Source organism: Sphingomonas sp. GW821-FHT03E12 (assembly GCF_059420685.1).
Map to the genome: position 1 here is coordinate 282,195 of NZ_JBWKUF010000004.1, position 223,885 is coordinate 506,079.

The following is a 223,885-nucleotide window of genomic DNA, read 5'->3' on the forward strand; positions in this document are numbered from 1 at the left end:
TCTTCGACAGGGCGTTGAGCATCGTCGTCTTGCCCGAACCGGTACCGCCCGAGATGACGATGTTGAAACGGCACGCGCCCGCGATCTTGAGCATCGTCGCCATCTTGGTCGACATCGAGCCGAAGCCGGCCATCATGTCGAGCGTGATCGGCTTGTCCGAGAATTTGCGGATCGAGATCGCGGTGCCCTTGAGGCTCAGCGGCGGCACGATCACGTTGACGCGCGAACCATCCTTCAAGCGGGCGTCGGCGAGCGGGGTGGTCTGATCGACGCGGCGGCCGACCGAGTTGCAGATGCGCTGGGCGATCTGGAACAGATGCTCCTCGTCGCGGAACTGGATGTTGGCGAGCTCGAGCTTGCCCTTGCGCTCGACAAAGGTCTGCTCGGGGCCGTTGACCATGATGTCGCTGATCGCGCTGTCGGCCAGCAGCTCTTCGAGCGGGCCAAGGCCAAGCAGTTCGTCGACCAGCACCTTTTCGAGCGCGAACTGCTCGCGGCGGTTGAGCGTCAGCTTGAGCTCGGCAAGCACTTCGCCGATGATCGGGCGGAATTCTTCGGCGAGCTCGTCCTTGTTGAGCGTCGCCGCAGCCTCGGGATCGACTCGCTCGAGCAGGCGCGGGAGCACCTGTTCCTTGATGCGGTGGATCGAGGCTTCGAATCCCTCGACTCGCGAACTGCCCGCTTCGCTGCTGGCCGCCTGACGATCGGCAAGGCGCTGCATCGCGTCGGTGGTGGACTGCGGGACCGTGCTGGCAGGCTCCGATTCGCGCTGGTTCGCGCCGGGGAGCGGCACATCCTGAATCGCGGGGAACTGGTCGCCACCGATCGGTTCCTTGGGGCGCGCCGCCGGCGCACCGCCCTGCATCGGGCGCGCGACGCCGAAAGCCGGCCGGGCGGGTGTTGCCCCAGGTCCGCTGCGACGTCCGAATGCGCTCACGCTCAAATCCCCACTAGCTCAACGCTGAGGGGATAGCGGGCAAGATTTTACAAGTTCCTAACCATCGGCGCTGGCGAGAGACCCGGCGCTCCGGAATCAGGCCCGCAAAAGAGCGGCGGAGGTTTCCCCCCGCCGCTTCCCCATCTCAGTGCGGCCTCGTGTCGCCGCCGCCAGGCGGGGGCGGGGGCGGAGGCAGTGGAGGGGCAGGCCAGCCTTCGGGCGGGCCTCCGTCGCCCTCTCCGGCGCCGGGATCGGTCGGGCCGAAGCAATCCGCCCTGCATGCCGCTCGCGCATCCCCGGTCAGGCTGTCGCAGGTGGCAAGGCAATATTCGTAGGGATTGTCCTCCTGAGCGTTTGCCGCGCTCGCCGGCAGTATCCAGCTTCCAACAAAGGCCAGCGCCACCAATGGCGCAACCGCTTTCGACTCACCTAATTTCTTCATGGCGCAGTCTCTCCTACAGTATCCACAGGGCGGTTCTTCTGTAGTTTCCCCGGGGTGCGGGAAGCCTAACGGGTGTTATTGGAGTTACAATCCGGAGTAGTACCCAAATCGATGATGTAAACTATTGCTATTTGTGTCGATGTACGGACTAATAAAACGGGTCTTTATGTTTACCGCTAACAAGCGCTTTGAGGCGAGTATTTGCGTGGCCTTGGAGCTGGCGGCGTATCTCGGGTGGTTTCACAGGCGGAATCACTGCCGGCTGCCATCTGTTGCTGCCGCCACATGAAGGCCGTTAGCGCCGGTCCTAGACGAAGGGTCCGCGGGCGCGACGACGGGCACGGCCGGGAGGAAGGCCGGCGAGCGACTGGAACTCGCGGGTCATGTGCGCCTGATCGGCGTAGCCGGATGCGGCCGCGGTATCGGCCAGCGCCGCTTCGGAGGACTGGATGCCGCTGACCGCGGTCCGGAAGCGGAGCAGGCGCAGATAGCTGCGCGGGGCCATGCCGGTCTCCCGCGCGCAGATGCGCTGAAGCTGGCGGGTTGAGAGTCCGGTCAACCGCGCCAGTTCCTCGACACTCTCGGCATGGCGGATCGCGGCGATGGGCGGTTGGTGCTGGCCGGCAAAGGCCTTGGCGAGGCGGGGTATCGGGTCGCTTTCGCCGGGGAGCAACGCGGCGAGCGGATCGCGGTCCGGAATCGCGCGCCAGCCATCGGCGAAGTCGCGGCAGGAACTGCCGCCCAGCGCGTGCCAGGCCCAGGGCCATAGCCGGATGCCGGTGAAGCGCGCATCGCCGCTGAACCGCAGCACCGCGGGCTGGAGCGCGAGCCCGGTGACGAACAGCGGCGGCTGCTCGCTCCGCCAGACCGAGCGGCCCGAATGACGGCGGATCAGCTCGATACAGCCGTCGGGCACCGCCTGATGATCGACCCAGCCGTCCGCGCCGACGTCGAGCGTCCAGACGGCTTCGACAAGACCGTCGAGTTCGGGGGGCGGAGGCGTCTCGGCGTAGCGCACCCGGCGAACCTGCCATGTCGCATCGGTTCAAGCCAGCGGGCGCGTGAATGCGCTATGCGATGGGTGAACAGGGAAGGAGACGGCGGATGATGTGGAAGACGCTGGGATTGATGCTGATGCTGCCGGGCGCGGCACCCGCTATGGGCGGGCTGCCCGAATGGCTCGCGGGGCGCTGGTGCACTGCCGAGGGCGGGCCGACCCGGACCTGCGAACAATGGCAGCCGGCTGCGGGCGGGATGATGCTGGGCGTGTCGCAGATGGTGAAGGGCGACAGGACGGTCGCCTTCGAATATCTGCGGATCACGATGGACGGCGATACAGCGGTCTATCAGGCGCAGCCCGGCGGCAAGCCGCCCACGGCGTTTCGCGCTGTGGCGGGCGGGGAGGGGATCACCTTCGTCAACGCCGCGCACGACTATCCGCAGCGCATCCATTACCGGCTCAAGGGCGATGAGCTGACCGCCGAAATCTCGCTCGCCGACGGGAGCAAGGCGATGCGCTGGAGCTACCGGCGAACACCCTGAAAAACACGGACCATGAACGCAAAAGGCCGCGGGTCGCCCCGCGGCCTTTGTCGTTTCGTGCGTCCGGACGCTGCGCGGTTACTCGGCCTTTTCGGCGAGGACCGTCAGGCCGTTCTCGTTCACCTCGGCGAAGCCGCCTTCGATGCGAACGATCTCCGGGCTCTGATTGCCCGCGGTCTTGTAGATTTCCAGATTGCCGTCGCGGATCGTGGACATGAAGGGCGAATGGCCCTCCAGCACGCCGAAGTCCCCCTCGGTGCCGGGAACGACGACCATGTGGACTTCCTCAGAGCGGACGAGGCGTTCCGGGGTGACGAGTTCGAAGTGGAGAGGCATGTCAGAATCCTTGGGGCAACGTCACGTGCGGCGGAACCGCGGCGACGACAATCGCCAGGGCGACCGGACCGGCCGTCTTTGGCGTGAGCAGATTGGCGAGGTACGGCTTGCCGTCGCGGCGCAGCAACAGGCTGAGCTTGTCGGCGGCGGCAGTTTGTTGTGAACCGGGCAAAGCCTTCCAGCCGTGTTTAGGTGTGGACATGCGCGCTGAAACGCGAGCCGCAAGACCGGTGGCCGGGATGGCACGATACACGATCAGGCGGCAGGTCTCCCCCGCGGCCCCACCCAGCGCGACGACAAAGCTACCGTCCGTGGCCGTTCCGTGTGCCAACGTGGCCCGGGCTATCAGGGTCAATCCGTCCCGGCCGAGCGCGTCCATCGCAGCCTTGGGCAGCCCCTCCTCAAGCCGGTAGCCGTGCCACCAGGCCTCCGTTCCGGGAGCGGGCAGCTTGACCTTGCCCGACAATATATCCGGGCACAGCCGCGAGGCGGTGTCCGCCACATCGTCCTCGAGAAGCGAGATTTCGGCCACCGGAAGCGGTCGTGGCGCCGTGGGCGCCTTGGCGGGAGGCGCGGTTTGCGCCGCCACGGCGATCGGCGCGCCGGCCAGCAGCGCGGTACATACCGCGACAGTCCGGGCGGCGCGCAGACGCATCAGGCTTCGGCGGCCAGCTTCTTGGCCTTGGCGATCACGCCGTCGATGCCACCAACCATGTAGAAGGCGGCTTCGGGGAGGTGGTCATACTCGCCCTCGACGACTGCCTTGAACGACTTGATCGTGTCCTCGATCTGCACGAACTCGCCCGAGATGCCGGTGAAGACTTCGGCGACGTGGAACGGCTGCGACAGGAAGCGCTGGATTTTCCGCGCGCGAGCAACGGTCAGCTTATCCTCTTCCGACAGCTCGTCCATGCCGAGGATGGCGATGATGTCCTGAAGCGACTTGTACTTCTGGAGGATCGACTGGACGGCGCGGGCCGTGTCGTAGTGATCCTGACCGACGACGCGCGGCTCCAGCACGCGGCTGGTCGAGTCGAGCGGATCCACTGCCGGGTAGATGCCCAGCTCCGAGATCGCGCGGTTGAGCACGGTCGTCGCGTCCAAATGGGCGAACGAGGTCGCCGGCGCCGGGTCGGTAAGATCGTCCGCGGGGACGTACACGGCCTGCACCGAGGTGATCGAGCCCTTGTTGGTCGAGGTGATGCGCTCCTGCAGCGCGCCCATGTCGGTTGACAGGGTCGGCTGGTAGCCCACGGCCGACGGAATACGGCCGAGCAGTGCCGACACTTCCGCGCCCGCCTGGGTGAAGCGGAAGATGTTGTCGACGAAGAACAGCACGTCCTGGCCTTCGACGTCGCGGAAATACTCGGCGATCGTGAGGCCCGAGAGCGCGACGCGTGCGCGGGCGCCCGGCGGCTCGTTCATCTGGCCATAGACCAGCGCCACCTTCGAACCTTCGCTGATCGCGTTGCCGTCGGCGTCCTTGGCGATAACGCCGGCGTCGAGGAACTCGTGATAGAGATCGTTGCCCTCACGGGTGCGCTCACCCACGCCCGCGAACACCGAGGTGCCGCCATGGCCCTTTGCGATGTTGTTGATCAGCTCCTGGATGAGCACGGTCTTGCCCACGCCGGCGCCGCCGAACAGGCCGATCTTGCCGCCCTTGGCGTAGGGCGCCAGCAGATCGATGACCTTGATGCCGGTAACGAGGATCGCGCTTTCGGTCGACTGGTCGACGAACAGCGGGGCTTCGGCGTGGATCGGCGCGCGCAGGTCGGTGGCGACCGGGCCACGCTCGTCGATCGGCTCGCCGACGACGTTGAGGATACGGCCGAGCGTTGCGGGGCCGACCGGAACCTGGATCTGCGCGCCGGTGGCGACGACTGCCTGGCCGCGGGTCAGACCCTCGGTCGAGTCCATCGCGATGGTGCGGACGGTGTTCTCGCCGAGATGCTGGGCGACCTCGAGCACGAGGCGGTTGCCGTTATTGTCGGTCTCGAGCGCCGAGAGGATCGCCGGCAGTTCGCCGTCGAAGGCGACGTCGACGACCGCGCCGATCACCTGCGCGATGCGGCCAGCGCCGGCTGCGGCGACAGTTGCCGACGCGGGTGCGTCTGCCTTGGGCTTGGCCGCGCGGGGCTTCCGGGCGGGCTTTTCTGCGGGGGCTGCGGTTGCCATGTCTATTGTCCTTGCTTGGCGAATGCTTCGATCAGGGTTGCTTGGTCTGCTCCGCCGCTTCGGCCGGGGCCGGAACGGTCGGGCGTGTGAAAGTCACGGTGATGCGGCGGAGAGCGCCGGTGTTCTTGGCGCCCTTGTCCACCGCGATGGCCGCCGGGGCATTCCCGATCGGGCCGTTGGCGTCCTGCTCCTTGGCGATGGCGTCGAGCGCGCCGCCGTCCTTGACGCCGTACTGGAACAGGAAGGCGCGGACATTGTCGGTCAGCCGCTTCTTCGCCGTATCGGCGTTGGCATCGTCGGTCACGCTGAGCGCGAAGACGATGGTGTCGATCGCGGCGCCATCCTTGCCCGAAAGCTCGACGGTACCGCGGTTGGGGTTCTTGGCATCCGACTGCGACAGGAAGACCGGCTCGCCGTTAGCGGCGAAGCCATTGGGGCCATTCTCATACGCGCCGAGGCGGTAGCCGAACTGGTTGAGCTTGATGACCGTCGCCGCCGGATCGGCGAAGGCGTCCGCCAGCGAACCCGGCTTCTCCACCGCCGCATTCTCCGGCGCAGCGACGTTCGATCCGCCGGGCTGCCCATTGCAGCCCGCGAGTGCGGTCGCGGCGAGGAGGAGGAGGGCGGCGGTACGCATCGGCCTTAGAGCGCCTCGGCGCCAGAGATGATCTCGACCAGTTCGGTCGTGATCGCGGCCTGACGCGCGCGGTTATACTGGATCGACAGACGCTTGATGAGGTCGCCCGCGTTGCGCGTGGCGTTGTCCATCGCGGTCATCTTCGACCCCTGCTCCGACGCGGCATTCTCACGCATCGCGCGGTAGAGCTGGATCGCGACGTTGCGGCCGAGCAGGTCGGCGAGGATTTCCTCTTCGCCCGGCTCATATTCGGTGACGGCCGAAGCGGCGGCGTCACCCTCCGGCGCCGCGGGGATCGCGACCGGGATGATCTGCTGCTCGGTCGGCTCCTGGGTCAGGACCGACTTGAAGTTCGAATAGAACAGGTGCGCGACGTCGAATTCGCCGGCTTCGAAGCGGGCGATCAGGTCGTCGGCATAGCCACGCGCATCGGCGAAGACGAGCTTGCCGAGGTCACCCGGCTCGATCGCGTGATGCATGTCCTTGGGGAAGAGCCGGTTCAGCACCGCACGGCCCTTTTTGCCGATGGTGTAGAACTTGACCGTCTTGCCCTCGGCCACCAGCTCCTGCGCGCGGCGGCGCGCCAAGCGAGCGATGTTGGTGTTGAACGCGCCGGCCAGGCCCTTGTCCGAGGTCGCGACGACGAACAGGTGGACCTGATCCTTGCCGGTGCCGGCGAGCAGCTTGGGCGAAGCCTCGCTGATGCTGACCTTGCTGGCGAGCGAGGCGACGACGGCTTCGAGACGCTGGGCGTAGGGACGCCCGGCCTCGGCCGCTTCCTGCGCACGGCGCAGCTTGGCGGCGGCGACCATCTTCATCGCCTTGGTGATCTTCTGCGTCGACTTCACCGAGCCGATGCGGACCTTGAGGGCCTTCAAACTTGCCATTTACGAATTCCGAGCAAGGGCCAGACGGCCCGCGAGACCAATGAATGCCGCACCGAGCAGACCTTCGACCCAGCGCATCGCGCTGCTCTGCTTCGCGGCGCGGCCCGCACGGGCGGCGACGAAAGCAAGAGCGGTGAGCCAGAAGCTGCCCAGCACATAAGGCACGGCGATCAGCAGCGCGCCCTTGAGCGGGGCGCCGGGGCCTTCGCCCACGAACTGCGGCAGGATCGCCAGGAAGAACAGCGCGACCTTGGGGTTGAGCGCCGTCGAGAGCAGGCCCTGCCAGAAGGGCTTGCCCAAGGCCGGCGCCTCAGCCGAGACCGGAGCCGGACGCACCGCACCGTGCAGCAGCTTGAAGCCGAGCCAGGCAAGGTAGATCGCACCGGTGGTCTTCACGACGATGAACAGGGTCGGGAAAGCGGTAAGGATGCTGAGGAAGCCGAAGCCGCACAGCGCCATGTACCACAGCCCGCCCAGGCCGACGCCCGCGACCGCCGCGAGACCGGCCCGCACCCCTCCACGCGCCGCGTGACCCGCGACGAGCATAGTGTCCGGCCCCGGCGTCAGCACGAGGCCGATGCTGAGAAGCGTCCACGCAAGGAGGGAGTGGTCGGTCACCGGCGTGCGATCAGGCGAACGTCGTGCCGAACGCTGCCAGCGCGTCCTTGAGCTTGGCCTTGGTGGCGTCGCTCAGGTCCTTGCTGTCGCGGATATCCTTGAGGATGTCGGCATGCTTCGAACGCATCTCGGCCAGCATCGCGGCCTCGTAGCGGACGACGTCCTGAACCGGAACGCTGTCGATATAGCCGTTGGTGCCGGCGAAGATCGACACGGTCTGCTCCTCGAACGGCAGCGGCGAGAACTGCGGCTGCTTGAGCAGTTCGGTCAGGCGCGCACCGCGGTTGAGCAGCTTCTGGGTCGAGGCGTCGAGGTCCGAGCCGAACTGCGCGAACGCAGCCATTTCGCGATACTGGGCGAGCTCGAGCTTGATCGAGCCCGACACCTTCTTCATCGCCTTGGTCTGCGCCGACGAGCCGACGCGCGACACCGACAGACCCACGTTGATCGCCGGGCGAATGCCCGCGAAGAACAGGTCGGTCTCGAGGAAAATCTGGCCGTCGGTGATCGAGATCACGTTGGTCGGAATATAGGCCGACACGTCGCCCGCCTGGGTCTCGATGATCGGCAGCGCGGTGAGCGAGCCATTGCCATTGGCATCATTGAGCTTCGCGGCGCGCTCCAGCAGGCGGCTGTGAAGATAGAAGACGTCGCCCGGATAGGCTTCGCGGCCCGGCGGACGGCGCAGCAGCAGCGACATCTGACGATAGGCGACGGCCTGCTTCGACAGATCGTCATAGACGATCACGGCGTGCATGCCGTTGTCGCGGAAATACTCGCCCATCGCGCAGCCGGTATAGGGCGCGAGGAACTGAAGCGGGGCGGGGTCCGACGCGGTCGCGGCGACCACGATCGAATATTCCATCGCGCCATTCTCTTCGAGCGTGCGCACGAGCTGGGCGACGGTCGAGCGCTTCTGGCCGACGGCGACATAGACGCAATAGAGCTTCTTGCCCTCGTCATCGCCCGCGTTGACGGTCTTCTGGTTGATGAAGGTGTCGATCGCGACGGCCGACTTGCCGGTCTGACGGTCGCCGATGATCAGCTCGCGCTGGCCGCGGCCGACGGGAACGAGTGCGTCGATCGCCTTGAGACCGGTCTGAACCGGCTCGTGCACCGACTTGCGCGGGATGATGCCCGGGGCCTTCACCTCGACGCGCGAACGCTGGGTCGAGTCGATCGGGCCCTTGCCGTCGATCGGGTTGCCGAGGCCGTCCACGACGCGGCCGAGCAGGCCCTTGCCGACCGGAACGTCAACGATGGTGCCGGTGCGCTTGACGGTGTCGCCTTCCTTGATCTCGGCGTCCGAGCCGAAGATCACGATGCCGACGTTATCGGCTTCGAGGTTGAGCGCCATGCCCTGCACGCCGTTGGCGAACTCGACCATTTCGCCCGCCTGGACGTTGTCGAGGCCGTGGACGCGCGCGATGCCGTCACCGACGCTCAGCACCTGGCCGGTCTCGCTGACCTCTGCCTCGGTGCCGAAATTGGCGATCTGGTCCTTGATGACCTTCGAGATTTCTGCGGCGCGGATATCCATTGTCTTAGCCTTAGCCTTTCATCGCGTGCGCGAGGGAATTGAGACGGGTCTTGATCGAGCTGTCGATCATCTGGGAGCCGATCTTCACGACCAGACCGCCCAGCAGCGAGGGGTCGACCGACAGGTCGACATTGACGTCGCGGCCGACGCGCTCGCGCAGCTGCGCCTTGAGCGCGGTGACCTGCGCGGGGGAAAGGGGATGCGCCGACACGACTTCGGCGCTCGTCTCGCCACGATGGCGCGCGGCGAGGGTGCGGAAGTCGCGGACGATGTTCGCCAGCGCGGCGAGGCGGCGGTTCTGCGCCAGCACGCCGAGGAAATCGGCGGTGAGCGAATCGAGCTTCATCACCTTTGCCGCCGCAGCGACCGCATTGGTCGCATCGTTGCGGCCGACGAGCGGGCTGCTGGTGAGCGCCGCGAAGTCGGGCGAATCGGCGAGCGCCTGCTTCACCGCGGCAAGGCTCGATTCGACCTTGTCGATCGCGCCCTTCTCACGCGCCAGTTCGAACAGGGCGGTGGCATAGCGACCGCTTAGACTTGCTTGAATACCGCCGGAATTCTCCACGGACGCGTGCTTCCTCTAGGAATCTCGAAAATGGCCCCATGCGAAAAAGGGGCGCGCCGAATGAACCGGCAGCCCCTGCTTGGGTTGGCGGGCGCGTAGCAAAGGGGGGCGGCGGTTTCAACCCGCGTGACGCGCGGCTGTAACATCGCCGGCCTTGCGACAGGGGGACTTCGATGCGAAACCGTAACGGAATATTGTTTCATTAAGCATTTTCGCGGGGTGGAATCATGCGAACGCAGCAGTTCGGGCGGAGCGCGGTGCTTTGCTTTGTCGCGGCGGTGACCGCTGCGGAGCCGGCATTTGCCGAGAGCGTTCAGATGACGGGCAAGTTCGCCCCGCCCCATCGGGACGCGGCCATGCTCGATTCGCTGGGGATCGACCGGTTCAACGGACGCGATGGACGCCAGCTGGAAATGGCGATCGAGCGCGCGCTTTCCCAGCCCGATGTCGACGGGCAGCCGCATTTCGACCTGATCGCGGCATTTGGCGGCGGGCAGGGGCCGGAGGGCGTGCTGAGCGGTGCGGTGACGAGCGGCGTGCAGGACAGCTATTATAAAGAGAAGCAGAAGCGCTGCGTCGAGCGCGAAGGGGGCAGGGACAGCGGCAAGTGCCTGCGCGAGGCGGAGGTCGAGGTCAGCTGCACGCGCCGGGTGGTGAATGTGAGCGCCGACCTGCGGCTGGTGCGCAGCGCCGACGGACGCGTCGTCTATACGGCGGGCAAGCCCAAGCGCGACGAGATCAGCTGGTGCCGCGGCGACGAACCTTCACGCACGGTGGAGGAAACGGTGCGCGGGATGATCGAGGGTATTGCGGGCGAGGTGCGCCGCGACATCGCGCCGGTGGTCGAGACCTACAGCATCCGCTTCCGCGAGAGCACCAAGGGCCTGGCCAAGGAATTCAACCGGCCGTTCAAGGATATCGTCCGCCAGACCCAGCGCGACCTGCGCGGGGCGTGTGCTGCGTGGGGGGCGATGGACGCGCAGGCGCCGAATCACCCCTCGATCACCTTCGACCTGGGCCTGTGTGCCGAGGCGGCGGGCGATTACCGGCGCGCGCTGGACCTGTATCGCCGCGCGGCGCCGCTGATCAGTGGCGGCGGCAATGAGGCGGTGACCGGCTATGAGCGGATCGATCGTCTGATCGCTGCGCAGGAGGACGACGCGGCGCGCCGGCGCCGGTGAGTCGGAAGGGAGGCGTGTCGGCCTCTGCCCAATAGCAAACGGGCGACCCTGAGGCCGCCCGCCGCTGTCACGATTGCTTAGCGTCCGCCGCCGCTGCGCTGGCCGCCGGCGGGGCGGGGCGCCCACTTCTTCTTCTTGGGACCATAGAAGCGGGGCTGGTCGCCCTGCGGACGCTGGCCGTTGCCGTTGCGGCCACCGTCTTCACGCCCGCCGAAGCTGGCGCCGAGCGTCTGGCGCTGGCCCTCGGGGCGTGCGTGACGCTCGCCCTGCGGACGATCGCCGCGCGGTTCGCCCTGACGGCGGTCGCCAGCAGGGTTGGCGCGCGGGCCGCGCTGGCTCTGCGAATTGTGGCGGTGATGCGCGTTGCGATCCGCCATTGTCCGCCCGTTGCGGCCATTCATCTCGTCGCGGCTCATCGGGATCGGGCCGCGCGCCGACTTGATCTTCGCGGATTCGTTGACGAAGTCCTCGGGCAGCGGAACGACGGTGAGCTTCTGACGGGTCAGCCGCTCGATATCGCGCAGATAGGTCCGCTCGTCATCGGCGCAGAAGCTGATGGCGACGCCGTCATTGCCCGCACGCGCGGTGCGGCCGATGCGGTGGACATATTGCTCCGGCACGTTGGGCAGTTCGAAGTTGAAGACGTGGCTGACGCCCGACACGTCGATGCCGCGCGCGGCGATGTCGGTCGCGACGAGCAGCTTGACCTTGCCCGAGCGGAACTCGCCGAGCGCACGCTCGCGCTGCGGCTGGCTCTTGTTGCCGTGGATCGCGTTGGCGGCGATGCCGCTGGCGGCGAGCAGCTTCACGACGCGGTCGGCGCCGTGCTTGGTGCGCGTGAAGATCAGCGCGCGATCGATGCTCTCGTCGCGCAGCTTGATCGTCAGCAGCGACTGCTTCTCGCTCTGGCTGACATGGGTGACGAACTGCTCGACGCGCTCCGCGGTGGTCGCCACCGGCGTCACCTTCACCTCGATCGGCTCATGGATGAACTGGTTGGCGAGGTCGCGGATCGACTTGGGCATGGTCGCCGAGAAGAACAGGGTCTGGCGCTTGCTCGGCAACTCGCGGACGATGCGCTTCAGGGCATGGATGAAGCCAAGGTCCATCATCTGGTCGGCTTCGTCGAGCACGAGGATCTCGATGCCGAGCAGGATCGCGTAGCACTGGTCGATCAGGTCGACGAGACGGCCCGGGGTCGCGACGACGATGTCGACGCCGCGCGCGAGATCGGTCTTGTTCTTGTGGATCGAGGTGCCGCCGAACACGGTGGCGACGCTGAGCTTGGTGCCCTTGCTGTACTGGCGCGCGCTCTCGGCGATCTGGCTGGCCAGTTCGCGCGTCGGCGCAAGGACGAGCATGCGGCAGCCACGCGGCTGCGCCCGCTTGTTCGAGGCGACGAGGCGCTCGATCGAGGGCAGCATGAACGCGGCGGTCTTGCCGGTGCCGGTCTGGGCGATGCCCAGCAGGTCGCGGCCCTGCAGGAGCGCCGGGATCGACTGCGCCTGGATCGGGGTCGCGGTGGTGTAGCCCTTCGCAGCAAGCGCGGCGAGGGTGGTCTCGGACAGGCCGAGGGTATTGAATTCGGTCAAAGGAATCTCTTTGCAATGAAGGCCGACGCGCACGCCGAAAGCGCGCGCGGAGGCGGGGTCAAAAATGACGACCCGCGTGACTAGGGAAGCCTGTAATCAACCGAGGCGGAGCCGGGGCGGCCGGGTTCCCGGCACGTCCGATCACGCTGCATGACGCCTCGCTGCGGCGCGATATGGCAACAATGCTGCCAAAAGTCAATGTGAGCGCTAGCCGGCCTGGCGGGCGGGCGGGGCGCTGGGATCGAAGATGCGGACCGCGGCATCGGCGAGGCGGGTCATCAGCTCTGCCGTTTCGGGCGGGACGGCGCCGGGGTGCCGCCAATAGGCGCCGAGCGCGGCGGCGCGGCCGATCGGGAACATCGCCATGCTGGCAACGAAGGTCGCGAGATAGGCGTTGAGCGGGACGCGCGGATCGTTGCGGATATCCGGGATCAGGATCGGCTCGCCCGCCATGATCGCAAGGCCCGAGATGCAGCGTTCGACCGGAAAGCGCTGGCCGGTCCATAGCGGGCTGATCGCATCCTCGGCGGCGTAGAACACCTCGTCGCCCTCACGCAGCACCACGGTGATGCCGTCGGCATCGGCGACGGCGCGGGTGTGATCGCGCAGGATCGGAATGGCATCGTCCCAGCCGGACGCTGAATCGAGCAGGCCGATCGCCCGCGCCAGCCGCTCGTGACGGCCCTGGATGTCGTGCTGCGGCATCCGCTCCCCCTCTGGGAAAAGATGGTTAACACGTGGGGAGGGTGAGGAAAAGGGTGGGGTGGGTTGGGGTTGGCCTTCGGTGGGCTTATGAAAGGGCGCTGCCATCGTTCGCAGGCTGAACGCGCCGCGCGGTGATCACCCAAAGGGAGAGGGACGCGATCAAGGCGGCGGCCACGATCAGCAAGCCACTGCTACCGACCAGGCGATAAAGAGGGGCGAGGGCTATCTGAATAGGGAGCAGGGCGAATTGTAGAAAGCCGCCGATGAAGGGCAACAGGCCCAGCCCGAATAGCCATTGGTTCATCGTGAGCAGCAAAGCCAATCCGCCAGAAATCATCGTCATTGTATGCGGTTGGCCGCGCCACGCTTCAATGTCATCAGGCAAGCAGCTTAGCGCCACCAATGTCGCCAATAGCATGGTGAGAGCTGCTAGCGGTTGGGCGATCCAGATCATGCCCAGGGCGAAATTGGCTCCCCAGAAGTTTCCAAAGGAAAATATGGCCGGCAATGCCGAAAGATACATCAATACGACAAATATAGTGGTCCAGGGGCGCGACCCAACCAGTCTGGCGCGCTTCCAGGTGAGGACGGACAGGTACACCCCGACGCCAATTACGACGGGGAGGCGAAGGTAAATGCCAAAAACTGCGGCAACTGCGCCGCAGGCACCTCCGATGCGCTGGCATCCTGTCGCTCGGGCAAGCGCGGGAAGGACAAATGGAAATGCTGCAATAAACAATATGAGCAGCAAAACTGTTATGACCCAGCGCCTGGTGAAAGTGCGTGCCAGCATAATTGCCCCGATTCCCTGTCGCGAGGCCTCGACATATTGAGGGCCGGGTTAATAATTCACGCGCCTGCCCAGTAACAGCTGCGCCGCTGTATTCTGGTGCGCCCGCGGGGGTGGCGGGCGGTTGTCAGGGTGACGGAGCGTGTCAACCGAAGTTGACGAAGTTACGCGGAACGCGATTTATTCTGTCACCTTTGTCTCGATTGTAAGTCGGGGTGTCAGGTTGCTGCGCGGCTGGTGCGGATCGACTGGATCAAAGAGCGGTCGACACGCGACCGGTCGAGGTGAGCAGACGGAATCCAACATTGCAAGGGGGTGCCGGTTCGGCGGCCAGGTGCCCTCATGGGACAGCCGGTCGTTGGCAGGTCGTGCACGGAGTGCGAAGAGGGACGATGGCTTCGCCCGTCATCTCGCAAATCTTCGCAAGCAAGCCCGCGCCTTCGGTGTTGCGTTACGCGAGGGGCTATGCCGGATTTGCCGAACAGGCTGGAGCCGAGGTGCGGCGGGTCGAACCTGCGCGCGCGCATTCCGCGATTATCATCGCCTTCAGTGGCAAGCTGACGGTCGGCCCGATCGGCGATGCGGGGGGCGAACTGCTCGCCTTTACGGCCGGTGCAGGGAACGGACCGCTCATCTCCAGCCATGACGGGCGGTTGCAATGTGTCGAGATCGACTTCGCGCCCTGGGCCTCCACCGTCCTGCTGGGCGCGCCCCTTGCGGCGGACGACGGCCCCGTGGCGCTCGCCGATCTGCTCGGCCGGGACGCCGCCAGGCTGACCGAGCGCCTGGCCGCCGCATTGGATTGGAGCGAACGCTTCGCGCTGCTCGATGGCCTGTTCTCGGCCCGGATCGCCGGTGCGAGCCGCCTGCCACGCCGGGAAGTGCTTTGGGCGTGGGAGCAGCTCGAACGGTCGGGCGGTGCCATCCCGATCGGCGCGCTCGCGCGGGAAATCGGATGGAGCGGGCGTCATTTCGCAACCTGCTTCCGGGATGCGACAGGCCTCTCGCCGAAGGCTGCCGCCCGGCGCCTCCGCTTCGATCATGCCCGGCGCATGATCGAAGGCAGCGCCTCCACGCTCGCCGATGTGGCGGCAGCCTGCGGCTACAGCGATCAGAGCCATCTCACGCGGGAGTTCGGCGAGTTGGCCGGCTGCGCGCCCGCCGCCTATCGCGCAGCCCGATTCCCCGAGCTGCCCGGCACGCCTGCATCCGTAGTGAAGGGCTGACAGGTCGGATTTCTTCAAGACGACGGGTAGTACCGCTGCGAGAACGCCCGTCTGGACTGCGTACGAGGGATACCGGGATGGACGGAGAGATTTCTTATATCGAGATCGGGAGCGGAGATGCTGCGGCGACGGCCCGTTTTCTGGCCGCTCTGTTCGGCTGGTCGTTCACGCCGATGGGCGATGCTGGCTGGTTTTAGACGCCCAACATCAGGGCAGGGCTCCATGGCGACGATCCCGAACATGGGATCGTGCCCTATTTCCGCGTTGCCGACATTGAAGCGGCCGCGGCACGCGTACGGGAATTGGGTGGCACGGTTGAGGGGCCTGGCGAGGATGAGCCCGGGTTCGGCCGCTTCTGCAGTTGCCGGGATGCACAGGGGCTGAGGTTCGGCCTCCACCAACCCTGCCGGCCATCTCCATGACGTGGCGATTTTTGAAACGCGTGCGGGGTTCTCGGCGCGTCCAGAAGGCGGCCGCCTGCGCCAGCCGCTCGCGACGGCCCTGGATGTCGTGCTGCGGGATCCCCTCCCCCTCCGGGAAAAGATGGTTATGCGCGGAGAGGGCGAGGAAAAGAGCGGGGTGGGTTGGCGGTTGTCAGTGTCGTGAGGGTGGTTGTCCAAGTTGACAAAGTTGACACGAAACGCGGTTTATTTTGTCAACTTGGCCACGATCGCAGGGTGGAGCGTCAGGTTGCTGCCTGGCTCGTGCGGATCGACAGGGTCAAAGAGCGGTCGTCATGCGACCGGTCGAGGCGAGCAGACGAAATCCAACATTGCAAGGGGAGTGCAGCGATGAGCCGGGTGTTTTTTCAGCAACCTTATGAAGGGCTGTCCCGGATAAAATCCACTATCTCAATCCCAGAAAGTTCTAACCCTTTGTAGCCTCGGCGTCCGAGGACGACAATTTCAGCCCTGCGTTGGGCGGCCTCGGTATAGGGATTAACCGGTTCATCGAAGCGCGGGTCGCGCACTCGCGCCATAAGAAAGCCAGATCGCTCCGGGTTTTCGATGCTTAATCCACTAGTGTGGAAGCGAAACCCTTCAGTGCGAAGGGTGAGTTGCTCCAACGGTCCCCAAGAAAGTTTCGCAGCATCTCTGATTGCTTCGGCATCTCCGACGTCTACGGAAACGGGGCCGGCGAGCGCTGGATAGATGGTAGCCTGCTCTACTGATGGGCCAATAGGTGATGCAAACTGCTCTACAGCGCGCTGCTGGCCCGCGATTCCGGCACGTAGGGTATCGATGAACGCCATAGTTTCTTCATGGCGGCGAGCATCGTTTGCATCCCGGGCGGTGAGGTGGTCTTTGTTCATTTCCACCATCGCCTTAATTGCGGCCTCGGCGACCTCCGGTTTGCCGCTGAAACGCCCGACGACGCCTTTCCACCATTCTTCTAGAAAATGGCCAGCGAGTTCCTTCGCCAATGGAAGACCCAAAGGAAGTGTGCCAAAAACCGAACTAAATAGTGTGATAAGAGTAAGGGAGCCTTCAACGGGTTCCTTGGCTTTCGCAATCACCGGCGCGCGCTCACCGCGTCTTGGAAGGCGCTTTTCTACCAGAACTATCAAACCATCAGATATGATCCGCTCAGCGCCGAGCATGGAGAGCGCCAGCATCCGCATATCCATGACGTGCTGATTTGCTTCACCTCCTTCATAGACAATCTGAAAGTCTGCATCAGCCATTGCCATCCCCCTTGACCGAGAAGTTACGAGCTATTTTTCCTTAAAGTCAAAGATGCGATTGATGAGGGCAGGTGTGATTCAGGAGATGTGGTCAAATTGACCCGTCAGGCAGCTTCTCTTGCAAGGGTGATTGATGCTCAGCCCGGAACTGAAATATCTTGCCGATTGTGAATGCCGGAGGGTTTTGTATGTCAATCATTGATGGCTTGTTCGGGTTGCCTAAACCGAATGGCTCGAAGACCACTTTCGCTGTGGATCCTGTGACTCTCGCGGCATCCCAGAGAGTTAAGCGTGGCGGCCATTGCGCTTGCTTGGAATCGCGAACGAAGAAGGGTTCTCCAAGCGTTCCCAACCTCCACACCGAAGCACAATCGGTTTCGGTTCCTGGCTGGCAGGGTGTTCTAGACTGCATTGAGAGCGCTGCTGCCGTCACCGTGTTGGAACCATCAGCGGAGATATCTCCTGATCATTGGTCAGAAGTGATCACGTTGCCGCCTCAAATTGGTCGCCTCACCGCATTGAGCCAATTGCGGCTCTATGGGAGCCACTTACGCCGGCTGCCCCCAGAGATTGGTCGTCTGACGGGGTTGCAGAACCTCGATATTTACACCTCATACTCGCTTCACTGGCTGCCCTATGAGGTGACCCGGTGTACGAGGCTGCGCGAAAGTAGAATGAGCACTCGCGCGCTCTACGGCAATGCCAAGACGAGATTACCGTTTCCGAGATTGGCAGGGCCGGTCGATACGCTTCTGCCCAAGACATGCAGTGTTTGCGATCAATCGTTCGAGGGGCGTGGGCCTCAGCTGTTCTGGACCACGCAGCGAGTAGGCACGGATACTGTCCCGTTGCTAATTCATAGCTGCTCGTCGGGATGCCTAGCCAACGTTCCCGATGCCCCCGATGGCTACCATGCCCGCCCCCACCGAGGCGGCGGTGGTGTCGGCATGCCTGCCGACTAACCCGCAGCCTTCGCCAGCCCCCGCGACAATTGCACCGCCGCATTCAGCCGCGCGCGCGGCGTCGCCCACACCCGGCTGATCACCAGCTTCATGTCGGGGCGCAGCTTGGCGGTGCCCTCCAGCTTGCCGACATAGGCCATCAGGCCCTCGACGCTGGGGAAGCTGTCTTCGTGGAAGCTGACCAGCGCGCCCTTGGGTCCCACATCGATCTTGGCGATGCAGGCGCGCTTGGCGTTGAGCTTGGCCTCGATCAGGAGGAGGAGGTTCTCGGTCTCCTCGGGCAGCTTGCCGAAGCGGTCGATCATCTCGGCGGCGAATTCGTCGATGCCGCGCTTGTCCTCGACCTCGTTGAGGCGGCGGTAGAGGCCCATGCGCAGGTCGAGATCGGGGACGAAGCTCTCCGGGATCAGGATCGGGGCGTCGACGGTGATCTGGGGCGACAGGTCGCGCGGGCGCGCATCGGCGAGGCCGCCGGCCTTGGCGTCCATGATCGCCTCCTCCAGCATCGACTGGTAGAGTTCGTAGCCGACCTCCTTGATATGCCCCGACTGCTCGTCGCCGAGCAGGTTGCCCGCGCCGCGGATGTCGAGATCGTGGCTGGCGAGCTGGAACCCCGCGCCAAGGCTTTCGAGGTCGGACAGGACCTTGAGCCGCTTTTCCGCGGCCTCGGTCATCAGCCGCTGGGGTGCGGTGGTCATATAGGCATAGGCGCGGGTCTTGGCCCGGCCGACGCGGCCGCGCAGCTGATAGAGCTGGGCAAGGCCGAAGCGGTCGGCGCGGTTGATGATCATCGTGTTGGCGCTGGGGATGTCGAGGCCGCTCTCGATGATGGTGGTGGAGACTAGCACCTCGTACTTCTTGTCGTAGAAGGCGGACATGCGCTCCTCGACCTCACCCGCCGCCATCTGGCCGTGGGCGACGACGTAGCGCACCTCCGGCACCTCCTCGCGCAGGAAGGTCTCGATATCGGGCAGGTCGGCGATGCGCGGGGTGACGAGGAAGCTCTGGCCGCCGCGATAATGTTCGCGCAGCAGCGCCTCGCGCAGCACCACCGGGTCCCATGGCATGACATAGGTGCGCACCGCGAGGCGATCGACCGGCGGGGTCTGGATGACCGACAGCTCGCGCAGGCCGGACATCGCCATCTGCAGCGTGCGCGGGATCGGGGTGGCGGTGAGGGTGAGGACGTGGACGTCGGCCTTGAGGCCCTTGAGCCGCTCCTTGTGGGTGACGCCGAAGCGCTGTTCCTCATCGACGATGACGAGGCCGAGGCGCTTGAACTCGATGCCCTTGGCGAGGACGGCATGGGTGCCGATGACGATGTCGATCTGGCCGGATTCAAGGCCTTCCTTGGTCGCCTTGGCCTCGGCCGCGGGGACGAGGCGGGAGAGGCGGCCGATCTTGATCGGGAAGCCTTCGAAGCGCTGGACGAAGTTGGTGAAATGCTGGCGCGCGAGGAGCGTGGTGGGGCAGACCACCGCGACCTGCTGCCCCGCCATCGCCGCGACGAAGGCGGCGCGCAGCGCGACCTCGGTCTTCCCGAAGCCGACATCGCCGACGACGAGCCGGTCCATCGGGCGGCCGGCGGACAGGTCCTCGAGCACGTCGCCGATGGCGCGATCCTGATCGTCGGTCTCGGTAAAGGGGAAGCGGTCGACAAAGGCGGGATAGCCGCCGGGATCGGGTTCGAGCACCTCGCCCGGGCGGACGGCGCGCGCGGCGGCGGTGGCGATGAGCTCACCCGCGATCTCGCGGATGCGCTCCTTCATCTTCGACTTGCGGCGCTGCCACGCCTCGCCGCCGAGGCGGTCGAGCGAGGCCATCTCGTCGGACGAGCCGTAGCGCGAGAGGACTTCGAGATTCTCGACGGGGACGTAGAGCTTGTCGCCGCCGGCATAGGTGAGCGCGACGCAATCGTGCGGCGCCTTCTGCACCGGGATCTGGGTCAGCCCCTCATAGCGGCCGATGCCATGCTCGATATGGACGACGAGATCGCCGGGGGAGAGGGTTGCGAGTTCGGCGAGGAAGGCGTCGGTCGACTTCTTGCGCTTGTTGCGGCGGACGAGGCGGTCGCCGAGCATGTCCTGCTCGGTGAGCAGCGCGACCTCGGGCGAGGTGAAGCCGTGGTCGAGCGGGAGGACGATGAGGGCGACATTGCCCGAATCGCGGCCGCCCGCGGTGACGCCGAGCGCCTCCTGCCAGCTTTCTGCGAACACGGCATTGGGCAGGCCATGGTCGGCGAGCAGGCCTTTGAGCCGCTCGCGCGAGCCGATCGAGTAGCTGGCGAGGATCGGTTTCTTGCCGGTCTTGCGCAGCTTGGCGAGGTGATCGGTGACGGCTTCGTAGATGTTGGTGCCGGACGCGCGCTCGGGTGCGAAGTCGCGCGGGCCGTCGACGGTGAAGTCGAGCACGGTCGCGCTTTCGGGCTCGTGGAAGGGGGTGGCGAGGTGGGCCCTGACTTCCTTGATACGCTTCTCCCACTCGGCGGGGAGGAGGTAGAGCTGGTCGGTGCCGAGCGGGCGATAGCTGCCGGCGTCGGTCGACTGGGCGCGGACGCGGTTGGCCTGATAGTCGGCGATCGCCTCGAACCGGTTCTCTGCGGCGCCGGCATCGCCCGCGTCGCGGACGATCACGGCGTTCTCGGGGAGATGCTCGAACAGGGTTTCGAGGCGCTCCTCGAACAGCGGCAGCCAATGCTCCATGCCCGCGAGGCGGCGGCCGTCGCTGATCGCCTGATAGAGCGGGTCGCCGGTCGCGGTGGCGCCGAACTTCTCGCGATAGCGCGTGCGGAAGCGCTTGATCGTATCCTCGTCGAGCAGGGCTTCGGAGGCGGGGAGCAGGGTGAAGCCATCGACGCGGCCAGTGGTGCGCTGGTCGGCCGGGTCGAAGGTGCGGACGCTCTCGATCTCGTCGCCGAAGAAATCGAGGCGCAGGCCCTGCTCGCTGCCCGAGGGGAAGAGGTCGACCAGGCCGCCGCGCACCGCGAACTCGCCCGAATCATGGACGGTGTCGGTGCGGACATAGCCGTTGGCCGAGAGCAACGCGGCGAGCTTGTCGAGCGAGATGCGCTCGCCCGGCGCGAGGCGCGCGGTCATCTGGCGGACGCGGAAGGGGGTGAGGGTGCGCTGGGTCGCGGCGTTGACGGTGGTGAGGATCAGGCGCGGCTTGGCGGTCTTGCCCTGCAACGCGGCGAGCGCGGCCATGCGCTCGGCCATGACGCGCAGCGTGGGGCTGGCGCGGTCATAGGGAAGACAGTCCCAGGCGGGGAACTGGACGATCTCAAGCTCGGGCGCGAAGAAGGTCGCGGTCGAGGCGACGGCGCGCATCGCGGACTCGTCGGGGGCGATGTAGACGGCGCCGGTCGTGCTGGCGCGTGCGAGATCGGCGAGCAGCCAGGGGAGGAAGCCTGAGGGCGCGCCGGAGAGGGTGAGGGGCGCCTTGGCCGAGAGGATCTGGTTCAGGTCGGGCATACTGCTCTCTTCGTCACCCCGGCCTTGTGCCGGGGTCCACTTCGCCGCCCGCGATGCGCAAGAGGCTCTTTCGGTTCGTGTGCCGTCCGGTGGACCCCGGCACGAGGCCGGGGTGACGGCTTTGGCATTTATTCTGCGACGGGCACGTAGTTCAGCGCCTTGAGCGCGGACATGATCGCGCCATGATATTCGGGCGGGACGGGCTGGGTGCCCATCGCCCAGGCCATGATGTCGACGTCCTGCTCTTCCAGCAGCGCCTCGAACAATTCGATCTCCGCGTCGCCCCAGCCGGCGTGGTGCGCGTCGAAGAATCCGCCGATCATCAAATCGGCTTCCTTGACGCCGCGGTGCCAGGCGCGGAAGCGGAGACGTTTCAGGCGGGTTTCTCGATCCATGACTCTCAACGCAAATTGGCCGACAGCGCTTTTTCGCGCGGTCGGCTGGGTGTAGGCAGCAGATAGACATGCGTCCCGACATCCTCAACCCGCTCTTCGCTGAAGTCACCGCGCTCAAGGGCGTGGGGCCGCAATTGGCCAAACCGCTGGAGCGGCTGGGGCTGGCGCGCGCGGTGGATGTGGCGTTCCATCTGCCGAGCGGGTGGATCGACCGGCTGCCGCGTGAAGAGCTGGATGCGGCGGATGTCGGGAGGATCATCGCGATCACGCTGACCCCGGTGAACTACCGCATGGGAGGCAGTGCGCGGGCGCCGTCGCGGGTGGAAGCGGTGGATGCGCGGGGCAACACCGTCACGCTGGTGTTCTTCGGCGGCAATTCGGGCTGGGCGAAGAAGCAGCTGCCGCTGAACGAGCCGCGCTGGGTCTCGGGCAAGCTCGACCAGTACGGGCAGGAATTGCAGATCGTGCATCCCGAGGTGGTCGCGCCCGAAGCCGCCGAACCGGCAGGACGCGAGGCGATCTATCCGCTGTCGGAGGGGATGACGTCGAAGCGGCTGGCGGCGCTGGCGGCACAGGCGATCGAACGCGCGCCCGAGCTGCCCGAATGGATCGAACCGAGCCTGAAGGAGCGCAATGGCTGGCCGGCGTGGCGCGAGGCGCTGGCGCGGATCCATGCCGATCCGGCGGACGCGAAGGCGCGCGACCGGCTGGCCTATGACGAGGTGTTCGCCAACCAGCTGGCGCTGATGCTGGTGCGCGGCGCGGCGCGGGCGAAGAAGGGGCGGCCGCTGGCGGGCGACGGGCGGCTGCGCGATGCGCTGCGGCTGCCATACACGCCGACCGGGGCGCAGGCGCGGACGATCGGCGAGATCGAGGGCGACATGGCACAGAACCGCCCGATGCTGCGGCTGCTGCAGGGCGATGTCGGCGCGGGCAAGACGCTGGTCGCGGCGATGGCGCTGCTGATCGCGGTCGAGGCGGGCGCGCAGGGCGCAATGCTGGCACCGACCGAGATCCTCGCGCGCCAGCATTTCGAGACGCTGCAACGGCTGTTCTCGGGCCTCGATGTCCGCATCGCGATCCTCACCGGGCGCGACAAGGGACGGGCGCGGGAAGCGACCCTGATGGGGCTGCATGACGGATCGATCGATATCCTGATCGGCACGCATGCGATCTTCCAGCAGGGGGTGGAGTATCGCGATCTGGGGCTGGTGGTGGTGGACGAGCAGCATCGCTTCGGGGTGGCCGAGCGGATGATGCTCCAGGCCAAGGCGAAGACCGCGCCGCATTTGCTGGTGATGACCGCGACGCCGATCCCGCGCACGCTTCAGCTCGCGACGCATGGCGAGATGGACGTGAGCAAGCTCGACGAGATGCCGCCGGGCCGCCAGCCGATCGAGACATCGGTGATCAGCGAGGAACGGCTGGAGGAGATCGTCAACGGACTGGCTCGCCACCTGTCGGGCGGAGGGCAGGCCTATTGGGTGTGCCCGCTGGTCGAGGAGAGCGAAAAGATCGACCTTGCCGCCGCCGAGGAGCGCGCCGAGGCGCTGCGATCGCGCTTCGGCGACCGGATCGGGCTGGTCCATGGCCGGATGAAGGGGCCGGAGAAGGACGCGGTGATGGCGCGCTTTGCCAGCGGCGAGCTGGGCGTGCTGGTCGCGACCACGGTGATCGAGGTTGGCGTGGACGTGCCCAACGCCACGCTGATCGTCATCGAACATGCCGACCGCTTCGGGCTGGCGCAGCTCCACCAGCTGCGTGGGCGGGTCGGGCGCGGCGGCGGGCGATCGGTGTGCGTGCTGCTGCGCGGGGGCACGCTGAGCGAGACGGCGCGGGCGCGGCTGGCGCTGATGCGCGAGACCAATGACGGTTTCCGCATCGCGGAGGAGGATCTGCGGCTGCGCGGCGCGGGCGAGATGCTGGGCACGCGCCAGTCGGGCGAGCAGACGTTCAGGCTCGCGCCGCCCGAGAAGTTCGCCGAGCTGATCGGCGCGGCCAATGCCGATGCGCGGCTGCTGGTCGATCGCGACGGCGGGCTCGACGGTGAGCGTGGGCAGGCGGCACGCGTGGCGCTGTACCTGTTCGAGCGCGATGCGGCGGTCGGATTGCTGCGCGCGGGCTGAAGGCTGTTGCGAATCGGTCGCATCTGTGACAGGGGCGACGCGCCTTCATCGCGAAGGCCGTAAGCGTCTCACGTCAGGCAACGCATCCAACCCGGTGATCGGCCGGGAGACGGGTTCTTCCCGGGATGCTGGCCGATGCCCTGACTATGAGAAAACCATGCCAAGCAAGTTTCGTCCTCGCCGTCTGCCCGCACGTCATGCGGGGCTGGTTTCGGCGTTCATCCTTTCGATCATGATGACCTTTGTCGTCTCGGCAATCGCCACCGCGCGAAGCCTAGGCTTTTCCGACGCTTTCCCGCGCGCCTGGATGGGGGCCTGGGCCCTGTCCTGGGTGATCGCCTTTCCGGTGCTGCTGATGGTGCTGCCGGTCGTGCGGCGGATCGTGGCTGCGATCGTGGAGCGGCCTTCGGCCTGATCGGGGAAAGGGCGCAGCACGGGTTGAACCGGCTGCGTCACGACCTATCTGCAGCGCAGATGTCCGCGATCTTCCCCATATTGATGACGATCCTGGCGGGCATCGGCGTTGCCATGCAGCCGCCCGTCAACGGCACGCTGGCGCGCAGCGGATCGGTGATCCTGGCCGCGCTGATCTCGTTCGGCGTCGGCACCGTGATCCTGCTGGGCATCTGGGCGACGCTCGATCGCACCTCGCCTTCGACCCTCAAGGACGTGCCTTGGTGGGCATGGACCGGGGGCATCTATGGCGTGATCTTCGTTTCGACCTCGGCCTATGCCGCGCCGCGGCTGGGGCTCGCCTCGATGCTGACCATCGCTATTGCTGCGCAGCTGGCGGCGGCGCTGGTGATCGACCATTTCGGGCTGATCCGGCTGCCGGAGAACCCGGTGACGCCGATGAAGGCGTTTGGCGTGCTGCTGGTGCTTGCCGGGGTCGTTCTGGTCCGGAAGGGCTAGGTCACTTCTTCACCAGCTGCGCGATCAGCTCGTAATAGCTTGCGAGGTTGATTGCGGGTTCGAAACTGGCGCCGAGGCGGCCGCCGAGCGACCAGCGGATTTCCGCTGCGACGTTACCGACCGCCGGGAGCACGACCCGCAGCCGGTCTCCCTCCGCAAAGGGCTTTTCGCAGCGGGCCATCAGGCCGTGGGGCGAGATGTTGACGATCAGCAAGGTCACGGGCTGATTGTCGGGACCGAAGGCGCGGGCGCGATAATGGACCTCGTCGCGCTCGATTGTCCGGCGATCGTCCGCCAGGGCCGGCGCGCCCGCTACGGGTGAGAATTGGTACGTCACACGCCCATGCCTCGCGAACCTTCGGCAATCTGCTCGATGCAAAGGCTAGGCGCCGGGCGTAAACGTCGCGGCAACTCTCATGGTTAGCGAAAGCTTGCCGCGGATCAGGCGGGGTCGAGCAGCCCGTGATGCTTCTTGCCCGCCGAGACGCGTACCTGTGCGGCGCCGACATTGACCGTCGCCGCTTCGTCGCTGACCTTCTCGCCATCGACGCGCGCGCCGCCGCCCTTGATCAGGCGGCGCGCCTCGCCCTTCGACGCCGCAAAGCCCAGGCCGACCAGCGCATCGACCACACTGATCTCGCCGCTGACGGCGAGGGTGGGGAGCGAGTCGCCCGCGCTGCCTTCCTCGAAGGTCTTGCGCGCGGTCTCTGCGGCGGCCTCGGCAGCCTCGCGGCCGCGGCACATCGCGGTCGCCTCGGTGGCGAGGATCTTCTTCGCCTCGTTGATCTCGGCACCCTCGAGCGCTTCGAGGCGGGCGATCTCATCGAGCGGCAAGTCGGTGAACAGGCGCAGGAAACGGCCGACATCGCGGTCGTCGGTGTTACGCCAGAACTGCCAGTAGTCGAACGCCGGAAGCTGATCCTCGTTCAGCCACACGGCGCCCGACATGGTCTTGCCCATCTTGCCGCCATCGGCGGTGGTGATCAGCGGGGTGGTGACGCCATAGACCTCGGTCCCGTCGACGCGGCGCGACAGCTCGATCCCGTTGACGATGTTGCCCCACTGGTCGGAGCCGCCCATCTGCAGGCGGCAATTCGCGCGGCGCGACAGCTCCAGGAAGTCATAGCCCTGGAGGATCATGTAGTTGAATTCGAGGAACGACAGCGACTGTTCGCGGTCGAGCCGCAGCTTGACGCTGTCGAAGCTGAGCATGCGGTTGACCGAGAAATGGCGGCCGATGTCGCGCAGGAAGGGGATATATTCGAGCTTGTCGAGCCAGTCGGCATTGTCGACCATCACCGCGTCGGTCGGGCCGTCACCGAAGGTCAGGAACTTCTCGAACACCGTCTTGATCGAGGCGACGTTGGCCTGGATGATCTCGTCGGTCATCAGCTTGCGCGCTTCGTCCTTGAAGCTCGGGTCGCCGATCTTGCCGGTGCCGCCGCCCATCAGGACGATCGGCTTGTGGCCGCTCTGCTGCATGCGGCGGAGCAGCATGATCTGGACCAGGCTGCCGACATGGAGCGAGGGCGCGGTCGGATCGAAGCCGATATAGCCGGGCACGATCTGTTTGCTGGCCAGCGCGTCGAGCGCGGCGGCATCGGTGACCTGGTGGATATATCCACGCTGGTCGAGCAGGCGAAGCAGATCGGACGTGTATTCGGTCATAGCGGGCGCCGCATAGCGGAGGCGGAAGCGCGCGTCATCCCCGGCAAACGCGAACCGGACATTGGTGGTGTGCGATATTTCACACAGTCGCGCGCGATCATGTCTGCCTTTCCGCACATTTTTAGCTTCCGCGTGGAAGGGTGGCTTCAACAACTATCTGTGAAAATGGGAATTTTCTCCGGCTCGGCAGTCGGGCCGCCGAGTGGTGCTATCGTGGACGGACATCAACATCGTCCGTCGCGAACCCGGCCGATCAGTCAGAGAGAGGATTCGATCCCGTGCCCACCGCGTTGCGCGCCCTCGCAGGCAGCGCCGTGCCGATCGCCATGCTGCTGGCCGGCGGCGCGGAGGCGCAGACCGTCCGCGAGATGCCGGCACCGCAGGAGAAGGCTGGCGACGGGGGCTATCCCGTGGCGGCAGCCGGAGACGGAGCGGTCGCGGGCGGTTATAGCCTGTCGCGCTGGGCCGAGGACTGGCGCGCGATGCGCGACCCCGCGCGGCGCGATGATCCGCTCGACCGGCTCAAGTTCCTGCCGCTCGACGACGATGGCGACATCTATCTGACGCTTTCCGGCGAGACGCGGATGCGCGTCAGCCTGACGAGCAATCCGGGCCTGCGCGAGGCGCCGCACCAGCGCCAGGACATCAACCGCCTGGTCGCCGGCGCCGATCTTCATCTGGGGCCGCATCTGCGCCTGTACGGGGAAGTCGCGCATGGCGGCATTTCGGGGCGTAACCTGGGCGTGCCTGCCGCCTCGCTGCGCAACGATCTCGTCTTCCAGCAATATTTCGCCGAGGCGACTGCCGAGCTGGGCGGGGTCGCGATCGGTGCGCGCTATGGGCGTCAGGAATTCACCGACGGGCCCAATTTGCTGGTCTCGCAGCGCGACAACAACACGATCCGCTATACGCTGAACGGCATCCGGGCATGGGCGCGGAGCAGCTGGCTGCGCGTCGACCTGTTCGACCTGCGGCCCACTGCCTATGGCGACCTGGGCCCCGACGACGACGTCAACGATCCGGCGCGCCGCTTCTCGGGCGTGACGTTCGGTGTCGCCCTGCCGAAGACCTGGCTGGGCGGCTCGAAGCTCTATTTCGATCCCTTTCTCTGGCGGCGGCGCAACGATGTCGGTGCCTGGGGCGGCCGGGTGGGGCCTGCGCGACGCTATTATGGCGGCGCGCGCCTTTGGGGCGATGTCGGGCCGGTCGCGATCGACTGGTCGGTCAACCATCAATGGGGCCGCTACATCGACCAGGATATCGATGCCTGGCAGGCCTTCTTCGCCCAGAGCTATCGCCTCGGCAAGTCGGCCACGGCGCCGCGCATCGGCTTTCATGCCGACTATGCCAGCGGCGGGGGTGGCTATGGCGAGGGCAAGCTGCGCAACGCCTATGCGCCGTTCGGCAACAACATCTATTACAGCTACCAGCTGTTCCTGACGCCTTCGAACCTGATCGTCGTGGCGCCGACATTCGCCTTCTCGCCCGCGAAGGGCGTGCGGCTGACGGCGGAGTATGAGCTCACCTGGCGTGACGATGCGCGCGATGCGGTGTACCGTGCCAATGGCCAGCCCTTTGCGGGCACCGAGAATGTCGCGGATCGCAAGATCGCGGATGTGAGCCGGCTGCAGCTGGTCTGGTCGATCTCGCCGCGACTGTCCTTCACCGGCCGGTATGAGCATCTGGCGGCCGGCCCGTCGCTTACCCGGGCAGGGTATCGCAGTTCCGACTTCCTGTCCGGCTGGATCAGCTTCCGCTTCTGAACCCGTTTCGCCGAGTGGGCGAAACGGGCTAGGGCGGGGATGGCCCTTCGACAAGCTCAGGGCGAACGGAGTGAGGGATGATCGAGCATCGGGTTCAGTTGATCTGCCATCCGGATACGCCTGCGGCTTCGGTCGAATCCGTCGCTGTCGAAATATGCATGACCGATGCCGATGAGGTGCTGCTGACCTTCTCCGTCGCACCGGGGGCCATGCTGGCGGTTCCCGAGCCGGCATCGCCAAACCGGGCAGACGGACTGTGGCAGCGAACCTGTTGCGAGATGTTCCTGAAGCCTGAGGGCAGCGAGGGCTATTTCGAATTCAACCTCTCGCCATCCGGGCAATGGGCCGCTTATGCGTTCGACGGATATCGCGCCGGGATGCGCAATCTGGATCTGCCAGTCGATCCGCATATCCGGCTGGAGTCGCAAGGCAGCGACTTCATCCTGGTGGCGGACGTCGATCTGGCCGCCATGCCGCCGAGCAAACTTGAAATGGCCCTCTCCGCGGTGATCGAGGAAGCCGACGGCACCAAATCCTATTGGGCGCTCAATCACCCGCCTGGAAAGCCCGATTTCCATCATCCCGATTGCTTTGCGCTCGAACTCCCGGCACCTGACGCCTCATGAACTTCGGTATCGACCGGCTGCTTGCCGACCCCGCGCTTCTCGACCAGCTCAAGGGCCGCCGTGTGGCGTTGCTCGCGCATCCGGCGTCGGTGACGGCGGAGCTGACCCACAGCCTCGACGCGCTGGTCGCGGCAGGGGTGAATGTCTCGGCGGTGTTCGGGCCGCAGCATGGCGTGCGCGGCGACCTGCAGGACAATATGATGGAGTCGCCGGACTATACCGATCCCACCTACGGGATGCCGGTGTTCAGCCTCTATGGCGAAGTGCGGCGCCCGACAGGCCAGTCGATGCACACGTTCGACATCGTCCTGATCGACCTGCAGGATCTGGGCTGCCGCATCTACACCTATGTCACCACCCTGCTCTACATGCTCGAGGCGGCGGCGGAGCATGGCAAGGAAGTGTGGGTGCTCGACCGGCCCAATCCCGCCGGGCGTCCGGTGGAGGGGCTGACCCTGCTGCCCGGCTGGGAGAGCTTCGTCGGCGCGGGGCCGATGCCGATGCGGCACGGCATGACCCTGGGCGAGATGGGCGCGTGGTTTATCGACCAGTTCAAGCTCGACCTGCCCTATCGCGTGATCGAGATGCAGGGCTGGGCGCCCGACGCCGCGCCCGGCTTCGGCTGGCCGGTGGAGCGGGTCTGGATCAACCCCAGCCCCAATGCCGCCAACGTCAACATGGCGCGCGCCTATGCCGGCACGGTGATGCTGGAGGGGACGACGCTGTCCGAAGGACGCGGGACGACGCGGGCGCTCGAGCTGTTCGGCGCGCCGGATATCGACGCGAAGGCAGTGATTGCCGAGATGCGCCGGATTGCGCCCGAGTGGCTGGCGGGATGCACGCTGCGCGACTTCTGGTTCCAGCCGACCTTCCACAAGCATGTCGGCGAGCTGTGCAGTGGTGTGTTCATCCATGCCGAGGGGGCGGGATACGACCATGCCGCGTTTCGGCCGTGGCGGGTGCAGGCGCTGGGGTTCAAGGCGATCCGGTCGCTCTACCCCGATTACGACCTATGGCGCGACTTCCCGTATGAATATGAGTTCGACAAGCTGGCGATCGACGTGATCAACGGCGGTCCGGGTTTGCGCGCATGGGTCGATGATGCCGCCGCGGTGCCTGGTGACCTCGACTCGGCGACGCGCGCGGACGAATCGGCGTGGGAAGCGACTCGGCGGCCCTTCCTTCGCTACTAAGTTTGCCGTAACCGCAGGCATGATGTTGGCGGGGCTCATTTTCGCGACCGAGGACGCAGGCGACAAGCCGGGGACGCTGGCGGCGACGCTGCCGTTCGGCGGGATGACCCTGCTCGAATATCAGGCGCGGCTGCTGGTCGGTGCGGGCGCCGGGCAGATTCTGGTCGCGGTGACACGGGTGACCCCCGCGCTTCTGGGCGCGGTCAGCCGTGCGGCGAAGCGCGGCGTCCCGGTCGATATCGTGCGTTCGGCCGCCGAGGCATCGACCAAGGCGCACCCGCTGGCGAGCGTCGTGGTGCTCGCCGACGGCCTCGTCACCACCGACGATGTCGTCGACAAGATGGCGGGCGAAGGCAAGGACGCCATTCTGGTGACGCAGGAGCCCGCCGCCTCGCTCGAGCGGGTCGATGCGCGCAATTGCTGGGCGGGCGTGGCGCGCATTCCGGCGCAGCGCATCGCCGATATCGCGGCCTTCCCGCCCGACTATGATTTCCAGTCCACATTGTTGCGGGCGATCGTCCAGGCGGGCGCCGAGCAGGTAGTGCTGCCATCGAGCGCAGTGCGTGCCGGACATGGCGTCGAACGTGACGGCGGCGCGCTCGCCTCGCGCAGCAACGCCGTGCTCGCAGCGCTGACCGAGCGGCGGACAAGTTGGGCCGACCGCCATGTCTTCACCCGCATCGCGCGGCTGGCGCTGCCCAAGGTGGTGGAGAAGGCGGTCCCCGGCTGGGCGCTGATAGCGGGCGCAGCAGCGCTGGGCGCGGGCGCAGCGGCGCTGATCGCGCTGGGCTGGCCCTGGGGGGCGGCGGTGGCACTGCCCGGAGTCGCGGCGCTGGCGACGGGCGCTGCGCTCTCGGCCCTGCGGGGCGAGGAAAAGCGCGCGGCGACGCAGGAGCATCTGATCGGCGCGATCGCCGGGATCGTGATCCTGGCGCTCGGTATCATGGAGACGCGGACGGACGCGACGCTCGACGGGCTGATTCTTGCGCTGGCTGCGCTCGCCGCCGTCGCGATCGGCGAGCGGACGCAGGCGGTGGTCAAGCGCTGGTGGGGCAGTCCGGCGGGCTATCTGCTGCTGGTGACGCCCTTCGCGATTGCCGGGCGGGTGAGCTGGGGGCTGGCCGCGGTGGCGATCTATGCCGTCGTCACGCTCGCCGCGGCGGTTGAGAGCCGGCGGGAAAAGCCTTAGTCTCGTCTTAACCGCAGTTCCTTTAAGTCCGGAACCATGTCCAAGCCGATTGGCGACATGCGTACAAGCGCTCATGAAGGCGCACAGGCGTTGCTCGCGCGTACCGCGGCAGCAGATGGCGCCGCGCATCGTGCGCTGGGCACCGCGATCGCGGACTTCGGCCTTTCCGAAAACGACCGGCTCGACGAGCGCACGCGCGCGGCGCTGGCGCGGCTGCTGCACGGGCTGATCGCGACGATCGAGAGCGAGGTGGGCGGGCACGCCGTGCGGCTGTTGCGCGCGCAGGGCGAGGCGGCGCTGGCGGACATGCTCGTGGCGCAGAAGGGGGTTGCCGGACGGCTGCACGCTTCGGGGCTGTTGCGCGATCCCGCGCTGATGGGCGAACTGATCGCGCGTGTGCGACAGGATCTGCTGGCCGGCGGCATGGCGGCGCAGGCGCAGGACGAGCCCGAGCGCGCGAGCCTGCTCAACCGGTTGGCGCAGCATCCCGACCGGCTGCTGGCGCAGAGTGCCGCAGCCGTGCTGGTGAGCGAGAGCCGCCGTCGCAGCCTGCCCGATGCGCAGGCGCAGAGCGATCTGCCCGCCGAACTCCATTACAGGCTGGTGTGGCAAGTCGCGGCGGCGCTGCGCGCGGGGCTTGCGGGGCCTGCTCCCGCGCTCGACCGTGCGCTGGCCGATTCGGCGCAGCGCAGTCTGGCCGCGCATGACGAGAGCGATCGGCTGGAGGCAGCTGCGATGCGGCTGGCGGTGGTGATCGACGCCCGGCCCGATGAACTTCCCGAATTGCTCGCCGAAGCGCTGGGCGACCGCAGGGTCGCGCTGTTCGCGGCGGTGCTGGCGCATGCGCTGCGAATCGATTTCGAGGCGGCGCGTGCGATGACGCTCGATTCCGCGAGCGGGCGGCTGTGGGTCGCGCTGCGCGCGCTCGATTTCGATCGTGCGGCGGTCGCGCGGCTCGGCGTGGCGCTGAGCGAGGCCGATCCGCGGCGCGACGTCGAGGCGTTCGCCGACCAGCTCGATACGATCATGGCGGTGGACGCGGACGACGCGCGTGCAGCGATCGCGCCGCTGGGCCTGCCTGCCGATTACCGCGCGGCGCTGCTGGCGCTGGAGGGCGGCCAATGGAAGAATGGGCCACGATGAACGCGATCGAGCCCAATATGCCCATCGCGATGGGGCGGATCGGTCCCGACGGACGGCTGGTGCATGCCGAGGCGCGGCTGGCCGACCTCAATGCGCGCGCCGGGGGCAAGGTGGGTGCGCCGCTGGCGGTGCCGCCGATCGCGTCGATCGCACGGCTGGCGCAACGGCTGGGCATCGCGATCTCGCGCGGGGTGGTCGCCGCCGATGGCGAGGATGATATCGACCTCTGGGTCCGGGCCGAGCCTGATTCCGAGGGCGTGCGGCTGGAAGTGAGCGGCTGGCGCCCGCGCGGAGCGTGGCAGGCGCCCGAGGGCGACGCGCTGCGCGAGGACGATTTCCTGCGCGCCGAGGCGGATTGGGTCTGGGAGACCGATGCGGCGATGCGGATCACGCATCTAGCCGCCGAGGCCGGAGTCGAACCGAGCTTCGACCTGGCAGCGATGCTGGGCCAGCCGCTGACCTTGCTGTTTGCGCTGGAGGCCGATGACGAGGGCGCCTTGCCGATCCTTGCCGCTGCCGCGGAGCAGACACGGTTCGACGGGCAGATCGCCGAGCTGCGCGGCACCGGGCAGCGCGTGCGGATCTCCGCAAGCCCGCGGATCGACTCGCTGGGGCGTTTCGCCGGCTTCAGCGGCGCAGCGGTGCTGGTCGATCCCGCCGAGGAAGCCGCGGCGCAGGCAGCGGCCGATCCCGAGTTCACCAGCGAATTCGGCCAGCGGCTCGAAAAGGCGCTGCGCACGCCGCTCGCGCGGATCATCGCCAATGCCGACAGCATCAGCGCCAAGCTGGATGGGCCGCTGCGCGATGACTATGCCGAATATGCGACCGACATCTCCAATGCCGGGCGGCATCTGCTGTCGCTGGTTGAGGATCTCGCCGATCTGAGCGCGATCGAGCGGGATGACTTCACGGTCGAGATCGAGCCGATCGACCTTGCCGATATCGCGCGTCGCGCCGCAGGTCTGCTGGCGGTGCGCGCGAGCGAGGCCGATGTCCGGATCGAGAAGCCCCGCGCCGACGAGACGATGCCGACGACGGGCGAGTTCCGCCGCGTGCTGCAGATCATGGTCAATCTGATCGGCAATGCGGTGCGCTATTCGCCGCCGGGCGGATCGGTGTGGGTCCAGATCCAGCGCGAGGGCGGGCTCGGTTGCGTGATCGTCGCCGATCAGGGCAAGGGCATTGCGGCCGAGGATCAGACGAAGATCTTCGAGAAATTCGGCCGCGTCGATCCGGGCGAGCCGGGGGGCAGCGGGCTAGGCCTCTACATCGCGCGGCGGCTGGCTCGGGCGATGGGTGGGGATATATTGGTCGACAGCGCGCCCAACGAGGGCGCGCGCTTCGTGCTGACGCTGCCGCATCGCGAGGACTGACGTTTGGGGGCTGCCATCCGTCTGGGAATGACGAAGATGAAGATGGTGATCGCGCTTTGGCTGGGCCTAGGCCCCGCTGCGGCATGGGCTGGCGACGCGCCGGCGTGCCTGCCGGTCGAGGCCGGTGACGCCGGAACGCCGGTCATCCGCGCGAAGATCAACCATCAGGGACCATTTGCCTTCATCCTCGACACCGCGGCGAGCGGCACGACGATCGATCCGGCACGCGCCGCACAGCTCGGCCTGCCGCGTGACACACGGACCGAGCAGGCGCAGGGAATGGGCGGCGGCATCGAGGTCCGCTTTCACCGGATCCGTTCGATGGAGGCCGGGCCGGTGATGCTCCGCGATGCGGTGTTCCCGGTATTCCCGGCGCCGTCATTCGACAGCCATGATGTCGCCGGGCTTGCCGGAGTCGATCTGCTGGCGGACCGGCTGACGATCTGGACGCCCGGCAGCCGCTGCGTCCTTGTCGGTGCGGGCGGGACGCAGCCGCAGGGTCCGGCATGGCAGCGGGTGACGGTCAAATGGCTTCGGCCGTGGAAGATCATGCTGCCCGTGCGGATCGGCAAGGCGAGCGGCTGGGGACTGCTCGATACGGGTGCGCAACATACGACGCTCAATCCCGTCTTCGCCCGGCAAGCCGGCCTGGACCCTAGCCAGCTGCGCGCCGGCGGGTCGATCACGGGCATCGACGGCCGGCCGATGCCCCTGCTGGAGGCCGAGGTCGGCGACGTTGCCGTCGGGCCGTGGCAATGGCAGCGCCGCAGCGTACGGGTTGGCGCATTGCCGGTCTTTGACAGGCTGAGCGATGCGGGCGAGGCGCTCGCAATCCTGGGCATGGACTGGCTGGCGACCGAGGGGTTCGCGGTGGACTATCGCAGCCAGTCGGTCTGGCTGATGCAGCGCGCCGCTCCCGGCCGCGATACAAATCCGCTATAGCCGCCCCATGACCAAGGGACGCGAGACGATCGAGGCGCTGCGCGCATGGGGGCTGACCTTGCCCGGCGCGCATATCAAGGCGCCATGGCCCGAGCATGCGGACCTGGCGGTCAACGACAAGACCTTTGCCTACCTGTCGACCGGCGACGCGTTCCAGATGTCGGCGAAGCTGCGCTACACCAGCGAGGTAGCGCTGGAGCTACCCTATGCCGCGCCGACCGCCTATGGGCTGGGCAAGAGCGGCTGGGTGACCTTCACGCCCGGCGACGATGCGATCCCCGATCTGGCCCGGCTCAAGGACTGGATCGAGGAAAGCTATCGCGCGCAGGCGCCGAAGAAGCTTGTCAGTGAACTGGATTCACGGGGCTGAGCACGCCCGCCAGCATCCACACCGCCATCGCGATCATCATCAGATTCTCGGTCAGCGAGATGAAGCCGAGCGGCACGTTGCTGTCGCCGCCCATGCATGCGCATTTGAGTTCGCGCTTCTCGATATAGACCGCCTTGAACACCGAGACCGCGCCGATGCCGCCGATGAACAATGCGATCGGGATCGAGACCCAATGGAGCGCATTGGCGACCATCAGCACGCCCGCCGCACCCTCGGCGAAAGGATAGATATAGCCATAGGGCACCCAGCGTTTGGCGAGCAGGTCGTAGTTCAGGAACATGGTCGAGAAATTCTCGATGTCGCGCAGCTTGAGCAGGGCGAGCACGATCATGCTGAAACCGATGAACCATTCGCCCGCCTGGATCGTGACCGGCGAACCGAAGGCGGCGTTGCTGGCTGCGAGCGCCATCAGTGCGGTCATCGCGAACAGGGCGATCACCGGGGTGTAGCTGGTCGCGCCCTTGACCGGCACCTTCAGGCCGAAGAAGCGGCGCAGATCGTCATAGCCGCCGATCCGCTTGCCATCGATGAAGGTCTGAGGCGTGGTCTGGACGCCATGTTCCGCCTTGAACGCGTCGGTCTCTTCGCGCGTGCGCAGCCAATGGTCGTTGACGCCATAGCCGCGGCGCTCGAGCAGCGACTTGGCCTTGAGGCCATAGGGGCAGGTGTGGCCGGGCATCACCATGCGGTACAGGTTTGCGACGGGGCGGGAAGACATTCAGGGCTCCTTGCGACTCTAAGAACCCGCCCTAGATAGGGTCCGTACCATAGTACGGAGTCAAGAGGTGCCCGACATGACGATCGGCGCGCTGGCCAAGGCCGGCGGCGTTGGGGTGGAAACGATCCGCTATTATCAGCGGCGCGGGCTGCTGGCGGAACCGGCGCGGGTCGGCCAGGGCGCGGGGGGCGTGCGGCGCTATGACGGGCAGGATGCGCGCCGGCTGCGCTTCATCCGCGCGGCGCAGGAGGCCGGGTTCACGCTGAACGAGATCGGCGAGCTGCTGGCGCTGGATGCGGGCGAGGACCGGGCGCGGGCGCGTGAGCTGGCGGCGGTACGGATCGCGGCGATCGATGCGCAGGTGGCGAAGCTGACCGCGGCGCGCGCCGCGCTGGAGGGGCTGGCGGAGCGCTGTGCTGCGGGTGAGGGGAAGGGGTGTCCGATCCTGGGGGCGTTCGAAACGTCCTAGATCGAGGCATAGCCGTGCAGGATACGGAGCGCGCGGGTCAGCTGATCGTCGTCGGCGAGGCCGCCCAGCGACACGCGAACGGCATTGGCCTGGGCGTCGCCCGCCGCGAAACGGTCTGCGGGCATCACCGAGAGACCGGTGGGGCGCATGGCATCGGCCAGGTCGTTGGGCGCGATGCCATCGGCCAGCCGCAGCCAGAGGTGATAGCCCTGGGGGTGGGCGGTGAAGTCCAGCCCCTCCAGCAGCCGTGACGCCAGCGCCTGACGCCGGGACGCCTCGGCTCGCATCGCCCCGATCAGGCGGGCGGCGGTGCCGTCGCCGATCCAGCGCGTGAGCATGGCCGCGTTGAGGGGCGGGGGCATCACCGCGGTCTGGTGGATCTGCGTCGCGAGCTGGACCGCCGCCGCGACATTCGGCGCGCGCACGAAGGCGACCCGCAGGGCAGGCGAGATGATCTTGGAGGCGCTCGCGATGTGCCAGCTGTGGCCGGGGGCATAGGCGGCGACCGGTGCGAGCGGGGCGGCGGCGAGGGGGCCATAGGCATCGTCCTCGATCACCTGAAGGTCGTGGCGGATCGCCGCCGCCGCGATCGCGCGCCGGGCATCCTCGCCGAGCGTCTCGGCGGTCGGATTGTCGTTGGTGGGGACGAGGTAGACGGCGCGGATCCGCGGATCGGCTGCGCAGGCAGCGGCGGTCGATGCCGCGTCCAGCCTGTCCAGCCCGACAAGGCGGATGCCGATCCGCTGGGCAAGCGCGCGGAAGCCCGAATAGACGAAGTGGCGGCAGAGCACGGCATCGCCAGGAAGCAGCGTGTTGTTCAGGATCGCATGCAACGCATTCTGTCCGCCTGCGGCCAGGATAAGCTGGTCGGCTTCGGCGGGCAGTCCCATAGCGTCGAGGAAACGAACCCCGGCGGCACGGTCCTCCGCATTGCCGCCCATCGCCTGATATTGCAGCCGCAACGGCGAGGCATCGAGGAGCAGTGCACCGACCGTCTCGGCGATCGTCCGGGCGAGCAGACCGCCGGGAAGCTCAGGCGGCAGGTTCATGCCGGTATCGACGCGCGCGAGATCGGCGATCTCGACCCGCTGCGGCGCGCGCACGAAGCTGCCTGCACGCCCGCGTGCTTCGATCAGGCCGCGGCGGCGGGCGGCGTCATAGGCGCGGGTGACGGTGGTGAGATCGACCCCGAGCCGGGCGGCAAGGTCGCGCTGCGGCGGCAGGCGCGTCCCGCCGGGCAGCGCGCCGCGATCGATCGCCGCGCCCAGCGCATCGGCGATAACGGTATATTTCGCGCCCGCGGCCGGATCGAGATCGGGAAGCCAGTCGTCAGCCATTGGGCGGCGTATCGCGTGATTCCGCCTCGGCATGCAACTTCGCCCAGAGCTTGGCGGTGCCCGCCTCCTGCGCATTGTTGAGATATTGCGAGGCGACGAGCCAGCCCTTGAGCGGGCGCAGCGCGAGCACGCATCCGGCGACCATCACGGGGATGGTGGTGAACAGGTGCACCCAGAAGGGCGGATCGAACGCCACCTGGAACCACACGCCGAAGAAGGTGAGCGGGAAGGCGACGAAGCAGAGCGAAAAGAAGGCCGGGCCGTCGTCGGGCGAGGCAAAGCGATAGTCGAGACCGCAGGACGGGCATTTCTTCGCGATCTTGAGCCAGCCGGCGAACATCGTCTTCTCGCCGCAGCGGACGCACAGGCCCTTCCAGCCGGTGTTGAGGATCCAGCGCAGCTTGTCCTTGTCTTCGGGGCGGTCCATTGTATGGCCTTCAATTCAGTTATTGTATCCATACAATAAGAGGCCGCGCGCGATTCTGCAAGACCGGAGGGCTGGATTCGTGCCGTGCTATCGCGCCGCTCGGGTAATGCCGCTAGAGGCGCGGCGTCAGCGAAAGGACGCGCCATGGACCCGATCACGCTTCCCCCTTCATTCGATCCGGGCGGCACCGCCGTCGTGACCGGGGGCGCCGGCGGGATCGGCTTCGCCATTGCGGCGCGGCTGACAGGACTGGGAATGAAGGTCGTGATCGCCGACCTAGCGGGCGAGCGGTTCGATGCGGCGGCGCGCGAGCTGGCGGCGGCGGGTGACGTCAGCGCGATTGCGGCTGACGTGGCGGATCCCGCGGACATCGAGCGGCTGCGCGACCGCGTGCTCGCCGAGCACGGACCGGTCGCGGTGCTGATCAACAATGCGGCGATCGGCGGCAATCCGGGCAAGCCGTGGGAGAATCCGGCGGGCTGGGAACAATTGCTGCGCATCAACCTGATGGGCGTGATCGCCGTCGCGCAGGCTTTCGTCCCGGCGATGCTGGCGAGCGGCAGGCCGGGGACGATCGTCAACACCGGATCGAAGCAGGGGATCACCAGCCCTCCGGGCAACGCCGCCTACAACCTCTCCAAGGCGGGAGTGCGCAGCTACACCGAGTCGCTCGCCCATGCGCTGCGCGAGGAGACGGCCGGGCGGATCGGCGCGCATCTGCTGATTCCGGGATTCACCCGCAGCGGCATGACCGGCGAGGCCGAGGGCGCGTGGACCGCTGATCAGGTGGCCACGTTCATGCTGGAGAGCATCGCGCGCGGGGACTTCTACATCCTCTGCCCCGACAATGATGTCGATCGCGCGACCGACGAGAAGCGTATGCGCTGGGCGATGGACGACATCATTGCGAACCGGCCCGCGCTGTCGCGCTGGCACCCCGACTACAAGGACGCATTTGCGCGCTATATGGCGGAGTAACCCGCGCAGGAGGTGAGATGACGAAGCACCGCATCTACACGATGAGCGTCGCGAGCGTGTATCCGCACTATATCGCCAAGGCGGAGAAGAAGGGGCGGACGCAGGCGGAAGTGGATGAGATCTTCCGCTGGTTGACCGGCTACAGCGATGCGCAGCTTCGGGCGCATCTGGAGCAGAAGACCAATTTCGAGGATTTTTTCGCGCAGGCGCCGGCGCTGAACCCCGCGCGGTCGCTGATCACGGGCGTGATCTGCGGCGTGCGGATCGAGGAGATCGAGGACCCGCTGATGCGCGAGCTGCGCTATCTCGACAAGCTGATCGACGAACTGGCCAAGGGGCGGCCGATGGCGAAGATCCTGCGGGGGTAGGTGGCGTGGGTGGTTAACGGGCATCCGGACGGATATCATCGATCACAATGGAAAGTGACGTCACAACACTTGCTACGGATGTGATCGCTTGGCGGTCGATTGCCGGGTCAACAATCGGCATACTGGCGACCGGCTTTCTCGCCGGGTATTTCGACGGGCACCCGCTGCGAGCAAAGGTTGGGTGGGCGGTCCTGGCAATTTTAGCGACGCGAATACCGCTACTTCTTGGCCCGACCGGATTTGGATTGATCGTCGGCAGGGCAACGGCCGACTTGCCAACCTGGGCTGCTTACTCCGCAGTCGTTTTCACGGTTATTGCATCGCTTTGGCTGTCGCTCATCGCTTCTCAGGTCTTGCAAGGCTCTGTGGCCCGATTCTTTGGGGCAAGTGCGAGACCCATCCGTTGGTGGGGAGGTGGTGGAGGCAAGTATCGTCGGCGCCCACGACGCTAGACAAAACCGAATGTCCAACGCTGGGTCGTCAGAAGCCTTCTCAATTCTCCGTCATCCCGGCCTTGTGCCGGGATCCACCGGAAGGCGGAACCTGGGCAAGCGCTTCTATCGCATCGCGTGCGGCGCCGTGGATCCCGGCACAAGGCCGGGATGACGGTGGAGGTTCTTGGCGGTTCATGCGAACCCAACGAAAAAGGCCCGCCGGATCGCTCCGGCGGGCCTTTTTCTTGTCCGGTGTCCGGATCAGCGCTTGTCGACGGGGACGTAGTCGCGCTGGGTCGGGCCGGTGTAGAGCTGGCGCGGGCGGCCGATCTTCTGGTCGGGATCGCTGATCATCTCGTTCCACTGCGCGACCCAGCCGACGGTGCGGGCGAGGGCGAAGAGGACGGTGAACATCGTGGTCGGGAAGCCGATCGCCGACAGGATCACGCCCGAGTAGAAATCGACGTTCGGGAACAGCTTCTTCTCGACGAAATACTCGTCCTTGAGCGCCATTTCCTCAAGCTGAAGCGCGACGTCGAACAGCGGATCGGTGACGTTGAGTGCGCTCAGCACCTCGCGCACCGTCTTCTGCATCACCGTCGCGCGCGGGTCGTAGTTCTTGTAGACGCGATGGCCGAAGCCCATCAGGCGGAACGGATCGTTCTTGTCCTTGGCGCGGGCGATGTACTCGGGGATGCGCTCCGGACGGCCGATCTCACGCAGCATGTTGAGCGCGGCTTCGTTGGCGCCGCCATGCGCCGGACCCCAGAGGCAGGCGATGCCCGCGGCGATGCAGGCGAACGGGTTCGCGCCCGACGAGCCGGCGAGGCGCACGGTCGAGGTCGAAGCGTTCTGCTCGTGATCGGCATGGAGGATGAAGATGCGGTCGAGCGCGCGCTCGACCACCGGGTTCACCACATATTCCTCGGCCGGGACGCCGAAGGTCATGCGCAGGAAATTGCCGGTGTAGGACAGCGAGTTGTCGGGATAGAGGAAGGGCTGACCGACGCTGTACTTGTACGCCATCGCCGCGATCGTCGGCATCTTCGCGATCAGCCGGTGGCTGGCGACCATGCGCTGGTACGGATCCGAGATGTCGGTCGAGTCGTGATAGAAGGCCGAGAGCGCGCCGACCACGCCGCACATCACCGCCATCGGGTGCGCGTCGCGACGGAAGCCGCGGTAGAAGGTCGCGAGCTGCTCATGCAGCATGGTGTGGCGGGTGATCGTGGTGGTGAATGTGCCGAGCTCGTCCTTGCTCGGCAGCTCGCCGTTGAGCAGGAGGTAGGCGACCTCCATGAAGTTCGAATGTTCGGCGAGCTGGCCGATCGGATAGCCGCGATGCAGCAGCGTGCCTTCGTCGCCGTCGATATAGGTCAGCCCCGACTCGCACGAGGCGGTCGAGGTGAAGCCGGGATCGTAGGTGAACATCCCGCTCTGGCCGTAGAATTTGCGGATATCGACGACTTCAGGACCGACGCTGCCCTGTCGAACCGGATAGTCTTTACCGGCGATGTTGAGGCTGGAGTCGGTCATAAATCTCGTCCTTTCGTCTCAGCTTCCCGAAGGAGCCGTCATTTGATCGGCAATCCGGCCCAGGCTTTCCTCCCGCCCCAGAAGGACGAGGACGTCGAAGATGCCGGGAGAGGTCCGCCGGCCCGTAAGCGCGGCACGAAGCGGCTGTGCGGCCGCCCCGAGTTTCACTCCCCCCGACTCCGCCACCTGGCGTACCGCCGTTTCGAGCGCTTCCGTATTCCAGTCCGCGACGGCGTCAAGCGCCGCGTGAAGGGAATGCAGGATCGCCTTCGCGTCGCCCCCTAGCAGAGCTTGTGCATCTGCGTCCATTTCCAGGGGGCGTGTGCGAAAGAGGAAGGCCGATCCGTCCGCGATTTCAAGGAGATTCGCGGCACGCGGCTTGAGCGCGTGCATGCTGCGCTGCAGAAGTTCGATCTGCTGCGGTGACGCTTCGAAGGGCAGGAACGGCGCCGCCAGCGCGGCGAGTCGCGCATCGTCGGCGGCGCGGATGTAGTGGCCGTTGAGGCTATCCAGTTTCTTCAAATCGAAGCGCGAGGCCGATTTGCCGACGCCCGACAGGTCGAACCATTCGATCGCCTGCTCGCGATTGATGATCTCGTCATCGCCATGCCCCCAGCCGAGGCGGAGGAGGTGGTTGAACAGCGCCTCGGGCAGCACGCCGAGTTCGTCGCGATAGGCATCGACGCCGAGTGCGCCATGGCGCTTGGACAGCTTCGCCCCGTCCGCGCCGTGGATCAGCGGGATATGGGCATAGACCGGCTCGGCCCAGCCCATCGCGTGGATGATCAGCAGCTGGCGGAAAGCATTGTTGAGATGGTCATCGCCGCGGATGACGTGGGTCACGCCCATGTCGTGATCATCGACCACCACCGCGAGCATATAGGTCGGCGTGCCGTCCGAACGGAGCAGGATCATGTCGTCCAGCTCGGCATTCTGGACGGTCACCTCGCCCTGAACCGCGTCGCGGATCGTCACTGCGCCCTCACGCGGGGCGCGGATGCGGACGACGTGCGGCTGGTCGAGCGGGCCGTCGGTACGGTCGCGCCACGGGCTGCGGATGCGATAAGGCTTCTTCGCCGCCTGCGCTTCCTCGCGCTGGGCCGCGATTTCCTCCTGGCTCATCCAGCAGCGATAGGCGTGGCCGGAGTCGAGCATCGCGTGGGCGACTTCGGCATGCCGCTCGGCGCGGGCGAACTGATAGACCTCGTCGCCGTCCCAATCGAGGCCGAGCCAGCGCATGCCGTCAAGGATCGCCTCGATCGCCGCATCGGTCGAGCGGGCGCGGTCGGTATCCTCGATGCGCAGCAGGAACTTGCCGCCATGGTGGCGCGCGAACAGCCAGTTGAACAGCGCGGTGCGTGCGCCGCCGATATGCAGAAACCCCGTCGGCGACGGGGCGAAGCGCGTGACGATTTGCGTACCCGCGGCGGGTTCAGATGTTGCGCCCAAGCGCGCTTGCTCCCAAGACATGTGATCGATGGCCAGTTCAGCCGCGAGCGCCCCTAGCACGGGGTTTCGCCTGCTTCAAATCGCGGGCGGATGGCGATTCCCGGGACTGTGGGGCGAACGACTCGAGCGCTGGCTGGAGGCCGAGCGCGGGCAGCTTGTGCTGTGGATCCCCGTGATGCTGGGCGCGGGGATCGTGGCCTGGTTCGCGCTGCCCGACGCCGGGCGGTGGATTGCCGTGATACTGGGCGGGCTGGGGATTGCTGCAGCCGGGCTTGCGCTGGGCGGCGGAGGGCGCGCGGCGCGCTGCGTGGCGGTGGCGGGGATGCTGGTGGCGATCGGTTGCGCGCTGGTGTGGTGGCGTGCCGAGCGGATGGCGGCACCCGTGCTGGCGCGGCCGGCGATCGTCGCATTTCAGGGCAAGGTCGAGCGCGTGGAACAGCTCCCGGCGCGGAAGATGGTTCGCGTGCGGATCGCGCCCGAGGCGGGGGCGGGCCTGCCTCCCGCCGTGCGCGTGAATCTCGATGCGAAGGACGTGCCCGCCGGGCTGAGCCGCGGCGCGGTGGTGCGGCTGCGCGCGCGGCTGATGCCGCCCGCACCCCCTGCGGTGCCCGGTGCCTATGACTTCGAACGGGTAGCGTGGTTCGACCGGCTGGGGGCGAGTGGGCGGGGATTTGCGCCGGTCGAAATCGTCGCGCCGGGCGAGGCGAAGAGCGGGTTGCGCGAGCGGCTGACGGCGCATGTCCAGCGCCAGGTCGAGGGGAGCGCGGGCGGGATCGCGGCGGCGCTGGTGACGGGGGACCGCGGGGCGATATCCGAAGCGGATGGCGAAGCGCTGCGGCGATCGGGGCTGGCGCATCTGCTGTCGGTGAGCGGCCTGCACGTTACCGCGGTGGTGGGCGCGACGATGCTGCTGGTGCTGCGGCTGCTTGCGCTCAGTCCGGCCCTAGCGCTGCGCTGGCCATTGCCGGTGATCGCAGCGGGCGCGGCGGGCGTCGCGGCGGTGGGCTATACGCTGCTCACCGGCGCCGAGGTGCCGACGGTGCGGTCGTGTATCGCGGCGCTGTTGGTGCTGGCGGCGATGATGCTGGGGCGCGAGGCGATTACGCTGCGGCTGGTGGCGTTCGGCGCGCTGGTCGTGCTGCTGCTCTGGCCCGAGGCGCTGATCGGGCCGAGCTTCCAGATGAGCTTTGCGGCGGTGACCGCGATCGTCGCGTTGCACGAGAGCCGGCGCGTGCGCGGCTGGTTCGAGCGGCGCGAGGAGGGCTGGGCACGCAGGGTTGCGCGGGGTGTCGGATCGCTGTTGCTGACAGGACTTGTGGTGGAGATCGCGCTGACGCCCATCGCGCTGTTCCACTTCCACAAATCCGGCGTCTATGGCGCGCTCGCGAACATCGTCGCGATCCCGCTCACCACCTTCGTCATCATGCCGCTGGAGGCGGCGGCGCTGTTCTTCGACCTTATCGGGCTTGGTGCGCCCTTCTGGTGGCTCACCGAGCGGGCATTATGGCTGCTGCTCGGCCTTGCGCATGCCGCGGCGAATGCACCGGGAGCGCTGGCAATGCTGCCGGGAATGCCGGGCGGTGCCTATGCGTTGATGGTGGCGGGCGGATTGTGGTTCGCGCTGTGGAAGACGCGGGTGCGGCTGGCAGGGCTGATGCCGGTGGCGGTGGGAGCGGTGTGGGCGCTCGCGACGCCGATGCCGGATCTGCTGGTGACGGGCGACGGGCGGCACCTGGCGCTGCGGATGCCGGGCGGGGAGATTGCCATCCTGCGCGACCGGGCGGGCGACTATGTGCGTGACATGATGGCGGAGAGTGGCGGGGTGGACGCTGAACTGCCCGCGCTGGCGGAACAGCTGGGTGCGCGGTGCAGCCCCGATCTGTGCCTGATCGATATCGAGCGTGAGGGGCGGCGCTGGCGGGTCGCGGCGACGCGGAGCGGCTATCTGGTGCCGTGGCGGGAGATGATTGCGGTGTGCCGCTCGGTGGATATCCTGGTCTCGGACCGCCGCCTGCCGCCAGGATGTATGCCGAAGTGGTTGAAGCTCGATCGGGCGATGCTGGCGAAGACCGGCGGGGTGGCGATCATGCTGGGCACGACGCCGGAGGTGCGGACCGTACGGCGGGCAGGGGCGCGGCATCCGTGGATCGAGGCGGAGCGGGTGGCGGCAACGCGTTCGGGCGGGACGCAGTGACCCGCGATCAAGGCGTGACTGACGATGCCTCCGGCCGATGGACGATGTGGATCTTGTTGCCGTCAGGATCACGCAAATAGGCGCCATAATAGCCCTGCCCGTAATGCTCGCGCGGCCCAGGAGCTCCCGCGTCGGTCCCGCCGTGACGCAGGGCCTGCGCATGGGCGAGATTTACCGCTTCGGGCGAGGGAGCGAGGAAGGCGACCATGCTGCCGTTGCCGTGCGAGCACGGCTCTCCGTCAAATGGCAGATAAGTGTAGAAGCGGGGCAGGCTGGCGCCCGGCTTATGCCAGCACAGCGATGGCGGCCCGCCATCGGGCGTCACTGGACGCCGGGCAAGCTCGAGTGGGATCAGCAGCGCATCGTAGAAGGAAGCCGCGCGATCGAGGTCGCTGACGCCGACGGTTATGTGGCTGAACATCACCACGCCTTCAAATCCCGTTGACGATCGAAGCGAGCGCCTTCAGCCGAGCGTCATTGCGACGGTAGAATGTCCATTGCTTGATCCGCTTCGGCGTCACCAGACCGCTGCCCTGCAGCACCCGCATATGTTCGCTGAGTGTCGATGCATTGATGCCGAGCTTCTCCGCGATGAGCTGACCGCATACGCCATCTTCGATCAGGTCACCGTCCCGCTGTGGCGGAAAATGCGCGGTCGGTTCCCTGAGCCAGGCCAGGATCTGAAGGCGGCGATCGTTGCCCAGGGCGCGGAACAGCTCTGCGTCGGTCATATTCGATAGTTTGCCAATCAACGAAATGCGTGTCAATCATGCAGCGGATTGGAGTCGTACATGCCCAGATTGCCCTTCTTCACTGCTGATGTTTTTACGGACCAGCGCTTCGGTGGGAATCCACTCGCCGTGGTGATGGGAGGCGAAGCGCTCGACAGCGCGACGATGCAGGCGGTGGCGGCCGAGTTCAATCTCAGCGAAACCACCTTCATCCTGCCACCGGCCGATCCCGTGAACACGGCGCGTGTCCGTATCTTCAACCGCACGGCGGAGATGGCCTTTGCAGGGCACCCGATGGTCGGCACCGCCTTCGTTCTCGCCGGTCAACAACCCGGCCTGACAGACGCGACGTTCGAGATTCCCGCCGGGCTTGTCCGCGTCAGGATCGAGCGGGATGCCCAGGGTACGCCCGTTGCCGCCACGATCGCGGCGCCGCAACCATTGAGCATCGGTGAGCCAATTGCGGTCGATGTCATCACGCAGGTCTTGCGGTTGGAGACCGGCGACGTCGTAACCGCAACGCATCCGCCGATCGTCGCATCGAACGGCAACCCCTATGTCATCGCGGAACTGACCAGCGACGCGCTCGCACGCTGTGCCCCCGATCTTGCGGCATTCAGGGCGGCGCTTGCTGCCCATCCGCATCTGGGCAACCGATTCTCGGTCCATGTCTATTGCAAGCAGGGGCGCGCCCTTCGCGCCCGGATGTTCGCGCCGTTGGCCGGGACGTGGGAAGATCCCGCCACCGGAAGCGCGAACGCGCCCCTTGCCTGCCTGCTGCTGTCGTTTGAGCCGGATAGCGATGAAGCCCGCTTCCTGATCCATCAGGGTGTCGAAATGGGCAGGCCAAGCCTGTTGGACGTCGAGGCACGCCGTTCACCGGAAGGCATTGTCGCGACCCTGCGTGGCGCGTGCGTCGCCGTCATGGAGGGGGAAATCCGCGTGTGATCGAGGGAGGTTCGGTCGAGCGCTCGCCTCCATCGCGACGTCGCGCTACTCCATCCCCGGGTAGCGTGCGAACTCCGGAAGATTATGCATATCCTTCATCCAGCCGATGCGCTCGGCGACCTGGATGTGCGCGCCGGCGGGGATCACGTCGGGATCGTCGAGCGTTGCGACCTGCGTATCGACGATGCCGGGAAGGTTCTCCGCATTGCGGTAGAACAGGCCCGTCCCGCAGGTGCCGCAGAAATAGCGGCGGCCATGTTCGGATGAGGCATATTCCTGTGGTTCGCCCCGGGTGACGCTGAGCGCGTCCTCCTGGAACATCGCCCAGCCGACCATCGGCGCGCCCGATGCGCGGCGGCAGTCGGTGCAGTGGCACAGCGCGTGATGCATCGGATCGCCGGTCAGTGTGTAACGAATCGCGCCGCAATGGCAGCCGCCTTCAAGGGTGGTCATTGCTCTCTCCTGTCACTGGGTGGACGCATGCAGGATAGGCACGGCAGGCGCGCGCTCAATTACCTGGAAGGTAAAGGCGCAGGGCTGCAGTACGGCCTGGCAGGTCCGAAATCATGATCAATGGAAAGGGCGGCCGCAGCCGCCCTTCGCATTCAGTAGCGCCGCAGCAAGCCCGCGAGGCGGCCCTGGACGCGCACCTGATCGGGGCGGTAGCGCTGCGGATCATAGGCGCGGTTGGCCGGATCGAGCCGGACCATGCTGCCTTCGTTGCGGAAATATTTGAGCGTCGCCTCGCTGTCCTCGATCAGCGCCACGACGATTTCGCCGTCGCGGGCCGTCTCCTGACGGCGGATCAGCGCATAGTCGCCGTCGAAGATCCCGGCCTCGACCATCGAATCCCCGGCGACCTCGAGCGCGTAATGTTCGCCCGAGCCGAGCAGGGCGGCGGGGACCGGGAGCATGGTCGAGCCTTCCAGCGCCTCGATCGGCACGCCCGCGGCGATGCGGCCGTGCAGCGGAATCTCGATCACATCGTTTGCGGGGGCCGGCTGCGGCGCGGGGCGAGCGAGCGTGACGACATTGTCCTTGGCGGGGGCGGCCTTTTTGGGCTCGGCACGCTCAGGCATCTTGAGCACTTCGAGCGCGCGCGCGCGATTAGGCAGGCGGCGCAGGAAGCCGCGTTCCTCGAGTGCGGAGATCAGCCGGTGGACGCCCGACTTCGACTTGAGATCGAGCGCGTCCTTCATCTCCTCGAACGAGGGCGAGACGCCGGTCTCGTTCAACCGGTCGGCGATGAAGCAGATCAGCTCATGCTGCTTCTTCGTAAGCATCGGACGTTCTCCATCTGGAACAGACATGGAACGTTTACGCCTTGTTCTTGTATGATGTCAAGGCGGAGCTTCACCAGAAAGGCAGGATTTCCACCGAGTCGCCGGTTTGCGCGGGTTGCGCGTGGGGCGAGCGCACGATCAGGCAGTCCGCGCGGGCGAGCGTGCGGAGCATCGAGCTGTCCTGGATTGCGGCGGCGACGACGCGTCCGTCGCGATGCGCGGCGCGCAGATAGTCGGCGCGCGGTCCGTTGGCGGGGAGCGGTTCGCCGAGTGTTGCGGTGCGCATCCGCGGCAGCGGATCGGCAGCGCCCGAGAGATGCGCGACGAGCGGGAGAAGAAAGAGCTGCGCCGTGACGAAGGCGGAGACCGGGTTGCCGGGCAGCCCCAGCACCATTGTGGCGCCAAGTTTCCCCGCCATCATCGGTTTGCCGGGGCGGAGCGCGATCTTCCAGAAATCGATGTCCGCGCCAGCCGCCAGGAGCGCGGGCCGGACAAGGTCATGGTCACCGACCGATGCGCCGCCGGTGGTGACGAGGATATCGGTGCCGACCCCGGCAAAGGTCGCCGCCAGGATATCGTGCCGGTCGGGCAGGATGCCGAGGTCGGTGATCTCGACCGGAAGCCCAGCCAGCATAGCGGCGAGCATCATGCCGTTGCTCTCGGGCAACTGACCGGGGGCGAGCGGTTCGCCGGGCGTGCGCAACTCGTCGCCCGTCGCGGCGATCGCGATGCGGATGCGGCGGCGAGCGGGCAGGGTGGCATGGCCGGCGACCGCGGCGAGTGCGATCCGGGCGGGGGTCAGACGCTCACCAGCGGAGATCAGCGTTTCACCCGCGCGGAAATCGAGCCCGGCCGCGCGGACATTGCGGCCTTTGCCGGCGGGTCCGTCGCCGTCGAGGTGCAGACGGCTGCCTTCGCGCCGCGCTTCCTCCTGCACCAGCACGGTATCGGTACCGTCAGGCAGGACGGCGCCGGTGAAGATGCGTACCGCCTGATGTGCGGCGACGATGCCCGCGGACGGGCGGCCGGCGGCGCTTTCGCCGGTCACGTCCCAAGGGCCGGGCAGATCGGCGAAGCGAATCGCATAGCCGTCCATTGCCGATACCGGCTGCTCTGGTTGCGTGCGCAAGGCGGTGACGGCCGCGGCGGCCCATCGGCCGCAGGCTTCGTTGAGCGGTATGTCTTCCACCGAAATCGCGGACGCAAGCGCGAGCAGGCGGTGCTGGGCTTCGGCGACGGGAAGAAGGTGGTCCATCGCCGCGGGGGTACCGCGCGGCGGCGGCTGGGTCGAGAGGATCAGCGCGCCGGGCGTGCCGCTTCGGTCAGCCGCGCCATCTCATGCGGGCGCAGCGCGATGCGGAATTCGGCGACGTGCCGCGCACCGTGGCATTCGATCACCCGGATCGGCCAGCCGCCTATTCCAGGCAGCGAAAGCCAGAGCGAGGAGAGCGGGGCGAATTCGGTCGCGCTTTCGAACTCGGTGAGCGTGCTGCTGAGCGTATTGAGCTGCGCATTCCACCAATTGGCGCCCGAGCGGACATGGGTGGCGATATCGAGCTTGAGGGCATCCTTGACCGCGCCCAGCGCCGAGGGGGCATATTCCTGCACCGGAGTGCCATTGGGGCCGGGGCGGCGCGTCGCGATCTTGCGCAGCCAGGGCATCAGGATCTGCCAGCCGAGCTCCTCGACAAAGGCGATGCCGGCCTGACCGCGTTCGGTCCAGCGCACCTCACCCTGGATCGGGCGCAGGCCGTCGAGCGTCAACTCGACCTGCTCGCCGGGCGTCAGCACCGCGCGCGTCTCGACACCGACGCCGGCGGTGGAGAGGTTGCGCGTCCAGGCAAAATCGACCTGGCCATTGTGCCGCACGCAGAGACGGTGGCGCAGCTCGATACGCGGCATCTGGCGCCGCTCGGCCGGAAGCGCCGCGAGGCAGCGGGCGAGCGCGCCCACGACGTCGAGCGGTTCATCGAACCGGAAGGCGACCGCGTCGGGATCGTCGCCGACGATCGATCCGTCGGCGGCGAGGCCGAAGGGCAGCTCGATCGTCGCGCGTGCGCCGTTGCTGACCGGGCCGGAGACGGTGAGCGATGCGCCGGCCGATGTGAGGCGGTGGACGAAACAGTTCCGCTCGCCCGCGCTGCCGAGCAGCAGTCTTGCAGGCGATGCATCCTCGACCGCACCGGGTGCAGCGTCTAGCTCGCCGGACAGCGAGAAGATCGCTGATCGTGCCGGAAGTGTCATTGGATCCCCACCCGTTTGTCGGGAGGACCGTGCGCGCTTGCCCCTCAAGAATGTCTGAGCGAGCAGGGTGGAGTGAAAATTAACCTTCTGGGTTCACCCAGTCTCCGGACTTGCCGCCTGTCTTGGAAACGAGACGGATATCCTCGATCCGCATCGCCTTATCGATCGCCTTGGCCATGTCGTAGACGGTGAGCAGCGCGACCGAGACCGCGGTGAGCGCCTCCATCTCGACGCCGGTCCGGCCGGTCAGCGCGACGGTTGCGGTCGCGGTGACCCCGGTCGCGTCAGGGACAAGATCGAGTGTGATCTTCGTCAGCGCCAGCGGGTGGCAGAGCGGAATGAGGTCGCTGGTCTTCTTCGCCGCCATGATTCCGGCGACGCGTGCGACCGACAGGACGTCGCCTTTCTTGACCAGGCCGTCACGAATCGCCGCGGCGGCCGCCGACGACATGGTGATGCGGCCGGAGGCGATGGCTTCCCGCTGTGTTTCGGCCTTCGCTCCCACATCGACCATGCGCGCGGCGCCGTTTTCGTCGAGATGGGTGAGGTCGCTCATCCCACCAGCGCCCGCGTCGCCGCCTCGACATCGTCCTGCCGCATCAGCGATTCGCCGATCAGGAAGCAGCGCACGCCATGTTCCGCCATGGCGTCGAGGTCGGTGCGCGAGGTGAGGCCGCTTTCGGCGACGAAGGTGCAGCCTTCGGGTGCGCGGCCGACAAGTTCATAGGTTCTGTCAAAGGAGACAGAGAAATCCTTGAGGTTGCGGTTGTTGACTCCGATCAGCCGCGAGCGGAGCGCCAGAGCGCGCTCGAGTTCGGCTTCGTCGTGGACCTCGACCAGCACGTCCATGCCGAGGCCGAGCGCGGCATCCTCGATCTCTGCCATCTGCGCATCCTCGAGCGCGGCGACGATGATCAGAATCGCGTCGGCGCCGATACTGCGCGCCTCCAGCGCCTGCCACGGATCGATCATGAAATCCTTGCGGATCACCGGCAGGTTGCACGCGGCGCGTGCCGCGATGAGATAATCCTCATGCCCCTGGAAGAATTCGGCGTCGGTCAGCACCGACAGGCATGCCGCGCCGCCGGCTTCGTAGGCCCGGGCGTGAGCCGGCGGGTCGAAATCGGCGCGGATCAATCCCTTGGACGGGGAAGCTTTCTTGATTTCTGCGATCAGGCCGTAGCCATTTGCGGCCTTGGCATCGAGCGCGGCGCGGAACCCGCGCGGCGGGGTCTGGGCGAGTGCACGGGCCTGAAGGTCGGCGAGCGCGGTCGCCGCCTTGCGTTCGGCGACTTCGCGCCGCTTCACTTCGAGGATCTTGTCGAGCGTGTTCATGCTGCGGCGATCCAGCAGTCGAGCAGCGCGTTGGCAAGCCCCTTGTCGATCGTTTCGGCGGCTTCCTCCGCGCCTGCGCGCAGATCGACCGCTTCGCCCGCGACGACCAGCGCGGCAGCGGCATTGAGCAGCACCGCGTCGCGATAGGGGCCGCGCTCGCCCTGGAGCAGCTTGCGCAGCGCGGCGGCGTTCTCGCGTGCGTCGCCGCCGCGCAGGCTGACCAGCGGGTGTGACGCGAGTCCGGCGTCGGCAGGGGTGACCCGCGATGGCAGGCTGACGTCGCCAATGCTGACGACCAGGCTGCCGCCTTCGGGCGAGAGCTCGTCGAGCCCTTCTTCGCCGGCGACGATCGCCGCGCCCTTGACGCCCAGCTGCTCCAGCGCCTGGGCATAGATCGGGGCATAATCGGGCCGGGCGATGCCGATCAGCTGGCGCTGGACCCCGGCGGGATTGGCGAGCGGGCCCATCAGGTTGAAGATCGTCCGCCGCGCGATCCGGCGGCGCAGCGGCGCGATCCGCCCCATCGCCGGGTGATGCTTGGCCGCGAAGAGAAAGGCGATGCCGAGATCGTTCAGATGTGCTTCGGCATTCTCAGCCGCGCGATCGAGATCGAGGCCGAGCGCCTCCAGCGTATCCGCCGCACCCGACTTGGACGATGCCGCGCGGTTGCCGTGCTTGGCGACCGGCACCCCGGCCGCCGCGACGACGATCGCGACCGCGGTCGAGACATTGAGCGTGTGGTGGCCATCGCCGCCGGTGCCGCACACGTCGATGGCGTTGGCGGGGGCACTGACCGGGATTACCCTCTGGCGCATCGCGCGGGCGGCTTCGGCGATCTCGATGCTGGTCTCGCCGCGTTCGGAAAGGGCGATCAGGAACGCCTCGATCTCGGGCTCGGTCGCATTGCCGTCGAGAATGTCGGCGAACGCCTGCGCGGCGGCTTCGCGGACGAGCGGCGTGGCGGGATCGGGAAGGAGGCTGAAGCGGGTCACGCCGCTTCTATTGGGGCGTGGGCGGACCAAGTCGAGCAAATCCTGCTTGGGGTTACCGCGTTTGCCCGTTGCGTGAGCAGTCCAAAGACGGAATGAAATGCCATATGAAGGCATTGCTTCCCTTGATTGCCCTCGCGCTGGCGGCACCCGCTTCGGCAGCGCTTCCGCAACGGATGTATCTTGTTTCGATCGTCGGACTCGGCATCGGACCGGACGAGTATATCAACGAGTTCAAGCTCCAGAGCTGGGGTGTTCGTTACAAGGCGGTGTGTCGAATTCCTTCCGGCTGGACGATCAAGGCGGGTAGCAGCGCGACGGCGGACGGCTGGTTTGAAGGCGAAGGGTCTCACGGCGCTACCTGGCTGCGGGCGAAAAGTGCGTCCGAGCTGCACGGGCTTGTGCTCGTCACGCTGGATGCCGGGCAAAGCTGGAATCCCGTGCGCGATTCAACCGGCGAGATTGTCGTGCCGACGACCTTCTATGGTGATATTGCGATCATCGACGGATGGACCGATCGCGAGCGCAAGGTGAAGATGACGCGCCGCAACTTCCGTTTCGTTCCCGCGCGTGCCTGTCCCCCACCTCGTTAGGGAGCAATAAGCCATGGGCCTCAAATCGACCGAACCGGTCAGCTTCCTTTACACCGCCGATCGCGATGGCGCGCTTGGCTTCTATTGCGACCAGCTGGGGCTGACGCTGCGCAGCTCAGATCCGTTCGGCGACTTCATCGCCATGGACAATGCGGTGATCCGCCTGACGCCGATGCCGGACTTCAAGGCCGGGCAGCACCCGGTATTCGGATGGAATGTCGGCGACATCCGCGCGACCGTGCACACACTGCGCGACAAGGGCGTGGCGTTCACCATCTATGACGGCATGGGTCAGGACGAGGACGGCATCTGGACCGCGCCCGGCGGCATGGCGAAGGTCGCTTGGTTCAACGACCCGGACGGCAATGTGCTGAGCCTGTCTCAGGCCTGAGGCACTAGGCACGGCGCAGATGCGCCGGCGGCACGTGTTCGACCAGCCAGACACCATTGCTCGACAGGAAGAACTCGGCGCCCTCGGCGTGCATCGCACGTGCGGCGACCTCCAGCACGACCGGCTTGCCGCGGCGCGCGCCCACCCGTGTTGCCGTCTCCACGTCCGGCGAGAGATGGACGTGATGCCGCGCCTGCGGCCGCAGCCCTTCGCTGAAGATCGGCTCGAGGAAGCGTTCGACCGTGCCGTGATAGAGGGTTTCCGGCGGCCGCGCGGCTTCCCATTCGGCATCGACCTTGATCGAGTGGCCCTGCCGCGCGCGGATGCGCAGACCATCGGCCGAGAGTTCGAAACGCTGCTTGTCGTTCTGCTCGACCACGTCGCGAAGCTCGCTCATGCCGACGCGGGCACCCGACTTTTCGAACGCGGCAAGCACCGCGTTCGTCTCCGCCCATCCGGCGTGATCGAGGTTCAGATTCGCGGCTTCGGGCGCGTGGCGAAGCCAGTAGGAGAGCGTCTTCGAGACCGTCTTGTTCATAACGCGCCGGTCCTGCCGCAAAATCGGGAGCGACGCGAGAAGGAGGCTAGTCGTTCTTGCCCTGAGAGGCCCTGAAGAACTGCCATTCCTCGATCACCCGGCCGTCCGGCAGGTGGCAATATCCGACCTCGCCAGCCGTCTCCTTGCGGATTTCGATTCGGCCACCGGCCTTCACGCAATGAACCGATGCGGGATTCGCCATCCCGACAGCCGGCTCGTTCGCGGGCTTCGGCGCACATGCCATGGCGGCGAGCGGGAGAATGAGCGCGGTAGGTTTCAAGCCGGCCTCCAGCGGTGACGAGCGATGCAGGATCGCTCGTCGCAGACGCTATGCCCGGGAGCGGCGGCTGGCAATATCGCGGCCGCCGCGACAGCTCAGGCCAGCGCCTTCGCCTCGATCCCGGCGATCTTCATGAAGTTCGCCAGCATCGCATGGCCATGTTCGGTGGCGATGCTTTCGGGATGGAACTGGACCGAATGGATCGGCAGCTCGCGGTGGCGGAATGCCATGACGCTACCGTCGTCGGCCGTGGCGTTGACCACCAGTTCCTCGGGAATGTCGGTGACGATCAGCGAGTGGTAACGCGTCGCGGTGAAGGGGCTGGGCAGCCCTTCGAACAGGCCGGTGCCGTCATGACGCACGGGGCTGGTCTTGCCGTGCATCAGCCCGCCGCGCACGACCTGTCCGCCGAAATGCTGGCCGATCGACTGGTGGCCGAGGCACACGCCGAGCAGCGGCTTGCCCTGGTCGGCACAGGCGGCAACGAGATCGAGGCTGATCCCCGCCTCGTTCGGGGTGCACGGACCCGGCGAGAGCAGGAAGGCCTGCGCGTTGCTCGCGATCGCTTCGGCTGCGGTCAGCGCATCGTTGCGCACCACCTTCACCTCGGCGCCCAGTTCCATCAGATAATGGACCAGGTTCCAGGTGAAGCTGTCGTAATTGTCGATGACGAGGATCATGATGGGGCGGACTTAGCGATGCTAGTAGCCCGCGTCGAGATCGACGACGTTCTTCATCGGCCGCCCCTCGACAAAGGCACGGGCGTTTTCGAGGAACAGTGCGGCGGCGCGCATGAACATCTTCGTCTGCGAGCGGCCCGACAGATGCATCGAATGGATGACGTTGGGCGCGGTCCAGAGCGGGTGTTCTGCGGGCAGCGGTTCGGGGTCGACGACGTCGAGAAAGGCACCGGCGATGCGGCGCTTCTCCAGCGCCTCGATCAGCGCGGGCTGATCGACCATGTCGCCACGCGCGACGTTCACCAGCCAGGTGCCGGGCTTCATCGCCGCGAGTTCCGCCGCGCCGATCAGGGCATGGGTGTCGCCGGTGGAGGGCGCGGCGAGGACGATCCAGTCGAACTCGCCGATCCGCTCGCACCACTGATCGGGCGTCAGCGTACCGTCGCGGCCCGAACGGGTGACGCCGGTCACTTCGACCCCGAACGCCGCGAGGCGATCGCCGATCATCCGGCCGATGGTTCCATAGCCGACGATCAGCGCACGGGTTTCGAACAGCTCGACCTTGCCGGGCGCGTCGCCGGGCCATTCGCGGCGGTCGGCGGTGCGGACCACCTGATCGAAGCGCTTGGCTGCCACGAGCATCCCCATCACCGCATATTCGGCGACTGCGACGGCGTTGATGCCGACGCCGTTGGTGAGGATCGTTCCGCGTGCCTTGAGCAGATCGACGTCAAACGCGTCGATCCCGGCATAGATGGTCGAAAGCCATTTGAGCCGCACGCCAGCCGCAGCAGCCTCGCCGGTCCATTCGGGACGCATCATGTCGACCCAGGCGATGTCCGCGTCCGCGACCATCGCGGCCGCCTCCGCCTGACTGGTGAACCAGTGCGGCTCGATTCCGTCGGGCAGCCCGGCTTCGATCAGCGGGCGGGCGAGGGCGGGCAGGACGGCTTTCATCTCAACAGGTTAGGACGATCCTGGCGGTCACGCAAACCGAGGGAAAATGAATGGTTTGCGGCAGGTTGATACTGTTTCCGGCTGGTGGCGAGCCCGGAAATGCGAGACATAGCGGATACAGGCGATGCGCCTGCGCGCGGGGGCTGAATGGACAATCCGGAGTTGCTTCTGGTCGAGGCGGAGAATGATGCCCTCGATCCGCCCGAATCCGCTGCCGGCGGCGTGGCGCCGGGTGGCGTCAGCGTGCTTGCGCTCGGCCTGGCACTCGCCGCCTGCGATTCGGGCGGAGGCGGTGGAGGAGGCGTGGTCACCCCGCCGCCCACCGGCACGCCGTCGCCCTCGCCGGCACCGGCGCCGACGGCGGTTCAGGCCAGCCGTTTCCTTGCCCAGGCGACGATGGGCGCAACCAGCGCGGACATCGCCGATGTGCAGGCGCGCGGCTATGCCGGCTGGATCACCGCCGAATTCGCCAAGCCACGCGGCACCACCCATTGGGACTGGCTGGTGTCGAAGGGCTATAGCGACGTCGCCAACAGGGACGGCGAATCCGGTTTCGACAATGTGATGTGGGCGCAGCTGATCGGTGCGGGCGACCAGCTGCGCCAGCGTGTCGGCATGGCATTGCTGGAAGTGCTGGTCGTCGGCATTTCCGGCGTGAACCTGAGCTGGCGGCAATTCGCGATGGCCGCCTATGTCGACGTGCTGCTCGACAATGCGTTCGGCAATTTCCGCACGATCCTGGAGAAGATCACGACCAACGCGGCGATGGCCTCGTTCCTGACCTTTCTCGGCAACCGCAAGGCGAATGCCACGACCGGATCGGTGCCCGACGAGAATTATGCACGCGAGCTGATGCAGCTCTTCACCATCGGGCTCCACCGGCTCAACATGGACGGGACGGTGGTGACGTCGGGCGGCGCGCCGGTCGAAACCTATACCCCGGCCGATGTCTCGGGCCTTGCGCGGGTGTTCACTGGCCTGACGCTCGACTCGACCGACAATACCACCCCCGACCGCTATCGCCGGGCGCTGATCGTCAACGCGGGTACGCACGAGACCGGCGCCTCGACGTTTCTCGGTACCACCGTGGTGGCGGGTGCTGCCGGGATGGATGCGGTCAAACAGGCACTCGACACGATCTTCGCGCATCCCAATGTCGCGCCCTTCGTCTCGAAGCAGCTGATTCAGCGGCTGGTCACCAGCAACCCGTCGCCCGCCTATGTCGGCCGGGTATCCGCGAAGTTTGCCGACAATGGGTCGGGGGTGCGCGGCGACATGCAGGCGGTGATCCGCGCGATCCTGCTCGACAATGAGGCGCGGACCGACCCGTCGGGCACCAGCGCAGGCAAGTTGCGCGAGCCGGTGATGCGCTTCACCGGCTGGGCGCGCGGGTTCGGTGCGGCTTCGGTGAGCGGCAACTGGACGATCGGCGACACCAGCAGCTCGACCAACCGGCTGGCGCAGTCGATGGGGCGCAGCGCGTCGGTCTTCAACTTCTTCCGGCCCGGCTACACCCCGCCGAACAGCGGCTTTGCGAGTGGCGGGCTGGTCGCGCCGGAGTTCCAGATCACCAACGAGATCAGCGTCGTCGGCTATGTGAACTACATGCAGTCGGTGGTGAACAACGGGCTGACCGATCTCAAGAGCAGCTATACCGAACTGACGGCCATCGCCGCCGACAGCCAGGCGCTGGTCGACCGGATCAACCTGGTGCTCGCCGCGGGACAGCTGAGCACGGCGACGGCCGGCCAGATCAAGACCGCGGTCGACAGTTCGACCAACACCAACAACCGGATCGCGATCGCGCTGCTGCTGACGATGGCCGCGCCCGACTATCTGGCGCAGAAGTGAGGGGCCGGACGATGGATAATGATCAATCCCGCCGCGCCTTTCTCCGCCGCAGTGCCTCGCTCGGCATTGCCGGCGGTGCCGCGCCCTTCGTCACCCAGCTTGCGGCGATCGGCGAAGCCTCCGCCGCAGTGGCGAGCGACTATAAGGCGCTGGTCTGCGTGTTTCTCTATGGCGGCAACGACTATGCCAACACGCTGCCGCCCTATGATGCGGCGAGCCATGCGCTCTACACGACCGCCCGGCCGGGGCTCGCGCACCTTCGCGATGCCCTGACGGCGACCGCGCTCAATCCGTTGAACGCGCTGGGCGGGCGGCAATATGCCCTGGCGCCGACCATGGCGCCGCTGCTGCCTTTGTTCGACGCGGGCAAGATGGCGGTGGTGCTCAATGTCGGGACATTGGTGCGGCCGACCACCAAGGTGCAGTACCAGGCGAACAGCGTGGCGCTGCCGCCCAAATTGTTCAGCCACAATGACCAGCAGAGCTATTGGCAGGCATCGAGCGCCGAGGGTGCGACATCGGGCTGGGGTGGGCGGATCGGCGACCTGCTGCAGAGCGGCAACGGCAGCGCGGCGCTGACCTGTATCAGCGCATCGGGTAATGCGGTCTATCTCTCGGGCCGCAGCTCGATCCAGTATGTGACGGGCACCAACGGGCCGACATCGCTGATCAACAACGCCTCGACGCTCTACGGTTCGTCCGCCGCGGCGACTGCGCTGCGGTCGCTGATGGGCGGGGCGCGTACGCATCTGATCGAGAACGAGCATGCGACGATCTCGAAGCGCGCGCTCGATCTCTACGCGCAGGTCAACGGGGCGCTGGGCAGCGCGCCGGCGGCGAACTTCCCGCTCTTCCCTACGGGCAACAGCCTGGCCGACCAGCTCAAGATCGTCGCGCGGATGATCTCGGTCTCGCAGGAACTGGGCGCGAAGCGGCAGGTGTTCTTCGTGTCGTTGGGCGGCTTCGACATGCACGACTTCCTCGTGCGCGATCACCCGACCCAAATCGGCCGCGTGGCCGAAGCGATGCGCGCCTTTTACGACACCACCGCGGCGCTTGGCGTGGCGGACAAGGTGACGGCGTTCACCGCGTCCGACTTCGGCCGCACGCTGACCCAGAATGACGACGGGTCCGACCATGGCTGGGGCGCGACGCACTTCGTTGTCGGCGGCGTAGTCAACGGCCAGCGCATCTACGGCACCCCGCCCGCGATCGGGCATAATACGCCCGACGATGTCGGGCAGGGGCGGCTGCTGCCGACGATCTCGGTCGATCAATATGCCGCGACGCTGGCGGGCTGGTTCGGGGTGAGCGACTCGAACCTGGCGACGGTGCTGCCCAACATCGGCAATTATTCGACGCGGAACCTTGGGTTCGTTTGACCACTCCCGTCATCCCGGCCTTGTGCCGGGATCCAGGGTGACGCGAGCGTGGCGCAACGGGCTAGAACGGATCGTTCGCCGCGCGGTGGACCCCGGCACAAGGCCGGGGTAACGAGCGCCGAGATGTGGTGGCGTTAGAGCTCGATCTTCCAGTCCCAGCCGATCGGATCGCCGTCCATCACATCGACCCCCGCGCCGAGCAGCTCGTCGCGGATCGCGTCCGAACGGGCGAAGTCCTTGGCCGCACGCGCTTCCTTGCGCTGCGCGAGGCGGGCTTCGATCTCGGCTTCGGTCACCAGTGCGTCGGCGGGGCGGACGCGCAGGTCGGCGCGGCTCAGGTCGAGCAGGTTGAGGCCGAGCGCGGTGTCGAACTGCGCCAGCGTCATCAGCCGCGCTTCCTGTCCCAGCTGCTTGTCGGCGAGCAGCTCCTCCAGGATCGGCAGCGCCTTGGGCGTGTTGAGATCGTCGGACACCGCCGCGTCGAGCCGCTCGAGATAGCTGCCTGCGTCCCCGCCACCGCTCCCCTCGGCCTCGCGGAACTTCTCCGCGGCGAGGACGAGTCGGCGCAGGCGGACGAGCGCGGCGAGAAGGTTCTCGCCGCTGAACTCGAGCTCGCTGCGATAATGCGCGGAAAGGCACATCAGGCGATAGGCAAGCGGGTGCACGCCCTTGGCGACCAGCGCATCGAGCGTGGCGATGCCGCCCTTGGACTTCGACATCTTGCCGCCGCGGTCGACGAGGAAGTTGTTGTGCATCCACACCCGCGCGCCGCTGTCGCCGCAGCGGCAATGGGCCTGGTTCTGCGCGATCTCGTTGACGTGGTGGATCTCGCGGTGATCGATGCCGCCGGTATGGATGTCGAAGGGCAGGCCGAGCAGTTCGGCGCTCATCACCGAACATTCGAGATGCCAGCCCGGCGCGCCGCGGCCCCAGGGCGAATCCCACTCCATCTGGCGCGTCTCGCCCGGCGGGGTGGTGCGCCAGATCGCGAAGTCCTGCGGGTGGCGCTTGCCCTCGACGCTCTCGATCCGGCCCTCGCCGGCATCGTCCTGCCCGCCGGAGAGCCTGCCGTAATCGGGCACGGTCGAGCTGTCGAAATAGAGGCCGCTGTCGAGCTGGTAGCAGTTCGCGTCCGCGAAGCCCTTCGCGAACTCGATCATCTTCGCCACATAGTCGGTGGCGAGCGGCATGTGATCGGGCGTGCGGATGTTGAGATCGCGCAAATTGCGGCGGAACACGTCGGCATAGTGGCGCGAGATGTCCCACGCGCTCAGCCCGCGCTTCTTCGCCGCGGCTTCCATCTTGTCCTCGCCCTCATCGGCGTCGGAGGTCAGATGGCCGACATCGGTGATGTTGATGACATGGGTGAGCGGATAGCCCTTCCAGCGCAGCACACGGCTGAGTGTGTCGGTGAAGACATAGGCGCGCAGATTGCCGAGGTGCGGATCGCTGTAGACGGTGGGGCCGCACGAATAGACGCGCACGCCCTTGGCGGGATCGATCGGCGCGAAGGGCTCGAGCGAACGGGTCAGCGAATTGTAGAGGGTGAGCGTGGCGCCAGTCATGCAGGCGCATGTAGCGCGGCTGCGGCGGGGGTCAAACCGCCTGCGCGCGTCGAGGCGCGCGATCAGGCGGCGAGCTGTTCTGCCTTGGTGCTGTTGTGGAAGAGGCCGGCGCCGAAGGTGCCGCCCGTGTTGATCGGGAGTGCGGTGGCGCAGAAGGCGCATTCCGCGGTCATCCGCCCGACCGTCCAGTGCGACTGGCCGCATCCCGGGCAGTAGTTTCGTTCACCCGGACGGAAGGCGATCCGGTATCCGCTCTGCGCGGCGGTGAAGGCGTCGGTGTCGTAGTACATCGCTTCGTCTCCAAATTGCCCCGGTTCGACGCCCGGAATCGGCATTTGTTCCAAGCGCGTTCCGAAATGGGATCAGCCCTGTTGCAAAACTGCAACAAGTCCGGGGTCAGGAGAAGGGGCGCATCCGGTCGAGGACCGTATAGGCCATCACCGCGGTCGCGACCGCGGCATTGAGGCTATCCGCCTTGCCCAGCATGGGTATTTTGACGCGGACGTCGCACGCCGCGGCATAGGCGGGGGGCAGGCCCTGCGCCTCGTTGCCGGTGAACAGAAAGACCGGCGCGGAAAAATCGGGTGCGCGATAATCGACCGCGCCTTCGAGTGCGAGGCCGACCAGCTGTCCCGGTCCGGCACGCAGCCAGTCATGGAATTCGTCCCACGGCGCGCGCGCGAAAGGGATGGTGAACAGCGCCCCCATGCTTGCGCGCACCGCTTCGACGCTGAACGGATCGACGCACTCGTCGACCAGGATGAGGCCGCCCGCACCGACCGCATCGGCGGTGCGCAGGATCGTGCCGAGATTGCCCGGATCGCGCAGCCGCTCCGCGACCAGCCAGATCTGCGCACTGGTACGGTCGAGCCGGGCAAGGTCGGTCGACAATTCGCGATAGACGCCGACGACGGCGCCGGGATTGTCCTTGCCCGAAAGCTTGGAGAGGATGTCGCTGTCGGTCGCGATCACCTCGCCGCCCGCCGCCTCGGTCGCAGCGATCAGTTCTCCGGCCAGAGGATGGGTGTCGTGTCCCCTGGCGAAGAAGAGGTATTCGGGCAGGTGCCCCGCCTCGCGCGCCTCGGTCAGGATGCGCAGCCCCTCGGCGAGGAACAGCCCCTCGTCGCGGCGATGCTTCTTGTCGCGCAGCGAGCGGACCCGCTTGACCAGCGGGTTGGAGAAGGCGGTGATCTCGCGCATCAATCCTCGCCGAAGCGGTCCTCGACCAGCCCGACCAGCTTGAGCACGGCATCCTCGGCACCGTCGCCCGCGGCGCTGATCGTGATCGTGTCGCCCATTGCGGCGCCAAGCATCATCAGCCCCATGATCGAGGTGCCGGTGACCGAATTGCCGTCCTTCTCGACGGTCAGCTCGACCGGCTGGGAAGAGGCGAGGGTGACGAACTTCGCACTTGCGCGCGCATGCAGACCACGGCGGTTACCGATCAGGACGGTCCGGCTGATGCGACTCAAGCGGCAGCCTCCCCGAGCACTTCGGATGCGACGGTGATGTATTTGCGGCCGGCCTCACGTGCGGCGGCGACGGCTTCGGTGACCTTCATCGTCTTGCGTGCACCGCCCAGGCGAATCAGCATGGGCAGGTTGATTCCCGCGATCACCTCGACCCGGCCTGCTTCCATCAGCGAGATGGCGAGGTTGGACGGCGTGCCGCCGAACAGGTCGGTCAGCACGATCACGCCGCGCCCTGCATCCACCTCCGCGATCGCCGTGGCGATGTCGGACCGGCGGCCCTCCATATCGTCCTCGGGACCGATCGAAATCGTGGCGATTCGCTCCTGCTTGCCCACCACATGCTCCATCGCGACGACGAACTCCTCCGCGAGCCGCCCATGCGTCACGAGTACCAGACCGATCATTCCCAATTGCGTCCCATGCGGTTCATCTTGCAGCCGGCGGGCCTTCTAACGAGTCCTGCGGTGCGGTCTGCAAGTCACGATGTGTCACCGTGGGCGAAAATCCCGCGTCGTGCAACCGTGCGGCCACCCGTTCAGCAACATGGACCGACCGGTGTCTCCCGCCGGTACAGCCGAACGCGATGGTAACATAGGATTTTCCCTCGGCGCGGTAGCGCGGAATCAGCGTTTCGATCAGCCCTTCGATTCGCTCCAGCGCGTCCGGATAGGCGGGGTCGGCGGCGACATAATCCGCCACGTCGCGGTCCTTGCCGGTGCCGGGCCGCAGCGAATCGACCCAGTGCGGGTTGCGCAGGAAGCGCATGTCGAACACCAGATCGGCATTGGCCGGAATCCCCCGCGCAAAGCCGAAGGACATCACCGACAGGGTCGGTTCGCCTTGCCCTTCGCCCGCAAAGGTCGAGCGGATCTTCTGCGCCAGCTCGTTGGCGGACAGGGTGCTGGTGTCGATCAGCCGGTTGGCCCAGCGGCGCAGCGGCTCGAGCAGTTCGCGCTCACGGGCGATACCCTGCCCCGCGGGGCGATCCTGTGCGAGCGGGTGGCGCCGGCGCGTCTCGTTATAGCGGCGTTCCAGCTCGGCACCGGCACAGTCGAGGAACAGCGTGCCGATGTCATAGCCGCGTTCGTCGCGCAGCTTCTTGATCCGGGCCACGACGCTGTCCGCGTCGAAGCCGCGGGTGCGTGCGCCGATCCCCAGCGCGAGCGGACGGTCGTCGCCATCCGTGCCCTCGGGCGGTTCGGTGTCGAGCAGGCGATTGAGGAGGAGGAGGGGAAGGTTGTCCACCACTTCCCAGCCCAGATCCTCCAGCGTGCGGAGAACCGTGGACTTGCCCGCACCGGACATGCCGGTGACGAGCAGGATCTGCTTGGGCTTTCGCTCGCTCACCTGCCGTTCCTCACGCCGGCGTCCAGCCGATATGCTTCAGCGCCAGCTCGACCTTGACCGGTGCCGAGGGTTCGAGCGCGGCGAGCGCGACTTCGGGAATGTCGATCCCGGCGATGCGGCGCTTCTTTGGCCCTTCGGGCATGCGCGGGGGGCTGTCGAGGATGGTGACGAGCAGGGCGATCGGCAGGCGATCCTGATGCGGCATGTCGATCACGCCGATCCCGCGGACCTCGATCTTGCCTGCGATATTGGGCGGCGCGGCGCCGAGCAGCGTCCCGTTGGCGCGCGTGCAGATCGTATAGTCGTCCGATACCAGCACGGCGCCGCGATCGATCAGGCGCAGCGCGAGGTCGGATTTGCCTTCGCCCGATCGCCCCTCGATCAGCACGGCGCGACCGTCGATGGCGACGCACGAGGCGTGGAGCGTTTCGGAGGAGATGACGGCCATTCGCTTCGCCCCGTTAGTTCGGCTGCACCAGCGGAAGACGGACGACGAAGCGCGCGCCGCGCATCCGGTCCTCCCGTGATTCGACTCCGATCATACCGCCATGGCCTTCAACGATGGTGCGGGCGATAGCAAGCCCCAGACCCGAATGCTGGCCAAAGGCCTCGCTGTCCGGGCGGACCGAATGGAAGCGGCGGAATACCGCTTCGCGCGCCTCTTCGGGAACGCCCGGCCCTTCGTCCTCGACGCGTATCTCCAGCATCTCGCCGTCCGACACGGCCGAAAGCGTCACCAGGCCATGTTCGGGCGAGAAGGAGATCGCATTATCGATCAGATTCTCGAACACCCGCTCCAGCCGCGCGCCTTCGCCCATCACTCGGGGTATCGGGTGCAGCGGCTGATCGAAGTGCAGGCGCACGCCGCGCGCCACGCCGCGATCGCTGCGCTGGGCGATCAGCCCTTCGAGCATCGCGGCGATATCGACCGGCTCGAACTTGGCGCGGCTGAGCTGCGCGTCGAGCCGCGATGCCTCGGAGATGTCGCTGATCAGCCGGTCGAGCCGGTGGACGTCGTCGCGGACGATGGCGAGCAGCCGTTCCTGCAATTCGGGATCGCGGACATTGGCGAGCCCGTCGACCGCGGAGCGCAGCGAGGCGAGCGGGTTCTTGAGCTCGTGCGCCAGATCCGCGGCGAACGCCTCGGTCGCGTCGATCCGCGCGCGCAGCGCCTGGCTCATGTCGGAGAGCGAGCGGGCGAGGTGACCGATCTCGTCGCGCCGCTCGGGCAGGCGTGGCACGACCACTTCGCGTGCGCGCCCCAGCCGCACGCGCACCGCCGAACGGGCGAGCCGGCGCAGCGGCCGGACGATGGTGCGCGCGAGGAACAGCGAGAGAAACACCGACAGACCGATCGCCACCGCCAGCACCACGCCGAGCCGGAAGCGTTCGATGCGGACGCGCTGGGTGATTTCGCGGGCATTGTCGGTGGTGAACACCGCGCCTTCCGGGCCGTAGGACGCAGCGGCGGTGATCACCGGGGTGCGGTCCGGCGCGCGCCACACGGTCGCGCTTGCCTCGCCCGTGCGCAAGGCGCTCGCCAGATCCGGCCAGTCCATGCCCCTGTCCGGCGCGCGTTCGCGGAACTGCGGTGCACGGTCGGCGCCCGCAACGGTGTCGATCGCTGCGTCGAGGAAACGCGCGGCGCTCTGGCCCCACGGATCCTTGTCGGGATCACGCAGCACGACGTTGTTGAGGCCCAGCGTGCGGGTATCGAGCGTCACCCGGCCGTTGCGGTCGTAGAGCCGGATGCGCAGCCCCGCCTCGGTCGCGACACGCAGGATCAGCGCATTGCGATCCTTTGGCGGGGTCATCGCCACCGCCTGTGCGATCAGGCGTGCTTCGCGTCCGGCCTGTTCGACTTCGTCGTCGATGATCCGCGCACGGAAACTGTCGAGGTAGAAGAAGCCGCCCGCCAGCATCGCCAGCGCGAAGATGTTGACCGCGAGGATGCGCGGCGTGAGGCTGAGCCGCGCCGACCAGCGGAGCGAGAGATCGCGGTCCTCGCGGTCTTCCCGGTTCCGCCGCTTACTCGTCGGAGAATCGGTAGCCGGCGCCATAGAGCGTCTCGATGGCGTCGAATTCGGGATCGACCTGGCGGAACTTGCGGCGGACGCGCTTGATATGGCTGTCGATGGTGCGGTCATCGACATAGATGTCGTCCTGATACGCCGCGTCCATCAGCTGGTTGCGCGTCTTGACGATGCCGGGGCGCTGGGCGAGCGTTTCGAGGATCAGGAACTCGGTAACGGTGAGCGTCACATTGCCGCCGCCCCAGGTCACCTTGTGCCGCGCGGGGTCCATCGTCAGCCGGCCGCGTTCGAGCACCGGCTGCGGTTCCTCTGCGGTCTCCGCATCGGCTGGGGCGGCCATCGCCTCGGTCCGGCGCAGGATGGCGCGGATACGGGCGATCAGCAGCCGCTGGCTGAACGGCTTGGCGATATAGTCGTCGGCGCCCATGGCGAGGCCGAGCGCTTCGTCGAGCTCGTCGTCCTTGCTGGTCAGGAAGATCACCGGGGTGGTCAGCTTCTCACGCAAGCGGCGCAGCAGTTCGAGGCCGTCGAGCCGCGGCATCTTGATGTCGAGCACGGCCAGATCAGGCGGATTCTCGAGCAGCGCCTTCAGCGCCGTCTCGCCGTCCGAATAGACGCGCGTCACAAAGCCCTCGGCCTGCAGCGCGATCGAGACCGAGGTCAGGATATTCCGGTCGTCATCAACCAGCGCGATCGTTGCGGTCATGGCGGGTGGCGTAGCTCAATGCCGGGCGTTGCTCAACGGCTGATGGCGTCGGCGGGATGAAACGTACCGGTAGCGTACCGGTTTTTCTGCCAACGTTGTCGGCTGGTTATTGCGGACAAGTCAACGTTGTCGGGCGATTTGAATTGGTTAGCCCGCGTGATGACACCGGTTACTGGCATTGACCCCTCCTGGCGCCGCTGCAATGCGCGACTCCAGATACTAAAAAGAGTGCCGCAGGAGCCGGTGGGCCGCGGCAATGAGGAGACGAACCTTGACTGACCGCAAGCCGGTAATCGGTCTCGACGCGCTTGGCGTCGGGGCTGGCGCAACCATTCACTGGAACCTTCTGACCGCGCCGCTGGTCGAGCATGCCGTGCAGCGCGGCGAGGGGCGGCTGGCCAAGGACGGGCCGCTGGTGGTCGCGACGGGCAAGCACACCGGACGCAGCGCCAAGGACAAGTTCATCGTCCGCGATGCGGAGACCGAAAACACGGTGTGGTGGGGCGACACCAACCGCGGCATGACGCCCGAGCATTTCGCCGCGCTGAAGGCCGACTTCCTGGCGCATCTCGGCACCAAGGACACGCTCTTCGTGCAGGATCTGTACGGCGGCTCGCAGCCCGAGCATCGGGTCAAGGTGCGCGTGGTCAATGAGTTCGCTTGGCACAATCTGTTCATCCGGACCTTGCTGGTTCGGCCCGACGCTGCCGAACTGCCCGGCTTCCAGGCCGAATATACGATCATCGACCTGCCGAGCTTCCGCGCCGATCCGGCGAAGCACGGCACGCGCAGCGAGACCGTGATCGCGGTGAATCTGACCGAGAAGCTGATCCTGATCGGCGGCACCGCCTATGCCGGCGAGATGAAGAAGAGCGTATTCGGCCTGCTCAACTATCTGCTGCCGGTCGACGGCATCATGCCGATGCATTGTTCGGCCAATATCGGCCCGGACGGCGACACCGCGGTGTTCTTCGGCCTGTCGGGCACGGGCAAGACCACGCTGTCGGCCGATGCCAGCCGCACGCTGATCGGCGACGACGAACATGGCTGGTCGGACACGGCGGTCTTCAACTTCGAGGGCGGCTGCTACGCCAAGATGATCAACCTCTCGCCCGAGGCGGAACCGGAGATCTTCGCGACGACCAAGCGCTTCGGCACGGTGCTCGAGAATGTCGTGATGGACGCGGAGAGCCGCGAGCTTGACTTCAACGACAACAGCCTGGCCGAGAACAGCCGCGGTTCCTATCCGCTCGAGTTCATCCCGAACACGTCGAAGGACAATCTGGGGCCGGTACCCAAGAACATCATCTTCCTGACGGCGGACGCCTATGGTGTGCTCCCGCCGATCGCGAAGCTGACGCCGGAGCAGGCGATGTATCACTTCCTTTCGGGCTATACCGCGCGCGTCGCGGGGACCGAGATCGGCGTGACCGAGCCGACCGCGACCTTCTCGACCTGTTTCGGCGCGCCGTTCATGCCGCGCCACCCGTCGGTCTATGGCAATCTGCTCAAGGAGCGGATCGCGAAGGGCGGGGTCGATTGCTGGCTGGTCAACACCGGCTGGAGCGGCGGCAAGGCGACGATGCCAGGGATTAAGCGCATGCCGATCAAGGTGACGCGCGCGCTGCTCAATGCCGCGCTCGACGGCAGCCTGAAGGGCGCTGAATTCCGCAAGGATCCCAATTTCGGCTTCATGGTGCCCGTCGCAGCGGGCGATATCGACCCGAACATGCTGGATCCGCGTGCGGCCTGGGACAACAAGGCCGAGTATGACGCAACCGCGGGCAAGCTGGTCGACGAGTTCGTCGCCAATTTCGCCCAATTCGCGGATCATGTGGACGAGGGGGTGCGGCAAGCGGCACCCCAAAGCCGAGCCACCGAAACCGCCTGAACTGCCCGGTCATCGATCGGGTTTCCCAAAGAAAGCCCGATCGATGACCGACCACCCAATCCGTTTCTTTGCCGACGATGCCGCCGTCGCCCATCTGGGCGAAGGGCTGGTTGCCTGCACGCTCGCGCGTGAGGAGTGGACGCACGAGGCGCATCTTGCCGCGTGCCTCTATTTGCTCGCCCGGCGCCCAGATATCGATGTGGATGCGTCGATCGCCGGGCTGATCTCGCGCTTCAACGAGAGCGTTGGCGGGGTGAACGACGACCATAATGGCTATCACGACACGATCACCCGCGCCTATGTCGCCGGGGTGCGCTGGTTCCTGCGCAGCCATGCGACGGGCGCACTGACGGTCGACGTCAACGCGCTGTTGGCGGGTGATGCCGGCCGCCGCGACTGGCCGCTGCGCTTCTACAGCCGGGAGTTGCTCTTCTCGGTACGGGCGCGGCGCGGGTTCGTGGAGCCGGACCTCGCGCCGCTGCCCTGACCGGGATCAGTCGAGCATCGATGCGGGAACCTTGCCGCCATTCGCGGCGAGTTCCTGCATGACGCGCTTGTGCAGCCAGATGTTCATCTCGGCGCTGCCGTCGAGCGCGCCGGTATAGCCCAGCTCCTGCGCCAGTTCCTTGCGCTCGGCGAGGCTCGACTCGAGGCCCACCAGCTTCATCAGATCGACGATCGAGGTGCGCCAGTTGAGGCCGCGGCCGTCCGAAGCGTCCAGTTCGACCAATACCGCTTCGATATCCACCTCCTGCGGCTGCTCGGGCACCGGCTGCGGGGCGGGCTGCGCGGCAACCGCCTCGGGTTGCGGCGCGGCTTCGGGCGCGGGCGCCGCTTTTGCTTTGCCGAAGATCGCATTCTTGATCGATGAGAAAATACCCATGGATGCCTCCTGCAGTGGCCGCGGGGAGTCGTGCGGCGGATCGCCCCACCGCCATGCTGGCGATTTTCGGCGACAACGCAATGACGCACGACATGGCAAAAAGTGCCGCCTGCGTACTGATTGTCGCAGGCCCGTCTCGCTCCGCTTCTTCGGCCATGCTAGGTTCGCGCCTCCCCAAGCGTAGCAGGAGGATTGGCAGATGAGCATTCTCGACGGGATTCTGGGCCAGATCGGCGGAGACGCCACCGTGACCAACCTCGCGGCCAAGGTCGGGCTGTCGCCCGAACATGCCGAGTCGGCGATCCAGGCGCTGGCCAAATACCACCCGATGGAGGGTGACACCGCCGAGGGCGCTGCGGCCGCGACCGGACTGCCGGTAGCCAAGCTGCAGGAAATCATCGGTCATATCGGCGGCGAGGGATCGCTGGGCCAGTTCGCCAGCCTGCTCCAGCAGGGCGGCGTCGGCGGCATCCTCGGTGCACTCGACAAGGATGGCGACGGCAACCCGCTCAATGACCTGACCGGCATCGCCTCGGGCTTTTTCGGCAAGAAGTAAGGCTATCGCGCCGTCCGCTTGACAGCAGGCGGGCGGCGCTGTCTTCTGCATGGCAATGGGGGCGGCGATCCCCCCATGAGGCGTCAGCCGAAGTGTCGCGTCCGCAACTTCCGAAGGACGCACCATGCCTGCACCTGATCTGATTTCCGTCTCGACGCTCGCCCGGCTGATCGGCGGGCCGGACTCCCCGCTTGTCATCGATGTCCGTGAGCCCCCCGGCACGCACCGGATTCCGGCGGCGACGCGCCGCCTGCCTGCCGGTGCCGATACCCGCATCGTGGTGGTGGACGCGAATGGCGGCGCGGCGGCGCATTCCGCGGCCGCGCGGTTCCGGCATGACGGCATCGCCGCCGAGGTGCTGGAGGGCGGGCAGGCGGCCTGGGCCGGGGCGGGATTGCCGCTGGTGCCCGAGGATGCGCTGGTCCGCGACGGCGACGACCGCACGCTCTGGGTCACGCGCAGCCGGCCCAAGGTCGACCGCATCGCCTGTCCCTGGCTGATCCGCCGCTTCGTCGATCCGCATGCGGTGATCCTGTTCGTCCCGCCCGGCGAGGTGCAGGCTGTCGCCGCACAGACCGGCGCCGCGCCGTTCGATATTGCGGCGGAAGGTGTGCGCTGGACGCATCAGGGCGAGCTCTGCACCTTCGACGCGCTCATCGCCGGGCTCGGGCTGGATGGCGTCGCGCCGCTCGCGCAGCTCGCTCCGATCGTGCGCGGTGCGGATACCGCGCGGCCCGGCCTCGCGCCCGAAGCAGCGGGGTTGCTCGCCATATCGCTCGGCCTGTCGCGGTTGCATGCCGATGACCATCGCCAGCTCGAGGCGGGGATGGCCGTCTATGACGCGCTCTACCGCTGGGCGCGCGACGCGCGGGAGGAAAGGCACGACTGGACCTCGCACCAGCCGCGCGGGGGCAAGGCATGAGCGCGGCAGCGGGCACGCGGCCCGCCCCGGTCTCGCTGGGCGAGGCGGCGAAAGTGTGGGCGCGGATCGCCGCGCTTTCCTTTGGCGGCCCGGCGGGTCAGATCGCAGTGATGCACCGCATCCTGGTGGACGAGAAGCGCTGGATCGGTGAGCAGCGATTCCTCCACGCGCTCAACTTCTGCATGCTGCTGCCCGGGCCGGAGGCGCAGCAGCTTGCCACCTATATCGGCTGGCTGCTGCACAAGCGGATCGGCGGGCTGATCGCAGGGGCATTGTTCATCCTGCCCGGCGCGCTGGCGATCATGGCACTGAGCTGGGTCTATGTCCTTTATGGCAATACCGGGCTGATCGCCGGGTTGTTCCTGGGGCTGAAGGCTGCGGTCCTCGCGATCGTGCTGCAGGCGGTGATCCGGATCGGCGGGCGGGCGCTGCGAACGAACGCTGCCAAGCTGCTCGCGCTGGCCGCCTTTGTGCTGATCTTCTTTCTTGACGTCCCGTTTCCGCTGATCGTGCTCGGTGCGGCCCTGATCGGCTGGCTGGCAGGGCGCGCAGGCAGCGGTGCGTTCAAGGGCGGCGGGCATGGCGGCCCCGGTGGCGGGGTGGCCGATGCGGAGACCTTGCTGGGCGAAGACCTGCCCGATCATGCCCGGCCGCGCTGGCAGGGCGTCGTTTTCGACGTGAGCCTGTGGCTCGCGCTCTGGCTGCTGCCGATCGCTGCACTGCTGATCGTGCTGGGCCCCGATCATGTGTTCAGCCAGATTGCAGTCTTCTTCGCCAAGATGGCGATGGTGACGTTTGGCGGCGCCTATGCGGTGCTCGCCTATGTCGCGCAGCAGGCGGTGGAGCATTATGGCTGGCTGCGCCCCGACGAGATGCTCGACGGACTAGGCATGGCGGAGACGACGCCCGGGCCGCTGATCATGGTGCTCCAGTTCGTCGGCTTCCTCGGCGCCTATCGCGATCCGGGGATGCTTTCGCCGCTCTGGGCAGGGACGCTCGGCGGACTGCTCGCGACCTGGGTGACCTTTGCGCCGTGCTTCCTGTGGATCTTCCTCGGCGCGCCGTTCATCGAGCGGATGCGCGGCAATGCGGCGCTGGCCGGCGCGCTGTCGGCGATCACCGCGGCGGTGGTGGGCGTGGTGCTCAACCTTGCCCTTTGGTTCGCGATCCATGCGGTGTTCCGCCAGGTCACGCCGGTGGAGGCGGGACCGGTCCAGTTCGACATGCCGGTGCTCGCGAGCATCGATCCATGGACCGCCGCGCTGACGACCGCCGCGATCGTGGCGGTGTTCCGGTTCAAGCTCGGCACCTTCACCGTCCTCGCGGCTGCTGCGGCGATCGGGGTCGCGCTGCGCGTCGCCGGACTGGCCTGAGGAGCGTCTGAAGGGCGTGCCGGCAGCGGCACGCCCTTTTTGCAGCCCTAATACTAAGGTATTGCCCTAACTATTATCCCACGCTATCTGCGCTGCCTCACAGCGTTGACGGAGTAGGTTGATGTTCCCGGCATTGGGGCAGGGTAAGGCAGGCGCGCCGCCACCCGCGGCAATCGACGGCGTGTTTCGCGCGCTCGCCGATCCCAAGCGGCGCGATGTCCTTGAACGGCTCAATGCCGGGCCGGCATCGGTCAGCGATCTCGCCGCGCCCTACCGCATGGCGCTCCCCTCGTTCGTCGAGCATCTGAAGATGCTCGAGGGGGCGGGGCTGGTGCGCTCGCAAAAGGCCGGGCGGGTGCGGACCTATGAGCTGGTGCCCGAACAATTGCTGGTCGTGGACGACTGGCTGCGCCGTCAGCGCACCATGTGGGAGGGCCGGCTGGACCGGCTCGACGCCTATCTGCTCGCAAAGAAGAAGGAGAGACCCGAATGACTTCCCCGCTCGTGAAGCCCGATCCCAAGCTCGACCTAGTACTGGAACGCGAACTCGACGTCCCCGTCGAGATGGTCTGGGAGGCATGGACCGATCCCGAAAGCATCAAGCATTGGTTCGTCCCGAAGCCCTGGGTGATCACCGAGTGCGAGGTCGATTTGCGCCCCGGCGGTGTCTTCCGCAGCGTGATGCGCTCGCCCGACGGGCAGGAGTTCCCGAACCTTGGCTGCTATCTCGACATCGTGCCGCTCAAGCGGCTGATCTTCACCGACACGCTGCTGCCGGGCTTCCGCCCGTCGCCCAAGCCCTTCTTCACGGCGGGCCTCTATCTCGAGCCGACCGCGAGCGGCGGCACGCGCTACACCGCGATCGCCGTCCACGGCAATGAAGAGACGCGCAAGACCCATGAGGAGATGGGCTTCCACGACGGGTGGGGCACCGTGGTCGACCAGATGGTCGCGCACATCAAGGCGTCGCTCAACTAAGGCGCGGGAAGGGGAGGCCGGTCATGACGGATACCGATCTGGGGCGATGGCTCCTGTTCGCGGGCGTTGCAGCGGGGCTGTTGTTCTTCGTCGTTCCGACGATCGAGATCTTCCGGCGCCCCGCCTTTGACATCGGGCGGCATGCGATCAGCATGCTGAGCCTGGGCGAGGGCGGATGGAAGATGAAGGCGGTGTTCATCGTCTCGGGCCTCCTCACCTTTGCCTGCGCTGCCGGGATGTTCATGGCACTGGGGCGCGGCTGGGCGGGCTACGCCACCTTGCTGCTGATCGGGGCCTATGGCGTTGGACTGGTGCTGGCGGGCATCTACGATGCGCCGGCGGGCCTTGGCTTTCCCGCCGGAACCCCGCTCGACCAGCAGCCGGATATGACGGCGCGTGCAACGGTGCTGCACAGCGTCGCGTTCATGCTCGCCTATGCCGGGCTGATCCTCGCCTGTTTCGCGCTCGGCACGCATTTCCTGCTGATGGAGCAGCTGGTGCCCGGTGTGGCGGCGCTCATCGTCGGGCTGGCGCTGCCTGCGATCATCGGGATCGGCATGGCGAGCGTGATTCCGCCGGGGATCGCCTTCTACTGGGGCGGGATGCTCGGCTGGCTGTGGCTCGGCGCCACCGCGCTGCACCTCGCCAAGGCGGCTTAGCTGCCGAACAGGCTCCCGTCGGCCACATCGCTATGCTCGACCTCGTAAGGGCGTTCGAGCAGGAAGTGGTCGTCTTCGGGATAATAGCGTGCCACCGCGATATCCGCGCCTGCAAAGGCGCGGATATCGTCGAGCGACCGCCACCAGCTCATCGTCACCACCTCGCTGGTGCCGTCGCCCAGATCGCGGAACAGCATTTGCCAGCCAAGGTTGCCCGGCGTGGACGTGTAGTCGCTTCCACCCGTCCCCGCGATATAGGTGCGATAAGCCTCACGCTCGGCGGTGCGGATCACGCCTCGCCAGCGCCGCAGGATCATGCCTGGCGGCTCGCGATATGGCGGTCGATCACGCTTTCCAGAACGGTCAGCGGTACAGAGCCACCTAGTACCACGGCGTCGTTGAACGCCTTGAAGTCGTAGTGCGACCCGAGCGCTGTCTTCGCCTTGGTGCGCAGCGTGTTGATCTCGGTATGGCCGAGCTTGTAGCCGCAGGCCTGGCCGGGCCAGCTGCAGTAGCGATCGACTTCGCCGCTGACTTCCTCGACCGAGGAGCCGTTGGCGGTGGCGAACCATTCAATCGCCTGCTGGCGGGTCCAGCGCTTGGCGTGCAGGCCGGTGTCGACGACCAGCCGGCAGGCGCGAAAGGCGAGGCTCTGGAGATAGCCGAGGCGGCCGATCGGGTCCGCGTCATAGGCACCCAGCTCGGCACCGAGCTGCTCTGCGTAGAGCGCCCAGCCCTCGGTATAGGCGTTGAACGACAGCAGCGAGCGCACCAGCGGCAGCTTGAAGGTATATTCGCCCTGCCAGACATGGCCGGGAATGCCCTCATGATAGGCGAGGGTCGGCAGGCTGAAGCGCGAGTGGAGCGCGGTGGTGCGCAGGTTGAGCCACACCTTGCCCGGGACCGTGCCGTCGATCGACCCGGCGCCGCCATAGGCGCCCGGCGCGCCCGGCTCCTCGGCGAGCGGCAGGCGCTTCACTTCGACATTGCCGGGGACGAGCGTGTGGAAGGCGCGCGGCATACGGCTGCGCATATCCATGATCCGGTCGGTCATGAACTTCAGGATCTCGGCCCGGCCTGCGTCATTGTCGGGGAACAGGAAGCGCGGATCCTTGCCCAGCGCGGTCATACGCTCGCCGACGGTCCCCTTGCTGAAGCCCTGCTTCTTCAGGATGACGTCCATCTCGGCCTGGAGCGCCTTCAACTCCTCCTGACCGGTCTTGTGAACCTCGTCGGGCGTCATCGTCGTCGTGGTGCCCGCACGCAATGCCCAGGCGTAATAGGCCTCACCGTCCGGGAACTTCCACACACCCGCGTCCGAGGTCGCCTTGGCGCGATGGCGTTTGAGTTCCGCGATCTGGCGGTCGAGCGCGGGGGCGATCTTGCCCGCCGCGATCTTCGCCGCGGCTGCCGCCTGATCGCCGGTGACTGCGCGCTTCGTCGTGAAGCTCGTCAACAGCTCCCATTTGCCGGCATCGGTGCCGCGGGTCAGCGCGATCTGCTTCAGGCATTTGTCCAGCAGGAAGTCGGGTGCGACGACGCCCTTGTCATAGGCGACCTTGAGCCGCTCGGTCTCGCCGTCGAGCAGCGCCGCATATTGGTCGAAGCGCGCCAGCCAGCTCGCCGCGTCGGCGGCGTTGTCGACCTTGTGCTCGGTGTCGAGGAAGCGCGGGATGTCGAGATAGCCGCCGACATTCTGTACCACGACATAGGGCGAGTTGCGCCACCCGCCGACGGCGACGTCGCCATAGGGGAAGGCCATGCCGTCGAGCCCGACCTCGAACGAGGTGCGGACCGCATCCACATTGGTGCGCATCACCGGGCTGAGCGATTTGGGATCGAGCGCCTTCAGTTCCGCGACGCGCTTGCGCAGCCCTTCGGCGACCCGCGCCTTGCCCGCAATGCTGCGATCCTCAAGCTTCGAGCGCAGATGCGCGCGTTCGCCCTTGTCGATGCCGAGGCTCGTCGCGCCTTCGGGACCGTTCTCCAGCAACTGTTCGGCCGCTGCCGACAACAGCGCCTCCGCCGCGGCGTCACCCGGAGCTGCGGTCTGTCCCCGCGCGAAGGCGGGCAGGGCGGGCAGCGTTGCGAGCGTGGCGGTGGTGGCGAGGAACTGGCGGCGGGTCGCGTGCATGAAGGCTCCGGGAAACGGGGAGGAAGTTTCGGCGGTTACCTTAGGGACCTCTCGCTGGCCGCGAAAGGTCCCCTTCGATCAACGTCAACCGTCGCGACAGCTCAGCCAGAAGTCGTGCAACGCCTCGATCTCTCCGCTGGTCAGCAGCGGGATCGCCTGGCGCAGCCGGTCGTCGGGCCAGTCCCACCACGCCATGTCGAGCAGCAGGGCGATCCGCCGCTCATCGAACCGCTTGCGCAGGACACGAGCGGGATTGCCGCCGACGATCGCATAGGGTTCGACGTCGCGGGTCACCAGCGCGCGCGTGCCGATCACCGCGCCGTGGCCGATGCGGACGCCGGGCATGACGATCGCCTCGGACCCGATCCACACATCGTGACCGATCACCGTATCGCCCGCGGGCAGATAGCCGTTGGCGGCCTCCGCGAATTCGGGCGCGCCGGGATAGAAATGGAACGGGAAGGTGCTGGCCCATTCGTTCCGGTGGCCCTGATTGCCCGCCATGATGAAGGCGGCGCCCGAACCGATCGAGCAGAAGCTGCCGACGACCAGCTTGTCGGCATCGGGATCGGGCAGCAGGAAACGGGCGCAATCGTCGAAGCTGTGGCCGTGATAATAGCCGGAATAATAGCTGAAGCGCCCGACCCGGATATTGGGCTGGGTAACCTGACGGTCGAGGGGAATGCCCTTGAACGGGCTCTCGAAATAGTTGGTCATGGGAAACTCGCTAAAATCGGCGCGCGTCATGCGCAGGCGCCGAATAGATATGAAGAGGCGAGCCGGGCGCGGTGCGTCCGGCTTCGGGGTTCCTCACGCGTCAGCGCGGGAACGCTTCAGATGGTTCGGTCAGCGAGCTTCATCTTGTCGTGCGCTATGCCGCGTCCCGCAGGACCCGGCAAGCGCGTGAGGCATCCCGCCTGCCGCTCAGACGGCTTCGAGCACCATGTTGAACGGCCCTTCGGTGGCGCGCCGGACCTCTCCGAACCCGGCCTCGCGCACGATCTGCGCCAGCCGCGCTTCGCCCGCCTGCGCGCCCAGTCCCTCGCCGACTTCCTGATCGAGCGAGGTGGGGACGCAGATCATCGTCGAGGCGTTGTAGTAGAGGCGCCCGACCGGGTTGAAATTCTGTTCGGGGCTGTCGCCGGCGATCGGCTCGACGATCATCCAGGTGCCGCCCGGTGAGAGGATGCTGCGCATATGCGCCGCGCACCCGCGCGGATCGCCCATGTCGTGCAGGCAGTCATACATGGTGACCAGGTCGAAGCCGCTGTCCGGTATGTCCTTTGCCGCGGCGACCTCGAACCGCACGCGGTCGCTCAGGCCGTGCGCCTGTGCATGGCGGCGCGCTTCCTCGATCGACGGGGCGTGGAAATCGTAGCCGGTGAACTCGCTCTCCGGATAGGCTTCCGCCATCAACAGGGTGGAGAAGCCGACGCCGCAGCCGACATCCGCAACCTTCGCGCCGCTGCGCAGCCTCGCCTCGACGCCGCACAGCGCAGGGATCCACGCCTGGACGATGTTGTTGACATAGCCCGGCCGGAAGAAGGCGCCGGTGGCGCAGAACAGGCAGCCGGCATGATCGCCCCAGCGCACGCCGGTGCCGTGGCGGAAACATTGCTCGACCTTGGGCTCCGCCTCGATCATCGCGGCGATCAGCTCGAACGCGCCGGCGAGATAGACCGGGCTGTCGGGGTTCACGAAGACCATCGCCTGCTCGGGCGAGATGCCGAAGCGCTGGGTCGCCGGGTCGAACTCGATATAGCCGTTCGCCGCCTGCGCCAGCGCCCATTCGCGGACATAGCGTTCATGCAGTCCGCCCGTGCGCCCGGCGAGCTCAGCCGCGGTGGCAGGGCCTTGGGTCAGTGCCTCGAACAAGCCCAGCCGCAGGCCGATGCGGACGGTCGGCACGGACATCGCGCCGCCCAGATCGCCCAGCATCTTGCCGATGAATGCGTGGAGTTTCGCTTCGTCGAGAGGTGCTGACATGCTGTTCCTCCATCAAATGAGGACGCGACTCTTCACCTGTCGCGGATCATAGCATGTCTTGCGCGGTGCGACGACGGCCTTTGGTCAGGCGGCGGGCGGTTCGATCGCCTTCACCGCTTCGACCACGACGACACCCCCGCGCACACCGGCGATCCGTGCCTTGGTACCGGCCTCGAGGTCAGGGCCCTCGGCGGGCCATTCGCCGTCGCCGACGCGCACCCGGCCGGTGCCGCCGCTGATCGCCTCGACCACCGTCACCGTCTGGCCGATCATCCGCGCGGCGCGGTTGTTGAGATCGGGGTCGCTGCTCGGCACCGGGTTGGCGCCGTACCAGCGCTTGCCGACCAGCACGAACACCGTCGACCAGGCGGCGAAGCTGACCAACTGGCCCACCGGCCCCAGTTCGGGGAAGAGCAAAGCGAGGATGCCGGTGATCCCGGCACCCATCGCGATGAAGGTCAGGTAGACGCCCGGCAGCATCAGCTCCGCGATCGCCAGCACCGCGGCAAGGATCAGCCAGATGAAGCCGCCCTGTTCGCTCCAGTTCATTCGCCGTCCTTCTGCACGAACGGCGACTGGCGGACGCGTGCCGGGGACGAAGACGGTGCGGCAGGCGCATCGAGCCTGCCGAGCGCGTCCTTGGCCAGCTCACCGATCCCGCCCAACGTGCCGATCAGCTGGGTCGCCTCGACCGGGAACAGGATCGTCTTGGCGTTGGGCGAGGTCGCGAACTTGCCGACCGCTTCGACATATTTCTGCGCGATGAAGTAGTTGAGCGAGGCGGCGGAACCGCTCTCCACGGCTTGCGACACCAGTTCGGTCGCCTTGGCTTCGGCCTCCGCAGCGCGCTCGCGCGCCTCGGCGTCGCGGAAGGCCGATTCCTTGCGGCCCTCGGCCTCGAGGATGCGGGCCTGCTTCTGGCCCTCGGCGCGCAGGATCTCCGATGCGCGCGAGCCTTCGGCCTCGAGGATGTTGGCGCGCTTTTCGCGCTCGGCCTTCATCTGGCGGCCCATCGCGTTGACGATGTCGGCGGGCGGGCGGATGTCCTTGATCTCGACGCGGGTGATCTTGACGCCCCAGGGGGTGGTCGCGTGATCGACCACCGACAGCAGCCGCGCATTGATCTCGTCACGCTTCGACAGCGTCTCGTCGAGGTCCATCGACCCCATCACGGTGCGCAGGTTCGTCGTGGTGAGCTGGAGCAGCGCGACATAGAGGTCGCTGACCTCATAGGCGGCCTTGGCGGCGTCGAGCACCTGGAAGAACACCACGCCGTCGGTGGAGATCATGGCGTTGTCCTTGGTGATGATCTCCTGTCCCGGGATATCGATCACCTGCTCCATCATGTTCACCCGGCGGCCGACCCGGTAGAAAAAGGCGGGGTAGAGGTTGAACCCCGGCTTCGCCACCGTGGTGAAGCGTCCGAAATGTTCGATCGTATATTCATAGCCTTGCCGTACGATCTTGATGCTGGAGAAGAGGTAGAGCAGCACCAGCAGCATGCCGACGAAAAAGGCGCCAACGGTCAGTTCCATGTCACTCCCCCGAAAATCGCGCGGACCTCGCTTTGTCCGGCGGATGCTAGCATAGAGCAGCGATGAGCACAGTCCATTACATCGCCCCGCGCACCGCGCTGTTCCTGCCGGCCTCGAACCCGCGCGCGATCGAGAAGGCGCGGGGACTGGCTGCGGACATGATCATCCTCGATCTGGAAGATGCGGTGAAGCCCGAGGACAAGGACGCGGCACGTGAGGCTGCGAAGACCGTGGAGGGCTTCGGTGATCGCCCCTTCGGCATCCGCGTCAATGCCGAGGACAGCGAGCATTGGAAGAAGGATCTCAAGGCGGTGAAGAAATCCGCCGCCACGCATGTGATCCTGCCCAAGGTCGAGAAGCCGGACACGATCCTCTACGCCGCCCTCTATGCCGACCGCCCGGTGCTGGCGATGATCGAAACCGCGGCCGGAGTGATGAATGTCGGACCGATCGCCAGCGCCACGGGCTGGGGCCTCGAAATGGCGGGGCTGATCGCGGGCACCAACGATCTGGCGGCGTCGCTCAGGCTTCCGCCCGCGGCGGGCCGCGCGCAGATGCAGCTGGCGCTCCAGCTGATCGTGCTGGCGGCGCGCGGGCGCGAGATCTGGGCGCTCGACGGTGTATTCAACAAGCTGGATGATCCGGATGGCCTTGCTGCCGAGGCGGCCGAGGGGCGGTTGCTCGGCTTTGACGGCAAGAGCCTGATCCATCCGAACCAGATCGATATCGCCCGTGCGGCGTTCGATCCCACCTCGGGTGAGCTGGATGACGCCCGCGCGCTCATCGCCGCGGCGGGCGGCGGGGCCGAGCGCTACAAGGACCGGATGATCGAGGACATGCACGTCGAGCAGGCAAAGCTGCTGCTGGCGCGGGCAGGATGAGGTTCAGCCCGGGTCATGCCGGTGCCGCACTTGTTCTTCTCGTTGTCGAGCTGCTGATCGCACTGTTCGTCAAGGATGCGTTCGTCCGGCCCTATCTGGGCGATGTGCTGGCCGTGATTCTGGTGTTCATGGCGATCCGTGCGGTGTTCGCAGCCGGGCCGTTGACTGCGGCGGCGACCGCGCTTTCCGTCGCGGTCGCCATCGAATTGGGCCAGCTGATCGGTATCCTCGATCTGCTCGGCCTGGGGCATCACCAATGGCTGCGGATCGTATTCGGCACGGGATTCGACCTCAAGGATCTGCTCGCCTACGCGGTTGGCGCGCTGGTCGCGGTCTGGCTCGATCGGCAAATGGTGACACGGCGTCCGATCACCCCCTAGCGCATAGCGGTAACCACGGTTACATGGGCCGCCAACTTCCGACTCAGGACATTGGCAAACGCATGGATATCCCCCTCGGCCTCACCTTCGACGACGTCCTTCTTTATCCGGGCGAATCCGAAGTTCTGCCGAGCATGGCGGACACCCGCACCTATGTGACGCGCGATCTCGCGCTCAACATTCCGATCCTCTCCTCTGCGATGGACACCGTCACCGAGGCCGACATGGCGATCGTGATGGCGCAGCTCGGCGGTATCGGCGTGCTCCACCGCAACCTTTCGATCGAAGAACAGGTCGAGGCGGTGCGGATCGTCAAACGGTTCGAGAGCGGGATGGTCGTCAATCCGATCACGATCCGCGCCACCGGCACGCTGGCCGAGGCGCAGGCGTTGATGGCGCGGCACAAGATCAGCGGCATCCCGGTGACCGAGGCCGACGGCAAGCTGGTCGGCATCCTCACCAACCGCGACGTGCGCTTCGCCGAGAACCCCAAGCAGCCGGTCAGCGAGCTGATGACGCACGAGAATCTCGCCACGGTTTCGACCGGCGTAGGTCAGGAAGAGGCGCGCCGCCTGCTCCACGCGCGCCGGATCGAGAAGCTACTGGTGGTGGACGATGCCTATCGCTGCGTCGGCCTGATCACGGTCAAGGATATCGAGAAGGCGGTGACCTATCCCGATGCGACCAAGGACGGCGCCGGCCGCCTGTGCGTCGCCGCCGCGACTACGGTCGGCGACAAGGGCTTCGAGCGGACCGAGGCGCTGGTCGATGCCGAAGTCGACCTGATCGTGATCGATACAGCGCACGGCCATAACAAGGACGTCGCGCGCGCGGTCGAGCGGGTGAAGAAACTGTCCAACCGCGTTCAGGTCGTCGCCGGCAATGTCGCGACGGGCGAAGCGACCAAGGCGCTGATCGGCGCGGGTGCGGATGGCGTAAAGGTCGGCATCGGCCCGGGTTCGATCTGTACCACGCGCGTCGTCGCGGGCGTCGGCGTGCCGCAGCTCACCGCGGTGATGGACAGCGCCAACGAAGCCGCCAAGTCGGGCGTGCCGGTGATCGCTGATGGCGGCCTGCGCACCTCGGGCGACCTTGCCAAGGCGCTGGCGGCGGGCGCGTCGACCTGCATGGTCGGATCGCTGCTCGCGGGGACCGAGGAAGCGCCGGGCGAGACGTTCCTGTATCAGGGCCGCGCCTACAAGTCGTATCGCGGCATGGGCAGCGTCGGCGCGATGGGCCGCGGCTCGGCCGACCGCTATTTCCAGGGCGATATCAAGGATCAGCTCAAGCTCGTCCCTGAGGGGATCGAAGGGCAGGTCGCGTTCAAGGGCCCGGCCAAGGACGTGATCCATCAACTGGTCGGCGGCATCAAGGCGGCGATGGGCTATACCGGCGCGGCGACGATCCCGGACCTGCAGAAGAAGGGCCGTTTCGTCCGCATCACCGGCGCGGGCCTGCGCGAAAGCCATGTCCATGACGTGACGATCACGCGTGAGGCGCCCAACTACCCGACGCGCTGAGCATTGCCTGACTCTGGGCGGTTCAGCGCAGGGTCAGTCACGGCACCGCATCTCCGCCCCGCGCGTTGGCGCGAGTAGAGGAGATGCGCGATGTTCGAGGTTACCAACCGCCGCCGGCTGATTGCGCGGGCCGCGCTGCTGCCGGTCGCCGCGCTTGCGGGCTGCATGAATGGTCCTGGCAGCTACGGAGTCGAGGAGGGTGTGCGCCGCCTGCTCACTTTGTCGAGCCAGCGTGCGTTCGACCGGTTGATCCGCCCGGGCGGTTTCTATGACGATCAGGTCACCCGCCTGCGCATGCCTGATTCCTCCGGTGACCGGACGGGCGCTGTGCTCGGCGCGATCCTGCGCACCAACGCCGTCCGCACCCGCATCGCGATCGCGCTCAACGACCTGGCCGTCGATGCCGCCGATCGCGCGACCCCGGTGGTGCTCGACGCGATCCATCGCATGAGTTTTGCCGACGCTCTTGCAGTATTGCGCGGCGGACCGACCGCGGCGACCGACTTGCTTGCGCGCGAGACCGAGGGCGCGGTGATCGAGGCGATGTTCCCCGAATTCTCCAACGGCTTGCGCGGTGACGCGTTCGAGATTTTGACCGCCGCACTTGCGGCGTCGTCGGGCTTCGATCTCGGCGGGCTTGCCCGCGACGTGTCACGTCAGGCGGGGCGGGCGATCTTCTTCACCATCGGGCGCGAGGAGGCGGAGATCCGCCGCAATCCGCGCGCGACGCGCGATCCGGTGCTGATCGCTTTGCTCGGCGGCTGACATGGAAAAGGGTGCGGCACCGTGGCGCCGCACCCTCCGGTATCCGGGAGGCTGATTTCGGTCAGCCCTCGACTTCCCCGGCGAGGATTTCGAGCAGCCCGCGCACGCCTTCCTGGCGGCCGGTTCCGTCGTCCATCCCGTCGAGATAGGTGCCCTGCTCGGTGTGGATGAGCAGCGTGCCGCCGTCCTTCTCGACGAGTTCGATCGTGGCGAGCGATGCCGACATCGGCGCGCCGGCCAGTGCCATGCGGTAGCAATAGACCAGCCGCTCATTGGGCACGATATCCTGATAGACGGTCTCGTTGATGATCTCCGGACCGCCCTGATAGGCGAAGCTCGAGAACTCATGCGCACCCACCGCGAAGGCGGGGCGGTAGTCGAACACTTCGAACCCTTCGCCCTCGATCAGCCAGCGGCGCTTGGAGTCGGGGTTGGAAAAGGCGCTGAACACGCGTTCCGGGCTGGCGCTGTAGAAGCGCTCGAGGCGGAAGGTGCTGTGTACGGCGGGTTTGGTGGCAACATCGGTCATGGCTTGTCTCCGGTTTCGTTGAGGAAGGCAGCCAGCCGGTCGAGCTTGCGTTCGGACGGATGGCGCCTGGCTTCGATCCACAGGGCGAGCGCGTCCATCCCTTCCGGCTCCAGCCGGCAGATACGGGAACGCCCGACCTTTTCGCTTGCGATGATCCCCGCCGCCTCCAGCACCTGCAGATGCTGCATGACCGCCGCGAGCGACATGTCATAGGGCTTGGCCAGTTCCCCGACCGCAGCCGGGGCGCTGCTCAACCGCTCGATGATCGACCGACGGGTCGGTTCGGCCAAAGCGCGAAGCAGGGTATCGACGTCTTGATGCTTAAGCATGGACTTAACTAATGACTCGGATGGTCAATAGTCAAGTGAAAACTTAAGTGTTGGATCGGAGCCTGTACAACGGGTTCCGGAGGATGGGCTTGCCGCCCGGCGTGAGCCGGACGGGGCCGTCTGCAAGTCAGGTCTTCAGCGTCGTCATCTCGACCGGCTTGCCCTTGAGCGACGGGTTCGATGCGTTGGGCTTCGGGTCCTTCGTTGCCTTGGGCTTGCGGATCTCACGGTTCGATTTCTTCTGGCTTTTGGCCATCGGTCAGTTCCTCTCGGCGATGATGCTTGTCTGCCTGGCCGGTGTCCGGCCTATTTCGATTTCCTGCCCTTGCGTGCCGCATAGCGGGCGTCGCGAGCGGCCTTGCGGTCCGCGTCGCTAGGCGTGGCCGGTGCTTGCACGGCGGCAGAAACCTCGTCGGCGCGTTTCGCGGCTGCGGCTTCCTCGCTGGCGAGGCGCCTGGCCTCTCGCTTCTCTGCCGCTGCGGTTTCGCGCGTGGCCGCCCGGGCGACGCGGGCCGCCTGTTCGGCGGCATTCACGGGCGGCTTTGCCAGCAGTTTTTCCAACGCGGCGCTTTTCGCGCGCGCGGCAAGAGCCACGCGCTCCTGGAATCCGGGTTCCCGATACGCTGCCATGCGGTTCTACTGCCTGCCCATTCGGGTGGGGAGGCGGATCACGGTGCCTGTGATGACCTTTGAGCCAAAGGCCTTGGCGACACGCGCTGTATCGTCGGCATTGTTCATCACGACGCGCGTGCCACCCGACTGCAGGGACTCGATTGCGCTGATCGTTATGTTGTGCTTCGCGCAGGCCGCGACGACATCGTCCTTTGTGGCGTTGATGTTGAGTGCTCTGGACATTGTGTCTCCGTTCGCAAGAAATTAGGGGCGCCCTTTCGGACGCCCCTCGGTCGGTTCAGGCGGACTGGAGATTGACGGCCGACGTCTTGCCGCGGCTGTCTGTCTCGAGCTCGTAGGTGACGCGCTGGTCCTTATCGAGCGTGCGCATCCCGGCACGCTCCACTGCGGAGATATGGACGAAGGCGTCGTTACCGCCACCTTCCGGAGCGATGAAGCCGAAGCCCTTGTCAGGGTTGAAGAATTTTACGGTTCCAGTGATCATGATGGGGTTCCTTGTCCCATGGGGCGGGCATGCGCCAACAGCGGTGCATCCCGGCTACGGCGAAGCTAGAAAGGGACAAAGGGAGGAGCCAGGGCGGCCCAATATCCGTCGCAGGCGACGTCAGCGTGATCTGTATAGCACGTGATTGTCTGGAATAGAAATCGGATTGCTCGGCGGGGTTATATTGAAGAATGTCGTGGATATTTCCTGATGAAGCGAAAGTGGGAACACTTGTCTTTCGCGAAAATTACATTGGGCCGGAAAAATTGTTCTAGACGATGAGATAAGGGGGCGGTCATTGCCGCTCCATTCGGGTTGCAGTCTTGGACTTCAGCAGGTGCCGGCGGCCAGCCTTTCTCCCTCCGCCGGGGCGGTGCCGCGCCGCGCCCACAGCACCATGACCAGGCCGATCGCGGAGGTTGCAGCGCCCGCCAGCGACACCGCCGGATAGCCGAGCCCCCCCGCGATCACCGCGCCGCCCAGCGCTGCGCCGATCGCGTTGCCCAGGTTGAACGCGCCGATATTGACCGAGGAGGCAAGGTTGGGCGCGTCGTGCGCGGCGGTCATCACCCGCACCTGCAATGGCGGCACCAGCGCGAAGCTCGCCACGCCCCACAGGAATACGAGGGCCGCAACCGGCAGGTGGAACGGCATCAGCAGCGCAAAGGCGACCAGTACCGCCGAGAGCGAGGCGAGGGTGATGATCAGGGTGCGGTCGACCGACTTGTCGGCGAACTTGCCGCCCAGCCAATTGCCCACGGTGAGGCCTACGCCATAGACCACCAGCATCGCCGTCACGAACGCCAGCGAGGCGCGGGTCTGCGTCTGCAGGATCGGGGTGATGTAGGTGAAGACGGTGAACATCGCGCTCGACCCGATCACGGTCAGGCCCAGCGCCGCGAGCACCGGCTTGCGCGCCAGCACGCGCAACTCGTCGGCGACATTACCGCCTTCGGGCGCGGGCATCGCGGGCAGGGTGAAGCGCAGCGCCGCCATCGTCACCACACCCAGCCCCGCGATCGCCCAGAAGGACGCGCGCCAGCCGAGATGCTCGCCCGCCCAGGTGGCAAGCGGCACGCCGACGATCGTCGCCACCGTCAGCCCCATGAACATGGCCGCGACTGCGCCGGCCTTGCGGTCGGGCGCGACCACGCTCGCCGCGACGATCGACCCGACACCGAAGAACGCACCATGGTTGAGCGAGGTGAGCACGCGCGCGGCGAGCAGCGTCCAATATCCGTCCGCGACCGCCGACAGCAGGTTGCCCAGCGTGAAGATCGCGGCGAGGCCGATCAGCAATGTCCGCCGCGGCACGCGTCCGGTGGTCAGCGTCATCAGCGGCGCACCGATCAGCACGCCCAGCGCATAGGCGCTGACCAGCAGACCGGCAGCGGGGATGGAAACGCCCAGATCATTGGCGATCACGGGCAGCAGACCCATCGGCGCGAACTCCGTCACGCCGATGCCGAAGGCGCCCGCGGCGAGCGCGAGCAAGGGGGGATTGAGCTTCATGTCGGTTCTTCCGGTTCAGACCAGCGGCGGATTGAGGCGGGCAAAGCCCTCCTGCTGCCGATAAGGGGTGTGGGGATAGGGCGGCAGCACGTCGCTCGCTGCATCCAGCGCAGCGACCTGCGCAGGCGTCAGCGACCAGCCGACCGCGCCGAGATTCTGCCGCAGCTGTTCCTCGTTGCGCGCGCCGATGATCACCGACGAGACGGTGGGGCGCTGCAGCAGCCAGTTGATCGCCACCTGAGGCACGGTCTTGCCCGTCTCCTCGGCCACGATCTCGATCGCGTCGATCACCTTGTAGAGATGCTCGTCGGTCACGGGCGGGGCGAATTGCTCGGTGTCGTGCAGGCGGCTGCCCGCGGGCACCGGGCGATCGCGCCCGATCTTGCCGGTCAGGCGGCCCCAGCCGAGCGGGCTCCACACCAAAGCGCCCACGCCTTGGTCGGCGGCGAGCGGCATGAGGTCTGCCTCATAGGCGCGGCCGATCAGCGAATAATAGACCTGGTGCACCACGAAGCGCGGCCAGCCATGCCGGTCGGCGGCGGCGAGCGCCTTCATCAGCTGCCAGCCCGGATAGTTGGAGACGCCGGCATAGCGCAGCTTGCCCTGCGCAACCAGCGTGTCGAGCGTCGCGAGCAGTTCCTCGACCGGCGTATGCGCGTCGAGCGCGTGAAGCTGGAGGATGTCGATATGGTCGGTGCCGAGCCGTTTGAGCGAGGCTTCCACCGCGGCGATCAGCCGCGAGCGCGACACGCCCCAATCGGCAGGGCCGTCGCCCATCGGCAGCCCGGTCTTGGTCGAGATCAGCACCGCATCGCGCCGGCCCTTGATCGCCTCGCCCAGCACTTCTTCGGAAGTGCCGTTCGAATAGACGTCGGCGGTGTCGAACAGATTGACGCCTGCTTCGAGGCAGATGTCGATCAGCCGCCGCGCTTCCGCCGCGTCGCTGGTACCCCAGGCACCGAACAGCGGCCCGGAGCCGCCAAAGGTGCCGGTGCCGAAGCTCAACACTGGGACGCGCAGCCCCGAAGCTCCCAATTGCCGATATTCCATCATGCACTCCCTGAAAGGCGTTGGACGCACAGATGGACGGCGAAACTCTGACCTTGTAGGGCGAGTAAAAGCGAAGGATTTTTGCTGTGGACGCAAAGATGGAATCCGGCGCCGATCGCGCCCGCTCACTGGAAGTGTTTGCCGCGGTTGCCGCGCAGGGCAGCTTCTCCGCTGCCGGACGCGTGCTCGGTCTGACTCCCTCGGCGGTGAGCCGCACCGTAGACCGGATCGAGGCACGGCTTGGGGTGCGCTTGCTGCTCCGCACGACCCGCGCCCTCACCCTGACGGCGGAGGGGCAAGCCTATCTCGGCGCGGCACGCCGGATCCTCACCGATCTCGACGATGCCGAACAGGCGATCGCCGATCAGGGTGCTCCGCGCGGCCGGTTACGGGTCAGCGCGGCACTGTCGCACGGGCGGTTGTGCATCGTCCCACTGCTCGGCGAATTCGCACGTCTCTACCCGCACATCCTGGTCGACATCAGCCTGAGCGACTCGATCGTCGATGTCGCGGCGGGGCAGGCGGATGTCGCGATCCGCTTCGGCCCGCTCGCCGATAGCGGCCTCACCGCGCGTAAGCTGGGGGAGAATGGCCGGGTGATCGTTGCCTCGCCCGGCTATCTCGCGCGTCACGGCACCCCGCGCGTGCCCGCGGACCTGCACGATCACAATTGCCTCAACTTCAATTTCCGCCGGGCCGAGCCGGTCTGGCCCTTCTGCGACGGGCAGAGCGACTATGCGATGACCGTCACCGGCAATGTCGAGGCGAACAATGGCGAGACTCTGGGTCAGCTCGCCGCTGCGGGGGTTGGCATCACCCGGGTCGGCGCGTTCAGCGTCGCGGATGAGCTTGCCGACGGGCGGCTCGTCCCGATCCTGGAGGAATTCAACCCCGGCGATATCGAGGTGATCCATGCCGTCTTCGTCGGCGGCGCCAACACCCCGGCCCGTGTGCGGGTCTTCGTCGATTTCCTTGCGGAACGGTTGCGCTGAGTCCGACATGTTTTAGTCGTATTGCAGTCCTAGCCACGCTCCGTCCGCGCCGTTTCTGTCTCCCGAGGTTCATTGTCCCAGCCGGATTCTCCCGTACCTTCAAGCTTGGATCGTTTGCGCGCCCGGTTCGGCACGCGCACGCGCGGCTTCCTGCTCGCGTTGCTGGTCGAGCTTCTGGTCGTGCTGATGATCTTCACGCTGGCCCCGGATATTGTCGGGCGTGAGGACGGCGATGCGGGCATGACGGTGTTCGGCGTGACGCCGGAACCCGAGCCGGAAGCCGAAGCCGAGGAAAAGCCCGCGCCCAGTGCTGCCCCGAATCCGGCGCGGGTCCAGCCTGCGGAAACCCAGCCCGATCCCGAGCCGCAGCCGCCCGTTCCGCAACCCCAGCCCCAGCCCCAGCCTTCGCCGCCGGTGCTGCTCAATATCCCGCTCGGCCGGATGCCGGACATCGCGACGCTTCCCCGGCAACCCGCTGCGCCGGCGCCTGCGCGCCGTGCCGCAGGGCCACCCAACCTCGCCAGCCTGCCCGGCGATACACCACGGGTTGAGGGCAGAGGGCCGCGCGGCGAGCCGCTCTATGCCGCAGCCTGGTATCGCGAACCCTATGACAGCGAGCTCAGCGGCTATCTCTCCACCGCGACCGGGCCGGGCTGGGGATTGATCGCGTGCCGCACCGTGCCCGATTTCCGGGTCGATGATTGCATCATGCTCGACGAGTATCCGGAAGGCTCGAAGATCGCCCGCGCGGTGCTTGCCGCCGCCTGGCAGTTCCGCGTCCGCCCGCCGCGCCTTGGCGGCCAGTCCAAGGTCGGCGAGTGGGTCCGGATCCGCATCGACTATGGGATCAAGCGGCAGACTCCGCCCTGATTTCCTCCGCCCTGACGGCGCGTGCGGAGAGCGTCGCGCGGATCGCCACCGCCGCCACCGCCAGCGCCGCGATCGCCTCGAGCGCCGGGAAGGCGAAGGGCAGGGCGATCACCGCCGCCGCGAAGACCGGCAGAACCCATCGTGCCGCGCCGCGCAGCTCGAACCGGTCCCGCACCAGCCATAGCGCCAGGAAGTAGATGCCGAGCGGAATCGCCACCGCCAGATCGCCTGCACGGATCCCGATCTTCGAATGACCGGTCAGGATCTCGACCAGCACGGCAAAGCCCGCGCCCACCGCCGCGCCCGAGGCGAAGACAAGCATATGGCCATAGCCCCATTGCAGCGCGCGGCTGAGCCTGGTGCTCGACAACTGCTCCTCGCGCGCGAAGTAGAGCCACCACATCGCAAAGGTGATGACCAGCGCAGAGATGGCGGTGTGCACCAGCCGCACGTCGAAGCTGCCGTCCCATGCCTTTTCGAGTGCGAGCGTGGCTGCGAGCAGGACTTCGCCCAGCACGATGATCGTCAGCAGGCCATAGCGCTCGACGATATGGTGCCGGTGCCACGGCGTCATGTTCGCGCGCTCCGCGATTGCGGGGACCGCAAGCTCGATGACCCAGCCGAGCAGGATCAGCGCGACGAACATCGGGGTGTGCGGGTCGCCGAACAGGTAGAGGCCGATCCAATAGGCTTGGGCCACCGCGATTCCCCCGGCATAGCGCAGGGCGCAGACGCGCCGTGCCGGATCGTGCCAGGCCGCGCGCAACCACAGCGCGATCATCGCCACGCGCATCACTGCATAGCCGGCCACCACCAGGCTGATGTCGAGATGGGCGGAGAAGCGCTCGATGCCCGCCGCGATCAGCAGCGCGCCGCCCATGATCACCATTGTCAGCAGCCGGGTCGGCGCATCGTCATTGTCATAGGCGGAGGCGAACCAGGTGAAATTCATCCACGCCCACCAGATCGCAAAGAAGGTGAACAGGTAACGGACGACGCCCTCAGCGGCATGATCAGCTGCAATGCCATGATGCAGCGAGGCCGCCGCGGCCGCGATGGCGATCACCGTGACCAGATCGAACAGCAGTTCCAGCGGGGTCGCCGCGCGGTGCGGCTCGTGCGGATCGCGCGGCGTCATCGGCCGGATCGCTTTGTGTCTCATGCTTCCCCCTTCCAATGTTGGAACCCATCTGCTTTGCCGTTCCGGCAATGCAGTCTGAATTCCCTTTGTCGATGCCGCACGCCCCGCGTGTCATCATTGCCGTGAAAACACGCGTGTCGCGTCAACTTTGTCAACCGACCTGTCACCCGGATAGGCGGGCATGACACCCGCCGCGCGGACGCAGGCAGCGATCGAGCTGCTCGACCAGATCATCGTCGCAGCGCGCGACGGCGGCGCATCGGCGGATGTGCTGATCCAGCGCGGGTTCGCGGCGCGGCGCTATGCCGGGTCGAAGGACCGCCGCGCGATCCGCGGGCTGATCTACGACGCGATCCGCCTGTGCGGCGAGCGGCCCGAGAGCGGGCGCGCGGCGCTGCTTGCGCTGGCGGCAGGCGATCCGGCGTTGACCGCAACCTTCGATGGCTCTTCCTACGGTCCGCCGCCGATCGCCGCCGGGGAACCGGTCGCGCAGGCCGGGATCGCGCCTGCCTGGCTGATCGAGGCTTTTGCCGCATCGGGCATCGGCACGGATCAGGCGGCTGCGCTGCTCGACCGCGCACCGCTCGACCTGCGCGTCAACACGCTCAAGGCCAGTATCGCGCAGGTTCGGGCCGCATTGCCCGATGCGCAGCCGGTCGACGGGGTCGCCGCGGCGCTCCGCCTTCCGCCCGATACGCCGGTCGAGAAGAGCCAGCCCTATGTCGATGGCTGGATCGAGGTGCAGGACGCGGGCAGCCAGACCGTCACGCTTGCCGCGGGTGCCCAGCCCGGGATGCGCGTGGTCGATCTGTGCGCGGGCGGCGGGGGCAAGACGCTCGCGCTGGCTGCAGCGATGGAGAGCCGGGGCGAGCTCCTCGCCAGCGATTCCGATCGGCCACGCCTGTCGCGCCTCTTGCCGCGGGCCGAGCGGGCGGGGGTGACGATCGTCGAGACGCGCCTGCTCAATCCGGGCCGCGAGAGCGAGCCGCTCGCCGACTGGGCGGGAACCGCCGATGTCGTGCTGATCGACGCACCTTGCTCGGGCACCGGAACCTGGCGCCGCAACCCGGAAGCACGCTGGCGGCTCACGCCTGCGCGGCTGGCGAAGCTGCTCGAGACCCAGGCGCGGCTGCTCGATATCGGCGCTGCGCTGGTCAAGCCCGGCGGCACGCTGGTGCATATCGTCTGCTCGCTGCTCGATGCCGAAGGGGCGGATCAGGTGGCGGCGTTTCTGGCTCGCCAACCGGGCTGGAGCGCCGCGCCGCTTGCGCTTCCGCTTGGAACCCCGCATGGACCGGGTATGCGCCTCACCCCGCTGTCCCATTCGACCGACGGCTTTTTTGTCGCGAAGCTCGTGCGCGCATGATAGCTCTGCGCATTCTACGTCCGGAGTCCCTGATGCGTATTACCGTCGTGTCCGCCGCCGCCGCGCTCGCTTTGCTCAGCGTTTCGACCTCGCTCTACGGCCAGCGCGCCGACGATCAGATCGACGCGCGCTCGATCGCGCTGCTCGAACGCGGCAAGGCTGCGAAGGCCGCGGGCAATCTCGATGGCGCCAACGACCTGATCGAAAGCGCGCTTGCCGTCGATCCGCGCAACCGTCAGGCCTATATCGTGCTCGCCGAAGTCGCGCGCGCGCAGGGGCTGCCGGGCAAGGCGATCCGCTTTTACCGCGAGGCGCTGACGCTCGAGCCCAACGATGTCGTTGCGTTGCGCGGGCAGGGTGAGGCGATGGTGCAGAAGGGGGCGGTCGAACGCGCCAAGGAGAATCTCGCACGGGTGAAGACGCTGTGCGGCAGCACCTGTGCCGATGCGAACCAGCTCGCCGCCGCGATCGCCAAGGGCCCGCCCGCGACCGCGACCGCGCAGGTCGTGCCGCCGCCTGCCGAGGCCAAGAAGAACTAGGCGGAAAGGGTACGGGCGAGCGCGACGAATTCGTCGACGCTCACCGTTTCGGCTCGGCGCGTCGGATCGATGCCGATGCTTTCGGCTGCCTCGACCGCGCCGGGAACCGCCTTGAGGCTCTGACGCAGCATCTTGCGCCGCTGGCCGAATGCCGCGCCGGTCAGCTTCTCGAGCACCGGGAGCTTGACGCCCGGGGGCTCCTCGCCCGGTACGATATGGACCACCGCCGACATCACCTTGGGCGGCGGCGTGAAGGCTGAGCGGTGGACCGGCATCGCGATCCTGGCTGAGCTCCGCCACTGCGCCAGCACTGCGAGCCGGCCATAGGCGTTGGTCCCCGGGGCTGCGACGATGCGCTCGGCGACCTCCTTCTGGAACATCAGGGTCAGGCTTGCCCACCAGGGCTGCCAGCTCGCCGAGAGCCAGCCCACCGTGAGCGCGGTGCCGACATTATAGGGCAGGTTGGACGTGATATGCGGCTTGCCCGCGAACAGCGAAGGCGCGTCCACTTGCAGTGCATCGCCTTCGATCACGTTGAGCATGCCCGGAAACGCCTCACCCAATTCGGCCAGCGCGGGGATGCAGCGGCGGTCGCGTTCCACCGCGGTTACCTTTGCCCCTGCCTGAAGCAGCGCGCGGGTCAGGCCGCCTGGCCCCGGTCCCACCTCGAACACTTCCTGCCCTTCGAGATTGCCCGGAACGCGCGCGATCCGGTCGAGCAGCTGTGAATCGAACAGGAAATTCTGCCCCAGCGCCTTGCTGGCGCTCAGCCCATGTTTGCGGATGACTTCACGAAGCGGGGGGAGGGCGGTCACGCCTCGGCCAGTGCCCGTTTCTCGGCTGCCTGACCAGCCATACGGATCGCCGCGATCATCGCGCCCGGCTCGGCCATGTCCTGCCCGGCAATGCCGAACGCAGTGCCGTGATCGGGGGAGGTGCGCACGATCGGCAGGCCGAGCGTCATGTTGACGCCCTCGTCGAAATGCAGCGTCTTGAGCGGGACCAGCGCCTGATCGTGATAGAGGCAGATCGCCGCGTCATAGGTAGCGCGCGCGCGGGCGTGGAACATCGTGTCGGCGGCGAGCGGCCCGACCACATCGATCCCCTCGGCCCGCAACTGGCGGATCGCGGGTTCGAGGATGTCGATTTCCTCGCGACCGATCGCGCCGCTCTCGCCCGCATGCGGATTGAGCCCCGCAAAGGCGAGCCGCGGTGCGTCGATCCCGAAATTGCGGGAGAGGCCACGCGCCGTCACCCGCGCCTTGGCGAGTACCAGCTCGATCGAGATTGCCTGTGGCACATCGGCGAGCGGGATGTGCGTCGTCACCGGCACCACCCGCAACGTCGGCCCGGCGAGCATCATCACCGTATTCTCGGGTGCGATGCCGCAGCGTTCGGCGACGAACTCGGTCTGCCCCGGATGGGTGAAACCGATGCGGTAGAGCTGGGCCTTCGACACCGGTCCTGTCACGAGCGCGCTCGCTGCGCCCGAACGGGTGAGGCCGGTGGCGAGCTCGAGACTGTCGAGCGCGCAACGCGCGCCGGCGTCGTCCGGATGTCCGGGATCGATCTCGCTCGTGTCGGCGACCGTGAGCACCGGAAGCGCTTCGCCGAAGATGGCAAGCGCTTCGCTCGGGTTCGCGATGCTCGCGACCGGGCCATCCCAGACTGCTGTGATCGCGCGCGCATCGCCCACGGCGAAGAATGGCGGCAGCGACTGAAGTTCACGATCACGCCATGCCTTCGCGACGATTTCCGGACCGATCCCGGCGGGGTCGCCCAGAGCGACCGCAAGGGGGAGGGCCGGAATCGTCACGGCTCAGCGATAGTCGATGATCGCGTCGCGGCGAAGATCGCGAAGATAGCGCTGCGCGCGCAGGTTGGTGCGCGTTTCCTCGATCTGCTCGCGAATCTGGTCCGGGCTGGGCAGCGAGGCGGTCTTGGGGTCATCGCGGCCGCACAGAACCAGGGCACGCACGCCTTCTTCTGGCGATCCGAAGGGAGGCGTTGCCTCACCGATCTGAAGCTTCAGGATGATATCCTGCAGCTGCGGCGGCAGATCGCGCGCGCGCACCGAATCATTGTCCACAACCTCTGCGCCCAGCGTCTCTGCGGCCTTGCCCACGGCGCCGCAGCCGGCGGTCGATTTCAGCACGGTCGCGAATTCCGACGCCTTGGTCTGTGCCTGGGCCTGGGTCGTGCCCGCCGGAAACTTGACGGTGAGCTGCCGCAGGCTGAGCTTGGCGTCGCGCGGATCGGCGGTCAGCACCTGACGCTTGTCGACGAGATAGAGGATCGAGAAGCCGCCCGGAACCTCGATCGGCCCGGCGACCTGGCCAACCTGCATCTGCTGTGCCGCCTGAGCCAGCTGTGCTGGAAGCATCCCCGAGCGCACCCAGCCGAGATCGCCGCCGACCGAACGGGTCGTCGCTTCGGAGAACTGCGCGAAATACTCGAACGGACGGCCCTGCTGCATCTGCTGGATCATCTGCTGCATCGCCTGGAACACCTCGCCCTGCCGTTCGGGCGTGGCGGAGATGTAGATCTCGCGCAGCTGGAACTCATCTGTTCCCTTGGCTGCCTCAAGTCGTTCGATGATCGCCTTCACCTCTTCGTCGCCGACGTTGATGAGAACACCGATCTTGCGCTGGATGACGCGTTGCCAGGCGATTTCGCCTTCGATCTGGCGCTTGAAGGAGCGTTCGGACGAGCCGATTTCGCGCAGCCAGGCGCGCATCTGGTCGGGCGTGCGCTGGTAGCGGCTGGCGATCGAAGCGAAGCTGCGGTCGACCTGATCCTGGGCGATCGTGATGTCGTTCGCCTTGGCTTCCTGGATCTGGATCGTCTCGTCCGTCAGCAGGCGAAGCACCTGAAGGCGCAGCCGGTCCTGCTCCTCCGCGGTCAGCTTGAGCTGGTTGAGCGCGACGAACAGCGCGAAGCGCTGATCGACATCGGTACGCGTGATGACATAGCCGTTCACCAGCGCCGTCGGCTTGCGGACATTGGGGTCCGCCTTGCCGAGCAGCTGGAAGTCCTTCGGCAGATCCAGATTGGCCGCGCTGGACGGTGCATCGCCCACGACCTGCCCGGCGACCGCCGCGCTGCCCGCAATGCCAAGGATCAGAGCTGCCGCGCGGCAGAAATGTACGACCTTAAAAGTCATCTTCACCTGTACCTGAAATCCGTTCCCATCGGCTGGGCCATGGGGGCGTCTAGTCGCCAATTGTGCCTTAACTGGGGCTTAGCGCCCCAAATTCTTGAGCGCCAGCGTCAACAGATAGCTGCTGCCGCGCCGCGCGTCGCCGGTCGTCTGATAGTCGCGCTTCCAGGTGACGCCCAGACGCAGGCAGTCATCCTCATATTCGATGCCAAGGCGATGGCGGATCGGTTCGAACCCGTCGGCGAGCGAGGTGGGGTCTTCCTCGGCATTGGTGAGATCGATCACCGCCGAGCCGAACATCGACCAGAAACGCGAGATCTTCACCCGCGCACCGACCCGCGCCTCTTCGCGATCCTGCAGATCCTCGAGGGCGAAATCGACATTCCGGTTGAGCCGGAGGTAGCCGATTGTCGCGAACGTATCGCGCGAGCCGATCGTGGCGTCGATCTCGTTGCGGCGGATGGCGAGATTGTCCTTGTCGAGCCGGTAGCGGTGCGTGAAGGTCAGGAAGTCCTTGTAGCGCACCACCGTCCGTCCGACGATGTCGGAGAGCCGGTCGGTGAGGCCGGTGCCGTCGGGCAGGATCGTCGGCCGCGAATCAATGCGATAGCTCTGACCGATATTCGCCTCGATCGAGAGACCCGGCAGATACAGCGAATAGTCGAGCCCGAAGGTGAAGCGCGTCGAATCCTCGAACCGGTCGTAACCGGGAAAGCGGTTGAGCGCGAACAGGTTCGAATCCTCAAGATCGACCGAGCGCGCATCTTCGTTCGGGATGTCGAAATTCTCGATCCGCGGCGCCGCGACGACCTGGAACCGCGGGGTGATCAACTGCGTGCCGCCGAACGCCTCGCCGATCAGCGGCCATTTCATGTCGATGGCGAGCGCGCCGATCGCGCGGCCGCGGAATCCCTCCAGCCCGCGATAGCTGATCTGGCTGGTCGCACCGACTTCATCGGTGTTGTAGAGATCGCCGCGGCCATAGGCAGTCAGCGTGATCTCCTGCCCCCAGGCGGTCAGCTTGCGCAGATCGTAGCGCAGCGAGGCGAAGGCGCGTTGCGTATCCTGTCCGCTCGCGCGGCCGATCGCGAGGCTGTTGAGCTGAAGCTCGAACCGCCCGCCTTCGATCAGCGACTGGCCGAAGCGCAGGCGATAGTCGATTTCGGGCAGGGCGATCGGCTGAAGCCCCTGGCTTTCGGTCGGGCGCAGCGTCTGGACCGCCCAGCCGTTGATGCTGAGCAGTGAGTTGCGGTCGATCCGCTCCACCCGGATATTGTTGCGAAGCCGGTCGTCACTGGAGATGTCGTAGCGGCGCAGGAAGGTGCGATCGCTGGCGATCCGCATCGACCCGCTGACGCTCCAGTTGGGATCCAGCTGGAAGCGCGCCGTCCCGTCGATATAACCGCGAAAGGCATATTCGCTCGACACGGTGGGCGTGGGCGAGACGAAATCGTCGCTGCGGCGGCTATAGGTGGCGTATCCGGTGACGCGGAACGCGCCGTTGCCGGTGAGCTGGCGATATTCTCCCTGCAGCATCGGCAGCGCATTGGTGAAGATATGCGGCGTGACGGTGACGTCGCGATCGGGACCGAGCGTGAAATAATAGGGCAGGGCGACTTCGAAGCCGTTCACCGCGTCGAGGCGGATCGCGGGGGCGAGCAGGCCGCTGGCGTTGCCCGCGCCGATCGAGTGGCTGAACGCCGGAAGCGGCAGCGTCGCGAAGCCGAACAGTGCGACGCGCGCGCCCTGATAGCGCATCCGGTGCCGCGTGGGATCGTAGACGACCTTTACCGCCGTGATCTTCCACGAGGGTTCCTTGGGGCAATTGCCCGCATCGACCACCGCACAGGGCGTATAGGCGGCGCGATCGACGCTGATCACCCCGTTCGCGTCGCGCGTGCCGCGTTCGGCGGCAAGTCGCCCGCCCTGCTCGAGCACGACGAGCATGTTGTCGATCGCGCCGTCCTTGAGCGAATCGGTCAGATCGATTTTGTCGCCATAGGCGGTGTCGCCTTCGGGATTGGTGACCGCGATGCTGCCGGTGGCGACGACCTGCCCGGTCTTGCGGTTCCACACCACCTTGTCCGCGCGCAGCCGGTTGCCGTCGCGGAACATGCGCACGTCGCCGCTGACCGTGACGACATCGCCCTCCGAATCATATTCGGCGAGATCGGCGGAGAACTGGATCTGATCAGGATCGGTGGGGAGCGCGGTTTCGGAGGGCGGCGGCGGTTCGGCCGGCCGGTCCTGCAGATCCTGCGCCGAGGCGGGCACACAGCACAGCGCGATCGGCAGAATCCCGGCGAGAAGCAGAGCCTTGCGCGTCACGTCCGAACCATATCCCTTCAACGCCGACCCGGCACCCGCGCCCGTTGCGCGCTTACCCGCCAACCCTATTGCACCGCACGCCCGGCTTCGCAATCGCTTGCACCCGAGGGCCTTTGCCGTTCGCCGCGCACTGGCCTAGAGAGAACGCAAATCGCAACAAGATCCACAGGAACAGGAAGCTTCATGCGCGTAACATTTTCCGCCGCCCGCCCAGCCGATGCGGGCGTCGTTGCCCTGCCGGTCGAGAAGGACGGCATCGACCGTATTCCGGCGGGTGTGCTGGATGACGCCACGCTGGCGCTTGCGCGTGGCGCGGCCAAGGCCGGCCGGTTCGAGGGCGAAGCAGGCGGGATCGTCGAGATCTTCGTGCCGGGTTCGGATGGCGCGAACCGCGTGGTGCTGCTGGGCGTCGGTTCGGGCAGCGAGGCGGATTATGAGCGCGCGGGCGGCGCGCTGACCGCGCGCTACCTGACGTCGGGCGTCACCGCGATTGCGGTCGATCTGGCGAGCCTGGGCGGCACGCCCTCGGCACGCGCGGCCGCACGTCTCGCCGCCGCGGCGGTGCAGCGCGGCTGGCGCCACGACGTCTATCGCACACGCCTGACCGACAAGCAGAAGCCGACGCTGGAGGCGATCATCGTCGCCGGGGCCACGGAAGGCACCGAGGCGGCCTATGCCGATCAGGCCGCGGTCACCGGCGGGCTCGACCTGACCCGCGGCCTTGTCTCCGATCCCCCCAACATCGTCTATCCCGAGAGCTTCGTGGAGCGCTGCCGCCACCTCGCCGAGCTGGGCGTCGAGATCGAGGTGCTCGATCGCGCCGCGATGGAGAAGCTGGGCATGGGGGCGCTGCTCGGCGTGGCGCAGGGGTCGGTGCGCGAGGCGCGGCTGCTGGCGATGCGCTGGAACGGCAAGGGCGACGGTGACGTCGACCTCGCGCTGGTCGGCAAGGGCGTGACCTTCGACACCGGCGGCATCTCGATCAAGCCGGCCGCGGGCATGGAAGACATGAAGTGGGACATGGGCGGTGCCGGGGCCGTCGCGGGCGCGATGAAGGCGCTCGCCACCCGCAAGGCGAAGGCGAACGTCATCGGCGTGTGCGGGCTGGTCGAGAACATGCCCGACGGCAATGCCCAGCGCCCGGGCGACATCGTGACCTCGATGTCGGGCCAGACGATCGAGGTGATCAACACCGACGCCGAAGGCCGTCTGGTGCTCTGCGACGCGATCACCTGGGTCCAGAAGGTGCATGCGCCCAAGACCATCGTCGACCTGGCGACGCTGACCGGCGCGATGATCATCAGCCTGGGCAGCGAGCATGGCGGCCTGTTCGCCAATGACGACGGTCTGGCCGATGAGCTGCTGGCCGCGGGCCGCGCGACCGGCGACCTGCTGTGGCGCTTTCCGCTCGGCGACGCGTACAACAAGCTGATCGACAGCCCGATCGCCGACATGAAGAATGTCGGCCCGCGCGGCGCCGGATCGATCACCGCGGCGCAGTTCATCCAGCGCTTCGTCGATGAAGGCGTACGCTGGGCGCATCTCGACATTGCGGGCATGGTGTGGGCAGACAAGCCGGGCAGCACCTATGACAAGGGCGCGACCGGTTACGGCGTGCGCCTGCTCGACCGCTTCGTCCGCGACAATTTCGAGGGCTGACCCACCCCTCCCGCTCGCGGGAGGGATCTGGAGAAACTAATGCAGGTCGACTTCTACCATCTCACCGTGACGCCGCTGGAGCGGGCGCTCCCCGGCATCGCGGTGAAGGTGGTGGAGAGCGGCCAGCGGCTGCTGATCGTCTCGGCTGACGAACATCAGCGCCAGCGGATCGATGGCTCGCTCTGGACCTGGCAGGTCGAGAGCTTCCTGCCCCATGCGCAGGCTGGGGCGGGGGACGACAAGGTCCAGCCGGTGCTGATCGCAGGCGAGGTGGCACCGGCCAATGGCGCGCGCTTCGTCGCGCTGATCGACGGCGAGTGGCGCGACGCGGCACTGGAGTTCGATCGGGCGTTTCACTTCTTCGGTGAGGACAGCATCGGCGCGGCGCGTGCGGCGTGGAAGGGGCTGGCCGACCGCGAGGGCGTCGAGCGGCGCTACTGGAAGCAGGACGAGAATGGCCGCTGGGGGCAGGCGGCTTAGATTGTTCTCCTTGGAGGCTTTGCAGCGAGCATGGCGAATATCAGCGACGCGGTTGTTCAGGTCGAGAAGGCCATCAATGCGCAAGAGCGGCTTGGCAAAGGTCCGTTTTCTGTCGGAGTTCTCAGGAACGTGCTTGGCGAGCTAAATCGCATGGAGAACTCGGCCGAGTTCGAACCGTCTTACCCGCGCTTCCTGCTCGATTGGGAAGATTCATCGGGACCACTGGGAAGGTTGCTTAGCGAACTCGCGTACAATCGCCAGCGCTCCATCAAGTGAGGGCGGTAGGAACAGCCTCCCCCTTGCCACCGCCGTCTTGCCCGACTAGAGCGCCGCGCAATCCCCACCCCTAATAACAGGAGCCGCACGGCCATGGCCGCGAACCGGACCTTTTCGATCATCAAGCCCGATGCCACCCGCCGCAATCTGACCGGTGCGGTCACCAAGATGCTGGAGGAAGCGGGCCTTCGCGTCGTCGCTTCGAAGCGCATCCAGATGAGCCGCGAGCAGGCCGAGGGCTTCTACGGCGTCCACCGCGAGCGCCCCTTCTTCAACGACCTGGTCGAGTTCATGATCTCGGGCCCGGTGGTCGTGCAGGTGCTGGAAGGCGAGAACGCCGTGCAGCGCAACCGCGACATCATGGGCGCGACCAACCCGGCGAACGCCGATGCCGGCACGATCCGCAAGGAGCTGGCCGAATCGATCGAGGCGAACTCGGTGCACGGTTCGGACTCGGACGAGAATGCGGCGATCGAGATCGCGTTCTTCTTCAAGCCGGAAGAAATCGTCGGCTGATTTCGGGCTTCGGCCTGAAGAACAAGGACAGGCCTCTCCCCGCGCGGGAGGGGCCTTTTCTTTTGCCGCCTAGCGCGCGCTGAGCCGAGCCGCTTCCTGCGCCCATAGCGCATCGATCCGCGCCTGATCGCCGCCGCGTTCGCGGATGCGCGCCGCCTCGATGCGGAGCTCCCGCCCGGCGAGCATGCGGCCGCTGGTGCGCCATACCAGCTCGACGATCGCGCGGTCCTGCCTGGTCGCGTCGCCTGCGCGGTAGCTGACCGTCACCAGCACCGGCAGCCGCCCCTCGCGCTCATCCGCCCCCTTGTCGGTCGCGGCCAGCACTGCGCCGCTGAACCAGCCCGATTCGATCCGCGGCAGCACTGGCGCCTGCGCGCCGACGCCCAGGGATTTGGGGAAGGCGACCGCGGTGTCGAGGATCTCGTGGACGGGATCGCTGAGCGCCGCCTGTTTGCCGCCGTCGCTTACCGCGGCACGCAGATCGAGCCGGGTCTCGGCGGCGGCAGCCTTGGACGCGGCGTTCGCCTTCTGGCTCGCCTCGTCGCGCTTGTCGGCCCAGCTCACCCAAAGCGATACGCCGGCGATGATCACGCCCGCCACCGCGACCAGCTCGCCGATCGTCAGCCAGCGGCGGCGGATCGCGCGGGCTTCGGCCTTTTCCGCAGGAGTTTCGTTCATGACCCGCTGCATATCGTCCGGTGCGGGCGGAGTCACCGCCGCGGCAGCGTGATTGTGGCGGAGAGGCCGCCGCCCTCGCGGTTGGCGAGCGCGATATCGCCGCCCGCCTCGCGCACGATCGCGCGGGCGAGGGTGAGGCCGAGGCCGACGCCGCCCGTGGTGCGGTTGCGCGAGGGGTCGAGCCGGGTGAAGGGATCGAACACCGCGGCGAGCTGCTCCGCGGGGATGCCGGGACCGCGATCGGCGACCTCGATCCGCACCTGCGCAGGATCGGAGGACAGCAGCACCTCGCCGCCACCGCCATATTTGACCGCGTTCTCGATCAGGTTGCGGACGGCGCGGCGCATCAGCGCGGGGCGCAGGCGGACGATGAGGCGCTGACCGTCCTGATAGTCGACGGCGTGGCCCAGCTCGCGGAAATCGTCGACCACCGCGTCGATCAGCGCCGAGAGATCGGTCTCGGTCGGCGGTTCGCTGGGGCGGCCGAGGCGGGCGAGGCTGAGGATATCGTCGAGCGTGCGGTTCATCTCGTCGATCGTGTCGGCCATCCGCGCGCGGTCTTCCTCGTCCTCGACCGATTCGATGCGGACGCGCAGCGCGGCGAGCGGCGTGCGCAGGTCATGGCCGATCGCGCCGAGCATCTGGTCCTTCTCGTCCAGCATCGCGGTGACGCGGCGGCTCATCAGATTATAGGCGGCGATCACCGCGCGCACGTCGCCGGGGCCGCGTTCCTCGATCGGGTCGCCGGGTGCGGCGGGGTGGAACTCGCGCGCGGCGCTGGCGAGCTTGCGCAGCGGGCGCGCGACGCGGTGGCCGACCCACAGTACGGGGATCAGCACGATCGCATAGATGATCAGCGTCTGTGCGATCAGCCGCCAGATCACGTCGCGGTCGTTGCGCGGCCAGCCGGAGGTGAGCACCAGCCAGCCCTTGCCGGGCAGCTCGACCGCGACGGTGAGTTCGCTGCCCCAGCGCTTGATCCGCTCGGCGCGCAGTGCGTTCATCCGGGCGAAGCGGGGGTCGGTGGGCGAGATCGGCTTCACGCCGGTGACGATCTGGCCGATCGCGATATTGGATTCGCGCATTGCCTGGCGAATGCCGTCCTCGACATCGATGCGGCGCGGAAGGCCTGGCGGGATCGGGTTGGCGGCCTCGAGCCGGAGTCGTCCGCGACGACCGTCGGGCGCTTCGCGGAACCGGCCGTCGCGGATCCGCTCGGCGCCGTCGACGACGCGGGTGATGGTCGGCGCGGTGATCTGTTCGAACCGGGTGGCACGCCGCTCGCGCAGGATCAGGCCGAAGTTGATCGCCTGTGCCACGAACAGTGCGAGCGCGACGAGCAGCGCGATCTGGCCGGTCAGGCTGCGCGGCATCAGGCGGTTGAGGAAGCGAGTCACAGCCAGCAGCTCATAGGCGGGTGACGTCGCTCGCCAGCGTGTAGCCGCCGCCCCATACGGTCTTGATGAGGGTGGGGGTCTTCGCGTCCGGCTCGATCTTCTTGCGCAGGCGGCTGACCTGATTGTCGATCGCGCGGTCGAAGGCGGCGGCCTCGCGGCCCTGGGTCAGGTCGAGCAGCTGGTCGCGGGTCAGCACCGCACGCGGGCGCATCACCAGCGCGAGCAGGAGATTATACTCACCGGTCGAGAGCGGCACCGACACGCCTTCGCGATCCACCAGCGCGCGCTCGCCGGTCTTGAGCACCCATCCGGAAAAGGCGAAGCTGCCGCTTTCGGGCGCGTGCTGGCGCGTGCCGCCCGCCTGCATGCGGCGCAGCACCACCTTGATCCGCGCGGCGAGCTCGCGCGGTGAGAACGGCTTCACGACATAATCGTCGGCGCCCATCTCGAGCCCGACGATCCGGTCGGTCTCCTCGCTCTTCGCCGTGAGCAGGATCACCGGCGTGTCGCCGGTCGCGCGAATATGGCGGCAGAGGCTAAGGCCGTCCTCGCCCGGCATCATAATGTCGAGCACCACCAGATCGATCGCATAGGCCGACAGCCGCGCACGCGCCGCTTCGGCATCGGCGACCTGGGTCACGCGGAAATTCTGCTTGGTCAGATACTGCGCCAGCGGCTCGCGGATCGATCGCTCGTCATCGACGAGCAGCAAATGCGGAATCTCGGCAGTCATCTCCCCCGGCGTAGCAGATTCGTCGAGCACGGGAAGTGCCGGGCGGGCGGCACGGAGGAGGTCGTAAAGCCCGCCCGGCATCGCCGTCACTCGCCCTGAGGGGTGTCAGGGGTGGCCGGCGTCATGCCGCGCTTGCGGCGCGGCTGAGGCATCTCCGATTGGTCGATCTTGCCGTCCTTGTTCGCATCCATCGCGGCGAAGCGCGCGGCATTCTGCGCGTCGAACTCGGCACGGGTGATCACGCCGTCGCCATTGGCATCGGCCTTCATCCCATGGCCGATGGAGCGCAGGCCGCCCCGGCGTGCGCCTTCCTCGCCGCCGCGGCCGCGCTTCCACTTGCCCATGCCCTTGCCGCGCTCGTCGGCGCCGATCGTGCCGTCGCCATTGGCGTCCATCCGCACGAAGCGGGCCTCGGCTGCAGCACGGTTCTCGGCCCTGCTGATCATGCCGTCGCCATTGGTGTCGATCCGGCCGAGCATCCGGCCTTCCATTCCGGCGCCCATCCGTCCGCCACGGCCGCCACCGGGCATGAAGTCGGCCATCTCGCCGCCCTTGCGGTCGGCCATGGCGGCGCGCGCGGCCTCGGCACCGGCCTTGCGCTCGGCGGCGTCGAGCTGGCCGTCCTTGTTGGTGTCCATGCGATCGAAGCGCGCATCAGCGCGCGCGAGCATCTCGGCCTTGGTGACCGGCTTCTTGGGCGCGGCGTCGGCTGGCGTCCCGGTCTGCATCGCAATCGCGACACCGGCGGCCAGCATCGCGCCGATCGCGGTTGCTGTCAGAATAGTCTTCATCGGGGCAGGCTCCTGTCGGGGCGGCAAGGGGGTGCCGCGGTGGTGCCCTTCTGAACGCCCGCTGTCGCAGCGCTATGTCAGCGCGGGGACAAAGTGTCGCAATTTGTATCGGGAGATAAGGCGCGAGCGGCGTACGCTATCGGCTGAGCGCGCTGCGCAATTTACGGAGCGCTAGGAAGTTTGCGCGAAGGTCCCGCCAAAGGCGGCGTGGGAGCGCGGAATGTCGTACCGGAAGATCGCAGAAACGATCGCCATTGCGGCGGCGATCATGGCGGCGCCCGCTTTCTGTCAGGAAGCGGATGTGCCGCGAGACGAGCCGATTCGTCCCATAGCGGCCGTGATCGGCGCGGACGCGAAAGCAGCGGTCGCGGGGATCAATGCGTTCTCGATCGACCTGTACCGGCGCACGCTGACCGCCGATGAGAATCATTTCCTGTCGCCGGCCAGCGTCTCGGTCGCCGTCGGTCTGGCCTATCGCGGTGCGCGCGGCACGACGGCGGCGGAGCTTGAGAAGACCTTCCATTTCGGAAAGCCGCCGCGCGACTATCTGCGCGTCAACGGGCAGCTGCTCGAGACGATGAGCTTCGGCGGGCCGCGCCGCGAGCTGCGCACGGCAAATGCCGTCTGGCTGCAGGACGGGATGCCGCTGCTCCCGGACTATGAGCAGGACCTGGTCGCCTTCGCCAAGGCGGGACTGCAACGCGTGAACTTTCGCGGAGACACGGATGCGGCACGGCTGAAGGTCAATGGCTGGGTCGCGGAACGCACGCGGGACAGGATCAAGGACCTGTTGCAGCCGGGCGATGTCAGTGACAGCACCCGCGCTGTCCTCGTCAACGCCATCTACTGGAAGGGGGGCTGGGCCAGCGCCTTCGACAGGAAGCAGACGAAGCCGGAACCCTTCAACCTGCTGGATGGCGGTCAGGTGACCGCGTCGCTCATGTCCCAGCGATCGGACTTTCAGGTCATCGAGCGCGGCGGCACCAAGGCGATTGCGCTGCCCTATGTGGGGAATGAGGTCGAGATGGTGGTGCTTCTGCCAAGCTCGGCGAAGGGCCTGCCGAAACTCGAAGAGAAGCTCACGGCAGGCAATCTTGCCGACTGGCTGGGTGACCTCGCCAAGGCCCCGCAGCGCGAGACTATCCTGACCATGCCCAGGATGCATCTCGAATGGCGGGCCGACCTCAAGGAACTGCTCAAGGCGATGGGAGCGCCAACCGCATTTTCGAAGAAGGCCGATTTCCTGGGGATCGCCGCATTTCCCTATCCCGGCGAGAATCCTCTCGCGGTTGGGCTGAACATCGAGCACGTCATTCACAAGACCTATCTCGATGTCGACGAGACCGGTTCGGAGGCTGCGGCGGCGACGGCGGTTGTCATGGACATCATCGTCAGCGGCCTCCGGCGGGCACCGCCGCCGCCGCCCCCGTTCGTCTTCCGGGCGGACAAACCGTTCCTGTTTCTGCTGCGCGACCGGCGGACCGGGCTGATCCTGTTCATGGGGCGCTATGTAAAGCCTCAAGCGGAAGCTGCGCCCGCCGACTAGGGGCTGAATTCCCGGTGAGCGAGGGGAACGGGCGCCCGTTGGGCGGGGGCGGTCGTGCGCCCGGGATTACATCCGTACGAACCGGTAGATGGAATAGGTGAGGAACCCTGCGATCAGGATCGCGGCTACCGCCACGACGGTCTGGCGTCCGGCGTCGCTCAACGGCGGGAAGTATTCAGACAACAGCCTGAAGATGGTCATACCCAGCATGAGGCCCGGAAAGACTGCCCACCACGGCCAGCGCCGGGCTCGTGAACTTTCCGGTCGATCGCTCATGCAACTAGGCTAGAGGCCACGCGTCAGTGTCCGCAAGAGGGGGGCTCGCGGCCGTTCAGCCGAAGATGGCCACCCCCTGCATCCCCTCCGCCACGCGCGCGCCATCGGCGTTCGACATCCGCATCGACTGGCTGGAATAGCCGTCGCGGGCGCGGTCGGTCTCCGCTTCGAGCAGCCACCAGCCATCGCGCGTCGTGGCGCGGGGCAGGAGGATGTTGACGATCCAGGTGAGCGAGGAGAGCGGGGTCATCTTCTGGAACAGCTTGAACGCCGCGGGGGGCAGGGCGTCGCCCATCGCCATCAGCTCGACCTCCGGGTCCAGTCCTTCGCGATCGATCAGCCGGCCCCAGCGCAGCCATTCGGTGGCGCCGGGCGCCTTCAGGTCGAAGAAGTTGAAGTTGCCGGTGAAGAACTCCGCCGGGCCGGTGTAGAGCGGCGCATCTGCGGGTGGCGGGCGGTGGTCCGAGGGGGCCGTCACGTCATGGTCGATCGCCGACTGGAGCTGCGCCATGAAGACGAAGGTCGTGCGCAGGCCGAGGCCCGCTTCGGACACGATGTCGGCCTGAATGAAGGCGGCGTTGCGGCCGCGGCGCAGCTTGGTCGCGCTCACCGTTACGGGGCCTGAGAGCGGACCGATAAAGGCGACCTGCGCCGAGCGGAGCGGGGGCAGGTCCGGCTCGATCTGCTTCGCCGCAGCGAGCGCGAGTGCGGTCGAGAGCCCGCCATAGGCAGTGCGCCCCTGAAGCCAGTTGGGCGGGATCTCGGTGGCGAAGCCGGTTTCGCTGCGCTGTGCCTGCGCCAGAAGGGCGGGGAGCGAGGTCATGCCGGGAGCGCTTCCAGATAGCGGTCGCGCAGTTCGCGCTTGAGCACCTTGCCGATCGCGCTGCGCGGCAGTTCGTCGATCGGGAGCAGCGCGGCGAGCCGCTGGGTTTTGCCGAGCACGGCGTTGATCGTTGCCAGCACTTCGGCGGCGGGAGTTTCGCCGGCGGGGACGTAGAAGCCGACCGGGGTCTCTCCCCATTGTTCCGACGGCACCCCGACCACCGCGCAATCGCGTACCGCGGGATGCTTGGCTAATTCGGCTTCGAGGTCGCTCGGGTAGATGTTGAACCCGCCCGAGATGATCAGGTCCTTCTTGCGGTCCATCAGGGTAAGGAAGCCCTCCGCGTCGAACCGGCCGACATCGCCATGGCGGATATAGCGATTGCCCTCGGCATCGAACCATTCGGCGTCGGCGCTGGCCTGTTTGCGGCCATGATAGCCGCTCATCATCGCCGGGCTGCGGCCGACCACTTCGCCCATCTCGCCCTGCGGGACCTCGCGCCCTTCGTCGTCGATCAGGCGGATGTCGTGGCCGGGGACGGGCATGCCGACGGTGTGGAGCTTGTTCGGGAACATGTTGCACATCAGCACGCAGGTGCCGCCGCCCTCGGTCATCCCGTAATATTCGATCAGCATGCCGGGCCAGCGCGCCAGCACATCGGCCTTGAGCGCGGGGGAGAAGGGCGCGCTGGTGCAGGTCTTGATCCGGAAGGCGGAGAGATCGAAGGCGTCGAAATCCTCGATCGCCATGATCCGCTGATACTGGACCGGGACCAGCATGGCATGGGTGCCGCGATGCTTCGCCGCCGCTTCGAGGAAGCCGCGCGCGTCGAACTTGCCGAGCAGCACCGCGGTGCCGCCCCAGCCGAGTGTCGGGATGAAGCTGACCAATGTGGTGTTCGAATAGAGCGGGGTGGCGATCATCGTCACCGCATCGCCGAACCCGGCGGCGGCATTGTGCACGATGTGCGCCCAGCGCATCGCGTGCGGTTGGACGATCCCCTTGGGCGTGCCGGTGGTGCCCGAGGAATAGATGATGTTGAACGGATCCTCGGGCGCGATCACGGCCGGGGCAGGCGTGGCCGCGTCGCCGAGCCAGGTGTCGAAGGTGACGCCCGCATCGCTCGCGTCGAGCGCGACGCGTTGTGCGGTGACCGGGCGGCTGCCGAGCGTCGCTGCGGCATCGGCGTCGAGGAAGACCAGCGTGGTGCCGCTGTCGGCGATCATCGCCGCCATCTGGTCGCCGGTGGATGAGGGGGCGACCGGAGCGGGGGCGCCGCCTGCGCGGATCGCGCCGAGGAAGAGCGCGGCATAATCGAGCCCCATCGCCCCGACGATCGCCACCGCCTGCCCGTGCTGAAGTCCATCGCGCTGGAGCGCTGCGGCGATGGCGTTCATCCGCGCGTCGAGCTGGGCATAGGTGAGGCTGGCGTCGCCCTGGATGATCGCGAGCTTGTCCCCGCGTTCGCGCGCATGGGCGGCGATCAGATCGGGCAAGGTGCCGAAGGGCTGGGACAGGATTTCGGCGGCGGTTTGCATGCTCTCTCCTCGATTCGGGTGGAGTGCTAGGCGAAACGGCCATTGGCTGCCATACGCGATCTTCGAAAATGTGACAGGGAGCGGGCGATATGGGCGTTTCGATGGACGGCATGGCCGCGATCGTGACGGGCGGCGGGACCGGGATCGGCGCGGCGGTGGTACGGCGGCTGGCGGAGCGCGGAGTGCGCAGCGTGATCAACTATGCCTCGAGCAAGGATGCGGGCGAGGCACTGGCGGCGGAGCTGGGCAACGGATCGATCGCGGTACAGGCCGACATCGCCGACGATGCGCAGTGCCGCGCGCTCGCGGCCGCCGCGGTCGATGCGTTCGGGCGGATCGACCTGCTGGTCAACAATTCGGGCAAGACCAAGTTCGCCAACCATGAGGATCTGGAGGCGCTCAGCGCCGACGATTTCCTCGACATCTACCGGCTCAACACCGTCGCGCCCTTTCAGATGATCCGCGCCTGTGCCCCGGCGATGCGCGAGGGGCCGGCGAGCGCGGTGGTCAACATCGCGTCGGTCGCGGGCGTGTTCGGCAACGGATCGTCGGTCGCCTATGCCGCGTCCAAGGGCGCACTGGCGACCATGACCAAGAGCCTGGCGCGGGTGCTGGCGCCGGCAATCCGGGTCAACGCGGTCGCGCCCGGCTATGTCGGCACAGGCTGGTTCAGCGAACGGATGACGCAGGAGGCGTTCGAGGCGTTCGAAAAGTTCATCGCCGGCCAGACGCCGATGCAGATGGCCGCGCATGCCGAGGATATCGCCGGGCCGGTGGTGAACCTGCTCGACCCCGCCAGCCGCGTCATCACCGGCGAGACAATGCTGCTCGACGCGGGTGCGCATCTCGACGTCGGGCTGTCGAGGCGGCCGGGCAAGGGCTAGCGCCGCGCCTCGGTCGCCATCCGCACCGCGAGCCCGGCGAGTACCGTCCCCATCAGCCAGCGCTGGACGAGCGCGAAGCCAGGGCGCTGCTGGAAGAAGCACGCGATGAAGGCCGCGCAGACGATGATCGCGGCGTTGACCGTGACGCTGGTGGCGATCTGGATCGAACCCAGCACCACGGCCTGGCCCAGCACGCTGCCCTTGGCCGGATCGATGAACTGGGGGAGAAGCGAAAGGTAGAGGACTGCGACCTTGGGGTTAAGCAGCACGGTCACCAACCCCATCGTGAAGAGCCGTCCTGGGCCGTCCTGGGGCAGTTCCCGCACCTCGAAGCTCGACCGGCCGCCGGGGCGCACGGCCTGCCATGCCAGCCACAGCAGATAGGCGGCACCGGCGATGCGGATCGCGTCGTAGGCGAAGGGCACGGCCATCAGCAGCGCGGTGAGGCCATAGGCGGCGCAGAGCATGTAGACGATGAAGCCCAGCGCGATCCCGCACAGCGAGATCAGTCCCGCCGCCCGCCCCTGGGAGATGGAACGCGAGATCAGATAGATCATGTTCGGTCCGGGCGTCAGGACCATGCCGAGCGCGATCGCAGCGAAGGCGAGGAGATTGTCGAGTTCGGGCATGCCATCCTCCGGTACAAAGAGTGATGCCCAGACGCGCGGCACAACCCGTTCGCGCTTCCCGATGGTGGCCCATCTTCAAGCGTCAGTCGCGCGGCGGTGAGGGGACGCTAGGCGGGGAAAGCGGGGCGGGTAAAGCGCAACGCTGCTAGGGTCGTCGCAAGTGCGACTTTACCGGCTCTCGTCCGCGAAGGTGCTTTTCAGCCTTTGCTCACCTCCCGCTCATGCCGCTCATCCCGACCCGTGCGAAGAGGGGCGGTATTTCCGAAGGAGGCAGAAGCATGAGCGGATCGAGCAAGACGGCCGAGATGGGCGGCAGCGGAGCCTATCGCGCGGGGGTGGGTGTGGCGGCACTGACATCGTTTCTGATCGTGTGGACCACGATCGTCCGCGACAGCGTCGACAGCGCCGGCTTCTTCCTGCTGGTCATGGCGCCGGTCGTGGGCGGATACGCCGCGCGGTTCCGGGCCGAGGGCATGGCGCGGACGATGATGGGCGTGGCGGTCATGCAGTCGGTGTGGACCCTCGCCGTCGCGACCGCACCGGTGACCGCTTTGGTGTCGGACGGTGTGTTCAAGACCTGGCTGTTCGGGGGCGGGTTCACGGTGCTTTGGCTGGTGTCCGCGGCGCTGTTCCGGGCGGCTGCCGGGCGCGATGGCGGTTCAGACCTTTAGCCAACGGAATGCGTGGGCGATTGCGGCGCGGCCGTCCTGCAGCACCGGAGCGCCGTGCGCCATCACCAGCTTGCCGGACGGCCAGGCGAGGATGCGCCGCAGCGCGACACGCGCAGCCTGCCGGTCGACCGTCGCCACGCGGAATTTTCGGGGCACCGACGGCATAGTCCCGACCATCGCGTCGAGCCGTGCCACCAGCGCGCGCCAGCCCGTGAACCATCCGGGCCGGAATTGCTGGACCAGATCGGTGAACAGCACCGAGCCGCTCCGGCGGTGGAAGAACACCACTTCGGTGGTGATGCTGTTGCCGCGCACCACCACCTGATCGATCTCCGCGGCCCATTCGGGTGGGGGCGCGTCGGCGAGGTCGACGTCGAAGGCGAGGTCCTGCCGCCGCTCGCGCAATCCCGGCGCCGCGTGCAGCATGGCGCCGGGATAGGCGTGCCGCCATTCGCCGAGGAAGCGATCGTGCAGGGTGTTGGGCGCGACCAGATGCCGGACCTCGCCCAGCGTCATCAACGCCGCCTTCAGCCCGTCGGACAGCGCGACCGGTGACCACAGCCAGAGTTCGCCGGTGCCAAGGCGGATGACGACCATGCGCGTGGGGTAGCGGAAGCCGAGCACCGCTACCTCCGGCCCATCGGTGATCCAGATATCTGGTCCGAATGCCTGAAGCGCTGCGATGCTCAACCCGCTGACTCCCTCATCGAGAGGGCCCAAAGGCCCCAGGGTCCAAACCCTACACCTTCGCCGTGCTCTCCGCCGTCTGGTTGAACAGGATCTTCTTGTCCGCGTCGGTCATCGGCGTATCGCTGGGGCGGATTTCTTCGCCCTTGGCATAGGCGCGGATCGTCGCGGGGCGGGCCTTCACGGCTTCGAACCAGCGTTTGAGGTTCGGGAAGTCGTCGATGTTCTGGCCCATCGCCTCATGCGGGACGATCCAGGGATAGATCGCCATGTCGGCGATCGAATAGTCCTCGCCGGTCACGAACGGCTTGCCCGCGAGCTGGCGGTCGAGCACGCCGTAGAGGCGGTTGGTCTCGTCGATATAGCGCTTCTGGGCGTAGGGGATCTTCTCGGGCGCATAGCGGTTGAAATGGCCGTTCTGCCCCGACATCGGGCCGAGCCCGCCCATCTGCCACATCAGCCATTCCATCTGCACGATCTTGTCGCGCTGCGCCGGGCCGAAGAACTTGCCGGTTTTGTTGGCGAGATAGGTCAGGATCGCGCCGCTTTCGAACACGCTGATCGGCTCGCCGCCATCGGCCGGATCGGTGTCGATGATCGCGGGCATGCGGTTGTTGGGTGCGATCTTGAGGAAGTCGGGCTTGAACTGGTCGCCCTGGCCGATGTTGACCGGGTGGATGGTATAAGGGAGGCCGGCTTCCTCGAGGAACAGCGTGATCTTGTGGCCGTTCGGAGTGGGCCAGTAATAGAGATCGATCATGTCGGGAAAACCTCCTGGGTTGGAGCCGCGAGATAGGAGGCGGCCCGCCGTGTGCAACCGCCGTTACGCTGCCGGTTCGGATTCGCCCGCTTCGCGCTTGTGGACCCTGGGCACCACGCGCAGCACGATGATGGTCAGCGCACCGAAGGCGAGCGCTGCGGCCAGGACGAAATTCCCTGCCTTGAACCCGTGCTCCGCGCCGAAGGCCAGCGACTGGGTGAGCGCCAGCGGCGCGAAGATCAGCGCGACGCTGTTGAGGCTGGCGATTCCGCCCTGGAGCGCGCCCTGACGGCTGGCATCGGTCATGCGCGAGAGCAGCGCGTTCATCGACGGGAAGGCGAGCGCCTGGAATGCGCTGACCGCGAGGATCACGTAGATCATCCAGGTTTCGCGCGCGAAGACATAGGCGGTGAAGGCAAGCCCGCCGGCCGCCATGCCGAGCACGACGGTGCGTTCCTCCCCCCATGCCTTGATCGCGCGGCCGGTGACCAGCATCTGCACCGCGGCCATGCACAGGCCGGCAGCGGCGAGCGAGAGGCCGATCATCTTTTCGTTCCAGCCGAGGGTGATCTCGCCGAAGAACGCCCAGGTCGCCGGATAGACCATGTGCGCGAACTGCCACAGGAACATGGCTGCCAGCAGCCAGCCGGCATTGCCCGCATGGAAGATCGGCTTGAACGCCGCGAAGATATGGGCGTTGCCCCAGCGGAAGGGGCGGCGTCCTTCCGGCTTGATCGTCTCGGGCAGCATGGTGAGGATCCAGACCGCGTTGAGCCCCGCCAGTACCGCTGCGGCGATGAACGGGGTGCGCGGCCCGAAACCGGCGAGCAGGCCGCCCAAGGCCGGGCCGAGGATGAAGCCGATGCCGAACGCCGCGCCCATCAGGCCGAAGGTGGCGCCGCGCTTCTCGGGCGGGGTGACGTCGGCGAGCACCGCGTTGGCGGGGCCGAACGACGCGCCCGCAATCCCGGCGATGACGCGGCCGAGGAACAGCCAGCCGATGGTCGGGGCGGCGGCCATCAGCGCATAGTCGATCGAGAAGGCGATCATCGAGAAGAGTAGCACGGGCCGCCGCCCGATCGCGTCGCCCAGCGTACCGAGGACCGGGCCCGCGAAGAACTGCGCGATCGCGAAGGCGACGAGCATATAGCCGCCGATCCGCGCCGCATCCTCGAGCCCGACATGGGCGAGCTCGACGATCAGCCGTGGTAGCACCGGCATGATGATGCCGAAGCCGATCGAGTCGACCATGACGGCGGCCAGCACGATCGGCACCGCCCGATGTTCGAAGCGCATAAGATCCCCTTTGGCTGCGGCTTTTAGCTTGCGCGTGGCAGCGTGTCTCGGGGGATTGCGCCGCTGCTGCCAAAAACGGCGCTTGACGCGCTTCGGGCCATACCGCAAACTCGAAAAATGAATTCGAGGCCGACTCCGGCAAGGGGCGGTCTTGAAGCAAATGAGAACATGCCGGTGCCGATGTTTGGACTCGCGCAAGGGCGAGTCTCTCCGGCGCGGAGGGGAAAAGGAGAGTAAGGTGGCAACCCTGGCAGAACCGGTGGCGACAAACGACCTCGACCAATTCCGTACCGAGGTGCGCGAATGGCTCGCCGTGAACTTCCCCGCGTCGCTCAAGGGCAAGGACAACACCATGTCCGCCGTCGAAGGCCCGACCGAGGAAACCCCCGACCAGGCCGCCTGGCGCAAGGCGATGGGCGAAAAGGGCTGGGGCGTGCCGACCTGGCCTGCCGAATATGGCGGCGGCGGGTTGAGCCGGGCCGAGGCCAAGGTGCTCGCCGACGAGATGGCGAGGGCCGGGGCGTGGAACCCGATCGGCGGGATGGGCGTGATGATGTTCGGCCCGACCTTGCTCGAATATGGCAACGAGGCGCAGAAGCGCGAGCATATCCCGGCGATCGCCAAAGGCGAAGTGCGCTGGTGCCAGGGCTATTCGGAACCGAACGCGGGGTCCGACCTCGCCAATCTGCAATGCTTCGCCGAGGACAAGGGCGACCATTACCTCGTCAACGGCCAGAAGACCTGGACGTCGGGCGGGCAATGGGCGGACAAATGCTTTTGCATCGTGCGCACCGACAAGAGCCAGAAACAGGGCGGCATCACCTTCGTCCTGATCGACATGGATACGCCGGGCGTCGAGGTGAAGCCGATCCAGATGATCAGCGGCATGTCGCCCTTTTGCGAGACCTTCTTCACCGATGTGAAGGTGCCCAAGGAAAACCGCGTCGGCGAGGAGGGGCAGGGCTGGACGATCGGCAAGCGCCTGCTCCAGCACGAGCGGACGAACCTGTCGGGCGGCGGATCGCGGCTGATGCCGAGCGGGCCGTCTCTGGCCGACATCGCCAAGAAATATGTCGGTGCCGATGCGGAAGGTCGTGTCGCCGATCCCGACCTGCGCGCGCGGATCGCCAAGTGGGAGATGGACTGGCGCGCCTTCCTGCTGACCGCGATGCGGGTTCAGGCGGAGAGCAAGGCCGCGGGCGGGGTGTCCGAGGTGTCGTCGATCCTCAAGACCGTCGGCACCAAGCTGGGGCAGGAGCGCGCCGAGCTGCTGATCGAGATCCAGGGGATCGAGGGTCTCGGCTGGGAAGGCGAGGGCTTCAGCGAGGCGCAGCTCAAGGGCACGCGCGCCTGGCTCTTCGGCAAGGCGACGACGATCTATGGCGGATCGACCGAGATCCAGAACAACATCATCGCCAAGCGGATTTTGGGGATGCTGGATCATCAGTGAGGGTTCGTCACCCTGGCCTTGTGCCGGGGGTCACCGTGACGCGGGCGATGTGCAGCAGGCTCAATCGCATCGCGTGAGGCGGAGTGGATCCCGGCACAAGGCCGGGATGACGATCGAGAGGTTTGGAGACGAAGAATGGCCGTTCTGACCGAAGAACAGACGATGCTGCGCGACATGGCGCGCGACTGGGCGGGGAATGAAAGCCCCGTCAGCGCGTGGCGCAAGGTGCGCGATCGCGACGGTGCGGCGGGCTATGATGCCAGCGCGTTCGCGACGATGGCCGAAATGGGCTGGACCGGGATCATCATTCCCGAGGCACAGGGCGGCAGCGATTTCGGCTGGCTGAGCCTGGGGCTGGTGATCGAGGAGCTCGGCAAGACGCTGACCGCGACCCCGCTGGCGGCCTCGGCCGTGGCGGCGTCGGCGATCCTGCTGGGCGGGAACGATGTGCAGAAGGCCAAGTGGCTGCCGCCCATCGCCAGCGGCGAGCTGGTCGCGACGCTAGCGGTGGACGAGGGGCCGCGTTTCGACCCGACGGCCATCGCGGCGAAGGTCGAAGGCGGCAAGCTCAGTGGCACCAAGGCGTTCGTCGCCGAGGGCGACAGCGCCGGGCTGTTCGTGGTGGCCGCGACCGACGGGCTTTATCTGGTCGAGGCGGGGACGGGCGTGACCGTGTCGCGGCGGCATCTGGCCGACTTCCGTAGCCATGCGCAGGTGAGCTTCGACAGCGCGGCGGCGGACAGGCTGGCGGAGGGCGGCGCCAGCGATAATGGGGGCCTGCTCGACGCGGTGGCCGATCGTGCGGCGGTGCTGGCGGGCGCGGAGATGCTGGGCATGGCGGGGGCGGCATTCGATACGACGCTGGCCTACCTCAAGCAGCGCGTGCAGTTCGGGCAGGTGCTGGCGACCTTCCAGGCGCTGCAGCATCGCATGGCCAACCTCTACAGCGAGATCGAGCTGATGCGCTCGGCGGTCGAGGCGGGGCTGGCTGCCATCGACCGCGGCGGCGACACGCGCCAGGCAGCGTCGCTCGCCAAGGGCAAGGCGAACGAGGTCGGCCAGCTGATGAGCCGCGAGCTGATCCAGCTGCACGGCGGCATCGGCATGACTGACGAATATGATGCGGGCTTCACGCTCAAGCGGATGCGCGTGCTCGAACAGATGTGGGGCAATGCGGCCTATCACCGCGATCGCTTCGCTCGGCTGAGCGGGTTCTGACGGAGAGCGCTGTGACGATTGGCGGTCAAGCCGCAGCGCTTCAAGCCGCCAGGCTTCGAGCCACGATGAAGGGGACGGCGCCCACGATCGCGGCGATGACGATGCGGACGAGCAGGTAGCTGCGGACATCGCGGCGCGAAAACATGGCGCGCAGATACCGAAGGTCCCCGGCGAGGGTCAGCAGCGCTCCGCTGAGCGCGGCGTAGGCGAGAAACGTTGCTGTCGATGCACCCGAGAGCCCCAGCTTTGCCGGCAGAATGACCATCGCGACAAAATTGACGGCGAACGGCAACAGGATGTCGGGCCGGATAAGTGGCGGGTTCATGTCCGAGCGTCACTGCGGGCGCGGCGGATCATGCGGACCAGCGCGACAATCGCAAATTCAGCGGCGACGAGCGCGATCGATGCGCGCAAGCCGACATAGAAGAGGGAATGCGAGGTGCCCTTCAGCAGGAAGCCGAGCAAGAGGAAGGGCAGGTTCCAGACAAGAATGCCGAGCGTAGCGGCGGTGAGGAATGGAATTGCCGGCAGCTTCAGAACGCCGGCGGGCAGCCCGAGATAGACACGCGCCACCGGAATCGTTTGACCCAGTGCCGTTACCCCGAAGCGATTGCGCCGATAGGACGCGGCCAGCCGCCGGTAGGTCGGCAGAGGGAAGAAGACATATTTGCCGAAGCGCGCGACCAGCCGCTCGATTCGTTGTTCACCCAGCGTACGGCCGATTGCGAACCAGCCGGCCGACCCGCAAAGCGAGCCGATCACCGTCATCGCCAGCATCGCGGTCAATTGCGGCAGATCGGGCGCACTCATCCCCAGCGCCAGGAGCATGACGTAGGACGGAACGACGGGGACGAACTTCTCCAGCGCCGTGACGAGGAAAACCCCGATCAATCCAAGCGATAGCAGGTTCGCCACCGTGTCGGACCCGACCATGCGTCAGTCCGCCTTCGCCTGGCGGGAGGCGATCCGGTAAACCGAAGCCGGCGGTATGTTCCGCCTGATCGTCGCGACGCGAAATGCGTCGAGGTCGAGGTGTTGCAGCACCGCATCCGGCACCGGGCAGTTGCGGCCATAGGTGAACAGATAGAACGGTGCGCCGCTGTGCATCCGCATGAAGGCGGCGCGCAGGATTGCCTCGACCTTCGCGGACTTCATGTTCAGCAGGCCGAGCCCGCATATCGCGGCACCGAACAGCTCCGACGGCGACCGGTGATGATCAGCCAGTTCGGCGGCATCGATGTTGAGGGTGTTGGCCTGCGGAAAGCGCTTTTTGAGCAGCCGTGCAAAGCCATCGTCATATTCGACTAGGGTCAGATCGCGTTCCGCGACACCGCGATCCAGCAGCGCCTGCGTGAAAACCCCCGTCCCCGGGCCCAATTCCAGCACCGGTCCGGTTTGCGCATCGATGTCGCGGGTGATCAACTGAGCCAGCGCCTTGCTCGACGGGGCGATCGCCGCGACGCTAAGCGGATTGCCCAGCCAGGCCGTAAGGAAGCGGATGCGGTCGAGGGATGATGTGGCAGCCGCCCCGCGGGCCCGGTTGTTCTTTCTATGGGCTTTCCAACGCATAAAGGGGCGTCCAGTTCGTCTCATGATGGTCTGCATCGATTCGATGGTGGCGACTAGCCAAGCGGAAAAAGGCGGTGCGAGGGAAAGCATAGAAACATTGGGCTATCAATAGTGATGCACTATGACAATACAGTGATACACTTAGCCGGTGAGCAGGATGCGTGGCTGCCTGTCGAAGTGCAGCGGTGGGTGGGTAGGCATCGACCGTTCTGACCCTGGCGGAATGAGGTGGAGGGCGGTTGGCTGCAAGAATGTCCGCCGTCAAGGTATCTCAGCCTTGAGCAGGCAGGCTGCAGACGTCCACCCATTGCGCGTCGAGAAGCGTCGCGAGGCGATCCGGGGCGATTTCGACTGAGGTGTTGAGCGATCCCGCCGCCGGAAAGACGGTGGCGAAGGCACGCAGGCTGACGTCGCAATAGATGGGCAGCGGGGCGGGAAGGCCGAACGGACAGACTCCGCCGACCGGGTGGCCGGTGGCGGCGAGCGTCTGTTCCGCATCGAGCATGCGGGGCTTGCCGCCAAGCGCCGCCTTGGTCTTCTGATTGTCGAGCCGCGCGTCGCCGCGCGCCACCAGCAGCACGACACGCTCGTTGACGCGCAATGCGAGCGTCTTGGCGATCTGTCCCGGCACCACGCCCAGCGCATGCGCGGCCTCGATCACCGTTGCGGTGCTCTGCTCGGCCTCGATGATCGACAGATCGGGCGCGCGTTGGGCGAGGTCGTCGCGGACGGATTCGTAGCTCATGGCGCGGGATTTAAGGGCGGTGCGTTGCAAACCGCAATGCGCGTCATGGCTGGTTTTGCCGCGTCCCGACCCCGTTCACCGTCATCCCGGCCCCGTGCCGGGATCCATGGCGCCGCGCGCGATGCGATCAAGCCACCTGCTCATCGCCCGGCCATGGCGTGGATCCCGGCACTAGGCCGAATGACGGAGTGGTGAAATCGATCCGTTTCGAACAAGCGTTCACCATACCGATTATGCTGCACTGCCGCGTGAAACAGCTGAACTACGCTAGTGTAAGTGGCAATTTGCAACGGTTTTGTTGGCTTGACCGCAAGCCGGATTATCGATCTATTCGAGTTTGCGGTATGGAGCCGGGGAAGCGCTCCAGCCACAACGGGAGTGGGATCTATGAAGCGGATTAGCCTTTTCTCGGCGGCAGCTGTTCCGGCGCTCGCCATCGCCATGGCATCGCCCGCCTTTGCGCAGGACGCGCAGCAGGCCAGCGAACCCGAGGCCGCCGCCGGCGAAATCGTGATCACTGCGCAGGGCCGCGCACAGCAGCTTGCCGACGTGCCGCTGGCCGTTTCGGCCGTTACCTCCGAGCAGCTGCAGAATTCCGGCGCGAACGACATCCGCCAGCTCAACCAGGTGGCGCCGTCGCTGCTGGTGTCCTCGACGGGCAGCGAAGCGAACGGATCGGCGCGTATCCGCGGCATCGGTACGGTGGGCGACAACCCCGGCCTTGAAAGTTCGGTCGCGGTGTTCATCGACGGCGTCTACCGCTCGCGTTCGGGCATCGGCCTCAACGAACTGGGCGAGATCGAGCGGGTCGAGGTGCTGCGCGGGCCGCAGGGCACGCTGTTCGGCCGCAACGCATCGGCGGGCATCATCAGCATCGTGTCGAAAGCGCCGTCGTTCAGCGGCTTTTCGGGCGGGGCCGAGGTAACCTATGGCAATTACGACCTGTGGCGGCTGATGGGCAACATTAACGTGCCGCTGGGCGAAACGGTCGCGGCGCGCGTGGACGGCGTCTATGTGAAGCGCGACGGTTACTATAACGACGCCACCAACAAGACCGACGTCAACAACCGCGACCGCTATTTCATCCGCGGCCAGCTGCTGTTCGAACCGTCGAGCGACCTGCGCGTCCGCCTGATCGGCGACTATACCAACCGCGACGAGCGGTGCTGCGGCGCGACCTATGTCAGCAACAGCGTCAATCCGCATATCGGCAACCTCAACAACCCGGCGATCCCGCTGCAGCAGCCGGGCGCGGTACCGGGGCGCACCAACGACACCGGCAACAACATCGTCAACGTGCTGCTTGCGCTGGGCCAGAACCCGGCAGCGCTCAACGCCGGCTGGTCGCGCGAACTCTCGGTGTCGCCGGGCCGGTCCTATGGCGGGCGGACCGAGGATTATGGCGCCTCGATGCAGCTCGACTGGAGCTTTGGCGACACGACGCTGACGTCGATCACCGGGTATCGCAACTATTTCAGCAGCCAGGCTTCGGACACCGACTACAGCTCGGTCGACATCCTCTATCGCGCCGACAATGATGGTTCGGCGCGCAAGTTCGAGACGTTCAGCCAGGAATTGCGGCTTCAGGGCCAGGCCTTCGGCGGCAAGCTCGACTGGCTGATCGGCGGCTACTACGCCAATGAAAAGCTGACCGCGACCGACAATCTGCGCTTCGGCAACCAATATGGCCGGTTCGCGAGCTGCCGCATCGTCTCGCCCGGCGGGCTTTCGGCGCTCTATTCGCCGACCTCGGCCGCATGCCTTGCCGCGCGTCCGGCGCTGTTCGGTGCGGCGTCGCCGCTGATCTATGCTGCGTTCGACAATCTCGATTCGATCAACAACCGCGGCACGACCAGCGACCGGTACCGGCAGGACAGCCGCAACTGGGCGCTGTTCACGCACAATATCGTCCACATCACCGACACGGTCGATCTGACCCTGGGCCTGCGCTACACCAACGAGCGCAAGAAGCTCAGCGCGAGCTTCGGCAACGACAACAGCGCCTGCGTCGCCAACCAGGCGCTGGTCGGCGCCTTTGCCAACCCCAACAGCCCGGCGTTCAACACCGCGCTGTTCGCGGTTTCGCAGTCGCTGCTCAACCTGTCGTGCCAGGGCAATTCGACGGCGGAACTCAACGGCGTGTCGATCAGCGACGAGCGCAAGGAGGACCAGTTCACCGGCACCGCGATCCTTTCGTGGAAGCCGATGGACGATCTGATGGTCTATGCGAGCTATTCGCGCGGCTACAAGGCGGGCGGGTTCAACCTCGACCGTTCGGCGCTCAAGGCGCCGTCGGTGTCCTTCGCCAGCCTTGGCGGCGCCCAGGCGCTGGTCAAGAACCTGCAATTCGATCCGGAGATCGTCGATGCGTTCGAGTTCGGCGCGAAATATGCCACGGGGCCGTTCAGCCTGAACGTCTCGCTGTTCCGCCAGCAGTTCAAGAACTTCCAGCTCAACACCTTCGACGGCACGGTGTTCATCGTCCAGAACGTGAACGGCTGCAAAAGCAACCTGAACGGCGCCGATCGCGACCAGAGCGCCAATCCGGGCGGGGCGAATTACATCGCGCCGGTGATCGCGGCGGGCACGGCGTTCAACCTCAATCCGGCGCTGGGCACCGGTGCGTGCGCCAAGAGCGATGTCGGCTATGGCGTCAGCTCGACCGGCGTCGAGCTGGAGGCGACGTTGGTGCCGCATCGCGACATTCGCATGAACCTCGGTCTCACCTATGCGAAGACCAAATATCGCGACAATCTGGTCGGCAACGAGAGCGGGGCGCCGCTCAATCCGGCGCTTCGGATGCTGCCGGGCGACAATCTTTCGAACGCGCCGGAGATCGTCGCGACCGGATCGTTCGCCTGGACGCCGGACATCGGGTCGACCGGCCTGTCGGGCCTCTTCTACCTCGACACGCGCCTGACCGACGATTTCAACACCGGGTCGGACCTGTTCCCGCAGAAGGAGCAGGACAGCTATGTCGTGGTCAACGGCCGCATCGGCATCCGCGGCAAGGAAGAGCGCTGGGCGCTGGAATTCTGGGCGCAGAACCTGTTCAACGAGAAATATGCCCAGGTGGCGTTCAACTCGCCCTTCCAGCAGGGCGGATCGACCACGCCGCCCTATGCGGCAGGGTTCACCGCAATGCCCTTTGCCGATCCGCAATTCCCGGGCGGGCGCCAGATGTTCTCCCAGTTCCTGGCCGAACCGCGCACCTATGGCATCACCGGACGGATCAAGTTCTGAAGGCTGACGTCTGCCCCGTCCGGGCGGATGCAGACAAACCGGGGGCGAGTCCGGGTCAAGGGCTCGCCCCCATTTCGTGAAGGGTGACGATGGCTGAACTGGCGACGGACGAGGTTGCGCTCCGGCGGCGGAATGTGACGCTGGGGCTGCTCACCGCGGCCTATTTCTTCAGCTATATGGACCGGCAGATCCTCGCGATCCTGCAGGAGGACATCAAGGCCGAGCTGCTGCTGTCGGACACGCAGCTGGGGCTGCTCGCGGGGTTCGCCTTCGCGATCTTCTATGCGACGCTGGGGCTGCCGGTGGCGCGCTGGGCGGACAAGGGCAACCGCGTCAACATCATCGGCATCGCGCTGGCGCTGTGGAGCGCGATGACCGCGGTGTGCGGCCTCGCGCAGAATTTCGTCCAGCTGCTGCTCGCGCGGATCGGCGTCGGCATCGGCGAGGCGGGGTCGAGCCCGCCGAGCCATTCGATCATCGCCGACCTCTATCCGCCCGAGAAGCGCGCGGGGGCGATGGGCATCTACTCATTGGGCGTGGTGCTCGGTGTGGCCGGCGGATCGATGATCGGCGGGACGCTCGCGCATTTCTTCGGCTGGCGCGTCGCGATGTTCGCGGTGGGTATCCCCGGCATCATCCTGGCGGTTGTCATCAAGCTGTTCGTGGTCGAGCCGCGGCGCGGGCTTTCCGACCCGGACCGCGCGCCCGCGTCGCAGGCTGCGATGCCGAGCTTCGGCGAGGGTTTCCGATCGCTGTTCGCCAACCGCGCGGCGGTGCATCTGGTGATGGGCGTCACCATCACCTCGCTGATCGGATACGGCCACACTGCGTTCGGGCCGAGTTTCCTCATTCGCACCATCGGCCTCGACAAGCTTCAGATCGCGTCGATCGTCGCGCCGGTGGGCGCGGTGTGCGGAACACTGTCGGCGGTGCTGGGCGGATGGCTCGCCAACAAGGCGGCGGAGCGCTGGGGGCTGCACAGCCAGGCGTGGCTGGTGCTGGCGATGAAGGGGGTGGGGCTGCCGCTGTCGTTCCTGTTCTACGCAGCGAGCGACCCGTGGATCGCGGTGCCGATCTACTGGGCGTCGCTGATCCTGATCAACTCCTATCTCGGCCCGACCTTCGCGCTGATCCAGGGATTGGCGCCGCTGCGGATGCGCGCGTTATGGGCCGCAGTGACCCTGCTGGTGATCAACCTGATCGGGCTGGGGCTGGGGCCGACGATGATCGGGGTGATCAGCGACGCGCTGAAGCCCTCGATTGGCGACGCGGAGGCTTTGCGCTGGGCGATGCTGACCTTTGCCGCGGCGACGCCCTGGGCGCTGTTCCATTACTGGCGCGCAGGGGTGTGGCTGAAGCGCGGGGCGGCCTGAGGCGGGTGGAGCGCGAGCCCCACCCGCCGGGCCGGTCAGTCTGCGAGCGTCAGGCGGACGTCGAGGCTGCCGCGGGTGGCGTCCGAATAGGGGCAGACGATATGCGCCGCATCGACCAGTTCGCGGCCGAGGGCGGGGTCGATGCCGGGCAGTGCGATCGTCAGCGCGACGTCGAGGCCGAAGCCCTGACCATCCTCACGCGGGCCGATGCCGACCGAAGCGGTCACCGTGCTCTCGTCGGAGAGCTTCACCTGGCGCTTGCCCGCGACGAATTTGAGCGCGCCGAGGAAACAGGCGGCATAGCCCGATGCGAAGAGCTGTTCCGGATTGGTGCCTTCGCCGCCCGCGCCGCCAAGTTCCTTGGGCGTGTCGAGCGTGACGCTGAACGATCCGTCGGTGGTGCTGGCCCGGCCGGTGCGGCCGCCGGTCGCGGTGGATTCGGTGCGATAGAGAATGCTCATGATCGTCTCCTTGGTTCGCGAAAACAGTTATCGCGATATTTGTTAGGTAAGGATGATTCGGGGACTTGTCCAGAAAATATTTATCGCAATATATGATGTGACCGGGGATCAGGCCCCGGACGACAAGGAGTCCCGATGCGCACCGATGCCAATGCGCTGATGCCGCTCGACGATCAGCTCTGCTACGCGATCTATTCCACGGGGATCGCGATCCAGCGCGCGTACAAGCCGCTGCTCGACACGCTGGGGCTGACCTATCCGCAATATCTGGTGCTCAACGTGCTGTGGCGCGAGGATGGGCAGACGGTGGGCGGGATCGCCGAGCAGCTTGCACTTGAATCGAGCACGCTGACGCCGCTGCTCAAGCGGCTGGAGGCGGGCGGGCTGGTCGTGCGGACGCGCAACCCGGAGAATGAGCGGCAGGTGATCGTCGCGCTGACCGATGCCGCGCGCGCGCTGCGGAGCAAGGTGGGGTGCCTGGGCGAGACCTTGCTGGAAGCGTCGGGGCAGGCACCCGCCGAACTCGGCCAGCTCAACCGCGAGGTGAAGCGGCTGCGCGATGCGATCTACGGCCATATCGGCGGGTGGAGCGCCGGCCCGCCCGCGGGCTGATCAGCCGCGGCTGAGGCGGCGATGAACCGCCAAATTACCATATTATATACATACATTCTTGATTGTATGTAACTGCGCGCATAGGCTCCGGCGGCCGGCGGAGATCGGCGAACGGGAGAGGATTATTCACGCATCCGCCGTGGCGGGTGCGGGTCTGCACACATGCGCAAAACTCCCGCTCGCCTGCCTTCGTGCGGCCGGACCGACCGGCGCGCCGCACATCGTCGCGCCGGGAACGAAGAACGATAAGCGCAAGGAGAGGCAGATGAAGAGACTATCTCGGGCGATCGTGTTCATTTCCGCCGCCGCATTGGCCGTGCCGGCCGCCGCCCAGTCGGTGCCGAACGGGCCAACCGGTCCCATCGAAACCAAATATTACGCCAATGGCGCTCTTGCGACGACGCAGACGCGATCGGCCGCGGCGTGCGACTCCAAGGGCAATCAGTGCGATGTCTTCTACCCGAGCAACATCACTGCATCGCAGGAGCGGTTGCCGCTGGTGATCTGGGCCAATGGCACAGGCTCGACACCGGACAACTACACCTATTGGCTGAAGCACCTCGCCAGCTGGGGCTTCGTCGTCGTCGCGACGCGGGATCAGCAGACCGGCTATGGCAACACCGCGCTCGACTCGCTCGCCTATATGCGCGCCGAGGAGGCGAACCCGGCGAGCCCCTTCTATCAGCGGATCGACTTCACCAAGGTCGGCGCGGCGGGCCATTCGCAGGGCGCGTCGGGTGCGGCGAACGCGATGTTCAACTCGAACGGCGTGATCACCACCACCGTGACCTTCCAGTTGCCCAGCCAGATGTGGTGCAACCCGGCGGACAATTGCCTGCTGACCCCGGCGCTGACCGGCGGATCGGGATCGATCTTCTATGTCAGCGGCACCGCCGACAGCCTGATCGCGCCGGACACGCAAGGCAGCGGCACGCAGCTCAATTCGCAGACGGCCTATTACAACGCCACGCCCGGGACGATGCTCAAGGCCAAGGGGCTGCTCCGCGGCGCCAACCACAATGACGTGACCGGAACGCCGGGCTGCGGCTTGCTCGGCTTCCTGCGGTCGTGCGCCAATGGCGTCTACGGCTATCTGGGCTATCCGACCGCCTGGCTCGCCTGGCGGCTGAAGGGCGACACGGCCGCGGGGGCGGCGTTCAAGACCGGGACCGGCGAGTTCTTCACCGCCGCAGCCTGGACCGGGCGGGTCAGCAACGTTCCGTGAGGAAGCCTTTCGTCATAGCGGCGATTGCCGTCGCTGCGGCGGTCGCCACCCTGTTCTGGTGGCGGCAACCGCAGGGCGATCCCGATGCCGGAGTGGTGGCGGTGACGCCGGTCGAACGGCCGGGGGCGGCACCGTCCCCGACACAAGCCGTGCCAAGCCCGTCCGCCACGCCGGAACGTCCGGCGATCGAAACCGCGATCCTCGCCTCGATCGGCGATCGGGGCGCGGAACTGCGCAACGTCGCCGCCCGCCGCGATGCGCCGCAGATCGCGTGCGGCGAGAAGCGCACGTCGAAGGACCGGGGGTTCCGGCGCTTCGTCTGGCTGGGCCATTTGAAGATGCTCGCGACCGATGACGGATCGGGCGCCTTTGACGCCGTGGCTGCGGTGTGCCGCGAGGGTCAGCCGGTGCCTTGAGGGGGGAGGGGGCGGCCGCGCGGGTCGATTGCGCCCGCGCGGACCGCTCCGTCGATCAGCAGGCGCAGGAAATCGATCGAGCGCCTGATCTCGCCGGGATCGGGCGCAAGCATCTGCGCGATCGAAAGGCCGCGCACGGCCCAGACGAGCAGGCGGATCCCCGGCAGCATCGCGGCGCCGTCCGCGCTGCCGAATTGCGCATCGATCGCTGCGAGCGACATGCGTTCGACCGCTGCCTGCATCGGCGCAACCAGTGCGGCGAGTTCGGGATCGCTGCGCGAGGCCTGGAGGATCTCGAGCACGGCGAGGCCCGACGGCTTGCTCAGCACCTCCCAGAGCATGTCCGGCCAGTCGGCGAGTTCTGCGCCGCGGCCGCTCTGTGCAGCCATGTCCTGATAGGCGTGCTGTTCGCGTTCGTAGACGGTGCGGATCACCTCAGCCATCAAATGGGCGCGCGACTTGAAATGGTGATTGAGCGCGCCGCGGGTCATCCCGGCCTCGTCGGCGATCAGCTCGGTCGTGGCGCCGCCATAGCCCTTGCGGTGGAGCAGCCGGATCGTGGCGTCGAACAGCGCCTCACGCGTTTCCGCGGTCCGCTCCGCCTGGGTCCGCCGTTTCCGGTCCGATACCGCGCCCGTCACTCTGATCCTTTCCTGCCGATGCGGTGCAGGCACCGGTTCGCCGCCAGTCTGGCGGGTCGGGCGAAGGTCCGTCAACCGGCCGCCGCCGATCCTCGCCGTCTTGCCAGTGCAGGTGCGGCGGCATAGCCTTTGCGTTGCAGGTTGTGGGGAGGCGTGGATGTTGTCGATCGCTCTGATGCTGGCCGGTCAGCAGGCTGTCGTTCCGACGCCGGCCGCGCAGGCGCCCGTATCGCAGACCCAGCAGGCCGACGTCGTCATCACCGGTAACCGGATGCGCGATGCGCTGGAAAAGTGCCTCGCGCGCGACTGCCCTCCCGAGGAGGAGGTCGATGCCGCGATGAATGCCGGGGCGGAGAGTTTCGCCGCGGGTCGTTATAAGGAGGCCAGGACAATCCTGAGCCGCGCGATTTCGCGTAACAAGAAATATGCGGCGCGCATGCCGGGGCCGATCTCGGACCTCTATGCTACTTTCGCCGATGTGACCGAGCATGAGGGCGATGTCAGGTCGTTCCGCCATGCCACGCGTGAGAGCGTCTATGTACTGCGCGAGGCACTGGGCCGCGAGAATCAGCTGGCGCTTGGTGCTTCAACCCGCCTTGCCGATATGTGGGTCAAGCTCAACGACGTGAGTGGTGCCGACAGCGCGTATCGCGGAGCCGCCGAGGATGCCGCGCGCGGCGGCAAGACGGACCTCGCCGCAGCCCTGACCTTCCGCCGCGCCTGGCTGGCACTCAGTGCCCGGAATTTTGCGCGGTCGCGCGAGCTGCTCGAACAACTTGAGCGCAGCCATGGCAAGGATGCGCGTTTCGCGGGGTGGCTGCACGTGCTGCGGTTGCGGATCGACATTGCGAAGGGAAATGAAGCGGGGACGGACGACCTGGTCACTGCGCTGCGCGGAACCGGTGGCGAGGAACCGGTGCTGCTGTATGAACCCTATTTTCCCGAGTTCGGTCATTACGCATCGTCGGGATTCTCGCCGAACGGAGGCGCGGGCATCGCGTCCGCACCGGCCGGTCCCTCACTCGGCAATGGGGATTTCAGATGGGCCGATATCGGTTTTTGGGTGCGACCCGACGGTCGGCCGGCTGAGATCGAAATCCTGCGCCCGGCCAAGGGCGGGCAATGGGCAAAGCCGCTGGTCAAACATATCGCGGCGCGGCGCTATGTCCCCGCCAGGCAGGATGCCGATGGCATTGGCGCGTATCGTGTCGAGCGGTTCACCTTGCGCTCGCCCTATGGGGTGGCGACGGGGACGCGCATGACGGTGCGTACGGGTCAGCCGACGCTGCACGTGATCGACCTGACGAAACTGGCACAGCGCGACGCCCCGCCGCCGCCGTGAGCCGCGGTCAGAAGTCGAGCACCCGGTCGTCGAACAGGCCGAACACGATGGTCGAGGCGTAGAAGGCGACCGCCTTGTCGCGCGGCATGGTGCCGGCCCATTTGCGCATGTCGAACGCCGCATTCTGGATCGCCATCATCGCCTGGCTGGCGACGAGCGGGTCGATCGCGCGGATCGATCCTTCGGCGATGCCGTCCGAGAGCATGCCGGCATAGCGGCGCGCGATGCGGTTCGACCGGTCGACCATCGCGGTGCGCACCCGCGGCGGCAGACCCGACAGCGCGGTGGTGCGCAGCAGCGGCCCGCGCTCGGAGAACTGCACGTCGAGAAGGGTCGCGATGATGCTGATCAGCTTGTGCCAATGGTCGCCCGGCCCCTCTTCGGCGAGGCGCTGGGCATCGGCGACGATGTCGAAGCTGCGCTTGTAGCATTCGATCACCAGCTCGTCCTTGGCGTCGAGATGGTGGTAGAAGCTGCCCTTGGTGACGTTGAGCTCGCTCGCGATCTTCTGCACCGACGCGCCGCGATAGCCGAGCTCGTTGATCAGCCGCGTCGCGGCGAGCAGGAACGCCTCGCGCCCCGGTTCGGCCTCGTCATGGGTGAGGTCGAGCATCTCCGGCTTCCACGCGGCGCCCTCCGCCGCAATGCCGTGGCGGAACACATCCATCAGACGCGCTTCGACGCGCGGATACTCGTCGGTCTCGTAACGGTTGAGCCAGACCGGCAGCCAGAAGGTGTTCTCGAGCAGCACGTGCGCGCGGCCGCCATACAGGTCGGTCTCGGCACGCGTGCCGCCTTCGCCCCAGAGCGCGCGCGTCCGGCGGAAGACATGCTGCCAGCGCTTGAGCAGCTCGGTCTTCAGATCGCCCTCCATCGCGCGGAGGTCGGACAGGATCGCGAACGCCTTTTCCTCGCCGCGGTCGATCCGCGCGAGCCGCTCCATATTGATCGAGAGGTAGCGCGCGACACGGGCTTCGGGCGTTGCCTCCTGGTGCGCCTCGTCGAGCATTGCGTCGAGCCGGTCGAGCGTGACCTCGAACGCCGCCGCCGCAAGGTCTTCCTTGCGCTTGAAATAATAAGTGACGCTGGTGGTGTTGAGCCCCACGCGCTGCGCCACGTCCGCAAAGGTCATGCCCTTCGCGCTCTGTTCGTTGATTACATCGGCTGCCGCCGCGAGGATCGCGTCGCGCTTTGCCCTGAACCGTTTCGTCTCGCCCCGCGCTTCGGCGGGGAGCCCCTCTTCGACTGCCATCGAACCAGATTAGCAGCTTTGATTCGAAGGAACAGTCCTAAAGCGGGTAGGGCGGGATTGGAGTGATTCCGCGGCGGAAAAATGCATGCCCGCCCACTTTACCGAAAAACGGGTATGGCGTATTCGAGTCGAAACGAGCGATGCCAAGGAGAAGGATGATGGACTTCACGCTGACCGAGCGCGAAACCTATTTCCGCGACCGTGTGAAGGGGTTCATCGACCAGCACATCATGCCGCGCAACGGCGACTATTATCGCCAGACCGCCGAGGGCGAGCGCTGGAAGGTGCTCCCGGTGATCGAGGAGTTGAAGGTCGTCGCCAAGGCGCAGGGGCTGTGGAACTTCTTCATGCCGCCCCACTCGGGCCAGACCCATGTCGATGACAGCTTCGAGTTTGAGGGGACTCAGCTCACCAACCTCGAATATGCGCTCTGCGCCGAGGAGATGGGGCGTGCGGGCTGGGCGAGCGAGGTGTTCAACTGCTCGGCACCCGACACCGGCAACATGGAAGTACTGCACCGCTACGGTACGCGCGACCACAAGGACCGCTGGCTCAAGCCGCTGATGAACGGCGAAATCCGTTCGGCCTTTCTGATGACCGAGCCCGAGGTCGCCTCGTCCGACGCGACCAATATCCAGACCTCGATGGTCCGCGACGGCGACCATTATGTCATCAACGGGCGCAAATGGTGGTCGTCGGGCGTGGGCGATCCGCGCTGCGCCGTCGCCATCGTGATGGGCAAGACCAATCCCGACGCCTCGCGCCATGCGCAGCAGAGCCAGATTTTGGTGCCGATGGATACCCCCGGCGTGAGGATCGAACGGATGCTTTCGGTTTTCGGGTATGATCACGCGCCGCACGGTCATGGCGAAGTGGTGCTCGAGAATGTCCGGGTGCCGGTCGAGAACATCCTGCTCGGCGAAGGGCGCGGGTTCGAGATTGCGCAGGGGCGCCTCGGGCCCGGGCGCATCCATCATTGCATGCGGTCAATTGGCGTGGCCGAGGCGGCGCTGGAATTGATGTGCAAGCGGCTGCTGAGCCGCGTCGCCTTCGGCAAGCGGATCGCCGACCATTCGATCTGGGAGCAGCGCGTCGCCGAGGCGCGCTCGAACCTCGAGATGATGCGCCTGCTGTGCCTGAAGGCCGCCGACATGATGGACAAGGCCGGCAACAAGTCGGCGCAGGGCGAGATCGCTATGATCAAGGCGATGGGGCCGCGCATGACGCTTCAGATCCTCGACGATGCGATCCAGGCATTCGGCGGCGCGGGCGTGTCGGGCGACACGCCGCTCGCCAGCGCCTGGGCGAGCATGCGCACGCTGCGCTTTGCCGACGGGCCGGACGAGGTGCACAATCGCGCCATCGCTCGTGCGGAGTTCGGCAAGTACGGGGACTTCAAGGCTGACCGCGTGTCGAGCGGCGACCTGGCGGTGGCGCGATAGTCTTTAAAGCCCCTCCCCTTCAGGGGAGGGGTTGGGGTGGGGACTGTTCTCTGAGCGGCGACCTCGGTGAGACTTGACTGCCCCACCCCCAACCCCTCCCCTGAAGGGGAGGGCTAAAAGGAGTAGAATGTGAAGGCAGCGGTCCTGTTCGAGGCGAAGAAACCCCTCGAAATCCACGACATCACGATCGACAAGCCCGGCCCGCGTGAGGTGCTGATCCGCACCGCGGCGTGCGGGGTGTGCCGGTCGGATCTGCATTTCGTCGATGGCGCCTATCCACATGTGATGCCGACCATTCCGGGGCATGAGGCGTCGGGCGTGGTTGAGGCGGTGGGGAGCGAGGTCACCCGGATCAAGCCGGGCGACCATGTCATTACCTTCTTCACCGTCTTCTGCGGAAGCTGCGAATTCTGCGTCTCCGGGCGACCGTCGCTGTGTGTGGATTCCTCGACCAAACGGGCCAAGGATGCCGAGCCGAAACTGCGCCTGTCCGACGGCACGCCGATCGCGCATTTCCTCAACCTTTCGGCCTTCGCCGAGCAGATGCTGGTGCACGAAAATGCCTGTGTCGCGATCAGCAAGGACATGCCGCTCGACCGTGCGGCGCTGCTCGGCTGCGCGGTGATCACCGGCGCAGGGTCGATCTTCCGCGACAGCAAGGTGACCCCGGGCGAGACCGTCGCGGTGATCGGCTGCGGCGGCATCGGCCTGTCGGCGGTCAACGCCGCCAAGATTGCCGGCGCGGGCAAGGTCATCGCGATCGACCCGGTGCCCGAGAAGCGCGAGATCGCACGGAAGATGGGCGCGACCCATGTCTTCGACGCCATGGCAGACGATCTGGTCAAGCAGGTCGCCAAGCTGACCGATGGCGGGGTCGATTATGCGATCGAGGCGGTGGGGCGGCCCAATACCGCGGAGCTGGCCTGGAACCTGCTGCGCCGCGGCGGTACTGCGACGATCCTGGGCATGATCGCGCCGGGCCAGTCGGTGAGCATTCCCGGTCCGACCTTCCTGACGGGCAAGAAGCTGCAGGGATCGCTGCTGGGGTCGATGCGCTTCCCGGTCGATCTGCCGCGGCTGGTACAGATGTACCTCGACGGGCTGCTCGACCTCGACACGATGGTCGCCGAGCGCATCCGGCTCGAGGACATCAATCATGCCTTCGACAACCTCCGCAAGGGTGATGCGGTGCGTTCGGTGATCGAGTTCACATGAGCGCCCCGGCAGGCCATCGCGGCGGCCAGCCGATGGAGGCGGTGAGCGACCTCGACACTGCGAAGCTGACCGCGTGGATGGCGGCGAACGTGAGCGGGTTCGAAGGCCCGCTGACCTATGCCAAATTCCCCGGCGGGCAGAGCAACCCGACCTACCGCATCGATGCGGCGAGCGGCACCTATGTCCTGCGTCGCAAGCCGTTCGGGCCGCTGCTTCCCTCGGCGCACGCAGTGGATCGCGAGTATCGGCTGATCGCCGGGCTTCATCCGACCGGCTTTCCGGTGCCGCGCCCCTATGGGTTGTGCGAGGACGATGCGGTGGTCGGTTCGGCCTTCTACATCATGGAGCGGGTCGAGGGGGTAACCTATTGGGACGGCGCGCTCCCCGGCATGACACCGGACCAGCGCACCGCGATCTACCACGAGATTTGCGACCGGCTCGCCCAGTTGCACAACACCGACTACGAGGCTGCGGGCCTGGGCGAGTACGGCAAGCCCGGCAGCTACTTCGAGCGGCAGGTCGGCCGCTGGACCAAGCAATACCGGCTCGCCCAGACCGACGACCTGCCCGATGTCGAGAAGCTGATCGAATGGCTGCCGCGCACGCTGCCGCCGCAGACGCGCACCAGCATCGTCCATGGCGATTATCGTATAGACAATATGATCTTTGACGCCGATGCGCCGCAGGTGAAGGCAGTGCTCGACTGGGAGTTGTCGACGCTGGGCGATCCGATGGCGGATTTCTCTTACCTGCTGATGAACTGGTTCGTGCCCGCCAATGGCGCGTCGGGGATCGCGGGGATCACGGGGGCCGAAACCGGCATCCCGACCGTCGACGCGATGGTCGACCGCTACTGCGCCGCCACCGGGCGCGACGGCATTCCCGACCTCAACTGGTATTTCGCCTTCGGCACCTTCCGGCTGATGAGCATCGTCCAGGGGATCAAGAAGCGGTTGCTCGACGGCAATGCCAGCAATGCGCATGCCGAGGAGACGGCCGCTCGCGTGCCGGGACTGGCGGCGAGCGCATGGGACTTTGCGCGGAAGGCGGGAGCATAGGATGAAGCTGTTCGACCTGACCGGTAAGGTCGCGATCGTCACCGGCAGTTCGCGCGGGATCGGCAAGGCCTCGGCCGAGGCGCTCGCCGATCATGGCGCGAAGGTGGTGATCTCGAGCCGCAAGCAGGATGCGTGCGACGAGGTTGCCGCGGCGATCAACGAGAAGCACGGCGAAGGCACCGCGATTGCGGTCGCCGCGAGCATTTCCGACAAGGCCGCGCTCCAGCATCTGGTGGATGAGACGCGGCGCGCCTTCGGCCGGATCGACATCCTCGTCTGCAACGCGGCCTCCAACCCCTATTACGGGCCGCTGGCGGGGATCGAGGACGACCAGTTCCGCAAGATCCTCGACAACAATATCGTCTCCAACCACTGGCTGATCCAGATGACCGCGCCCGAGATGCGCGAACGCAGGGACGGAGCGATCATCATCATCTCCTCGATCGGTGGCTTGCGCGGATCGCCGGTGATTGGCGCGTACAACGTCTCCAAGGCGGCGGACTTCCAGCTCGCCCGCAACTATGCGGTCGAATACGGTCCCGACAATGTCCGTGTGAACTGCATCGCGCCGGGCCTGATCAAGACCGATTTCGCCCGCGCCCTGTGGGAGGATCCGGCGGCGGAGAAGCGCGTCAATCAGGGCACGCCGCTGCGACGGCTGGGCGATCCCGAGGATATCGCGGGTGCCGTGGTCTATCTCGCTTCGCCCGCCGGCCGCTACATGACCGGCCAGGCGATGGTGGTCGATGGCGGGGTGACGATCTGATGGCCCGCTTTCAGGACAAGTCGATCATCGTCACCGGCGCGGGCAGCGGCATCGGCCGCGCCGCCGCGATCCTGTTCGCGGCCGAGGGCGGCAAGTTGATCGTCGCCGACAAGACCGATGGCGCAGACGAGACAGTGCGGCTGATCGCGGCGGCGGGCGGCACGGCCAAGGCGGTCCACATGGATGCGGGGAGCGAGGCGGACGTGATCGCGACGGTCGATCTCGCGGTCGCCGAATATGGCGGGTTGGACGTGTTCTTCGCCAATGCCGGCATCTCGGGCGGGATGGCCAACATCTTCGACACCACGCCCGAGCTGATCGCCGAGGTGCTGCGCGTCAACCTGATCGGACCGCTGCTGGCGATCAAACATGGTGCCCCGAAGATCGCCGAGCGGGGCGCAGGTGCGATCGTGCTCACAGCCAGCGTCGCGGGCATCCGCTCGGGCGCGGGCAGTCCGGCCTATTCGGCGTCCAAGGCGGGGGTGATCAACCTCGCCGCGGTCGCCGCGCAGCAGCTTTCGGGATCGAATGTGCGGGTCAACGCGCTCTGCCCCGGCCTGACCGAGACCGGGATGACCAAGCCGACCTTCGACTATGCGCGCGAGGCGGGGAAGACGGATCGGATCGGCCGGCTCAACCCGCTGCGCCGCGGTGCGCAGCCCGAGGAACTGGCACGCGCGGCGCTGTTCCTGGCGTCGGATGAGGCAAGCTATGTCAACGGACAGGCGCTGGCGGTCGATGGCGGGCTGTCGTCGAGCCACCCGGTGACCCGTCAGGAATATGGCAAGACGGCGGTTTGACAGGCTAATCGTTTCCCAGCACCTTCCCCTGCAAATGGGGGAGAGGGGAATGCGCGGGATTCTCATTGGGCTGACGGCCGCCGGCGTTCTGGCCGGCGCGATGCCCGTAATGGCGCAGGACGAGATCATCGTCACCGGGGTGCGCAAACTCAATCTCGACGGCGACTCCGTGCAGCCGGTCGATATCCGGTCCGCGATGATGGCCCCCGCGGTACCCGCGGCGGCGCAGATGCTGCGCCGGACCGCCGACTTTGCCGTGCAGCAGGTGGTCGTGGTGAGCGATACCGTGGAGGAGGCGGACGCGCACAAGGAAGTGCGGGCGATGACGCGCAAGGCGATCGACCTGTCCGCCGGATCGGGCGTCCAGCTTGCCAGCGGGGAGCTCGTCGTCGAGCCGTTGACGGCGGGCAACTATAACGACCTCAGGATCGAGGAGATCGACGAGGACGATATCGACGGTCAGGCGGTGAAGTTCCTGGTCAAGGTGCCGCTGGCGCCCGGCGTCGACGCCAAGACGGCGCTCGCAAAGATCGACAAGTTCATCAAGGCGGTTCCCGCAGTCGGCCGCGCGCAGATCAAGGCCTATAGCGAACTGACGCTCTCGGTGGTCGACCCCGAACAATATCGCGGCGCGATCATCGACCTGGTGGCGAAGGACACGGGCAGCACCAGCGGGCGCTTCGGCGCCGGCTATGGCGTCGAGGTGACCGGGCTCGACAAGCCGGTGCAGTGGAAGCGCGCGAGCCTGACCGAGGTGCAGTTGTTCCTGCCCTCGAACAGCACCGTGCGGCCGCGCAACTGAACAGGGGGAGAAGAGATATGCGGATTCTATCCAAAGCCCTGATCGCCCTGACGATCGCCGTGAGCGCTGCGCCAGCCTTTGCGCAGGAGGTGATCGTCACCGCGTCCCGCCGCCAGCAGGGCAATTATGGGGGGAGTGATTTGAGCGGGGTGATTCCCGCGCAACGCTCGATCATTACGCTGAAGCGCAGCGCGGACTATGCCGTGCAGACGGTGTGGATCACAGGCGACACGCGCGACGCGGCGAAGCGCGGGGACGAGCTGCGGTCGACGCTGACCAACGCGATCGGCAGCGCGGGCAAGGGCGGAGTCGAGCTCGCCACCGGCGACTATGTCGTCGAGCCGCTCACGCTGACCAGCATGAAGAACCTCGCTTATTCCGGTGATGGCCGGCCCGACACCTCCCGCGCCAATTTCCTGGTCAAGGTGCGGCTGACCCCCGGCGTGGACCTCGCCAAGGCCAAGGCACAGATCGCGAAGTTCGTCGCATCGGTGGCGAAGACCGGGCGCACCACGCTGACCGTGATGGGCGAGCCGACGCTGAGCGTGGTCAATCCCGACCAGTATCGCGGCGCGATCGTCGACCTGATCGCCGCCGACGCGGCGGAGCAGTCGAAGCGGTTTGGCACAGGCTATGGCGTGGCCGTTACCGGCATCGACCGGCCGGTGGAATGGGCGCGGGCGGGCGCAACCGAAGTATTCCTGTATCTGCCCGCTTCCTACACGCTGCGGCGGGACTGAGCGTCGTTTGACCCTCCCCGCCAGGGGGAGGGGCCTTACTGGCGCAGCCGCATCAGCCCTTCCTGTGCGACGCTGGCAACCAGCCGGCCGTCGCGGCTGAAGATCTGGCCGCGATTGAAGCCGCGCGCATGGCCCGCCCATGGGCTGTCGGTGGCGTAGAGCAGCCATTCGTCGGCGCGCAGCGGCTCGTGCAGCCACACCGCATGATCGAGGCTCGCCGATTGCAGGTTGCGCGTCATCCAGTTGACGCCATGCGGCAGCGACGAGGTGCCGAGCAGCATCATGTCGCTGGCATAGGCCAGCACTGCGCGGTGCAGCGCGGGATCGTCCGGCAACGTCCTGGCGGCGCGGAACCAGCTATATTGCCGCGGCTCCGACTTGACCGGGCGGAACCAGTTGCGCGGCGCGCAGGGGCGGATCTCGATCGGGCGCGCGCGCAGGAAGAAGGGGCGGAACTTCTCCGGCACCTGGTCGCGGATCTCGTCGCGCAGTTCCTGATCCGATCGCAGATCCTCGGGCGGGGGAACGTCGGGCATCATGTCCTGATGCGCCATCCCCTCCTCGGGCGTCTGGAAGGATGCGATCATGTTGAGGATCGGCTTGCCCTGCTGCATCGCGATGACGCGGCGATTGGCGAAGGTGCCGCCGTCGAAATCGCGGACAACGCGGTAGATGATCGGGAAATTCTCGTCGCCCGGCCGCATGAAATAGGCGTGGAGCGAGTGCGCGTCCTTGCCCTCGACCGAGCGCTGCGCCGCCTGCAGCGCCTGCGCGATCACCTGTCCGCCGAACACGCGCCCGACCCCTTCGGGCTGGCGCGCACCGCGATAGAGATCGATGTCGATCGTCTCGACGTCGAGCAGCGCGATGAGCTGCTCGACCTGGCCTTCTGCCGTTTCGGCCCGTTTGACCTGTTCGCTCAACCGCACGTCCCCGTTCTCTTGGCCCAGCTCAATAGCCCGCGGCGCGCGCGAGCTGGTCGGCATGGAAATTGGCGTCGCCGAACATCTCCGCCAGCACGCGGCCGCGCTTCATGTAGAAACCGATGTCGAACTCGTCGGTCATGCCGATGCCGCCATGCATCTGCACCCCTTCCTGCACCGCGAGCGTCGAGGCAAGCCCCGCCATCGCCTTGGCCACCGATACGGCTTCGTCGGCCTTCGCATCGCCCGCGTCGAGCAATTGCTGTGCCTTGAGCACCGCGGCGCGCGCCACTTCCAGCTCGGTATAGAGATGGGCGGCGCGATGCTGCAGCGCCTGGAAGCTGCCGATCAGCGTGCCGAACTGCTTGCGTTCCTTGAGATATTGGACGGTGAGGTCCATCGCCCCGCCGCCGACGCCGAGCGATTCCGCCGCCGCGCCGGTGCGCCCGGCGGCGAGCAGTGCGTTCAGTACCGAGCGCCCGCCATCGACCTCGCCGATCACCGCATCGGCATCGACCTCGACCCCGTCGAAGGTGAGGCGCGCGGCGAGGCTCGAGTCCGCCAATCGCTGCGGATCTGCGGTCAGGCCGGCCGCGTCCTTCGGCACTGCGAACAGCGTGACCCCTGCATCGTCTTCAGGCGACCCGGCGGTGCGCGCGGCGACGATCAGCAGGTCGGCGACATGGCCATGGGTCACGAACTGCTTGGTGCCGGAGAGGCGGAAGCCGTTGCCTGCGCGTTCGGCCTTCATGGCGACGGCGTTGCCGTGCTTGCCCTTCTCGTCGATCGCCAGCGCGGCGACGGTCTCGCCGGCGAGGATGCCCGGGAACCAGCGCTCGCGCTGCGCGCTGCCCTTGAGCGCTTCCACCGCAGCGACCGCAGTCGTCAGGAACGGGGAGGGAGAGAGGTTTCGCCCGATCTCTTCCAGCACCACGCCTGCCTCGACATGGCCGAGGCCGAGGCCACCGTCGCTCTCAGGGATCAGGATGCCGGTGAAGCCCATCTCGGCGAACTGCTTCCACAGATCGCGGCTGAAACCGGTGGCGTCATTGGCGTCGCGCAGCCCGCGCATATGGCTGACCGGTGCGGCTTCGCCCACGAATTGCTGCGCAGCATCGCGGAGCATCGTTTGTTCTTCGTTGAGGTAGAGAGGCATTTTCTTCTCCTGCTCCCTCTCCCTGTTGGGGAGAGGGCTGGGGAGAGGGGTGTCCCACGAGCGTCGCTCTCGGTGAGACTCCGCCCCTCTCCCAACCCTCTCCCCGGAGGGGAGAGGGCATGATTGTTACGCGCCCGGCAGTTCCAAAATCCGCTTGGCGATGATGTTGAGCTGGACCTCGCTGGTCCCGCCCTCGATCGAATTGGCCTTGGTGCGCAGCCAGGCGCGCGGCGCGGCGCCATTGTTCGAGGCGGCGCTCTCCCATTCGAGCGAGTCCGATCCGCCCGCTGCCATCTCCAGCTCGTGCCGCACCTTGTTCAGCTCGGTCCCGTAGTACTTCATCATGCTCGGCTGGGCGGGATGCGCGCGGCCGGCCTTGAGTTCGTCAAGGAAGCGTTCGGACATCGCCGCGAAGGCGCGGGCGCGGACTTCGTGCAGCGCGATCTGGCCGCGCAGCAGCGGATCGGCGAGGCGGCCGTCGTCACCCAGTCCCATCCGCGCCACCGCATTGCCGATCAGCGTCCCGCCGCTCGACAGGCCGAGCCCCATGCCCGAAATCATCTCGCGCTCATGCCCGAGCAGATATTTGGCGACATCCCAGCCCTTGTTGAGCTCGCCCACCAGATTGGCCTTGGGCACCTTCACATCGTCGAAGAAGGTCTCGCAGAAGGGCGAATAGCCGCTGATCAGCAGGATCGGCTTGGTCGACACGCCGGGCGAAGCCATGTCGAACAGCAGGAAGCTGATCCCGGCCTGTTTGACGCTCTTGTCGGTGCGGACGAGGCAGAAGATCCAGTCGGCCTTGTCGGCATAGCTGGTCCACACCTTCTGCCCGTTGACGAGATAATGATCGCCTTGGTCCTCCGCCGACGTGGCGAGCGCGGCGAGGTCGCTGCCCGCATTCGGCTCCGAATAGCCCTGGCACCAGCGGATCTCGCCGCGCGCGATCCTGGTGAGGTGCTCGAGCTTCTGTTCCTCATTGCCGTATTTGAGCAGCGCCGGGCCGAGCATCGAGATGCCGAAGCTGCTCAGCGGATTGCGGCAGCCGAGCGCGCGCATCTCCTCGCGCAATATCTTGCTCTCCGCGGGGGACAGCCCGCCGCCGCCATAGGCCTTGGGCCAGTCGGGCACGGTCCAGCCGCGCTCGGCCATCCGGTCCATCCACAGCTTCTGGTCGGGGGTCAGCGCCGACTGGTCGCGCCCGCCCCAGACGGTGTCCTTCTCGCCGCGCACCGGCTCGCGCATCGATGCGGGGCAGTTCGCCTCCAGCCAGGCGCGCGTCTCGGCGCGGAAACTCTCAAGCTCACTCATTGCAGCACTCCGTGGAGAAGGTCGGCGATCGCGATGGCGCGGTGGTCGTCGCGGTAATCGGCGATCACCTGCAGGCCGACAGGCAGGCCATCGGCGGTGGTTCCGGCAGGGAAGGCGGTGGCTGGCAGGCCGGGATAGGTGGCGATGCCCGCCCAGACGAGCTGGGCGTCGTAGGACGTGTCCTGCCCGTCCACGGTCATCCGCCGGTCGTTGTAGGGATCGTCGCGGTGCGGAAAGGCGGTGACGACATTGGCGGGCGTCACCACCGCGTCGAATTCGTCGAACAGCCGGCCCCAGGCGCGGCGGTTGCGTGCCTGTGCGTCGAGCTGATCGAACCAGTCGGACAGGCTTGCGGCCTGACCATTCGGCCCGGGCGCGCCACGCGCGAAGGTGATCGCCAGCATCTTGCAATAGGCACGATGCTGCGCGGCAAGGTCGGGCAGCAGGTCGCTCGACCGGGCCATCTGGATGCCCGCGCAGCCCGCGGCGGCATCGAGCCGGTCGAGCGCGTCGCGGATCGCGGGATCGGTCGGCGCGGCGGGGTGCTGGTCGAGCAGCAGCACCTGCTTGCTGCTGGGGTCGAGGAAGCGCCCGGCACGCGGCAGCGGCGTATCCGCCAGAATATCGAGCATCGCGGCGAGATCGGCCGCATCGCGCGCCATCGGCCCGACCACGCCGAGCGGCACCGGCGCGCCGTCGCTGCCGGGGAAGCGATGACCATAGGCGTCGACCAGCTCGTAGCTCGGCTTGTGGCCCCACACGCCACAGAAAGCGGCGGGAACGCGGATCGATCCGCCGATGTCCGATCCGATCTCGATCGGCACGAACCCGGCCGCCAGCGCCGCCGCCGATCCGCCGGAAGAGCCGCCTGCCGTCCGTGAATGATCAAGCGGATTGCTGGTGCGGCCATAGACCGGATTGTCCGACTGCCAGTCGGCAAGGCCCGGCGCGATATTGGTCTTGCCGAGCACGATCGCGCCCGCGGCCTTCATCCGCTGAACCACCACCGCGTCGCTCGTCGCGATATTGTCTGCGGCGTGCGCGAAGCCCCAGCTGGTCGGCAGCCCGGCGACGTCGAACGCTTCCTTGACGGTCATCGGCACGCCGAGGAACGGCCGCCGCTCGCCGCGTGCAACCGCCGCGTCGGCGCGATCGGCGGCCTCCAGCGCCCGTGCGAAGTCACGGACGACGACGGCGTTGATATCGCCGTCGCCCGCCTCGATCCGCGCGATCGCCAGTTCGCATTGCGCGCGCGCGCTGGTTTCGCCGGCGGCGATGGCCGCGGCGATCCCGAGCGCGCTGGTCCCGGCCCATGCATCGGTCGCCCGATGCGGTGCCGGGACAGCCAGGTCAGCCATTGAACTTCCCGCCGCTCTCGGCCTTGTCGCGGAGCAGCTTGGAGATTTCGAAGCCGTGCTTCTCCAGTCCCGCGACGATGGTCTTGAGGCCCACCTGATCGGCCCAGAACATCGGGCCGCCACGATAGGGAGGCCAGCCATAGCCGTAGATCCACACGACATCGATGTCCGACGCGCGCTGGGCCATGCCCTCTTCCAGGATCTTCGCACCCTCGTTCACCATCGTGTAGAAGGTGCGCTCCATGATCTCCTCGTCGGTCACCTCATGCTGCGGGGTACCGGTCTTGGTACGGAACTCCTCGATGATCTCGGCGACGCGCGGCGACGGCGACGGATTGCGCTTGTCGTCATAGTCGTAGAAGCCGGCCTTGGTCTTCTGGCCCCAGCGGTTCTCGGCGGCGAGCGCGTCGCGGATATTCTCGATCCGGGTCGGGTCGCGGTGCCAGCCGATGTCGACGCCGGCAAGATCGCTCATCTGGAACGGGCCCATCGGCATGCCGAACTCGACATGGACCTTGTCGACCTGCATCGGCGTCGCGCCCTCGTGGAGCAGCTTCATCGCCTCCATCTGACGCGGGATCAGCATGCGGTTGCCGATGAAGCCGTAGCAAACGCCCGCCACGACAGCGACCTTCTTGATCTTCTTGGCCAGGTCCATGACCGTCGCCAGCACGTCCTTGTCGGTCTTGGCGCCGCGCACGACCTCAAGCAGCTTCATGATGTTGGCGGGCGAGAAGAAGTGCATGCCGACCACATCGCCCGGACGGCTGGTTGCCGCCGCGATCTCGTCGATGCTCAGGTAGCTGGTGTTCGACGCCAGGATCGCGCCCGGCTTGGCGATCTTGTCGAGCTTGCCGAAGATGTCCTTCTTGACGTCCATGTTCTCGTACACGGCCTCGATGATGAGGTCGCATTCGGCGAGGTCTTCGAGGTTGAGCGTCGGCTTGAGCAGCCCCATCGCGCCCTCGACCTGCTCGGCGGTCATCCGGCCCTTGGCGGCGGTCGCCTCGTAATTCTTGCGGATCGTGCCGGTGCCGCGGTCGAGCGCTTCCTGCTGCATCTCGGCGATCGTCACCGGGATGCCTGCCGACAGGAAGTTCATCGAAATGCCGCCGCCCATCGTGCCGGCGCCGATCACGCCGACGCGCTTGATCGGGCGCAGCTTGGTGTCCTCGGGCACGTCGTCGATCTTCGCGGCCTTGCGCTCGGCGAAGAAGATGTGGCGCAGCGCTGCGCTCTGCGCGCCCATGATCAGCTTCATGAAGCCAATGCGCTCGCGCTGCACGCCCTCGGCATAGGGCTTGCCCGCCGTCTCCTCGATCACCGCGATGATTTCGGCCGGGGCGTCCATGTTGCGGAAGCGCTTGGCGTTGGTCTTGCGGAAGGCATCGAACACGCCCGCCTCGATCGTCACCGGCATCTCGCTGGTGCGGGGCAGGGGACGCACGGCGGCGACTTCATTGGCATAGGCGACGGCGTCGGCGGTCAGGCTGTCCTCACCGGCGATGCGGTCGACCAGGCCGGCGTCCTTGGCCACCTGCGCCGAAACCGGGTCGCCCTTGGTCGCCAGCTCGAGCGCGAATTCGACACCCGCGACGCGCGGCAGCCGCTGCGTGCCGCCCGCGCCGGGCAGAATGCCGAGCTTGACCTCGGGCAGGCCGAACTTCGCCGAGGGCACGGCGATGCGGTAGTGGCACGCCAGCGCGACCTCGCACCCGCCGCCCAGGGCAGTGCCGTGGACGGCCGCGACGACCGGCTTCTCGCTCGCCTCGATCAGGTCGACCAGCGTGGGCAGGCCAGGCTCCTGCATCGGCTTGCCGAATTCGGTGATGTCGGCGCCCGCGAAGAAGGTGCGCCCGTCGCAGCGGATCACCGCGGCCTTCAGGCTGTCGTCGCCTGCCAGCTCCTTGATCGCCGCGTCCAGCCCCTGCCGCACCGCCGCGCCGAGCGCGTTCACCGGCGGGTTGTTCGAGGTGATGACGAGGATCTCGCCCTGACGTTCGGTGGTGATAACGGACATCAAACTCTCCAGTGATAAGCCAGTGTGAAGGGGCGCCGGTCAGGCCAGCGCCGAGTAGATCATCGTCTTGAGCTCGCGCCGGATCGGGTAGGCGCCCGACGGCGAAAGCTGAGTCATGAACACCATCGTGATCCGTTCGACTGGATCGACGAAGAAGGCGGTCGAGAACATCCCGCCCCAATAATATTCGCCGGCCGATCCGGGGATCATCGACTTGGCCGGGCTGAGGTTGACCGCGAAGCCGAGGCCGAAGCCGGTGCCGGCGTTGCTGGTCTCGCTGAACAGCGATCGCGACAGGCTGGCGAGGTCGCCGCCGCCGGGCAGATGGTTCTGCGTCATCAATTCGAGCGTCTTGCGCCCGATGATCCGAACCCCCTCCAGCGTGCCGCCATTGAGCAGCATCGTCGCGAAGCGATGATAGTCGAGCGCGGTCGATACGAGGCCGCCGCCGCCGGAAACGAGCGTCGGCCGCCGGCTCCACGCCGACTTGGCGCCCTCGTCATACATGACGCGCGATCCCTGGATCAGGGTCCAGCAATCGGTCAGCCGGCCGATCTTGTCCTCGGGCACCCAGAAGCCGGTATCGGCCATGCCGAGCGGCGCGAAGATGCGTTCTTCGAACACCCGGTCGAGCGGCATGCCCGCGACGCGTTCGACCACCGCGCCGAGCACGTCGGTCGACACCGAATAATTCCATGCCTCGCCTGGCGAGAATTCGAGCGGCAGCTTGCCCAGCGCCGCGACGAACTCGTCGAGGGTGAGGTTGCCGTACCAGTTCTCGATCTTCCCGGCGCGATAGGCCGCGTCGATATTGCTGCGATTCTGGAAGCTGTAGGTCAGGCCCGATGTGTGCCGCAGCAGGTCGATCATCCGCATCGGTTCTGCGGTCGGCTTGGTGACGAACGGCACGCCCGCGCCACCGCCATTATAGACGCCGACGCCCTTGAGCTCGTGCAGGACATGATGGACCGGCGTGTCGAGCGCGACCTTGCCCTCCTCGACCAGCTGCATGAACGCGATCGAGGTGACCGGCTTGGTCATCGACGCGATGCGGAAGATCGAGGCTTCGTCGACCGGCGCGCCGTTTTCGCGCGCGGCGCCCTGATGGCTGAAATGGGCGATCCGCCCCTCGCGGGCGATCAGCAGCTGCGCATGAGGCAGCAGGCCGGTGTCGAGATAGCGCGCCTTGATGAACACATCGATCGCGGCAAGCCGGTCGGCGTCGAAGCCCGTCGCGGCGGGCGGTGCGAAGCTGGCGGCGTCCATACCTTCGGTTCGAATCCTTGCTTCCGGCGGTTTGCCCCGCCTGTCGCTTCCCTATTGCGTTTGGCGGCATATGAATCAAGAATAACCTGAAATTCGGGGCGGTGAAATCGCCAAACCGGAAATTCAACAAACTGGAGAGAGTGCTGTGGCTGCCGAACCGATCATCCCGCTCGACCCTAACTGGCCGAAGATGACGCTAGGGCAAGCACAGGCGCTGATGACTGCGCCCGGCCAGAAGTTCGAAATGGACGAGGTCGAGATTCGCGGCGTCCGCACCCGCGTGTGGAAGAATGCGCCGCCCAGCCTCGCCTGGCTGATCCAGGCATCGCGGATGCATGGCGACCGCATCTTCACCATCCATGAGGACGAACGCGTCAGCTTCGAGGCGAATTTCCGCGCCGTCGCCCGGCTCGCGACGCAGCTGCGCGCGATGGGGGTGGGGAAGGGCGACCGCGTCGCGCTGGCGATGCGCAACCTGCCCGAATGGCCGGTGGTGTTCTTTGCCGCGGTCAGCATCGGTGCGATCCTGGTGCCGCTCAACGCCTGGTGGACCTCGGGCGAGCTCGACTATGGTCTGCGCGATTCGGGCAGCGTGGTGCTGTTCACCGATGGCGAGCGCTATGACCGGCTCGCCGATGCGCTGCCGGGACTGCCCGATCTCAAGCACATCGTCGTCAGCCGCGCGCGTGGTCTGCTCGCAAAAGGCGTGCAGCCGCTCGAGGATCTGATCGGCAAGCCCAATGACTGGGCGGCGCTGCCCGATGCGCCGCTGCCCGCCGAACCTTCGCTGGTGCCTGACGACGACGCGACGATCTTCTACACCAGCGGTACCACCGGTCACCCCAAGGGTGCGCTCGGCACCCACCGCAACCTCATCACCAACATCCTCTCCAGCGGCTATTGCGTCGCGCGGCCCTATCTGCGCCGGGGCGAGATGCCGCCCGATCCGACGCCGCGCATCGGCCTGATGGTGATCCCGCTGTTCCACGTCACCGCCTGTTCGGCGAGCCTGATGGGCGCGGTCTTCGCCGGCCACACCACCATCTTCATGCGCAAATGGGATGTCGAGCAGGCGATGGAGATCATCCAGCGCGAGAAGGTCAACCTGACCGGCGGCGTGCCGACGATCGCCTGGCAGCTGCTCGAACACCCGGCGCGGGCGAAGTACGATCTCTCCAGCCTCGAGATGATCGCCTATGGCGGCGCGCCCTCGGCCCCCGAGCTGGTCAAGCGCATCTATACCGAATTCGGCGCGCTGCCCGGAAACGGCTGGGGCATGACCGAGACGATGGCGACGGTCACCCAGCATTCGGCGGAGGACTATCTAAATCGCCCGACCAGCGCGGGCCCGCCCGTGCCGGTGGCCGAGCTCAAGATCATGGACGCCGAGGGCGAGAACGAGCTGCCCGTGGGCGAGGTCGGCGAGCTGTGGGCCAAGGGGCCGATGATCGTGAAGGGCTATTGGAACAAGCCCGCCGAGACCGCCGAGAGCTTCCGCGACGGCTGGGTGCGCACCGGCGATCTCGCCCGGGTGGATGAGGAAGGCTTCCTGTTCATCGTCGATCGCGCCAAGGATATCATCATCCGCGGCGGCGAGAATATCTACTCGTCCGAGGTCGAGGACGTGCTCTACGCGCATCCGGCTGTGACCGACGCCGCGCTGATCGGCATCCCCCACCGTACGCTGGGCGAGGAGCCGGTGGCGGTCGTCCACCTCGCGCCGGGCAAGCAGGCGAGCGAGGCCGAGCTGCAGCAATGGGTCCGCGATCGCCTTGCCGCGTTCAAGGTGCCGGTCGCGATCCGCTTCACCAAGGACACGCTGCCGCGCAACGCCAACGGCAAGATCCTCAAGAAGGATCTGAAAGGCCTGTTCGCGGAAGAGGCCGCAGCCTAGCCGCCGAAGGCGTAGTGGAGCCGGACGCAGCCGCGATCGAGCGTCTTGGCGGAGATCAGGCGCGGTGAGGCGGCAAAGCCGGTCGGCGGGAACAGCGGTTTTCCGCCGCCGATCAGCTCGGGCATGACATAAATCTCGATCTCGTCGAGCGCGTCGCGCTCGAGGAACGCCATCTGCAGTGATCCTCCGCCAAGCATCCACACATCGCCATCGTCGAGCGCGCGAAGCTCGGCGATCAGCGCATCGACGTCGCCCCGCGTCTCCAGCGGTCCTTTCGGTGCGGGGATGGGCCGTGACGTGACGACGATCGCGCGTTGCTCGCCATAGGGCCAGGGCGCATCGTCGCGCTCGAGAAAGTCATAGGTCCCGCGGCCCATCACCACGGTGCGGATGCCCTTCAGGAAGCGGCTGTAATCATGCTCCCCAAGGTCCAGCCCGTCATATTGGAACAGCCAGTCGAGCCCGTCGTCAGGGGTGGCGATGAACCCGTCGAGGCTGGCGGCGATGTAACCCAGAATCCGTGCCATCGCGTCGCTCCTTGCCAATAACCGAACGATCATTCATAAATAATCCATGGGACGACGCAAGGCGGTTTCGGACGAAGCGGTGCTGGATGCGCTGCTTGCGGCGCTCAGGCTCAGCGGGCCGGACCGGCTGAGTTTCGCGGTAGCGTCCAGGGCGGCCGGGCTGGCGGCGGCGACCTTGGTTCAGCGCTTCGGTTCGCGCGAGGCGATGGTGGAGGCGGTGCTGCTGCATGCCTGGGATCTGCTCGATCGGGCCACCGCCGAAGCCGATATGGCGGCGCCGGCGACGACGGACGGGGCGATCGCTTTGTTGATCCGGCTGACGCCGGCCGAGACCGCCGTCGATGCCCTGACCGACGGACTGCTCCTGCTGCGCGAGGATTTCCGCAACCCGGTACTACGTGCCCGCGGGCTGGCCTGGGGCCAAGCGCTCGCACAGGCGCTCGGCCGCCGCCTGACCACCTGGCCGGAGGATGTCGAACGCCTTGGCTGGCAAATGGCGCGGCTGTGGCAAGGCGCACTGATCTGGTGGGGCTTCACGCGCGACGACGATCCGCGCACGCATATCGAGGCCGTGCTGCGGGGCGGTTATTCCTTCGGCGCCGGGCCGACATCCATGCCGTCATAGCTCGACAGGTCATGCGCCGTCGCGAAGGCGGCGAGCTCGCGGTTGCGTGCATCCAGCGCGTCGAGCGTCAGATGCTCGACACGCTCGACCTGCAGCCACCAGGTTTCCGGACCGTCGCCGTCCTCAGGCACGGTCGAGAAGATCTCGACGAAGCGATAGCCGGCCGCTTCCAGCTCATGCGCGGCGAGGTCGAGCGGCTCGGGCGCCGTGGCGGTGAAGAAGAAACCCCAGAGCAGGGGACCGTCGAGATCCCATTGCTCGCGCTCGCGGATTCCGTCGAACATCTGCTCGATCTGCGTGCGTTCGATCATGCCTGCACCACTCCTTCGACCGCGCGGCGCCATCCGGCGAGGCGGATGGCGCGCACGCTGTCCGCCATGCCCGGCTCGAATATCTCCACCTTGCCGCGCATTGCCGCCGCCTCGTCCAGCCCTGCGAACATTCCGCACCCCACGCCCGCCAGCATTGCGGCGCCCAGCGCGGTGGTTTCGGTGAAGCCGGGCCGCTCGACCGTCACGTCGAGCACATCGGCGAGGTCCTGCGCAATCCAGTCGTTGGTGATCATGCCGCCATCGATGCGCAGGCTCGACCAGTCGGCGCCATCCGCGGCGAAGGCGGCCTTGAGGTCGTGGCTCTGGTGCGCCATCGCCTCCAGCGCGGCGCGGACGACATGCGCCCGGGTGCTGGCGAGGCTCAATCCGCTGATCGCGCCGCGCGCCTCCGGTTCCCAATAGGGCGCGCCGAGCCCGGTGAGCGCGGGGACGAAATAGACGCCGCCATTGTCGGGGACCGAGCGGGTCAGCGCCTCGGTCTCGGCGGCGTTTGCGATCAGCCCGAGCGAATCGCGCAGCCATTTGACGACGCTGCCCGCGACGAACACCGATCCCTCGATCGCGTAGGTGCGCCGCCCGCCGAGCTGCCACAGCACGGTCGAGAGCAGCCGGTTCTTCGATGCCGGCTGGCGCTCCCCCGCATTGGTCAGGACGAAGGCGCCGGTGCCGAAGGTCGCCTTGGTGTCGCCGGGCGAGAGGCAGGCCTGGCCGATCGTCGCGGCCTGCTGGTCGCCGGCCATGCCGCAGATCGGGATGCTGCCGCCGAACAGGGTGGTTTCGCCGAACCGCCCGGCGCAATCGACGATCTCGGGCAGCGCCGCGCGGGGCGCGCCGAACAGATCGATCAGGCCGTCGCTCCATCCGCCGCTGCCCAGCCCCATCAGCAGGGTGCGCGAGGCGTTGGTCGCGTCGGTGATGTGGAGACCTCCTGTCAGCTTCCAGACCAGCCAGCTCTCGACCGTGCCGATCGCCAGCCGGTCGCCCGCTTCACGCAGTTGCGGCCATTCCTTCATCGCCCAGGCGATCTTGGTCCCGCTGAAATAGGGGTCGAGCAGCAGGCCGGTGCGCGCCTGCACGCCGGGTTCCTCGCCGGCCTCCTTGAGATCACGGCAGATCGTGGCGCTGCGCCGGTCCTGCCAGACGATGGCGGGCGCGAGGGGCTCGCCGGTGGTCTTGTCCCAGAAGACGATCGTCTCGCGCTGGTTGGTGATGCCGATCGCGGCGATCCTGTCGGCGCCGCCCGCCGCCGCGACCATCGCGGTCGCGCAGTTCAGCGTCTTCTCCCAGATCTCGGTCGCGTCATGCTCGACCAGCCCGGCGGCCGGATAATGTTGCGTCAGCTCGGCGGATTGGCTTGCGAGCGGCGTCCCGTCCGGCGCGAACAGCATCGCGCGGGTCGATGTGGTGCCCTCATCAATGACCAGCAGTTTCTCACCCATGCTTCCATGGTAGCCATTTTCCGCTGACGCGGAAGCCGCACCGGTCCGCTCCCCCACCCGGCCACCCAATTCAAGGTATCTTCGATGGGTGGCCGGGTGGGGGAGCGGGCCGGTGCGGTACTCAAACAGGGGCGCCGGGATTACAAGTTGCGCAAATCGCGTTAGAAAAGAGCGCTGGTCATTCTTTTCGTACCGTCACCCCGGCCTTGTGCCGGGGACCGCCGGGAGGCAAGAGCTGGACTGGAGGCGTGAGCCTCGCCGGTGCGGCGCCGTGGACCCCGGCACAAGGCCGGGGTGACGACAAGGCAGAGGCGACGGCGCGGAGAGGAGCAGGAGTTGGTCGAGCAGGCGGGCAGGGGAGACGAAGCGGAGACCGGCGCGGTGTCGTCTCCCGCGCCGCCGCTTCAGCCGATCGTCGCGCCGGGGGCGGGGACCGAGGCGGAGAATCGGCGTGACCGGCTGATCGCCGCGCTGACGCTGATGATCGGCGCGGGGCTGTTCCTGGCGCTCCCGTTCGCGCTCAAGGCCGGATCTCCCTTTTTCCTGCCGCTCACCGCCGCACTGGTGATCGCGGTCGCGCTGGTGCCGGTGCTGGAGTGGCTTGAGCGGCATCGCGTGCCGACCCCGCTCGCGGCGCTGATCTGCGTGCTGCTGTTCCTCACCGCGGCCAATGCTGCGATCGTCTCGATCGTCGTTCCGGCATGGGGCTGGCTGAGCGCGATTCCCGAGCGGATCGACAATATCCAGTCCAACGTCCGGCCGCTGATCGATTTCTACGCGAACCTCGAAACCTTCGTGAACAAGACGATTCAGGATTTCGCGCAGAGCCCGATTCGCCCGACCCAGGCCGCCGCCGAGCCACCGCGCTCGCTGCTCGAATTCGTCACCACCGCCGCGCCGGCGGCGTTCATCGAGATGTTCTTCGCGATCCTCGTGATCTTCTTCTTCCTCTCGGGCTGGACGCGGCTGCGGCGCAAGGCGATCACCAGCCGCACCAGCTTTGGCGGGGCGATGGCGACGGCGCGGGTGATCCAGGACGTGGTCGACGACACCTCGGCCTATCTCGGCACGATCACTGCGATCAACGTGGCGCTGGGACTGCTCGTCGCGGGAGCCTTGTGGCTGATCGGGATGCCCAGCCCGCTGATGTGGGGCGGCATCGCCGCCTTGCTCAACTACATCCCCTATCTGGGGCCGATCTTTGCCGCGTTGCTGCTCGCGCTGGGCGGGCTGATGACCTATCAGGACGTGTGGGCCGCGCTGCTGCCCGCGGGGATCATGATCGCCTTCCACCTGATCGAGGCGAATGTCGTGACTCCGCTGATCGTCGGGCGGCGGCTGACGATCAATCCGATCATGATCCTGATCTCGCTGTCCTTCTGGGGATGGGTGTGGGGGACGCCCGGCGCGCTGCTGGCGGTGCCGCTGCTGATCATCTTCCAGACCGTGCTCAACGCCGCAGGCAAGCCGGATATCGCCGGATTCCTGTTCGAACACGGCACGCTGGTGGCGGGCGGAACGCCTTTATCCCCAACTGCGCAAAACAATCTCGAAAGGGCTGTTGACAGCCCCGAACCCCCCGTCTAGTTGCCGCGCTCTCGCAAGGGACGGCGCTACGGCGCAGGACGCAAGCGGGTGTAGCTCAGTTGGTTAGAGCGCCGGCCTGTCACGCCGGAGGTCGCGGGTTCGAGCCCCGTCACTCGCGCCATCCTCTTCAGGGATGGCGGTCATGATCTCCCCGAAATCCGCCATTCTCCCGTACCCGGCTCAGCGCCGCTGAGGCGCGAAGAGTCCTTCGATCGAGAGGCGCCCTGCGCCGATCGTCGCGAACAGCAACCCGATCACCACCAGTGCCGCCGCCGGAAAGGCCGGGCGGATGCCGAGCGGGGCATCGACCATCACCAGCGCGACGATGAAGTTGAACGCGCAGATCAGGCCGGCCCAGCGAATCGCGAATCCGGCGATGAAGGCGACGCCGGTGAGGAACTGCGCATAGACCGACAGCGGGGCCATCAGCGCGGGCAGCGCGAATCCCTTGATCGTCAGGAATTTCTCGAACTCGGCCATGCGTTCGGCGCTGACGATATTGTCCCACACGCCGTAGATCAGGAACCCGCCAACCACCAGCCGCGCCGCCAGCAGCGCCAGATCGGCGCCGCCCGCTAGCTGCGGCATGGTCAGCCAGTTCTTCCGCTTCCGCCTCATCGTTCCTTCCCCCTATGTCTGGTCGCCGTCTCCTGCGCGCAGCGGGATTGCCGCGCTCTGCTTGTGCACTCGTTTGACGAAGCCGGTTTCGTATCTCCGTACCGCCGGGTCTTCCTGAAACAGCCGCTCGGCAAGTTCATTATAGTCGGCCATGTCGCGCGCGCTGATCAGCACGGCGAGGTCGTTGGCGCCGGCGACGTCGAGGATCATCTGCACCTCGGGCGCCGCAGCGAGTTTCGCGCGCAGTGCGGCGATGCCGCGTTCCTCGGCATGTTCATGGACCTGGACGTTCACCAGCGCGCGCAGCCGCCTGTCGGTCAGCCGTGGCGAGACGACCGCAGTATCCGCCGCAATCCAGCCCTCGGCGCGCAGCCGCCGCACGCGCCGCGTGACGGCGGAGGCGGAAAGCGGCACGTCGTGCGCCAGTGCCTCCGCGGTCGCCAGCGCGTCCGCCTGCAGCAGATTGAGCAGCTGGATGTCGAACGCGTCGAGCTTGCTCATTTCCGCTGCCTGTACCTCCGCTTATGCCGATTTTCGTCGCATAGCCGGTTCAGATCGCCCGCAAAAGGCGTGTTGGTCGAATATAACACGCTGGAAGATGGGCGGAACGAATGATGGAGAGATTGTTGATGCGTAGGCGATTTCTTGCGGCGGCGATGCTGGTGACGGCGCCGCTCGCGATGGCGCAGACCGCGGCCCCGGCGCCAGCGGCCGTATCCGCCGCCTATGACGCCGCCGAGGCGAAGGCTGCGGTGGCGAAGCTGGCCGAAGAGATCGAGAAGAATTTCGTCTTCCCCGACGTCGCGAAGCGCTACGCCGCCGCGCTGCGTACCAAGCTCGCCGCGGGCGGCTATGATGGTGCGGCCGACGCCCATGCGCTCGCGCGGGCGGTGAGCGACGATCTTCAGGCGGTGGCGCCCGACGGCCATCTCGCCATGTTTCCGCCGGGCGGTCCGCGGCGCGTGCCGCCGGCAGCCGGGCAGGCGCCAGCGCCCACGGCGCCGCCGCGGCCGATGGAGATGGCCGGCTGGATCGCCCCGGGGATCGCCTTCGTCCGCTTCAACGGCTTCTACGGCCAGCCGGTGACGCTGGATGACTTCACCACCTTCCTCGACAGCCATGCCGGCGCGAAGACACTGATCATCGATGCGCGCACCCATCGGGGCGGCGGGCTGGACGAGATGGATATCCTCTTCCCGCGCATCTTCACCAAGGCGCAGGCGGTGATGGTGATGGATACGCGCGCGTCGGTCGCCGAGGCCAGCGGGCCGCTGCCGTTCCGTTCGCTGGTCAAGGTGGATGCGCCGGCGGAGCTGGCGCGTAGCGAGCACCGTGTCACGCCCGTTGTACCCGCGACGCGCTTGGCCGGCACGAAGATCTACCTCCTCACCTCGGGCCGCACCGCCTCGGCCGCTGAACATCTCGCCTCGGTGCTCAAGAACACGCGGCGGGGCATGTTGATCGGCGATGTCACGGCGGGCGCCGGCAACTATGGGGGCGAGGTACGGTTGCCCGGTGGCTATTCGGCCTTCATCCCCTTCGGGCGAAGCTACTTCCCGGGCGGCGACGGCTGGGAAGGGACGGGGATCGCGCCCGACGTGCAGGTCGCGCCCGAACATGCGCTGGTCGAGGCACTGACCCGCTCAGGCGTCGCTCCGGCCGAGGCGGAGGCGCTGTCGGCCAAATATATGCCGACCGGCTCGATGGAGCGCCGCAAACCGCGCAAGCCCTGACACGGTTCCGCCCGGCCATCCTCACGATGACCGGGCGGAAGCAAATGCGGGTCGTCCGCCTCAGGCATAGGCGCGGGCGGCCTTGCCTTCGTTGCGGAGCGCCAGGATCTGGAGCTCAGCGAACAGCGCCACGGCAAGCGCCTGTGCGGTGATGAAGGCGTAGCCGAACGCGTTGGGGCTGACGAGGAAGGCCATCGTCGCGAAGCTCGCGATCACCCAGGCGATGTTGATCGCGATCACCGCAATCACGCCGCCGCGCGCGGGCTTCACCGCCATCGCCAGAACCAGCGCAAGAAAGGGGATGAGGGCCAGCCCTGCGCCGCGGATCAGCGGTTCGGGCAGGCCGGTCAGCCCGGCGGTGAAGCCGGCAGCGGCGATGGTGAGGACTGCGGTGGCGCCGGTGCCGGCGAAATCGACGACCATCGCCTGGCGGACATTGAGCGGAAAGCGGATCATCTTGGTTCTCCCTTACGATCGTGCGGCATCTCCGCCGCGGTGATTGCAAGTTCGCCGTTCCGCCGAATCATTCCAATTACGTCACAGGTAATGGGCATCCGGCCCTATCCACACGTTCCGCCGCAGCCCCCCTTGCACCCCGGGGCACAGGCGCTAAACGCCCGCGTTCACCTTATTGGCACCTTATTTGGAGCGGGACATGAGCGACTCGATTTCGGCCGAGCAGCTGCGCCTTCTGATCGAGCGGATCGAGCGGCTGGAAGAAGAGAAAAAGGGCATCAGCGACGACATCAAGGATGTCTATACCGAAGCCAAGTCGACCGGGTTCGACGCCAAGACGATCCGCACCATCGTGCGCCTGCGCAAGATGGAGAAGCACCAGCTCGATGAGCAGGACGCGCTTCTCGAAACCTATCGCAACGCGCTGGGCATGAGCTAAGTTCGGGCCTCCCAAGCGGAGGCCCAGTTTATGATTCTGACCACCACCAGCACCGTCGATGGCCACAGCGTCACCCGTTATCACGGCATCGTGACGGCTGAGGTCATCATCGGCGCGAACATCTTCCGCGACATCTTCGCCGGCATCCGCGACATCGTCGGCGGCCGTTCGGGCAGCTATGAGCGCCCGCTCAAGGAAGCGCGCAAGACTGCGCTCGAAGAACTCAAGGCCGAGGCGCTGGCGCTCGGCGCCAACGGCGTGATCGGCATCGATTTCGATTACGAGGTGATCGGCAAGGGCGGGTCGATGCTGATGGTCTCCGCATCCGGTACCGCGGTCACGGTCAGCGGAGTCTAATCTACCGCCGTCATCCCGGCCTTGTGCCGGCTGTCATCCCGGCCTTGTGCCGGGATCCACCGTGCCGCACGCAAAGACCTTCACCTTCTTTCGCATCGCGCCGAAAGGCGGCTCCGCAGCGTGACGAGTAGGCATTGCGCCACGCCCTGCGCCTGCCCTAGAGACGCCGCCACACATTTGCATAGAGACGACCCATGGCAGGCCATTCCAAATTCAAGAACATCATGCATCGCAAGGGCGCGCAGGATAAGAAGCGCTCAGGCATGTTCTCCAAGCTCAGCCGCGAAATCACCGTCGCGGCCAAGATGGGGCTTCCGGACCCCGACATGAACCCGCGCCTGCGCGCGGCAGTCAATGCCGCCAAGGCGCAGTCGATGCCGAAGGACAATATCCAGCGCGCGATCGACAAGGCGAGCAAGGGCGACGGCGAGAACTACGAGGAAATCCGCTATGAGGGCTTCGGCCCCGGTGGCGTCAGCCTGATCATCGAGGCGCTGTCGGACAATCGCAACCGCACCGCGACCAACGTCCGCACCGCCGTCTCGAAGAACGGCGGCAACCTTGGTGCCTCCGGCTCGGTCAGCCACGCCTTCGACCGTGTCGGCCTGATCAACTACCCCTTGAGCGCAGGCGACGCCGAAAAGGTGTTCGAAGCCGCGCTCGAAGCCGGTGCCGAGGATGTGACGTCGAGCGAGGACGGCCACGAGATCTGGACCTCCAACGCCGACCTGCACGAAGTCGCCAAGGCGCTGGAAGCCGTGCTGGGCGAGGCAGAAGGCGCCAAGCTCGCCTGGAAGCCGCAGACCATGGTCGAGGTCGACGAGAACGACGCCGCGACCCTGTTCAAGCTGATCGACGCGCTCGACGACGATGACGACGTCCAGACCGTCTGGGGCAATTATGAAGTCTCTGACGCGGTGATGGAAAAGCTCGGATAGGGGTCTAAACTCGCTCAGGACGGGGTCGTGACGGAGCCGATTTTGGTGTCAGGCAAGAAGCGAGGAGTGGAGCGATGTAATTGCATCGTGACCGACGAGCGACGCTGCCTGGCGCCAAAATCGGCCCGCCGCTGCGCGGTCGCACGCAGGAAGGCGCTGGTCGGCGTCGCTTGCTTGCGCGTAGCGCAGCTACGCGGCTGCGCGGCGCTCCTTGCCAGCGCCTTCCTGCGTGCGATCACGATCCCCGTCCTGAGCGAGTTTAGACCCCAATGTGGACGCTGATCGCCAAGGCGCTGCTCTCGGGCGCGCTGATCGTGGCGATCGCAGAGATCGGCAAGCGCCAGCCCGCGCTTGCCGCCCTCGTCGCCTCGCTGCCTCTGGTCTCGATCCTCGGCATGATCCTGCTGTGGAGCGGGCGCCCGGATGCCGAGAATATGGCGCATCATGCCGAGGCGACCTTCTGGTACGTGCTGCCCTCACTGCCGATGTTCCTGCTGATCCCGCTGCTGTTGCGCAGTGGCGTCAATTTCTGGATCGCGCTCGTCGCGGGCTGCGCGCTGACCTTCGCGCTCTATCTCGGCATGACGACGATCGGGCCGCGCTTCGGCCTCAGGCTCTGAGATGATCGCGCGCGCGCTTCTGCTCATCGGCCTGTCCACGGCGCTCGCAGCGCCGGCAGTCGCGCCCCTGACGGCAGCACCTTCATCCGCGCCCGCCAGCCAGTGTCGCGCGGGTGAGACGGTCGTCTACACCTGTGGCTTCGGCAAATCGGTGGGCAGCGTCTGCTCGGGCGGCGGCAAGCTCCATTATCGTTATGGCGCGCCCGGCAAGCCCGACATCGCGATCTCCAGCACCCCTGACTGGAGCAATGTCAGCCGCAAGGTCGTGGTCGGCGGCGGCGGCGGTTCGCAGCCCTATCTCCGCTTCACCCGCGCCGATTACAGCTACGTCGTCTTCTGGGGCACGGCAGGCAATCTGACCGTTCGGCCGGGCAGGCTGTGGTCGGGCATCCATGTCCGCCGCGGCGACAAGGACCTGGCGACGCTGTCGTGCAGGAGCGGCGCCCATCCCGTCGGCCGCATTCCCGATGCGGTGCCCGAGGATACCGATCTCAGCTTCGACAGGTGGTACTGACGCGATGATCCTGCTCGGCCTCCTGCTTGGCTTGCTGGCACCCGCCGCGGCGCCACCAGCCCCCGCGTCGGCGCCCAAGCCCGCCAGCCAGTGCCGCGCGGGCGAGCGCGTCCTCTACACCTGCAATTTCGGCAAGTCGGTGGGCAGCGTCTGCTCGGGCAGCGGCAAGCTCCATTACCGCTATGGCCCGCTCGGCAAGCCGGCGATCGATATCGCCAGTGCCGCCGACTGGAGCAATGTCCGTCGTGGCGGCGTCGTCGGCGGCGGCAGCGGCTGGCAGCGGCATCTGCGCTTCACCCGTGACGGCCATCATTATCTGGTCTTCTGGGGTGTCGCCGGGCAATATACCCAGAGCCCGGGCAAGAGCTGGTCGGGCATCCATGTGAGCGAGGGCGGCACCGATCTCGTCACGCTGAATTGCAAGAGCAACGCATGGCCGTCGGACGACTGGGAGAAGCTCGCCTACGACGTGCCTGAGAACGAAGATCCGCAGTTCGACGCATGGTACTGATTCCATGATTCTTCTTGGCCTCGATCCTGGCCTCGGCACCACCGGCTGGGGGCTGATCCGTGCGGACGGCAATCGCCTCAGCCATCTCGCCAACGGCCAGCTCAAGACCGATGCGAAGGCGCCGCTGCCGCGCCGTCTCGCGCATCTCGACGCGATGCTCGCCGCGCTGATCGCCGATCACGCGCCACAGGGCGCGGCTGTGGAGGAGGTGTTCGTCAACTCCAACCCGCAATCGACGCTCAAGCTTGCCCATGCCCGCGGCGTCGCCATCGCGGCGGCGGCCCGCGCCGGGCTCGATGTCGGCGAATATGCCCCGCGCCTGGTCAAGAAGGCGGTGGTCGGTACCGGCACCGCCGAGAAGGCTCAGGTCCATGCGATGGTCTCGCGCCTGCTCCCGGGGGTGAAGATCGCGGGCGCCGACGCCGCCGACGCGCTCGCCGTCGCGATCTGCCACGCGCACCATCTGGCGAGTGCGCGGGCATTGTCGCGCTAGGGTCAGGCGGCGCGGACCAGAAGCAATGCCGGCCCGTCGCTGTCGTTGGCAGGCGGGCTGGGCCGCCGAATCCGTTGTGCACGGCGGTTGCGCGACCTTTGTCCCGGCAGATGCAGCTTCACCCACGCCATCACTCCGCGCAGCCGCACCGAAGCGGCGGTGGCGATCGCGACCGCGACGGCATCGATTGCCGCGGTGAACTCGACGCTGGCCAGCAACCCGATCAGCTCCGGGGCATAGAGGCTGACGAACCGCAGTCCCGCCTCTCCCGCGATCCAGAAGATCAGCCCCGCGAAGAACATCAGCAAGCCGGCGAAGATCGCCTGACCGCGGCTGAAGCGGTTCAGCCACGCCGCCGGCCGCTCGACCAGCGCGCTCCGCATCGACCGTCCGGTGCGCGTGGTTCCGGCCAGCAGCAATGCCGCCCATCCCAGCAACAATCCGATCGTCAGCATCCGCTATGTCCCCTTGTCCTCGGATGAGATGGGGCGGCGGCCGTCCATGCCAAGGGGCCAGCGGCCTTTTCGCTTTCCTACTCAGCCCTGTTCCGCTTATGTACCGGCATGGTCTGTTGCTTCGCCCCCGATACTGCCAAACGCACGTCACCCGGCTGCTCGCACGCGCGTGGGAGTGGGACGTTTGAGACTTTCCGGTATCTGGGTACCGCTCGATGATCGCGCATCTCAACGGCCATCTTGCTGCGACCGGCATCGACCATGCGGTGATTGACGTGAACGGCGTCGGCTATCTCGTCGGCGCGTCGGCAAAGACGCTGGCCGCGCTGGGCAGTCTTGGCGAATTCGTCACCGTCCACACCGAAATGCTGGTCAGCGAGGATTCGATCCGACTGATGGGCTTTGCCTCGGCGGACGAGCGCAACTGGTTCCGTCTGCTCACCAGCGTTCAGGGGGTTGGGGCCAAGGTCGCGCTGGCGATCCTGTCCATCCTCTCCCCGGCCGAGGTGCAGACCGCCGTCGCCCGCGCCGACGCCGCGATGATCGCGCGTGCCAATGGGGTCGGGCCGAAGCTTGCCCAGCGCATCGTCAACGAACTCAAGGACAAGGCTGGCGCCATCGCGCTCGGCGGCGGCGGGGCGGGGGTTGCGGTTCCCGCCAGCGGCGCCGCGAACGACGCGGTTTCAGCCCTGCTCAACCTCGGCTTCAAGCCCGCCGAGGCGAGTAATGCGGTCAATGCGGCCACTGACGAATTGGGGCCGGGCGCGAGCCTCGACGCGCTGGTGCGTCTTGCGCTTCGGAAGGCAGCGAAGTGATCCCCTTCACTCCTTCTTTCTTCCGTCATGCTGAACTTGTTTCAGCATCCACCGCGCCCCAAACGGCTGCCTCGAAGCTCTCGCAAACCGCTCCAAGACCGCAATGACTGAACCCGACCGCATCCTCACCGCCTCCCGCCGTCCCGAGGACGTCGACGCTGCGCTGCGCCCCAAGTCGCTCGACGAGTTCGTCGGCCAGCGGGCCGCGCGCGACAATCTCCGCGTGTTCATCGAAGCTGCCAGACAGCGCGGCGACGCACTCGACCATGTCCTGTTCTTCGGCCCGCCCGGCCTTGGCAAGACCACGTTGGCGCAGATCATCGCCAAGGAAATGGGCGTGGGCTTCCGCGCCACCTCCGGCCCGGTCATCGCCAAGTCGGGCGATCTCGCCGCCTTGCTCACCAATCTCGAGGATGGCGACGTCCTCTTCATCGATGAGATCCACCGTCTCGCGCCCGCGGTCGAAGAAGTGCTCTATCCCGCGATGGAGGATCGCGCGCTCGACCTGATGATCGGGGAGGGGCCGTCGGCGCGCTCGGTCCGCATCGATCTGCCGCGCTTCACTCTGGTCGGCGCGACGACGCGGCAGGGCCTGCTCACCACGCCCTTGCGCGACCGCTTCGGCATCCCGGTCCGCCTGCAATTCTACACGGTGGAGGAGTTGACCCGTGTCGTCACCCGCGCCGCCGGCCTACTCGACCTCGGCATCGCGCAGGATGGCGCCGCCGAGATCGCCCGCCGTTCGCGCGGCACCCCGCGCATCGCCGGGCGCCTGCTGCGCCGCGTGCGCGACTTCGCCAATGTTGCGGGGGAGACGATCGTCCACGCCCGCGCGGCCGACGCCGCGCTCAACCGGCTCGAGGTCGACGCGCTCGGCCTCGACGCGATGGACCGCCGCTACCTCACCATGATTGCCGACATCTACCGGGGTGGACCGGTGGGGGTGGAGACGCTCGCCGCGGGCCTGAGCGAGCCGCGCGACACGGTCGAGGAAGTGATCGAGCCCTATCTGATCCAGATCGGCATGATCGCCCGGACTGCGCGCGGCCGCTGCCTCAACGCTTCGGGCTGGAAGCATCTCGGCCTCAACCCGCCTGCGGGTGCGCAGGACGGGCTGTTCGATGGAAAATAGCGGGCCCTGGATCGCCGCTATCCGGGAAACCCGTCACCACGAAGAAAGCGCCGGGATATCCCCGGCGCTTTCGTCATTCCTCAGTTCACGCGCGCTTCCTGCAGCCCATCGACGGCCTTGCTGACCATGATGTTCACCGCGACGCGGCGGTTCTGCGCCTTGCCTTCAGGCGTCGTATTGTCCGCCAGCGGATCGGATTCTGCCATCCCGGTCGGGGTCAGCACGCGATAGGGCTTCCATTTGCACGCCTGCTGCAGATAGTTGACGACGCTGCTGGCGCGCTTCTCGCTCAGCGTCTGGTTGAACTCCTGGCTTCCCGTCGAATCGGTGTAGCCGACGACCAGCAGCAGGGCGTTGTCCATCCCTTCGGCCTGCTGTGCCGCGGCGCAGAGATCGGCCTTTGCCTGGGCCGACAGGACCGCCTTGCCGGTATCGAAGTTCACGTTGGTCGTGCCCTTGATGTTATACTGGTCGATATCGCCCACGCGGCTGCGCAGCGCGTCGGTCGCCGCAGTCTGCTCGGCAAAGCGCTGGTCGGTGCCGTTGTGGATCATGTTGGCGGTCTTCAGATCCTTGTTCTGAAGGTTGATCTGGCTCGCCACGAGCGTGTCGCCCGCCTGCAGCGTCTTGATCGTCACCGGCAGGCCGTTGAGCAGCGAGGCTGCGGCAAGCTTGCTGCCGCCCAGGCCAAGGAAGCCGCCGCTGGCCTTGATCTTGGTGGCGTCGGTGACCGCGACAATGGTCCTGGAGCCGTCGGCGGTGGTGACTTGCACCTTGTCCCCGCTGCGTGCGGAAATGATGCCCTTGACCTCAGGGCCCTTGGCCATCTCGGCAGGGGCCGGCGCGGCCGGCTGCGTACCATAGATGGACACGTCGGCGGGCGGGGTTTCCTGCGTCTGGGCCAGACTGGCGGGCGCCACGCCGGCAAGCAGGGCCAGCGGCAGGATCATCTTGGGGGTTTGCGAAACGATACGCACTCTGCTCTCCTTGAAACGCTATGCTGCGTTGGCGGGCGGAACCGTCAGGCAGAATTGTGGTTCCGCAGGGTGAGCGCGGCTGCGCCTGTCGGAGCAAAACGTGCGACGGGCCGATGCTCCGCCCAAACAGAAAGGCGCCGGAGTTTCCCCCGGCGCCTTCCCAAATCTTAACCTTAAATCGAGCGCATTCAGGCTGCCTTCGCCCGGCTCGCGCGCTTGCGCTCGTGCGGGTCCAGGTGGCGCTTGCGCAGGCGGATCGTCTTGGGGGTCACCTCGACCATCTCGTCGTCGTCGATGTACGCGATGGCCTGTTCCAGCGTCATCTTCTTCGGCGGGGTCAGGCGGATCGCGTCGTCCTTGCCCGACGAGCGGACGTTGGAGAGCTGCTTCGCCTTCATCGGATTGACCTCAAGGTCCTCCGGCTTGGCGTTCTCGCCGATCACCATGCCCTCGTACAGCGCCTCGCCATGGCCGACGAACAGGATGCCGCGGTCTTCCAGCGTGTTGAGCGAATAGGCGTTCGCCTCGCCCGCGCCGTTGGAGATCAGCACGCCGTTCTTGCGGCCTTCGATGCTGCCCTTGTGCGGGCCGTACTTCTCGAACAGCCGGTTCATGATGCCGGTACCGCGCGTGTCCGACAGGAACTCGCCATGGTAGCCGATCATGCCGCGGCTGGGCGCGCTGAAGGTGATGCGGGTCTTGCCGCCGCCCGAGGGGCGCATGTCGGTCATCTCGGCCTTGCGGATGTTCATCTTGTCGACGACCGTGCCCGAATGCTCCTCGTCCACGTCGATGATGACCGTCTCGTACGGCTCCATCTTCTGGCCCTCTTCCTCACGGAACAGCACGCGCGGGCGGCTGATGCCGAGCTCGAAGCCCTCGCGGCGCATCGTCTCGATGAGGACGCCCAGCTGAAGCTCGCCGCGGCCGGCGACTTCGAAGCTGTCCTTGTCGGCGGCTTCGGTGACCTTGATCGCCACGTTCGATTCGGCTTCGCGGAGCAGGCGGTCGCGGATCATGCGCGACGTCACCTTGGTACCCTCGCGGCCTGCCATCGGGCTGTCGTTGACGGCGAAGCGCATCGACAGCGTCGGCGGATCGATCGGCTGCGCCTGGATCGCGTCGCTGACCTGGGTGTCGGCGATGGTGTTGGAGACGGTCGCGACGGTCAGGCCGGCAAGGCTGATGATGTCGCCCGCTTGTGCCTCGTCCACCGGAACGCGCTCGAGCCCGCGGAACGACATGATCTTCGACGCGCGGCCGGTCTCGATGACGTTGCCGTCCATGTCGAGCGCATGGATCGGCTGGTTGACCTTGACCTTGCCGCTGGTGACGCGGCCGGTGAGGACGCGGCCGAGGAAGTTGTCGCGGTCGAGCAGGGTGACCAGGAAGGTGAACGGCGCGTCCACGTCCAGCGCGGGCGGGGGAACGTGATCGACGATCTTCTGGAACAGCGGCTCCAGCGTGCCCTCGCGCAGCGTCGGATCCTCATTGGCATAGCCGTTGCGGCCCGAGGCGTAGAGGACCGGGAAGTCGAGCTGCTCGTCGGTCGCGTCGAGGCTGACGAACAGGTCGAACACTTCGTCCAGCACTTCCTGGATGCGCTCGTCCGGACGGTCGATCTTGTTGACCACGACGATCGGGCGCAGGCCGAGCTTCAGCGCCTTGCCGGTCACGAACTTGGTCTGCGGCATCGCGCCTTCGGAGCTGTCGACCAGCAGGATGACGCCGTCGACCATCGAGAGGATGCGTTCCACCTCGCCGCCGAAATCGGCGTGGCCGGGGGTGTCGACGATGTTGATGCGCGTGCCGTTCCACTCGACCGAGGTCGGCTTGGCGAGAATGGTGATCCCGCGCTCCTTCTCGAGGTCGTTCGAATCCATCGCGCGCTCTTCGACGCGCTGGTTGTCGCGGAAGGTGCCGGACTGGCGGAAAAGCTGGTCGACGAGCGTGGTCTTGCCATGATCGACGTGGGCGATGATCGCCACGTTACGAAGGTTCATGCGAATATCCTGGATGCCGCGGAATCGCGGGTTGCGCGCGCCCTTAGCGGAATTTGTGCGGCGCGGGAAGTACCGGTGATTCGTCGGCCGGTTCGGCCTTCAGCCGATAGGCCTTGTCCAGATCGATGACCGCAGGCGAGGGCTGGGCAGCCGTGGAGACCGGCACCCACACGGCGATTGAACCGGCGATCATCATCTTCAGCCTGCGTTCCATGCCACCCATCCTAGCGCGGATATGTTAACAGCCAGCGTCATCTGGAACCCCTGACAACATCGGTCGGTTGCACCATAGTTCAAGTGTATTATATTGGCGATACACTTGAAGCGTACGCGGTTCCCGTTCATCTTGTGAGGAACCGCTGGAGAGATGGGCAAATGGCGACCGAGACTGCGACTGTCGAGAAGACCGATGATCTGGTGCTGACCGCACCGGAACCGCTCAAGGAGCGGCCGCCCGAGAAGATGGCGGGGCTGGTGCCCGTCGAGGACGCGAAGAAGACCGAGCTGGTTGCGCGCGTCGAGAGCTTCATCGATGATCTGGTGGCGCAGGACGTGAACTCGCCCGAGTTCGGCAAGCGCGTCGATGCGATCACTGCGATGGGATCGAAGGAGATTCGCGACGCCGCGGGTCAGTCGAACCGCTTTCTCGACCGGCCGGTGCGGGCGATGGACAAGGATGTCGGTGTCGGCAAGGACCTGGCGGAGCTGCGGCGCGTGGTCGAGGATCTCGATCCCGGCAAGAAGGGCAAGCTGACCCAGCGCAAGAAGCTGTTCGGTCTAATCCCGATGGGCAACAGCCTGCGCAACTATTTCGACAGCTACAAATCGAGCCAGACCCACATCGCATCGATCCTGAAGAGCCTGCAGTCGGGCAAGGACGAGCTGCTGATGGACAATGCCGCGATCGACGTGGAGCGGCAGAATCTGTGGGCGGCGATGGGCCGGCTCGAGCAGATGATCTACATCTCCAAGGAGATGGACCAGAAGCTCGAGGACAAGGCGCTCGAGCTCGACCATAGCGATCCGGCCAAGGCCAAGGCGGTCCGCGAGACTGCGCTGTTCTACACCCGCCAGCGCACCCAGGATCTGCTGACGCAGATGGCGGTGACGGTGCAGGGCTATCTGGCGCTCGATCTGGTCAAGAAGAACAATGTCGAGCTGGTAAAGGGCGTCGATCGCGCGTCGACCACCACCGTGGGTGCGCTGCGCACTGCGGTAACGGTGGCGCAGGCGCTGACGGCGCAACGGCTGGTGCTCGACCAGATCACCGCGCTCAACACCACCACCGCCAACATCATCGATTCGACCGGAAATCTGCTCAAGCAGAACACGGCGATGGTCCACGAGCAGGCGGCGAGCAGCACGATCCCGATCGAGACGCTGCAGCGTGCGTTCCAGAACATCTACGACACGATGGACGCGATCGACACGTTCAAGCTCAAGGCGCTCGACAACATGAAGACCACGGTCAACGTGCTGTCGAACGAGGTCGAGAAGTCGAAGGGCTATATCGCCCGGGCCGAGGGTGCCGCGCAGAACCAGGTTTCGGGCGGCGCCGAGCAGTTCAAGCTGGAGGCGCTGTAAGTCTGCCATGCCAAGCGAGATCGACCGTGAGATTGCCCGTGCCGATGCCGTGCTCAACCGTTCCCGCGAGCGCTACACGGCGCTGAGCACGCGCGCGAAGAAGCGCCGCGACGCCGAAATCCTGACCCGCGTCGGCCGCATCGCGGGCGCCGTGGGCGTGATCGTCATCGGCGCGATGATCCTGGGCTGGTTCATTCCGCTGGGAATGGGCGGGGCGCTGCTCGTGATGGCGCTGCTGATCGCCGCGACGCTGTTCTTCGGACTGGCCCCGGCGAGCAAGGAAGTCGCGCCCGAGAAATTCGGCGAAGCGCCGCTCGTGACACTGCCGCTGCGTACCGAGGAATGGCTCGACCGCCAGCGGCCGACATTGCCCGGCGCGGCGATGCCGTTGCTCGATTCGATCGGGATGAAGCTCGACGTGCTGGCCGGGCAGCTCAAGACGCTCAACGAGGGCGAGCCCGCGGCGGCCGAAGTGCGCAAGCTGGTCGGCGAACAGCTGCCCGAGCTGATCAAGGGTTATCAGCGCGTGCCGCAGAATCTGCGTGGACAGGACCGGTTCGGCCAGTCCCCGGACAAGCAGCTGGTCGATGGCCTCAGCCTGATCGATCAGGAGATTTCCGATATGTCCCGGCAACTGGCGCAGGGTGATCTGGATGCACTGGCGACGCGCGGGCGGTACCTGCAGGTCAAGTATCGCGGGGACGATGAGGTCGGCGGCGCCTGATGTCGCCCTTGTTGACGGGGATCGCGGCACCGGCGTTACTTGCCGCAGCCGCGCTTTCCGGCCCGCAGAATGGCGTCTACACGCCACGTGCCGGCAGCGCGGAACGCACCGCGATCATCAGCACGCTGAAGGGCGATGATGATCCCCGGCTCCGCTACACGTTCAGGAAATTGCGCGTCTTTCACGATGGCAGCCGGGCCATTGCCTATGCCGAAGGTGAAGGCGGCGTCGGCGGCTTCCAGATGATCCTGACACGCGAAGGCAACTCGCCGTGGCGCAGGGTCTGGGGTGAGGGCGATGGCGGCAGCGACAGCTGTGCCGCCGGCGCGCGCCACTATGAATGGGCGGTACGGCTGATCAAATCATACAAGGTCGCGCCCGACACGCTGTTTCCGGGCATCAGCGCGCGGACGCGCGAACTGAAGCGGATGGCGGTGAAGGAACCCGACACGCAGTGCGTCGGCGATCTGGACGGCGGCGCGAAATAGGCGCCTATCGCGGCCGGCCGAGCGCTTCGACGGCACGGCTGCGGAGGTGATCCGCCGCAGCCTGATGGATCCCCGGCGCGGCGGTGAGCACGCCGAACGCCTCGCCCGCGGGCGTGTTGAAGCGCAGCTTCTTGCCGAGCGCGTCGGTGACCTTCGCACCCGCTTCGCGGCCGATCAGCGTGGCGGCGGCAATGTCCCACTCGTTTCCCCAGCGGAAGGTCGCGAGCAGGTCGGCCTCGCCCGAAGCGACCATCGCCATGCGCAGCGCAATCGAATTGGGCTTGTCGACCATCGTCAGGTGACGATCGACCTTGGGCAGGTCGTCCGCGGGGACGCGTGCGCCCGTGAGTTCGGTGCGGTCCGAGGCGGCGAGGGTGATCCCGTTCCGGGTCGCGCCCTTGTCCCTTTCCGCCAGCCAATGTTCGCTGCGGACCGGTGCATCGAGTACACCGATCACGGGCTGGCCATTCTCCACCAGCGCAACCGAGATCGCCCAGCCGGGACGATGGCGCAGGAAATCGCGCGTGCCGTCGATCGGATCGACCACCCAGACGCGACTGGCCGACAGGCGGGCAAGATCGTCGGCGGTTTCCTCCGATAGCCAGCCGGCGTCGGGGAGCAGTGCGGAGAGGCGCGCGCGAAGCAGTTCGTCGACCGCCAGATCGACCTCGCACACGAAATTGTTCGGGGATTTCTCCCATTTGCGGACATCCTGCCCGTAGCGGGCAAGCGCCAGCCGACCCGCCTCGGCAGCAATGGCGCTGACCGCGGAGGCGAGCGTCTCAGCCACCGGCGACTGTCATCCCGTCGACGCGAAGGGTCGGGACGTTGATGCCGTAGCGGAACTCCAGGTCGTTGGCCGGAACGAGTTCGGCGAACATGGACTGGAGCGTGCCGGCGATGGTGAATTCGGAGACGGGACCAGTGATCTCGCCATTCTCGATCAGGAATCCGGCGGCGCCGCGGCTATAGTCGCCTGTGACGATGTTGATACCCTGGCCAATCAGTTCAGTGACATAGACGCCATAGCCGATATCGGCGATGAGCGATTCGACCGGGACCTTGCCCGCGTCCATGAACAGATTGCTGGGGCCGGTGCCCGGCGCACCGCCGATGCCGCGAACGGCATGGCCGGTCGGCTCAAGCCCGAGCTGACGCGCGGCGGCGCTGTCGAGCAGCCAGGTTTCGAGCTTGCCGTCCTCGACCAGCGCGACGGGGGAGACGGGCAGGCCTTCACCGTCGAACGGACGCGAACGCATGCCGCGCGGGCGGTGTGGATCGTCCTGGATGCGGATGCCCGGCGCGAAGATGCGCGTACCCATCGCGTCGAGCAGGAAGCTGGTCTTGCGCGTGATCGCGCCGCCGTTGATCGCACCGCTCAGATGCCCGATCAGGCTCGAGCCGATACGGGGATCGAACACCACGGGCATCGTGCCGCTCTTGACCCGGCCGGGGTTGAGGCGCGCGACGGCGCGTTCGCCCGCGCGGCGGCCGATCTCCTCGGGGGATTCGAGGTGCCGGGCATGGCGGGCGCTGTGATGGGCATGGTCGCGCTCCATCGCACCCGCTTCGCCGGCTAGAACGCTGGCGGACAGGCCATGGCTGGTCACCGCATAGGCGCCTGCGAAGCCGTGGCTGGTGGCGAGTGCCCAGATGCTGCGGCTGGCCGAGGCCCCGCCGCCTTCGCTGTTGGTGACGCCGGGAATGGCGCGGGCGGCATCCTCGGCGGCAAGCGCCAGTGCCTTGAGCGCGGCGGGATCGCCAAGCTCACCATCGTCGAGGTCGAGATCGGGGATATTGCCCCGGAGCAGGCGATCGGCAGGAGCGAGGCCGGCCCATTCGTCTTCGGGCGCCTCGCGCGCCATGGCAACGGCGCGTTCGGCGAGCGTGTCGAGCGCGGCCGGCGTCAGGTCGGTCGAGGAGATGCTTGCCGATCGCGTCCCGACGAAGACGCGCAGGCCCAGTTCCTCATGCTCGGCGCGGCCGACATCCTCGAGCGCGCCGAGGCGGACGGAGACCGACAGCGATTCGCCCCCGGAAAGCATTGCATCAGCGGTGTCCGCACCAGCCTTGCGCGCGCGGGCAATGGCGTCCTGGACTCGATCTCGGGCCTGTTCGGAGGTCAGCATCGCGGCGATCTAGGAAGTCGGTGCGCCAACGTCAAAAGGCCGTCGTCCCGACGACGAAACAAGCGGCGAAGACGAGCAGCCCGGCAAAGCGGTTCGAGCGGAAGCGGTGAAGCGCGTTGGCACCATCGGCCGGGGCGAGCGTACCGACCTGCCAGAGCAGATGGATCGCCGCGGGCGCGAGGGCGGCGAGCACGAGCTTGTCGGGGCGGATCTGCCACAGCGCCGCGCCCCAGAGGGTGATCGCAACGGCATAGAAGGCGGCGACACCAAGGCGGACATTCTCGCCCAGACGGCGGGCGGAGGAGCGTACGCCGACCAGCGCATCGTCTTCGACATCCTGCAACGCGTAGATGGTGTCGTACCCGATCACCCAGAAGATGCAGCCGGTGTAGAGCATCAGGGCGGCAGGAGGGAGCTCGCTCGCCACAGTCGCCCAGCCGACCAGCGCCGCCCAGGAGAAGACCAGGCCGAGCCATGCCTGCGGCCACCAGGTGATGCGCTTCATGAAGGGATAGGCGGCGACCAGCGCGAGGCTGGCGAGCGCGATGGCTGCGGCGAACGGATTGAGCTGGACGAGGACGACGAGGCCGATCAGGCAGAGCGAGACGAGCCAGATCCACGCCGCCTTGTGGGTGACGGCGCCGCTGGCGAGCGGGCGGCTGCGGGTGCGCGCGACCTGCCGGTCGAGGTCGCGATCGACGATATCGTTGTAGACGCAGCCTGCGCCGCGCATCGCGATGCTGCCGAGCAGGAACCACAGGATAAGGTCCCAGCGATGCACCGCGCCGCCGGCCAGCGCGATTGCCCAGGCGCCCGGCCAGAACAGTAGCCACCAGCCGATCGGCCGGTCGAACCGCGCAAGCAGCGCATAAGGCCGCGCCGCGGCGGGGAGCAGGCGCATCAGGCCGCGATGCTCCGTATCGGGGACGGTCTGTGTCGCGTCGGTCATACCGGATCCTGCTGCCACAGAGAGGGGGCAGCGGGACAGCGAATTATCCGGCGAGCGCCGCTTTTTGCGACTCCCGCCGGGCGCGTGAGAGACGCGCGATCGCATAAGCCGCGGCGATGCACATGAAGGGCATCGCCGGAAAATGGTAGCGCGTCTGCCCGGTGAAGCCGAAAGCCAGCGCCGTGCAGAAGAAGGGCATCGCGCCGATGATCAGCAGCGGCGCGACGCGCATGTCGCGCTGCCACGCCGCGCGTGCGGCGATCGACAGTGCCAGCGCGCCCAGTCCCAGCAGCGCGAGATAGTAGAGCTGGTTCGCCGTCTTCACGCCGGTCCATACGGGCTTGTGATGCGCATGACTGGCGTCAAGCGACCAGAAGGCGTCGCTGTCCTTGGCCCAGAGCGTGGCGACCTTGCGAAAGCCGAGCAGAGTCCAGGCGACCGGGTTTTCCCTGATCCAGTCGAGCGCCATCGCCTTGAGCCGCCGGTCCATTTCCACCTGATCCTCGACCCGGCGGCGGAAATCGATGCCGGTTTGCGGCCAGAGCGGTGACTTCTCGACCTGGAAATAGCCGCCATTGGCGAGCGGATTGGCCCCCGCCTGAAGCGCGACGCCGCCATTGGTGGAAACGAGGGCAGGGGTACCGAGCACCATCGCATTGCGCGCGGTCCAGGGCAGAACCACCAGCATCAACGCGCCATAGGCGGCTACGCCGCTGACGATGGCGCGGCGCCAGCCATAATCGCGCAGGGTCAGCCACATGAGCGCGATAAGCAGAGGAGCGAGCAGCAGCGTCTGGGGCCGCATCAGCGTGGCCGCGCCGAACAGCAGCCCGGCGGCCAGCGACGGCCCGATCCGGCCGCGCGCTGCAAGCAGCACCGCCATCGCACCCATGGTGACGGCGGTGGCCGTCACCTCCGACGCCGCGGTGCCGGCATAGACGATATGCGCCGGATAGACGGCGTAGAGTAGCGCGGCACCGCGCCCGATCGCTTCGCCCATGCCGAGCCGGCGGGAAAACCACAGGATCAGCCAGAGCTTGAGCGTCACTGCCGCAAGATTGAGCAGGATCGGGCCGAATAGCGACGGGCCGAAGACCGCCATGCTCCCCGCGAGCAGTGCGGGATATCCGACTGGCCAGAATGCGGTCGGATGACCGGCTTCCTGATATCCCGCACCCTCGGCCATCTCGCCCGCGCGCTGCAGATACCAGAGTGCATCCGAATCCGGCTGAATTGGTATGAGAATGATGCTGAGGACGCGCAGAGCCAGCGCAAGAGCGAAAACCGCGGGAACAATATGCGGTGAGGTCGCAAAGTGGTTAATCGCCTGTCGCGATACCGTTTGCATGTCGCTGCGAATCGCTGCCCTGTCCATGCACCCAACGTTCGAGATGATTCACCGGGATTGGTAGAATAGTTGATGATTAACGTGACGCGGGTGCGGGCTATTATGAGACATCGGTCACCATATTTGACTATTCTTGGTTAATACGGCCGGGGAATCGGTGCTTCCGTGTCCATCGGTTCGGGTTACAAGGCGGCGATGCAAGTCCCTGGAGAGTCCGTGATCGCTACCCCCGCCTGGCCGCCGCAATCGACCCCGCGGCTGTTCGTGGAACCCGCGTTGACCGAGGGCGAATTGCGGCGGATCGACGGGCCGCAGGGACATTATCTGGCGAGCGTGATGCGGCTGAAGGCGGGCGATCCGGTCAAGCTCTTCGACGATGCGACCGGCGAGTGGCTGGCGGTCGCCGCCGAGGTGCGCAAGCGCGACGTGACGCTGGAAGTGCGTGAGCAGCTGCGGATGCGCGAGGCGGTGCCGGACCTTTGGCTGTGCGCCGCACCGATCAAGAAGGGACGGATCGACTGGGTCGCGGAAAAGGCCTGCGAGCTGGGCGTTGCGCGGCTGGCGCCGGTGCTGACCCGGCGTGCGGTGGTGGACAAGCTCAACCTCGACCGGCTGCGCAGCCACATGATCGAGGCGGCCGAGCAATGCGGCCGTACCGCGCTGCCCGAGTTGGTCGAGCCGGTAAAGCTGGCGGCGATGCTCAAGGACTGGCCGGCGGACCGTGCCTTGTTCTTCGCCGACGAGACCGGCGGCGTTCCTGCGCTGGAGGCGATGCGTGCGCATCGCGGTCCAGCGGCGATCCTGATCGGGCCCGAGGGCGGGTTCGACGTGGAGGAGCGCGATGCGATCCGCGCGATGCCGCTGGCAACCGGCATCTCGCTTGGCCCACGGATCCTGCGTGCGGAGACCGCGGCGGCAGCGGCGGTGAGCCTGTGGATGGGGGCCGCGGGGGACTGGTAATTTCCCACTGAAAATAGGGTGTTTCATCCCCTCTTTCGCGGATCGTTACGCGCGCCTACATGCCGCGCATGAGCACCAAGACGGCTGTAAGCAGCAACGCGCCTGTCATCGAGAGCCGTCAGCAGCTCCTCGATTATTTTGCCGGTGGCGAAAAGCCCGCCGAGCGCTGGCGAATCGGCACCGAGCACGAGAAGTTCGTCTATTCGGTCAAGGATCGTCACGCGCCGTCCTATGACGAGCCGGGCGGCATCCGCGACCTGCTCGCCGAGCTGACCCAGTTCGGCTGGAAGCCGGTGACCGAGGGCGACAACGTGATCGCGCTGTCCGGCCCCGACGGGACGGTGAGCCTCGAACCCGCCGGGCAGCTCGAACTGTCGGGCGCGCCGCTGGAGACTCTCCACCAGACCTGCGCCGAGACCGGACGTCACCTCAATCAGGTGAAGGCGGTGGGCGAGAAACTCGGCCTCGGCTTTCTCGGCCTCGGCATGTGGCCCGACAAGACTCGCGCCGAACTGCCGATCATGCCCAAGGGCCGCTACGGGATCATGCTGCGCCATATGCCGCGCGTCGGCAGCCTGGGCCTCGACATGATGCTGCGCACCTGCACGATCCAGGTGAACCTCGACTATTCGAGCGAGGCGGACATGGCGCAGAAATTCCGCGTCGGCCTTGCGCTCCAGCCGCTGGCGACCGCGTTGTTCGCCAACTCGCCCTTCACCGAGAAGAAGCCCAACGGCTATCTCTCCTATCGCAGCCATATCTGGTCGGACACCGATCCGGCGCGCACCGGCATGCTGCCCTTCGTGTTCGAGGATGGCTTCGGGTACGAGCGCTACGCCGAGTACGCGCTCGATGTGCCGATGTACTTTGTCTACCGTGACGGGAAATATATCGACGCGGCGGGCCTCAGCTTCCGCGACTTCCTCAAGGGTGAGCTTTCGGTTCTGCCGGGCGAAAAGCCGACGATCGACGACTGGGCTGATCACCTCTCTACCGCCTTCCCCGAAGTGCGGCTCAAGACCTTCCTCGAGATGCGCGGCGCCGATGGCGGGCCGTGGGACCGGATCTGTGCGCTTCCGGCCCTCTGGGTCGGCCTGCTCTACGACCAGGGCGCGCTCGATGCGGCATGGGATTTGGTCAAGGGCTGGGACATGGCCGGGCGGCAGGAGCTGCGCGACAGCGTGCCCAAGCTCGGCCTCGACGCACCGCTGCCGGGCGGTGGCAAGCTGCGCGACATTGCCGGGCAGGTGATCGACATCGCCGGTGCGGGCCTGACCGCCCGCGGCCGCCTCAACTCGGCGGGCGACAATGAGAGCGGCTTCCTCGATCCGCTGCGTGAGATCGTGCGGACGGGGAAGGTACCCGCAGAGGTGTTGCTCGAACATTATCGGGGCCAGTGGGACGGCGACGCCTGCCGGATGTACGCCGAGAACCGGTTCTAGGAACCGCGTTGACCGCCGCGATTTCGATCTACCTCCTACTCGTCAACTTCGTCACGTTCCTGAGTTTCCGGCACGACAAAAGGCGCGCAGTGGCGGGTGGGCGGCGAATCCGTGAAGCGGACCTGCTGTTGCTCGCACTGATCGGCGGATCGCCCGCAGCCCTGCTCGCGCGGCACCTGTTCCGGCACAAGACGCGCAAGCAGCCTTTCTCGGCGCTGCTGCTGCTGATCGTTGGGGTGCAGATCGGGGCGCTGATCGGCTGGCTGCTGATCTAGCGCCCCGGCTGGATTTCAGACCAGCAGCCCCATCGTCTCTTGCACCTTGCGCAGCAGCGGGGCGGCGAGGGCAGCGGCGCGGTCCGAACCGTCGCGCAGTACGGCATCGACCGCGGCGCGATCGGCGGTCAGGCGCACCATCTCGTCGCGGATCGGGCCGAGCTTCGCGACGGCGAGGTCGGCGAGCGCCGGCTTGAAGCTGCCAAAGCCCTGACCCGCATATTCCGCGACCACGTCCTGCGGCGTGCGATCCGACAGTGCGGCGAAGATCGTCACCAGATTCTTCGCCTCGGGCCGGTCCTTGAGATCCTCGAACGTCTCGCCGAGCGGTTCCGGATCGGTCTTCGCCTTGCGGAACTTCTGCGCGATGGCGTCATCGTCGTCGATCAGGTTGATCCTCGCCGCGTCCGACGGGTTTGACTTGGACATCTTCTGCGTCGCGTCGCGCAGCGACATGATCCGCGGCGCTTCCTTGCTCACCAGCGGTTCGGGCTGGACGAGCAGTTCGACGCCATAATCGAGGTTGAACTTGGCGGCGATGTCGCGCGCCAGCTCCAGATGCTGCTTCTGGTCCTCGCCCACCGGCACGTGGGTGGTCGAGTAGATCAGCACGTCCGCCGCCATCAGCACCGGATAGTCGTACAGGCCGACGCTCGCGCCCTCGCGGTTCTTGCCCGCCTTGTCCTTGAACTGGGTCATGCGGTTGAGCCAGCCGACGCGCGCGACATTGTTGAGCAGCCAGGACAGCTCGCTGTGCGCGGGGACGCGCGCCTGATTGAACAGGATGGACTTCTTCGGATCGATCCCGCTCGCGATCATCGCGGCTGCGATCTCGAAGGTATTGGCGTGGAGCGCAGCCGGCTCGATCCATTCGGTCAGGCCGTGCAGATCGGCGATGAAGTACATGCTCTCGCCGCCCGCTGCGTCGACATCGGCCTGCATCCCCACCCACTGCTTGATGGCACCCAGATAGTTGCCGAGGTGGAGGTTGCCCGTGGGCTTGATGCCGGAAACGACGCGCATTGCACTTCTCTGTGGTTGGATGGTTCCTAGGCGGCGCGACGCCGGAACAGCGCTTTCAAGTCGCCGATCCGCACCGCTCCGGTGCCGAAGCACGCGACCGCGTACACGATGCATCCGGCGCCGACCAGCACCAGCATCGCCGCGGTGCGGATCGTCCACGCGCCGTGGATGTAGGGCGTGAACAGGTCGTTGAGGAAGAACATGACCGCGCCCATCGCGACCGATGCGCCGACCAGCCGCCAGACGCGGCGCCGGAGCTGGTCGTCGGCGACGAAATGGCCGCGCTTCGCCAGCGCGCGATAGAGCAGCGCGACATTGACCCAGGCCGCGACCGCGGTGGCGAGCGGCGGCCCCATATGCTGGAGCGGCACGATCAGCGCGAGGTTGAGCGCCAGGTTCACCGCGATCGAAATGGTGGCGTAGCGTACCGGGCTCTTGGTGTCCGACCGGGCGTAGAAGCCGGGGGTCAGCACCTTGACCAGGATATAGGCAGGCAGACCGACCGAGAAGGCGGCGAGCGCCTGGGCGGTCTTGACCGTGTTCTCTGCGGTGAACGCGCCGTGCTGGAACAATGCCCCGACGATCGGGCCGCCGCAGATGACGAGCGCGGCGGTCGCAGGGAGGGTGAGGAACAGCGCCAGCTCCGCCCCGCGATTCTGCGTGTGCATCGCCGCATCGTCGTTCCCGGCGCCAAGCTGGCGTGCGATGGTGGGGAGCAGCACGGTGCCGAGCCCGATGCCGATCAGTCCGAGCGGAAGCTGGTTCAGCCGGTCGGCATAGTAGATGTACGATACCGAACCCTCGGCCAGCAGGCTGGCGGCCAGTGCCGTCGAGATGATGAGGTTGATCTGGGTGGCACCCGCGCCGGCAGCGGCGGGACCGATCAGCGACAGCAGCTTCTTCACGTCCGGCGACAGGCGCGGCGCACGGATGCGCAGCTTCACGCCGTTGGCGCGGCAGGCAAGGATCAGCCAGAGCAGCTGAAGCGCGCCCGAGACAGTCACGGCGATCGCCTGGTTGCGGGCGGTCAGCAGCGTGTCGTCGTTGTGAAAGAACAGCAGGGCCGCGATCAGCGTCAGGTTGAGCAGAATCGGCGCGGCGGCGTTGACCCAGAATTTCTGGAGCGAATTGAGGATGCCGCCCAGCAGCGAGACGAGGCTGATCAGCAGCAGATAGGGAAAGGTGATCCGCGACAGCTCGACCGCGAAGGCGAACTGGCCGGGCGTTACGTCGTTGAACCCGCCCGACATTGCCCAGACGACCGGATAGGCGGCGATCTCCATCACCGCGGTCATCAGGATCAGGACCGGCAGCAGGACCGACAGCGCCTCCTCCGCGAAGGACAGTGCCGGTTTGGTGTCGCCGCCGGCTTCGCCCACCTTCTTGCTGAACATCGGCACGAAGGCGGCGCTGAATGCTCCTTCCGCGAACAGTGCGCGGAACAAATTGGGCAGGCGGAAGGCGATCAGGAATGCGTCGGAGGCGAAACTTGCCCCGACATAGCGCGCGAACAGCGAATCGCGGACCAGTCCGAGCACGCGGCTGGCGAGCGTCAGCCCGCCGATCGACCCGAGTGCCCGGACAAGGTTCATGGGATGGCCCCGAAAGCCGGAATCAGGCCTGGCCGGCTTCCCCGGCGGCGCCCTCGGCGGTACGCGCCTCGAGCTGCTGGTAGTAGAGGCCGTTGAAATCGATCGGCTCGAGCATCAGCGGCGGGAAGCCACCGTCGCGGACGGCGTCGGCCAGCACGCGGCGCGCGAACGGGAAGAGCAGGCGCGGCGCTTCGCCGAGCAGGAAGGGCTGGAGATGCTCGGCCGGAACGTTGCGGACCGCGAACAGGCCAGCATAGGAAAGATCGACGACGAACGCGACCTGGCCTTCATTCTCGGCGCGCACGTCGATCTTGAGGACGACTTCGTGCACGTCCTGCCCGACTTCGCCCGAACCGATGTTGAACTGCACGTCGAACTGCGGCTGCCCCTGCATCTGGTAGACGGCGGGCGCATTCGGATTCTCGAACGAGAAGTCCTTCACATATTGCGAGATAACGCCCACCGAGGGAGCGGTATCGGCGCCGTTCGCGAGCGGCTCACCCTGCGGCGCTGCGTTTTCCGGCTCGTCCATCGTTCGAAAGTCCTTCTTTTCAGGGAAACATGTCGCGGCACGCCGCGTTGGAATGACGGTCGCGCCTAGCAGGGGCGATGCGGTGTTTCAACGGGCGTGCGCACTCCCTCGGCGCGGGGCGTTGTTCATGCTATATTTGAATACCGCGCGTATCCTGCCTATGTGGAGCGTGAAACGAGGTGTCCAAAGTGTATCTAGTCGTCCTGTTTGCAGCGATCGCGGCCTTTCTGGCGCTCCGGCTCTATTCGGTGCTGGGCAAGCGCACCGGGCATGAGCAGCAGCCGCTGCCGCGCGCAGCGGACGAGCGTGTCGGCGCGCCGCCAATGCCGCGCACGATCGATATTCCGGCCGAAGTCCGTGATGCGGGTCCGCGCTCGGTGGAGCCGGGCGCCGAGGGCGGGCTGCGTGCGCTGGTCGCCGCCGATCCGTCGTTCGACGTCGCGCAGTTCGTGGAAGGCGGCAAGTCGGCCTACCGCATGATCCTCGAAGCTTTCTGGAAGGGCGATCGCGACACGCTGTCCTGGCTGGTCGAGGATTCGGTGCGCGACAGCTTCGTCGCTGCGATCGACGCGCGCGAGGCTGCGGGCGAGACGCTCGACAACCGCCTGATCTCGATCGAGCGCGCGGTGATCGCCGAAATCGCGGTTGAAGGCCGTATGGCGCGCGTCACGATGCGCTTCGATGCCGATATCGCCGCGGTGACGCGCGACAAGGACGGCAATGTCATCGCCGGATCGCTCACCGATGCGGTCGATACGCATGACGTGTGGACGTTCAGCCGCGATCTGCGCAGCGACGATCCGAACTGGAAGCTCAGCGATACGGACGAAGCCTAACTGGCGAAGCCTGAGGGGTAATGATGCGGGCTTGGGGGGTAGCGGCGCTGGCCGTAGCGGTTAGCGCCTGTTCGTCGGGCGTGGTGCCCTCGCGACCGGGAGCGGTGCGACCGGCGCCTGCTGGCCCTCCCGTCCGTCAGCCTACGGCTGCGACTCCGCTTCCGCCCAAGCCTGCGCCCGCTGCCACGGCGAGCACCGCGACTGCCGCATCGGCGGGACTGGTCGCCGGACCGGACATTGCCGCGCTTCCGATCACCGCGATCGGTGCGACGCGCGCGCTGGAGGCGTTCCGGACCAGCTGCCCCAGCCTGATCAAGCGCACCGACGCCAGCGGTCTGACCCGCGCCGAGGACTGGCGTGCGGCGTGCGACGCGGCGCGGACGACGCAGCCGCGCGACGCCACCGCCTTTTTCGCGCGCTATTTCGAAGCGGTGCAGGTGGCCGACGGCAAGGCGTTCGCCACCGGTTATTACGAGCCGGAGATCTCCGGATCGCGCACGCGGCGTTCGGGCTATGAAGTGCCGATCTACGGCCGCCCCGCGGACCTGATCGACGTCGACCTCGGCACCTTCTCCGACAACCTCAAGGGCCGTTCGATCCGGGGGCGCGTTGATGGCACCAAGTTCGTGCCCTTCTACGACCGCACCGCGATCGAGCAGGGCGCGCTGCAGGGGCGCGGGCTCGAGATCGGCTGGGCGGCTGACCCGGTCGAGCTGTTCTTCCTTCAGATCCAGGGGTCGGGGCGGCTGCGGCTGCCCGATGGCGGGATCATGCGCATCGGCTATGCCAGCCAGAACGGGCGCGACTATACCGGGATCGGCAAGCTGATGATCGACCGCGGCATCCTGCCCAAGGGGCAGGGGTCGATGCAGGGGATCATGGCCTATCTGCGCAACAACCCCGAAGATGGGCGCGCGATCATGCGCGAGAACAAGAGCTACGTCTTCTTCCGCGAGTTGACCGGTGCCGGCCCGCTCGGCGCGATGGGCTATCCCGTGACCGGGCGCGGCAGCGTTGCCGCCGATCCCAAGTTCGTTCCGATGGGCGCGCCGGTCTTCCTGTCGATGGACCGTCAGGACGCGACGGGCATCTGGGTCAACCAGGATACCGGCGGCGCCATCAAGGGCAGCAACCGCTTCGACACCTTCTGGGGCGCGGGCGACGATGCGCGGGCGATCGCTGGCGGTATGTCCGCGCGCGGCACCGCATGGCTGTTGTTGCCCAAGGGAACGCTGGCGCGCCACGGCGCCGACTGAGCGATGAGCAGACCGCCGCGCATGATGACGCCCGAGGAACGGGCGCTCTGGGCGCGTGTGATCGCCACGGTGACCCCGATCGTGCGCGATCCGGTCCCGGCCAAGGCGCCGCCGCCCCAGCCGCTTGCGCCGGTCTCGCCCGATCCTGTGCCGGTTGCGCGGGTGAAGGGACGCGTGCCGCCTGCACCCGCTCCGAAGCCCAGGCCCGCACCGGCCTCTGCCGATACACTCGACGCGAGCTGGGATCGCCGTCTGAGCCGCGGGCTGGTAGCGCCCGAAAGCGCAATCGACCTCCATGGCCACACGCTCGCCAGTGCGCATGCCCGGCTCGACCGCGGACTTGAGGCTGCGATTGCGCGCGGCGACCGCGTGCTGCTGCTGATCACCGGCAAGCCGCCGCGGCCGGAATCGGAACGTCCCCATGCCCGCGGCGCGATCCGTGCTGCCGTGGGCGACTGGTTGGCGGGGTCGCGGCATGGCGACCGGATTGCGGCGGTCCGCAACGCGCATCCGCGGCACGGCGGGCAAGGTGCGCTCTATATCGTGTTGAAAAGGCAGCGGTCCGTTCCGGGACAGAATTTTTAACCCTTTCGGACCTATAGCGATCCTCCGTCCGCATCGGGCCGGGCAAGGGGGATAGCGCAGCCGCGATGAACGGATTTTCGCTCAAGAGTCGTGCGATCGTGTTTGCGATCTGCGCCGGGGCGTTCGTGTTCATTCTTGCGCTCGCAGCGACTTCGCAGGGGCATTTCGACAGCGAGAATGCCGGACGTGCGCTGATCGCCGCGATCATCTGTGCCGCGATGTGCTGGGCCTATGCGGAACGCACCATCGCTTCCACCGCCGCGGCGATCGACGCAGCGATCGAGCGCCTTTCAAGCGCCGCCAATGGGGACCTGGAGAGCGAAATCCCTCCCGAAGTCGGTGAATGCGTGCCGCCGCTGGCCGATGCGATGGGCGGATTGTTCCGTCAGCTTCATTCGAACCTGGAGAGCGTGCAGCGGCTCGCGCTGTTCGATCCGGTGACGGCACTACCAAATCGGATCCACTTCCGGCGCAGCTGCGAACGGGTGCTGACTGAGCTTCCCAATGAAGCGATGGCCGCACTGTTCTTCATCGATCTCGACCGGTTCAAGGCGGTGAACGATACGCTCGGTCATGCGATGGGCGATCAGCTGCTGGGAATGGTCGCCAACCGGCTTCGCGCCGTGGCTGACCGCTTCACGGCGGAGGGCGACCTTCGGCAGCCGCTGATCGGCCGGCTTTCGGGTGACGAGTTCACCATCTTCTTCCCCGCGCTGGCGAATGTGCGCAATGCCGACCGGATCGGCCGCGGCATCCTGTTCGCGCTGTCCGAGCCGTTCGACCTCGCCGATCAGGAAGTCAGCATCGGCGCGTCGGTGGGGATCGCGATGCGGCCGGAGCACGGCACGACGCTGACCGACCTGATGCGGGCTGCCGATGCCGCCATGTATCACGCCAAGGGCAATGGTCGTGGCCGGGCCGAGCATTTCAGCGAGGGCCTTGCCGCCGAGATCGCCGAGCGCGCTCAGCTTGAGAGCGATCTGCGCGGCGCCGTCGAGCGCGATCAGTTTGCGCTGGTCTATCAACCACAGATCAGCGCCGCGGATGGCCGGATCGTCGCGGCCGAGGCGTTGCTGCGCTGGCAGCATCCCGAACGGGGCCTTTGCCTGCCGGGCAGCTTCATCACCCGGGCCGAGGAAACCGGCCTGATCGTCGAGATCGGCGAATGGGTGGTCGAGAATGTCGCCAACACCATCGCCCGCTGGGGCAAGCTTGGCGTCGAGCAGCGGATGGCGGTCAACATCAGCCCGCGTCAGCTCGACCATGCGGCCTTCTTCCGCCGGCTGCGCGATGCGATGCAGGCCGCGGGCGCCCCGGCGCGCCTGCTGGAGCTCGAGATTACCGAAACGCTGGCGATGCATTGTTCGCGCGAAGTGATCGACGCCATCGCCGCGTTGCGCGCCGACGGAGCGAGCATCGCGATCGACGATTTCGGGACCGGCTATTCCAACCTTGCCCGGCTGCGCGACCTGCCGCTCGACCGGGTGAAGCTCGACCGCAGCCTGGTCGAGCACGTCGCGACCAATGCTGAGGCGCGCACGATCGCGCAGGCGGTGATCGGGCTGATCCACGGCATCGGCTGCGAAGTCGTGGCCGAGGGCATCGAGACGCAGGCACAGCTCGACGTGCTGCGCGTGATCGGTTGCGACGTACTGCAGGGCTTCGTCATCGCCCAGCCGATGGCGGAGCGCGATTTCATCGCGTGGGCGCAAACTGCGCCGCAATTCGAGGCGCGGATCGCAGGATAGGGCCTGTTACTGGTCGTACACGCGCCGCAGCAGAGTCTCGTAGATCGCCGTCAGCTTGTGGAGGTCGTCCAGCGCGACCGCTTCGTCCAGCTTGTGCATCGTCGCATTGAGCAGGCCGAATTCGACCACGGGGCAGATGCGCGAGAGGAAACGCGCGTCGGAGGTGCCGCCGCTGGTCGACAATTCGGGCCGGATACCGATCTCGGCCTCGATCGCATCGCCGATCAGGGTGGAGAGTGTCCCCGGCTCGGTCAGGAACGCCTCGCCATAGACACGGCCGCGAACGATCGCCGCGGGGGCATGGGTGTGAACGATGGTTTCGATCCGCTCGATCAGATCGTGGCCGCGATGCTGGTCGTTGAACCGGATCGAGATGCGTGCCGCGGCCTTGCCGGGAATGACGTTGGTCGCCGGATTGCCGACCGTGAGGTCGATGACCTCGATATTGGAGGGCTGGAACCAGTCGGTACCTTCGTCGAGTATAATCGCGTCGATCTCCGCCAGCGCACGGACGAGGCGGGGGATCGGATTGTCCGCCAGGTGCGGGTAGGCGACATGGCCCTGCCGTCCCGGCACCTCGATATCGATCACGGTTGATCCGCGGCGGCCGATCTTGATCGTGTCGCCGAGGCGGTGAGCGCTGGTCGGCTCGCCGACGAGGCAAAGGTCGGGCGTCAGGCCTGCCGCCGCCATCCGGTCCATGAGCGCCAGCGTGCCGTAGGTGGCGGGGCCTTCTTCGTCGCCGGTGATGATCAGGCTGAGCGTGCCGATGGCCGGCAAGGCGGCCACTGCGGCGGCAAAGGCGGCGATCGATCCCTTCATGTCCACCGCTCCGCGCCCGTAGAGCAGGTCGCCGCGTACTTCCGGCTCGAATGCGCCCGAGGTCCAGCCTTCGCCCGGCGGAACGACGTCGAGATGCCCGGCAAAGGCGAAATGCGGGCCCGGTCCGGCTTTGCGGACGGCCAGCAGATTCTCGACCGGCCCATCGGGTGCTTCGCCAGCGACAAAGCGATCGATGGTGAACCCGAGTGGAAGCAGCGCAGCCTCCAGCACATCGAATACCGAACCGCGTGCCGGGGTGATGCTCGGTGCGGCGATGAGGGCCTTGGTGAGTTCGACGACGTCGGGCAAAATGGCCTCCAACAAGCGCATTCCGAAAAGTGTGAGTGGTTTCGGATCAAGATGCGCGACAACAAAACAGCGTGGAGGCTCCATTGCCCAAGCTCGACCTCGACACAATCCCGCAGACCAATGCGACGGGTTATCCGCCCGAACATGCGGGGGTGGTGCAGGAACGCTGGTACCGGCGGCTCGCGCCCGCGGCAGGGCTGACGGATTTTGGCGCAAGCCATGTCGTACTCAAGCCCGGTGCCTGGTCGGCCCACCGCCACTGGCATGAGGGGGAGGACGAGATGGTGGTGATGATCGCGGGCGCGGCGGTGCTGGTGGACGACGGCGGCGAGACGCTGCTGCGCGCGGGCGACGTTGCGGTGTTCGTCAAGAATGACGGCAACGGTCATGTGCTGCAGAACCGCAGCGATGCCGATTGCGTCTATGTCGCGATCGGCAAGCCGTCGGTCACCGCCTGCCACTATCCCGATATCGACCTGCACCTGTTCCCGGGCGAGGGGTTCCGGCGCAAGGACGGATCGGAATTCTAGCCCGGGGACTTCAGCCCATCAGCGCCGCTACGGGCAGCCGTAATAATATTCCTCGCTGTAGAGCGAAGGGCCTCCGTTGCGGAAGATGTGGCCGTCGCAGAACCTGATGAACTGACCGACGATGTTGGTGTGATTCTCGTCGTCATAATAGACGATGGCATATTCCTGCTGGCCGTGGGTTGCATGCGCGGGGACGGACATGCTGCCGGCGATGACGGCGCAGAGCCCCAGAATTCGCAGAGCGGCTTTCATCGAAAGACTCCTCGATCGTGAGGCGTCGAAGATGTGGCTGGGTGGGCAGGCAATACAATCCGGAGATTAGACCGAAGCGGCGCTATCGTGTCAGTTCGGCGCCTGCTCGAACTGCTGCAACACCCATTCCTCTTCCTGCGCCGCCGCGATCCAGTCCTGCATGAAGGGATGCTGGAGCACCGCCTGCATATAGGCCGGGGCGAAGCGCGCGACCGGGAGCGAGTAGGTGACGAAGCGGGTGACGACGGGCGCGAACATGATGTCCGCTGCGCCGAACTCACCGAACAGGAATTCGCCATTGCCGCCGAACCGCGCGCGGGCCTGCGCCCACAGCTCCATGATCCGCTGGATGTCCTGCATGACATCGTCGTCGGGTTTCTTGGGTTCATAGACCTGACGGATGTTCATGCTGTGCTTGCGGCGCAGCGCGGCGAAGCCCGAATGCATTTCTGCGGCCATCGACCGAGCCATCGCGCGCGCGGCGGGATCGGCGGGCCAGAATTTCTCCCCGCCCGACTTCTCGTTGAGATACTCGATGATGGCGAGGCTGTCCCACACCACCGCGTCGCCGTCCCACAGGATCGGCACCTTGCCCGACGACGGCGCGAATTCATCTCCCTCGCGGCGCTTGTCCCAATCCTGATCGTAGAGCGGGACGACCACCTCCTCGAACGGCAGGCCCGAAAGCTTGCAGGCGAGCCAGCCGCGCATGGACCAGGAGGAATAGGCTTTGTTGCCGATGATGAGCTTGAGCATGGCCCGGGGGATAGCGGCGGGGCGGGGCGGGGGCAACGCCGTTGGACATGCCACACATGTCTTTCGACCAACCGCAACTGGGTTCGATCGATTGCGTTGCACGATCTGGTCGCATGCGAAACAATCCTGTGATGGACACGACCTCCCCTCTTTCGCGCCGCACGCTGATCGCCCTGGCGGCGATTGCCCCGGCCGCCGCTCTGGCGGCGACCCCCGCGGCACCGCACCGCCTGAACGTCGGCGACCGGTTGACACGGTTCGGCCTGCTCCGGCCCGGACGGCGAAGCTATCTCCGCTCGCAGATCCGGAACGGCGCGCATGTCGCGACCGATATCTGGCAGCGCGAGGTGCGGTTCGAGCGCATCGATGGCGTCGATCGGCTGCGGATCGTTCAGCGCTGGGACGGCACAGGCAAGGAGCCGTCACTGGTCGAGCGCGATTCGCTGTTCGAAACCGGCACGTTCCGGCCGCTGACCCATGTCCGCACGACGCGTGCCGGCGGCAAGACGGTGATCGAGGGATTCAGCTTCGGCGAGAAGGCGCTGACCGGGATGCGCGAGCTTGCCGACAACAGCCAGGCCGCGGTCGACGTGCCCTTCCCCGAGCCCATGTATAATTTCGAAACCGACATGGAGATGCTGCAGACGCTTCCGTTCGCGCGCGGCTACGCGGTGTCGATCCCCTTCTTTCATCCCGTCGGCGGCGCGCCGGCGCGGTATCTGTGGCGGGTCGCAGCCGAAGAGGCGATTGCCGGGCCGGACGGGCGCGGTATCGACTGCTGGGTGGTCGAGACCGACTATAACCGCCCGCAATCGCCGCCCGCGCGCTTCTGGTTCGCCAAAGGCACCCAACAGCTGATCCGTCAGGAATCGCGCGGACCCGACGGGACCAGCTATCTCAAGACATTGCTTCTTTAGTCTTCCGCCCCCTTGCACATGTCCCCGGTCTTACGGCACCTAAGTACCGGTTTTCGGGGCATGTGGGGGAGCGATGTCGCGTATATTCTGGGCGGGCGTGTCTGTGCTCGCGTTGATGGGCAGTGCCGGTTCGAACGCGGCGCCTCAGGCCGCTGCACCTGCTGTCTCGACGACACCAGCCGCGCCAGCCGCACGCGCAGCGACTCCGCGCACACCATTGCCGGTCGAAGCCTTTGCCGAGCTGCCGGACGTCCAGAGCCCCGACCTTTCGCCGGACGGCACTCAGGTCGCCGGCAGGGTGGCGATCAACGGAAAACAGTATTTCGCGGTCATCAAGCTTGGCGGCGAAGGACCGCCCAAACTGCTCAATCCCGGGGAGGCCGATCTCAACTGGTGGAATTGGGTCAATGACGAGTGGGTGATCGTCGGGATCGGCCAGGAAGTGCCGGTCGAAGGCGATCAGTGGTATGTGAAGCGTGCGATCGGTGTGCATGTGCCGACCGGCAAGGTGACGCAACTCGCCCCGCGCCAGGTGGGCCAGAATGGTGACGATGTGATCTGGGCGGCGCGCGACGGGTCGGCGCGCGTGCTGCTGTCGTACCAGACTTCGATCTACACGAACCAAGCAGGCTTCTGGCCTCAGGTCGATGAAGTCGATCTGGTCACCGGTAAGCGGCGCGTGGTGGTGGCGAGCAAGGCCGGCGTGTTCAACTGGTACGCCGATGGCGCGGGCCTTGTGCGCATGGGCATCGGCATGAGCGAGGATGGGCGCTCGCGCCGCCTCCTCTATCGTGACCGCGCCGATGCGTCGTTCCGGACCATCGACCGGGCAAAGACGCGCGAGGACCGATTGACCGTGCCCGCGCTGTTTCTGGGCGACAAGACCAAGGCGTTGGTAATCGACGATGACGAGGGGGGGTATTCCGCGCTCTACGAGCTGGACCTGACGACACTCGAGCGCGGCAAGCAGCTGTTTGCGAGCAAGGGATATGACATTGGCGGGATCGTGCGCGATTCCACCGGCTTCGGCTATCTGGGCGTCAGCGTCGAGGAAGATCGTCCACTGGTTCGCTGGACCGATGCCGAGATGGCGGCGATGCAGACGTCCGTGTCCGGACTGGTCAAGGGTGCGCAGGTCCAGATCGCCTCGCTCAACCGCGACCGTTCGCGCGCGCTGCTCGCCGTCGGCGGGGCGGACGCGCCGGGGGGCTATTTCGTCTATCGCCGGCCCGAGGACTCGATGGAGCTGCTCGGCTACAACAATCGCACGATCAAGATGCGCCGTATGCATCCCGTCCGCACGATCCGCTACAAGGCACGCGACGGCCTGGAGATTGCGGCGGTGCTGACCGTGCCCGCGGCACGCAAAGGCAAGCTGCCGTTGATCGTGATGCCGCATGGCGGGCCGTTCGCCCGCGACAGCGAGACCTGGGACTGGTGGACTCAGTTTCTGGCTGATCGCGGCTATGTCGTAATCCAGCCTAATTATCGCGGTTCGTCGGGCTATGGCACCGAGTTCGAGAAGAGGGGGCGGGGTCAATGGGGCCTTGCCATGCAGGACGACCTGGACGACGCGATCAAGGCGGTTGCCGACCTTGGCATCGCCGATCCGGCGCGCGTGTGCATGGTTGGTGCCTCCTATGGCGGCTATGCGGCGCTGCGTGCGGCGCAGCGCGACGGCAACAAGTATCGCTGCGCCGTTTCCTATGCCGGCGTTTCCGATCTCAACCGGATGCTCAGGCATACCAGCAGCTTCCTTGGCGGCGGTGCGCGGGGCGACTGGCTGCGCGATCAGGCGCCGGATCTCAAGAATGTGTCGCCGCTCAACTTCCCGCAGGAGTTCTCGATCCCGGTGCTGCTGGTGCATGGCGAGAAGGACCGGGTGGTGCCGCTGGTCCATTCGAAGGTGATGGCGCAGAAGCTGAAGTCCGCCGGCAAGGACGTGACCTACATCGTCCAGCCCGAGGCCGATCACCATTTCAGCCGGACCGAAGACCGGCTTGAATTCCTGAAGGCGCTCGAGGCGTTTCTGGCGAAGCATAATCCGGCCTAGGCCGGATTATGCGGATCAGACGCTGACCGCCTCAAGAACCGCAGCGCGGAGTTCGGCGATGCCGTCGGCCTTCTCGCTCGAGGTCGAGAGGATGTCCGGGTGCGCCGCGGGGCGCTTGCGGGCTTCGGCGATCGTCCGTTCGGTGACTTCGGCAAGCTCGGCCGGCTTGATCTTGTCCGCCTTGGTCAGGACGATGCGATAGCTCACCGCCGCTGCGTCGAGCATGTCGAGGATGTCGCGATCGACCTCCTTGATGCCGTGGCGGCTGTCGATCAGCACGAGCACCCGCTTGAGGACATCGCGCCCGCGCAGATAGTCGTTCACCAGGAAGCGCCATTTCTTGACGATGTCCTTGGGTGCCTTGGCGAAGCCGTAACCGGGCATGTCGACCAGCCGGAACTTCAACGGGTCGCCGATATCGAAGAAATTGAGCTCCTGCGTCCGCCCCGGCGTGTTCGACGTGCGGGCCAGGCCGTTGCGGCCGGTCAGCGCGTTGAGCAGCGAAGATTTGCCCACGTTCGACCGGCCGGCAAACGCCACTTCCGGCACCGTGGGATCGGGCAGGAAGTGGAGCGCAGGCGCAGACTTCAGGAAGGCGACGGGGCCGGCGAAGGTCTTTCGCGCGGCCTCGATCGTTTCGGGATCGAACTGCGTCACTTCTTCGCCGACTTCGCCGGAGTCGCTGCCGCGGCCGCCGGTTCCTTGAGCGCGGGGTGGCGCATGTAGAGGAACTTCTGCTGAGCAATGGTGAGCAGGTTCGAGGTGATCCAGTAGAGCTGGAGACCGGCCGCGAACGGCGCCATCACGAACATCAGCACCCAGGGCATGATCGCGAAGACCTGCTTCTGGACATCGTCCATCGGCGCCGGGTTGAGCTTGAACTGCGCCCACATCGACAGGCCGAGCAGGATCGGCAGCACGCCGATCGCCAGGAACGCCGGCGGGTTGAAGTCGAGCAGCCCGAACAGGTTGAGCACATGCAGCGGGTCGGGTGCCGAGAGATCCTTGATCCACAGGATGAAGGGCTGGTGACGCATCTCGATCGAGAGCATCAGCACCTTGTAGAGCGCGTAGAGGATCGGGATCTGGAGCAGGGTGGGGAGGCAGCCCGCGAGCGGGTTCACCTTCTCATCCTTGTACAGCTTCATGACCTCCTGCTGCTGGCGCTGCTTGTCGTCCTTGTAGCGTTCCTGCAGCGCCTTCATCTTGGGCTGGAGCGCGCGCATCGACGCCATCGAGGCGAACTGCTTCTGTGCGATCGGGAACAGCAGCAGGCGGACGGTGAGCGTCAGCAGGATGATCGCCAGGCCGAAATTGTCGACCATGCGGAACAGCCAGTGGAGATAGTGGAAGATCGGCTTCTCGAAGACCTCGAACCAGCCCCAGTCGATGGCCTTGCCGAACTGGCGGATGCCGCCCTGTTCCTCATAGTGATCGAGCAGGTTGATGTCCTTGGCGCCCGCGAAGAAGCGCGAGGTCTGGGTGACCATCTGGCCCGGGCCGACCTGGCGGGCGGTGGCGGGCTCGAACTGCGCCTGGGTGGCGGTGCCGCCTGCCGGGCGGAACTTGAGCGCGACGTTCATGCCCTGATCGGGCACCAGCGCAGTCAGCCAGTAGATGTCGGTATAGCCGACCCAGCCGCCGGTGGAATCGAAGCTCTTGGCGCCTTCGTCCTTCACCGTGCTGTAGTTGACGCCATAGTCGACCGTGCCGTTGTACGAAGCGACCGGGCCAGCGTGGATCGTCCAGGTGTCATGATCCTTGCCCGGGCCATAGCGGTAGAGATAGCCATGGCCGGCGACGCTGATCGGCTTTTCGCCGAGGTTCGCGACACGCTGACGGACGGTGAACATATAGCCGTCATCGACCGAGATCTCGATGATGAAGCGTTGCGAGCCGCTGCCCGTGGTGAGCTTGACCGGGGTGCTGGGCGTCAGCTTGTTGCCGCTTGCGGTCCACACCGCGTCGGCGGCGGGCGCGGTCAGGCCGTTGCCCGACCAGCCGAAGCCCGCGAAATAGGCGTCCTGCGTGCCCGAGGGCGAGAGCAGGCGGATCGGGGCGCTGTCCTTGGCGATCGTCTCCTTGTGCTTGACCAGCACCAGGTCGTCGATGCGCGCGCCCTTCAGGTTGATCGATCCGCGCACGGTGGGGGTCTCGATCGCGATGCGCGGGGACTCGGCAAGGACGATCTTTCGGTCGCGAACTGCCGCAGGGCTGTCGGCAGCGGGGCCGGCGCCGGGGTTGGCGACCACCTCGGTCTTGCCGCCCTTGATTTCGGTCACCGGCGGGTTGGCGGTCGGGAACAGCCAGCCTGTGACCATCGGCCACCCGAACAGCAGCAGCGCGGCGAGCACGGCGAAGAGCAGGAAATTCTTCTGGTCGTCTTTCACGTCAGTCCCCGGTTCAGGAAATCAGGGCACGGGATCATAGCCGTGCCCACCCCACGGATGGCAGCGAAGGATGCGCCGGAGCGCGAGCCATCCGCCTTTGAGCGCGCCATAGCGGGAGAGTGCCTCGATTGCATAGGCCGAACAGCTCGGCGCATAGCGGCAGGAGGGCGGAAGGATGCGCGAGGGGCCGATCTGCCAGCCGCGCGCAATCAAGATCAGGGCACGGGCGATCATCTGCGGATCTTGCCCAGCGCCTTGGTGAGGTCGGCCGTAAGCGCCGCGAAGTCGCGTTCGATGCCCGAATTGCGGCCGATCAGCACATGATCGGCGCCCGGCACGCCCTCGACGGGCAGAATCGCACGCGCAAGCTCACGAAAGCGGCGCTTCATGCGGTTGCGCACGACAGCGTTGCCGACCTTCTTGGAAACTGTAATGCCGATTCGCATGGTTGAATCATCATCGCCGCGAACGCGGACCAGCAACACGAACCCTGGCATGGGTGCGCGTTTGCCCGCGTTGGCGGCGAGATAATCCTTGCGCAGCGTCAGCCGCGCCAGAGGGCCTGTGTTCAGGCGCTCAGCTTGTTGCGGCCGCGGGCGCGGCGGGCGCGAATCACATTGCGGCCGCCGGGGGTCGCCATGCGCGCGCGGAAGCCGTGCCGGCGCGCTCGCACCAGGTTGCTCGGCTGAAAGGTCCGCTTCATCGCTCATTCCCTGAAATCTAGAAACTAAAAGGGCCGCCACCGGGGCGACCATGTGAGGAGCGCCGTTAGCCAAAGCTGATCGGGAAGTCAATTCGCAGCCAGCTCTTTCGCGCGTTTACGCCGCCTTTTGGCGCTGGCGCGGATCAGGATGCGGTCGATAAAGGCGCCGGCACGCGGCCAGCGGGCCTTCAATCGCACGAACCGGTGCCGCGCCCAAGGCGAATTGCGCAGAATCAGGATGATACCCGCCGCCGCGATCAGCGTGCCTCCGGGGCCGGGAATCGGCGAAGCAAGCGGCGCGGCGACGCAGAACAGCAGGATTCCCGCCACCAGCAGGCTGATTCGCACGATCGGATGCGGTTTGCGGCGCATGACTTGCAGGTGGGGGCGTGTGTTGCCGATGCAAGACGCGAACGCGATGAACCGTTCCCTGCCGCCCAAAAGCCGTTACAAGCAGGCGAACAAATGGGGGGTGTATGGTCGCGAGCGTATCTACGGTTGCGTATCTGGGGCTGGAGGCGCGCGCCGTGGAGGTGCAGTGCAACCTCGTCCCCGGCCTGCCCAATTTCGTCGTTGTCGGCCTCCCCGACAAGGCGGTGGCGGAGAGCCGCGAGCGCGTCCGTGCGGCGATGGCGGCGATCGGTCTTGCGCTGCCGCCCAAGCGGGTGATCCTCAACCTCTCGCCCGCGGATCTGCCCAAGGAAGGGTCGCATTTCGACCTGCCGATCGCACTGGCGTTGCTTGGTGCGATGGGCGTGGTCGACGCCGAGGCGCTGAGCGAGCATGTCTTTGTCGGCGAGCTGGGGCTCGACGGGCGGATCGCGCCGTCGCCGGGCGTGCTGCTGGCGGCGCTTCACGCGGCGGAAACGGGGAAGGGGCTGGTCTGCCCGGTCGCGCAAGGGCCAGAGGCGGCATGGGCCGGAACCACCGGCGTGATCGCCGCGCCCGACCTGATCGGGTTGATCAACCACTTCAAGGGGCAACAGCTGCTCGGTGCACCGCAGGCGGGTGAGGTGGAGGAAGTGCTGCACGGCCCGGACCTGAGACAGGTGAAGGGGCAGGAGACCGCCAAGCGCGCGCTCGAGATCGCCGCGGCGGGCGGGCACAATCTGCTGATGGTCGGGCCGCCGGGTGCGGGCAAGTCGCTGATGGCGAGCTGCCTTCCGGGCATACTGCCCCCGCTCGACGCAGGTGAAGCGCTCGAGGTATCGATGGTCGCCAGCGTCGCCGGGACGCTGCAGGGTGGGAAGCTCACCCGGATGCGGCCGTTCCGCTCGCCGCACCATTCGGCGTCAATGGCGGCGCTCACTGGCGGGGGGCTCAAGGTCAAGCCGGGCGAGGTGAGTATGGCGCATCTCGGCGTGCTGTTCCTCGACGAACTTCCCGAATTCCAGCGCGCGGTGCTCGATTCGCTGCGCCAGCCGCTGGAGAGCGGCACCGTCAGCGTCGCGCGCGCCAATGCGCATGTGACCTTCCCGGCACGCGTCCAGCTGGTCGCAGCGATGAACCCGTGCCGCTGCGGGCATCTCGGCGATCCCGCGCTGGCCTGCGCGCGGGCGCCCAAATGTGCGGCGGATTATCAGGCCAAGGTCTCCGGGCCCTTGCTCGATCGCATCGATCTGCATGTCGATGTGCAGCCGGTCACTGCCGCCGATCTGGTGCTGCCACCGCCTGCCGAAGGATCGGCCGAGGTCGCTGCGCGGGTGGCGGCGGCGCGAAAGGTTCAGGCGGCCCGCTACAACGGCTCGGGCACCCGCACCAATGCCGAGGCGGACGGGCCGGTGCTCGATGCTGCCGCGACCCCCGACGAACCCGGCCGCAAGCTGCTGGCGCAGGCGGCGGAGGCGATGCACATGTCGGCGCGCGGTTACACCCGTGTGCTGCGCGTCGCGCGGACCATCGCCGATCTGGCACAAAGCGAAACGGTCGGACGTATTCACGTTGCCGAAGCGCTGAGCTACCGTCGCCAACCGCCGCGATCCTAGGCGAGTCGTTTTGACTGAAGAAGAAGAGGTTAGAGTCGCATAACAAGGGGAACGAAGATGGAATGGATGATCCTGCCGTTTAAGCGCTATTTCGACTTCAAGGGTCGCTCGCGGCGTAAAGAATATTGGATGTACACGCTATTCGTCGTGATCGTGTCGATCGTTCTCAGTATCCTGGATACGGTGCTTGGTCTGGGTGGCAGCGCAACCGGCGACGCAGATCTGACCGGCACCTCCGCGGGGGCCTCGGGCGCAGTGTCGGGCGGGTTGCTGTCCAACATCTTCTCATTGGCGACGATCATCCCCAGCCTCGCCGTGGGCGTACGGCGGCTGCATGACACGGATCGCTCGGGTTGGTGGATCCTGCTCCCGCTCGGCCCCATCGTGATCGGCGCCATCCTGATGGGCGCAAGCTTCATGTCCGCGATGTCGGGCGGCGGCAGTGCCGGCTTCTCGGGTATCGCGCTGTTCGGCGTGATCATGCTGCTCGGCGGTCTGGCCTGCGCCATCCTGCTGCTGGTCTGGTACTGCACGACGGGCACGCCCGGGCCGAACCGCTTCGGTGAGGACCCGAAGGGGCAGGGCACCAACGCCGACGAGGTGTTCGGCTGACGAACAAGCGGCCGGGTCCGCAGGGCCCGGCCGTCTTCTTGCACCGCCGCGGGGGCGGCGGGCATGGCAAATGGGGGTGGGATGCGCTGGGCGCTGTTGCCGTATCGACGCTATTTCGAGTTTCGCGGCCGATCGCGCCGCACCGAGTTCTGGGCGTTCATGCTGGGCTGGGTGATCGTCGCGATCGCGCTTAGACTGACGGAAGAGCTGCTCGGCATCAACGATCTGGCCGGGACCGGCTTGCTCGGATCGCTGTTCGCGCTTGGCAGTTTCATTCCCATCCTGGCGGTCACGGTTCGCCGCCTGCACGATGCCAACCGCACCGGCTGGTGGGCGCTCCTGCCATTCACGGCCTTCTTCATCGCGCTCTTCGCGGTCCCATTCGGTGCCGAGACGCATGACGCAGTATCGCTGGTGATCGGGGCTTCGGCCTTGCTGTGCCCGATCGCCCTGCTCACCATGCTGGTATGGAAGGGGCCTGCCGGACCCAACCGCTTCGGCGCCGATCCCCGAAATCCCGATGCGGACCTTGAGATGGTGTTCAGCTAGGCGGCTGCCGGGCGTGGCTTGCGCACCGGCTTGGGCTTGGGCCGCTTGAACCAGAAGGTCCACACCGCCAGCGTGCCGAGCATCGCAAGGACGAGACCGGTGGCTGCGATCACGAGCTTCCACAGGATGCCACCGACCTTGGCGGCGTGGAGCGGGTAGAGTGCGTTATAGGCGCGCACGCCATTGGGCATCGTCTGGACGTTGCGGGTGTCGACCAGCTGACCATTCTCAGGCCGGAACCACAGCAAGGTGCGGCCGTTGGGCAGCCATTCGGGTTGCTGCCGCAGACGCATCAGGATCAGCCCGCCGGGCTTGCGCGGGAAGGATACGAGGCGAACTTCGGCATCCGGATATTGCGCGCGTGCCGCCGCGAGCATCGTGGCCCAGTCGAGCTTTGCAGCGAGCGGGCCGCCCTCGACCTTGGGTGCCTCGAACGGTGCGCTCAAGCCTGTGCCGGGCGCGAACAGCGCCTCGCTGATCGGGCGGAACACCATCAGCGACCCCGTCGCGAGTGCGAGGAACAGCAGGGGCGCGAAGACCACGCCGATGTCGCGGTGGTGGGTGACGATCGCCGGGCGGCTCATCCGCTTGGGGATCAGGCGGAACTTGAAGGTCTTGCGCAGCCGCCACCACAGAATCGCGCCAGTGATGACGAACAACAGGCCGATCAATGCCGCGATCCCCGCCACCGTCTCGCCCGTGTCGCCGAAGAAGAGGTGGTGGTGGAAGTCAAACAGCCAAAGCTCGACCCGGTCCCATTTGCTGCCCCATTCGGTGACGATGCGGCCCGACTGGTCGGCATAGGCGCCCGCGCCCTCGCCGCGCGACAGGCGGGTGAGGCCGAAGTCCTGCGACGCGAACAGGATCGACTGGGGCGGTCCGCCGGGCGCGGCCATCGCGGCATCGACCTGCGCTGCGAGCGACGCGACGTCCTGACGCTGCGCATCGCCCGCGCCGGGCAGATATGCCAGCCACCAGCTCTTGAAGACGAGGATGGCGCCAGTCAGGCCGAGCAGCCCGAGCACCAGCCCGATGATCCCGCCGGTCCAGCGGTGGAGGAGGTCGATCCACTTCATCGCCGCTGCCCTCAGAACCGGTAGTCCCAGCCGAGCGTGAAGGTCCGCCCGCGCCCTGCGAAGAAAGCGAGATTGTCGGTCGGCAGCCGCGTGTCGCTCGAATAGTCGATATATTGCGTGTTGAGCAGGTTCTGGACGCTCAGGCTCAGCGCGCCGATGCCGGTGTCGTAGCGGATATTGGCGTCGGTGACGTTGTAGCCGCCGAAGTTGTTGCGCTGGTCAGGCTGGGTCTTGCCCGCATCGGCATGGAAGCTGCGCGACAGGTAGAATTGCGACTGGACGCGCGCCGAGAATGGCCCCTTCGCGTAGCTCGCCGAAAGGTTGAGGCGGTCGGGCGAGATGTTCACGCCGTCCAGATCGGTATCGACCACGCCGTCGGGGTTCGTATCGGCGTCATAGCGGCCGAGCAGATGTGCATAGCCGATGCCGAGCTTCAGGCCGTCGATCGGAGTCTTCACGCCCAGCGCGATCTCGAGCCCCTGGATCTCGACGCGCAGGCGCTGCACGTCGAAGATGCGGTCCGGCCGTGCGATCAGCAACTGCCCCTTGTCGCTCGACGACCAGAAATAGGTGGCGGACGCGTCGAGCGGCCCGCGCTTCACCTCGATGCCGATCTCGCGGTTGTTGGTCACGATGGGCGAGATGTCGACATAGGTGTCGATATCGATCCCGCTGCGGTTCACGGCGCGGGTGATGCGGCCGATATCGGGAACCGTGAAACCCTCGGCATAGCTTGCATAGGCGCGGATGCCCGCGGCCGGCTCGAAGATGATGCCGCCATTGACCAGCACGTCGTCGAATTTCGGGCTGCCGCCGGCGACCGCGACGCCGCCATAGGTCGCGGGGTTGGGCGGAGTGCCCGTCGCAGTGGTCGAGGCGAGGGTGCGGTAGTCGTCGACGGTGATCTTCACATTCTCCCACCGCGCGCCGCCGGCGAGGCGGAACAGACCGTCGAACAGCTTCAGGTTCGCCTGCGCGAAGGGGGAGAGGCTCTGGAAGTCGCTCGGGGGTACCCAGACGCGGCCGGTCGCGATCAGCCGCTGCTCGGTCTTGTCCCACAACGCGTCGAAGCCGAGCGTCAGCGTCAGATCCTCGAAGCCGGGGATGCCGCGCTCGTAGCTGATCTTGCCGCCGAACTTGCGGCTGCGATTCTCCGATTGGTCGAACAGCGTGCCGATCGGTGCGATCGCCGGATCCTGGAAGGTCGCGGTCGGCGTCGGCTCGCCGCCGAACGTGTCATGCGTGCGGTTGAAGAAGACCTGAGTGATCAGGTTTCCGCCCCACAGATTGCTGTCGGTGAGCGAGAGCGCCACGCTCTCCACGCGGTTGGCGGCCGCCTTGCCCGGCGGGGTGCCGTGCACCGCGCTGGTCGGGATGCCGAGCGTGCGGTTGCCTGCCAGCGGCACATAGTCGCCTTCGCCGTCCAGCTCGAACCGGCTGGCGATCAGGTCGAGCCGCGCGCTTGGCGAAAGTTCGTAGCCCAGCCGCGCGAACAGCGATGTCGCGCGTGAATCCTGCGTCTCGCCCTGAGTCAGGTTGATGCCGATGCGGCGGCCATCGGCGTCGTAGAAGGCGCCGCGCTTCTCGTACGTCGCGCCCACGGTCGCGTCGAAGCGCCCGGCCTTGTACTGGATCAGTCCCGCGGTCTTGTAGCCGATGCCGTCGCTCTTGAAGTCGCCGTCGGCGGTGCCCTGCAGCAGCACGCGGCCCGACAGCCCCTCGGTCTTCGGCGCCCCGACCGTCACCTGGTTGACGATGCCACCGGTGCCGCCGATCCCCTGTAGCGCGTTAGAGCCATAGATCAGCTCCACCCGGTCGACGAAGAAGCCGTCGATCGTAAAGCCGTCGCGGCTGCTGTCACGCATCGGGGTCGACTGGGGGATGCCGTTGATCGCGTAGAGCGGCGAGCGGCCACGCAGCGTCTCGCCCGCACCCGACAGCTTCTGGCGGGTAGGGGAGAAGGACGGGGTCAGCGTCGCCACCGCATCGGTGACCGACCCGGAGATCGCGATCTGCTGGTCCAGCGCGTCCTTGTCGATCACGTCGATGGTCAGCGGCAGCGCATTGGGTGGCAGCACGGTGCGCGCTGCGGTGATGACGACCTGATCGTCGCCGTCGTCCCCGTCCGGTGCCGCCTGCGCATAGGCCGCTGCGGGGATGAGCCACACCAGCGCGACGAGGGGCAACGGCGAACGCAAACGACGGATCATTGGAATCTCCCTTTGCTGCGCCCGCTAACAGCGAAAGGAAGGTAATGCAAACTAGTCGCATTAACTGGAGTGGGCCGGGCCGGTTTGCGGTTCCGCTGGCCCAATGCCGCCAACGAAAAAGCCGCCGTCCGGTATCCCCGGACGGCGGCTTCTCTTTGTCAGCGTGAGCGGCTGACGAAAGCGATCACTCGCTCTCGTTCAGGTAATCGCCCGCGGCCTCGTCGCTGCCGTCGCCCGAGACTTCGACCTTCTCCAGCGCGTCGCTGGTGGCCATCGCCTCGATCGGGTCCTGCGCCAGCTCGGCTGCACGCTCCTCAGCGGCCGAGTTCGGCGCGATGAGGACTTCCTGCAGACGGCGCTGCTGCGCACGGAGCGCGGCGTCGCGGCTGGTGGCCGCGATGCGCATCCGGTTCATGCCCGCGCCGGTGCCGGCGGGGATGAGACGGCCGACGATCACGTTCTCCTTGAGACCGATCAGCGTGTCCTGCTTGCCCTGGACCGCCGCCTCGGTGAGGACGCGGGTGGTCTCCTGGAACGACGCCGCCGAGATGAAGCTGCGGGTCTGCAGCGACGCCTTGGTGATGCCGAGCAGGATCGGCTTGCCCTGTGCGGGGGCCTGGCCGGGCTCGAGCTTCTCGTTGGTCTCGTCCATCTCGTCGCGATCCACCTGCTCGCCGGGGAGCAGGGTGGTGTCGCCGGCGTCGGTGATCTCGACCTTCTGCAGCATCTGGCGAACGATCACCTCGATGTGCTTGTCGTTGATCTTCACGCCCTGGAGTCGATAGACTTCCTGGATTTCCGACACGAGATATTCCGCGAGCGGCTCGATGCCGAGCACCTCGAGAATGTCGTGCGGATCGGGCGAGCCGCCGATCAGGTTGTCGCCACGCTTGACGTAGTCGCCTTCCTGAACGTCGATCACCTTCGACTTCGGAACCAGATACTCGACGACCTCGCCGCCATCCTCGGGCTGGATGCCGATCTTGCGCTTCGCCTTGTAGTCCTTGCCGAACACGACACGGCCGGAGACCTTCGCGATGATCGCGTTTTCCTTGGGCTTGCGCGCTTCGAACAGCTCGGCGACGCGCGGCAGACCACCGGTGATGTCACGGGTCTTGGCGCTTTCGCGGCTGACACGGGCCAGCACGTCACCGCCATGGACCACCGCACCATCCTCGACCGAGATCACCGCACCCGGCGCCAGCATGTAGCGCGCGGCCTCGCCTTCGCTGTCCCCGGTCAGGGTCAGGCGCGGACGCAGGTCTTCCTTCTTGGCTGCAGCGCCGCGGTTCTCGATGACGACGCGCTGGGCGATGCCCGTCGCTTCGTCGACCTGCTCGGTCAGCGTCTTGCCGTCGATCAGGTCCTGATACTTCACGACACCGCCGGTTTCCGTGATCACCGGCATGGTGAACGGATCCCACTCGGCCATGCGGTCGCCCTTGGTCACGACATGGCCGTCATCGAACATCACATACGCACCGTACGGAATACGATGCACCGCCAGCTCGCGGCCATCCATGTCGAGGATCGCCAATTCGGCCGAACGCGAGGTGACAACGCGGCGGCCGCGCTGATCGACGATCATGCGGACGTCGCGGAACTCGACCTTGCCGTCCACCGGAGCTTCGAGGTTCGACTGCTCGTTGAGCTGCGCAGCGCCGCCGATGTGGAAGGTACGCATGGTGAGCTGCGTGCCCGGCTCGCCGATCGACTGCGCCGCGATCACGCCGACCGCTTCGCCGATGTTCACCGGCGTACCGCGGGCGAGGTCACGCCCGTAGCACTTGGCGCACACGCCGATCTTGGCTTCGCAGACCAGCGGGCTGCGGATCTTCATGCCCTGGACGCCCAGTGCCTCGATCTGCGTGATCATCGCTTCGTCGAGCAGCGTACCGGTCTCGATCGCCACTTCGCCGGTCTTGGGGTCGACTACATCCTCGGCCGTGGTGCGGCCCAGGATACGCTCGCCCAGCGACGCGATGGTCGAACCGCCCTGCACGATCGCCTTCATCTCCAGCGCGCGCTCGGTGCCGCAATCCTCCTCCATGACGACGCAGTCCTGCGACACGTCGACAAGGCGGCGGGTGAGGTAGCCCGAGTTCGCAGTCTTCAACGCGGTATCCGCGAGGCCCTTGCGGGCGCCGTGGGTCGAGTTGAAGTACTCAAGGACGGTCAGACCTTCCTTGAAGTTCGAGATGATCGGCGTTTCGATGATCTCGCCCGACGGCTTGGCCATCAGGCCGCGCATACCGGCGAGCTGCTTGATCTGTGCTGCCGAGCCACGAGCACCCGAATGGGCCATCATGTAGATCGCGTTGGCGGGCTTCTCACGGCCGGTCTCGGGGTCGGTCTTGACCGCCTTGATCTCGTCCATCATCGCGGCCGCCACCTGGTCGCCGCAACGGCTCCAGGCGTCGATCACCTTGTTGTACTTTTCCTGCTGCGTGATCAGGCCGTCCTGATACTGCTGCTCATAATCCTTCACGAGCGCGCGGGTCTCGTCGACCATCGCTTCCTTGGCGCCCGGAATGATCATGTCGTCCTTGCCGAACGAGATGCCCGCCTTGAACGCGTGACGGAAGCCCAGCGCCATGATCGCGTCGGCGAACAGCACGGTCTCCTTCTGGCCGGTGTGACGATAGACCTCGTCGATCACGTCGCCCACGTCCTTCTTGGTGAGCAGGCGGTTGACGACGTCGAACGGCACCTTGTGGCTCTTCGGAAGGCACTCGCCGAGCAGCATGCGGCCCGGGGTGGTCTCGAAGCGCTTCATATAGGTGTTGCCGTCCTCGTCCGTCTGCGGGACGCGGCTGGTGATCTTCGTGTGAAGCGTCACGGCACCGGCGAACAGGGCCTGATGCACCTCGGCCATGTCGCCCAGGATCATCCCCTGGCCCGGCTCGTTCTCCTTCTCCATCGAGATGTAGTAGAGACCGAGAACCATGTCCTGCGACGGCACGATGATCGGCTTGCCGTTCGCGGGCGACAGGATGTTGTTGGTCGACATCATCAGGACGCGCGCTTCCAGCTGGGCCTCGAGGCTCAGCGGAACGTGAACGGCCATCTGGTCACCGTCGAAGTCGGCGTTGAATGCCGAGCAGACCAGCGGGTGAAGCTGGATCGCCTTGCCTTCAATGAGAACCGGCTCGAACGCCTGGATGCCCAGACGGTGAAGCGTCGGCGCGCGGTTCAGCAGAACCGGGTGCTCGCGGATCACTTCGTCCAGGATGTCCCAGACTTCCTTGCGTTCCTTCTCGACCCACTTCTTGGCCTGCTTCAGGGTCATCGAGAGACCCTTGGCGTCCAGACGGGCGTAGATGAACGGCTTGAACAGCTCGAGCGCCATCTTCTTCGGCAGGCCGCACTGGTGCAGCTTGAGCTCCGGACCGGTCACGATGACCGAACGGCCCGAATAGTCGACGCGCTTGCCGAGCAGGTTCTGACGGAAGCGGCCCTGCTTACCCTTGAGCATGTCGCTGAGCGACTTCAGCGGACGCTTGTTCGCACCGGTGATGGTGCGGCCGCGGCGGCCATTGTCGAACAGCGCGTCGACGGCTTCCTGCAGCATGCGCTTTTCGTTGCGGACGATGATGTCCGGTGCGCGCAGTTCCATCAGGCGCTTCAGGCGGTTGTTGCGGTTGATCACGCGGCGATACAGATCGTTGAGATCCGAGGTCGCGAAGCGGCCGCCGTCCAGTGGCACCAGCGGGCGCAGCTCGGGCGGGATGACCGGAACGACGTCGAGGATCATCCACTCCGGACGGTTGCCGGAATCGATGAACGATTCGACGACCTTGAGGCGCTTGATGATCTTCTTGGGCTTCAGCTCCGACTTGGTCGTGGCCAGCTCTTCCAGAAGCTCCTTGCGCTCACCCTCGAGGTCGAGGTCCATGAGCATGATCTTGACCGCCTCGGCGCCGATGCCGGCCGAGAAGGCGTCCTCGCCATATTCGTCCTGCGCGTCGAGCAGTTCATCCTCGGTGAGGAGCTGGAACTTCTCGAGCGGGGTCAGGCCCGGCTCGGTGACGATGTAGCTCTCGAAGTACAGCACGCGCTCGAGCTGCTTGAGCTGCATGTCGAGCAGCAGGCCGATGCGCGAGGGCAGGCTCTTCAGGAACCAGATGTGCGCAACCGGCGCGGCCAGCTCGATATGGCCCATGCGCTCACGGCGGACCTTCGAGACGGTAACCTCGACGCCGCACTTTTCGCACACGATGCCCTTGTACTTCATGCGCTTGTACTTGCCGCACAGGCACTCATAGTCCTTGATCGGGCCGAAGATACGCGCGCAGAACAGGCCGTCACGCTCGGGCTTGAACGTGCGGTAGTTGATGGTTTCCGGCTTCTTGATCTCGCCGAACGACCACGAGCGGATGCGGTCAGGCGACGCAATGCCGATCTGGATCTGGTCGAAGGTTTCCGGCTTGGCCACCGGGTTCGCGAAGTTGGTCAGTTCGTTCATTCTCTGTGTCCCTCTGGAGGGTCAAATTCGTCGGGGCGGGGAAGGGGCAGCGGCGTTGAAAACCGCTGCCCTGTAATCCGTTATTCCGCCGCCTCGGCCAGGCCGTCGCCGTCCTCGACCTCGTCGAGATTCTTGAGTTCGACGTTGAGGCCCAGCGAGCGCATTTCCTTGACGAGCACGTTGAAGCTCTCGGGGATGCCGGCCTCGAACGTGTCGTCGCCCTTGACGATCGCCTCGTAGACCTTGGTGCGGCCGACCACGTCGTCCGACTTCACCGTCAGCATTTCCTGCAGCGTGTACGCCGCGCCATAGGCCTGAAGCGCCCAGACCTCCATTTCACCGAAGCGCTGGCCGCCGAACTGCGCCTTGCCGCCCAGCGGCTGCTGGGTGACGAGCGAGTACGGCCCGATCGAACGCGCGTGGATCTTGTCGTCGACCAGGTGGTGGAGCTTCAGCATGTAGATGATGCCCACCGTGACCTTGCGGTCGAAGGCGTCGCCCGTGCGGCCATCGAACAGCACCGACTGGCCCGACGTGTCGAGACCCGCCAGTTCCAGCATCGCCGTCACGTCGCTTTCGCGCGCGCCGTCGAACACGGGGGTGCCCATCGGCACGCCGGTGCGGATGTTCTGGATCAGCTCGGCAACCTGATCGGGCGTGCGCGCGTCGATCTCGCTGGCATAGTGGCCGCCATAGATCGTCTTGAGGCGATCCTTGACCGCGCCGGGCATTTCGCCTGCCTTGGCGTCCGGATTGGCTTCACGCCAGTCCTCAAGCTGCGCAGCGACCTGCATACCCAGGTTGCGCGCGGCCCAGCCGAGATGGGTCTCGAAGATCTGACCGACGTTCATGCGCGAAGGCACGCCCAGCGGGTTGAGCACGAGATCGACCGGCGTGCCATCCTCGAGGAACGGCATGTCTTCCTGCGGCAGGATGCGCGAAATGACGCCCTTGTTGCCGTGACGGCCGGCCATCTTGTCGCCCGGCTGCAGCTTGCGCTTCACCGCGACGAAGACCTTGACCATCTTGAGCACGCCCGGCGGCAGCTCGTCGCCGCGCTCCAGCTTCTCGCGGCGGTCCTCGAACTTGTCCTTGATGCGCTTCACGGCCTCGTCATACTGGCCCTTCACCGCTTCAAGATCGCCCTGGACCTTGTCGTCCTGGACCGCGAACTTCCACCACTCGTGACGATCGACGCTGTCGAGCAGATCCTCGTCGATCACCGAGCCCTTCTTGAGGCCCTTCGGGGTGCCGGTCGCGACCTGACCCAGCAGCATCTCACGCAGACGCGACCAGGTCGCGCGGTTGAGGATGTTGCGCTCGTCGTCCGAGTCCTTCTTCAGGCGCTCGATCTCCTCGCGCTCGATCGCCATCGCGCGCTCGTCCTTGTCGATGCCGTGACGATTGAAGACGCGAACGTCGACGATCGTGCCCGACACGCCCGGGGGCAGGCGGAGCGAGGTGTCGCGGACGTCCGAAGCCTTCTCGCCGAAGATGGCGCGGAGGAGCTTCTCTTCCGGCGTCATCGGGCTTTCGCCCTTCGGCGTGATCTTGCCGACCAGGATGTCGCCCGGCTCGACCTCGGCGCCGACATAGACGATGCCCGCCTCGTCGAGGTTGCGCAGCGCTTCCTCGCCGACGTTCGGGATGTCGCGGGTGATGTCTTCCGGCCCGAGCTTGGTGTCGCGGGCCATCACCTCGAACTCGTCGATATGGATCGACGTGAACACGTCGTCCTTCACGATGCGCTCGGAAATGAGGATCGAGTCCTCATAATTGTAGCCGTTCCAGGGCATGAACGCGACGAGCGCGTTGCGGCCCAGCGCCAGCTCGCCAAACTCGGTCGACGGGCCGTCGGCGATCACATCGCCCACGGTGACGACGTCGCCCACCTTCACCAGCGGGCGCTGGTTGATGCAGGTCGACTGGTTCGAACGCTCGAACTTCATCAGCGTGTAGATGTCGACGCCGCTCTCTTCCGCCGACACCTCACCGGTGGCGCGGATGACGATGCGCGACGCATCGACCTGGTCGACGATGCCCGCACGGCGAGCGGCGATCGCCGCGCCCGAGTCACGGGCGACGGTCTCTTCCATGCCGGTGCCGACGAAGGGCGCTTCCGCCTTCACCAGCGGCACGGCCTGACGCTGCATGTTCGAGCCCATGAGCGCGCGGTTGGCGTCGTCGTTTTCCAGGAACGGAATGAGCGAGGCCGCGACCGAGACGAGCTGCTTGGGCGAGACGTCCATCAGCGTGATCTGGTCGGGGAGCGCCATCAGGAACTCGCCCGCCTGACGTGCCGAGACCAGCTCCTCGGTGAAGCGCTGATCGCCATCGACCTCGGCCGAAGCCTGCGCGATGGTGTGCTTGGCCTCTTCCATCGCCGAGAGATAGACGACCTCATTGGTCACCTTGCCGTCGATCACCTTGCGGTACGGCGTCTCGATGAAGCCGTACTTGTTGACGCGCGAGAAGCTCGCCAGCGAGTTGATCAGACCGATGTTCGGGCCTTCCGGCGTCTCGATCGGGCAGATACGGCCATAATGGGTCGGGTGAACGTCGCGGACTTCGAAGCCGGCGCGCTCACGGGTGAGACCGCCCGGCCCAAGCGCCGAAACGCGGCGCTTGTGGGTGACTTCCGACAGCGGGTTGGTCTGGTCCATGAACTGCGAGAGCTGCGACGAGCCGAAGAACTCGCGAACCGCGGCAACCGCCGGCTTCGCGTTGATCAGGTCGTTCGGCATCACGGTCGACACGTCGACCGAGCTCATGCGCTCCTTCACGGCGCGCTCCATGCGGAGCAGACCGACGCGATACTGGTTCTCGAGCAGTTCGCCCACCGAACGGACGCGGCGGTTGCCGAGATTGTCGATGTCGTCGACTTCGCCCTTGCCGTCCTTGAGGTCGACCAGCGTCTTGACGACCGCCAGAATGTCCTCGGTCCGCAGCGTCGTCGTCGTATCCGGCGCGTCGAGGTCGAGGCGCATGTTGAGCTTGACGCGGCCCACGGCCGACAGGTCGTAGCGCTCCGGATCGAAGAACAGGCCGCCGAACAGCGATTCCGCGGTCTCCAGCGTCGGCGGTTCGCCAGGGCGCATGACGCGATAGATGTCGGACAGCGCCTGCTCACGCTCCTCGGCCTTGTCGGCCTTGAGCGTGTTGCGGATCCACGGACCGGTCGAGACATGGTCGATGTCGAGCAGTTCGATGCGCTCGATGCCGGCCTTGTCGAGCTTTTCGAGGTTCTCGGCCGACACTTCGTCGCCCGCTTCGATGTAGATCTCACCGGTCGACTCGTTGATCAGGTCGAACGCCGAGTAGCGGTTGAAGATCTCTTCGGTCGGGATCAGCAGCGTCTCGAGACCGTCCTTCTGCGCCTTGTTGGCAGCACGCGGGCTGATCTTCTGCGCCGCCGGGAACACGATTTCGCCGGTCTTGGCGTCGATGATGTCGAACATCGGCTTGGCGCCGCGCCAGTTCTCGGGCTGGAAGGGGATCTGCCAGCCGTTCGGACCGCGCACGAAGGTCACGGTGTTGTAGAAGTGGTTGAGGATCTCTTCGCTGTTCAGGCCCAGGGCGTAGAGCAGTGAGGTCACCGGCAGCTTGCGCTTGCGGTCGATGCGGACGTTGACGATGTCCTTGGCGTCGAACTCGAAGTCGAGCCACGAGCCGCGATACGGGATCACGCGCGCCGCGAACAGATACTTGCCCGAAGCGTGGGTCTTGCCGCGGTCATGGTCGAACAGCACGCCCGGCGAGCGGTGCATCTGGCTGACGATGACGCGCTCGGTGCCGTTGATGAAGAAGGTGCCGTTGCCCGTCATCAGGGGCATGTCGCCCATGTAGACGTCCTGCTCCTTAATATCGAGAACCGACCGGGCTTCCGTATCGGGATCGACCTCGAACACGATCAGGCGAAGGGTGACGCGCATCGGGGCGGCGTAGGTGATGCCGCGCTGACGGCATTCTTCCACGTCGAACTTGGGCGCTTCGAGTTCGTAGGTGACGAAGTCGAGTTCGGCGGTGCCGGCGAAGTCGCGGATCGGGAAGACGCTGCGCAGCGTCTTCTCAAGCCCCGAGACATAGCCGATCGAAGGATCGCTGCGGAGGAACTGTTCGTAGGATTCGCGCTGAACCTCGATCAGGTTCGGCATCTGGACCACTTCGTGGATGTCGCCGAACACCTTGCGGATGCGGCGCTTTGCGGTGCCGCCTTCGATCGCCTTGGTTGCCATGGGTGTGTTTTGCCTCGTCAGCCTGAAAATCGTCCCGGTATCCGCCGGGGCAGGCACGCGAACAGACGCCAAAAGGGCCGAGCAACTTCCTCTTCGAAAAGAAGAATAACTCAGCCTCTCAAGCGTCTATGGTCCCCGGCGGCCAATTCGTTCGATGCGCTGCGCGACGGCGCATCATTTCCCGACCGATCGGGTGAGCGGCGGATATAGGAAGCGGGGCGGGCGCTGTCAAACGCCCGCCCATTTTTTCGCGACGATCAGCACGGGCCGGGGCGGGCCAGTGCGGTCTCGGCCCGTTCGATGGAGCATGTCCGGTTGATCGCGGCACGAAGGTCGCTCACCCGGTTGTCCCAATCCTGGCGGTTCCTGATCTTCTTGAGCAGATCGTCGTCCGCCGCGGTCAGCGAAGCGGTCAGGCCGATCAGCACAAGCAGCGCGGCCGCCGCGGCGACGGTCAAGCCGATCGCCACCCCGGTCAGGACGATACCGGCGGGAATGCCGAATACGGTTGCGGTGGCGGCCGCAGCGGCGGCGAAGGTCGCGATCGCGGCGACGACGAGCGCCGCATGCACCGCAGTCGCGGCAAACACCTGAGCGCGCGTATCGTTGGCAAGGATCTGTGCGGCATCCTGTTCGCGCTTGGCATTGCATGCCTTTTGCCGGGCATCGTCCCACTCCTTGACGGCGTTCTCGCAGCCTTCCGGCTTGGAGCCGCCGGGACCGTCCTGAGCCGGTGGAAGCCGGGTCCGGCCGAACTCGCGGCCAAGAACCGCTGCCCCGACGACAGCCAGGAGGCCCGCCGCGATAAAGATGATGATCATAGCGTCTCCCGTTGTTCGCCCCGTCCGGCTTGCCGGATGCGCTTGCTTAGCCAGCGTCGCGATGGCATTTCTTCCCCCAATAGGGGGAAGGATTGGCCGCCTGCGCGGCGCCGTCCCCGGCGGTTTGATCGGTCTCGATACGGAAAACTGGTGAGGAGGCTCCCGGTGCGTCATCACGCCGCGCTTGCCCATCTTTCACAGCTGGCCCGGCTTGGCCTGCCCAGCCGCACCGTCATTCCCGAAATGCTCAAGGCATTGGCGGACCTGATTCCCAGCCACTTCTGCATGTTTGTCTGGGTCGACAGGCTCGGCAGGCCGGTCGACTTCCACCTGCCATGGGTCATTCCGGCCGCGCTCGAGGTGAATGCAGCGCTGCTCGCGTGCGACGACATGAAGGTGCCGAGCTTCGCCAGCCTGGTGCGCCGGGGCAAGCCGTTCGGCGTCGCGGCGGAAACCACACGCATGCCGGAGTTCCGCGGCTCGCTCTTCTACAATGAGTGCTGCCGTCCCTATGGCATCGGTCACGGCTTCGACGTCTTCGTTCGCGAGGGCCAGGAGGTGTGCGGCGTCGTCCTCGCTACCCGTGAGCCCGGCGGTTGCGACTATTCGCGCCGCGAGATCGAACTGCTGATTGCGGTGGTTCCGGCGTTCGCGCATGCGCTTGCGGCCGACCGTCTCGATCCGCCGGACGATTATGCCGACAGCAGTGACCGGACCGTCCTGACCCTGGACGGCGACGGCCATCTGATCGAGGCGAGCCGGGGCTATGAAACGATGCTGCGCGCGTTGCTGGGCATCCAGTTCGATCAGAAGTTCCGGCGCCGGACGCTGGAGGAGGCCTTGCCCGATTTCTTCGCGCCGCTGATCCGGCGCGCAGGCCGGGAGCCCGCGGTCGCGCGGACCACCCCCTATGGGCGCATGGTCGTGCGCCTCTATCCGGTCGAGCCGCCGGTCGGTCTGTCCGACCATGGCGGAGGGGTGGAGCCCCAGTCCTATTATGCGCTGATCGAACGGCAGATCCCGCTGGGATTGAAGGTGCTGAGCCGCCTCGCCGAACTGGACCTGTCGCCGCGCGAGCGAGAGGTTGCGCGCTACCTGGTGCTCGCGCGTGCCCCGGGTGAGATCATGCGCGAGCTGGGGATCGGCGCCCACACGCTGCACGACTATCGCCGCCGCATCTATCGCCGGGTCGGCGTGGCGTCGCGCGAGGAGCTCGAGCGATGCGTTCTCGGCGCGACCTAGGCTAGGGGGTGGCCGGGGATGGGGTCGCGCACGCGGTCATGAGGGGCCGCGAACAGCCCATGCGGCGCGTAACTGGCCGTCAGGTAAGGCACTGGAATCATCGTGGATTGCCAAGCCTGGCGAACTGCCCCAGCCTCGCGCGCGAGGCGTAGAGTGATGAGTGACAGTAGCAGACGATCCTATCGCGGCGAGAGCAACGCGTCGCTCGAAGCGCTTGATGCGCGCTTCCGCGCATCGCTCGACCGCTATTTCTCGCGCCGTCTCCGCGACCGGGGCGAAATCGAGGATCTGATCCAGGAAGTGTTCCTGCGGCTGGCCAAGCGCGGCAGCCTCGAGGATGTCGACAAGGTCGGCGGCTATGTCTTCGAAACCGCGAGCAGCGTGCTCAACGACCGGCTGCGCCGCAAACGCAGCCGCTACGAAGCGGATCACGAGGCGTTCGACGGCCAGCAGCATGGCGATGTGGATTTTTCGCCCGAGCGCGTCCTACTGGGCAAGGAGGCGCTGGTGCGTGCCACCGCCGTGCTCCTCGAACTGCCGGAACGGACGCGAATGGTCTTCGTGATGCGACGCCTGGAGGGCATGCGGTATCTGGATATCGCCGCGCGGCTGGGCATCTCGGTCAGCGCGGTCGAAAAGCATATGACGCGCGCCATGGCCCATCTCATGCAGCGGATGAGCGACCAATGATCTCGCTCGCGCGCACCAATCCGACGCTGGGCATGACCCCGGACGAGGCTGCGGTCTATTGGGTGCTGCAGCAGGACCGGGGCGATCTGACCGCGGCTGAGCAGGCCAGCTTCGATGCCTGGCTCGCGGCGAGTGAGGCGAATGCCCGCGCCTTCCGCAAGGCCAATGGCGTCTGGGACGTGTTCGATCAGGCCGATGCCGATCCGCATCTCACCGCGCTGCGCCAGGCGGCGCTTGCCACCAGGCCGGCACCGCGGCGCTGGATGATCCCGGCAGTGGGGACGGGGCTTGCTGCCTGCCTGACCGCGGCGGCGCTGATGCTCCCGGGCCAGCTCGGGTTGAGCGGCGGTCCGGTGCAGGGACCGGCAGGAGAGGTTGCGTCCACGGCTGCAGGCGCGCAGCCCGCGCCGATGCGGTTCGCGACCGCAAAGGGCGAGCGCCGCATCGTCCGCCTGCCCGATGGTACGCGGGTGACGCTCAACACCGACACCGCGGTTGCGCTGGCCTTCACGCCGAATGGCCGCCTTGTACGGCTGATGCGCGGTCAGGCACTGTTCGAAGTGGCGAAGGACGCTTCCCGGCCCTTCATGGTCGAAGCCGCGGGCCGTCGCGTCACGGCGCTGGGCACCGTCTTCGAAGTCCGCCTCGATCCCGGCCGGATGAAGGTCGTGCTGGTCGAGGGGCGCGTCGTGGTCGATCACGCCGCCGCTGCGCCTGATGCCTCCGCGCCCGCACCCACGCTCCTAAAGCCCGGCCAGGCACTGGTCGCCGAGCTCGGCGTGCCGCAGCGTGTCGCGCCGGTGGACGTCGGCGACGAGCTGTTGTGGCGCGACGGCTATGTGTCGCTCGAGGATGCGCCTCTGGCCAGCGCCGCCGCGGAGATGAGCCGCTACACCGCCGCGCCGATCCGCGTGCTCGACGACGAGACCGGGCGGATGCGGATCAGCGGCGTGTTCCGCACGGGTGACGCCGATCGCTTCACCGGGCTGGTGCGTGAGCTGCTGCCGGTGCGGATCGACAGACAGGCGGACGGGAGTCTGGTCATCGCCAACGCTTCGGCGAAAAAAACTTCGCAGGCCGGTGTGGAAAACTGATCCGCTCACGTCCTGACCTTTTGAAGACTGGCCGAAGCCAGCTTCGTGAGGGAGGGGAACCATGCGTAGCAATCGCCGCCGTATATCTGCACTTCGCCTGCTGGCTCTGGCCAGCATCGCGCCGCTGGCACTGACCGTCGTTCCGGCCGCGGCGCAGGCCGCCACACGCGCGCCGGTCCAGCTCGAAGCGCAGAGCCTGTCGTCCGCGCTGACCCAGCTCGGCCGCCAGACGCGCACCGAAATCATCTTCAACCCGGCGCTGGTGCGCGGCAAGCGCGCCATGGCGATCCGGGGCAGCTATTCGGTGGGCGAGGCGATCGACCGGCTGATCGCCGGACATGGCCTGCGCGCGCGCGCCGCTTCGGGCGGCGCCTTCGTGATCGAAGCGGTGGCGGCACCCGCTCCGCGTCCGCTTCAGACCTCCGAGGTCGCACCCGCGGCCGCTGAAGAGACTCCGGCCGACACCGTTGCGGAGGGCGAGGTTATCGTCACCGGTACGCTGCTGCGCGGCGTCGCGCCGACCGGCACCAATGTGGTGAGCGTGAAGCGCGAAGAGATCGTCGCCAGCGGCGCAACCTCGGCGAACGACCTGCTCGCCTCGATCCCGCAGGTCGGCAACTTCAACACGGTACCGAGCGGCAGCGGCGACATGTCGATCCCGATCGTGCGCCCCAACATCCGCAATCTCGGCGCCTCGGGCGGCACCACCACGCTGGTGCTGATGAACGGCCGGCGCATGGTCGGCGCGGGCGTGCTTCAGACCTCGGTCGATCCGTCGATCGTCCCGCCCGATCTGATCGATCGGGTCGAGGTCGTGCCCGATGGCGGTTCGGCCATCTATGGTTCGGACGCGATCGGCGGCGTCATCAACTTCATCACCCGCAAGCGCTTCGACGGGGTCGGCGCCAATGTGCGCTATGGCTTCGCCGACGACTACAAGACGATCGACGGCAATCTGACCGTCGGCAAGGATTGGGGCAGCGGCTCGATCTTCGCGTCCTACAGCTATGCCTGGCACGACAATATCCTGGGCATCGACCGCGACTATGTGCGCGCCGATCACACCGCGCGCGGCGGGCAGGATTTTCGCGCGACGACCTGTTCGCCGGGAAACTTCACCGTGGGCGGCGTCAGCTATGCGGCGCCCGGCCTTGCGCCCAATACGGTCAACAAGTGCGACACGACCGACTATGCCGATATCTATCCGCGTGAAGAACGCCACTCCGTCTTCGCCGGCCTGACCCAGGCGCTCAGCGACAGCGTGGACTTCCAGGCGACCGCCTATTGGTCGCGCCGCGACACAACGCGGCTGAATGCGACGCCGGGCTTCACCGGCACGATGGTCTTCACCAACCCCTATTTCCGTCCGATCGGCCTTTCGCCGGTGCAGAGCGTCGCCATCTCCTTCGCCGACGCGTTCGGCGAGAGCATGGAAAGCCGCGCCCGGTTCGACAGCTGGGGCGTCTCGCCCAGCATCTCGATCGGCTTGAGCGACCGGTGGGAGCTGCGCGCCGAGGCGAATTACGGCAGTAGCTATTCGCTGATCCGCGAACCGACCATCAACGCCACCGCAGCGACGGCGGCGCTCGCCGGCACCACGCTCGCCACCGCGCTCAATCCCTATGACCCGGGCGCGAGCAGCCCCGCGGTTCTCGCCGCGATCCGCGACTTCGAGAATTACGGCCAAGCCGATCAGGAGATGTTCCAGACGCGCGCGATCCTCGACGGACGCGTCGCGACGATCGGCGGCGGCGACATCCGGCTCGCGGTCGGCGCCGAGTATCTTTTCGAGAAGCTCGATTCGCTGGCCTCGTTCGATCGCCGCAACGTCTTCACCAACGCGATGGGGTCGGTGACCAGCCGCAATGTGAAGTCGGTGTTCGCCGAGGCACTGGTCCCGCTGGTGGGACCGGGAAACGGCATGCCGGGCCTTCGCGCCCTTCAGATCTCGGGTTCGATCCGGCACGACAGCTATGACGATGTCGGCGGCACGACGAACCCGAAGATCGGCGTCAACTACAAGCCGTTCGACGACCTGCTGATCCGCGGCAATTACGGCACCTCGTTCCACGCGCCGAGCCTGGCCGATACGACCAGCCTGGCCGACGCGCGCGCGCAGATCCTTTTGTTCAGCCCGTTCCGGGCCCCGGGCAGCTCGCCGCTCGACATCCTGCGGCCGACGATCGTCCTGGCCGGGGGCAGTCCCGACCTGAAGCCGGAAGAGGCGAAGACCTGGTCCGTGGGCTTCGACTGGACGCCCAAGGCGGTTCAGGGCCTGGTGGTGAGCGCGACCTATTATAATGTCCGCTTCACCGACGCGATCTCGGTGCCGCCGTTCCTCTCGCCGGTCTTCTTCACCGATCCGGGCTATCGCAGCTTCTACATCACCAACCCGACGCTGGCACAGGTGAAGGCGCTGGTCGGCAGCCGGCCGCTCAACGGCGCGCCGAGCCTCGACAGCCTCTATTTCGGCACGTCGCCCTATGTGATCATGGACGCGCGCCGCACCAATCTGGGCGCGATTCACGTCGACGGGATCGACTTCAACCTCGCTTACCTGCGTCAGACCGGGTTCGGATCGATCAACGCGAGTATCGCCGGCACCTATACGCTCAACCGCAAGACCCAGGCGGTTCAGGGCGCGGGTTTCGACGACAATCTCAAGAACGGGACCGGGCGCCTGACCTTCACCGCCGCGCTCGGTGCGAAGGTCGGCGATTTCGCCGCGCGCGCCTCGCTCAACCATCGCGGCGGTTATCCGATGCTGGGCGTCACGCCCCAGACCAGGGTGAACAGCTTCAACACCGTTGATCTGTTCTTCGCCTATGATCTGGGCGGCGTGCTCAAGAATTCGATGCTGACCCTCAACATCGACAATGTGTTCGATCAGGACCCGCCCTACCTCAACAGCTCGACCGGCTACACCAACGGTTTCTCGCTGGGGCGGCTGGTCTCGTTCGGCGTCCGAACCAAGTTCTAGAGGCCACTCGGCGTGTTGCGTACACTCCCCCTTTCCGGAAGCGGCCACCGCATCGGCCGCTTCCGGGTCTTTACCGGAGCGCTCCTGCTGGCCGCTTTGGCGCCCGCGCAGGCGGCGGATCCGGCGAAGGTGCCGGAGGGGCTGCGCGCCGAATATGCGGCGGGGCCGATCGGCCTCGACGAACCTGCGCCACGGCTCGCCTGGCGCTCACCGGTCGCGCGCCAGACCGCGTACCGAATCCAGGTCGCGCATTCACCCGAAGCGTTGGAAAGGGGTGAGTTCGTCTGGGACAGCGGCAAGGTCGCTTCCACGGACAATGTCCAGATCGCCTATGCCGGCCCCGCACTCGTGTCGCGGGGCCGCTATTGGTGGCGCGTCCAGGCCTGGGATGACCAGGATCAGGCCAGCGGCTGGAGCGCGCCCGGCTCGTGGGAAATGGGGCTGCTCACTCCCGCCGACTGGCAGGCACAATGGATCGCCGGGCGTGCGCCCGACGCGCATGACTGGCGCGACCTGACGCTCGACGTCGATCTGACGCTGACCGGCAAGTCGGTCGATGTGCTGTTCCGCGCCTTGCCGAGCGGCAAGACCTATGGCGACGCCTATGTCTGGACATTGAGCGACGGCACCGCGGGCGCCACGCTGACGGCGAGCGTGCGCCGCTATCCCGGCGGATCGAGCGCTACGGTCAAGACCGACATACTCAAGCGCATTCCGCTGGCGGCTCCGCTCAAGGACAAGCGCAGCCGCCTGACGATCCGCGCCGAGGGATCGCGCATCGTCACCCAGCTCGACGGCAAGACGGTCGACACGCTGGAAGATGCGACCCACACGCACGGCACGATCGGCTTCTCGGCTGCCGAGCCGAAGACTGCGACGATCCACTCCGTCGCGGTCACCGGCACCGGCAGCGCCCCGTTTCGCACCGATTTCGCGCGCAACGACAACCCGTTCACCGGCGGTTCGATCGAGAGCGACGGGCTAGCCATTCCCGCCGGCGTGCCCCGCGTCGCCTTCGTCCTGCCGATCGAGGCGCCCGCGCCGCTGCTGCGCCGCAGCTTCGCCGTCGCACGAAAGCCGGTCGCGCGTGCGCGACTCTATTATGCAGGGGCGGGGATGCCCCGCGTCCTGCTCAACGGCGCGCAGGTCGGATCGCCGCTCGGCGCGGGCTTCACCGCCTATGACAAGCGCGTGCTGAGCTACACCCAGGACGTGACGACTCAGCTTCGCGCGGGTGAGAATGTGCTGGGCGCTGAACTCGGCCGCGGCTGGTACGCGCTCACCGATCCCGACGAATGGTATTTCCATGCGGCGCCGTGGCGCGCCGCGCCCGCGATCAAGGCCCAGCTCGAGATCGATTACGCCGACGGCACCCGCCAGACGGTCGCAACCGGGGGAGATTGGCAGAGCGCCGATGGTCCGACCCGCAGCGATTCCGTCCATCGCGGTGAGCGCTATGACGCGCGGCTACTGCCTTCGGGCTGGGACCGCCCCGGCTTCCGCGCGAAGTGGCAGGCCGCAACGATCGTTGCCGGACCAGCGGGCAAGCTCGCCGCCGCCAATTCCGAGCCGATCGAGGCGGTCGAGACGATCGACGCCGTATCGGTCAGGGAAACCGCGCCCGGGGTCTGGGTCCATGACTTCGGCCGGATCGTCGCCGGCCGGCCGGTGCTCGAGGTCAGCGGCCCGCGCGGTACCACCGTTTCGATGATGTCGGGCGAGAAGCTGACGGCGGACGGCCGCGTCGTCCCGGTCTCGGGCCTGATCCACGCCCAGCTCCAGACCGACCGCTACACGCTGGCGGGCAGGGGCGTCGAGCGTTGGGAGCCGAGCTTCGGCTATCGCGGCTTCCGCTATGTCGAATTGCGCGGCGTTCCCGGCGCCAAGCTCCAGGCGCGCATCGTCCATTCCGCCGTCGCCCGCACCGGCAGCTTCGCCAGCGCGAACCCTTTGCTCGGCAAGATCGACGCGGCGGCGACCGGCACCATCCTCAACAACCTCCACGGCTTCGTCACCGACACCCCGGCGTTCGAGAAGAATGGCTGGACCGGCGACGCCCAGGCTTCGGCGGGTGCCGCCGCGCGCAGCCTCGACATCGCGCGCGTCTGGACCAAATGGCTCGCCGATTTCCGCGATGCACAGGCGCCGAACGGCGAAATTCCCGAGATCGTCCCCGCGACGCCCTATTACGGGTACGAGAATACGCCGGGCTGGAGCATCATCTGGGGCCCGACCACGCCCTGGGACGCCGCCGCGCTGATCCTGCCGTGGGAACTCTACACCACCTATGGCGACACGCGCATCCTTGCGCAGAGCCATGACATGCAGCGGCGGCTGGTCGACTATACCGCCACCTATATCAAGGCGCCGGACTATCGCCGCGCCGCAGGCCTCAGCGAGTGGATGCCGCCGGGCCCGCTCGATTTCCTCAACGCACGCGGCGGCGGGGTCGATGCGGTGACGACCGCCTATTTCTTCCATGAAGCCGATCTGCTCGCGCGCTCATCCGCAGTGATCGGCAAGGCCGAGGACGCCACCCGCTACCGCCAGCTCGCCGAGGCGATCCGAACCGCCTACAACGCGCGCTATTGGGATGATGCCAATGGCTGGTACCGCACCGTCGATGCCAAGGGCGTCGCCGGGCCGGCGGCGCAGATCCAGAACGTCCTCCCGCTCGCCTTCGGCATGACGCCCGCGGGCCGCGAGCAAAGCGTCGCCGACGCGATCGCGCGCGACGTCGACAAACAGGGTCTGCGCACCGGCGTCTATGGCACGCGCCATCTGCTCGAGATGCTGAGCGACTATGGTCATGCCGATCTCGCCTATCGCGTTGCGACCCGCACCGACGAGCCGAGCTGGGGCTGGTGGATCGCCAACGGCCATTCGACGATGTTCGAGAGCTGGAGCCTCGAAAGCCGGTCGCGTGACCATCATTATTTCGGGTCGATCGCCGACTGGATGCGCCAGCGGCTCGCTGGCCTTCGCCCTGGTGTGCCGGGCTACAAGACCGTGTTGGTCAAGCCCGCGATCCCGGCCGGTCTCGCTTCGGCCGAAGCGGTGATGGAGACGATCCATGGCCGTGCTGCATCGCGCTGGAAGGTCGAGGGCGGCCGCCTGACGCTCACCGCCGAAATCCCCGCCAACACCGCCGGCGACATCCGCGTGCCCGAACGCTTCGGTGCCATCGCGGCGCCACAGGGGGCCGAACTGTTGCGCCGCGAAGGCGGCTATGCGGTGTATCGTACCGGCCCCGGCATCTTCGAATTCCGCACGGGAGGCGGTCAATGACCCGGTTGCTCATGCTTGCCCTGCTCGCCGCGACACCCGCCGCCGCGCAACAGGTGACCATCGACAGCGGCGCGCTCACCGGCGCGACCGCGGACGGCGTCGTCTCGTTCAAGGGCATTCCCTATGCCGCGCCGCCGGTGGGCGAGGGGCGCTGGGCAGCGCCCGCTCCAGTGGCGCGCTGGACCGGTCCGCGCGATGCCACCCGCTTCGGTGCGGACTGCGTCCAGAATGCGGTGCCGGGCGATGTCAGCCTCGGCGCACCGATGGCTGAGGATTGCCTGTTCCTCAACGTGTGGACGCCCAAGGCTGCGGCGAGCGCCAAGCTTCCGGTGATGGTCTGGATCCATGGCGGCGGGTTCGTCGCCGGCTCGGGCGCGCTCGCCCCGACCGACGGCGCCCAGCTCGCCAAACGCGATATCGTGGTCGTCACCTTCAACTACCGGCTCGGCCGGTTCGGTTTCTTCGCGCATCCGGCGCTGGGGGCCGGGGCCAATTGGGGTCTGCTCGATCAGATCGCCGCGCTCGCCTGGGTCAAGCGCAACATCGCCGCGTTCGGCGGCGACCCCGCGAACGTCACGATCTTCGGCGAGAGCGCGGGCGGTGAGTCGGTCGCGCGCCTGATGGCCTCACCCGCCGCGCGCGGCCTGTTCCACAAGGCGATCGCCGCATCGGGTGGCGGGCGCGACCGCTGGCCCACGCTGGCGAATGCGCAGATCAAGGGTATCGCCTTTGCCACCAAGGCAGGCGCCGCCGATCTCGCCGCCCTCCGCGCGCTTCCCGCAGACACGGTGCGCGGCGGCATCACCATCCTCAACAAGGAGGATGCGGTTTACTCCGGCCCGGTCACCGACGAAGAACTCGTGCCCGGCCATGCCGACGCGATCTTCGCCTCGGGCCGGCAGATGCGCATCCCGTTCATCGGCGGAAGCAACGATGACGAGCTCGGCTTCGTGCCCGCGCCGTTCCTGCCAATGGTCAACGGACCGCTGCTCAAGGACCTTGGCGCGGGGGCGGAGGCGGTGAAGGCCGCCTATGGCTCGGAAGAGAAGGCCGCCCGTCATCTCGCCGGCGACGCGATCTTCGTTGAACCCGCGCTCGCCCTCGCAAGCCGTCATGCGAAAACCGGCGCACCGACCTGGCTCTATCGCTTCGGCTATGTCGCGGAGAGCAAGCGCGAGGCCGGCAAGGGAGCCGCGCATGCCAGCGACGTGCCGTTCCAGTTCGGCAATCTGCCCGCGGACGCGAGCGCGGCCGACCGTGCGGCTGCGGCGCAGCTCATGAATTACTGGACGAATTTCGCCCGTACCGGTGACCCCAACGGCAAGGGCGCACCCGCATGGCAGCGGCTCGACCCGGCCAGCCCTGCGCTGCTCGCGATCGGCATCGACCAGACCGTGATGGCGCCCGCCGCCACCCCGCCGATCGCCGCCATCGCCAAGGTGAGAGACTCGCAATGAAGAAGATCATGTTGCGCCTGCTGGCCGGGCTTGCCGCACTCGCTGCGCTTGTCACCGTCGCGCTGATGCCGGTGGCGGCGCCCGCATCCGCGCAGGAGGTGGTGCGCCTGTGGCCGAACCAGCCCGCCGCATCGGCCGGCGACCGGGAAAAGCGCGCGCCCTTCGGCATCGTCGTCACCAACGTCCAGGATGCGACGCTGACCGTCTATCGCCCCGATCCCAAGAAGGCGAACGGCACCGCCGTTATCGTCGCGCCCGGCGGCGCTTTCCACCTGCTTTCGATCGAGAATGAAGGGGAAGCGGTTGCGCAGTGGCTGAACGAGCGCGGAGTCACCGCATTCGTGCTGCGCTACCGGCTGCTCAAGACCGGCGGCGATCTGCCGTTCGCGATGCTGCGCTACATGACCAATTTGCCTGAGCTGTCCAAGGCGGTCGAGCCGCTGCGCCCACTGGCGACGGCGGATGGCGAGCAGGCGGTGCGCCATGTCCGCGCCAACGCCGCGCGCTACGGCGTCAAACCGAACCGGGTCGGGCTGATGGGCTTTTCGGCGGGTGGCGCGGTGACGGTATGGACGATGCTGGCGAACAAGCCGGACGCGCGCCCGGACTTCGCCGCCGCCATCTATCCCGGCCTGCTGCCCGATCCGATCGTCGCACCCAAGAAAGCGCCGCCGCTGTTCGTCGCGGTCGCTGACGACGACAAGCTCTCGCGCGGCGACAGCGCCCGGCTCGACGCCGCGTGGCGTGCCGCCGGTGCCCGGTCGCAGCTCGAAACCTTCGCCAGCGGTGGCCACGGCTTCGGCATGAAGCGTCAGGACAAGCCGAGCGACGTGTGGACCGATCGCATGCAGGCATGGATGAATTCGCTGGGAGTGCTCAAGAAATGACGGCGATCCGCTTCGCAACCCTGAGCGCCATCGCGCTCGCCGCCGGATCGGCCACAGGCGGAGCGCCGGTCGTCGCTGCGCCGCGCCAGCAGGCCGATAGCTGCACCGCGCTGACCGGCCGTGTACTGGCCAATGGCAAGATCGAAGCCGCGACCCCGCTGACGATCGGCACCCCGGTCGATACCGGCCCCGGCATGCCGGGCTTGCCGGCCGCCGCGGCCTTTTGTCGTGTGCAGGCGGTGATGACCCCGGTTCCCGGCTCGTCGATCAAGGTCGAGGTGTGGTTGCCCCAACAGGCGGCGTGGAATGGCAAGCTGATGGGCGCGGGTAATGGCGGCTTCGGCGCCAATCTCGGCATCCCGGCGCTGCTGATGCGCGGTGCGGTGGCGCGGGGCTATGCCTCGGTCGGCAGCGACATGGGCCATTTCGGCAAGAGCGATGTCGACGGCAGCTGGGCGCTCAATGCGCCCGAAAAGATCAAGGATTATGGCTGGCGCGCCAATCATATGGCGGCGCAGGCGGCGAAACAGGTGATCGCGGCCTATTATCCCGCGCCGCTGTCCGCGAGCTATTTCCATGGCTGTTCGGACGGCGGGCGCCAGGCGTTGATGGAGGCGCAGCGCTTTCCCGACGATTATGATGCGATCATCGCCGGCGCACCCGCGATCCCCTGGACGCGGATGGCGAGCGCCTTTGCCAGCAATGCGCAGGTGCTGCGCCAGCCCGGCGCCGGGCTCGGCCTGACCCAGCTCAAGCTGTTGCAGACCGCTTCGCTCGCCAAGTGCGACAAAATCGACGGCGTTGCCGATGGCGTGATCGAAAACCCGCGCAAGTGCAGCTTCGATCCGGCGGAATTGCAGTGCAAGCCGGGCGCAGCCGGCGAGTGCCTGACCCCGGCACAGGTCGCTTCGGCACGTCATCTCTATCGGGGACCGAAGGGACCGGACGGCAAGTCCTTCTACCCCGGTTTCGCGCCGGGCGCCGAGGGCGAGCCCGGTACCTGGGGCATGTGGCTGACCGCTGCCGACTCCCAGCACGCCAAATTCTCGGGCGAGTTCTTCCGCTACTTCGTCCACAATGACGCCGACTGGCCGGCCTCGCGCTTCAACCTCGCCAGCGACTATCCGCTGGCCAAGGCGAAGCTCGGCAAGGAGCTGGATATCGAGAGCGCCGATCTCAAGGCGTTCTTCCGCCGTGGCGGCAAGCTGCTGATGTATCATGGCTGGCAGGACGCGGCGATCCCGCCGGAAAACACGATCGGCTTTGTCGGCCGCGTGCTGGCCGCCGATCCGCAGGCCCGCGACCGCATCCGCCTGTTCATGGCGCCGGGCATGTCGCACTGCCTCGCCGGACCCGGCCCCAATGTGTTCGACGCGCTCGGTACGCTCGACAGCTGGCACAAGGGCGGTCCCGCGCCCGAGCGGATCGTTGCGACCAAGTTCGACAACGACATGTTCGGCTATCTCGGCTTCCCCGCAAGGGCGCAGCGCACGCGCCCGCTCTGCGCCTGGCCCAAGGTCGCGCGTTGGGATGGCAAGGGCTCGACCGACGATGCCGCAAGCTTCACCTGTGAGGTACCGGGCAAATGAAGTTCGTCACGCCGGGACTCAGCCACGTTCGCGGCACCGACACGCCGCCGCTGATCGAGCATACGATCGGCGAGGCGCTGGTGCGCGCGGCGGAGCAATGGGGGGAGCGCGACGCGCTCGTCTCGGTCTATCAGAATATCCGCTGGAGCTTTGCCGAGTTGCTCGCGCGAACCGATGCGCTGGCCTCGGGATTGTTGGCGCTTGGTCTCAAGCCCGGTGAGCGGATCGGCATCTGGTCGCCCAATTGTGCCGAATGGACGCTGACCCAGTTCGCGGCGGCGCGCGCGGGTCTGATCCTGGTGACGATCAACCCGGCCTATCGCCTGTCGGAGGTCGAATATACGGTCAACAAGGTCGGTCTCGCTGCGCTGGTCGCGGCCGAAAGCTTCAAGACCAGCGCCTATGCCGAGATGATCGAGACGCTCGGGGCCGATCGGCTGCCGACGCTGCGCGTGCGTATCCTGATCGGCGGGAATGAGCGGCCGGGCTGGCTGCCCTTCGTCGATGTCGCGGCGCATCAGGTGGGGGCGCTGCCCGACGATCTCGATCCGCGCGATCCGATCAATATCCAGTTCACCAGCGGCACCACCGGCCTGCCCAAGGGCGCGACGCTCAGCCACCGCAATATCCTCAACAACGGCTATTTCGTCGGTCGGGGGATGGGATTGAGCGCGGAGGACCGCATCTGCATCCCGGTGCCGCTCTACCATTGCTTCGGCATGGTGATGGGCAATCTCGCCAGCCTGACGCACGGCGCGGCGATGGTCTATCCCGCGCCCGGCTTCGATCCGGAGGCGGCGTTGCGCGCTGTCGCGGCGGAGCGCTGCACCGCGCTCTACGGGGTGCCGACGATGTTCATCGCGATGCTCGCGCATCCGGTGCTCGACAGCCTCGATGTCACCTCGCTGCGGACCGGCTGCATGGCGGGGGCGATCTGTCCCGAGCCGCTGATGCGAGAGGTGATCGACCGGCTGCATATGCGCGACGTGACGATCGGCTACGGCATGACCGAGACGAGCCCGGTGAGCTTCCAGACCGCGCTCGACGATCCGATCCACCGTCGCACCGGATCGATCGGCCGCGTGCAGCCGCATCTCGAAAGCAAGCTGATCGGCCCCGGCGGCAACATCGTCCCAGTCGGCCAGCCAGGTGAGCTGTGCACGCGCGGCTATTCGGTGATGCATGGCTATTGGGACGAGCAGGAACGCACCGCGGAATCGATCGACGCTGAGGGCTGGATGCACAGCGGCGACCTCGCGGTGGTCGATGACGAGGGCTATGCCAACATCGTCGGGCGCCTGAAGGACATGGTGATCCGCGGCGGCGAGAATATCTACCCGCGCGAGATCGAGGGCTTCCTCTACAGCCATCCGGCGATCGAGGATGTCGCCGTGGTCGGCGTACCCGACGAGCGGATGGGCGAGGAATTGTGCGCCTGGGTGCGGTTGCGCGCCGGAGCCGAAGCCGATGCCGATAGCATCCGCGACTTCTGCAAGGGCCAGATCGCGCACTTCAAGGTGCCCCGCTACGTCCGCGTCGTTGCGGAATTCCCGACCACCGTGACCGGCAAGGTCCAGAAATTCCTGATCCGGGAGGCGATGATCGCCGAGCTCGGCAGCCAATCCGGCGCACAGACCGCCGAAACCAAGGAGAACAAGTGATGAAGCTTCACCTCATGCTCGGGGCGGCTTTGCTCGTTCCCGCCGTCGCCGTGGCCCAAACCGCTCCGGCGCCCGCACCCGCAGCGCCTGCCGCCGATGCCGCCAAGCCCGCAGCCAAGTTCAACCTCGACACGCCGATCGGCGAGCTGCTCGCGAACGACGCGGCCAAGGCTGTGCTCGACAAGGAACTGCCGGGCCTGACCCAGCTGCCGCAGCTCGAGATGATCAAGGGCCTCGGCCTCAAGCAGCTCCAGCCCTATTCGGACGGCAAGCTTACCGACGAGCTGCTGGCCAAGACCGAAGCCAGCCTGGCTGCGATCAAATGAGATTGGGTGCGGCAATTGCGTTGACCCTCGCCACGACGGCGCCGGCCGAATCGCAGGAGGCCGCACCGGTCTATCGCGATGCGAAGGCGCCGCTTGAGGTGCGGGTCGCAGATCTGATGGCGCGGCTGACGCTCGACGAGAAGATCCTGCTGCTCGCGGGTGAATCCTCGATGGCGCTCAATCCGATCCCGCGCCTCGGCATCCCGGCGGTGAAGATGACCGACGGCCCGACCGGCGTGCGCTCGCCCGACGGGAAGCCGGCGACGGTCTTCCCGGTCGGCGTCGCGCTGGCGGCGAGCTGGAATCCCGATCTCGCTGCCGTGGTCGGCGCGGCGGTGGCGCGCGAGACCAAGGCGCATGGCGCCGACGTGCTGCTCGCGCCTACCGTCAACATCGTTCGCACCCCGCGCTGGGGCCGCAATTTCGAGACCTATTCGGAAGATCCGTTGCTCAGCGGTCGCATGGGCCTTGGCTATGTGCGCGGCGTGCAGGGCGAGGGGATCGGCGTCTCGCTCAAGCATTTCGCGGTGAACAACCAGGAAAGCTACCGCTTCGTCGTCGATTCGATCGTCGACCAGCGGACGCTCCGCGAAATCTACCTCCCAGCCTTCGAGATGGTGGTGCGTGAGGCCGATCCCTGGTCGGTGATGGCGTCGTACAATAAGATCAACGGCACTTACGCTGCCGAAAATCGCTGGCTGCTGACCGATCTGCTCAAGAAGGAATGGGGCTATCAGGGCTTCGTCGTGTCCGACTGGGGCGCGACGCACACGACCGCCGAAGCGGTCAATGCCGGCATGGATCTGGAGATGCCCGGCCCGCCCAAGCATTTCGGCGACAAGCTCAAGGCCGCGGTGGCCGAGGGCAAGGTCAGTCCGGCGCAGATCGACGACAATGCCCGTCGCATGGTCCGCCTGATCGTGCGCAGCGGCGTGATCGAGCGCGGCACGTCGCGTCCGGAAGCGGTGACGCCGCTGCGTCAGTCCGCGATTGCGCGCAAGGCGGCCGAGGAGGCGATGGTCCTGCTCAAGAACAATGGCGTGCTGCCGTTCGATCGCTCGATCAAGTCGCTCGCGGTGATCGGCCCCAATGCCGATGTCGTGCGGATGCAGGGCGGTGGCAGCTCCAACGTCGTGCCGTTCGAGACGCAGACGCCGTTGGATGCGCTGCGTGCGGCGCTGCCGGGCGTGCGCATCACCTATGAAAAGGGCGTCGACAATGAGGAGACGCCGCCCGCCGCCGATGCCAAGCTGTTCAGCCCGGACGGCAAGCGCGGCGAGACCGGGCTGACCGGCAGCTATTTCATGACCGCGGATGCGAGTGGCGAACCGGTCAAGAGCGAGCGCGTTACCCGCTTCGTGCGCTGGATCAGCGGCAATGTCGCCGGGCCCAAGGCGACCGGCTATGCCGCGATCCGCTGGGACGGGATGTTCTGGCCGCGCACCAGCGGCGTGCACGAGTTCAGCGTGCGCGGCACCGGTACGCCGCGCGTCACGCTCGACGGCAAGGTCATTCTGGAGAAGGCGAGCAAGGTCGTTCCCGACAATCGCGACGTGCTCGGCTTCCCGGTGCCTCGCCGGACCGTGCAGGTGACGCTGGAGGCGGGGCGCGGCTATCCGATCCGCATCGACTACGCCAATGGCGGCACGCCGTACGAGAATCTGAGCTTCGGCGTGCGCGAGCCGCAGCCCTCGTTCGACGCCGCGGTCGCGGCGGCGAAGGGGGCGGATGCGGCGATCGTGATCGTCGGCTCGTCCTCGACCACCGAGGGCGAGGGCTATGACCGCGCCAATATCGATCTGCCCGGCGAGCAGAACCGGTTGGTCGAGGCGATCGCCGCGGCCAATCCGAAGACCGCGGTGGTGGTCAATGCGGGTGCCGCGATGACGATGCCCTGGTCCGAAAAGGCACCGGCGATCGTCAGCATGTGGCTGCCCGGAGAGGGTGGCGCGGCGGCGCTGGCCGATGTGTTGACCGGCAAGGTCAACCCGTCGGGCAAGCTGCCGGTGACCTTCCCGCAGCGCAGCGGGGACGATCTGGCCGATCTCAAGACGTCGAAGAGCGCCTATTCGGAAGGGTTGCTGGTCGGTTATCGCGGCTATCAGGCACGCGGTGTGAAGCCGCTGTTCCCCTTCGGCCACGGGCTTTCCTACACCAGCTTCGCCTATTCGCCGCTCGGCGTGCCGGCGCGGGCGACGGGCGGGAAGCCGGTGACGGTGAAGCTGACGCTTCGCAACACCGGCAAGCGGGCAGGGCAGGAGGTTGTCCAGCTCTATGTCGAGCCGGCCAAGGCAATCCCGGGTGAGCCGCCGCGGGCGCTGCGTGCGTTCCAGAAGGTCGCGCTGCCCGCGGGCGGCAGGCGGGAGGTGACGCTGACGCTCGATCCGCGCGCCTTCTCCTTCTACGACGACAAGGCGGGCGGCTGGCGTGTGCGGCCGGGTGCGTATCGCGTGCTGGCGGGATCGTCCTCGGAGGATATCCGGCAGACCGGCGAAATCCGGGTCGATCCCTGATCCGCTTCAGAAAGCGGCATTCCGGTCTGGAAATCGGTGCCGGGGCTTCGTATAGGCTCCGGCACCGATCTTCGGCCCGCAGGCGCCGGTGATATGCGGGTGTGGCGGAATGGTAGACGCAGCGGATTCAAAATCCGCCGATGGCAACATCATGTCGGTTCGAGTCCGACCACCCGTACCAGCCTTCTGAACAGGGCAGGACATGCGAAAAGGGCCGGCGGTCATCCCGCCGGCCCTTTCGTGTTTCAGCCTGCGACCGGCCCGTCATAGGGCCGCCGGGCATAATAGCCGAACCCGGCGATGATCGCGTAGCAGAGCGCGGGCAGGATCAGTGCAAGGCCGAGGCTGCCGGTGGCATCGGCGAGCGCGCCGGTCGCCAGCGGCACCACGGCGCCGCCGAAGATCGCGATGTTGATGATCCCCGAACCGTCCGCCGCGCGGCCGCCCAGCTTCTCGCTGGCGAGGCTGAAGATCGTCGGGAACATGATCGAGTTCATCAGGCCGATCGCCAGCAGGCTGTAGCCCGCGACATGGCCGGTGGTGTTGGTGGAAATCAGGATCAGCGCAACCGCGCCAACCGCGACGAAGGCGAGCAGCTTGCCCGGGCTGATCACGCGCATCAGGCCCGATCCGATGAAGCGGCCGACCATCGCACCGCCCCAGTAGAAGCCGATCAGCTTGCCCGCGGCCTGCTCGTGCAGCCCCATCACGCCGGGCTGCATCAGATAGTTGACGATCAGCGAGCCGATCGAGACTTCCGCGCCGACATAGAGGAAGATGCAGAGCGCGCCGAAGCCGAAGCGCGGGCGGCCGAGCAGGTCGAGACCGGCAAGGCCGGCGCTCGCCTGGTGGCGCTCGCCCTTCAGCCGGTTGCGGAACAGCCAGACCACGCCGGCGACCACCGCCAGCGCCGCGGCGATACCGAGATAGCCGTGCATGATCGCCTTGCTCTCGGCCACGCGATAGGCTTCGAGCGCCGGGCCCGAGAGCTGGGCGGCGGTCACGGTGGCGAGGCTGCCGAGGATCAGGATCGACCCGACGATCGGGAAGATCGTCGTGCCGAGCGAGTTGAACGCCTGCGCGAAGGTGAGGCGGCTATGTGCCGTCTCGGGCTTGCCGAGCAGCGAGATGAGCGGGTTGGCGACGACCTGGACGATCACCACGCCGCTCGCCAGCACGAACAGTGCGAACAGGAACAGGCCATAGGTCGCGTTCTGCGACGCCGGGATGAAGAGCAGACAGCCGACCATCATCGTCAGCAGGCCCGCGACCGCGCCGCGCATGTATCCCAGCTTCTTGACCAGCTTCGCGCCGGGGATGCCGATCACCAGATAGGCGGTGAAGAAGCAGAACTGCACCAGCATCGCCTGGGTGTAGTTGAGCGTGAACAGTTCCTTGAGCTTCGGGATGATCACGTCGTTGAGCGAGGTGATGCCGCCGAAGATGAAGAACAGCGCGAAGACGAAGACCTGAAGATCGGGGGCGTTGATGCCCTGCGCGGTGCCGTCGCCGGACGCTGGATCGGTCGAACTCAATTGTGTGACGGGTGCGGCCAACGCCCCTCTCCCTGATAACGTTGTCAGTTGCGTGACACATACCGCGCGCCCGGCGAAAGGCGAATTGAAAATGCGTTTACAGGGGATGGTAGCGATAAAAGTGACCGGCGGCGGCCGAATCCGGGTCACCGTCTTCGGCTCTCTCGCCGGCGCCCGGAGAATATTTCTCGCGCCGATCGCGCACCGGGCGAAGGATTTTTCCGCGACAGGTCTCTATGCGGCTAGGGTAAGTTCAAATGCCCGCGAGAACAGGGAGCCGGATCAACGGCTGAGGGGATGGAAGTCGAGCGGCG

The 223,885-nt window shown here is 66.6% G+C and carries 221 protein-coding genes, 2 tRNA genes and 1 riboswitch (1 of these 224 running past the window's edge); of the genes, 103 read left to right on the forward strand and 120 right to left on the reverse strand.

Going from position 1 to position 223,885, the window contains the following annotated elements:
• Together AC07TU_RS14575 and AC07TU_RS14580 are read right to left on the reverse strand one after the other, a co-directional pair.
• Positions 1–937: the 5' portion of a TadA family conjugal transfer-associated ATPase gene (locus AC07TU_RS14575; RefSeq protein ID WP_495188645.1), read on the reverse strand. It extends 605 nt beyond the left edge of the window; the window shows 937 of its 1,542 coding nt (coding positions 1–937); its start codon is at positions 935–937; the stop codon falls past the left edge of the window.
• A gap of 749 nt (positions 938–1,686) precedes the next feature.
• Positions 1,687–2,397, reverse strand: a complete 711-nt coding sequence (locus AC07TU_RS14580) for a helix-turn-helix domain-containing protein (protein WP_495188646.1) — start codon at positions 2,395–2,397, stop codon at positions 1,687–1,689.
• A gap of 86 nt (positions 2,398–2,483) precedes the next feature.
• Here AC07TU_RS14580 and AC07TU_RS14585 point away from each other — a divergent pair, with 86 nt between their 5' ends.
• On the forward strand, positions 2,484–2,921 hold the full coding sequence (locus tag AC07TU_RS14585) for a DUF6265 family protein (RefSeq protein ID WP_495188647.1): 438 nt from the start codon (positions 2,484–2,486) through the stop codon (positions 2,919–2,921).
• A 78-nt stretch (positions 2,922–2,999) separates the two neighbouring features.
• Here the strand turns inward: AC07TU_RS14585 and AC07TU_RS14590 are convergent, their stop codons facing one another.
• The 8 genes from AC07TU_RS14590 to AC07TU_RS14625 are packed head-to-tail and all read right to left on the reverse strand — an operon-like array spanning position 3,000 to position 9,682.
• A complete protein-coding gene (locus AC07TU_RS14590; RefSeq protein WP_495188648.1) occupies positions 3,000–3,257 on the reverse strand; it encodes an ATP synthase F1 subunit epsilon in 258 nt (85 codons plus the stop codon).
• Position 3,258: 1 nt separating this feature from the next.
• Positions 3,259–3,912, reverse strand: coding sequence for a hypothetical protein (locus AC07TU_RS14595; RefSeq protein WP_495188649.1), 654 nt, complete (start codon positions 3,910–3,912; stop codon positions 3,259–3,261).
• Positions 3,912–5,435, reverse strand: coding sequence for a F0F1 ATP synthase subunit beta (gene atpD, locus AC07TU_RS14600; RefSeq protein ID WP_495188650.1), 1,524 nt, complete (start codon positions 5,433–5,435; stop codon positions 3,912–3,914). The genes AC07TU_RS14595 and atpD overlap by 1 nt, the downstream gene beginning before the upstream one ends.
• A 31-nt stretch (positions 5,436–5,466) precedes the next feature.
• Complete coding sequence (locus tag AC07TU_RS14605) at positions 5,467–6,072, reverse strand: hypothetical protein (protein ID WP_495188651.1); 606 nt, start codon at positions 6,070–6,072, stop codon at positions 5,467–5,469.
• 5 nt (positions 6,073–6,077) lie between these two features.
• Positions 6,078–6,959, reverse strand: a complete 882-nt coding sequence (locus tag AC07TU_RS14610) for a F0F1 ATP synthase subunit gamma (RefSeq protein WP_495188652.1) — start codon at positions 6,957–6,959, stop codon at positions 6,078–6,080.
• Entirely contained in the window at positions 6,960–7,577 is a 618-nt protein-coding gene (locus AC07TU_RS14615) for a LysE family translocator (protein ID WP_495188653.1), read from the reverse strand.
• Between the two features lie 10 nt (positions 7,578–7,587).
• Positions 7,588–9,117, reverse strand: a complete 1,530-nt coding sequence (gene atpA, locus AC07TU_RS14620; RefSeq protein ID WP_495188654.1) for a F0F1 ATP synthase subunit alpha — start codon at positions 9,115–9,117, stop codon at positions 7,588–7,590.
• Between the two features lie 10 nt (positions 9,118–9,127).
• On the reverse strand, positions 9,128–9,682 hold the full coding sequence (locus tag AC07TU_RS14625) for a F0F1 ATP synthase subunit delta (protein WP_495188655.1): 555 nt from the start codon (positions 9,680–9,682) through the stop codon (positions 9,128–9,130).
• Between the two features lie 227 nt (positions 9,683–9,909).
• Between AC07TU_RS14625 and AC07TU_RS14630 the strand changes: the two genes are divergently transcribed.
• The gene (locus AC07TU_RS14630) at positions 9,910–10,863 is read left to right on the forward strand and encodes a tetratricopeptide repeat protein (RefSeq protein ID WP_495188656.1); all 954 of its coding nucleotides are present in this window, start codon (positions 9,910–9,912) and stop codon (positions 10,861–10,863) included.
• Between the two features lie 77 nt (positions 10,864–10,940).
• On the opposite strand, the gene AC07TU_RS14635 is transcribed toward AC07TU_RS14630, so the two are convergent.
• The 3 genes from AC07TU_RS14635 to AC07TU_RS14645 all read right to left on the reverse strand — a co-directional run bounded on the left by AC07TU_RS14635 (position 10,941) and on the right by AC07TU_RS14645 (position 13,953).
• Entirely contained in the window at positions 10,941–12,455 is a 1,515-nt protein-coding gene (locus AC07TU_RS14635) for a DEAD/DEAH box helicase (protein ID WP_495188657.1), read from the reverse strand.
• A gap of 207 nt (positions 12,456–12,662) precedes the next feature.
• Positions 12,663–13,160: a GAF domain-containing protein gene (locus tag AC07TU_RS14640; RefSeq protein WP_495188658.1), complete on the reverse strand. Its 498-nt coding sequence runs from the start codon at positions 13,158–13,160 to the stop codon at positions 12,663–12,665.
• 85 nt (positions 13,161–13,245) lie between these two features.
• Complete coding sequence (locus AC07TU_RS14645; RefSeq protein ID WP_495188659.1) at positions 13,246–13,953, reverse strand: hypothetical protein; 708 nt, start codon at positions 13,951–13,953, stop codon at positions 13,246–13,248.
• Between the two features lie 389 nt (positions 13,954–14,342).
• Here AC07TU_RS14645 and AC07TU_RS14650 point away from each other — a divergent pair, with 389 nt between their 5' ends.
• Positions 14,343–15,176 carry a helix-turn-helix transcriptional regulator gene (locus tag AC07TU_RS14650; RefSeq protein WP_495188660.1) on the forward strand — a complete coding sequence of 278 codons (834 nt, stop codon included), beginning with the start codon at positions 14,343–14,345 and terminating at the stop codon, positions 15,174–15,176.
• Between the two features lie 817 nt (positions 15,177–15,993).
• Here the strand turns inward: AC07TU_RS14650 and AC07TU_RS14655 are convergent.
• The 3 genes from AC07TU_RS14655 to AC07TU_RS14665 form a co-directional block, all read right to left on the reverse strand.
• Complete coding sequence (locus AC07TU_RS14655; RefSeq protein WP_495188661.1) at positions 15,994–16,860, reverse strand: DUF7946 domain-containing protein; 867 nt, start codon at positions 16,858–16,860, stop codon at positions 15,994–15,996.
• A gap of 958 nt (positions 16,861–17,818) precedes the next feature.
• Positions 17,819–21,292, reverse strand: coding sequence for a transcription-repair coupling factor (mfd, locus tag AC07TU_RS14660; RefSeq protein ID WP_495188662.1), 3,474 nt, complete (start codon positions 21,290–21,292; stop codon positions 17,819–17,821).
• Between the two features lie 128 nt (positions 21,293–21,420).
• Positions 21,421–21,687, reverse strand: coding sequence for an FAD assembly factor SdhE (locus AC07TU_RS14665; RefSeq protein WP_495188663.1), 267 nt, complete (start codon positions 21,685–21,687; stop codon positions 21,421–21,423).
• 68 nt (positions 21,688–21,755) lie between these two features.
• Between AC07TU_RS14665 and recG the strand changes: the two genes are divergently transcribed.
• From recG to AC07TU_RS14680, 3 genes are all read left to right on the forward strand, one after another.
• Positions 21,756–23,813 carry an ATP-dependent DNA helicase RecG gene (gene recG / locus AC07TU_RS14670; protein WP_495188664.1) on the forward strand — a complete coding sequence of 686 codons (2,058 nt, stop codon included), beginning with the start codon at positions 21,756–21,758 and terminating at the stop codon, positions 23,811–23,813.
• Positions 23,814–23,970: 157 nt separating this feature from the next.
• On the forward strand, positions 23,971–24,228 hold the full coding sequence (locus tag AC07TU_RS14675) for a DUF2798 domain-containing protein (protein WP_495188665.1): 258 nt from the start codon (positions 23,971–23,973) through the stop codon (positions 24,226–24,228).
• Between the two features lie 59 nt (positions 24,229–24,287).
• The gene (locus AC07TU_RS14680) at positions 24,288–24,725 is read left to right on the forward strand and encodes a DMT family transporter (protein WP_495188666.1); all 438 of its coding nucleotides are present in this window, start codon (positions 24,288–24,290) and stop codon (positions 24,723–24,725) included.
• A 1-nt stretch (position 24,726) separates the two neighbouring features.
• Here AC07TU_RS14680 and AC07TU_RS14685 read toward each other — a convergent pair whose 3' ends face one another.
• Positions 24,727–25,062: a PilZ domain-containing protein gene (locus tag AC07TU_RS14685; RefSeq protein WP_495188667.1), complete on the reverse strand. Its 336-nt coding sequence runs from the start codon at positions 25,060–25,062 to the stop codon at positions 24,727–24,729.
• 104 nt (positions 25,063–25,166) lie between these two features.
• Positions 25,167–26,393 carry a tyrosine--tRNA ligase gene (gene tyrS / locus AC07TU_RS14690; protein ID WP_495188668.1) on the reverse strand — a complete coding sequence of 409 codons (1,227 nt, stop codon included), beginning with the start codon at positions 26,391–26,393 and terminating at the stop codon, positions 25,167–25,169.
• Between the two features lie 326 nt (positions 26,394–26,719).
• On the opposite strand from tyrS, the gene AC07TU_RS14695 reads away from it, so the two are divergent.
• From AC07TU_RS14695 to AC07TU_RS14730, 8 genes are all read left to right on the forward strand, one after another.
• Positions 26,720–28,156, forward strand: a complete 1,437-nt coding sequence (locus AC07TU_RS14695) for an alginate export family protein (protein ID WP_495189018.1) — start codon at positions 26,720–26,722, stop codon at positions 28,154–28,156.
• A 77-nt stretch (positions 28,157–28,233) separates the two neighbouring features.
• Complete coding sequence (locus AC07TU_RS14700; protein ID WP_495188669.1) at positions 28,234–28,782, forward strand: DOMON-like domain-containing protein; 549 nt, start codon at positions 28,234–28,236, stop codon at positions 28,780–28,782.
• Positions 28,779–29,975: an exo-beta-N-acetylmuramidase NamZ family protein gene (locus AC07TU_RS14705; RefSeq protein WP_495188670.1), complete on the forward strand. Its 1,197-nt coding sequence runs from the start codon at positions 28,779–28,781 to the stop codon at positions 29,973–29,975. The genes AC07TU_RS14700 and AC07TU_RS14705 overlap by 4 nt, the downstream gene beginning before the upstream one ends.
• Positions 29,976–29,997: 22 nt before the next feature.
• Positions 29,998–31,164 carry a hypothetical protein gene (locus tag AC07TU_RS14710; RefSeq protein ID WP_495188671.1) on the forward strand — a complete coding sequence of 389 codons (1,167 nt, stop codon included), beginning with the start codon at positions 29,998–30,000 and terminating at the stop codon, positions 31,162–31,164.
• A gap of 57 nt (positions 31,165–31,221) precedes the next feature.
• Complete coding sequence (locus AC07TU_RS14715; RefSeq protein WP_495188672.1) at positions 31,222–32,307, forward strand: DUF2336 domain-containing protein; 1,086 nt, start codon at positions 31,222–31,224, stop codon at positions 32,305–32,307.
• Entirely contained in the window at positions 32,286–33,680 is a 1,395-nt protein-coding gene (locus AC07TU_RS14720; protein WP_495188673.1) for a sensor histidine kinase, read from the forward strand. Before AC07TU_RS14715 ends, AC07TU_RS14720 begins: the two co-directional genes overlap by 22 nt.
• Positions 33,681–33,707: 27 nt before the next feature.
• Positions 33,708–34,622, forward strand: coding sequence for a retroviral-like aspartic protease family protein (locus AC07TU_RS14725; RefSeq protein ID WP_495188674.1), 915 nt, complete (start codon positions 33,708–33,710; stop codon positions 34,620–34,622).
• Between the two features lie 7 nt (positions 34,623–34,629).
• Entirely contained in the window at positions 34,630–34,992 is a 363-nt protein-coding gene (locus tag AC07TU_RS14730; RefSeq protein ID WP_495188675.1) for an MmcQ/YjbR family DNA-binding protein, read from the forward strand.
• Here AC07TU_RS14730 and AC07TU_RS14735 read toward each other — a convergent pair.
• The gene (locus AC07TU_RS14735) at positions 34,967–35,731 is read right to left on the reverse strand and encodes a MauE/DoxX family redox-associated membrane protein (RefSeq protein WP_495188676.1); all 765 of its coding nucleotides are present in this window, start codon (positions 35,729–35,731) and stop codon (positions 34,967–34,969) included. The genes AC07TU_RS14730 and AC07TU_RS14735 overlap by 26 nt on opposite strands.
• Positions 35,732–35,807: 76 nt before the next feature.
• Here AC07TU_RS14735 and AC07TU_RS14740 point away from each other — a divergent pair, with 76 nt between their 5' ends.
• The gene (locus AC07TU_RS14740) at positions 35,808–36,200 is read left to right on the forward strand and encodes a MerR family transcriptional regulator (protein WP_495189019.1); all 393 of its coding nucleotides are present in this window, start codon (positions 35,808–35,810) and stop codon (positions 36,198–36,200) included.
• Here AC07TU_RS14740 and AC07TU_RS14745 read toward each other — a convergent pair.
• Positions 36,197–37,537 (reverse strand): aminotransferase-like domain-containing protein, encoded by a 1,341-nt coding sequence (locus AC07TU_RS14745; RefSeq protein ID WP_495188677.1) that lies wholly within the window; start codon positions 37,535–37,537, stop codon positions 36,197–36,199. The two genes, AC07TU_RS14740 and AC07TU_RS14745, sit on opposite strands and share 4 nt — an antisense overlap.
• A complete protein-coding gene (locus AC07TU_RS14750) occupies positions 37,530–37,964 on the reverse strand; it encodes a DUF983 domain-containing protein (RefSeq protein ID WP_495188678.1) in 435 nt (144 codons plus the stop codon). Before AC07TU_RS14750 ends, AC07TU_RS14745 begins: the two co-directional genes overlap by 8 nt.
• Before the next feature lie 144 nt (positions 37,965–38,108).
• Here AC07TU_RS14750 and AC07TU_RS14755 point away from each other — a divergent pair, with 144 nt between their 5' ends.
• Both AC07TU_RS14755 and AC07TU_RS14760 read left to right on the forward strand, forming a co-directional pair.
• Entirely contained in the window at positions 38,109–38,942 is an 834-nt protein-coding gene (locus AC07TU_RS14755) for an SDR family NAD(P)-dependent oxidoreductase (RefSeq protein WP_495188679.1), read from the forward strand.
• 17 nt (positions 38,943–38,959) lie between these two features.
• The gene (locus tag AC07TU_RS14760; protein ID WP_495188680.1) at positions 38,960–39,310 is read left to right on the forward strand and encodes a DUF2200 domain-containing protein; all 351 of its coding nucleotides are present in this window, start codon (positions 38,960–38,962) and stop codon (positions 39,308–39,310) included.
• 695 nt (positions 39,311–40,005) lie between these two features.
• Here the strand turns inward: AC07TU_RS14760 and AC07TU_RS14765 are convergent.
• Together AC07TU_RS14765 and gltX are read right to left on the reverse strand one after the other, a co-directional pair.
• Positions 40,006–41,280 carry a citrate synthase gene (locus tag AC07TU_RS14765; RefSeq protein WP_495188681.1) on the reverse strand — a complete coding sequence of 425 codons (1,275 nt, stop codon included), beginning with the start codon at positions 41,278–41,280 and terminating at the stop codon, positions 40,006–40,008.
• A gap of 18 nt (positions 41,281–41,298) precedes the next feature.
• Positions 41,299–42,750 (reverse strand): glutamate--tRNA ligase, encoded by a 1,452-nt coding sequence (gene gltX, locus AC07TU_RS14770; RefSeq protein ID WP_495188682.1) that lies wholly within the window; start codon positions 42,748–42,750, stop codon positions 41,299–41,301.
• 7 nt (positions 42,751–42,757) lie between these two features.
• Between gltX and AC07TU_RS14775 the strand changes: the two genes are divergently transcribed.
• Entirely contained in the window at positions 42,758–44,923 is a 2,166-nt protein-coding gene (locus AC07TU_RS14775; RefSeq protein ID WP_495188683.1) for a ComEC/Rec2 family competence protein, read from the forward strand.
• Between the two features lie 7 nt (positions 44,924–44,930).
• Here AC07TU_RS14775 and AC07TU_RS14780 read toward each other — a convergent pair whose 3' ends face one another.
• Positions 44,931–45,344 carry a VOC family protein gene (locus tag AC07TU_RS14780; protein WP_495188684.1) on the reverse strand — a complete coding sequence of 138 codons (414 nt, stop codon included), beginning with the start codon at positions 45,342–45,344 and terminating at the stop codon, positions 44,931–44,933.
• Positions 45,345–45,354: 10 nt separating this feature from the next.
• Positions 45,355–45,654: an ArsR/SmtB family transcription factor gene (locus AC07TU_RS14785; protein WP_495188685.1), complete on the reverse strand. Its 300-nt coding sequence runs from the start codon at positions 45,652–45,654 to the stop codon at positions 45,355–45,357.
• Between the two features lie 60 nt (positions 45,655–45,714).
• Between AC07TU_RS14785 and AC07TU_RS14790 the strand changes: the two genes are divergently transcribed.
• Positions 45,715–46,602, forward strand: coding sequence for a PhzF family phenazine biosynthesis protein (locus tag AC07TU_RS14790; RefSeq protein WP_495188686.1), 888 nt, complete (start codon positions 45,715–45,717; stop codon positions 46,600–46,602).
• A 45-nt stretch (positions 46,603–46,647) separates the two neighbouring features.
• Here AC07TU_RS14790 and AC07TU_RS14795 read toward each other — a convergent pair whose 3' ends face one another.
• From AC07TU_RS14795 to trpD, 7 genes are all read right to left on the reverse strand, one after another.
• Positions 46,648–47,055: a GFA family protein gene (locus AC07TU_RS14795; protein ID WP_495188687.1), complete on the reverse strand. Its 408-nt coding sequence runs from the start codon at positions 47,053–47,055 to the stop codon at positions 46,648–46,650.
• Between the two features lie 152 nt (positions 47,056–47,207).
• Positions 47,208–47,885: a transcriptional repressor LexA gene (gene lexA, locus AC07TU_RS14800; protein ID WP_495188688.1), complete on the reverse strand. Its 678-nt coding sequence runs from the start codon at positions 47,883–47,885 to the stop codon at positions 47,208–47,210.
• Positions 47,886–47,955: 70 nt separating this feature from the next.
• Positions 47,956–49,140, reverse strand: coding sequence for a molybdopterin molybdotransferase MoeA (locus tag AC07TU_RS14805; RefSeq protein ID WP_495188689.1), 1,185 nt, complete (start codon positions 49,138–49,140; stop codon positions 47,956–47,958).
• Positions 49,141–49,181: 41 nt separating this feature from the next.
• Positions 49,182–50,129 (reverse strand): PilZ domain-containing protein, encoded by a 948-nt coding sequence (locus AC07TU_RS14810; protein ID WP_495188690.1) that lies wholly within the window; start codon positions 50,127–50,129, stop codon positions 49,182–49,184.
• Between the two features lie 79 nt (positions 50,130–50,208).
• Complete coding sequence (gene moaC, locus AC07TU_RS14815) at positions 50,209–50,685, reverse strand: cyclic pyranopterin monophosphate synthase MoaC (protein ID WP_495188691.1); 477 nt, start codon at positions 50,683–50,685, stop codon at positions 50,209–50,211.
• Positions 50,682–51,464, reverse strand: coding sequence for an indole-3-glycerol phosphate synthase TrpC (gene trpC, locus AC07TU_RS14820; RefSeq protein WP_495188692.1), 783 nt, complete (start codon positions 51,462–51,464; stop codon positions 50,682–50,684). Before trpC ends, moaC begins: the two co-directional genes overlap by 4 nt.
• A complete protein-coding gene (trpD, locus tag AC07TU_RS14825; RefSeq protein ID WP_495188693.1) occupies positions 51,461–52,456 on the reverse strand; it encodes an anthranilate phosphoribosyltransferase in 996 nt (331 codons plus the stop codon). Before trpD ends, trpC begins: the two co-directional genes overlap by 4 nt.
• Before the next feature lie 104 nt (positions 52,457–52,560).
• On the opposite strand from trpD, the gene AC07TU_RS14830 reads away from it, so the two are divergent.
• Positions 52,561–53,046 carry a hypothetical protein gene (locus AC07TU_RS14830; protein WP_495188694.1) on the forward strand — a complete coding sequence of 162 codons (486 nt, stop codon included), beginning with the start codon at positions 52,561–52,563 and terminating at the stop codon, positions 53,044–53,046.
• 13 nt (positions 53,047–53,059) lie between these two features.
• Entirely contained in the window at positions 53,060–53,437 is a 378-nt protein-coding gene (locus AC07TU_RS14835) for a VOC family protein (RefSeq protein WP_495188695.1), read from the forward strand.
• 4 nt (positions 53,438–53,441) lie between these two features.
• Here the strand turns inward: AC07TU_RS14835 and AC07TU_RS14840 are convergent, their stop codons facing one another.
• The 4 genes from AC07TU_RS14840 to AC07TU_RS14855 all read right to left on the reverse strand — a co-directional run bounded on the left by AC07TU_RS14840 (position 53,442) and on the right by AC07TU_RS14855 (position 55,892).
• Complete coding sequence (locus tag AC07TU_RS14840; RefSeq protein WP_495188696.1) at positions 53,442–53,975, reverse strand: RNA 2'-phosphotransferase; 534 nt, start codon at positions 53,973–53,975, stop codon at positions 53,442–53,444.
• 46 nt (positions 53,976–54,021) lie between these two features.
• Positions 54,022–54,177, reverse strand: a complete 156-nt coding sequence (locus AC07TU_RS14845; protein ID WP_495188697.1) for a putative hemolysin — start codon at positions 54,175–54,177, stop codon at positions 54,022–54,024.
• A 173-nt stretch (positions 54,178–54,350) separates the two neighbouring features.
• Positions 54,351–54,935: an anthranilate synthase component II gene (locus tag AC07TU_RS14850; protein WP_495188698.1), complete on the reverse strand. Its 585-nt coding sequence runs from the start codon at positions 54,933–54,935 to the stop codon at positions 54,351–54,353.
• 21 nt (positions 54,936–54,956) lie between these two features.
• The gene (locus tag AC07TU_RS14855) at positions 54,957–55,892 is read right to left on the reverse strand and encodes a D-2-hydroxyacid dehydrogenase (RefSeq protein WP_495188699.1); all 936 of its coding nucleotides are present in this window, start codon (positions 55,890–55,892) and stop codon (positions 54,957–54,959) included.
• Positions 55,893–56,039: 147 nt separating this feature from the next.
• On the opposite strand from AC07TU_RS14855, the gene AC07TU_RS14860 reads away from it, so the two are divergent.
• Together AC07TU_RS14860 and AC07TU_RS14865 are read left to right on the forward strand one after the other, a co-directional pair.
• The gene (locus tag AC07TU_RS14860; RefSeq protein ID WP_495188700.1) at positions 56,040–57,743 is read left to right on the forward strand and encodes a DUF1800 domain-containing protein; all 1,704 of its coding nucleotides are present in this window, start codon (positions 56,040–56,042) and stop codon (positions 57,741–57,743) included.
• An 11-nt stretch (positions 57,744–57,754) separates the two neighbouring features.
• Positions 57,755–59,125: a DUF1501 domain-containing protein gene (locus tag AC07TU_RS14865; RefSeq protein ID WP_495188701.1), complete on the forward strand. Its 1,371-nt coding sequence runs from the start codon at positions 57,755–57,757 to the stop codon at positions 59,123–59,125.
• 134 nt (positions 59,126–59,259) lie between these two features.
• On the opposite strand, the gene cysS is transcribed toward AC07TU_RS14865, so the two are convergent.
• The 9 genes from cysS to AC07TU_RS14910 form a co-directional block, all read right to left on the reverse strand.
• Positions 59,260–60,690, reverse strand: a complete 1,431-nt coding sequence (gene cysS, locus AC07TU_RS14870) for a cysteine--tRNA ligase (RefSeq protein WP_495188702.1) — start codon at positions 60,688–60,690, stop codon at positions 59,260–59,262.
• A gap of 62 nt (positions 60,691–60,752) precedes the next feature.
• On the reverse strand, positions 60,753–60,980 hold the full coding sequence (locus AC07TU_RS14875) for a hypothetical protein (protein ID WP_495188703.1): 228 nt from the start codon (positions 60,978–60,980) through the stop codon (positions 60,753–60,755).
• Positions 60,981–61,086: 106 nt separating this feature from the next.
• Positions 61,087–61,893 (reverse strand): TrmH family RNA methyltransferase, encoded by an 807-nt coding sequence (locus AC07TU_RS14880; RefSeq protein WP_495188704.1) that lies wholly within the window; start codon positions 61,891–61,893, stop codon positions 61,087–61,089.
• Positions 61,890–62,162 carry an HPr family phosphocarrier protein gene (locus tag AC07TU_RS14885; protein WP_075153154.1) on the reverse strand — a complete coding sequence of 91 codons (273 nt, stop codon included), beginning with the start codon at positions 62,160–62,162 and terminating at the stop codon, positions 61,890–61,892. Before AC07TU_RS14885 ends, AC07TU_RS14880 begins: the two co-directional genes overlap by 4 nt.
• Positions 62,159–62,566 carry a PTS sugar transporter subunit IIA gene (locus AC07TU_RS14890; protein WP_447726393.1) on the reverse strand — a complete coding sequence of 136 codons (408 nt, stop codon included), beginning with the start codon at positions 62,564–62,566 and terminating at the stop codon, positions 62,159–62,161. Before AC07TU_RS14890 ends, AC07TU_RS14885 begins: the two co-directional genes overlap by 4 nt.
• Positions 62,567–62,588: 22 nt before the next feature.
• Complete coding sequence (gene rapZ / locus AC07TU_RS14895; protein ID WP_495188705.1) at positions 62,589–63,509, reverse strand: RNase adapter RapZ; 921 nt, start codon at positions 63,507–63,509, stop codon at positions 62,589–62,591.
• Positions 63,510–63,519: 10 nt separating this feature from the next.
• Positions 63,520–63,957 (reverse strand): HPr kinase/phosphorylase, encoded by a 438-nt coding sequence (locus AC07TU_RS14900; RefSeq protein WP_495188706.1) that lies wholly within the window; start codon positions 63,955–63,957, stop codon positions 63,520–63,522.
• Positions 63,958–63,970: 13 nt separating this feature from the next.
• The gene (locus tag AC07TU_RS14905; protein WP_495188707.1) at positions 63,971–65,569 is read right to left on the reverse strand and encodes a stimulus-sensing domain-containing protein; all 1,599 of its coding nucleotides are present in this window, start codon (positions 65,567–65,569) and stop codon (positions 63,971–63,973) included.
• Entirely contained in the window at positions 65,538–66,248 is a 711-nt protein-coding gene (locus AC07TU_RS14910; protein WP_495188708.1) for a response regulator, read from the reverse strand. Before AC07TU_RS14910 ends, AC07TU_RS14905 begins: the two co-directional genes overlap by 32 nt.
• A 271-nt stretch (positions 66,249–66,519) precedes the next feature.
• Between AC07TU_RS14910 and AC07TU_RS14915 the strand changes: the two genes are divergently transcribed.
• On the forward strand, positions 66,520–68,139 hold the full coding sequence (locus tag AC07TU_RS14915; RefSeq protein ID WP_495188709.1) for a phosphoenolpyruvate carboxykinase: 1,620 nt from the start codon (positions 66,520–66,522) through the stop codon (positions 68,137–68,139).
• Between the two features lie 43 nt (positions 68,140–68,182).
• Entirely contained in the window at positions 68,183–68,626 is a 444-nt protein-coding gene (locus tag AC07TU_RS14920; protein ID WP_495188710.1) for a hypothetical protein, read from the forward strand.
• 6 nt (positions 68,627–68,632) lie between these two features.
• On the opposite strand, the gene AC07TU_RS14925 is transcribed toward AC07TU_RS14920, so the two are convergent.
• Positions 68,633–69,022, reverse strand: coding sequence for a DUF3597 domain-containing protein (locus tag AC07TU_RS14925; RefSeq protein WP_495188711.1), 390 nt, complete (start codon positions 69,020–69,022; stop codon positions 68,633–68,635).
• A gap of 199 nt (positions 69,023–69,221) precedes the next feature.
• On the opposite strand from AC07TU_RS14925, the gene AC07TU_RS14930 reads away from it, so the two are divergent.
• The 6 genes from AC07TU_RS14930 to AC07TU_RS14955 all read left to right on the forward strand — a co-directional run bounded on the left by AC07TU_RS14930 (position 69,222) and on the right by AC07TU_RS14955 (position 73,510).
• Complete coding sequence (locus AC07TU_RS14930) at positions 69,222–69,578, forward strand: hypothetical protein (RefSeq protein WP_495188712.1); 357 nt, start codon at positions 69,222–69,224, stop codon at positions 69,576–69,578.
• A 124-nt stretch (positions 69,579–69,702) separates the two neighbouring features.
• Entirely contained in the window at positions 69,703–70,500 is a 798-nt protein-coding gene (locus AC07TU_RS14935) for a chromate resistance protein ChrB domain-containing protein (RefSeq protein WP_495188713.1), read from the forward strand.
• Entirely contained in the window at positions 70,497–71,873 is a 1,377-nt protein-coding gene (gene chrA, locus AC07TU_RS14940; protein WP_495188714.1) for a chromate efflux transporter, read from the forward strand. Before AC07TU_RS14935 ends, chrA begins: the two co-directional genes overlap by 4 nt.
• Positions 71,874–71,994: 121 nt before the next feature.
• Entirely contained in the window at positions 71,995–72,366 is a 372-nt protein-coding gene (locus AC07TU_RS14945) for an ArsR/SmtB family transcription factor (protein WP_495188715.1), read from the forward strand.
• On the forward strand, positions 72,363–72,851 hold the full coding sequence (locus AC07TU_RS14950) for an SRPBCC family protein (RefSeq protein ID WP_495188716.1): 489 nt from the start codon (positions 72,363–72,365) through the stop codon (positions 72,849–72,851). The genes AC07TU_RS14945 and AC07TU_RS14950 overlap by 4 nt, the downstream gene beginning before the upstream one ends.
• 23 nt (positions 72,852–72,874) lie before the next feature.
• Entirely contained in the window at positions 72,875–73,510 is a 636-nt protein-coding gene (locus AC07TU_RS14955; RefSeq protein WP_495188717.1) for a DUF998 domain-containing protein, read from the forward strand.
• On the opposite strand, the gene AC07TU_RS14960 is transcribed toward AC07TU_RS14955, so the two are convergent.
• The 6 genes from AC07TU_RS14960 to AC07TU_RS14985 form a co-directional block, all read right to left on the reverse strand.
• Positions 73,507–73,827, reverse strand: a complete 321-nt coding sequence (locus AC07TU_RS14960) for a hypothetical protein (protein WP_495188718.1) — start codon at positions 73,825–73,827, stop codon at positions 73,507–73,509. The genes AC07TU_RS14955 and AC07TU_RS14960 overlap by 4 nt on opposite strands.
• A complete protein-coding gene (locus AC07TU_RS14965) occupies positions 73,824–75,644 on the reverse strand; it encodes a DUF885 domain-containing protein (protein ID WP_495188719.1) in 1,821 nt (606 codons plus the stop codon). Before AC07TU_RS14965 ends, AC07TU_RS14960 begins: the two co-directional genes overlap by 4 nt.
• Positions 75,645–75,728: 84 nt before the next feature.
• The gene (catB, locus tag AC07TU_RS14970) at positions 75,729–76,361 is read right to left on the reverse strand and encodes a type B chloramphenicol O-acetyltransferase (RefSeq protein ID WP_495188720.1); all 633 of its coding nucleotides are present in this window, start codon (positions 76,359–76,361) and stop codon (positions 75,729–75,731) included.
• Between the two features lie 207 nt (positions 76,362–76,568).
• The gene (locus AC07TU_RS14975) at positions 76,569–77,630 is read right to left on the reverse strand and encodes a class I SAM-dependent methyltransferase (protein ID WP_495188721.1); all 1,062 of its coding nucleotides are present in this window, start codon (positions 77,628–77,630) and stop codon (positions 76,569–76,571) included.
• Between the two features lie 84 nt (positions 77,631–77,714).
• Positions 77,715–78,179 (reverse strand): NfeD family protein, encoded by a 465-nt coding sequence (locus AC07TU_RS14980; RefSeq protein WP_495188722.1) that lies wholly within the window; start codon positions 78,177–78,179, stop codon positions 77,715–77,717.
• Entirely contained in the window at positions 78,176–79,165 is a 990-nt protein-coding gene (locus AC07TU_RS14985; RefSeq protein ID WP_495188723.1) for an SPFH domain-containing protein, read from the reverse strand. The genes AC07TU_RS14980 and AC07TU_RS14985 overlap by 4 nt, the downstream gene beginning before the upstream one ends.
• Positions 79,166–79,227: 62 nt before the next feature.
• Between AC07TU_RS14985 and AC07TU_RS14990 the strand changes: the two genes are divergently transcribed.
• The 4 genes from AC07TU_RS14990 to AC07TU_RS15005 all read left to right on the forward strand — a co-directional run bounded on the left by AC07TU_RS14990 (position 79,228) and on the right by AC07TU_RS15005 (position 82,711).
• Positions 79,228–80,046 (forward strand): HpcH/HpaI aldolase/citrate lyase family protein, encoded by an 819-nt coding sequence (locus AC07TU_RS14990; protein WP_495188724.1) that lies wholly within the window; start codon positions 79,228–79,230, stop codon positions 80,044–80,046.
• Entirely contained in the window at positions 80,043–80,426 is a 384-nt protein-coding gene (locus AC07TU_RS14995; RefSeq protein WP_495188725.1) for a ribosomal maturation YjgA family protein, read from the forward strand. Before AC07TU_RS14990 ends, AC07TU_RS14995 begins: the two co-directional genes overlap by 4 nt.
• Before the next feature lie 62 nt (positions 80,427–80,488).
• The gene (guaB, locus tag AC07TU_RS15000; RefSeq protein WP_495188726.1) at positions 80,489–81,946 is read left to right on the forward strand and encodes an IMP dehydrogenase; all 1,458 of its coding nucleotides are present in this window, start codon (positions 80,489–80,491) and stop codon (positions 81,944–81,946) included.
• A 90-nt stretch (positions 81,947–82,036) separates the two neighbouring features.
• Positions 82,037–82,711 carry a DUF4197 domain-containing protein gene (locus AC07TU_RS15005; protein ID WP_495188727.1) on the forward strand — a complete coding sequence of 225 codons (675 nt, stop codon included), beginning with the start codon at positions 82,037–82,039 and terminating at the stop codon, positions 82,709–82,711.
• A 61-nt stretch (positions 82,712–82,772) separates the two neighbouring features.
• On the opposite strand, the gene AC07TU_RS15010 is transcribed toward AC07TU_RS15005, so the two are convergent.
• The 8 genes from AC07TU_RS15010 to AC07TU_RS15045 form a co-directional block, all read right to left on the reverse strand.
• Positions 82,773–83,240 (reverse strand): SRPBCC family protein, encoded by a 468-nt coding sequence (locus AC07TU_RS15010; RefSeq protein WP_495188728.1) that lies wholly within the window; start codon positions 83,238–83,240, stop codon positions 82,773–82,775.
• Positions 83,237–83,569 (reverse strand): ArsR/SmtB family transcription factor, encoded by a 333-nt coding sequence (locus AC07TU_RS15015; protein ID WP_495188729.1) that lies wholly within the window; start codon positions 83,567–83,569, stop codon positions 83,237–83,239. The genes AC07TU_RS15010 and AC07TU_RS15015 overlap by 4 nt, the downstream gene beginning before the upstream one ends.
• A gap of 127 nt (positions 83,570–83,696) precedes the next feature.
• Complete coding sequence (locus AC07TU_RS15020) at positions 83,697–83,825, reverse strand: hypothetical protein (RefSeq protein WP_495163075.1); 129 nt, start codon at positions 83,823–83,825, stop codon at positions 83,697–83,699.
• Positions 83,826–83,875: 50 nt separating this feature from the next.
• Entirely contained in the window at positions 83,876–84,199 is a 324-nt protein-coding gene (locus AC07TU_RS15025; RefSeq protein ID WP_495188730.1) for a DUF6481 family protein, read from the reverse strand.
• A gap of 6 nt (positions 84,200–84,205) precedes the next feature.
• Positions 84,206–84,424 carry a hypothetical protein gene (locus tag AC07TU_RS15030; RefSeq protein ID WP_495188731.1) on the reverse strand — a complete coding sequence of 73 codons (219 nt, stop codon included), beginning with the start codon at positions 84,422–84,424 and terminating at the stop codon, positions 84,206–84,208.
• 55 nt (positions 84,425–84,479) lie between these two features.
• On the reverse strand, positions 84,480–84,686 hold the full coding sequence (locus AC07TU_RS15035) for a cold-shock protein (RefSeq protein ID WP_495188732.1): 207 nt from the start codon (positions 84,684–84,686) through the stop codon (positions 84,480–84,482).
• 330 nt (positions 84,687–85,016) lie between these two features.
• Positions 85,017–86,198: an MFS transporter gene (locus tag AC07TU_RS15040; protein WP_495188733.1), complete on the reverse strand. Its 1,182-nt coding sequence runs from the start codon at positions 86,196–86,198 to the stop codon at positions 85,017–85,019.
• A gap of 15 nt (positions 86,199–86,213) precedes the next feature.
• Positions 86,214–87,248, reverse strand: a complete 1,035-nt coding sequence (locus AC07TU_RS15045; protein WP_495188734.1) for an aldo/keto reductase — start codon at positions 87,246–87,248, stop codon at positions 86,214–86,216.
• 98 nt (positions 87,249–87,346) lie between these two features.
• Here AC07TU_RS15045 and AC07TU_RS15050 point away from each other — a divergent pair, with 98 nt between their 5' ends.
• Both AC07TU_RS15050 and AC07TU_RS15055 read left to right on the forward strand, forming a co-directional pair.
• Positions 87,347–88,240 carry a LysR family transcriptional regulator gene (locus AC07TU_RS15050; protein WP_495189020.1) on the forward strand — a complete coding sequence of 298 codons (894 nt, stop codon included), beginning with the start codon at positions 87,347–87,349 and terminating at the stop codon, positions 88,238–88,240.
• A gap of 105 nt (positions 88,241–88,345) precedes the next feature.
• Positions 88,346–89,110: a hypothetical protein gene (locus AC07TU_RS15055; RefSeq protein ID WP_495188735.1), complete on the forward strand. Its 765-nt coding sequence runs from the start codon at positions 88,346–88,348 to the stop codon at positions 89,108–89,110.
• Here AC07TU_RS15055 and AC07TU_RS15060 read toward each other — a convergent pair.
• The gene (locus tag AC07TU_RS15060) at positions 89,088–90,272 is read right to left on the reverse strand and encodes a low temperature requirement protein A (RefSeq protein WP_495188736.1); all 1,185 of its coding nucleotides are present in this window, start codon (positions 90,270–90,272) and stop codon (positions 89,088–89,090) included. The genes AC07TU_RS15055 and AC07TU_RS15060 overlap by 23 nt on opposite strands.
• Positions 90,273–90,432: 160 nt before the next feature.
• On the opposite strand from AC07TU_RS15060, the gene AC07TU_RS15065 reads away from it, so the two are divergent.
• The gene (locus tag AC07TU_RS15065; RefSeq protein WP_495188737.1) at positions 90,433–91,617 is read left to right on the forward strand and encodes an RsmB/NOP family class I SAM-dependent RNA methyltransferase; all 1,185 of its coding nucleotides are present in this window, start codon (positions 90,433–90,435) and stop codon (positions 91,615–91,617) included.
• A 32-nt stretch (positions 91,618–91,649) separates the two neighbouring features.
• Positions 91,650–92,156 carry a tetratricopeptide repeat protein gene (locus tag AC07TU_RS15070; protein ID WP_495188738.1) on the forward strand — a complete coding sequence of 169 codons (507 nt, stop codon included), beginning with the start codon at positions 91,650–91,652 and terminating at the stop codon, positions 92,154–92,156.
• Here AC07TU_RS15070 and rsmA read toward each other — a convergent pair.
• From rsmA to AC07TU_RS15090, 4 genes are all read right to left on the reverse strand, one after another.
• On the reverse strand, positions 92,153–92,971 hold the full coding sequence (gene rsmA, locus AC07TU_RS15075; protein ID WP_495188739.1) for a 16S rRNA (adenine(1518)-N(6)/adenine(1519)-N(6))-dimethyltransferase RsmA: 819 nt from the start codon (positions 92,969–92,971) through the stop codon (positions 92,153–92,155). The two genes, AC07TU_RS15070 and rsmA, sit on opposite strands and share 4 nt — an antisense overlap.
• The gene (gene pdxA, locus AC07TU_RS15080) at positions 92,968–93,972 is read right to left on the reverse strand and encodes a 4-hydroxythreonine-4-phosphate dehydrogenase PdxA (protein ID WP_495188740.1); all 1,005 of its coding nucleotides are present in this window, start codon (positions 93,970–93,972) and stop codon (positions 92,968–92,970) included. Before pdxA ends, rsmA begins: the two co-directional genes overlap by 4 nt.
• 3 nt (positions 93,973–93,975) lie before the next feature.
• Positions 93,976–95,319 carry a peptidylprolyl isomerase gene (locus tag AC07TU_RS15085; RefSeq protein ID WP_495189021.1) on the reverse strand — a complete coding sequence of 448 codons (1,344 nt, stop codon included), beginning with the start codon at positions 95,317–95,319 and terminating at the stop codon, positions 93,976–93,978.
• Between the two features lie 78 nt (positions 95,320–95,397).
• Positions 95,398–97,644, reverse strand: coding sequence for an LPS-assembly protein LptD (locus AC07TU_RS15090; protein WP_495188741.1), 2,247 nt, complete (start codon positions 97,642–97,644; stop codon positions 95,398–95,400).
• 183 nt (positions 97,645–97,827) lie between these two features.
• On the opposite strand from AC07TU_RS15090, the gene AC07TU_RS15095 reads away from it, so the two are divergent.
• The 4 genes from AC07TU_RS15095 to ndk all read left to right on the forward strand — a co-directional run bounded on the left by AC07TU_RS15095 (position 97,828) and on the right by ndk (position 100,575).
• Positions 97,828–99,303, forward strand: coding sequence for a leucyl aminopeptidase (locus AC07TU_RS15095; protein WP_495188742.1), 1,476 nt, complete (start codon positions 97,828–97,830; stop codon positions 99,301–99,303).
• 39 nt (positions 99,304–99,342) lie between these two features.
• Complete coding sequence (locus tag AC07TU_RS15100; RefSeq protein ID WP_495188743.1) at positions 99,343–99,783, forward strand: DNA polymerase III subunit chi; 441 nt, start codon at positions 99,343–99,345, stop codon at positions 99,781–99,783.
• Positions 99,784–99,813: 30 nt separating this feature from the next.
• On the forward strand, positions 99,814–100,059 hold the full coding sequence (locus AC07TU_RS15105; protein WP_495188744.1) for a hypothetical protein: 246 nt from the start codon (positions 99,814–99,816) through the stop codon (positions 100,057–100,059).
• Between the two features lie 93 nt (positions 100,060–100,152).
• Entirely contained in the window at positions 100,153–100,575 is a 423-nt protein-coding gene (ndk, locus tag AC07TU_RS15110; RefSeq protein WP_495163091.1) for a nucleoside-diphosphate kinase, read from the forward strand.
• Positions 100,576–100,644: 69 nt separating this feature from the next.
• Here the strand turns inward: ndk and AC07TU_RS15115 are convergent, their stop codons facing one another.
• The 4 genes from AC07TU_RS15115 to AC07TU_RS15130 all read right to left on the reverse strand — a co-directional run bounded on the left by AC07TU_RS15115 (position 100,645) and on the right by AC07TU_RS15130 (position 104,174).
• Entirely contained in the window at positions 100,645–101,253 is a 609-nt protein-coding gene (locus AC07TU_RS15115) for a hypothetical protein (protein ID WP_495188745.1), read from the reverse strand.
• Positions 101,254–101,285: 32 nt separating this feature from the next.
• Positions 101,286–102,626: a sensor histidine kinase gene (locus tag AC07TU_RS15120; RefSeq protein ID WP_495189022.1), complete on the reverse strand. Its 1,341-nt coding sequence runs from the start codon at positions 102,624–102,626 to the stop codon at positions 101,286–101,288.
• Positions 102,627–102,660: 34 nt separating this feature from the next.
• Positions 102,661–103,383: a response regulator gene (locus AC07TU_RS15125; protein WP_495188746.1), complete on the reverse strand. Its 723-nt coding sequence runs from the start codon at positions 103,381–103,383 to the stop codon at positions 102,661–102,663.
• Between the two features lie 86 nt (positions 103,384–103,469).
• Positions 103,470–104,174, reverse strand: a complete 705-nt coding sequence (locus AC07TU_RS15130) for an EF-hand domain-containing protein (RefSeq protein ID WP_495188747.1) — start codon at positions 104,172–104,174, stop codon at positions 103,470–103,472.
• 220 nt (positions 104,175–104,394) lie between these two features.
• Between AC07TU_RS15130 and AC07TU_RS15135 the strand changes: the two genes are divergently transcribed.
• Positions 104,395–105,720 (forward strand): serpin family protein, encoded by a 1,326-nt coding sequence (locus tag AC07TU_RS15135; RefSeq protein ID WP_495188748.1) that lies wholly within the window; start codon positions 104,395–104,397, stop codon positions 105,718–105,720.
• A gap of 331 nt (positions 105,721–106,051) precedes the next feature.
• On the opposite strand, the gene AC07TU_RS15140 is transcribed toward AC07TU_RS15135, so the two are convergent.
• Entirely contained in the window at positions 106,052–106,819 is a 768-nt protein-coding gene (locus AC07TU_RS15140; protein ID WP_495188749.1) for a thioesterase family protein, read from the reverse strand.
• Positions 106,816–108,357 (reverse strand): class I adenylate-forming enzyme family protein, encoded by a 1,542-nt coding sequence (locus tag AC07TU_RS15145; protein WP_495188750.1) that lies wholly within the window; start codon positions 108,355–108,357, stop codon positions 106,816–106,818. The genes AC07TU_RS15140 and AC07TU_RS15145 overlap by 4 nt, the downstream gene beginning before the upstream one ends.
• An 89-nt stretch (positions 108,358–108,446) precedes the next feature.
• On the opposite strand from AC07TU_RS15145, the gene AC07TU_RS15150 reads away from it, so the two are divergent.
• A complete protein-coding gene (locus tag AC07TU_RS15150; protein ID WP_495188751.1) occupies positions 108,447–109,241 on the forward strand; it encodes an SDR family NAD(P)-dependent oxidoreductase in 795 nt (264 codons plus the stop codon).
• On the opposite strand, the gene AC07TU_RS15155 is transcribed toward AC07TU_RS15150, so the two are convergent.
• Positions 109,238–109,870 (reverse strand): LysE family translocator, encoded by a 633-nt coding sequence (locus AC07TU_RS15155; protein ID WP_495188752.1) that lies wholly within the window; start codon positions 109,868–109,870, stop codon positions 109,238–109,240. The two genes, AC07TU_RS15150 and AC07TU_RS15155, sit on opposite strands and share 4 nt — an antisense overlap.
• 18 nt (positions 109,871–109,888) lie before the next feature.
• Positions 109,889–109,970, reverse strand: a riboswitch (ZMP/ZTP riboswitch).
• A gap of 178 nt (positions 109,971–110,148) precedes the next feature.
• On the opposite strand from AC07TU_RS15155, the gene AC07TU_RS15160 reads away from it, so the two are divergent.
• Complete coding sequence (locus tag AC07TU_RS15160) at positions 110,149–110,541, forward strand: hypothetical protein (RefSeq protein WP_495188753.1); 393 nt, start codon at positions 110,149–110,151, stop codon at positions 110,539–110,541.
• On the opposite strand, the gene AC07TU_RS15165 is transcribed toward AC07TU_RS15160, so the two are convergent.
• The 3 genes from AC07TU_RS15165 to AC07TU_RS15175 form a co-directional block, all read right to left on the reverse strand.
• Positions 110,530–111,231, reverse strand: coding sequence for a DUF4336 domain-containing protein (locus AC07TU_RS15165; RefSeq protein WP_495188754.1), 702 nt, complete (start codon positions 111,229–111,231; stop codon positions 110,530–110,532). The genes AC07TU_RS15160 and AC07TU_RS15165 overlap by 12 nt on opposite strands.
• A gap of 49 nt (positions 111,232–111,280) precedes the next feature.
• Positions 111,281–111,988, reverse strand: coding sequence for a glutathione binding-like protein (locus AC07TU_RS15170; protein ID WP_495188755.1), 708 nt, complete (start codon positions 111,986–111,988; stop codon positions 111,281–111,283).
• Between the two features lie 63 nt (positions 111,989–112,051).
• Positions 112,052–113,284 (reverse strand): TCR/Tet family MFS transporter, encoded by a 1,233-nt coding sequence (locus AC07TU_RS15175; RefSeq protein WP_495188756.1) that lies wholly within the window; start codon positions 113,282–113,284, stop codon positions 112,052–112,054.
• Between the two features lie 238 nt (positions 113,285–113,522).
• Between AC07TU_RS15175 and AC07TU_RS15180 the strand changes: the two genes are divergently transcribed.
• Both AC07TU_RS15180 and AC07TU_RS15185 read left to right on the forward strand, forming a co-directional pair.
• Positions 113,523–114,734 (forward strand): acyl-CoA dehydrogenase family protein, encoded by a 1,212-nt coding sequence (locus AC07TU_RS15180; protein WP_495188757.1) that lies wholly within the window; start codon positions 113,523–113,525, stop codon positions 114,732–114,734.
• A 135-nt stretch (positions 114,735–114,869) separates the two neighbouring features.
• Complete coding sequence (locus AC07TU_RS15185) at positions 114,870–115,952, forward strand: acyl-CoA dehydrogenase family protein (RefSeq protein ID WP_495188758.1); 1,083 nt, start codon at positions 114,870–114,872, stop codon at positions 115,950–115,952.
• A gap of 40 nt (positions 115,953–115,992) precedes the next feature.
• Here the strand turns inward: AC07TU_RS15185 and AC07TU_RS15190 are convergent, their stop codons facing one another.
• The 4 genes from AC07TU_RS15190 to AC07TU_RS15205 all read right to left on the reverse strand — a co-directional run bounded on the left by AC07TU_RS15190 (position 115,993) and on the right by AC07TU_RS15205 (position 118,266).
• Entirely contained in the window at positions 115,993–116,277 is a 285-nt protein-coding gene (locus AC07TU_RS15190; protein ID WP_495188759.1) for a hypothetical protein, read from the reverse strand.
• Positions 116,274–116,885, reverse strand: coding sequence for a DedA family protein (locus tag AC07TU_RS15195; protein ID WP_495188760.1), 612 nt, complete (start codon positions 116,883–116,885; stop codon positions 116,274–116,276). The genes AC07TU_RS15190 and AC07TU_RS15195 overlap by 4 nt, the downstream gene beginning before the upstream one ends.
• A 3-nt stretch (positions 116,886–116,888) precedes the next feature.
• Positions 116,889–117,557 carry a class I SAM-dependent methyltransferase gene (locus tag AC07TU_RS15200; RefSeq protein WP_495188761.1) on the reverse strand — a complete coding sequence of 223 codons (669 nt, stop codon included), beginning with the start codon at positions 117,555–117,557 and terminating at the stop codon, positions 116,889–116,891.
• A 235-nt stretch (positions 117,558–117,792) separates the two neighbouring features.
• Positions 117,793–118,266 carry a YbaK/EbsC family protein gene (locus AC07TU_RS15205; RefSeq protein WP_495188762.1) on the reverse strand — a complete coding sequence of 158 codons (474 nt, stop codon included), beginning with the start codon at positions 118,264–118,266 and terminating at the stop codon, positions 117,793–117,795.
• Positions 118,267–118,653: 387 nt separating this feature from the next.
• Between AC07TU_RS15205 and AC07TU_RS15210 the strand changes: the two genes are divergently transcribed.
• Entirely contained in the window at positions 118,654–121,509 is a 2,856-nt protein-coding gene (locus AC07TU_RS15210) for a TonB-dependent receptor (RefSeq protein ID WP_495188763.1), read from the forward strand.
• 89 nt (positions 121,510–121,598) lie between these two features.
• Complete coding sequence (locus tag AC07TU_RS15215) at positions 121,599–122,882, forward strand: spinster family MFS transporter (RefSeq protein WP_495189023.1); 1,284 nt, start codon at positions 121,599–121,601, stop codon at positions 122,880–122,882.
• Between the two features lie 35 nt (positions 122,883–122,917).
• On the opposite strand, the gene AC07TU_RS15220 is transcribed toward AC07TU_RS15215, so the two are convergent.
• Positions 122,918–123,343: an organic hydroperoxide resistance protein gene (locus AC07TU_RS15220; RefSeq protein WP_495188764.1), complete on the reverse strand. Its 426-nt coding sequence runs from the start codon at positions 123,341–123,343 to the stop codon at positions 122,918–122,920.
• A gap of 135 nt (positions 123,344–123,478) precedes the next feature.
• Between AC07TU_RS15220 and AC07TU_RS15225 the strand changes: the two genes are divergently transcribed.
• From AC07TU_RS15225 to AC07TU_RS15235, 3 genes are all read left to right on the forward strand, one after another.
• Positions 123,479–123,955 (forward strand): MarR family winged helix-turn-helix transcriptional regulator, encoded by a 477-nt coding sequence (locus tag AC07TU_RS15225; RefSeq protein WP_495188765.1) that lies wholly within the window; start codon positions 123,479–123,481, stop codon positions 123,953–123,955.
• Positions 123,956–124,220: 265 nt separating this feature from the next.
• Positions 124,221–125,180, forward strand: coding sequence for a poly(ethylene terephthalate) hydrolase family protein (locus AC07TU_RS15230; RefSeq protein ID WP_495188766.1), 960 nt, complete (start codon positions 124,221–124,223; stop codon positions 125,178–125,180).
• Positions 125,177–125,596 (forward strand): hypothetical protein, encoded by a 420-nt coding sequence (locus AC07TU_RS15235; protein WP_495188767.1) that lies wholly within the window; start codon positions 125,177–125,179, stop codon positions 125,594–125,596. Before AC07TU_RS15230 ends, AC07TU_RS15235 begins: the two co-directional genes overlap by 4 nt.
• Here AC07TU_RS15235 and AC07TU_RS15240 read toward each other — a convergent pair.
• The gene (locus AC07TU_RS15240; RefSeq protein WP_495188768.1) at positions 125,581–126,237 is read right to left on the reverse strand and encodes a TetR/AcrR family transcriptional regulator; all 657 of its coding nucleotides are present in this window, start codon (positions 126,235–126,237) and stop codon (positions 125,581–125,583) included. The genes AC07TU_RS15235 and AC07TU_RS15240 overlap by 16 nt on opposite strands.
• 157 nt (positions 126,238–126,394) lie before the next feature.
• On the opposite strand from AC07TU_RS15240, the gene AC07TU_RS15245 reads away from it, so the two are divergent.
• Positions 126,395–127,579 carry a hypothetical protein gene (locus tag AC07TU_RS15245; protein ID WP_495188769.1) on the forward strand — a complete coding sequence of 395 codons (1,185 nt, stop codon included), beginning with the start codon at positions 126,395–126,397 and terminating at the stop codon, positions 127,577–127,579.
• A 7-nt stretch (positions 127,580–127,586) separates the two neighbouring features.
• Here AC07TU_RS15245 and AC07TU_RS15250 read toward each other — a convergent pair whose 3' ends face one another.
• Positions 127,587–128,831 carry a TetR/AcrR family transcriptional regulator gene (locus AC07TU_RS15250; RefSeq protein WP_495188770.1) on the reverse strand — a complete coding sequence of 415 codons (1,245 nt, stop codon included), beginning with the start codon at positions 128,829–128,831 and terminating at the stop codon, positions 127,587–127,589.
• A 158-nt stretch (positions 128,832–128,989) separates the two neighbouring features.
• On the opposite strand from AC07TU_RS15250, the gene AC07TU_RS15255 reads away from it, so the two are divergent.
• The 7 genes from AC07TU_RS15255 to AC07TU_RS15285 all read left to right on the forward strand — a co-directional run bounded on the left by AC07TU_RS15255 (position 128,990) and on the right by AC07TU_RS15285 (position 135,654).
• The gene (locus tag AC07TU_RS15255) at positions 128,990–130,273 is read left to right on the forward strand and encodes an acyl-CoA dehydrogenase family protein (protein WP_495188771.1); all 1,284 of its coding nucleotides are present in this window, start codon (positions 128,990–128,992) and stop codon (positions 130,271–130,273) included.
• 129 nt (positions 130,274–130,402) lie between these two features.
• On the forward strand, positions 130,403–131,488 hold the full coding sequence (locus AC07TU_RS15260) for a Zn-dependent alcohol dehydrogenase (RefSeq protein ID WP_495188772.1): 1,086 nt from the start codon (positions 130,403–130,405) through the stop codon (positions 131,486–131,488).
• Positions 131,485–132,546 (forward strand): phosphotransferase family protein, encoded by a 1,062-nt coding sequence (locus AC07TU_RS15265; protein ID WP_495188773.1) that lies wholly within the window; start codon positions 131,485–131,487, stop codon positions 132,544–132,546. The genes AC07TU_RS15260 and AC07TU_RS15265 overlap by 4 nt, the downstream gene beginning before the upstream one ends.
• A 1-nt stretch (position 132,547) precedes the next feature.
• Positions 132,548–133,312, forward strand: a complete 765-nt coding sequence (locus AC07TU_RS15270; protein ID WP_495188774.1) for an SDR family oxidoreductase — start codon at positions 132,548–132,550, stop codon at positions 133,310–133,312.
• Positions 133,312–134,112, forward strand: a complete 801-nt coding sequence (locus AC07TU_RS15275) for an SDR family NAD(P)-dependent oxidoreductase (protein WP_495188775.1) — start codon at positions 133,312–133,314, stop codon at positions 134,110–134,112. Before AC07TU_RS15270 ends, AC07TU_RS15275 begins: the two co-directional genes overlap by 1 nt.
• A gap of 49 nt (positions 134,113–134,161) precedes the next feature.
• Positions 134,162–134,914, forward strand: a complete 753-nt coding sequence (locus tag AC07TU_RS15280; RefSeq protein ID WP_495188776.1) for a hypothetical protein — start codon at positions 134,162–134,164, stop codon at positions 134,912–134,914.
• 17 nt (positions 134,915–134,931) lie between these two features.
• Positions 134,932–135,654: a TonB-dependent receptor gene (locus AC07TU_RS15285; protein WP_495188777.1), complete on the forward strand. Its 723-nt coding sequence runs from the start codon at positions 134,932–134,934 to the stop codon at positions 135,652–135,654.
• A gap of 35 nt (positions 135,655–135,689) precedes the next feature.
• Here the strand turns inward: AC07TU_RS15285 and AC07TU_RS15290 are convergent, their stop codons facing one another.
• From AC07TU_RS15290 to AC07TU_RS15315, 6 genes are all read right to left on the reverse strand, one after another.
• Positions 135,690–136,577 carry an acyl-CoA thioesterase gene (locus AC07TU_RS15290; protein WP_495188778.1) on the reverse strand — a complete coding sequence of 296 codons (888 nt, stop codon included), beginning with the start codon at positions 136,575–136,577 and terminating at the stop codon, positions 135,690–135,692.
• Between the two features lie 28 nt (positions 136,578–136,605).
• On the reverse strand, positions 136,606–137,733 hold the full coding sequence (locus AC07TU_RS15295; RefSeq protein WP_495188779.1) for an acyl-CoA dehydrogenase family protein: 1,128 nt from the start codon (positions 137,731–137,733) through the stop codon (positions 136,606–136,608).
• 126 nt (positions 137,734–137,859) lie between these two features.
• Positions 137,860–139,044 carry an acyl-CoA dehydrogenase family protein gene (locus tag AC07TU_RS15300; RefSeq protein WP_495188780.1) on the reverse strand — a complete coding sequence of 395 codons (1,185 nt, stop codon included), beginning with the start codon at positions 139,042–139,044 and terminating at the stop codon, positions 137,860–137,862.
• On the reverse strand, positions 139,041–140,402 hold the full coding sequence (locus AC07TU_RS15305) for an amidase family protein (protein ID WP_495188781.1): 1,362 nt from the start codon (positions 140,400–140,402) through the stop codon (positions 139,041–139,043). The genes AC07TU_RS15300 and AC07TU_RS15305 overlap by 4 nt, the downstream gene beginning before the upstream one ends.
• Entirely contained in the window at positions 140,395–142,422 is a 2,028-nt protein-coding gene (locus tag AC07TU_RS15310) for a 3-hydroxyacyl-CoA dehydrogenase NAD-binding domain-containing protein (protein ID WP_495188782.1), read from the reverse strand. Before AC07TU_RS15310 ends, AC07TU_RS15305 begins: the two co-directional genes overlap by 8 nt.
• A gap of 39 nt (positions 142,423–142,461) precedes the next feature.
• Entirely contained in the window at positions 142,462–143,688 is a 1,227-nt protein-coding gene (locus AC07TU_RS15315) for a serine hydrolase domain-containing protein (RefSeq protein WP_495188783.1), read from the reverse strand.
• Positions 143,689–143,878: 190 nt separating this feature from the next.
• Here AC07TU_RS15315 and AC07TU_RS15320 point away from each other — a divergent pair, with 190 nt between their 5' ends.
• Positions 143,879–145,582 carry a class I adenylate-forming enzyme family protein gene (locus tag AC07TU_RS15320; RefSeq protein ID WP_495189024.1) on the forward strand — a complete coding sequence of 568 codons (1,704 nt, stop codon included), beginning with the start codon at positions 143,879–143,881 and terminating at the stop codon, positions 145,580–145,582.
• Here the strand turns inward: AC07TU_RS15320 and AC07TU_RS15325 are convergent.
• Positions 145,579–146,109, reverse strand: coding sequence for a dihydrofolate reductase family protein (locus AC07TU_RS15325; RefSeq protein WP_495188784.1), 531 nt, complete (start codon positions 146,107–146,109; stop codon positions 145,579–145,581). The genes AC07TU_RS15320 and AC07TU_RS15325 overlap by 4 nt on opposite strands.
• A gap of 46 nt (positions 146,110–146,155) precedes the next feature.
• Between AC07TU_RS15325 and AC07TU_RS15330 the strand changes: the two genes are divergently transcribed.
• Complete coding sequence (locus tag AC07TU_RS15330) at positions 146,156–146,734, forward strand: TetR/AcrR family transcriptional regulator (protein WP_495188785.1); 579 nt, start codon at positions 146,156–146,158, stop codon at positions 146,732–146,734.
• Here the strand turns inward: AC07TU_RS15330 and AC07TU_RS15335 are convergent.
• Together AC07TU_RS15335 and AC07TU_RS15340 are read right to left on the reverse strand one after the other, a co-directional pair.
• Positions 146,695–147,045 (reverse strand): ribonuclease E inhibitor RraB, encoded by a 351-nt coding sequence (locus AC07TU_RS15335; RefSeq protein ID WP_495188786.1) that lies wholly within the window; start codon positions 147,043–147,045, stop codon positions 146,695–146,697. The genes AC07TU_RS15330 and AC07TU_RS15335 overlap by 40 nt on opposite strands.
• Positions 147,042–148,505, reverse strand: a complete 1,464-nt coding sequence (locus AC07TU_RS15340; RefSeq protein ID WP_495188787.1) for a glycerol kinase — start codon at positions 148,503–148,505, stop codon at positions 147,042–147,044. Before AC07TU_RS15340 ends, AC07TU_RS15335 begins: the two co-directional genes overlap by 4 nt.
• A 411-nt stretch (positions 148,506–148,916) precedes the next feature.
• Here AC07TU_RS15340 and AC07TU_RS15345 point away from each other — a divergent pair, with 411 nt between their 5' ends.
• Both AC07TU_RS15345 and AC07TU_RS15350 read left to right on the forward strand, forming a co-directional pair.
• Positions 148,917–150,092 carry an AI-2E family transporter gene (locus AC07TU_RS15345; protein ID WP_495189025.1) on the forward strand — a complete coding sequence of 392 codons (1,176 nt, stop codon included), beginning with the start codon at positions 148,917–148,919 and terminating at the stop codon, positions 150,090–150,092.
• Positions 150,093–150,136: 44 nt separating this feature from the next.
• A tRNA-Asp gene (locus tag AC07TU_RS15350) sits at positions 150,137–150,213 on the forward strand.
• 59 nt (positions 150,214–150,272) lie between these two features.
• Here the strand turns inward: AC07TU_RS15350 and AC07TU_RS15355 are convergent.
• Positions 150,273–150,710 (reverse strand): DoxX family protein, encoded by a 438-nt coding sequence (locus AC07TU_RS15355; RefSeq protein WP_495188788.1) that lies wholly within the window; start codon positions 150,708–150,710, stop codon positions 150,273–150,275.
• Positions 150,711–150,722: 12 nt separating this feature from the next.
• On the reverse strand, positions 150,723–151,211 hold the full coding sequence (locus tag AC07TU_RS15360) for an Lrp/AsnC family transcriptional regulator (protein WP_495188789.1): 489 nt from the start codon (positions 151,209–151,211) through the stop codon (positions 150,723–150,725).
• A gap of 128 nt (positions 151,212–151,339) precedes the next feature.
• On the opposite strand from AC07TU_RS15360, the gene AC07TU_RS15365 reads away from it, so the two are divergent.
• Complete coding sequence (locus AC07TU_RS15365) at positions 151,340–152,443, forward strand: S41 family peptidase (protein WP_495188790.1); 1,104 nt, start codon at positions 151,340–151,342, stop codon at positions 152,441–152,443.
• Positions 152,444–152,503: 60 nt separating this feature from the next.
• On the opposite strand, the gene AC07TU_RS15370 is transcribed toward AC07TU_RS15365, so the two are convergent.
• The gene (locus AC07TU_RS15370) at positions 152,504–152,899 is read right to left on the reverse strand and encodes a hypothetical protein (protein ID WP_495188791.1); all 396 of its coding nucleotides are present in this window, start codon (positions 152,897–152,899) and stop codon (positions 152,504–152,506) included.
• Between the two features lie 199 nt (positions 152,900–153,098).
• Here AC07TU_RS15370 and AC07TU_RS15375 point away from each other — a divergent pair, with 199 nt between their 5' ends.
• From AC07TU_RS15375 to ruvC, 7 genes are all read left to right on the forward strand, one after another.
• A complete protein-coding gene (locus AC07TU_RS15375; protein ID WP_495163170.1) occupies positions 153,099–153,338 on the forward strand; it encodes a DUF2312 domain-containing protein in 240 nt (79 codons plus the stop codon).
• Between the two features lie 30 nt (positions 153,339–153,368).
• Positions 153,369–153,695 (forward strand): heavy metal-binding domain-containing protein, encoded by a 327-nt coding sequence (locus AC07TU_RS15380; protein WP_495188792.1) that lies wholly within the window; start codon positions 153,369–153,371, stop codon positions 153,693–153,695.
• A gap of 194 nt (positions 153,696–153,889) precedes the next feature.
• On the forward strand, positions 153,890–154,633 hold the full coding sequence (locus AC07TU_RS15385) for a YebC/PmpR family DNA-binding transcriptional regulator (protein ID WP_495188793.1): 744 nt from the start codon (positions 153,890–153,892) through the stop codon (positions 154,631–154,633).
• Between the two features lie 269 nt (positions 154,634–154,902).
• On the forward strand, positions 154,903–155,253 hold the full coding sequence (locus tag AC07TU_RS15390; RefSeq protein ID WP_495188794.1) for a DUF3147 family protein: 351 nt from the start codon (positions 154,903–154,905) through the stop codon (positions 155,251–155,253).
• A gap of 1 nt (position 155,254) precedes the next feature.
• Entirely contained in the window at positions 155,255–155,767 is a 513-nt protein-coding gene (locus AC07TU_RS15395; RefSeq protein ID WP_495188795.1) for a hypothetical protein, read from the forward strand.
• A gap of 4 nt (positions 155,768–155,771) precedes the next feature.
• A complete protein-coding gene (locus AC07TU_RS15400) occupies positions 155,772–156,278 on the forward strand; it encodes a hypothetical protein (protein ID WP_495188796.1) in 507 nt (168 codons plus the stop codon).
• Positions 156,279–156,282: 4 nt separating this feature from the next.
• The gene (gene ruvC, locus AC07TU_RS15405; protein ID WP_495188797.1) at positions 156,283–156,771 is read left to right on the forward strand and encodes a crossover junction endodeoxyribonuclease RuvC; all 489 of its coding nucleotides are present in this window, start codon (positions 156,283–156,285) and stop codon (positions 156,769–156,771) included.
• A gap of 2 nt (positions 156,772–156,773) precedes the next feature.
• Here ruvC and AC07TU_RS15410 read toward each other — a convergent pair whose 3' ends face one another.
• Positions 156,774–157,226, reverse strand: a complete 453-nt coding sequence (locus AC07TU_RS15410) for a hypothetical protein (protein ID WP_495188798.1) — start codon at positions 157,224–157,226, stop codon at positions 156,774–156,776.
• Between the two features lie 215 nt (positions 157,227–157,441).
• Between AC07TU_RS15410 and ruvA the strand changes: the two genes are divergently transcribed.
• Positions 157,442–158,041, forward strand: coding sequence for a Holliday junction branch migration protein RuvA (gene ruvA / locus AC07TU_RS15415; RefSeq protein ID WP_495188799.1), 600 nt, complete (start codon positions 157,442–157,444; stop codon positions 158,039–158,041).
• Between the two features lie 103 nt (positions 158,042–158,144).
• A complete protein-coding gene (gene ruvB, locus AC07TU_RS15420; protein WP_495188800.1) occupies positions 158,145–159,173 on the forward strand; it encodes a Holliday junction branch migration DNA helicase RuvB in 1,029 nt (342 codons plus the stop codon).
• Between the two features lie 80 nt (positions 159,174–159,253).
• Here the strand turns inward: ruvB and AC07TU_RS15425 are convergent, their stop codons facing one another.
• From AC07TU_RS15425 to AC07TU_RS15435, 3 genes are all read right to left on the reverse strand, one after another.
• Positions 159,254–160,150, reverse strand: coding sequence for an OmpA family protein (locus tag AC07TU_RS15425; protein ID WP_495188801.1), 897 nt, complete (start codon positions 160,148–160,150; stop codon positions 159,254–159,256).
• A gap of 188 nt (positions 160,151–160,338) precedes the next feature.
• A complete protein-coding gene (gene typA, locus AC07TU_RS15430; RefSeq protein ID WP_495188802.1) occupies positions 160,339–162,153 on the reverse strand; it encodes a translational GTPase TypA in 1,815 nt (604 codons plus the stop codon).
• Positions 162,154–162,196: 43 nt separating this feature from the next.
• Entirely contained in the window at positions 162,197–162,367 is a 171-nt protein-coding gene (locus AC07TU_RS15435) for a hypothetical protein (RefSeq protein ID WP_495188803.1), read from the reverse strand.
• A gap of 161 nt (positions 162,368–162,528) precedes the next feature.
• Here AC07TU_RS15435 and AC07TU_RS15440 point away from each other — a divergent pair, with 161 nt between their 5' ends.
• From AC07TU_RS15440 to AC07TU_RS15450, 3 genes are read left to right on the forward strand one after another with little or no spacing between them, the layout of a single operon-like run.
• Complete coding sequence (locus AC07TU_RS15440) at positions 162,529–163,737, forward strand: toxic anion resistance protein (protein WP_495188804.1); 1,209 nt, start codon at positions 162,529–162,531, stop codon at positions 163,735–163,737.
• Between the two features lie 7 nt (positions 163,738–163,744).
• Positions 163,745–164,461 carry a hypothetical protein gene (locus AC07TU_RS15445; RefSeq protein ID WP_495188805.1) on the forward strand — a complete coding sequence of 239 codons (717 nt, stop codon included), beginning with the start codon at positions 163,745–163,747 and terminating at the stop codon, positions 164,459–164,461.
• Positions 164,461–164,949: a hypothetical protein gene (locus AC07TU_RS15450; protein ID WP_495188806.1), complete on the forward strand. Its 489-nt coding sequence runs from the start codon at positions 164,461–164,463 to the stop codon at positions 164,947–164,949. Before AC07TU_RS15445 ends, AC07TU_RS15450 begins: the two co-directional genes overlap by 1 nt.
• A gap of 4 nt (positions 164,950–164,953) precedes the next feature.
• Here the strand turns inward: AC07TU_RS15450 and AC07TU_RS15455 are convergent, their stop codons facing one another.
• From AC07TU_RS15455 to AC07TU_RS15470, 4 genes are read right to left on the reverse strand one after another with little or no spacing between them, the layout of a single operon-like run.
• Positions 164,954–165,739: an inositol monophosphatase family protein gene (locus AC07TU_RS15455; protein ID WP_495188807.1), complete on the reverse strand. Its 786-nt coding sequence runs from the start codon at positions 165,737–165,739 to the stop codon at positions 164,954–164,956.
• The gene (locus AC07TU_RS15460; RefSeq protein WP_495188808.1) at positions 165,732–167,078 is read right to left on the reverse strand and encodes a TldD/PmbA family protein; all 1,347 of its coding nucleotides are present in this window, start codon (positions 167,076–167,078) and stop codon (positions 165,732–165,734) included. The genes AC07TU_RS15455 and AC07TU_RS15460 overlap by 8 nt, the downstream gene beginning before the upstream one ends.
• Before the next feature lie 31 nt (positions 167,079–167,109).
• Positions 167,110–168,027, reverse strand: coding sequence for a 4-hydroxybenzoate octaprenyltransferase (gene ubiA, locus AC07TU_RS15465; RefSeq protein WP_495188809.1), 918 nt, complete (start codon positions 168,025–168,027; stop codon positions 167,110–167,112).
• A 43-nt stretch (positions 168,028–168,070) separates the two neighbouring features.
• The gene (locus tag AC07TU_RS15470) at positions 168,071–169,213 is read right to left on the reverse strand and encodes an ArnT family glycosyltransferase (protein WP_495188810.1); all 1,143 of its coding nucleotides are present in this window, start codon (positions 169,211–169,213) and stop codon (positions 168,071–168,073) included.
• 378 nt (positions 169,214–169,591) lie between these two features.
• On the opposite strand from AC07TU_RS15470, the gene AC07TU_RS15475 reads away from it, so the two are divergent.
• From AC07TU_RS15475 to AC07TU_RS15485, 3 genes are all read left to right on the forward strand, one after another.
• Complete coding sequence (locus tag AC07TU_RS15475) at positions 169,592–170,335, forward strand: 16S rRNA (uracil(1498)-N(3))-methyltransferase (RefSeq protein WP_495188811.1); 744 nt, start codon at positions 169,592–169,594, stop codon at positions 170,333–170,335.
• 68 nt (positions 170,336–170,403) lie between these two features.
• The gene (locus AC07TU_RS15480; protein WP_495188812.1) at positions 170,404–171,777 is read left to right on the forward strand and encodes a glutamate--cysteine ligase; all 1,374 of its coding nucleotides are present in this window, start codon (positions 170,404–170,406) and stop codon (positions 171,775–171,777) included.
• 8 nt (positions 171,778–171,785) lie between these two features.
• Positions 171,786–172,052, forward strand: coding sequence for a DUF1294 domain-containing protein (locus AC07TU_RS15485; protein WP_495188813.1), 267 nt, complete (start codon positions 171,786–171,788; stop codon positions 172,050–172,052).
• 15 nt (positions 172,053–172,067) lie between these two features.
• Here AC07TU_RS15485 and trpS read toward each other — a convergent pair whose 3' ends face one another.
• The 3 genes from trpS to secB are packed head-to-tail and all read right to left on the reverse strand — an operon-like array spanning position 172,068 to position 175,199.
• Positions 172,068–173,075 (reverse strand): tryptophan--tRNA ligase, encoded by a 1,008-nt coding sequence (trpS, locus tag AC07TU_RS15490; RefSeq protein ID WP_066576262.1) that lies wholly within the window; start codon positions 173,073–173,075, stop codon positions 172,068–172,070.
• 26 nt (positions 173,076–173,101) lie between these two features.
• Positions 173,102–174,667: a murein biosynthesis integral membrane protein MurJ gene (gene murJ, locus AC07TU_RS15495; protein WP_495188814.1), complete on the reverse strand. Its 1,566-nt coding sequence runs from the start codon at positions 174,665–174,667 to the stop codon at positions 173,102–173,104.
• A gap of 22 nt (positions 174,668–174,689) precedes the next feature.
• A complete protein-coding gene (gene secB / locus AC07TU_RS15500; protein ID WP_495188815.1) occupies positions 174,690–175,199 on the reverse strand; it encodes a protein-export chaperone SecB in 510 nt (169 codons plus the stop codon).
• A 188-nt stretch (positions 175,200–175,387) separates the two neighbouring features.
• Between secB and AC07TU_RS15505 the strand changes: the two genes are divergently transcribed.
• The 4 genes from AC07TU_RS15505 (at position 175,388) to AC07TU_RS15520 (ending at position 179,624) form a co-directional block, all read left to right on the forward strand.
• Positions 175,388–176,035, forward strand: coding sequence for a Tim44/TimA family putative adaptor protein (locus AC07TU_RS15505; RefSeq protein ID WP_495188816.1), 648 nt, complete (start codon positions 175,388–175,390; stop codon positions 176,033–176,035).
• Between the two features lie 20 nt (positions 176,036–176,055).
• The gene (gene mltA, locus AC07TU_RS15510; protein WP_495188817.1) at positions 176,056–177,291 is read left to right on the forward strand and encodes a murein transglycosylase A; all 1,236 of its coding nucleotides are present in this window, start codon (positions 176,056–176,058) and stop codon (positions 177,289–177,291) included.
• Between the two features lie 3 nt (positions 177,292–177,294).
• Positions 177,295–177,876, forward strand: a complete 582-nt coding sequence (locus tag AC07TU_RS15515) for a Smr/MutS family protein (RefSeq protein WP_495188818.1) — start codon at positions 177,295–177,297, stop codon at positions 177,874–177,876.
• A 65-nt stretch (positions 177,877–177,941) separates the two neighbouring features.
• Positions 177,942–179,624 carry a putative bifunctional diguanylate cyclase/phosphodiesterase gene (locus AC07TU_RS15520; RefSeq protein ID WP_495188819.1) on the forward strand — a complete coding sequence of 561 codons (1,683 nt, stop codon included), beginning with the start codon at positions 177,942–177,944 and terminating at the stop codon, positions 179,622–179,624.
• Between the two features lie 6 nt (positions 179,625–179,630).
• On the opposite strand, the gene dapE is transcribed toward AC07TU_RS15520, so the two are convergent.
• Positions 179,631–180,776 (reverse strand): succinyl-diaminopimelate desuccinylase, encoded by a 1,146-nt coding sequence (dapE, locus tag AC07TU_RS15525; RefSeq protein ID WP_495188820.1) that lies wholly within the window; start codon positions 180,774–180,776, stop codon positions 179,631–179,633.
• 62 nt (positions 180,777–180,838) lie between these two features.
• On the opposite strand from dapE, the gene AC07TU_RS15530 reads away from it, so the two are divergent.
• Complete coding sequence (locus tag AC07TU_RS15530; RefSeq protein ID WP_495188821.1) at positions 180,839–181,285, forward strand: cupin domain-containing protein; 447 nt, start codon at positions 180,839–180,841, stop codon at positions 181,283–181,285.
• A 27-nt stretch (positions 181,286–181,312) separates the two neighbouring features.
• Here AC07TU_RS15530 and AC07TU_RS15535 read toward each other — a convergent pair whose 3' ends face one another.
• Both AC07TU_RS15535 and AC07TU_RS15540 read right to left on the reverse strand, forming a co-directional pair.
• Positions 181,313–181,537: a DUF6289 family protein gene (locus AC07TU_RS15535; protein ID WP_495188822.1), complete on the reverse strand. Its 225-nt coding sequence runs from the start codon at positions 181,535–181,537 to the stop codon at positions 181,313–181,315.
• 90 nt (positions 181,538–181,627) lie between these two features.
• The gene (locus AC07TU_RS15540; RefSeq protein ID WP_495188823.1) at positions 181,628–182,293 is read right to left on the reverse strand and encodes a glutathione S-transferase N-terminal domain-containing protein; all 666 of its coding nucleotides are present in this window, start codon (positions 182,291–182,293) and stop codon (positions 181,628–181,630) included.
• Between the two features lie 113 nt (positions 182,294–182,406).
• On the opposite strand from AC07TU_RS15540, the gene AC07TU_RS15545 reads away from it, so the two are divergent.
• The gene (locus AC07TU_RS15545) at positions 182,407–183,210 is read left to right on the forward strand and encodes a DUF3108 domain-containing protein (protein WP_495188824.1); all 804 of its coding nucleotides are present in this window, start codon (positions 182,407–182,409) and stop codon (positions 183,208–183,210) included.
• 73 nt (positions 183,211–183,283) lie between these two features.
• The gene (locus tag AC07TU_RS15550; RefSeq protein WP_495188825.1) at positions 183,284–185,263 is read left to right on the forward strand and encodes an alpha/beta hydrolase family protein; all 1,980 of its coding nucleotides are present in this window, start codon (positions 183,284–183,286) and stop codon (positions 185,261–185,263) included.
• A 15-nt stretch (positions 185,264–185,278) separates the two neighbouring features.
• Here the strand turns inward: AC07TU_RS15550 and yihA are convergent, their stop codons facing one another.
• The 6 genes from yihA to AC07TU_RS15580 all read right to left on the reverse strand — a co-directional run bounded on the left by yihA (position 185,279) and on the right by AC07TU_RS15580 (position 188,728).
• Entirely contained in the window at positions 185,279–185,920 is a 642-nt protein-coding gene (yihA, locus tag AC07TU_RS15555) for a ribosome biogenesis GTP-binding protein YihA/YsxC (RefSeq protein WP_495188826.1), read from the reverse strand.
• Positions 185,917–187,653 (reverse strand): membrane protein insertase YidC, encoded by a 1,737-nt coding sequence (gene yidC / locus AC07TU_RS15560; RefSeq protein ID WP_495188827.1) that lies wholly within the window; start codon positions 187,651–187,653, stop codon positions 185,917–185,919. The genes yihA and yidC overlap by 4 nt, the downstream gene beginning before the upstream one ends.
• Positions 187,654–187,674: 21 nt before the next feature.
• Complete coding sequence (gene yidD, locus AC07TU_RS15565) at positions 187,675–187,887, reverse strand: membrane protein insertion efficiency factor YidD (protein WP_066576234.1); 213 nt, start codon at positions 187,885–187,887, stop codon at positions 187,675–187,677.
• Entirely contained in the window at positions 187,884–188,150 is a 267-nt protein-coding gene (gene rnpA / locus AC07TU_RS15570; protein ID WP_495188828.1) for a ribonuclease P protein component, read from the reverse strand. Before rnpA ends, yidD begins: the two co-directional genes overlap by 4 nt.
• A 71-nt stretch (positions 188,151–188,221) precedes the next feature.
• Positions 188,222–188,356 (reverse strand): 50S ribosomal protein L34, encoded by a 135-nt coding sequence (gene rpmH, locus AC07TU_RS15575; RefSeq protein ID WP_044332822.1) that lies wholly within the window; start codon positions 188,354–188,356, stop codon positions 188,222–188,224.
• 87 nt (positions 188,357–188,443) lie between these two features.
• Complete coding sequence (locus tag AC07TU_RS15580; protein ID WP_495188829.1) at positions 188,444–188,728, reverse strand: hypothetical protein; 285 nt, start codon at positions 188,726–188,728, stop codon at positions 188,444–188,446.
• Between the two features lie 104 nt (positions 188,729–188,832).
• On the opposite strand from AC07TU_RS15580, the gene AC07TU_RS15585 reads away from it, so the two are divergent.
• The 3 genes from AC07TU_RS15585 (at position 188,833) to AC07TU_RS15595 (ending at position 191,502) form a co-directional block, all read left to right on the forward strand.
• Entirely contained in the window at positions 188,833–190,341 is a 1,509-nt protein-coding gene (locus AC07TU_RS15585) for a YifB family Mg chelatase-like AAA ATPase (RefSeq protein WP_495188830.1), read from the forward strand.
• Between the two features lie 57 nt (positions 190,342–190,398).
• Positions 190,399–190,953 carry a DUF805 domain-containing protein gene (locus tag AC07TU_RS15590; protein ID WP_495188831.1) on the forward strand — a complete coding sequence of 185 codons (555 nt, stop codon included), beginning with the start codon at positions 190,399–190,401 and terminating at the stop codon, positions 190,951–190,953.
• Positions 190,954–191,016: 63 nt separating this feature from the next.
• Positions 191,017–191,502, forward strand: coding sequence for a DUF805 domain-containing protein (locus AC07TU_RS15595; RefSeq protein WP_495188832.1), 486 nt, complete (start codon positions 191,017–191,019; stop codon positions 191,500–191,502).
• Here the strand turns inward: AC07TU_RS15595 and AC07TU_RS15600 are convergent.
• The 5 genes from AC07TU_RS15600 to AC07TU_RS15620 all read right to left on the reverse strand — a co-directional run bounded on the left by AC07TU_RS15600 (position 191,499) and on the right by AC07TU_RS15620 (position 204,309).
• Positions 191,499–192,578: a PepSY-associated TM helix domain-containing protein gene (locus tag AC07TU_RS15600; RefSeq protein WP_495188833.1), complete on the reverse strand. Its 1,080-nt coding sequence runs from the start codon at positions 192,576–192,578 to the stop codon at positions 191,499–191,501. The genes AC07TU_RS15595 and AC07TU_RS15600 overlap by 4 nt on opposite strands.
• An 11-nt stretch (positions 192,579–192,589) precedes the next feature.
• Positions 192,590–194,788 carry a TonB-dependent receptor gene (locus AC07TU_RS15605; RefSeq protein WP_495188834.1) on the reverse strand — a complete coding sequence of 733 codons (2,199 nt, stop codon included), beginning with the start codon at positions 194,786–194,788 and terminating at the stop codon, positions 192,590–192,592.
• A 184-nt stretch (positions 194,789–194,972) separates the two neighbouring features.
• Positions 194,973–199,253, reverse strand: coding sequence for a DNA-directed RNA polymerase subunit beta' (rpoC, locus tag AC07TU_RS15610; RefSeq protein WP_495188835.1), 4,281 nt, complete (start codon positions 199,251–199,253; stop codon positions 194,973–194,975).
• Positions 199,254–199,333: 80 nt separating this feature from the next.
• Positions 199,334–203,488 (reverse strand): DNA-directed RNA polymerase subunit beta, encoded by a 4,155-nt coding sequence (rpoB, locus tag AC07TU_RS15615; RefSeq protein WP_495188836.1) that lies wholly within the window; start codon positions 203,486–203,488, stop codon positions 199,334–199,336.
• A 257-nt stretch (positions 203,489–203,745) separates the two neighbouring features.
• On the reverse strand, positions 203,746–204,309 hold the full coding sequence (locus tag AC07TU_RS15620) for a hypothetical protein (RefSeq protein ID WP_495188837.1): 564 nt from the start codon (positions 204,307–204,309) through the stop codon (positions 203,746–203,748).
• Between the two features lie 165 nt (positions 204,310–204,474).
• Here AC07TU_RS15620 and AC07TU_RS15625 point away from each other — a divergent pair, with 165 nt between their 5' ends.
• From AC07TU_RS15625 to AC07TU_RS15680, 12 genes are all read left to right on the forward strand, one after another.
• Positions 204,475–205,551, forward strand: coding sequence for a helix-turn-helix transcriptional regulator (locus tag AC07TU_RS15625; protein WP_495188838.1), 1,077 nt, complete (start codon positions 204,475–204,477; stop codon positions 205,549–205,551).
• Positions 205,552–205,707: 156 nt separating this feature from the next.
• Positions 205,708–206,241 carry an RNA polymerase sigma factor gene (locus tag AC07TU_RS15630; RefSeq protein ID WP_495188839.1) on the forward strand — a complete coding sequence of 178 codons (534 nt, stop codon included), beginning with the start codon at positions 205,708–205,710 and terminating at the stop codon, positions 206,239–206,241.
• Entirely contained in the window at positions 206,238–207,335 is a 1,098-nt protein-coding gene (locus AC07TU_RS15635; RefSeq protein WP_495188840.1) for a FecR family protein, read from the forward strand. The genes AC07TU_RS15630 and AC07TU_RS15635 overlap by 4 nt, the downstream gene beginning before the upstream one ends.
• Positions 207,336–207,396: 61 nt before the next feature.
• Positions 207,397–210,315, forward strand: a complete 2,919-nt coding sequence (locus tag AC07TU_RS15640) for a TonB-dependent receptor (RefSeq protein WP_495188841.1) — start codon at positions 207,397–207,399, stop codon at positions 210,313–210,315.
• A gap of 12 nt (positions 210,316–210,327) precedes the next feature.
• Positions 210,328–213,603, forward strand: coding sequence for a family 78 glycoside hydrolase catalytic domain (locus AC07TU_RS15645; protein WP_495188842.1), 3,276 nt, complete (start codon positions 210,328–210,330; stop codon positions 213,601–213,603).
• Complete coding sequence (locus AC07TU_RS15650; RefSeq protein WP_495188843.1) at positions 213,600–215,060, forward strand: carboxylesterase/lipase family protein; 1,461 nt, start codon at positions 213,600–213,602, stop codon at positions 215,058–215,060. The genes AC07TU_RS15645 and AC07TU_RS15650 overlap by 4 nt, the downstream gene beginning before the upstream one ends.
• Positions 215,057–215,947 carry an alpha/beta hydrolase gene (locus tag AC07TU_RS15655; protein ID WP_495188844.1) on the forward strand — a complete coding sequence of 297 codons (891 nt, stop codon included), beginning with the start codon at positions 215,057–215,059 and terminating at the stop codon, positions 215,945–215,947. The genes AC07TU_RS15650 and AC07TU_RS15655 overlap by 4 nt, the downstream gene beginning before the upstream one ends.
• Positions 215,944–217,536 (forward strand): tannase/feruloyl esterase family alpha/beta hydrolase, encoded by a 1,593-nt coding sequence (locus AC07TU_RS15660; RefSeq protein WP_495188845.1) that lies wholly within the window; start codon positions 215,944–215,946, stop codon positions 217,534–217,536. The genes AC07TU_RS15655 and AC07TU_RS15660 overlap by 4 nt, the downstream gene beginning before the upstream one ends.
• Positions 217,533–219,197 carry an AMP-binding protein gene (locus AC07TU_RS15665; protein ID WP_495188846.1) on the forward strand — a complete coding sequence of 555 codons (1,665 nt, stop codon included), beginning with the start codon at positions 217,533–217,535 and terminating at the stop codon, positions 219,195–219,197. Before AC07TU_RS15660 ends, AC07TU_RS15665 begins: the two co-directional genes overlap by 4 nt.
• Positions 219,197–219,523: a hypothetical protein gene (locus AC07TU_RS15670; RefSeq protein WP_495188847.1), complete on the forward strand. Its 327-nt coding sequence runs from the start codon at positions 219,197–219,199 to the stop codon at positions 219,521–219,523. The genes AC07TU_RS15665 and AC07TU_RS15670 overlap by 1 nt, the downstream gene beginning before the upstream one ends.
• 20 nt (positions 219,524–219,543) lie before the next feature.
• Entirely contained in the window at positions 219,544–222,036 is a 2,493-nt protein-coding gene (locus AC07TU_RS15675) for a glycoside hydrolase family 3 C-terminal domain-containing protein (protein ID WP_495188848.1), read from the forward strand.
• 95 nt (positions 222,037–222,131) lie between these two features.
• Positions 222,132–222,217: transfer RNA gene (locus AC07TU_RS15680), tRNA-Leu, on the forward strand.
• A gap of 64 nt (positions 222,218–222,281) precedes the next feature.
• Here the strand turns inward: AC07TU_RS15680 and AC07TU_RS15685 are convergent.
• Entirely contained in the window at positions 222,282–223,571 is a 1,290-nt protein-coding gene (locus AC07TU_RS15685) for a sugar MFS transporter (protein WP_495189026.1), read from the reverse strand.
• Positions 223,572–223,885 lie beyond the last annotated feature (314 nt).

Bases quoted from the DNA above. Each gene is read 5' to 3' on its own strand.
- AC07TU_RS14585 (WP_495188647.1), top strand. From the start codon at position 2,484: ATGATGTGGAAGACGCTGGGATTGATGCTGATGCTGCCGGGCGCGGCA.
- AC07TU_RS14590 (WP_495188648.1), bottom strand. From the start codon at position 3,257: ATGCCTCTCCACTTCGAACTCGTCACCCCGGAACGCCTCGTCCGCTCT.
- AC07TU_RS14595 (WP_495188649.1), bottom strand. From the start codon at position 3,912: ATGCGTCTGCGCGCCGCCCGGACTGTCGCGGTATGTACCGCGCTGCTG.
- atpD (WP_495188650.1), bottom strand. From the start codon at position 5,435: ATGGCAACCGCAGCCCCCGCAGAAAAGCCCGCCCGGAAGCCCCGCGCG.
- AC07TU_RS14605 (WP_495188651.1), bottom strand. From the start codon at position 6,072: ATGCGTACCGCCGCCCTCCTCCTCCTCGCCGCGACCGCACTCGCGGGC.
- AC07TU_RS14610 (WP_495188652.1), bottom strand. From the start codon at position 6,959: ATGGCAAGTTTGAAGGCCCTCAAGGTCCGCATCGGCTCGGTGAAGTCG.
- atpA (WP_495188654.1), bottom strand. From the start codon at position 9,117: ATGGATATCCGCGCCGCAGAAATCTCGAAGGTCATCAAGGACCAGATC.
- AC07TU_RS14630 (WP_495188656.1), top strand. From the start codon at position 9,910: ATGCGAACGCAGCAGTTCGGGCGGAGCGCGGTGCTTTGCTTTGTCGCG.
- AC07TU_RS14640 (WP_495188658.1), bottom strand. From the start codon at position 13,160: ATGCCGCAGCACGACATCCAGGGCCGTCACGAGCGGCTGGCGCGGGCG.
- AC07TU_RS14645 (WP_495188659.1), bottom strand. From the start codon at position 13,953: ATGCTGGCACGCACTTTCACCAGGCGCTGGGTCATAACAGTTTTGCTG.
- AC07TU_RS14650 (WP_495188660.1), top strand. From the start codon at position 14,343: ATGGCTTCGCCCGTCATCTCGCAAATCTTCGCAAGCAAGCCCGCGCCT.
- AC07TU_RS14655 (WP_495188661.1), bottom strand. From the start codon at position 16,860: ATGGCTGATGCAGACTTTCAGATTGTCTATGAAGGAGGTGAAGCAAAT.
- mfd (WP_495188662.1), bottom strand. From the start codon at position 21,292: ATGCCCGACCTGAACCAGATCCTCTCGGCCAAGGCGCCCCTCACCCTC.
- AC07TU_RS14665 (WP_495188663.1), bottom strand. From the start codon at position 21,687: ATGGATCGAGAAACCCGCCTGAAACGTCTCCGCTTCCGCGCCTGGCAC.
- recG (WP_495188664.1), top strand. From the start codon at position 21,756: ATGCGTCCCGACATCCTCAACCCGCTCTTCGCTGAAGTCACCGCGCTC.
- AC07TU_RS14675 (WP_495188665.1), top strand. From the start codon at position 23,971: ATGCCAAGCAAGTTTCGTCCTCGCCGTCTGCCCGCACGTCATGCGGGG.
- AC07TU_RS14680 (WP_495188666.1), top strand. From the start codon at position 24,288: ATGTCCGCGATCTTCCCCATATTGATGACGATCCTGGCGGGCATCGGC.
- tyrS (WP_495188668.1), bottom strand. From the start codon at position 26,393: ATGACCGAATACACGTCCGATCTGCTTCGCCTGCTCGACCAGCGTGGA.
- AC07TU_RS14695 (WP_495189018.1), top strand. From the start codon at position 26,720: ATGCTGCTGGCCGGCGGCGCGGAGGCGCAGACCGTCCGCGAGATGCCG.
- AC07TU_RS14700 (WP_495188669.1), top strand. From the start codon at position 28,234: ATGATCGAGCATCGGGTTCAGTTGATCTGCCATCCGGATACGCCTGCG.
- AC07TU_RS14705 (WP_495188670.1), top strand. From the start codon at position 28,779: ATGAACTTCGGTATCGACCGGCTGCTTGCCGACCCCGCGCTTCTCGAC.
- AC07TU_RS14710 (WP_495188671.1), top strand. From the start codon at position 29,998: ATGTTGGCGGGGCTCATTTTCGCGACCGAGGACGCAGGCGACAAGCCG.
- AC07TU_RS14715 (WP_495188672.1), top strand. From the start codon at position 31,222: ATGCGTACAAGCGCTCATGAAGGCGCACAGGCGTTGCTCGCGCGTACC.
- AC07TU_RS14720 (WP_495188673.1), top strand. From the start codon at position 32,286: ATGGAAGAATGGGCCACGATGAACGCGATCGAGCCCAATATGCCCATC.
- AC07TU_RS14725 (WP_495188674.1), top strand. From the start codon at position 33,708: ATGACGAAGATGAAGATGGTGATCGCGCTTTGGCTGGGCCTAGGCCCC.
- AC07TU_RS14730 (WP_495188675.1), top strand. From the start codon at position 34,630: ATGACCAAGGGACGCGAGACGATCGAGGCGCTGCGCGCATGGGGGCTG.
- AC07TU_RS14735 (WP_495188676.1), bottom strand. From the start codon at position 35,731: ATGTCTTCCCGCCCCGTCGCAAACCTGTACCGCATGGTGATGCCCGGC.
- AC07TU_RS14740 (WP_495189019.1), top strand. From the start codon at position 35,808: ATGACGATCGGCGCGCTGGCCAAGGCCGGCGGCGTTGGGGTGGAAACG.
- AC07TU_RS14745 (WP_495188677.1), bottom strand. From the start codon at position 37,537: ATGGCTGACGACTGGCTTCCCGATCTCGATCCGGCCGCGGGCGCGAAA.
- AC07TU_RS14750 (WP_495188678.1), bottom strand. From the start codon at position 37,964: ATGGACCGCCCCGAAGACAAGGACAAGCTGCGCTGGATCCTCAACACC.
- AC07TU_RS14755 (WP_495188679.1), top strand. From the start codon at position 38,109: ATGGACCCGATCACGCTTCCCCCTTCATTCGATCCGGGCGGCACCGCC.
- AC07TU_RS14760 (WP_495188680.1), top strand. From the start codon at position 38,960: ATGACGAAGCACCGCATCTACACGATGAGCGTCGCGAGCGTGTATCCG.
- AC07TU_RS14765 (WP_495188681.1), bottom strand. From the start codon at position 41,280: ATGACCGACTCCAGCCTCAACATCGCCGGTAAAGACTATCCGGTTCGA.
- gltX (WP_495188682.1), bottom strand. From the start codon at position 42,750: ATGTCTTGGGAGCAAGCGCGCTTGGGCGCAACATCTGAACCCGCCGCG.
- AC07TU_RS14775 (WP_495188683.1), top strand. From the start codon at position 42,758: ATGGCCAGTTCAGCCGCGAGCGCCCCTAGCACGGGGTTTCGCCTGCTT.
- AC07TU_RS14780 (WP_495188684.1), bottom strand. From the start codon at position 45,344: ATGTTCAGCCACATAACCGTCGGCGTCAGCGACCTCGATCGCGCGGCT.
- AC07TU_RS14785 (WP_495188685.1), bottom strand. From the start codon at position 45,654: ATGACCGACGCAGAGCTGTTCCGCGCCCTGGGCAACGATCGCCGCCTT.
- AC07TU_RS14790 (WP_495188686.1), top strand. From the start codon at position 45,715: ATGCCCAGATTGCCCTTCTTCACTGCTGATGTTTTTACGGACCAGCGC.
- AC07TU_RS14795 (WP_495188687.1), bottom strand. From the start codon at position 47,055: ATGACCACCCTTGAAGGCGGCTGCCATTGCGGCGCGATTCGTTACACA.
- lexA (WP_495188688.1), bottom strand. From the start codon at position 47,885: ATGCTTACGAAGAAGCAGCATGAGCTGATCTGCTTCATCGCCGACCGG.
- AC07TU_RS14805 (WP_495188689.1), bottom strand. From the start codon at position 49,140: ATGGACCACCTTCTTCCCGTCGCCGAAGCCCAGCACCGCCTGCTCGCG.
- AC07TU_RS14810 (WP_495188690.1), bottom strand. From the start codon at position 50,129: ATGACACTTCCGGCACGATCAGCGATCTTCTCGCTGTCCGGCGAGCTA.
- moaC (WP_495188691.1), bottom strand. From the start codon at position 50,685: ATGAGCGACCTCACCCATCTCGACGAAAACGGCGCCGCGCGCATGGTC.
- trpC (WP_495188692.1), bottom strand. From the start codon at position 51,464: ATGAACACGCTCGACAAGATCCTCGAAGTGAAGCGGCGCGAAGTCGCC.
- AC07TU_RS14830 (WP_495188694.1), top strand. From the start codon at position 52,561: ATGAAGGCATTGCTTCCCTTGATTGCCCTCGCGCTGGCGGCACCCGCT.
- AC07TU_RS14835 (WP_495188695.1), top strand. From the start codon at position 53,060: ATGGGCCTCAAATCGACCGAACCGGTCAGCTTCCTTTACACCGCCGAT.
- AC07TU_RS14840 (WP_495188696.1), bottom strand. From the start codon at position 53,975: ATGAACAAGACGGTCTCGAAGACGCTCTCCTACTGGCTTCGCCACGCG.
- AC07TU_RS14845 (WP_495188697.1), bottom strand. From the start codon at position 54,177: ATGGCGAATCCCGCATCGGTTCATTGCGTGAAGGCCGGTGGCCGAATC.
- AC07TU_RS14850 (WP_495188698.1), bottom strand. From the start codon at position 54,935: ATGATCCTCGTCATCGACAATTACGACAGCTTCACCTGGAACCTGGTC.
- AC07TU_RS14855 (WP_495188699.1), bottom strand. From the start codon at position 55,892: ATGAAAGCCGTCCTGCCCGCCCTCGCCCGCCCGCTGATCGAAGCCGGG.
- AC07TU_RS14860 (WP_495188700.1), top strand. From the start codon at position 56,040: ATGGACAATCCGGAGTTGCTTCTGGTCGAGGCGGAGAATGATGCCCTC.
- AC07TU_RS14865 (WP_495188701.1), top strand. From the start codon at position 57,755: ATGGATAATGATCAATCCCGCCGCGCCTTTCTCCGCCGCAGTGCCTCG.
- cysS (WP_495188702.1), bottom strand. From the start codon at position 60,690: ATGACTGGCGCCACGCTCACCCTCTACAATTCGCTGACCCGTTCGCTC.
- AC07TU_RS14875 (WP_495188703.1), bottom strand. From the start codon at position 60,980: ATGTACTACGACACCGACGCCTTCACCGCCGCGCAGAGCGGATACCGG.
- AC07TU_RS14890 (WP_447726393.1), bottom strand. From the start codon at position 62,566: ATGATCGGTCTGGTACTCGTGACGCATGGGCGGCTCGCGGAGGAGTTC.
- AC07TU_RS14900 (WP_495188706.1), bottom strand. From the start codon at position 63,957: ATGGCCGTCATCTCCTCCGAAACGCTCCACGCCTCGTGCGTCGCCATC.
- AC07TU_RS14905 (WP_495188707.1), bottom strand. From the start codon at position 65,569: ATGGCGCCGGCTACCGATTCTCCGACGAGTAAGCGGCGGAACCGGGAA.
- AC07TU_RS14910 (WP_495188708.1), bottom strand. From the start codon at position 66,248: ATGACCGCAACGATCGCGCTGGTTGATGACGACCGGAATATCCTGACC.
- AC07TU_RS14920 (WP_495188710.1), top strand. From the start codon at position 68,183: ATGACCGACCACCCAATCCGTTTCTTTGCCGACGATGCCGCCGTCGCC.
- AC07TU_RS14925 (WP_495188711.1), bottom strand. From the start codon at position 69,022: ATGGGTATTTTCTCATCGATCAAGAATGCGATCTTCGGCAAAGCAAAA.
- AC07TU_RS14930 (WP_495188712.1), top strand. From the start codon at position 69,222: ATGAGCATTCTCGACGGGATTCTGGGCCAGATCGGCGGAGACGCCACC.
- AC07TU_RS14935 (WP_495188713.1), top strand. From the start codon at position 69,703: ATGCCTGCACCTGATCTGATTTCCGTCTCGACGCTCGCCCGGCTGATC.
- chrA (WP_495188714.1), top strand. From the start codon at position 70,497: ATGAGCGCGGCAGCGGGCACGCGGCCCGCCCCGGTCTCGCTGGGCGAG.
- AC07TU_RS14945 (WP_495188715.1), top strand. From the start codon at position 71,995: ATGTTCCCGGCATTGGGGCAGGGTAAGGCAGGCGCGCCGCCACCCGCG.
- AC07TU_RS14950 (WP_495188716.1), top strand. From the start codon at position 72,363: ATGACTTCCCCGCTCGTGAAGCCCGATCCCAAGCTCGACCTAGTACTG.
- AC07TU_RS14955 (WP_495188717.1), top strand. From the start codon at position 72,875: ATGACGGATACCGATCTGGGGCGATGGCTCCTGTTCGCGGGCGTTGCA.
- AC07TU_RS14960 (WP_495188718.1), bottom strand. From the start codon at position 73,827: ATGATCCTGCGGCGCTGGCGAGGCGTGATCCGCACCGCCGAGCGTGAG.
- AC07TU_RS14965 (WP_495188719.1), bottom strand. From the start codon at position 75,644: ATGCACGCGACCCGCCGCCAGTTCCTCGCCACCACCGCCACGCTCGCA.
- catB (WP_495188720.1), bottom strand. From the start codon at position 76,361: ATGACCAACTATTTCGAGAGCCCGTTCAAGGGCATTCCCCTCGACCGT.
- AC07TU_RS14975 (WP_495188721.1), bottom strand. From the start codon at position 77,630: ATGTCAGCACCTCTCGACGAAGCGAAACTCCACGCATTCATCGGCAAG.
- AC07TU_RS14980 (WP_495188722.1), bottom strand. From the start codon at position 78,179: ATGAACTGGAGCGAACAGGGCGGCTTCATCTGGCTGATCCTTGCCGCG.
- AC07TU_RS14985 (WP_495188723.1), bottom strand. From the start codon at position 79,165: ATGGAACTGACCGTTGGCGCCTTTTTCGTCGGCATGCTGCTGGTGCTG.
- AC07TU_RS14990 (WP_495188724.1), top strand. From the start codon at position 79,228: ATGAGCACAGTCCATTACATCGCCCCGCGCACCGCGCTGTTCCTGCCG.
- AC07TU_RS14995 (WP_495188725.1), top strand. From the start codon at position 80,043: ATGAGGTTCAGCCCGGGTCATGCCGGTGCCGCACTTGTTCTTCTCGTT.
- guaB (WP_495188726.1), top strand. From the start codon at position 80,489: ATGGATATCCCCCTCGGCCTCACCTTCGACGACGTCCTTCTTTATCCG.
- AC07TU_RS15005 (WP_495188727.1), top strand. From the start codon at position 82,037: ATGTTCGAGGTTACCAACCGCCGCCGGCTGATTGCGCGGGCCGCGCTG.
- AC07TU_RS15010 (WP_495188728.1), bottom strand. From the start codon at position 83,240: ATGACCGATGTTGCCACCAAACCCGCCGTACACAGCACCTTCCGCCTC.
- AC07TU_RS15015 (WP_495188729.1), bottom strand. From the start codon at position 83,569: ATGCTTAAGCATCAAGACGTCGATACCCTGCTTCGCGCTTTGGCCGAA.
- AC07TU_RS15020 (WP_495163075.1), bottom strand. From the start codon at position 83,825: ATGGCCAAAAGCCAGAAGAAATCGAACCGTGAGATCCGCAAGCCCAAG.
- AC07TU_RS15025 (WP_495188730.1), bottom strand. From the start codon at position 84,199: ATGGCAGCGTATCGGGAACCCGGATTCCAGGAGCGCGTGGCTCTTGCC.
- AC07TU_RS15030 (WP_495188731.1), bottom strand. From the start codon at position 84,424: ATGTCCAGAGCACTCAACATCAACGCCACAAAGGACGATGTCGTCGCG.
- AC07TU_RS15035 (WP_495188732.1), bottom strand. From the start codon at position 84,686: ATGATCACTGGAACCGTAAAATTCTTCAACCCTGACAAGGGCTTCGGC.
- AC07TU_RS15040 (WP_495188733.1), bottom strand. From the start codon at position 86,198: ATGAAGCTCAATCCCCCCTTGCTCGCGCTCGCCGCGGGCGCCTTCGGC.
- AC07TU_RS15045 (WP_495188734.1), bottom strand. From the start codon at position 87,248: ATGGAATATCGGCAATTGGGAGCTTCGGGGCTGCGCGTCCCAGTGTTG.
- AC07TU_RS15050 (WP_495189020.1), top strand. From the start codon at position 87,347: ATGGAATCCGGCGCCGATCGCGCCCGCTCACTGGAAGTGTTTGCCGCG.
- AC07TU_RS15060 (WP_495188736.1), bottom strand. From the start codon at position 90,272: ATGAGACACAAAGCGATCCGGCCGATGACGCCGCGCGATCCGCACGAG.
- AC07TU_RS15065 (WP_495188737.1), top strand. From the start codon at position 90,433: ATGACACCCGCCGCGCGGACGCAGGCAGCGATCGAGCTGCTCGACCAG.
- AC07TU_RS15070 (WP_495188738.1), top strand. From the start codon at position 91,650: ATGCGTATTACCGTCGTGTCCGCCGCCGCCGCGCTCGCTTTGCTCAGC.
- AC07TU_RS15085 (WP_495189021.1), bottom strand. From the start codon at position 95,319: ATGACTTTTAAGGTCGTACATTTCTGCCGCGCGGCAGCTCTGATCCTT.
- AC07TU_RS15095 (WP_495188742.1), top strand. From the start codon at position 97,828: ATGCGCGTAACATTTTCCGCCGCCCGCCCAGCCGATGCGGGCGTCGTT.
- AC07TU_RS15100 (WP_495188743.1), top strand. From the start codon at position 99,343: ATGCAGGTCGACTTCTACCATCTCACCGTGACGCCGCTGGAGCGGGCG.
- AC07TU_RS15105 (WP_495188744.1), top strand. From the start codon at position 99,814: ATGGCGAATATCAGCGACGCGGTTGTTCAGGTCGAGAAGGCCATCAAT.
- ndk (WP_495163091.1), top strand. From the start codon at position 100,153: ATGGCCGCGAACCGGACCTTTTCGATCATCAAGCCCGATGCCACCCGC.
- AC07TU_RS15115 (WP_495188745.1), bottom strand. From the start codon at position 101,253: ATGAACGAAACTCCTGCGGAAAAGGCCGAAGCCCGCGCGATCCGCCGC.
- AC07TU_RS15120 (WP_495189022.1), bottom strand. From the start codon at position 102,626: ATGCCGCGCAGCCTGACCGGCCAGATCGCGCTGCTCGTCGCGCTCGCA.
- AC07TU_RS15125 (WP_495188746.1), bottom strand. From the start codon at position 103,383: ATGACTGCCGAGATTCCGCATTTGCTGCTCGTCGATGACGAGCGATCG.
- AC07TU_RS15130 (WP_495188747.1), bottom strand. From the start codon at position 104,174: ATGAAGACTATTCTGACAGCAACCGCGATCGGCGCGATGCTGGCCGCC.
- AC07TU_RS15135 (WP_495188748.1), top strand. From the start codon at position 104,395: ATGTCGTACCGGAAGATCGCAGAAACGATCGCCATTGCGGCGGCGATC.
- AC07TU_RS15140 (WP_495188749.1), bottom strand. From the start codon at position 106,819: ATGACCTCGCTCCCCGCCCTTCTGGCGCAGGCACAGCGCAGCGAAACC.
- AC07TU_RS15145 (WP_495188750.1), bottom strand. From the start codon at position 108,357: ATGCAAACCGCCGCCGAAATCCTGTCCCAGCCCTTCGGCACCTTGCCC.
- AC07TU_RS15150 (WP_495188751.1), top strand. From the start codon at position 108,447: ATGGGCGTTTCGATGGACGGCATGGCCGCGATCGTGACGGGCGGCGGG.
- AC07TU_RS15155 (WP_495188752.1), bottom strand. From the start codon at position 109,870: ATGCCCGAACTCGACAATCTCCTCGCCTTCGCTGCGATCGCGCTCGGC.
- AC07TU_RS15160 (WP_495188753.1), top strand. From the start codon at position 110,149: ATGAGCGGATCGAGCAAGACGGCCGAGATGGGCGGCAGCGGAGCCTAT.
- AC07TU_RS15170 (WP_495188755.1), bottom strand. From the start codon at position 111,988: ATGATCGATCTCTATTACTGGCCCACTCCGAACGGCCACAAGATCACG.
- AC07TU_RS15175 (WP_495188756.1), bottom strand. From the start codon at position 113,284: ATGCGCTTCGAACATCGGGCGGTGCCGATCGTGCTGGCCGCCGTCATG.
- AC07TU_RS15185 (WP_495188758.1), top strand. From the start codon at position 114,870: ATGGCCGTTCTGACCGAAGAACAGACGATGCTGCGCGACATGGCGCGC.
- AC07TU_RS15190 (WP_495188759.1), bottom strand. From the start codon at position 116,277: ATGAACCCGCCACTTATCCGGCCCGACATCCTGTTGCCGTTCGCCGTC.
- AC07TU_RS15195 (WP_495188760.1), bottom strand. From the start codon at position 116,885: ATGGTCGGGTCCGACACGGTGGCGAACCTGCTATCGCTTGGATTGATC.
- AC07TU_RS15200 (WP_495188761.1), bottom strand. From the start codon at position 117,557: ATGCAGACCATCATGAGACGAACTGGACGCCCCTTTATGCGTTGGAAA.
- AC07TU_RS15205 (WP_495188762.1), bottom strand. From the start codon at position 118,266: ATGAGCTACGAATCCGTCCGCGACGACCTCGCCCAACGCGCGCCCGAT.
- AC07TU_RS15210 (WP_495188763.1), top strand. From the start codon at position 118,654: ATGAAGCGGATTAGCCTTTTCTCGGCGGCAGCTGTTCCGGCGCTCGCC.
- AC07TU_RS15215 (WP_495189023.1), top strand. From the start codon at position 121,599: ATGGCTGAACTGGCGACGGACGAGGTTGCGCTCCGGCGGCGGAATGTG.
- AC07TU_RS15220 (WP_495188764.1), bottom strand. From the start codon at position 123,343: ATGAGCATTCTCTATCGCACCGAATCCACCGCGACCGGCGGCCGCACC.
- AC07TU_RS15225 (WP_495188765.1), top strand. From the start codon at position 123,479: ATGCGCACCGATGCCAATGCGCTGATGCCGCTCGACGATCAGCTCTGC.
- AC07TU_RS15230 (WP_495188766.1), top strand. From the start codon at position 124,221: ATGAAGAGACTATCTCGGGCGATCGTGTTCATTTCCGCCGCCGCATTG.
- AC07TU_RS15245 (WP_495188769.1), top strand. From the start codon at position 126,395: ATGTTGTCGATCGCTCTGATGCTGGCCGGTCAGCAGGCTGTCGTTCCG.
- AC07TU_RS15250 (WP_495188770.1), bottom strand. From the start codon at position 128,831: ATGGCAGTCGAAGAGGGGCTCCCCGCCGAAGCGCGGGGCGAGACGAAA.
- AC07TU_RS15255 (WP_495188771.1), top strand. From the start codon at position 128,990: ATGGACTTCACGCTGACCGAGCGCGAAACCTATTTCCGCGACCGTGTG.
- AC07TU_RS15265 (WP_495188773.1), top strand. From the start codon at position 131,485: ATGAGCGCCCCGGCAGGCCATCGCGGCGGCCAGCCGATGGAGGCGGTG.
- AC07TU_RS15270 (WP_495188774.1), top strand. From the start codon at position 132,548: ATGAAGCTGTTCGACCTGACCGGTAAGGTCGCGATCGTCACCGGCAGT.
- AC07TU_RS15275 (WP_495188775.1), top strand. From the start codon at position 133,312: ATGGCCCGCTTTCAGGACAAGTCGATCATCGTCACCGGCGCGGGCAGC.
- AC07TU_RS15280 (WP_495188776.1), top strand. From the start codon at position 134,162: ATGCGCGGGATTCTCATTGGGCTGACGGCCGCCGGCGTTCTGGCCGGC.
- AC07TU_RS15285 (WP_495188777.1), top strand. From the start codon at position 134,932: ATGCGGATTCTATCCAAAGCCCTGATCGCCCTGACGATCGCCGTGAGC.
- AC07TU_RS15295 (WP_495188779.1), bottom strand. From the start codon at position 137,733: ATGCCTCTCTACCTCAACGAAGAACAAACGATGCTCCGCGATGCTGCG.
- AC07TU_RS15300 (WP_495188780.1), bottom strand. From the start codon at position 139,044: ATGAGTGAGCTTGAGAGTTTCCGCGCCGAGACGCGCGCCTGGCTGGAG.
- AC07TU_RS15305 (WP_495188781.1), bottom strand. From the start codon at position 140,402: ATGGCTGACCTGGCTGTCCCGGCACCGCATCGGGCGACCGATGCATGG.
- AC07TU_RS15310 (WP_495188782.1), bottom strand. From the start codon at position 142,422: ATGTCCGTTATCACCACCGAACGTCAGGGCGAGATCCTCGTCATCACC.
- AC07TU_RS15315 (WP_495188783.1), bottom strand. From the start codon at position 143,688: ATGGACGCCGCCAGCTTCGCACCGCCCGCCGCGACGGGCTTCGACGCC.
- AC07TU_RS15320 (WP_495189024.1), top strand. From the start codon at position 143,879: ATGACGCTAGGGCAAGCACAGGCGCTGATGACTGCGCCCGGCCAGAAG.
- AC07TU_RS15325 (WP_495188784.1), bottom strand. From the start codon at position 146,109: ATGGCACGGATTCTGGGTTACATCGCCGCCAGCCTCGACGGGTTCATC.
- AC07TU_RS15330 (WP_495188785.1), top strand. From the start codon at position 146,156: ATGGGACGACGCAAGGCGGTTTCGGACGAAGCGGTGCTGGATGCGCTG.
- AC07TU_RS15335 (WP_495188786.1), bottom strand. From the start codon at position 147,045: ATGATCGAACGCACGCAGATCGAGCAGATGTTCGACGGAATCCGCGAG.
- AC07TU_RS15340 (WP_495188787.1), bottom strand. From the start codon at position 148,505: ATGGGTGAGAAACTGCTGGTCATTGATGAGGGCACCACATCGACCCGC.
- AC07TU_RS15355 (WP_495188788.1), bottom strand. From the start codon at position 150,710: ATGAGGCGGAAGCGGAAGAACTGGCTGACCATGCCGCAGCTAGCGGGC.
- AC07TU_RS15360 (WP_495188789.1), bottom strand. From the start codon at position 151,211: ATGAGCAAGCTCGACGCGTTCGACATCCAGCTGCTCAATCTGCTGCAG.
- AC07TU_RS15365 (WP_495188790.1), top strand. From the start codon at position 151,340: ATGCGTAGGCGATTTCTTGCGGCGGCGATGCTGGTGACGGCGCCGCTC.
- AC07TU_RS15370 (WP_495188791.1), bottom strand. From the start codon at position 152,899: ATGATCCGCTTTCCGCTCAATGTCCGCCAGGCGATGGTCGTCGATTTC.
- AC07TU_RS15375 (WP_495163170.1), top strand. From the start codon at position 153,099: ATGAGCGACTCGATTTCGGCCGAGCAGCTGCGCCTTCTGATCGAGCGG.
- AC07TU_RS15380 (WP_495188792.1), top strand. From the start codon at position 153,369: ATGATTCTGACCACCACCAGCACCGTCGATGGCCACAGCGTCACCCGT.
- AC07TU_RS15385 (WP_495188793.1), top strand. From the start codon at position 153,890: ATGGCAGGCCATTCCAAATTCAAGAACATCATGCATCGCAAGGGCGCG.
- AC07TU_RS15390 (WP_495188794.1), top strand. From the start codon at position 154,903: ATGTGGACGCTGATCGCCAAGGCGCTGCTCTCGGGCGCGCTGATCGTG.
- AC07TU_RS15395 (WP_495188795.1), top strand. From the start codon at position 155,255: ATGATCGCGCGCGCGCTTCTGCTCATCGGCCTGTCCACGGCGCTCGCA.
- AC07TU_RS15400 (WP_495188796.1), top strand. From the start codon at position 155,772: ATGATCCTGCTCGGCCTCCTGCTTGGCTTGCTGGCACCCGCCGCGGCG.
- ruvC (WP_495188797.1), top strand. From the start codon at position 156,283: ATGATTCTTCTTGGCCTCGATCCTGGCCTCGGCACCACCGGCTGGGGG.
- AC07TU_RS15410 (WP_495188798.1), bottom strand. From the start codon at position 157,226: ATGCTGACGATCGGATTGTTGCTGGGATGGGCGGCATTGCTGCTGGCC.
- ruvA (WP_495188799.1), top strand. From the start codon at position 157,442: ATGATCGCGCATCTCAACGGCCATCTTGCTGCGACCGGCATCGACCAT.
- ruvB (WP_495188800.1), top strand. From the start codon at position 158,145: ATGACTGAACCCGACCGCATCCTCACCGCCTCCCGCCGTCCCGAGGAC.
- typA (WP_495188802.1), bottom strand. From the start codon at position 162,153: ATGAACCTTCGTAACGTGGCGATCATCGCCCACGTCGATCATGGCAAG.
- AC07TU_RS15435 (WP_495188803.1), bottom strand. From the start codon at position 162,367: ATGGAACGCAGGCTGAAGATGATGATCGCCGGTTCAATCGCCGTGTGG.
- AC07TU_RS15440 (WP_495188804.1), top strand. From the start codon at position 162,529: ATGGCGACCGAGACTGCGACTGTCGAGAAGACCGATGATCTGGTGCTG.
- AC07TU_RS15445 (WP_495188805.1), top strand. From the start codon at position 163,745: ATGCCAAGCGAGATCGACCGTGAGATTGCCCGTGCCGATGCCGTGCTC.
- AC07TU_RS15450 (WP_495188806.1), top strand. From the start codon at position 164,461: ATGTCGCCCTTGTTGACGGGGATCGCGGCACCGGCGTTACTTGCCGCA.
- AC07TU_RS15460 (WP_495188808.1), bottom strand. From the start codon at position 167,078: ATGCTGACCTCCGAACAGGCCCGAGATCGAGTCCAGGACGCCATTGCC.
- ubiA (WP_495188809.1), bottom strand. From the start codon at position 168,027: ATGACCGACGCGACACAGACCGTCCCCGATACGGAGCATCGCGGCCTG.
- AC07TU_RS15470 (WP_495188810.1), bottom strand. From the start codon at position 169,213: ATGGCCGAGGGTGCGGGATATCAGGAAGCCGGTCATCCGACCGCATTC.
- AC07TU_RS15480 (WP_495188812.1), top strand. From the start codon at position 170,404: ATGAGCACCAAGACGGCTGTAAGCAGCAACGCGCCTGTCATCGAGAGC.
- trpS (WP_066576262.1), bottom strand. From the start codon at position 173,075: ATGCGCGTCGTTTCCGGCATCAAGCCCACGGGCAACCTCCACCTCGGC.
- murJ (WP_495188814.1), bottom strand. From the start codon at position 174,667: ATGAACCTTGTCCGGGCACTCGGGTCGATCGGCGGGCTGACGCTCGCC.
- secB (WP_495188815.1), bottom strand. From the start codon at position 175,199: ATGGACGAGCCGGAAAACGCAGCGCCGCAGGGTGAGCCGCTCGCGAAC.
- mltA (WP_495188817.1), top strand. From the start codon at position 176,056: ATGATGCGGGCTTGGGGGGTAGCGGCGCTGGCCGTAGCGGTTAGCGCC.
- AC07TU_RS15515 (WP_495188818.1), top strand. From the start codon at position 177,295: ATGAGCAGACCGCCGCGCATGATGACGCCCGAGGAACGGGCGCTCTGG.
- AC07TU_RS15520 (WP_495188819.1), top strand. From the start codon at position 177,942: ATGAACGGATTTTCGCTCAAGAGTCGTGCGATCGTGTTTGCGATCTGC.
- dapE (WP_495188820.1), bottom strand. From the start codon at position 180,776: ATGCGCTTGTTGGAGGCCATTTTGCCCGACGTCGTCGAACTCACCAAG.
- AC07TU_RS15535 (WP_495188822.1), bottom strand. From the start codon at position 181,537: ATGAAAGCCGCTCTGCGAATTCTGGGGCTCTGCGCCGTCATCGCCGGC.
- AC07TU_RS15540 (WP_495188823.1), bottom strand. From the start codon at position 182,293: ATGCTCAAGCTCATCATCGGCAACAAAGCCTATTCCTCCTGGTCCATG.
- AC07TU_RS15545 (WP_495188824.1), top strand. From the start codon at position 182,407: ATGCGAAACAATCCTGTGATGGACACGACCTCCCCTCTTTCGCGCCGC.
- AC07TU_RS15550 (WP_495188825.1), top strand. From the start codon at position 183,284: ATGTCGCGTATATTCTGGGCGGGCGTGTCTGTGCTCGCGTTGATGGGC.
- yidD (WP_066576234.1), bottom strand. From the start codon at position 187,887: ATGATCGCCCGTGCCCTGATCTTGATTGCGCGCGGCTGGCAGATCGGC.
- rnpA (WP_495188828.1), bottom strand. From the start codon at position 188,150: ATGCCAGGGTTCGTGTTGCTGGTCCGCGTTCGCGGCGATGATGATTCA.
- rpmH (WP_044332822.1), bottom strand. From the start codon at position 188,356: ATGAAGCGGACCTTTCAGCCGAGCAACCTGGTGCGAGCGCGCCGGCAC.
- AC07TU_RS15580 (WP_495188829.1), bottom strand. From the start codon at position 188,728: ATGCGCCGCAAACCGCATCCGATCGTGCGAATCAGCCTGCTGGTGGCG.
- AC07TU_RS15585 (WP_495188830.1), top strand. From the start codon at position 188,833: ATGGTCGCGAGCGTATCTACGGTTGCGTATCTGGGGCTGGAGGCGCGC.
- AC07TU_RS15590 (WP_495188831.1), top strand. From the start codon at position 190,399: ATGGAATGGATGATCCTGCCGTTTAAGCGCTATTTCGACTTCAAGGGT.
- AC07TU_RS15595 (WP_495188832.1), top strand. From the start codon at position 191,017: ATGGCAAATGGGGGTGGGATGCGCTGGGCGCTGTTGCCGTATCGACGC.
- AC07TU_RS15600 (WP_495188833.1), bottom strand. From the start codon at position 192,578: ATGAAGTGGATCGACCTCCTCCACCGCTGGACCGGCGGGATCATCGGG.
- AC07TU_RS15605 (WP_495188834.1), bottom strand. From the start codon at position 194,788: ATGATCCGTCGTTTGCGTTCGCCGTTGCCCCTCGTCGCGCTGGTGTGG.
- rpoC (WP_495188835.1), bottom strand. From the start codon at position 199,253: ATGAACGAACTGACCAACTTCGCGAACCCGGTGGCCAAGCCGGAAACC.
- rpoB (WP_495188836.1), bottom strand. From the start codon at position 203,488: ATGGCAACCAAGGCGATCGAAGGCGGCACCGCAAAGCGCCGCATCCGC.
- AC07TU_RS15620 (WP_495188837.1), bottom strand. From the start codon at position 204,309: ATGATCATCATCTTTATCGCGGCGGGCCTCCTGGCTGTCGTCGGGGCA.
- AC07TU_RS15630 (WP_495188839.1), top strand. From the start codon at position 205,708: ATGAGTGACAGTAGCAGACGATCCTATCGCGGCGAGAGCAACGCGTCG.
- AC07TU_RS15635 (WP_495188840.1), top strand. From the start codon at position 206,238: ATGATCTCGCTCGCGCGCACCAATCCGACGCTGGGCATGACCCCGGAC.
- AC07TU_RS15640 (WP_495188841.1), top strand. From the start codon at position 207,397: ATGCGTAGCAATCGCCGCCGTATATCTGCACTTCGCCTGCTGGCTCTG.
- AC07TU_RS15650 (WP_495188843.1), top strand. From the start codon at position 213,600: ATGACCCGGTTGCTCATGCTTGCCCTGCTCGCCGCGACACCCGCCGCC.
- AC07TU_RS15655 (WP_495188844.1), top strand. From the start codon at position 215,057: ATGAAGAAGATCATGTTGCGCCTGCTGGCCGGGCTTGCCGCACTCGCT.
- AC07TU_RS15660 (WP_495188845.1), top strand. From the start codon at position 215,944: ATGACGGCGATCCGCTTCGCAACCCTGAGCGCCATCGCGCTCGCCGCC.
- AC07TU_RS15665 (WP_495188846.1), top strand. From the start codon at position 217,533: ATGAAGTTCGTCACGCCGGGACTCAGCCACGTTCGCGGCACCGACACG.
- AC07TU_RS15670 (WP_495188847.1), top strand. From the start codon at position 219,197: ATGAAGCTTCACCTCATGCTCGGGGCGGCTTTGCTCGTTCCCGCCGTC.